This is a genomic window from Streptomyces sp. NPDC051104, from assembly GCF_040682835.1.
In the GTDB taxonomy this organism is placed as follows: Bacteria; Actinomycetota; Actinomycetes; order Streptomycetales; family Streptomycetaceae; genus Streptomyces; species Streptomyces cynarae.
On record NZ_JBFBBS010000003.1, the window covers coordinates 1 to 176,184 of the forward strand.

Annotated in this window: 146 protein-coding genes, 5 tRNA genes and 11 pseudogenes; 96 read left to right on the plus strand and 66 right to left on the minus strand. The window is 71.0% G+C overall.

The window, feature by feature from the left end; all coding sequences use genetic code 11:
• Nucleotides 1–984: 984 nt before the first annotated feature.
• Complete coding sequence (locus AB0N14_RS06615) at nucleotides 985–1,281, minus strand: hypothetical protein (protein WP_366024611.1); 297 nt, start codon at nucleotides 1,279–1,281, stop codon at nucleotides 985–987.
• Between the two features lie 592 nt (nucleotides 1,282–1,873).
• On the minus strand, nucleotides 1,874–2,152 hold the full coding sequence (locus AB0N14_RS06620; protein WP_366024612.1) for a hypothetical protein: 279 nt from the start codon (nucleotides 2,150–2,152) through the stop codon (nucleotides 1,874–1,876).
• 78 nt (nucleotides 2,153–2,230) lie between these two features.
• On the opposite strand from AB0N14_RS06620, the gene AB0N14_RS06625 reads away from it, so the two are divergent.
• On the plus strand, nucleotides 2,231–2,986 hold the full coding sequence (locus tag AB0N14_RS06625) for a GntR family transcriptional regulator (RefSeq protein ID WP_366024613.1): 756 nt from the start codon (nucleotides 2,231–2,233) through the stop codon (nucleotides 2,984–2,986).
• Between the two features lie 490 nt (nucleotides 2,987–3,476).
• Nucleotides 3,477–3,550: transfer RNA gene (locus tag AB0N14_RS06630), tRNA-Arg, on the plus strand.
• A gap of 150 nt (nucleotides 3,551–3,700) precedes the next feature.
• Here the strand turns inward: AB0N14_RS06630 and AB0N14_RS06635 are convergent.
• The 6 genes and pseudogenes from AB0N14_RS06635 to AB0N14_RS06660 form a co-directional block, all read right to left on the minus strand.
• Nucleotides 3,701–5,092, minus strand: coding sequence for a site-specific integrase (locus tag AB0N14_RS06635; protein WP_366024614.1), 1,392 nt, complete (start codon nucleotides 5,090–5,092; stop codon nucleotides 3,701–3,703).
• Nucleotides 5,092–5,295 (minus strand): helix-turn-helix domain-containing protein, encoded by a 204-nt coding sequence (locus AB0N14_RS06640; protein WP_366024615.1) that lies wholly within the window; start codon nucleotides 5,293–5,295, stop codon nucleotides 5,092–5,094. The genes AB0N14_RS06635 and AB0N14_RS06640 overlap by 1 nt, the downstream gene beginning before the upstream one ends.
• A gap of 487 nt (nucleotides 5,296–5,782) precedes the next feature.
• A pseudogene (locus tag AB0N14_RS06645) lies at nucleotides 5,783–5,983 on the minus strand (hypothetical protein); the annotation flags it as partial.
• 139 nt (nucleotides 5,984–6,122) lie between these two features.
• A complete protein-coding gene (locus AB0N14_RS06650; RefSeq protein WP_366024616.1) occupies nucleotides 6,123–7,145 on the minus strand; it encodes a hypothetical protein in 1,023 nt (340 codons plus the stop codon).
• A 414-nt stretch (nucleotides 7,146–7,559) separates the two neighbouring features.
• Nucleotides 7,560–8,138, minus strand: coding sequence for a flavoprotein (locus AB0N14_RS06655; RefSeq protein ID WP_366024617.1), 579 nt, complete (start codon nucleotides 8,136–8,138; stop codon nucleotides 7,560–7,562).
• Nucleotides 8,139–8,261: 123 nt separating this feature from the next.
• Nucleotides 8,262–9,200, minus strand: coding sequence for a transcriptional regulator (locus tag AB0N14_RS06660; protein WP_366024618.1), 939 nt, complete (start codon nucleotides 9,198–9,200; stop codon nucleotides 8,262–8,264).
• A 1,088-nt stretch (nucleotides 9,201–10,288) separates the two neighbouring features.
• Here AB0N14_RS06660 and AB0N14_RS06665 point away from each other — a divergent pair.
• The 10 genes and pseudogenes from AB0N14_RS06665 (at nucleotide 10,289) to AB0N14_RS06710 (ending at nucleotide 20,081) form a co-directional block, all read left to right on the plus strand.
• Entirely contained in the window at nucleotides 10,289–11,974 is a 1,686-nt protein-coding gene (locus tag AB0N14_RS06665; RefSeq protein WP_366024619.1) for an FAD-binding oxidoreductase, read from the plus strand.
• Nucleotides 11,975–12,698: 724 nt separating this feature from the next.
• Nucleotides 12,699–13,524, plus strand: a pseudogene (locus tag AB0N14_RS06670) (IS110 family transposase); the annotation flags it as partial.
• Between the two features lie 292 nt (nucleotides 13,525–13,816).
• Entirely contained in the window at nucleotides 13,817–14,356 is a 540-nt protein-coding gene (locus AB0N14_RS06675; protein ID WP_366024620.1) for a GNAT family N-acetyltransferase, read from the plus strand.
• A 403-nt stretch (nucleotides 14,357–14,759) separates the two neighbouring features.
• Entirely contained in the window at nucleotides 14,760–15,080 is a 321-nt protein-coding gene (locus AB0N14_RS06680) for a GYD domain-containing protein (protein WP_366024621.1), read from the plus strand.
• Between the two features lie 60 nt (nucleotides 15,081–15,140).
• A pseudogene (locus AB0N14_RS06685) lies at nucleotides 15,141–15,227 on the plus strand (GntR family transcriptional regulator); the annotation flags it as partial.
• Nucleotides 15,228–15,426: 199 nt separating this feature from the next.
• The gene (locus AB0N14_RS06690; protein WP_366024622.1) at nucleotides 15,427–16,617 is read left to right on the plus strand and encodes an FAD-dependent oxidoreductase; all 1,191 of its coding nucleotides are present in this window, start codon (nucleotides 15,427–15,429) and stop codon (nucleotides 16,615–16,617) included.
• 10 nt (nucleotides 16,618–16,627) lie between these two features.
• Nucleotides 16,628–17,566 carry a sigma-70 family RNA polymerase sigma factor gene (locus tag AB0N14_RS06695; RefSeq protein ID WP_366024623.1) on the plus strand — a complete coding sequence of 313 codons (939 nt, stop codon included), beginning with the start codon at nucleotides 16,628–16,630 and terminating at the stop codon, nucleotides 17,564–17,566.
• Nucleotides 17,567–18,018: 452 nt separating this feature from the next.
• Nucleotides 18,019–18,123: pseudogene (locus AB0N14_RS06700) on the plus strand (RraA family protein); the annotation flags it as partial.
• Nucleotides 18,124–18,371: 248 nt separating this feature from the next.
• On the plus strand, nucleotides 18,372–19,028 hold the full coding sequence (locus tag AB0N14_RS06705; protein ID WP_366024624.1) for a L,D-transpeptidase: 657 nt from the start codon (nucleotides 18,372–18,374) through the stop codon (nucleotides 19,026–19,028).
• A gap of 93 nt (nucleotides 19,029–19,121) precedes the next feature.
• Nucleotides 19,122–20,081, plus strand: coding sequence for a D-2-hydroxyacid dehydrogenase family protein (locus AB0N14_RS06710; RefSeq protein ID WP_366024625.1), 960 nt, complete (start codon nucleotides 19,122–19,124; stop codon nucleotides 20,079–20,081).
• Between the two features lie 17 nt (nucleotides 20,082–20,098).
• Here the strand turns inward: AB0N14_RS06710 and AB0N14_RS06715 are convergent, their stop codons facing one another.
• The 5 genes from AB0N14_RS06715 to AB0N14_RS06735 all read right to left on the minus strand — a co-directional run bounded on the left by AB0N14_RS06715 (nucleotide 20,099) and on the right by AB0N14_RS06735 (nucleotide 23,795).
• Entirely contained in the window at nucleotides 20,099–20,596 is a 498-nt protein-coding gene (locus tag AB0N14_RS06715) for a DUF5949 family protein (RefSeq protein WP_366024626.1), read from the minus strand.
• A 158-nt stretch (nucleotides 20,597–20,754) separates the two neighbouring features.
• Nucleotides 20,755–21,051, minus strand: coding sequence for a hypothetical protein (locus AB0N14_RS06720; RefSeq protein ID WP_366024627.1), 297 nt, complete (start codon nucleotides 21,049–21,051; stop codon nucleotides 20,755–20,757).
• 136 nt (nucleotides 21,052–21,187) lie between these two features.
• Entirely contained in the window at nucleotides 21,188–21,985 is a 798-nt protein-coding gene (locus AB0N14_RS06725; protein ID WP_366024628.1) for a hypothetical protein, read from the minus strand.
• A 251-nt stretch (nucleotides 21,986–22,236) separates the two neighbouring features.
• Nucleotides 22,237–22,476, minus strand: a complete 240-nt coding sequence (gene chpG / locus AB0N14_RS06730) for a chaplin ChpG (protein WP_181138935.1) — start codon at nucleotides 22,474–22,476, stop codon at nucleotides 22,237–22,239.
• A gap of 371 nt (nucleotides 22,477–22,847) precedes the next feature.
• Nucleotides 22,848–23,795, minus strand: coding sequence for a helix-turn-helix domain-containing protein (locus AB0N14_RS06735; protein ID WP_366024861.1), 948 nt, complete (start codon nucleotides 23,793–23,795; stop codon nucleotides 22,848–22,850).
• 192 nt (nucleotides 23,796–23,987) lie between these two features.
• Between AB0N14_RS06735 and iolC the strand changes: the two genes are divergently transcribed.
• From iolC to AB0N14_RS06770, 7 genes and pseudogenes are all read left to right on the plus strand, one after another.
• On the plus strand, nucleotides 23,988–24,941 hold the full coding sequence (gene iolC / locus AB0N14_RS06740; protein ID WP_366024629.1) for a 5-dehydro-2-deoxygluconokinase: 954 nt from the start codon (nucleotides 23,988–23,990) through the stop codon (nucleotides 24,939–24,941).
• A 34-nt stretch (nucleotides 24,942–24,975) separates the two neighbouring features.
• Nucleotides 24,976–25,139: pseudogene (locus AB0N14_RS06745) on the plus strand (5-deoxy-glucuronate isomerase); the annotation flags it as partial.
• A gap of 89 nt (nucleotides 25,140–25,228) precedes the next feature.
• The gene (gene iolD, locus AB0N14_RS06750; RefSeq protein ID WP_366024630.1) at nucleotides 25,229–27,112 is read left to right on the plus strand and encodes a 3D-(3,5/4)-trihydroxycyclohexane-1,2-dione acylhydrolase (decyclizing); all 1,884 of its coding nucleotides are present in this window, start codon (nucleotides 25,229–25,231) and stop codon (nucleotides 27,110–27,112) included.
• Between the two features lie 14 nt (nucleotides 27,113–27,126).
• Complete coding sequence (mmsA, locus tag AB0N14_RS06755) at nucleotides 27,127–28,629, plus strand: CoA-acylating methylmalonate-semialdehyde dehydrogenase (protein ID WP_366024631.1); 1,503 nt, start codon at nucleotides 27,127–27,129, stop codon at nucleotides 28,627–28,629.
• A 299-nt stretch (nucleotides 28,630–28,928) separates the two neighbouring features.
• Nucleotides 28,929–30,326 carry an APC family permease gene (locus tag AB0N14_RS06760; protein WP_366024632.1) on the plus strand — a complete coding sequence of 466 codons (1,398 nt, stop codon included), beginning with the start codon at nucleotides 28,929–28,931 and terminating at the stop codon, nucleotides 30,324–30,326.
• Between the two features lie 178 nt (nucleotides 30,327–30,504).
• Complete coding sequence (locus AB0N14_RS06765) at nucleotides 30,505–33,150, plus strand: alpha/beta fold hydrolase (protein ID WP_366024633.1); 2,646 nt, start codon at nucleotides 30,505–30,507, stop codon at nucleotides 33,148–33,150.
• Nucleotides 33,147–34,010, plus strand: coding sequence for an ABC transporter permease (locus AB0N14_RS06770; RefSeq protein WP_366024634.1), 864 nt, complete (start codon nucleotides 33,147–33,149; stop codon nucleotides 34,008–34,010). The genes AB0N14_RS06765 and AB0N14_RS06770 overlap by 4 nt, the downstream gene beginning before the upstream one ends.
• A gap of 101 nt (nucleotides 34,011–34,111) precedes the next feature.
• Here AB0N14_RS06770 and AB0N14_RS06775 read toward each other — a convergent pair whose 3' ends face one another.
• The gene (locus AB0N14_RS06775) at nucleotides 34,112–34,522 is read right to left on the minus strand and encodes a rodlin (RefSeq protein WP_366024635.1); all 411 of its coding nucleotides are present in this window, start codon (nucleotides 34,520–34,522) and stop codon (nucleotides 34,112–34,114) included.
• Between the two features lie 251 nt (nucleotides 34,523–34,773).
• On the opposite strand from AB0N14_RS06775, the gene AB0N14_RS06780 reads away from it, so the two are divergent.
• From AB0N14_RS06780 to AB0N14_RS06795, 4 genes are all read left to right on the plus strand, one after another.
• Nucleotides 34,774–35,184: a rodlin gene (locus tag AB0N14_RS06780; RefSeq protein WP_366024636.1), complete on the plus strand. Its 411-nt coding sequence runs from the start codon at nucleotides 34,774–34,776 to the stop codon at nucleotides 35,182–35,184.
• Between the two features lie 318 nt (nucleotides 35,185–35,502).
• Nucleotides 35,503–35,736, plus strand: coding sequence for a chaplin (locus AB0N14_RS06785; RefSeq protein WP_366024637.1), 234 nt, complete (start codon nucleotides 35,503–35,505; stop codon nucleotides 35,734–35,736).
• A gap of 136 nt (nucleotides 35,737–35,872) precedes the next feature.
• Nucleotides 35,873–36,496 (plus strand): chaplin family protein, encoded by a 624-nt coding sequence (locus AB0N14_RS06790; protein ID WP_366024638.1) that lies wholly within the window; start codon nucleotides 35,873–35,875, stop codon nucleotides 36,494–36,496.
• Between the two features lie 343 nt (nucleotides 36,497–36,839).
• Nucleotides 36,840–37,040: a MerR family transcriptional regulator gene (locus AB0N14_RS06795; RefSeq protein WP_103838731.1), complete on the plus strand. Its 201-nt coding sequence runs from the start codon at nucleotides 36,840–36,842 to the stop codon at nucleotides 37,038–37,040.
• Between the two features lie 79 nt (nucleotides 37,041–37,119).
• On the opposite strand, the gene AB0N14_RS06800 is transcribed toward AB0N14_RS06795, so the two are convergent.
• A complete protein-coding gene (locus tag AB0N14_RS06800) occupies nucleotides 37,120–38,163 on the minus strand; it encodes a zinc-dependent alcohol dehydrogenase family protein (protein ID WP_366024639.1) in 1,044 nt (347 codons plus the stop codon).
• 245 nt (nucleotides 38,164–38,408) lie between these two features.
• On the opposite strand from AB0N14_RS06800, the gene AB0N14_RS06805 reads away from it, so the two are divergent.
• The gene (locus AB0N14_RS06805; RefSeq protein WP_263230015.1) at nucleotides 38,409–38,648 is read left to right on the plus strand and encodes a heavy-metal-associated domain-containing protein; all 240 of its coding nucleotides are present in this window, start codon (nucleotides 38,409–38,411) and stop codon (nucleotides 38,646–38,648) included.
• An 85-nt stretch (nucleotides 38,649–38,733) separates the two neighbouring features.
• Nucleotides 38,734–40,998, plus strand: a complete 2,265-nt coding sequence (locus tag AB0N14_RS06810) for a heavy metal translocating P-type ATPase (RefSeq protein ID WP_366024640.1) — start codon at nucleotides 38,734–38,736, stop codon at nucleotides 40,996–40,998.
• A 744-nt stretch (nucleotides 40,999–41,742) separates the two neighbouring features.
• Here the strand turns inward: AB0N14_RS06810 and AB0N14_RS06815 are convergent.
• The 4 genes from AB0N14_RS06815 to AB0N14_RS06830 all read right to left on the minus strand — a co-directional run bounded on the left by AB0N14_RS06815 (nucleotide 41,743) and on the right by AB0N14_RS06830 (nucleotide 46,632).
• Entirely contained in the window at nucleotides 41,743–43,032 is a 1,290-nt protein-coding gene (locus tag AB0N14_RS06815; RefSeq protein ID WP_366024641.1) for a citrate synthase, read from the minus strand.
• Between the two features lie 252 nt (nucleotides 43,033–43,284).
• A complete protein-coding gene (locus AB0N14_RS06820) occupies nucleotides 43,285–45,567 on the minus strand; it encodes an ATP-dependent RecD-like DNA helicase (protein ID WP_366024642.1) in 2,283 nt (760 codons plus the stop codon).
• Between the two features lie 382 nt (nucleotides 45,568–45,949).
• Nucleotides 45,950–46,303, minus strand: coding sequence for a hypothetical protein (locus AB0N14_RS06825; RefSeq protein WP_366024643.1), 354 nt, complete (start codon nucleotides 46,301–46,303; stop codon nucleotides 45,950–45,952).
• The gene (locus AB0N14_RS06830) at nucleotides 46,303–46,632 is read right to left on the minus strand and encodes a hypothetical protein (protein ID WP_366024644.1); all 330 of its coding nucleotides are present in this window, start codon (nucleotides 46,630–46,632) and stop codon (nucleotides 46,303–46,305) included. The genes AB0N14_RS06825 and AB0N14_RS06830 overlap by 1 nt, the downstream gene beginning before the upstream one ends.
• Before the next feature lie 197 nt (nucleotides 46,633–46,829).
• Here AB0N14_RS06830 and AB0N14_RS06835 point away from each other — a divergent pair, with 197 nt between their 5' ends.
• The gene (locus AB0N14_RS06835; protein WP_366024645.1) at nucleotides 46,830–47,087 is read left to right on the plus strand and encodes a GntR family transcriptional regulator; all 258 of its coding nucleotides are present in this window, start codon (nucleotides 46,830–46,832) and stop codon (nucleotides 47,085–47,087) included.
• Nucleotides 47,088–47,117: 30 nt separating this feature from the next.
• Here AB0N14_RS06835 and AB0N14_RS06840 read toward each other — a convergent pair whose 3' ends face one another.
• Both AB0N14_RS06840 and AB0N14_RS06845 read right to left on the minus strand, forming a co-directional pair.
• Nucleotides 47,118–47,288: a pentapeptide repeat-containing protein gene (locus tag AB0N14_RS06840; protein ID WP_366024646.1), complete on the minus strand. Its 171-nt coding sequence runs from the start codon at nucleotides 47,286–47,288 to the stop codon at nucleotides 47,118–47,120.
• A gap of 512 nt (nucleotides 47,289–47,800) precedes the next feature.
• The gene (locus AB0N14_RS06845; protein WP_366024883.1) at nucleotides 47,801–48,073 is read right to left on the minus strand and encodes a hypothetical protein; all 273 of its coding nucleotides are present in this window, start codon (nucleotides 48,071–48,073) and stop codon (nucleotides 47,801–47,803) included.
• Nucleotides 48,074–48,339: 266 nt separating this feature from the next.
• On the opposite strand from AB0N14_RS06845, the gene AB0N14_RS06850 reads away from it, so the two are divergent.
• The 15 genes and pseudogenes from AB0N14_RS06850 (at nucleotide 48,340) to AB0N14_RS06920 (ending at nucleotide 60,376) form a co-directional block, all read left to right on the plus strand.
• A complete protein-coding gene (locus AB0N14_RS06850) occupies nucleotides 48,340–49,380 on the plus strand; it encodes a LacI family DNA-binding transcriptional regulator (protein WP_366024647.1) in 1,041 nt (346 codons plus the stop codon).
• A complete protein-coding gene (locus AB0N14_RS06855) occupies nucleotides 49,377–50,906 on the plus strand; it encodes a sugar ABC transporter ATP-binding protein (RefSeq protein WP_366024648.1) in 1,530 nt (509 codons plus the stop codon). The genes AB0N14_RS06850 and AB0N14_RS06855 overlap by 4 nt, the downstream gene beginning before the upstream one ends.
• Entirely contained in the window at nucleotides 50,896–52,842 is a 1,947-nt protein-coding gene (locus AB0N14_RS06860) for a substrate-binding domain-containing protein (RefSeq protein ID WP_366024649.1), read from the plus strand. The genes AB0N14_RS06855 and AB0N14_RS06860 overlap by 11 nt, the downstream gene beginning before the upstream one ends.
• Nucleotides 52,843–52,964: 122 nt before the next feature.
• On the plus strand, nucleotides 52,965–53,945 hold the full coding sequence (locus tag AB0N14_RS06865; RefSeq protein WP_366024650.1) for a ribokinase: 981 nt from the start codon (nucleotides 52,965–52,967) through the stop codon (nucleotides 53,943–53,945).
• Nucleotides 53,942–54,331: a D-ribose pyranase gene (gene rbsD, locus AB0N14_RS06870; protein ID WP_366024651.1), complete on the plus strand. Its 390-nt coding sequence runs from the start codon at nucleotides 53,942–53,944 to the stop codon at nucleotides 54,329–54,331. Before AB0N14_RS06865 ends, rbsD begins: the two co-directional genes overlap by 4 nt.
• Before the next feature lie 254 nt (nucleotides 54,332–54,585).
• Nucleotides 54,586–54,912 carry a gas vesicle protein gene (locus AB0N14_RS06875; RefSeq protein ID WP_366024862.1) on the plus strand — a complete coding sequence of 109 codons (327 nt, stop codon included), beginning with the start codon at nucleotides 54,586–54,588 and terminating at the stop codon, nucleotides 54,910–54,912.
• Between the two features lie 47 nt (nucleotides 54,913–54,959).
• On the plus strand, nucleotides 54,960–55,388 hold the full coding sequence (locus AB0N14_RS06880) for a gas vesicle structural protein GvpA (protein WP_103838718.1): 429 nt from the start codon (nucleotides 54,960–54,962) through the stop codon (nucleotides 55,386–55,388).
• Nucleotides 55,385–56,107 carry a GvpL/GvpF family gas vesicle protein gene (locus AB0N14_RS06885; RefSeq protein ID WP_366024652.1) on the plus strand — a complete coding sequence of 241 codons (723 nt, stop codon included), beginning with the start codon at nucleotides 55,385–55,387 and terminating at the stop codon, nucleotides 56,105–56,107. The genes AB0N14_RS06880 and AB0N14_RS06885 overlap by 4 nt, the downstream gene beginning before the upstream one ends.
• A 43-nt stretch (nucleotides 56,108–56,150) precedes the next feature.
• Nucleotides 56,151–56,414, plus strand: a complete 264-nt coding sequence (locus tag AB0N14_RS06890) for a gas vesicle protein GvpG (protein ID WP_366024653.1) — start codon at nucleotides 56,151–56,153, stop codon at nucleotides 56,412–56,414.
• 28 nt (nucleotides 56,415–56,442) lie between these two features.
• A complete protein-coding gene (locus AB0N14_RS06895; protein WP_366024654.1) occupies nucleotides 56,443–56,958 on the plus strand; it encodes an ABC transporter substrate-binding protein in 516 nt (171 codons plus the stop codon).
• Nucleotides 56,951–58,177: an SRPBCC family protein gene (locus AB0N14_RS06900; RefSeq protein WP_366024655.1), complete on the plus strand. Its 1,227-nt coding sequence runs from the start codon at nucleotides 56,951–56,953 to the stop codon at nucleotides 58,175–58,177. Before AB0N14_RS06895 ends, AB0N14_RS06900 begins: the two co-directional genes overlap by 8 nt.
• Before the next feature lie 118 nt (nucleotides 58,178–58,295).
• Nucleotides 58,296–58,577, plus strand: a pseudogene (gene gvpJ, locus AB0N14_RS06905) (gas vesicle protein GvpJ); the annotation flags it as partial.
• 335 nt (nucleotides 58,578–58,912) lie between these two features.
• Complete coding sequence (locus AB0N14_RS06910) at nucleotides 58,913–59,725, plus strand: GvpL/GvpF family gas vesicle protein (RefSeq protein WP_366024656.1); 813 nt, start codon at nucleotides 58,913–58,915, stop codon at nucleotides 59,723–59,725.
• Complete coding sequence (locus AB0N14_RS06915; protein WP_366024657.1) at nucleotides 59,722–59,988, plus strand: gas vesicle protein; 267 nt, start codon at nucleotides 59,722–59,724, stop codon at nucleotides 59,986–59,988. Before AB0N14_RS06910 ends, AB0N14_RS06915 begins: the two co-directional genes overlap by 4 nt.
• Nucleotides 59,972–60,376, plus strand: coding sequence for a gas vesicle protein K (locus tag AB0N14_RS06920; protein ID WP_366024658.1), 405 nt, complete (start codon nucleotides 59,972–59,974; stop codon nucleotides 60,374–60,376). The genes AB0N14_RS06915 and AB0N14_RS06920 overlap by 17 nt, the downstream gene beginning before the upstream one ends.
• A gap of 48 nt (nucleotides 60,377–60,424) precedes the next feature.
• On the opposite strand, the gene AB0N14_RS06925 is transcribed toward AB0N14_RS06920, so the two are convergent.
• From AB0N14_RS06925 to AB0N14_RS06935, 3 genes are read right to left on the minus strand one after another with little or no spacing between them, the layout of a single operon-like run.
• Entirely contained in the window at nucleotides 60,425–61,225 is an 801-nt protein-coding gene (locus AB0N14_RS06925) for a sugar phosphate isomerase/epimerase family protein (RefSeq protein ID WP_366024863.1), read from the minus strand.
• A gap of 32 nt (nucleotides 61,226–61,257) precedes the next feature.
• Nucleotides 61,258–62,409 carry a dihydrodipicolinate synthase family protein gene (locus AB0N14_RS06930; RefSeq protein WP_366024659.1) on the minus strand — a complete coding sequence of 384 codons (1,152 nt, stop codon included), beginning with the start codon at nucleotides 62,407–62,409 and terminating at the stop codon, nucleotides 61,258–61,260.
• Nucleotides 62,406–63,557: a Gfo/Idh/MocA family oxidoreductase gene (locus AB0N14_RS06935; protein WP_366024660.1), complete on the minus strand. Its 1,152-nt coding sequence runs from the start codon at nucleotides 63,555–63,557 to the stop codon at nucleotides 62,406–62,408. The genes AB0N14_RS06930 and AB0N14_RS06935 overlap by 4 nt, the downstream gene beginning before the upstream one ends.
• A gap of 368 nt (nucleotides 63,558–63,925) precedes the next feature.
• Here AB0N14_RS06935 and AB0N14_RS06940 point away from each other — a divergent pair, with 368 nt between their 5' ends.
• Both AB0N14_RS06940 and AB0N14_RS06945 read left to right on the plus strand, forming a co-directional pair.
• Nucleotides 63,926–64,966: a LacI family DNA-binding transcriptional regulator gene (locus tag AB0N14_RS06940; protein ID WP_366024661.1), complete on the plus strand. Its 1,041-nt coding sequence runs from the start codon at nucleotides 63,926–63,928 to the stop codon at nucleotides 64,964–64,966.
• Nucleotides 64,967–65,060: 94 nt separating this feature from the next.
• Nucleotides 65,061–65,861, plus strand: a complete 801-nt coding sequence (locus tag AB0N14_RS06945; RefSeq protein WP_366024864.1) for a sugar phosphate isomerase/epimerase family protein — start codon at nucleotides 65,061–65,063, stop codon at nucleotides 65,859–65,861.
• Between the two features lie 158 nt (nucleotides 65,862–66,019).
• Here the strand turns inward: AB0N14_RS06945 and AB0N14_RS06950 are convergent, their stop codons facing one another.
• The 4 genes from AB0N14_RS06950 to AB0N14_RS06965 all read right to left on the minus strand — a co-directional run bounded on the left by AB0N14_RS06950 (nucleotide 66,020) and on the right by AB0N14_RS06965 (nucleotide 69,699).
• Complete coding sequence (locus tag AB0N14_RS06950; protein ID WP_366024662.1) at nucleotides 66,020–66,604, minus strand: alpha/beta hydrolase; 585 nt, start codon at nucleotides 66,602–66,604, stop codon at nucleotides 66,020–66,022.
• 240 nt (nucleotides 66,605–66,844) lie between these two features.
• Complete coding sequence (locus AB0N14_RS06955) at nucleotides 66,845–67,492, minus strand: GNAT family protein (protein ID WP_366024663.1); 648 nt, start codon at nucleotides 67,490–67,492, stop codon at nucleotides 66,845–66,847.
• A gap of 13 nt (nucleotides 67,493–67,505) precedes the next feature.
• On the minus strand, nucleotides 67,506–68,741 hold the full coding sequence (gene aroA, locus AB0N14_RS06960) for a 3-phosphoshikimate 1-carboxyvinyltransferase (RefSeq protein WP_366024664.1): 1,236 nt from the start codon (nucleotides 68,739–68,741) through the stop codon (nucleotides 67,506–67,508).
• Between the two features lie 4 nt (nucleotides 68,742–68,745).
• On the minus strand, nucleotides 68,746–69,699 hold the full coding sequence (locus AB0N14_RS06965) for an EamA family transporter (protein WP_366024665.1): 954 nt from the start codon (nucleotides 69,697–69,699) through the stop codon (nucleotides 68,746–68,748).
• 88 nt (nucleotides 69,700–69,787) lie between these two features.
• Between AB0N14_RS06965 and AB0N14_RS06970 the strand changes: the two genes are divergently transcribed.
• The 3 genes from AB0N14_RS06970 to AB0N14_RS06980 all read left to right on the plus strand — a co-directional run bounded on the left by AB0N14_RS06970 (nucleotide 69,788) and on the right by AB0N14_RS06980 (nucleotide 73,558).
• Entirely contained in the window at nucleotides 69,788–70,705 is a 918-nt protein-coding gene (locus AB0N14_RS06970; protein WP_366024666.1) for a LysR family transcriptional regulator, read from the plus strand.
• Nucleotides 70,706–71,021: 316 nt separating this feature from the next.
• Nucleotides 71,022–72,848: a glycoside hydrolase family 3 protein gene (locus AB0N14_RS06975; protein WP_366024667.1), complete on the plus strand. Its 1,827-nt coding sequence runs from the start codon at nucleotides 71,022–71,024 to the stop codon at nucleotides 72,846–72,848.
• 113 nt (nucleotides 72,849–72,961) lie between these two features.
• A complete protein-coding gene (locus AB0N14_RS06980) occupies nucleotides 72,962–73,558 on the plus strand; it encodes a hypothetical protein (protein WP_366024668.1) in 597 nt (198 codons plus the stop codon).
• Between the two features lie 13 nt (nucleotides 73,559–73,571).
• Here AB0N14_RS06980 and AB0N14_RS06985 read toward each other — a convergent pair whose 3' ends face one another.
• The 3 genes from AB0N14_RS06985 to AB0N14_RS06995 form a co-directional block, all read right to left on the minus strand.
• Nucleotides 73,572–73,958, minus strand: coding sequence for a hypothetical protein (locus AB0N14_RS06985; RefSeq protein ID WP_366024669.1), 387 nt, complete (start codon nucleotides 73,956–73,958; stop codon nucleotides 73,572–73,574).
• 147 nt (nucleotides 73,959–74,105) lie between these two features.
• A complete protein-coding gene (locus AB0N14_RS06990; RefSeq protein ID WP_366024670.1) occupies nucleotides 74,106–77,900 on the minus strand; it encodes an ABC transporter ATP-binding protein in 3,795 nt (1,264 codons plus the stop codon).
• Between the two features lie 181 nt (nucleotides 77,901–78,081).
• A complete protein-coding gene (locus tag AB0N14_RS06995) occupies nucleotides 78,082–78,945 on the minus strand; it encodes a serine hydrolase (protein WP_366024671.1) in 864 nt (287 codons plus the stop codon).
• A gap of 330 nt (nucleotides 78,946–79,275) precedes the next feature.
• Between AB0N14_RS06995 and AB0N14_RS07000 the strand changes: the two genes are divergently transcribed.
• Entirely contained in the window at nucleotides 79,276–81,570 is a 2,295-nt protein-coding gene (locus AB0N14_RS07000; RefSeq protein WP_366024672.1) for a glycosyltransferase family 39 protein, read from the plus strand.
• On the opposite strand, the gene AB0N14_RS07005 is transcribed toward AB0N14_RS07000, so the two are convergent.
• The 3 genes from AB0N14_RS07005 to AB0N14_RS07015 all read right to left on the minus strand — a co-directional run bounded on the left by AB0N14_RS07005 (nucleotide 81,563) and on the right by AB0N14_RS07015 (nucleotide 85,819).
• The gene (locus AB0N14_RS07005) at nucleotides 81,563–83,248 is read right to left on the minus strand and encodes a thiamine pyrophosphate-binding protein (RefSeq protein WP_366024673.1); all 1,686 of its coding nucleotides are present in this window, start codon (nucleotides 83,246–83,248) and stop codon (nucleotides 81,563–81,565) included. The genes AB0N14_RS07000 and AB0N14_RS07005 overlap by 8 nt on opposite strands.
• The gene (speB, locus tag AB0N14_RS07010; RefSeq protein ID WP_366024674.1) at nucleotides 83,245–84,252 is read right to left on the minus strand and encodes an agmatinase; all 1,008 of its coding nucleotides are present in this window, start codon (nucleotides 84,250–84,252) and stop codon (nucleotides 83,245–83,247) included. Before speB ends, AB0N14_RS07005 begins: the two co-directional genes overlap by 4 nt.
• Before the next feature lie 106 nt (nucleotides 84,253–84,358).
• Nucleotides 84,359–85,819 (minus strand): sodium:solute symporter, encoded by a 1,461-nt coding sequence (locus AB0N14_RS07015; RefSeq protein WP_366024675.1) that lies wholly within the window; start codon nucleotides 85,817–85,819, stop codon nucleotides 84,359–84,361.
• 220 nt (nucleotides 85,820–86,039) lie between these two features.
• Between AB0N14_RS07015 and AB0N14_RS07020 the strand changes: the two genes are divergently transcribed.
• Nucleotides 86,040–87,572 (plus strand): helix-turn-helix domain-containing protein, encoded by a 1,533-nt coding sequence (locus AB0N14_RS07020; RefSeq protein WP_366024676.1) that lies wholly within the window; start codon nucleotides 86,040–86,042, stop codon nucleotides 87,570–87,572.
• 460 nt (nucleotides 87,573–88,032) lie between these two features.
• The gene (locus AB0N14_RS07025; RefSeq protein WP_366024677.1) at nucleotides 88,033–88,827 is read left to right on the plus strand and encodes a phosphatase; all 795 of its coding nucleotides are present in this window, start codon (nucleotides 88,033–88,035) and stop codon (nucleotides 88,825–88,827) included.
• A gap of 5 nt (nucleotides 88,828–88,832) precedes the next feature.
• On the opposite strand, the gene tesB is transcribed toward AB0N14_RS07025, so the two are convergent.
• The 3 genes from tesB to AB0N14_RS07040 form a co-directional block, all read right to left on the minus strand.
• Nucleotides 88,833–89,699, minus strand: a complete 867-nt coding sequence (gene tesB / locus AB0N14_RS07030; protein WP_366024678.1) for an acyl-CoA thioesterase II — start codon at nucleotides 89,697–89,699, stop codon at nucleotides 88,833–88,835.
• 35 nt (nucleotides 89,700–89,734) lie between these two features.
• On the minus strand, nucleotides 89,735–90,892 hold the full coding sequence (locus AB0N14_RS07035) for an acyl-CoA dehydrogenase family protein (RefSeq protein ID WP_366024865.1): 1,158 nt from the start codon (nucleotides 90,890–90,892) through the stop codon (nucleotides 89,735–89,737).
• A gap of 135 nt (nucleotides 90,893–91,027) precedes the next feature.
• Nucleotides 91,028–91,636 (minus strand): TetR/AcrR family transcriptional regulator, encoded by a 609-nt coding sequence (locus AB0N14_RS07040; RefSeq protein ID WP_366024679.1) that lies wholly within the window; start codon nucleotides 91,634–91,636, stop codon nucleotides 91,028–91,030.
• Nucleotides 91,637–91,722: 86 nt separating this feature from the next.
• Between AB0N14_RS07040 and AB0N14_RS07045 the strand changes: the two genes are divergently transcribed.
• The 11 genes from AB0N14_RS07045 to AB0N14_RS07095 all read left to right on the plus strand — a co-directional run bounded on the left by AB0N14_RS07045 (nucleotide 91,723) and on the right by AB0N14_RS07095 (nucleotide 105,396).
• Nucleotides 91,723–93,339, plus strand: a complete 1,617-nt coding sequence (locus tag AB0N14_RS07045) for a carboxyl transferase domain-containing protein (RefSeq protein WP_366024680.1) — start codon at nucleotides 91,723–91,725, stop codon at nucleotides 93,337–93,339.
• A gap of 16 nt (nucleotides 93,340–93,355) precedes the next feature.
• Nucleotides 93,356–95,341: an acetyl/propionyl/methylcrotonyl-CoA carboxylase subunit alpha gene (locus AB0N14_RS07050; RefSeq protein ID WP_366024681.1), complete on the plus strand. Its 1,986-nt coding sequence runs from the start codon at nucleotides 93,356–93,358 to the stop codon at nucleotides 95,339–95,341.
• Nucleotides 95,338–96,276: a hydroxymethylglutaryl-CoA lyase gene (locus AB0N14_RS07055; RefSeq protein ID WP_366024682.1), complete on the plus strand. Its 939-nt coding sequence runs from the start codon at nucleotides 95,338–95,340 to the stop codon at nucleotides 96,274–96,276. Before AB0N14_RS07050 ends, AB0N14_RS07055 begins: the two co-directional genes overlap by 4 nt.
• Before the next feature lie 3 nt (nucleotides 96,277–96,279).
• Nucleotides 96,280–97,440: an acyl-CoA dehydrogenase family protein gene (locus AB0N14_RS07060; protein WP_366024683.1), complete on the plus strand. Its 1,161-nt coding sequence runs from the start codon at nucleotides 96,280–96,282 to the stop codon at nucleotides 97,438–97,440.
• 35 nt (nucleotides 97,441–97,475) lie between these two features.
• Nucleotides 97,476–98,087 carry a Uma2 family endonuclease gene (locus AB0N14_RS07065; protein WP_366024684.1) on the plus strand — a complete coding sequence of 204 codons (612 nt, stop codon included), beginning with the start codon at nucleotides 97,476–97,478 and terminating at the stop codon, nucleotides 98,085–98,087.
• Nucleotides 98,088–98,286: 199 nt separating this feature from the next.
• Entirely contained in the window at nucleotides 98,287–99,336 is a 1,050-nt protein-coding gene (locus tag AB0N14_RS07070; protein ID WP_366024685.1) for an ABC transporter substrate-binding protein, read from the plus strand.
• Nucleotides 99,337–99,382: 46 nt separating this feature from the next.
• Nucleotides 99,383–100,264, plus strand: a complete 882-nt coding sequence (locus AB0N14_RS07075; protein WP_366024686.1) for a siderophore-interacting protein — start codon at nucleotides 99,383–99,385, stop codon at nucleotides 100,262–100,264.
• A 114-nt stretch (nucleotides 100,265–100,378) separates the two neighbouring features.
• The gene (gene desA, locus AB0N14_RS07080) at nucleotides 100,379–101,821 is read left to right on the plus strand and encodes a lysine decarboxylase DesA (protein WP_366024687.1); all 1,443 of its coding nucleotides are present in this window, start codon (nucleotides 100,379–100,381) and stop codon (nucleotides 101,819–101,821) included.
• Entirely contained in the window at nucleotides 101,805–103,088 is a 1,284-nt protein-coding gene (locus tag AB0N14_RS07085) for a SidA/IucD/PvdA family monooxygenase (protein ID WP_366024688.1), read from the plus strand. Before desA ends, AB0N14_RS07085 begins: the two co-directional genes overlap by 17 nt.
• Nucleotides 103,085–103,627, plus strand: a complete 543-nt coding sequence (locus AB0N14_RS07090) for a GNAT family N-acetyltransferase (protein WP_366024689.1) — start codon at nucleotides 103,085–103,087, stop codon at nucleotides 103,625–103,627. Before AB0N14_RS07085 ends, AB0N14_RS07090 begins: the two co-directional genes overlap by 4 nt.
• Nucleotides 103,624–105,396: an IucA/IucC family siderophore biosynthesis protein gene (locus AB0N14_RS07095; protein ID WP_366024690.1), complete on the plus strand. Its 1,773-nt coding sequence runs from the start codon at nucleotides 103,624–103,626 to the stop codon at nucleotides 105,394–105,396. The genes AB0N14_RS07090 and AB0N14_RS07095 overlap by 4 nt, the downstream gene beginning before the upstream one ends.
• 151 nt (nucleotides 105,397–105,547) lie before the next feature.
• Here the strand turns inward: AB0N14_RS07095 and AB0N14_RS07100 are convergent, their stop codons facing one another.
• Complete coding sequence (locus tag AB0N14_RS07100) at nucleotides 105,548–107,137, minus strand: beta-N-acetylhexosaminidase (protein WP_366024691.1); 1,590 nt, start codon at nucleotides 107,135–107,137, stop codon at nucleotides 105,548–105,550.
• Between the two features lie 94 nt (nucleotides 107,138–107,231).
• On the opposite strand from AB0N14_RS07100, the pseudogene AB0N14_RS07105 reads away from it, so the two are divergent.
• The 3 genes and pseudogenes from AB0N14_RS07105 to glmS all read left to right on the plus strand — a co-directional run.
• Nucleotides 107,232–107,599: pseudogene (locus AB0N14_RS07105) on the plus strand (DUF4429 domain-containing protein); the annotation flags it as partial.
• Between the two features lie 112 nt (nucleotides 107,600–107,711).
• The gene (locus tag AB0N14_RS07110) at nucleotides 107,712–107,969 is read left to right on the plus strand and encodes a hypothetical protein (RefSeq protein WP_366024692.1); all 258 of its coding nucleotides are present in this window, start codon (nucleotides 107,712–107,714) and stop codon (nucleotides 107,967–107,969) included.
• A 75-nt stretch (nucleotides 107,970–108,044) separates the two neighbouring features.
• Nucleotides 108,045–109,862, plus strand: a complete 1,818-nt coding sequence (glmS, locus tag AB0N14_RS07115) for a glutamine--fructose-6-phosphate transaminase (isomerizing) (protein ID WP_366024693.1) — start codon at nucleotides 108,045–108,047, stop codon at nucleotides 109,860–109,862.
• A gap of 152 nt (nucleotides 109,863–110,014) precedes the next feature.
• Here the strand turns inward: glmS and AB0N14_RS07120 are convergent, their stop codons facing one another.
• Both AB0N14_RS07120 and AB0N14_RS07125 read right to left on the minus strand, forming a co-directional pair.
• Nucleotides 110,015–110,581, minus strand: coding sequence for a GPR1/FUN34/YaaH family transporter (locus AB0N14_RS07120; protein ID WP_366024694.1), 567 nt, complete (start codon nucleotides 110,579–110,581; stop codon nucleotides 110,015–110,017).
• A 322-nt stretch (nucleotides 110,582–110,903) separates the two neighbouring features.
• A complete protein-coding gene (locus AB0N14_RS07125; protein WP_366024695.1) occupies nucleotides 110,904–111,431 on the minus strand; it encodes a universal stress protein in 528 nt (175 codons plus the stop codon).
• 326 nt (nucleotides 111,432–111,757) lie between these two features.
• Between AB0N14_RS07125 and AB0N14_RS07130 the strand changes: the two genes are divergently transcribed.
• From AB0N14_RS07130 to AB0N14_RS07145, 4 genes and pseudogenes are all read left to right on the plus strand, one after another.
• Nucleotides 111,758–112,078, plus strand: coding sequence for a hypothetical protein (locus AB0N14_RS07130; RefSeq protein ID WP_366024696.1), 321 nt, complete (start codon nucleotides 111,758–111,760; stop codon nucleotides 112,076–112,078).
• A 377-nt stretch (nucleotides 112,079–112,455) separates the two neighbouring features.
• Nucleotides 112,456–113,690, plus strand: a pseudogene (locus tag AB0N14_RS07135) (helix-turn-helix domain-containing protein).
• Between the two features lie 164 nt (nucleotides 113,691–113,854).
• A complete protein-coding gene (gene orn / locus AB0N14_RS07140; RefSeq protein WP_366024697.1) occupies nucleotides 113,855–114,457 on the plus strand; it encodes an oligoribonuclease in 603 nt (200 codons plus the stop codon).
• A 129-nt stretch (nucleotides 114,458–114,586) separates the two neighbouring features.
• Nucleotides 114,587–114,662 (plus strand) — tRNA-His (locus AB0N14_RS07145).
• A gap of 211 nt (nucleotides 114,663–114,873) precedes the next feature.
• Here AB0N14_RS07145 and AB0N14_RS07150 read toward each other — a convergent pair.
• Nucleotides 114,874–115,224, minus strand: a complete 351-nt coding sequence (locus AB0N14_RS07150; protein WP_366024698.1) for a hypothetical protein — start codon at nucleotides 115,222–115,224, stop codon at nucleotides 114,874–114,876.
• Between the two features lie 160 nt (nucleotides 115,225–115,384).
• On the opposite strand from AB0N14_RS07150, the gene AB0N14_RS07155 reads away from it, so the two are divergent.
• Complete coding sequence (locus AB0N14_RS07155; RefSeq protein WP_366024699.1) at nucleotides 115,385–116,728, plus strand: endonuclease domain-containing protein; 1,344 nt, start codon at nucleotides 115,385–115,387, stop codon at nucleotides 116,726–116,728.
• Between the two features lie 184 nt (nucleotides 116,729–116,912).
• Here the strand turns inward: AB0N14_RS07155 and AB0N14_RS07160 are convergent, their stop codons facing one another.
• Genes AB0N14_RS07160 through AB0N14_RS07175 form a run of 4 tightly spaced genes read right to left on the minus strand, consistent with a single transcriptional unit; the run spans nucleotide 116,913 to nucleotide 125,310 of the window.
• A complete protein-coding gene (locus tag AB0N14_RS07160) occupies nucleotides 116,913–118,199 on the minus strand; it encodes a TIGR02679 family protein (RefSeq protein ID WP_366024700.1) in 1,287 nt (428 codons plus the stop codon).
• Nucleotides 118,189–122,301, minus strand: coding sequence for a TIGR02680 family protein (locus AB0N14_RS07165; RefSeq protein WP_366024701.1), 4,113 nt, complete (start codon nucleotides 122,299–122,301; stop codon nucleotides 118,189–118,191). The genes AB0N14_RS07160 and AB0N14_RS07165 overlap by 11 nt, the downstream gene beginning before the upstream one ends.
• The gene (locus AB0N14_RS07170) at nucleotides 122,298–123,722 is read right to left on the minus strand and encodes a TIGR02678 family protein (RefSeq protein WP_366024702.1); all 1,425 of its coding nucleotides are present in this window, start codon (nucleotides 123,720–123,722) and stop codon (nucleotides 122,298–122,300) included. Before AB0N14_RS07170 ends, AB0N14_RS07165 begins: the two co-directional genes overlap by 4 nt.
• Before the next feature lie 40 nt (nucleotides 123,723–123,762).
• Entirely contained in the window at nucleotides 123,763–125,310 is a 1,548-nt protein-coding gene (locus AB0N14_RS07175; protein ID WP_366024703.1) for a TIGR02677 family protein, read from the minus strand.
• A 402-nt stretch (nucleotides 125,311–125,712) separates the two neighbouring features.
• Here AB0N14_RS07175 and AB0N14_RS07180 point away from each other — a divergent pair, with 402 nt between their 5' ends.
• Together AB0N14_RS07180 and AB0N14_RS07185 are read left to right on the plus strand one after the other, a co-directional pair.
• Entirely contained in the window at nucleotides 125,713–125,967 is a 255-nt protein-coding gene (locus AB0N14_RS07180; protein WP_361288642.1) for a type II toxin-antitoxin system VapB family antitoxin, read from the plus strand.
• The gene (locus AB0N14_RS07185) at nucleotides 125,967–126,386 is read left to right on the plus strand and encodes a PIN domain nuclease (protein ID WP_366024704.1); all 420 of its coding nucleotides are present in this window, start codon (nucleotides 125,967–125,969) and stop codon (nucleotides 126,384–126,386) included. Before AB0N14_RS07180 ends, AB0N14_RS07185 begins: the two co-directional genes overlap by 1 nt.
• Before the next feature lie 421 nt (nucleotides 126,387–126,807).
• On the opposite strand, the gene AB0N14_RS07190 is transcribed toward AB0N14_RS07185, so the two are convergent.
• Entirely contained in the window at nucleotides 126,808–127,602 is a 795-nt protein-coding gene (locus AB0N14_RS07190) for an SDR family oxidoreductase (protein WP_366024705.1), read from the minus strand.
• A gap of 84 nt (nucleotides 127,603–127,686) precedes the next feature.
• Between AB0N14_RS07190 and AB0N14_RS07195 the strand changes: the two genes are divergently transcribed.
• Nucleotides 127,687–127,878: a hypothetical protein gene (locus AB0N14_RS07195; RefSeq protein ID WP_366024706.1), complete on the plus strand. Its 192-nt coding sequence runs from the start codon at nucleotides 127,687–127,689 to the stop codon at nucleotides 127,876–127,878.
• Between the two features lie 46 nt (nucleotides 127,879–127,924).
• Here AB0N14_RS07195 and AB0N14_RS07200 read toward each other — a convergent pair.
• A pseudogene (locus tag AB0N14_RS07200) lies at nucleotides 127,925–128,248 on the minus strand (hypothetical protein); the annotation flags it as partial.
• Nucleotides 128,249–128,400: 152 nt separating this feature from the next.
• Nucleotides 128,401–129,456: a LacI family DNA-binding transcriptional regulator gene (locus AB0N14_RS07205; protein ID WP_366024707.1), complete on the minus strand. Its 1,056-nt coding sequence runs from the start codon at nucleotides 129,454–129,456 to the stop codon at nucleotides 128,401–128,403.
• Between the two features lie 349 nt (nucleotides 129,457–129,805).
• Between AB0N14_RS07205 and AB0N14_RS07210 the strand changes: the two are divergent.
• From AB0N14_RS07210 to AB0N14_RS07230, 5 genes and pseudogenes are all read left to right on the plus strand, one after another.
• Nucleotides 129,806–131,129 (plus strand): annotated as a pseudogene (locus tag AB0N14_RS07210) (extracellular solute-binding protein).
• 5 nt (nucleotides 131,130–131,134) lie between these two features.
• Nucleotides 131,135–132,160, plus strand: coding sequence for a sugar ABC transporter permease (locus AB0N14_RS07215; RefSeq protein ID WP_366024708.1), 1,026 nt, complete (start codon nucleotides 131,135–131,137; stop codon nucleotides 132,158–132,160).
• A pseudogene (locus AB0N14_RS07220) lies at nucleotides 132,157–133,068 on the plus strand (carbohydrate ABC transporter permease). The gene AB0N14_RS07215 and the pseudogene AB0N14_RS07220 overlap by 4 nt, the downstream one beginning before the upstream one ends.
• 166 nt (nucleotides 133,069–133,234) lie before the next feature.
• Entirely contained in the window at nucleotides 133,235–134,668 is a 1,434-nt protein-coding gene (locus AB0N14_RS07225) for a GH1 family beta-glucosidase (protein ID WP_366024709.1), read from the plus strand.
• Between the two features lie 126 nt (nucleotides 134,669–134,794).
• On the plus strand, nucleotides 134,795–135,322 hold the full coding sequence (locus AB0N14_RS07230; RefSeq protein ID WP_366024710.1) for an STM3941 family protein: 528 nt from the start codon (nucleotides 134,795–134,797) through the stop codon (nucleotides 135,320–135,322).
• A gap of 48 nt (nucleotides 135,323–135,370) precedes the next feature.
• Here the strand turns inward: AB0N14_RS07230 and AB0N14_RS07235 are convergent, their stop codons facing one another.
• From AB0N14_RS07235 to AB0N14_RS07245, 3 genes are all read right to left on the minus strand, one after another.
• The gene (locus tag AB0N14_RS07235) at nucleotides 135,371–136,822 is read right to left on the minus strand and encodes a cellulose binding domain-containing protein (protein ID WP_366024711.1); all 1,452 of its coding nucleotides are present in this window, start codon (nucleotides 136,820–136,822) and stop codon (nucleotides 135,371–135,373) included.
• A 121-nt stretch (nucleotides 136,823–136,943) separates the two neighbouring features.
• Complete coding sequence (locus AB0N14_RS07240) at nucleotides 136,944–138,329, minus strand: HAMP domain-containing sensor histidine kinase (protein ID WP_366024713.1); 1,386 nt, start codon at nucleotides 138,327–138,329, stop codon at nucleotides 136,944–136,946.
• Nucleotides 138,326–139,030 (minus strand): response regulator transcription factor, encoded by a 705-nt coding sequence (locus AB0N14_RS07245; RefSeq protein WP_366024714.1) that lies wholly within the window; start codon nucleotides 139,028–139,030, stop codon nucleotides 138,326–138,328. Before AB0N14_RS07245 ends, AB0N14_RS07240 begins: the two co-directional genes overlap by 4 nt.
• A 131-nt stretch (nucleotides 139,031–139,161) precedes the next feature.
• Between AB0N14_RS07245 and AB0N14_RS07250 the strand changes: the two genes are divergently transcribed.
• Nucleotides 139,162–139,674 carry a hypothetical protein gene (locus tag AB0N14_RS07250; RefSeq protein WP_366024715.1) on the plus strand — a complete coding sequence of 171 codons (513 nt, stop codon included), beginning with the start codon at nucleotides 139,162–139,164 and terminating at the stop codon, nucleotides 139,672–139,674.
• Nucleotides 139,675–139,709: 35 nt separating this feature from the next.
• On the opposite strand, the gene AB0N14_RS07255 is transcribed toward AB0N14_RS07250, so the two are convergent.
• Together AB0N14_RS07255 and AB0N14_RS07260 are read right to left on the minus strand one after the other, a co-directional pair.
• Nucleotides 139,710–140,576, minus strand: a complete 867-nt coding sequence (locus AB0N14_RS07255) for a fused MFS/spermidine synthase (protein WP_366024716.1) — start codon at nucleotides 140,574–140,576, stop codon at nucleotides 139,710–139,712.
• Between the two features lie 163 nt (nucleotides 140,577–140,739).
• Entirely contained in the window at nucleotides 140,740–141,120 is a 381-nt protein-coding gene (locus AB0N14_RS07260) for a hypothetical protein (protein WP_366024866.1), read from the minus strand.
• A gap of 353 nt (nucleotides 141,121–141,473) precedes the next feature.
• Here AB0N14_RS07260 and AB0N14_RS07265 point away from each other — a divergent pair, with 353 nt between their 5' ends.
• Nucleotides 141,474–142,937, plus strand: coding sequence for a hypothetical protein (locus tag AB0N14_RS07265; protein ID WP_366024717.1), 1,464 nt, complete (start codon nucleotides 141,474–141,476; stop codon nucleotides 142,935–142,937).
• Nucleotides 142,938–143,099: 162 nt separating this feature from the next.
• On the opposite strand, the gene AB0N14_RS07270 is transcribed toward AB0N14_RS07265, so the two are convergent.
• Complete coding sequence (locus tag AB0N14_RS07270) at nucleotides 143,100–143,693, minus strand: histidine phosphatase family protein (RefSeq protein ID WP_366024718.1); 594 nt, start codon at nucleotides 143,691–143,693, stop codon at nucleotides 143,100–143,102.
• A 194-nt stretch (nucleotides 143,694–143,887) separates the two neighbouring features.
• Between AB0N14_RS07270 and AB0N14_RS07275 the strand changes: the two genes are divergently transcribed.
• The 7 genes from AB0N14_RS07275 to AB0N14_RS07305 all read left to right on the plus strand — a co-directional run bounded on the left by AB0N14_RS07275 (nucleotide 143,888) and on the right by AB0N14_RS07305 (nucleotide 150,267).
• Nucleotides 143,888–144,841 (plus strand): phosphatase PAP2 family protein, encoded by a 954-nt coding sequence (locus tag AB0N14_RS07275; protein WP_366024719.1) that lies wholly within the window; start codon nucleotides 143,888–143,890, stop codon nucleotides 144,839–144,841.
• Entirely contained in the window at nucleotides 144,792–145,922 is a 1,131-nt protein-coding gene (locus tag AB0N14_RS07280) for a hypothetical protein (RefSeq protein WP_366024867.1), read from the plus strand. The genes AB0N14_RS07275 and AB0N14_RS07280 overlap by 50 nt, the downstream gene beginning before the upstream one ends.
• The gene (locus AB0N14_RS07285; protein ID WP_366024720.1) at nucleotides 145,913–147,505 is read left to right on the plus strand and encodes a hypothetical protein; all 1,593 of its coding nucleotides are present in this window, start codon (nucleotides 145,913–145,915) and stop codon (nucleotides 147,503–147,505) included. The genes AB0N14_RS07280 and AB0N14_RS07285 overlap by 10 nt, the downstream gene beginning before the upstream one ends.
• Nucleotides 147,502–148,854 (plus strand): AAA domain-containing protein, encoded by a 1,353-nt coding sequence (locus AB0N14_RS07290; RefSeq protein WP_366024721.1) that lies wholly within the window; start codon nucleotides 147,502–147,504, stop codon nucleotides 148,852–148,854. Before AB0N14_RS07285 ends, AB0N14_RS07290 begins: the two co-directional genes overlap by 4 nt.
• 220 nt (nucleotides 148,855–149,074) lie before the next feature.
• Nucleotides 149,075–149,440, plus strand: coding sequence for a hypothetical protein (locus tag AB0N14_RS07295; RefSeq protein WP_366024722.1), 366 nt, complete (start codon nucleotides 149,075–149,077; stop codon nucleotides 149,438–149,440).
• A gap of 145 nt (nucleotides 149,441–149,585) precedes the next feature.
• Entirely contained in the window at nucleotides 149,586–150,203 is a 618-nt protein-coding gene (locus AB0N14_RS07300; RefSeq protein ID WP_366024723.1) for a bifunctional DNA primase/polymerase, read from the plus strand.
• A tRNA-Lys gene (locus AB0N14_RS07305) sits at nucleotides 150,194–150,267 on the plus strand. The genes AB0N14_RS07300 and AB0N14_RS07305 overlap by 10 nt, the downstream gene beginning before the upstream one ends.
• 454 nt (nucleotides 150,268–150,721) lie before the next feature.
• On the opposite strand, the gene AB0N14_RS07310 is transcribed toward AB0N14_RS07305, so the two are convergent.
• Complete coding sequence (locus AB0N14_RS07310; protein ID WP_366024724.1) at nucleotides 150,722–152,092, minus strand: M6 family metalloprotease domain-containing protein; 1,371 nt, start codon at nucleotides 152,090–152,092, stop codon at nucleotides 150,722–150,724.
• A gap of 801 nt (nucleotides 152,093–152,893) precedes the next feature.
• Between AB0N14_RS07310 and AB0N14_RS07315 the strand changes: the two genes are divergently transcribed.
• The gene (locus AB0N14_RS07315) at nucleotides 152,894–154,573 is read left to right on the plus strand and encodes an EAL domain-containing protein (RefSeq protein ID WP_366024868.1); all 1,680 of its coding nucleotides are present in this window, start codon (nucleotides 152,894–152,896) and stop codon (nucleotides 154,571–154,573) included.
• A 116-nt stretch (nucleotides 154,574–154,689) separates the two neighbouring features.
• Here AB0N14_RS07315 and AB0N14_RS07320 read toward each other — a convergent pair whose 3' ends face one another.
• Both AB0N14_RS07320 and AB0N14_RS07325 read right to left on the minus strand, forming a co-directional pair.
• Nucleotides 154,690–155,775 (minus strand): LLM class flavin-dependent oxidoreductase, encoded by a 1,086-nt coding sequence (locus tag AB0N14_RS07320; RefSeq protein ID WP_366024725.1) that lies wholly within the window; start codon nucleotides 155,773–155,775, stop codon nucleotides 154,690–154,692.
• Nucleotides 155,776–156,101: 326 nt separating this feature from the next.
• Entirely contained in the window at nucleotides 156,102–156,833 is a 732-nt protein-coding gene (locus AB0N14_RS07325; protein WP_366024726.1) for a decarboxylase, read from the minus strand.
• A gap of 233 nt (nucleotides 156,834–157,066) precedes the next feature.
• Here AB0N14_RS07325 and AB0N14_RS07330 point away from each other — a divergent pair, with 233 nt between their 5' ends.
• The 7 genes from AB0N14_RS07330 to AB0N14_RS07360 all read left to right on the plus strand — a co-directional run bounded on the left by AB0N14_RS07330 (nucleotide 157,067) and on the right by AB0N14_RS07360 (nucleotide 162,351).
• Entirely contained in the window at nucleotides 157,067–158,026 is a 960-nt protein-coding gene (locus AB0N14_RS07330; protein ID WP_366024727.1) for a D-2-hydroxyacid dehydrogenase, read from the plus strand.
• A gap of 136 nt (nucleotides 158,027–158,162) precedes the next feature.
• Nucleotides 158,163–159,080 (plus strand): ectoine/hydroxyectoine ABC transporter substrate-binding protein EhuB, encoded by a 918-nt coding sequence (gene ehuB / locus AB0N14_RS07335; RefSeq protein WP_366024728.1) that lies wholly within the window; start codon nucleotides 158,163–158,165, stop codon nucleotides 159,078–159,080.
• Entirely contained in the window at nucleotides 159,077–159,781 is a 705-nt protein-coding gene (gene ehuC / locus AB0N14_RS07340; protein ID WP_366024729.1) for an ectoine/hydroxyectoine ABC transporter permease subunit EhuC, read from the plus strand. The genes ehuB and ehuC overlap by 4 nt, the downstream gene beginning before the upstream one ends.
• Entirely contained in the window at nucleotides 159,778–160,428 is a 651-nt protein-coding gene (ehuD, locus tag AB0N14_RS07345; protein ID WP_366024730.1) for an ectoine/hydroxyectoine ABC transporter permease subunit EhuD, read from the plus strand. The genes ehuC and ehuD overlap by 4 nt, the downstream gene beginning before the upstream one ends.
• Before the next feature lie 10 nt (nucleotides 160,429–160,438).
• Complete coding sequence (ehuA, locus tag AB0N14_RS07350) at nucleotides 160,439–161,215, plus strand: ectoine/hydroxyectoine ABC transporter ATP-binding protein EhuA (protein ID WP_366024869.1); 777 nt, start codon at nucleotides 160,439–160,441, stop codon at nucleotides 161,213–161,215.
• A gap of 204 nt (nucleotides 161,216–161,419) precedes the next feature.
• Nucleotides 161,420–162,178 (plus strand): IclR family transcriptional regulator C-terminal domain-containing protein, encoded by a 759-nt coding sequence (locus tag AB0N14_RS07355; RefSeq protein ID WP_366024731.1) that lies wholly within the window; start codon nucleotides 161,420–161,422, stop codon nucleotides 162,176–162,178.
• Between the two features lie 99 nt (nucleotides 162,179–162,277).
• Nucleotides 162,278–162,351 (plus strand) — tRNA-Lys (locus AB0N14_RS07360).
• Nucleotides 162,352–162,466: 115 nt separating this feature from the next.
• Here AB0N14_RS07360 and AB0N14_RS07365 read toward each other — a convergent pair.
• From AB0N14_RS07365 to AB0N14_RS07380, 4 genes are all read right to left on the minus strand, one after another.
• Nucleotides 162,467–162,916, minus strand: coding sequence for a DUF3592 domain-containing protein (locus AB0N14_RS07365; RefSeq protein WP_366024732.1), 450 nt, complete (start codon nucleotides 162,914–162,916; stop codon nucleotides 162,467–162,469).
• 129 nt (nucleotides 162,917–163,045) lie between these two features.
• Complete coding sequence (locus AB0N14_RS07370; protein ID WP_366024733.1) at nucleotides 163,046–163,657, minus strand: lytic polysaccharide monooxygenase; 612 nt, start codon at nucleotides 163,655–163,657, stop codon at nucleotides 163,046–163,048.
• Nucleotides 163,658–163,881: 224 nt separating this feature from the next.
• Nucleotides 163,882–165,027 carry an SPFH domain-containing protein gene (locus AB0N14_RS07375; protein WP_366024734.1) on the minus strand — a complete coding sequence of 382 codons (1,146 nt, stop codon included), beginning with the start codon at nucleotides 165,025–165,027 and terminating at the stop codon, nucleotides 163,882–163,884.
• A 17-nt stretch (nucleotides 165,028–165,044) separates the two neighbouring features.
• Nucleotides 165,045–166,280 carry a peptidoglycan-binding protein gene (locus AB0N14_RS07380; RefSeq protein WP_366024735.1) on the minus strand — a complete coding sequence of 412 codons (1,236 nt, stop codon included), beginning with the start codon at nucleotides 166,278–166,280 and terminating at the stop codon, nucleotides 165,045–165,047.
• 239 nt (nucleotides 166,281–166,519) lie between these two features.
• On the opposite strand from AB0N14_RS07380, the gene AB0N14_RS07385 reads away from it, so the two are divergent.
• The 3 genes from AB0N14_RS07385 to AB0N14_RS07395 all read left to right on the plus strand — a co-directional run bounded on the left by AB0N14_RS07385 (nucleotide 166,520) and on the right by AB0N14_RS07395 (nucleotide 171,245).
• Nucleotides 166,520–166,593, plus strand: a tRNA-Lys gene (locus AB0N14_RS07385).
• A 780-nt stretch (nucleotides 166,594–167,373) separates the two neighbouring features.
• A complete protein-coding gene (locus AB0N14_RS07390; protein ID WP_366024736.1) occupies nucleotides 167,374–169,311 on the plus strand; it encodes a glycosyltransferase family 2 protein in 1,938 nt (645 codons plus the stop codon).
• Nucleotides 169,308–171,245 (plus strand): galactose oxidase-like domain-containing protein, encoded by a 1,938-nt coding sequence (locus AB0N14_RS07395; protein ID WP_366024737.1) that lies wholly within the window; start codon nucleotides 169,308–169,310, stop codon nucleotides 171,243–171,245. Before AB0N14_RS07390 ends, AB0N14_RS07395 begins: the two co-directional genes overlap by 4 nt.
• A 112-nt stretch (nucleotides 171,246–171,357) precedes the next feature.
• Here AB0N14_RS07395 and AB0N14_RS07400 read toward each other — a convergent pair whose 3' ends face one another.
• The 5 genes from AB0N14_RS07400 to AB0N14_RS07420 form a co-directional block, all read right to left on the minus strand.
• Nucleotides 171,358–172,383 (minus strand): glycoside hydrolase family 6 protein, encoded by a 1,026-nt coding sequence (locus AB0N14_RS07400; protein ID WP_366024738.1) that lies wholly within the window; start codon nucleotides 172,381–172,383, stop codon nucleotides 171,358–171,360.
• A gap of 55 nt (nucleotides 172,384–172,438) precedes the next feature.
• On the minus strand, nucleotides 172,439–173,104 hold the full coding sequence (locus tag AB0N14_RS07405; protein WP_366024739.1) for a class F sortase: 666 nt from the start codon (nucleotides 173,102–173,104) through the stop codon (nucleotides 172,439–172,441).
• 3 nt (nucleotides 173,105–173,107) lie between these two features.
• Entirely contained in the window at nucleotides 173,108–173,869 is a 762-nt protein-coding gene (locus AB0N14_RS07410; RefSeq protein ID WP_366024740.1) for a hypothetical protein, read from the minus strand.
• A 124-nt stretch (nucleotides 173,870–173,993) separates the two neighbouring features.
• Nucleotides 173,994–174,773 carry an HAD-IIA family hydrolase gene (locus AB0N14_RS07415; RefSeq protein ID WP_366024741.1) on the minus strand — a complete coding sequence of 260 codons (780 nt, stop codon included), beginning with the start codon at nucleotides 174,771–174,773 and terminating at the stop codon, nucleotides 173,994–173,996.
• An 81-nt stretch (nucleotides 174,774–174,854) separates the two neighbouring features.
• The gene (locus AB0N14_RS07420; RefSeq protein WP_366024742.1) at nucleotides 174,855–175,640 is read right to left on the minus strand and encodes a hypothetical protein; all 786 of its coding nucleotides are present in this window, start codon (nucleotides 175,638–175,640) and stop codon (nucleotides 174,855–174,857) included.
• Nucleotides 175,641–176,184 lie beyond the last annotated feature (544 nt).

A 176,184-nucleotide genomic window follows, 5' to 3' on the forward strand; every position in this document is an offset into this window, starting at 1 on the left:
CCCAGCCACGGCCATAGCCACCCGGAGAGGCCACCGCCAGCCCGACAGCCCCACCTCCAAGCGCGAAACGGGCAACACGTCACTTACCGCCCTCTCATATCGGCCTCGCGTCTGTGGTCGGCACTCGCGACAGGCGTGCCAGGCTCGTGCCAGATGCTGCGGGGAGCCACGGGGAATACCGGGGAACGAAGTCCGCGGTCAGCGGACGCAGACACCGTTCCGCCCCAGGTCAGCTAGGTTCCCGTCCCGAAAGCACCCAAGCTTCCCAAGCTCAGAGCTTCAGTCGCCGGATACGCGGTGGCGACCGAGCACGTCGTTCTGTACCTTGCCCCCATGACCGACAACCGAAGGGGCAATGCCGCGTAGGCGCCCGTCAGCCCTGCGGGGACACCTTCCTAGCCGCCGGCCGAGGCAGCGACGGTACCCGTTCATTGATCGCCTATCCGGATCTTGCACTGCCGACATACGGCGGCTTGAGCGGACCCGTTTCTGGCCCGAAGCCACGGAAGAAGCGTTCTGGCACTGGAAGGCCTTGGCCCACGGCCCTCTCAGACAGCTTGCGGACCCACTCGAAGGTCCTGACTGCGGCATCCTTGAGTGCGGGTGTTACGGCGTCGACTTCCGCGGCCACCTTGAAGCCGTGATTCACGCACTGCCGAGGAGGAGCGCACGTGAGTTGCGAGCCCTGGTGCGGGCCCTGGACATGAAGATCCTAGCCAGGGCCTCTCATTCAGCCCCGTTCACGATCGTTCAGGCGAGTCCTGAAGCCGTACCCGTATCGGCGGCCAGCCGCCAATGAACGCAGGTGAACGCCCCCGCACGCAGCCCAAGACCCCACCAACACAGTTGGAAAGCGTGCACGTCAACGCTCAAAAGCCTTGGCCTCCAGCCGTATCCGGAGACCACCATGCACAGGTGAACAGGGAGCCCCTGGCCGTCTCCGAGGCTCCCTGCCGCACTGCACACGGCCGCCGCTCAGTTCCCTCAGGGGTGCCCGGGCACGACCGGCCTGCGTCCGCGGCTGGTCGCTACACGCAGCACGTCCCGCAGGGCGCTGGTCAATTGGGTGGCGAGAAGGTGCAACTCCTCTAGGTCCTCGGTGTCGTCATCGAGTACCTGACGGGCGTGCTCCAGCAGTTGTGATGCCATCCCGAGCTGGTACGCCTCGATGTGGTCCGCCAGGCGGGCCACATAGCCGCCCTGGTCATCGGTACTGAGGTAGCACGGTTTGCCGTCCAGCCCCACCCATGGGAGAAGCCTTAGTTCGTCCCGTGATGTCATCCCTTCGCTCGCCCCTCCATTGCCTCGATGGCGGGCCGCGGCATGCTGCTGGATGCCGAGTTGCTCGCTGCATCGCCTCCGAGCCGGGACTGGTCAGATGCCGAGTGGCACAAGCAGCCGCAGGCCTCGTAGATCAAGGGAAGGTCGGCCGGCGCCGAATCCGGAGTGGACTCCACGCAGGCCTGGTGCGTGCCGATCTGGCAAGCGGTCGAGCGGTACGAGGCCGCTGAGATGTCCAGGCCGAGAACCTGCCGTGGCGAGGACATCACTGAACCCCCAGGAGAATGGACCTTGCGTCGGTCGGCAGGTAGGGAGCAATGACGACCGTCGGGTGCCGTGGGGCCCGCTCTTCTCCCATCAGTACGTACGGACGGACGAGTGCAATATCCTCGCCCCTCGGCAAGTGCGGGTCTCTCGGCTCGTCGACGGCCTGCGCCAAGACGACTGTCGGCTCGTCAACGGACGGCGAGGACGCGTGGGCGATCGCACGTCGGGAGGGCGTTAAGGGGCGGCGGTGCCTGCCCTCGGGGAAGTGCCGCGCTCTGGTACGAGACACGGCACGGCGGATACGGTTGAGCACGCTGGTCAGCTCCTATCGCTGATGGCTCGGTCCCCCGACATCGCCCGTCGTGGGGACCGCTTTGCGTACGACCGCCCAGAGGGTGCGGCCGTTCATGCTGGTGACGAGGAGCCCGAAATGATCTGCCTCGGCCACCACTTCCAGGACCTCTCGCCATAAGTCGGCGGAGAGCGACTCCGGCACCTCCGCTTCGACCGACGTGGACCGGTCGTGCTCCTCCACGCGCGCGAGCAGCCCGAGGTCGGACAGTCGGGCAGCGATGGCTACCGCGCGAACTCCCGAAGCGGGCACAGGGCAGCCTCCGTCACTGGCGATCACTTTCAGTGAAGCTAGTTAACTAGGTTAGAGCTAGTGGACTAGGTTTTCCATATGTCTGAGCAGCCGCCCTATCTCCGCATCGCCGACGAACTCCGGCGGCGGATCGCGGAGCACGTATGGGAGCCGGGGGACCGTCTGCCGTCCCGCGCCCAGATCGGCCAGGAGTGCGGGGTGGGCGAGAACGTGGTCCGCCGGGCTCAGGAGCTGCTGATTTCTCAGGGTGTGCTGGAGGGCCGCGCCGGATCGGGGACGTACGTCGCCGAGCCCCGGCAACGCGTCCGAGTCGTCCGGTCGTCGGCCCGGGAGCAGCCCAGCGGATCGCCGTTCCGCGCCGATATGAAGGCCGTGGGCAAGCATGGTGACTGGGAGAGCCGGACCGATGCCAAGGTCCCAGCGCCAGCGGACATCGCGGCGCGGCTCGGCATCGCCGAAGGTGACCTGTGCGTCCGGACGACGTACGAGTTCCTGGCCGACGGCAGGCCCGTGCAGCTGTCCACGAGCTGGGAGCCGTACGACCTCACCGCCGGCACCCTCGTCGTCCTCCCCGAGGGAGGGCCGCACGCCGGGGCGGGTGTCGTGAACCGCATGGCCGCTATCGGCATCACCGTCAGCCATGCCGTGGAGCAGCCGGAGCCTCGGCAGGCGACCGCTGAGGAGGCCTCACTCCTGGGCATCCAGAAGGCCGCCCTCGTAACACACATCCGGCGGACGTACTACAGCGACCAGGGGCGGCCCGTGGAGACGGCGGACATCATCGTGCCCGCCGCTCACTGCGAGATCGTCTATGAGATCCCGATCAACCCCTAGCTGAGACGGCCGAGACCTCGGTCATTGCGCCCGACGCTAGGTAGCGTGGCGAACATGACCGATGCCGCCCGCCATGCGAACACGTGTGGCCTATGCGATCAACCGCTCGACGGGGATCATTCCCACGAGAAGGAGACTCTCGGAACGCGAGTCGAGTACGAGGTAGTCGAAGTTCGCGGCGTGCTGGCTGATTCGGTTGCGGTCCGTGACCCGAATGACAAGCATCCTCTGCCCACTCGGGTCCTCGCTACCAACCTGGGCATCGATGCCGGTTCGCTACTCGGCCTTCATTACACGTGCCTCGTTGCTCGTGATGCGTACGGAACTACTCGATCTGACTACCGCCTGAGGCCCAGTGGCAGCTTGCCGCCGACAACTAAGCCGGGGGTCTGACGCTGAGCGGCTCGGCGATTGCCTCCCCAACACGAGTCGAATGCGTGTCGAAGCTTGCAGTTGAGAGCGATCCGATCGGACGTTTGAGCAGATCAGCGCCCACGTGGCCTCTCAAGCACCAAGCGCCTTCTAAGCGCTTGGCCGCAGGTTCGAGTCCTGCCGGGGGCGCCATCCCTCGCCCTCCCGTCCGTGGGTGTAGCCGCACGCACGAGAGCGCCGGACCCATCCCGGTGTTCGCGGGGCGGGTCCGGCGCTGTCCGGCTGTCACCGGGTTTCTGCGGGTGGCTGCGGTGAATACGCGGAGAAGTTCTCCGAGCGCCGTCAGGCGGTGCCAGGCAGGTCGGGAAGGTCCCCGCGAGCCAAGATCCGCTGTTTGAGGTCCCGGAGCTGCCCCGAGATGCACCGGGCGTAGATGGCCAGCAGCACGGGGACGCTGTTGCCCGCCCACTCGGCCACCTGCACCGGCGGAATGCCGTCGTTCAGCCAGTTGGTCAGGCAGGTGTGCCGCAGGTCGTACACCCGCTTGCCGAGCGGCGAGGCGAATTCCTCCGGAGAGAGCACTTCGGCGCGTGCGGTCCGCCATGCCCGTCGGGTGACCGAGCCCGCGAGCATGCCACCCTTCTCGCCCTGGAACAGCAGATCTCCCGGCTTCAGGCTCTCTGCCTTGATGTGCTCGCGCAGGATCCGCGTCAGCGACGGGTGCCCTGGTACGACGCGCGTGTCGTCCGAAGCGCGTCCCTTCAGGCCGCGCTCTTCGTGGATCTCGCCGTCATCCGTCCAGTTCTTCCCGACTTCCGGTTGAGCCGTGTGGAACAACAGCTCACACCACTGGTCTTCGGCGTCCTCGCCCAGCAGACGGATGTCAGCAACGTCCATCGCGACGACTTCCTCCGGGCGTGGTCCGGCGTAGTACATCGTGGCGAAGAAGGCGTGGAGCCGCTTGCCACCGCGGGGGCGCCGGCGTACCCACCCCAGCAGGCGCGCCGCCTGCTCTGGGTTGAGCAGAGACCTCTTGTCGACCGCGGACGACGTCTTGGGGGCCGCCCCTCTCCCCTTCGGCAGGGGGTTCGCCCGCAGAATCCGGTGCTTGACGGCGTACTCCATGGCCACGTTCAGGATCCGGCGGTTGCGCTTGACGGAGCTTGCCGCGGCGCGTGTGCCGTCCAACTTCGAGCCGACAGACCGTAGTACCTCCTCGACCTTGGCAGAGTCCTCCCATGCGGCCATGGTCAGGGTGTTGCGCTCCACCCACTTCAGGATGGTGGTCATCTCGGGCGGCGCGTCCTCCCGGCGCCGCGTGTTGAACGCGAACTCCCGCAGCGCGGTGCGCACGTCGACCGGCCGGAACGCGGTCGGCGGTGTGCGCAGCAGAGCAACGGTCGTCGCCATGAGCGCCTTGGACGTGTTCTTACGGTTGTTCCCGCCGGTCCGGTGCCATTGAGCATCCGCGAACTGGACGGCGAAGTCGTACCAGTTCACCGCGCTCGCCCCGGACTGGTGCGAAACGGGGCGCCCCGTGGTGAGGCTGAATGCCTCACCACGGCGCGTGGCGCTAACCAGCTCGGAGCGGAAGGCGTCCGCCAGTGCCTTCATGTCGAACGGCGCTCGCCACTCCTTGCCGTCCAACTCCCATCGGACGGTGTGCGTTGCCTTGCGCTTGCCCTTGTAGACCGCCGTCTTCCAGATCTTGACGTTGTACGTAGTGCCGTCCATCAGGCGGCGTCCTCCCGCGCGTCCAGCCAGTGTTCGTAGTCGCTGCGCCGAACCCGGATGTCACCGTTGGGCAGCTTGATACAGCGAGGGGCGCGCCCTTTCGCTCGCCAGTCGTAGAAGGTGGAGCGAGAGATTTTCAGGTCCTTGCAGATCTCGGCGAGCGTGAGCTTTTCGTCCCCGGACCTTGGTAGGGCCGTCGTCATCGCGCGCTCCCTTCGTGTTCCGGGCCGGACAGGCCGGACAGCTCCAATTCCGACTGTCCGGGGTGTTCGTGCTGGTCAGGTGCGTAACTGGACAGCCGGACAGTGCGGACACCTCTTGGACGCCCTGTGTCCGGTTCTCGGTGTCCGGGTAGTACCTGCCGCCGGGGTCCTTGGTGAGCTGCCCGTCGACGGCCATGCGGTTGCAGGTGCGGCGGATCGTGTCCAGGTCGACCTGCGGCAGCTCTCCCGCCATGTCCTTGGGTTTGGCGCCGGGGTGGGCGCGGACGTAGCGCAGGATGGTGGCGCGGGTGTCGCTGACGGTGTGGTCAGTGACTGGGCCGTCCAGCAGGTGCCAGGCTCCGGAGGCGGGTTGGAAACTGAGTGCGTACTCGGCTTCGTCCACGTCGCGGCCGGTGACGTGCAGGATGCCGTCCACCTGTCCGCGCGCTCGCTTGAGCACGAGGGTGGCGTCTGCGGCTCCGGCGATGCCGGCGCGTATGCGCTTGCCGGTGGCCTTGCAGCGGCGGCAGCTCTTGCCGCGCTTGGGCCGTCCCTTGCGGTCGGTTTCCATGGCGAAGCCGAAGCCGTGGCACTTGCGGCACGTGCCGAACGGGCTGGCCGCGCACATTCCGACGTAACCGAACGTGATGGCAAACAGGCAGGCGATAGCAAGGGCGATGGGGGTCATGAGAGGCCCTTCCAGGCGGTTTCCGGGGTTTTCGCAGGTGGGACGCTATCCACTAGATCGCAGATCAGGTGCTGTGTGGTGTGCTAGCGGGGGTGCTACCGGTAGCAGGGCGAGGTGCTACCGGTAGCACCATCCGGGGCTAGGCGGCGCCTCGCCTTTCGTCACGGTCCGCAATCGCCTTCGTGAGGTCGGCGCGGGTGATGCCGCGGCGGGTGGTGCGGGTGCCGTCGTCGGTGGTCCCGGCCACGTCGCGGGTCTTGATGCCGTGCGGCTTGAGCGCGCTGGTGACGTTCTCGCCCTTCCAGCCGCCGTAGACCTCCGGCCGCAGCTCGGCCAGCCGGACGGCGATCCGCTCGTTCCACACCCGCTCCTCCGACGGCGGCACGACCGCGGCGACGTCGGCGAGCAGGTCGTAGGACGGACCGGTCACGGCCTCGGGGTCCTCTCCGAGCGCGTGCCCGGACAGGGTTCCCTCGGCCTTGCGCAGGGCGTAGGCGCGCTGGGCGATGGTGTTGGTGGCCGGGTCGTCCAGGCAGGCGGTGCGCACCACGACCGGCAGCGCGGTAGCGCCGGCGAGGTAGCCGTTACCGGCGTCGATCTCCGGGCGGAAGGACGTGGCGCGCACGCCGTTCTTGTAGGCGGACGTTCCGAGGATCATGTCGTTCTCGACCTGTCCGGCGACCTTGAGGGCGAAGCGGATGGACACGTTGCCGCTGATCCCGGTCGGGAGCGAGTCCTTGTCCGGGCGCTGCGTGGCCAGGATGAGGATCACGCCCAGGGCTCGGCCGAGCTTGATGATGAACTCGGCGTCGTCACCTGCCTGTTTGCCGTACTCGGGGTGGCCGAACAGGTTCTGGCACTCATCGAACACCCCGACCAGCGGCCACAGCTTGAGCGAGCGCTTGTCGGCGATGGCGCGGGTGATGCGCTTGTCCGGGCACAGGTCCCGCGGCAGCTTCTTGATCGCAGCCGCGCGGCGCATGACTTCCTCGCGCAGCAGCTTCAGGGAGTCGGCCGCGTACTTGATCGAGTCGTCGTCGATGCCGGAGACGAACCGGTGGCTGACGCATTCGAGGGAGTCCAGGTCACCGGTGCCCTTGTTCTCGTGCAGCCACAGTTCCACCGTCGGGTCCATGGCGGCGCCGCAGGCCAGCACACACACGGAGGCGGTCTTGGCATGCAGCCAGGAACAGCAGAGTGTGGAACGTCACGTAATTCCCCAGCCGAGACGCCAAACACTCCTCATGGGGATCCCGACGCTGCTCCCCGATCCCCATGAGGACGCCGCTCTTCGCCGGGCCGCCCGACAGCCAGCTTGATCTTGAGGGACGCAGCGGACTGTCAAGGATGAGCGCAGCTCACCGCGCTAGCGGCGCCGAAGGCGTCCTTGACCGGCCGCTGCGTCCCGGACAATTTCCAGGCGGGCGGCCCGGCCCCCGCCACCCACTCAGCCCGAACACCCGTCTGGGGACGGTGGCGCTGCAACTGGGGAATTACTTGACCGTCGACACAGCAGAGGACCCGGACAGACTGTCCGGGTCCTCTTTCCCTGCAGATCAGGCATGTTGGCGACCCATCATTGAATGGCCCCGTCCACGGCGTCCAGCACTGCAGTCCACGGAAGTTCACGCCCGGCCGGCGCATCCCTCGGCTCGTACAGCGGCCAGACATCCGGGCCGTAGACCAGATGCACCCCTCCCGCCCTGAGAGCGTCGATGTGACCTTGCCACGCGGGGTGGCGAGCGTGCGCCGCGTTCACCCGCGGGAAGACCACGACGGGGAGACCGAGAGTCCCGATGGCCTCGCCAACCTGCGTCAGCGCCTGGTTGTCCATCAGGCCGGTCGCCAGCTTGGCGACCATGTTGGCAGACGCGGGGGCGACCACGTAGCACTCAACCGGCGGATGTGGCCGAGCCTCGCCGGGAAGGCGCGGCTCATCCCGAACGGGCAGGCCGGTCAGCTTCTCCAACCGCTCACGCTCGCCGCTCGTGCGCAGCCACTGACCTGCGGTTGGCGTGAGCGTGACGGCCACCCGCCATCCGCGGCCCATGGCGGGCTCTACGAGACCGGTGCGCAACGCTTCTACGCCGCCGGCCGCTGAGCCGACGACTCCGAGCACCCCACGATTGCCTGAACTCACTGCACCGCCCTGCACCGCTGAGCCATCGCGAACACGTCCGACGAACGCGAGCCGCCCGTCACCGGGGACTGTTTGATCAAGTCTCGCAGCGTCTCTCGCACCCTCGGATTGTTGCGTACGAGCTGCGGCGACGTGCGCTCAGTCAGCCGTACGCAGCTCTGCGAAGGCATCATCACCTTGCCCAGCGAGCGACAGGGCACGGGCGAAGTCGATGCGGTGCGAGACGCTGCGTTCCTGCGGCATGTGGTCGACGTTGATCCGACCGTGCTCCACCACGTACGAGACGTTGTCGAGGTCCAGCTCGATGGACAGTCGGTGGAGCAGCACGTTCGTCGGCCCGAAGCCGGTCTGCCAGTAGTTCTCATCCGAGCCGAGGTCGTCCGCGAGCTCCTCGGCACGGTTCAGCAGTGCCGTTGCGGTGGGCCGGTCCTGATGGCGCGCCGCCGCGACGGCGGCACGCAGGTGGATCATGCCCAGCAGGCTGAGTGCCGCCGGGTTGTGTTCGGTTACCTGAGACGACAGCCAGGCTGCGGCCGTGTTGCCCAGTTCGAGGGCGTCGTCATAGCGCCCGTTGGCCAGCAGGGCGTGCGTACCCGAACGTGCGGCGGACGCCAGCACGAGCGGGTCGTCCGACTCATCAGCAGCTCGCATCGCGCGCTCAGCTGCGAGCCACGAGATGTCCGATTCGCCGATCTTGGCGAGTGTCGTAGCCGCAAGGTGGTGCGTGCGGGCCGACACTGCCCAGCAGTCGCCACGATCTTCGCCGCGGCGCGCCGCTCGCTCCTCCAGCTCCTGAGCCGTCTGAAGCAGAACAGGCAGTGCAGCGACGACGCTGCCGAGCCGCCCGCCCTGGTAGTCGTTCCACGCATTCTCCACGCGCACGGCCACAGGGACAGGCGTCGGGAGCTGAGCCTCAGCGTCCGGCCCGAAGAGGAGTCGCGACAGTCGGCGCGGGCTCATGAGGGCGTCGCGCACGGCGGGGACATCGTCCTGTTGCCGCTCGTCTTCCATGAGGACGGTCTGTCCGAGCAGATCTCCGAGGGGCACGCGCAGGATGCGCGACAGCTCCGCGAGCATGTCGATCCGGGGCGGCTTCCTGCGACCGGTCTCGATCTTCGCCAGCCAGTCAGTGCTCCGACCGACCAGGCCGGCGTGTAGCCGCGGCGCTTCCGATAGAACGCGATGCGCTCACCGATGCTGAGGTGATCTCCAAGACCACGCATGGGGTGTTGCCTCCCGCTGCTGAGTAGGGGCGCCTTTCACGGTACCGACGCGGCGAGGAACGGGTAGGTGATCTCAGCCCTTCCGCCACCGTGACCAGCGTGTGGCACTGAACGGGGCAGAACCCGGACGGGCTGTCCGGGTCCGATGGAACCGCGCTGGGAGGTGTCCGCGCTGTCCGGCTATCCGGTTATGGCTCTCACCTGCATAATCGACCCGGACAGCTCGTAGTGCCGGTGTCCGGGCTGTCCGCTGACAGACGGCTGCAACACCCCGCGAGTGTTGCAGCCCGTCGGCGAAGCCGACCTTTCGATAGGCGTAGGAGCCGGAGGCAACTTCCAATCTGCTCTGCCTGACGAGGCGTGAACTGCAGGACGAAACGTCCCCTAGTTGATCAAGCTTCGGCTGCGCTCCGCTCCTCCGGGCGCGATTCCCGGCTCCGCCGCGGGCGACGCTCCTGCCTCCGGCCCGCTCCGCGCGGGCTGCGCCGACGCGGGCTCACATGTGGGCCGGTGGCCACTGCCGAGCCGCGCCGTGATCAATCCTGACAGTCGTTCGAACAATGGCGTGCTCCACCTGGAGGCCATGGAGCACGCGCGCTCCACTGTGTGGGGCTAAGGGGGACCAGATGGGAGCGGGGGTGGGTGGTGGCTCGGGGTGGTGGTCCAGGCGCCGTGCCACATCCGTGCCAGATGCAGGGGGACAACGGGGAATCACAGTGAGCAGCGGGTCACTCAGCCCGACCCATCTCAGGCCAGGAATCCGCAGGAAAGCATTGATCGCCCAACCTCGCTCCTAAAGCGAGTGTCGCAGGTCCGATTCCCGCCGGGGGCACCAGCGCAAAGACCCGGGCCGATCACGGTCCGGGGCCTTGCCCCGAGAGCGACAACCCGCCGTCAGTCATATGGTGGGAAAGGGCACCCAATTGGGATGAGAGCGATGTCATGACCACAGTCGAACTGACCAGATTCCGGATCAACCCCGACCGAGTCGATGATCTCATCGCCGCTCACTCCAAGATGCTGTCGGACTTCGCCGATGACCTGGCCGGACTTCTCGACGCGCACCTCGTGCGTCTGTCGGAGAACGAGTGGCTGGACGTGCTCACCTGGGACACGCCGGAAGACCTTGCCGCCTCCCGTGCAAAGGGGCCCAATCTGCCCGTCGTCGCCTTCCTCGCCTCGATCGGCGAAGTCGTCAGCGACGAGTACGGCGAACTGAGCACGCAGACGGAAGCAGCCGCCTTTGCCGTGCCCCGCGGTGAGGCAGCGGAACTGGCACGGCGCGTCGATGCCCCGGTGTTCCTGCCGGACGACGAGGGCTACGCCAAAGAATGTGCCGCCTACAACCGGAATCGTGTGATGGAACCCGCGCTCGCGGTGGGTGCTACCTGCGAGGCCGATGTGTGCTCCGCGATTCGCTTCGCCGCGGAGCGCCGCATGCCGGTGGCGGTGATGTCGACGGGACACCAGGTGGTCCTGCCGGCCTGCGGCGCGTTGCTGATCACCACGAGTCGGATGACCGGCGTCACCGTGGACCCGGAACACCGAATCGCGCGGATCGAGGCCGGGGCACGCGCGCGCGATGTGCTCCTTGCGGCAGCTGTTCATGGCCTCGCCCCGGCAACCGGGTCCTCACCAACCGTCGGAGTGGTGGGTTACACACTCGGAGGCGGACAAAGTCCGCTGCTCGGCCGCACTCTCGGATATGCCGCAGACCACGTGCGCGAATTGCGGTTCGTCTCGGCCGAAGGCCTGTCGCGGACCGTGACCGCTGACAGCGAGCCCGACCTGTTCTGGGCACTGCGAGGAGGTAAGGGCAATTTCGGTGTAGTCACCTCGATCGTCCTCGACCTGTTCCCGGTGGCCCGGTTCTACGGCGGGGGATTGTGGTATCCCGGCGAGCAGGTGGCCGACGTACTACACACCTGGCGTCAATGGGTCCCCGAATTGCCGGAGGAGTTGACCTCGTCGGTTGCGATACAACGGCTTCCGCTCCGGCCCGACCTTCCGGAAGCGCTGCGCGGAGCCTTCGTGGTGCATCTGCGGATCGGCTGTCTTGAGGAGGCGGAGGACACCGAACGGCTGATCGCTCCGCTGCGGCACCTGGGATCACCGGTCTGCGACACGATCGGGGAAAAGCGCTACTCCGCAGTAACCGAGGTTCACATGGACCCGCAGGACCCGCTGCCGTACTACGACCGGACGACTTGTCTGCGTGAGCTGCCCGAAGAGGCGGTGAATATGCTCGTCGAGCTCACCGGCCCGGAGTCGCAGTGCCCGCTCGCGAATGTCGAGATCCGCGCTCTCGGCGGAGGGTTCGACCGCGAGCCCGACGCGCCCAACGCGGTATCCACCCGTGGCATCCCCTTCGTCATGTTCGGCTTCGGCGTGGGCGGTCCGGAACACGGCGAGACGATGCGCAGCTACCTCGCCCGAGTCATGGGCGGGGTGGGGCCCTGGGCGGCCGATCGGAACATGCTGAACTTCATGTCCGGTGACGAAGCGACCACCAGGGAAGAGGTGCGACGGGCCTACGGCGCCGACCGTTACGACCGTCTGGCGCGGGTGAAGCGCATCTACGATCCTTCCAATATGTTCCGGATGAATCACAACATCCGCCCCGTGTGAGCGCTTTCTCCCGTCAACCGCTGACGAGTCGAAACCGGCCTGACCATGACGACGTCACGACAACAACGTCAGCAACCGACGACGGAGCCCGGGCGTCCTGACCCCGGCCCACCGAGCTCGACCTCCCGCTGAACCTCGACCAGAACCGCCACAACGCGTTCCACGGCCGCCTGAAGGAGATACGGGGCCAAGCACGTGAGCGGGCTCGGGAACTGCCGATCAGCTCATAGGCCGCCTGCTGTGTCCGCGGTCCGATGAGGGGCCTGCCTGGTGGGCCCCCAGCCGGGATCAACAAGGACCCGAAGGATCACCGGAATACTCCCCTCCGGTGAATGCGCGGCAAAGTCCAGTGCTCTCGGCATACGGCCATCACAAACATGCAGACGAGAGGCCTAGTTGAGCGGAAGCACGCAACTCTCTTCTAAGCGCTTGGCCGCAGGTTCGAGTCCTGCCGGGGGCGCCCGTTTCTGCCCTCCCTCCGGGGAGGGCTCTTTGCTGGTCGGCGATCCAGCGCACCTTCGGTGCGCGCCGGGGGGCGTGGTAAATGCCGTGGCGCGCGCCGGAGGTGCTTCTTGTGTGCCCTGCCGTGGATTGATGCCGGTCCGGGACGCTGGAGGGGTTCGTTCCGGCCGAGACCGATGCCTCTGTGATGCCGGTGAACTCGCAGGTCAGCGTGGTACTGGGGGCCTTCCACGGGCACCGTGGAGTCAACGCCCGGCAGGTCAAGAACCTGCCCGGCCGCAAGACCGACGTCTCGGATGCGGCCTGGCTGGCCCAGCTCGGCGCCCACGGCCTGGTGCGCGCCTCGTTCGTGCCCGAGCAGCCGGTGCGCGAACTACGGGATCTGACCCGGGCCCGCACCCAGATGACCCGTGAGCGCGGCCAGCTCGTCCAGCGGCTGGAGAAGCTGCTGGAGGACACCGGCATCAAACTCGCCGCGGTCGCCTCCGACATCATGGGTGTATCCGGCCGGGCCATGCTCGAAGCCCTGATCGCCGGGGAGCGTGACCCGCAGCTCCTGGCGGAGATGGCCAAGCGCCGGCTCCGCAACAAGATCCCCGAACTCACCGAGGCCCTGACCGGCCGCTTCCGTGGCCACGTTCCTGGCCCGGCTGTATCTGGACCAGTACGACCAGCTCACCGGTGCGATCGACCGGCTCACCGCGCGGATCGAGGAGGCGATGGCCCCCTTTCGCCCAGCCCTCGACCTGCTCGACACCATCCCCGGGATCAACCAGGCGGTCGCCGAGGTGATCGTCGCGGAGACCGGCGGCGACATGAGCCGGTTCACCTCCGCCAAACATCTCGCCTCCTGGGCGGGTGTCTGCCCCGGCCACCACGAGTCCGCCGGCCGCACCAAAACCACCAAGGTCCGCCCCGGCAACCCCTACCTCAAGGGCGCCCTCGGCCTGGCAGCGTTCGGCGCGGTGAGAACCAAGAACACCTACCTGCAGGCCCGTTACAAGCGGCTGACCGCCCGCCGCGGTCCGCTGCGGGCCCTGGTCGCGGTCGAGCACTCGATCATCACCGCGATCTGGCACATGCTCACCGACCACGTCCCCTACCAGGAACTCGGCTACACCGTCACCCTCAACCCGATCGAAGGCGCAGCCTGACCACCCATGACCAAGCACCCGGCGGCCGCGACGGCCACCGGGCACCCAGCCCTGCCCAGACCCACCCTGACCTGGACCTATTTACGCGTCAGAGCGGGGGATGTTCGGCACGAGTCAGCTCCGGAAGCCCCCTTGATGATCAAGGGAATACTCCGCCAGGAGCACGGCAACGTGCCTGCCCCCAGTTATCCTGCCTTGTCCTGAACAAGTCAGGGAGGCCCCCACCATGAGCAGCACCACGTCCTTTCCCGAGCGGATCGAGCTCTCGGGGGAGTGCCTCGTTCTCCGCGACTGGACCGAGGCGGACCTGGCCGCGATGCCGGAGCTGTTTGACCACCCCGACATCGCGTACTGGACACCGATCGTCTCCCCCTTCGACGAAGCGGCCGCCCGCGCACGACTGGACCGGGGCCGGCAGCTGCGGGCGGAGGGCACGACCATCCTGCTCGCCATCACCGTCGACGGCGGCGCTCCGCTCGGCGAGGTGATGCTGCGGCGTACCCCCGAGGGCCCAGAGCTCGGCTATGCGGTCGGCCCGGCGCACCGCGGCCAGGGGCTGGCGGCGCGGGCGGTGCGGGTGATGGCCGCGTACGCCTTCGAGCATCTGGGCGCGGAGCAGGTGATCCTGGAGCTGGAGGCCGGGAACGCCGCCAGCGTCGCCGTGGCCACCAAGGCGGGCTTCAGACTGCTCGACGTGCCGCTGATCAGGGGTGAGGAGAAGGGCCGGCCCTACGCCCTGCAGACGTGGGGTCTGAACCGCCCCTGATTGACCGGCCGTATGCCCCACTGGAGCCGTGCCCACATCCGGATCTGTTCGACATCTGTTACCGCGTCTGACATCCGCGTCCGACATCGACGGCGTTGGCCGTGGACGGCCTTGAGCTTCCTCTCATGGCCGATGGCTCCCCAAGTCCTCACGGCTTGGCCGTAATGGATCGAACTCCTGAAGCGGGTGTCACAGGACGGCATCCTGCTGCGGGAGTCGAGAGAAGGGTTGATCAGGAGGTGTCTCCTCCCGACATGGCCCTTCGCCGATTCAGCTGCTGTCCCGCACATGCACGTGCCGATGTGCCTTACGAGTGAATCCAGCCGATCGTTGCTTGGCAGCCGACGTGACAGCGGGAAGGCCATTCTGCACACGAGACAAGTGACGGGCAGGGAGCGCCCCTATGCCGAAGTTCCTCATCCAGTCCACCTACACGCCCGAGGGGACGAAGGGCTTGCTCAAGGAAGGCGCAAGTGGCCGCCGCGCCGCCGTCGAACACGTCGTCGCCGGCCTCGGCGGGACAGTCGAGGCCATGTACTTCGCCTTCGGAGAGGACGACCTAGTGTGCATCCTCGACTTCCCCGACCCGGTCTCCATGGCCGCCGTAAGCCTCAGCGTCAAGGCCAGCGGAGCGCTCCACACCCGGGCCACTCCCCTCCTCACCCTCGAAGAGATCGACGAGGCTGCCCGCCGGCAGGTCACCTTCCGCCCTCCCGGCGCGTAAGCCGAGACGGTCTGGCCCGGGAGAGCGTGCCAGACGCGTCACAGATCCTGCGGGCGACCCAGCGACAAGGGGCGCCCCATGGAGGCGGCGGACATCGTGGTGCCCGCCGCTCACTGCGAGACCGTCCATGTGATCCCGATCAATCGTCACCGGCCCTGGTGGCGCCGCCTGTCGCATGCGTGCCGAAGTCTGGTCGCGCGGACAAGGGAGGACTCCGGGGCCCAGACGCCTGTCGGAGGCTCAGCCGCTCATCCTGGTTCGGGTGACCCACGTCACATCCGGCTCCTGTCAGCAATCGGGGCGCCGTCTCGTTCAAGGGGCACGCGAACGAGACAGGAGCATCGCCATGAAGCACCGCATCGTCGTACTCGGCGCCGGATACGCCGGGGCCTTCGCCGCCGGAAACCTGGCCCGTCGGCTGTCCCCCGCCGACACCGAGATCACCGTCGTCAACGCCGTGCCCGACTTCGTCGAGCGGATGCGGCTCCACCAGCTCGCGATCGGCCAGGACCTCGCGTTCCGCAGGCTCGCCGACGTATTCGCAGGCACCGCGGTGCGGCTTCGCCTGGCGCGCGTGACCGGCGTCGATCCCGAGCGCAGGACCGTCGCCGTGACCGGCGAGGACGGCGACGGCGAGCTCGCGTACGACACCCTTCTCTACACGCTCGGCAGCTCCGTGGCCCACCATGGCGTCCCCGGCGTGGCTGAATACGCCTTCGATGTGACCGGCCGGTCCTCGGCGCTGCGTCTGCGCGAGCGCCTGGCCGGCCTGGGCGAGGGCGGCACCGTGCTGGTCGTCGGTGAGGGGCTGACCGGCATCGAGACCGCCACCGAGTTCGCCGAGTCCCGGCCCGACCTCTCGGTCGCGCTCGCCGCCCGCGGCCAGCTGGGCGCCTGGCTCTCCCCGAAGGCCCGCCGCCACCTGTGCGAAGCCTTCGACCGGCTCGGCATCACCGTCCACGAGCACACCGGCATCGAAGCCGTCGAGCCGACACGGGCGATCGCCGCCGACGGTACTGCCATCCCGGCCGACGTGACCGTGTGGTCGGCCGGGTTCGCCGTGCACCCCATCGCGGTCGCCAGCGGCCTGGAGGTCGCCGAGACCGGCCAGATCGTCGTCGACCGCACCATGCGCTCGGTATCGCACCCGGACGTCTACGCCGCCGGTGACTGCGCCTACGCGATCGGTGAGAACGGCCGGCCGCTGCCGATGTCCTGCGCCTCGGCCGGCTACACCAATATGCAGGCGACCGCCGCGATCACCGCGCGCCTGACGGGCAGCGCGGTCCCGACCGTCGGGCTGAAGTACCACGGCAACCACATCAGCCTCGGGCGGCGGGATGCGATCTTCCAGATGGTGGACGAGGACGTCCGGTCGAAGGACTGGTACCTGGGCGGCCGGACCGCCGCGTGGCTCAAGTCGGGCGTGCTGAAGGGGGCCGCCTGGAGCATCGCCCACCCGACCTTCGGCATGCCGAAGCGCAAGCGCCGCCTGGTCACCGCGCCTGACCAGGCCGGTGCGAAGGTCGCCGCATAGGCTCCGCCGCGTGGACAGCGCAGCCATCGACCGATTCGAGGCCGGCCGGGGCCGGCTGGCCTCGCTCGCGTACCGTCTGCTCGGCTCGGCCGCCGACGCCGAGGACGCCGTTCAGGACACGTTCCTGCGTTGGCAGGCCGCGGACCGGGCACGCATCGCGGTGCCGGAAGCGTGGCTCACCAAGGTCGTCACCAATCTCTGCCTCGACCGGCTCCGCTCGGCGCAGGCCCGCCACGAGCGCGCAGTCGGAGACTGGATGCCCGAGCCACTCCTCGAGGGCGACCCGATGCTCGGTCCTGCCGACACCTTCGAGCAGCGCGAATCGGTGTCCTTGGCCGTACTGACCCTCATGGAGCGCCTCTCTCCGGTCGAGCGGGCCGCTTACGTCCTGCGCGAGGCCTTCTCGTACTCCCACGCCGAGATCGCCGGGATCCTCGACATCACCGAGTCCGCGAGCCAGCAGCATGTCCACCGGGCCCGACGCCGGGTCGCCGCCGAGAGCCGCGGCGGCGACGAGGTGGATCCCGCGTCCGCGCGCCGGATCGTCGAGGAGTTCCTCGCCGCGGCCACGTCCGGGCGCACCGAACGGCTGGTGGAGATGCTCACCGCTGACGCGACCATGGTCTCGGACGGCGCCGGACTGGCCAGGCGGCTGCTGCGGTACAAGACGCGCGAGCGCATCGCCTCCTACGTGCGGGCCGGCTTCAAGCCCACTCCGGCGAAGCGGCGGTTGGCCGGCGGCTCCCCTGCGATGCACATCGCGCTGGTCAACGGCTCCCCGGCCGTCCTCGCCGTGGTCGACGACCGGGTCGTGGGCGCCGTGGCGTTCGAAGTCAGCGACGGCAAGGTCGCCTCCCTGCACGGCATCGCCGCCGCGGACCGGCTCGCGCGCCTCAACGAGGCCTGGCGGCAGCACGAACCCGACGCGCCGGTCCTCGACGCATGGTGACCGGAGCTTCGGCCAGCGGCTCCCTCCTCGATCTGCTGAACGACGACTGCACCGCGCGATCCGCCCCGTAGCGGGCCGGCGGAGACGCGGTCAGAACAGCCACGCCCCGAAGGCCGCGACCGCCAGGCCGACGGCTGAGGCTGCCCGAGTCGGCCGCGAAGTTGGTCACAAAGCTCTCCAGCCCCGTCTTGGTGAAGCCCGCAGTGACCCTGGCCACGGTCGTGAGGACCCGCTCCAGGGTGGCGCCGCTCTCTGCGCTGAGCCCCGTGAACCGCTCGAGGGAGCGGCCACCTTCTCTGCCGCCGACGTGAACAGCTGACCAGGCCCACGATCCTGGCCACCCGCTCGGCCACGGCCGTGTTGGCGACGAGGTCGGAGAGGAAGCCGGTGAAGAAGGACAGCGCGGCGCCGGCGACCTCCACCTCGGCGATCTCGACGCAGATGTCGATGATCGGGCCAAGCTGGCCAAGGAGGCCGCCGAAACCCTCGACGCCTGGGAGGAGGCCCACCGCGCCCGCGTCGACGCGATCCTGCGCGCCCAGGGCTTCGAGGACTGAGGGCACCTGAGGGGCCGTCGAGGACCGAGAGGGCTGAAGGGCACTGTCCCGGGAGCTCCGCCGGGGGCATTGGGGTGATGCCCACGGCGCCTCCGTTTGACAGGAACCGGAAATGTCAACTGGTTCCCCGTCGACGCACGCCCCGGACATCCATGGGCCCGGTACCGAGAGGGAACCTGATGGCAAGGAGGAAACGAATCCCCTTCCGTTGGATTCGCATCTTGGGCACAGCGGGCATGGCATTTCCCATGACGCTCGCCGTCACCTCGGCGCCTTCGGCCGCGAGCACTCCTCACATCCGCCCCGCCGACGAAACGCCGGAATGCCGGCTCACCACAGGGCCTTTTCAACGGCAGGTGGAGAAGTATCTGGGTCTGCGCCAGGACGGAGAGCAGTCCGCGGAGGACTGTTCGGCCATCCAGGAGATGCAGCATAAGTACGAGATCGAACCGGCGGACGGGTATGCCGATCTCATCAGCTACCGGGCCGCGAGCGTGACCTGGGCCGCGGCCCACAAGAAGTCCCTCACCGGATGCCCCAAAGGGGCGAAAGTCGTCGTCTGCGTCGACCAGAACCGTCAGTTGCTGTGGGTGCGGAAGAACAAGAAGATCGTCTTCGGTCCCGTCCCCGCGCGTAGCGGCAGGCCGGGTTACGCGACCCGCAATGGCCGGCACAAAATCTACCGGCGCGTGAAGGACTTCTATTCGACGCAGTTTCCCGGCCCCATGCCGTACAGCCAGTTCTTCGACCGCGGTGAGGCCCTCCACGCGAGCTACCGGCCGATTTTCGAGGACCCGGGATCGCATGGGTGCGTGAATCTCCGGTACGACGACGCCAAGGCGCTCTGGTCCCTGCTCCGCATCGGTGACAGCGTCTACCTCTGGGGCACCAGGAAGGGAGAGTAGTCGCACGGCGAATTCCGGGGCAGCCGTCCACAGGGCCACCGGGCGGCCGTACTCCGTCCGATAAGGTGCCCCCGTTGATCAAAGGGGGCTGACATGCGGCTTCGCTGTGCCGTGCTCGACGACTTCCAGCAGATCGCGACGACCGTCGCGGACTGGTCACCGATCGGGGACCGGGTGGAGGTGGTGTCCTTCGCCGAGCACTTCGGCGACGAGGACGCCCTGGCCACTGCGCTGGCGGAGTTCGACATCGTGGTCACACTGCGCGAGCGCGTGCCGTTCCCGGGCTCGCTGTTCGCCCGGCTGCCGCGGCTGCAACTGCTCGTCGCCTCCGGCATGCGCAACAGCGCCATCGACTACGCCGCCGCGGAGACGCACGGCGTGACCGTCTGCGGCACGGAGAGTTCCGGCACACCGCCCGTCGAGCTGACCTGGGCCCTGTTGCTCGGACTCGCGCGCGGCATCGTGGAGGAGAACAACGCCCTGCGGCACGGCGGCCCTTGGCAGAGCACGGTGGGCGCGGACCTGCACGGACGGCGGCTCGGACTCCTCGGTCTCGGCAGGATCGGCAGCCGGGTGGCGCGGGTCGGGCTCGCGTTCGGAATGGAGGTCGCCGCCTGGAGCGAGAACCTCACGAAGGAGCGCGCGGACGAGGTCGGTGTGGAACTCGCCGGGTCCAAGGAGGAGTTGCTCGCGGCAAGCGACTTCGTCTCGGTGCACCTCGCGCTCGGTGACCGCACCCGCGACCTGGTCGGCGCCCGTGAACTGGCGCTCATGAAGCCGACGGCCTATCTGATCAACACCTCACGCGCCGCCATCGTCGACCAGGACGCCCTGCTCGCGGCCCTGCACGAGGGCCGTATCGCGGGCGCGGGCGTCGACGTGTTCGACGTGGAGCCGCTTCCGGCCGACCACCCGATGCGCACCGCCCCGCGCCTGCTCGCCACCCCGCACCTGGGCTACGTCTCACGCGACAACTACACGACGTACTACGGCCAGGCAGTGGAGGACATCCAGGCATACCTGGCCGGCAAGCCGGTGCGCCGCCTCGGCTGACCGGCGGCCGCAGACGCTCAGCCGCGCAGGCTGAGGGCCGGCACCAGGACGTGCGCGGCCGTGGTCAGCGTCTCCTCGGCGCCCGCGAACGCCGCCAGCCGCTCCGGCTCGACGGGCCTGCCGGGCGCGGCCTCGGGCCAGGGGCGGGTGGCGAACAGGAAGTAGGCGTGGCCGCGTGCGCGGAGGGCGGCGAGCCACTGAGGCGGCACGGTGCACTGGGCGTTCAGATACGGCATCGTGACGACGGCCTGGCCCGCCTCGGCCAGCAGCGTCACGGGCAGGCCGGTGCGCTGGGTGCCGTCGATGAGCTGGTCGCCCGGGTGCAGCCCGTTGGCGCGCAACAGCGCCTCGACGACGGCCGCCGAGCCCTCCGGACCGCTCTCCCCGTCGCCGAGGGAGTAGACGAGCAGGTAGGGCATGTCCCCGCCGGGGGCCTCGCCGCTCCAGGCCAGGACGACGAGCGTGCCGAGGTCGGCGGCGCGGAAGGGGCGCGTTGCGCTGGAAGTTGTGGTCACCGCGGAACCGTATCGACGGCCCGGCGAGCCCCCGGGCGCTTTCTCGCCCGACCGGGGGATGCGGACGGCGGCGACCACACGAACGAGGGACCCGGACGGCCAGGGCCTGTCTTTCGGATCAGTTCGGTTGCAAGGAAGGGTCCATCGGAAGGCAGGCCCTAGCGGCCCCGGAGCGGGAGACCGCCGAGCAGCCGGGCGGGGCCGGCCTGCCGGTTGAGGGCGGCCGCCGCGCCGTTCACGGTGCTCAGCACGGAGTGCTTGTTCTCGGTGTCCAGGGTGTCGGACTGGTGGGCGATGGGGCGGATGTCGAGGGTCTTCTGGGTGGTGACGGTCTGCAGCGCGCCGTTGAGGCTCGTGGGCGTCAGGTCGGAGGCGTCGTCGGCGAAGGCGGGTGCGGCGACGCCGGCGACGACCAGGGACCCGGCGACGACGGCGACGGCCTTGAGGGACTTCATCCGTGTTCCTTTCTTCGGCGACCGAAGTCACCGGAGCTTCGGTGACTCAAGTCACCGGAGGGGACGGTTGTGTCCTGGCTAACGAGCCCCCGACCCGGCGGAAACCCTTGCGGCCTCTCGTTCGGATCAGGCCGGTTCAGCGCTTGGGCGGGTACGGCATGGCCGAGACCGTGTGCTGCGGCGGATCCGTGGGCGTGCCGCCCGGCGCGAGCTTCGAGCCGGACTTCGCAGAAGCCGTCGGCGTGGTCGTCGGGCTGGGCTTGGCAGTGGCACTCCCGCTCGGCCTCGGCATCAGCGACGACGGAAGACTCGGCATGCTCGGCAGGCTGGGCATGTTCGGCATGCTCGGCAGGCTGGGCATGTTCGGCATGCTGGGCATGTTCGGCATGCTCGGCAGGCTGGGCATGGGCGGCATGGTCACCCCGCCGGCCACGGAGGCGACGAGGACGCTGATGAGCTTGTTGAGCACGGTCGTGGCCGCCGGCAGTACCCGACCGCCGTTGCCGGACGTGGTCGCCGTGGCCAGGTCGTCGACCGCCTTGCGCAGAGCGGCGAGCGCGTCGCCCTGCACGTCGTTGCGCGACGGTATGGGCCCGGTCGGCGCCGGGGTGGGCGGGGTGGGCGGGGCTATCTTGGTGATCGCGTCCTGCGCGGCCCTGCTGAGCTTGGCCGCCTCCTTGGCGGGCAGCCGGTGGTTGTCCGCCGTGAGCGCGGCCTTGAGGAGCTCGGAGACCGGGGCCACGGCACGGTCCGCTTCGGCGAGCCGCTGGACCCGGGGCAGGAGCACCTCCGGGCCGGGCAGGGGGGCGGAGGCGTGGGTACGGCCGCGGGGCGCGTCGTGGTCGGCCGCCACCGCGGCGGGGCCGGTGATGCCGAGCAGCAAGGTGGCGCAGACGGCGGAGGAAGCAAGGCGACGGGTGGACAGAGCAGGCATGAGTGGTCCCCTTCGTGGTCGGTGAGGGTGCTTGTGCTCACCGTGGAAGGAGCCGCGATGGCGTGCAACAGATCGGCTGCCCGCAGTAGCGTCCGCGGCCCGTCGAGCACCACGTTTTCGCTGATGAGAGGCCATATGGGCGGGTTGGCGACGGCGCCACCCGTTCGGGGCAACGCCGAACGGGCGCAAGGACGCCAACCGGCCGTCCCCCCGAGGGGTGAACGGCCGGCAGAAGGGTCCGCTGTCGGGCGTCAGCCGTTGGCGCAGGTGTTGCCGAACGCCGGGTTCAGCAGGCCGACGACGTCGATCGTGTTCCCGCACACGTTGACCGGAACGTGAATCGGGACCTGCACGACGTTGCCCGACAGAACGCCCGGAGAGTTGTCGGCGGCGGCGCTTGCGCCGCTGTCGGCGGCGGCGATGCCGGCGGTGCCCGCCACGGCCGCGGCGGCAACGGAGGTCAGGGCAAGGCCCTTCGCGATACGCGACATGGAGAGGTGCTCCTTGGGGATCGTCACAACAGCCGGGCGGAATGCCCGACGTCGAGTCAACTGCGATGCACCCGCCCGGGTTGCGCCTCCGATGGGGTGATCTCCGGAATTGCCGCGCTTCACCCTTCCGGCACACTTGACTGGCTTCGTGCGCCGCAGGAGTTCGTGCACCGCAGGAGCCGGCACCCCAGGCCGTGGCCGGGCGGTCGCCGCCGCGCCGTGCGAACCGGTGACGCGTACGGATCCCGGCCGGTCAGGCCACCCCCGGCCCGGCCCTGCCCCCGTACAGGGCGGGGCGGACCCGCTGCGCCGGTCCCGGCCCGCCGGTCCGTGCGTCCCCCCGCAGCGACCGCCACGGGCCCAGCGTGCCGTCAGGCGATCCTTCCGGTCTTGGAAAAATGCGCACTGCCGTTCGGCGAAAGCACCAGGCTCGTCGCCTCCCCCGTCATCCGGTCCGCCCCGGGAAGCCCGGACGGCGTCGCCGCCACCGCCCCGCGCGCCGCGGCGAACTCCCGGGGCGTGCACCCGGTCATCGCCCGGAAGTCCCCGCTGAGATGCGCCTGGTCGTAGAAGCCGCACAGCGCCGCGGTCTCGGCGGCCGACCGCCCGGATGCGGGCAGCCGCCGGGCGCGTTGCAGCCGCAGCACACGGGCCGCGGCCTTCGGGCCGAGCCCGATCTGTTCGCGGAACCGGTTCTCCAACTGCCGTACGCTCCACCCCACCTCGTCCGCGAGCCGCGCCACCGGCACGGCACCTCCACTGCGCCGCAGCAGCGACCAGGCGCGCACCACCCGGACCGAACTCGCCGGCCCCGTCTGCGTCCAGCGCGCGAGCACGTCGTCGAGCAGCCGGAAACGGTCCGCCCAGCCGGGCAGCGCGGCCAGTGCGGCGGCGAGTTCGGCCACGTCCGCCCGGCCGCCACGACCCGTCGGAGGCGGCAACTCGTCCGGGTCGACGGGCCGGTTGGTCAACTCGTACTGAGAGGCGCCGAAGAGCGTGAACGCGGCCCACGGGGTGAGCAGGATCTCGATGCCGAAGATGCGGCCGCCGTGCTCACCGACGGCCGCCGTGGTGTTCAGCCCGGAGTACACCGACTCAAGGGTGGTCGGGGGCCGGCCGGGCCGCGCGATACGGACGGAGCCCTCGAAGCCCAGCAGGAGCGTGGCCGCGCCGATGGGGGTCTCCAGGCGGCTGCGCGGGCCGTCGAGCGCGAGCCGGATCCCCCGGTAGCTGATCACACCGGGTCGCAGCCGGGGGTGCGGCCGCGCGGCCACGGTTTCCCAACTCCCGCGCGGTCCGCGCCCACTGCGTGCCACCATCCCGTTCGCCATAGGCCCTCCCGGCGCACCCGGAAACCACCCATGGTGCCCACCCACCACAGCCTCCGAAAGCCCAATGGCCCCGATTTCCCGAAACCACGTCAAGGTGTCATCCGAATGTCTGGACAAAACATTGACAGGGTTCCCCGGCGCGGCTAGACCTTGGGGGGCAGCCGATGCGAAGGGAACCCGATGGAGGCCTACGACCTGATCACGATGGGCCGGATCGGCGTGGACCTCTATCCATTGCAGACCGGGGTGCCCCTGCCGCAGGTGACGTCCTTCGGGAAGTTCCTGGGCGGTTCGGCGACGAACGTCGCGGTCGCCGCAGCCCGGCTCGGCCGGCGTACGGCGGTGATCACGCGCACGGGCGACGACCCCTTCGGCGCCTACCTCCACGAGGCGCTGCACGGCTTCGGCGTCGACGACCGCTGGGTCACAGCCGTGGCTGGGCTGCCGACACCGGTCACGTTCTGCGAGATCTTCCCGCCGGACGACTTCCCGCTGTACTTCTACCGGCAGCCCAAGGCGCCGGACCTGGAGATCGACGCGCACGAGCTGGACCTGGACGCGATCCGTACCGCACGCGTCTTCTGGATCACGGGCACGGGCCTGTGCGAGGAACCCAGCCGCACCGCCACGCTCGCGGCCCTCGCCCACCGCGCCAAGGCCGGTACGACGGTCTTCGACCTCGACTGGCGGCCCATGTTCTGGAGCGACCCGGACACCGCGCGCCCGTTCTACGCCGAGGCCCTGCGCCACACCACCGTCGCGGTCGGCAACGTCGACGAGGTGGAGATCGCCACCGGTGAGCGCGATCCGCACGCCGCCGCACGCGCCCTGCTGGACGCCGGTGTCGAGCTGGCCGTGGTCAAACAGGGACCCAAGGGCGTCCTCGCGGTCAGCAGCGCGGGCGAGTCGGCCGAGGTGCCGCCGCTCCCGGTGAAGGTCCTCAACGGCCTCGGCGCGGGCGACGCCTTCGGCGGGTCGCTGTGCCACGGACTGCTGGCCGGCTGGGACCTGGAGCGGATCATCCGGTACGGCAACGCGGCGGGCGCCATCGTCGCCTCCCGCCTGGAGTGCTCCTCCGCGATGCCCACGGCCGACGAGGTGGAGGCGGCGATCACGGCGGGAGCGGTGCTGTGACCGTCGCGAGGGGAACATAGCGGGCAAAACTTAACAACTCCCGGGCAAGGACACCGTGTTCGCGGGCATGACCGGCCTCGCGCACGGGTCCGGGACGCCCGGGCACCGATCGCCTCCGGCGCGGGAGACCGCTTCGCCCTGGCAGGAGCGAAGTGCGAGCGCAGACTCCCCGCCCGCTACGGCCCCGCGCCGGAGGTCCGAGCGACGTACGGTCGAGACGTGCAGGGCGGCAGGGCCGTACCCCAGGTGCGGATCTGCTTCCACCCGGACCACACGGAGGGATACCGATGACCTCAACGACGAGGCTCACGGTCGCTCAGGCGCTCGTACGCTTCCTGGCCGCCCAGTACACCGAGCGCGACAGCGTGCGCCGCCGGCTGATCGCCGCCACCTGGGGCATCTTCGGGCACGGCAACGTCGCGGGCATCGGGCAGGCGCTGGTCGAGTACCCCGACGCCATGCCGTACCACCAGGGCCGCAACGAGCAGTCGATGGTGCACGCGGCGGTCGGCTACGCCCGCCAGTCGAACCGGCTGTCCACGCACGCGGTGACGACGTCCATCGGACCGGGCGCGACCAACCTGGTCACGGGTGCCGCCCTCGCCACGATCAACCACCTCCCGGTGCTCCTGCTGCCCGGCGACGTCTTCGCCACCCGCCCTGCCGACCCGGTCCTCCAGCAGCTGGAGACCCCGCACGCCGGCGATGTGTCCGTCAACGACTGTCTGCGCCCGGTGTCGAAGTACTTCGACCGGATCACCCGCCCGGAGGCGCTGATACCGGCCGCCCTGCAGGCGATGCGCGTGCTCACCGACCCGGTGGAGACGGGCGCGGTCACGCTGGCGCTGCCGCAGGACGTGCAGGCGGAAGGCTTCGACTGGCCGGAGGAGTTCTTCGCCGAGCGGACCTGGAACGTGCGCCGCCCGGGCCCCGACCCCATCGAGCTCGGCGAGGCCGTCCGGGCGATCCGCGCCGCCCGGCGGCCGCTCGTGATCGCGGGCGGCGGTGTCCACCACAGCCGCGCCGAGGAGGCTCTCGCCGAGTTCGCCGAGGCGACCGGCATCCCGGTGGCCTCCACCCAGGCCGGCAAGGGCTCGCTGCGCTGGGACCACCCTCAGGACGTCGGCGGCATCGGCCACACCGGCACCGCGGCCGCCGACGAGCTGGCCCGCACCGCCGACCTGGTCATCGGCGTCGGCACCCGCTACACGGACTTCACCACCGCGTCAGGCACCCTCTTCACCGGCGAGGGCGTGCGCTTCCTGAACCTCAACATCGCGTCGTTCGACGGGCACAAGATGTCCGGGATGCCGCTGGTCGCGGACGCACGCAGCACCCTGGAGGAGCTGACCGAGGCGCTGGAGCTGCACGACCACCGGGTCGATCCGGCGTACGTCGTCGAGTACACGGAGGACAAGGAGCGCTGGGAGCAGCGCGTGGAGGCCTGCTTCGAGGCCGAGGAACCGGATCTGCGGCCGACGCAGCCGCAGGTCGTCGGCGCGCTGGACGCGGCGGTGGACGAGTCGGACGTGATCATCAATGCGGCCGGTTCTCTCCCCGGCGACCTGCACAAGCTGTGGCGGTCCCGCTCCCGCGACCAGTACCACGTCGAGTACGGCTACTCGTGCATGGGCTATGAGATCCCGGCCGCGATCGGCGTGAAGCTGGCCGCGCCGGACCGGCCCGTGTGGGCGCTGGTCGGCGACGGCACCTATCTGATGATGCCGACGGAGATCGTGACGGCCGTGCAGGAGGGCATCGCGATCAAGGTGCTGATCGTGCAGAACCACGGCTACGCGTCCATCGGCGGCCTGTCGGAGTCGGTGGGCGGCGAGCGGTTCGGCACCGCCTACCGCTTCCGCTCCGACGACGGCACGTACACGGGGGCGAAGCTGCCCGTGGACCTCGCCGCCAACGCGGCCAGTCTCGGGATGCGGGTGCTGCGCGCCAGGACCGTACGCGACCTGGGTGACGTGCTCGCCGAGGCGCGCGCCGCGGACACTCCCACATGTGTCTATGTGGAGACCGAAACCGCAGACACTGTGTCGGGCGCGCCTCCGGCGCAGGCCTGGTGGGATGTACCCGTGGCCGAGACCGCGACCCGGCCGTCCGCGGTCAAGGCGCGCGAGGTCTACGAACGGCACGTTGCCACCCGACGCCGCCATCTGTGAAGGAGTTCTCGGGCATGACGAAGATCGTCAACCACTGGATCGGCGGCAAGACCGCCGAAGGCGCGTCGGGCACGTACGGGCCGGTGACGGATCCGGCGACCGGCGCGGTCACCACGAAGGTCGCGTTCGCGACCGTGGAGGAGGTGGACGCGGCCGTCGCCGTGGCCAAGGAGGCCTTCGCGACCTGGGGCCAGTCCTCGCTCGCGCAGCGCACCTCGATTCTGTTCAGGTTCCGGGCGCTGCTGGACGAGCACCGCGACGAGATCGCGGAGCTGATCACCGCCGAGCACGGCAAGGTGCACAGCGACGCGCTCGGCGAGGTGGCGCGCGGTCTGGAGATCGTCGACCTGGCCTGCGGCATCAATGTGCAGCTGAAGGGCGAGCTGTCCACGCAGGTCGCGAGCCGGGTGGACGTGGCCTCGATCCGGCAGCCGCTGGGTGTGGTCGCGGGCATCACGCCGTTCAACTTCCCGGCGATGGTGCCGATGTGGATGTTCCCCATCGCCATCGCGTGCGGCAACACCTTCGTGCTGAAGCCGTCCGAGAAGGACCCGTCGGCGTCGATCCGCCTCGCCGAGCTGCTGGCGGAGGCCGGGCTGCCGGACGGCGTCTTCAACGTCGTGCACGGCGACAAGGTGGCCGTGGACCGGCTGCTCGAACACCCGGACGTCAAGGCGGTGTCGTTCGTCGGCTCCACCCCGATCGCCCGCTACATCCACACCACGGCCTCCGCGAACGGCAAGCGCGTGCAGGCCCTGGGCGGCGCCAAGAACCACATGCTGGTCCTGCCGGACGCCGACCTGGACGCGGCCGCCGACGCGGCGGTCTCGGCGGCGTACGGCTCCGCGGGCGAGCGCTGCATGGCCATCTCCGCGGTCGTCGCGGTCGGCTCGATCGGCGACGAGCTGGTGGACAAGATCCGCGAGCGCGCCGAGAAGATCAAGATCGGCCCAGGCGACGCCCCGGCGTCCGAGATGGGCCCGCTGATCACGAAGGCGCACCGCGACAAGGTGGCGTCGTACGTCGCGGGCGCGGCGGCGGAGGGCGCCGAGGTCGTCCTCGACGGCACCGGGTACACCGTCGACGGCTACGAGGACGGTCACTGGATCGGCATCTCGCTGCTGGACAAGGTGCCGACCACGGCGAAGGCGTACCAGCACGAGATCTTCGGCCCGGTGCTGTGCGTCCTGCGCGTGGACACGTACGACGAGGGCGTGGCGCTGATCAACTCCTCGCCCTTCGGCAACGGCACCGCGATCTTCACCCAGGACGGCGGCGCGGCCCGCCGCTTCCAGCTGGAGATCGAGGCCGGCATGGTCGGCGTGAACGTGCCGATCCCGGTTCCGGTGGGCTACCACTCCTTCGGCGGCTGGAAGGACTCGCTCTTCGGCGACCACCACATCTACGGGAACGACGGCACGCACTTCTACACCCGCGGCAAGGTGGTCACCTCCCGCTGGCCCGACCCGGCCGACGCCCCGGCGGGCGTGGACCTGGGGTTCCCGCGCAACCACTGATCATCGCCCGGCAGGGCTGACGAGGCCGTCCGTTATGCGGACGGCCTCATTTTTTTCCGCGACCCCGCTGCGGTTCCCGTATGCGCGCAAGATGCCGAACACACGGACCGATTGACGCGTGATTCAGTCGCAGATCGCGTTTCTGCTGCGGATTTCGTAGATGAACACCCATTGACGCGGCGGTTTTCGTCGGGATTCGATGCGTGCCCCGGGAGCGGACCAGAGCACGTACGACCGAAGCCGCGGAGGCGATAACGCTCCCGACCCACCATGTCGCACGAGTCGATCGGAACCACCGCATGACCGACACGCTCCGCCCTGTCGAGAACGCCCCCGTCCCGGCATCGGGCAGTCCCCAGAAGCTCAAGCGGTCCATCGGCGTCGTCGGCGGCACCCTGCTCACCCTGTCGTGCGTGACGCCCGCCTCCACGCTCTTCGTGGTCGTCCCCGACCTGTTCGGCTCGCTGGGCACCGCCACCGCCCTCACCATCGCCATCGGCTCCGTCCTCTGTGTCGCGGTGGCGTTCTGCTACTCGGAACTGGGCACCCTGATCCCCAGCGCGGGCGGCGAGTACGCGATGGTGTCGACGCTGGCCGGACGGCTCGCCGGCTGGCTGGTGTTCGTGTTCTCCCTGCTGGTCGTCATGATCGTGCCGCCGGTGATCGCGATGGGCACGGCGGACTACCTGGCTCCGCTGGTGCATCTCGACCCGGCGATGACGGGCGCCGGAGTCATGCTCCTCGCCACCCTCGCCGGCCTGCTGGACCTGCGCGCCAACGCCTGGATCACCGGCATCTTCCTGGTCCTGGAGGTCGTGGCCGCGGGCGTCGTCGCGGTCCTCGGCTTCGCGCACGGCGAGCGCGGGGCCGGCAGTCTGGTCTCGATGCAGGTGACCGGCGCCGGCGGGCACACGGACCACGTCACGGCCATGATGGTGGTCTCCGGCCTCGCCATCGCCCTCTTCGTCACCCAGGGCTTCTCCACCGCCGTCTACCTCTCAGAGGAACTCGAGAACCCGCGCCGCACCGTCGCCCGCACGGTCCTCGCCACCCTCGCCATCTCCTCCGTCGTCATCCTGGTCCCGGTCGTCGCGATCACCATGGGCGCCCCCGACCTCAAGGCGCTGACCGGCGGCGACCTCAGCAGCATGGTCACCGCCTGGTCGAACACCGCCGTCGGCACCTTCGTGAGCCTGTGCGTGGCGCTCGCGATCATCAACGCGGGCATCGTCATGGTCATCCAGAACTCCCGCGTGCTGTTCGCCTCGGCCCGCGACAAGGCCTGGCCCGAGCCGGTCAACAACGCGCTCGCCAGGCTCGGCCGGTTCGGCTCCCCGTGGGTCGCCACCCTCGTCGTCGGCGTCCCCGGCGCGCTGCTCTGCTTCGTCAACCTGGACACGCTCTACGGCGTCACGGGCGTCTCGGTGACCGGCATGTACCTGCTCGTCGCGGTGGCCGCCCTGCTCGCCCGGCGCGGCGCGCACGCGCACACGCCGGCCTGGCGGATGCCGCTGTGGCCCGCGATGCCGGTCCTGCTGATCGCGGTCCTGGGCTACATCCTCACCCAGCAGGAGGCGACCTACCTGCTGTGGACGGGCGGCATCACGGCCGCCGCCACCCTGTACTGGGTCCTCTACCTCCGCCCGCGCCGCACGACCCGCTGGCTGGTGTCGCTCCCGGAGGACGCGCGGGTCTGAGCCGCCGTTCCCGTCGCCCCCTCGCCCCTGCCGCCCGCACCACCACCGGCGGCAGGGGCGGCCGCGTCGTCGTACCACGGCTGCGGTACGCGGCGGCAGGCCTGTACGCCCCCAGGAGGGGCCGTGGTTCAGCCCTGCGGCTGCCCCGGTTGTCGGTGGTGGCCTTTACCGTTGACGCATGGATCTTCGACTGCCCGCATTCCGTGGGCTGCGCCGAGGGGCCGTGGCCGCCCTGGTCGCGGTCCTTCTCGTGCTGGCCGGTGCCGGGACGTGGACGGCCGCCGCATCGGACGACGCGCCAGCCGTGCACCGCACCGACAGCGTCATGGACATGGGCGGCGGAGTACGGATCGACACCTCTTTCTTCACGTCCGGATCCGCCGGCCGCCGCCCGGCCGTCCTGCTCGCGCACGGATTCGGCGGGAGCAAGGACGACATGACGGACCAGGCGGTCACGCTCGCCCGGGACGGGTACGCGGTGCTGACCTGGTCGGCGCGCGGCTTCGGCAGGTCCACGGGGAAGATCGGGCTGAACGACCCGAAGGGCGAGGTCGCCGATGTCTCCCGGCTCATCGACTGGCTGGCGCAGCGGCCGGAGGTCCAGCTGGACAAGCCGGGCGATCCGCGCGTGGGCATGGCCGGCGAGTCCTACGGCGGGGCCATCGCGCTGCTGGCCGCGGGGTACGACCACCGGGTGGACGCCATCGCCCCGGCGATCACGTACTGGAACCTGGCGGACGCCCTGTTCCCGAACGGCGTGTTCAAGAAGCTGTGGGCCGGCGTCTTCGTGAACTCCGGCGGCGGTTGCGCCAAGTTCAGCGCCGAGCTGTGCCGGATGTACGAGCGGGTCGCCGAGTCCGGCAAGCCGGACGCCGAGGCGCGTGCCCTGCTCCAGGCGCGTTCGCCGTCCGCCGTGGCCAAGGACATCAAGGTGCCCACCCTGCTGGTGCAGGGCCAGTCCGACTCGCTGTTCCCGCTCGGTCAGGCGGACGCGGCGGCCCGAGCGATCCGTGCCAACGGCGCCCCCGTGGACGTCGACTGGATCGCGGGCGGTCACGACGGCGGGGACATGGAGACCAGCCGCGTGCAGGCCCGTGACACCGCCTGGTTCGACCGCTATCTGAAGGGCGACAAGGGCGTCGACACGGGGCCCGCCTTCCGGATCACCCGCACCGGGGGCATCGACTCCACGGACGGCGCGGCCCAGCTGAGGGGCGCGAGCGGCGCCTCCTACCCGGGGCTGGAGAGCGGGCAGCGGACGGTCGAGCTCAGCGGCCGTCAGCAGCGCTTCGCCAACCCGGCCGGGGCCACCCCGCCCGCGGTCTCGGCTCTCCCCGGCCTCGGCGGCTCGGGCGGCCTCGCCCAGCTGTCGTCGCTGGGCGTCGGGGTGTCGCTCGACTTCCCCGGACAGTACGCGCGGTTCGACTCGCGTCCCGTGCGCAAGGACCTGTGGATCACCGGCTCGCCGACCGTGACGGTGCATGTCACGTCGTCGAGCGACGACGCCGTGCTGTTCGGGAAGGTGTACGACGTCGGCCCCGGCAAGGGACAGCCGGTACTGCCGTCGCAACTGGTCGCCCCGGTCCGGGTGGAGGGAGCCAAGGCCGGCAAGGACGTCACGCTGACCCTGCCCGCCGTCGACCACGAGGTGCAGAAGGGACACCGGCTGCGGCTGGTCCTCGCCTCCACGGACCTCGGCTACGCCTCCCCGACCGCACCCGCCACGTACACGGTCTCCCTGAAGAGCGGACTGAAGGTGCCGACGGCACCCGGGGTCGCGACCGCTGCGGCCCCGCTTCCCTCCTGGGTGTGGTGGCTGCCGGTGACCGGGGCGGTCGTCGCGGCAGCGCTGCTGCTCACGGCCCGCCGCCGTACGACGGCACCGGCGCCCGACCCGGCGCTGGAGGACGTGCCGCTGCACATCACCGGCCTGAGCAAGCGGTACGCGAAGTCGACGGACCGGTACGCGGTCAGGGACCTGTCCTTCCGCGTGGAGAAGGGACAGGTGCTGGGCCTGCTGGGGCCGAACGGCGCGGGCAAGACCACCACGCTGCGCATGCTGATGGGCCTGATCCGGCCGGACGGCGGCGAGATCCGCGTCTTCGGCCATGCGGTGCGCCCGGGTGCGTCGGTGCTGTCACGGGTCGGTGCCTTCGTGGAGGGCGCCGGATTCCTGCCGCACCTGTCCGGCCGGGAGAACCTGGAGCTGTACTGGCGGGCGACGGGTCGCCCGGCCGAGGACGCGCACCTGGACGAGGCGCTGGAGATCGCGGGGCTCGGCGACGCGCTGGAGCGCGCGGTGCGCACGTACTCCCAGGGCATGCGGCAGCGCCTCGCCATCGCCCAGGCGATGCTGGGCCTGCCTGACCTGCTGATCCTGGACGAGCCGACGAACGGCCTGGACCCGCCGCAGATCCGCGAGATGCGCGAGGTCATGATCCGGTACGCGGCGGGCGGCCGCACGGTCATCGTCTCCAGCCACCTGCTGGCGGAGGTCGAGCAGTCCTGCACCCACCTGGTGGTCATGGACCGCGGCCGACTGCTCCAGGCGGGCCCGGTCAAGGAGATCATCGGCTCGGGTGACACCGTGCTCGTCGGCACCGCCGCACCCGTGGAGGAGCCCCTCGTGGAGAAGGTGGGCGCGCTGTCGGGCGTCGCCTCGGCGGTGCGCACGGAGGACGGGCTGCTGGTCCGGCTCGACACGGGCGGCAGCGCGCGGCGGCTGGTCGCGGAGCTGGTGCGGCTGGACGTCCCCGTGGAGTCCGTAGGCCCCCATCGGCGTCTGGAGGACGCCTTCCTGACCCTGATCGGAGGTTCCGCATGAGTGCGCTCGCCGAGCGGGCGGAGACGGCCGACGGGTACCGGGCGCGGCGGACGCTGCCGCTGCGCGTGGAGCTCGTCCGGCAGTTGAAGCGGCGCCGCACCCTCGTGATGGGTGCCATCCTGGCCCTGCTGCCGTTCGTGCTGGTCGTCGCGTTCGCCATCGGCGGCGACCCGGGCTCGCGCAACGGCCAGGTGACGCTGATGGACACGGCGACCGCGTCGGGTGCCAACTTCGCCGCGGTGAACCTGTTCGTCTCCGCCGGGTTCCTGCTGGTCATCCCGGTGGCCCTGTTCTGCGGTGACACGGTGGCCTCGGAGGCGAGCTGGTCCTCGCTGCGCTATCTGCTCGCGGCACCCGTCCCCCGCGCCCGCCTGCTGTGGTCCAAGCTCGCGGTGGGACTGGGCATGAGCCTCGCGGCCATGGTGCTGCTGCCGGTCGTCGCGCTCGCGGTGGGTACCGCCGCCTACGGCTGGGGGCCGCTGGAGATGCCGACCGGCGGCTCCCTCTCCCCGGGCACGGCGGCTCAGCGGCTCGTCGTCGTGGTGGCGTACATCTTCGTGTCCCAACTGGTCACCGCCGGCCTCGCGTTCTGGCTGTCGACGAAGACGGACGCACCGCTGGGAGCGGTGGGCGGCGCGGTCGGGCTCACCATCGTGGGGAACGTACTGGACGCGGTCACCGCTCTCGGCCACTGGCGCGACTTCCTGCCGGCGCACTGGCAGTTCGCCTGGGCCGACGCGGTGCAGACCCAACCGGAGTGGGCCGGCATGATCCAGGGCACGGCGATCTCGGTGACGTACGCGCTCGTGCTCTTCGCCCTGGCGTTCCGCGGTTTCGCCCGCAAGGACGTCGTCTCCTAGACAGCCGGGGATCCCCGGTGCCGAGTGGCCGGGGCGCATACGAAGGAGCGGCCCGCCGAATCGCTCGGCGGGCCGCTCCTCGTGTGCCGGATGCCCCGGACTCAGCTGTTGTTGGTTCCGTTCGCGGACAGGACCGGGACGTCGTCCAGGATGTGCGACAGCGGCTCGTCGCCCTTGGCCTGGGTGGAGTTCTCGGTGCACTGCTGGTTCTGCGACGCCGACAGGACCGGGACGTCCTGGACACCGACCGGCACGAGGCCGACGAGCGAACCGGCGTTGACCTTCGCCGGCAGACCGACACAGGGCTTGTTCAGCGAGCCCTGGATGAGCGCCATCTGGGGGCTCATCATGCCGTAGGTGGCCGAGTTGCCGTACTGCTGCGTCGAGGTGTTGCCGTTGGTGGACGTCGTCCCGGTGTCGTTGCCGACCGCCAGCGCCTGGGGAGCGGCCGCCGCCGAGACGCCCACCACGGAAGCAGCGACCGCCGCGGCGGCCATGAACCTCTTCATCACTTGCTAGTCCCTTCTGGAGAAACCCCGTCCACCGGAGCGCTCTGGACAACTGCCGCACGGTGTCATGGTTGCTCCCCTTCACTCCGATGGCCGATATCGAGAGGCCCAATCGGATCCGTACTCCTGGCGCGTATTTCCAGAATTACCGCCCGCGGAACGGGCCCGACCGGGTGAACGGCCGAAACCAATTCGAGGCTTCCGGGTTGGTCGCAGAGCAGGAACACGTGTCTTCTGTCAGGAAAGGAACCGACATGTTCAAGAAGGCGATGGCCGCGGCGGCGGTCGCGGCTTCCGTGGTGGGTGTCTCGGCGGCGGCCGCTCCGCAGGCCCTGGCGCTCGGTGACGACACCGGGACCACGTCCACCAACTCGAACACCATCTCGGAGTCGTTCGGCAACGCGGCGACCTCGGGCGCCATGAGCCCGCAGATGTCCCTGGTGCAGGGCTCCCTGAACAAGCTCTGCCTCGGCGCGCCGGCCAAGGCCAACGCCGGTTCGCTCGTCGGCCTCGTGCCGGTCGCCGTGCAGGACGTCCCAGTCCTGTCGGCCCCGCAGAACCAGCAGTGCACCGAGAACTCCACCCAGGCCAAGGGCGACGAGCCGCTGTCGCACGTCGTGGACGACGTTCCGGTCCTGTCCGCGAACGGAACCGGCAACAGCTGACCGCCTTCGCGCACCGGCCGGCCGCCCGCTTCGCCCTCTTCGGGCGGCCCGGACGCGGGCGGTTGTCGGCATATTCTTCTTTTCCCGGCCTCCTCTCGAATGGCTTTCGATCGCACGAAGCCACGCGGACGGCCCGCACGCCTTTCGTGTGTATTCACGATCGGCGTTCGGGTGAATTGTGCGGCGGCCCGTGCGAGGGAGTTGCTTCGGCCGTCTATTCCTCGTTTCACAGATGCAGGTCGTGCGGCGAGCCGTTTCAAGCCGTGCTCGCTCGGTTTCGGCCGTCACAGGGGCACGACCGCACAGAAGGGAAACTTCGTGAAGCACAAGAAGAGCGCCGTCGTCGTCGCCGGCGCCATCATGGCTCTGGGAATGGCCGCGCCGGCCATGGCGGACTCCGGAGCCGACGCGTCCGCGACCAACTCCCCGGGTGTCCTGTCCGGGAACGTCATCCAGGTTCCCGTGCACGTGCCCGTCAACGTGTGCGGCAACAGCCTCAACATCATCGCGCTGCTGAACCCCACGTCCGGCAACGCGTGCTCCAACACCTGACGCCATGGCCGCGCGCGGCTGAGGTCGTCGCACACCAGCCGTCCGGCTGTGTCACGGCCGGCCTTGGACTGTTCTTCTCGGTTCCAGGGCCGGCTTTACCACTTCTCCCACCTCTACCAGCAGGAAGACAACGAGATTGCGACAGACCCTGAGCAGGGGAATGGTCGCGGCGGCCGCCGCGACGGGCATCCTGTCCCTGTGCGGCAGCCCGGTGTTCGCCGACTCGAGCGCCGACGGCTCGACGTCCGGATCACCGGGCCTCGCGTCCGGCAACACCGTCCAGGCCCCCGTGAACGTCCCCGTCAATGTCTGCGGCAACACGGTCAACGTGATCGCCGTGCTGAACCCGGCGTTCGGCAACGCCTGCGCCAACGGCCGGGGCGCCACGGCATCCCCTGCACCCGTGACCCCCGCCCCCACCCCTACCGTCCCGGTGCAGACGCCACCGCGCGGCAACGGTTCCGGCACCCCGACCACCCCGCCCGGGTCCGGCACCACGCTCCCTCCGGGCTCCGGCGCGACACCCGAGATGCCGGGCACCGGGACGACCCCGCCGGAAGGAACGCTGCCGCCCCAGGCAGGTGTCCCGCAGGCGGACAACCCGCGGGCCGGCGTGCAGCCCGTCGCGGCCTCGCACACGCTGCCCGCCCTGGCCGAGACCGGCAGTGAGGGCCTCCTCGCCGCCTCGGCCGTCAGCGTCGCGATGCTGACCGGCGGGCTCATCCTGTACCGACGGGGGCGGGTCACCTCCCGCCGGTAGCGCGCCGGGTGCGGGGCGTCCCGCGTCCGGCACCCGTGCCGTCGTTCACGCGTCACTCCGTCAGTTCACCGCCCAGGGGCGGCGTCCACTCCGGGCGCCGCCCCTGGGCCGTTCACCCGAGAAGCACTCCCGCCCCGATGCACCACCCGTGTCACAAAGAACTTCCTCCGGTCACGCATGTCCCGGCTGTGCGGGCCTTCTGTCACAGCCGGTTCACAGGCCCTTTCCCGCGTGCGCCGCGGTCGTTGACCCGGCACAGGCTTTGTGATCGCCAGCGCGGGCCCGGCTCCCCCGACGACCTCCCCCGGTCGCCGCCGTGGCGTGCGCGAGGAGGTGCTTGAAGATGACCGACCGTCGCCTCTGGTCCTACAAGGAGATCGCCGCCCACATCAGCGTGCAGCCGGACACCGTCAGGTCCTATCGCAAGCACGGGCTGCTTCCTCCACCGGACCATGTGGAGGGCGGAAAGCCCTACTGGTACGCCGACACGGTCCGGGCCTGGGTGGCCTCCCGCCCGGGCAACCGCGGCCGCGGAGAGCCCTGACCGCTTTCCCCGGTGCCTCCGAGTGGCGCGTCCCGGCCGGGGCGGGCCACTCGGCTGTCGCCGCCGGTGGCCGGCCGGCTCAGCGCCACGGCTCGACGACCGTCACTCCCTGCCCCGGTGCCGTACCCATGGCCGCCAGTGCCTCGGGGGACGCGGCCAGCGGGATGGCCGACGTGACCAGGAGGTCGGGGCGCACGGCGCCGGACCGGACCAGTTCCAGCATCGGCGGATACGTGTGCGCCGCCATGCCGTGGCTGCCGAGGATCTCCAGTTCCAGGGCGATCACCCGGGCCATGGGGACGGGGGTGGTGCCGTCGGGGGAGGGCAACAGGCCGACCTGGACGTGGCGTCCGCGGCGGCGCAGTCCGTTCACCGACGCGACGCACGTCGCCGGGGAGCCGAGCGCGTCGAGGGAGACGTGAGCGCCGCCGCCGGTCAGGGTGCGGACCGCTTCGGCCGTGTCGTCGGTGTCCGTCGCGTCCACACACTCCGCCGCGCCGAACTTCCGTGCCAGCTCAAGGGCCTGGGACGACACGTCGACGGCCACGACCCGCGCCCCCACGGCCGCCGCGATCATCACCGCCGACAGTCCGACACCCCCGCAGCCGTGCACGGCGACCCACTCCCCCGCGGCCGGCCGCCCCTGCTGGACGACCGCCCGGAACGCCGTGGCGAACCGGCACCCGAGCGCCGCCGCCGTCCGGAACGACATCTCCTCCGGCACCGCGACCAGGTTCACGTCCGCGTGCTCCAGCGCCACGTACTGTGCGAAGGACCCCCAGTGCGTGAAGCCCGGCTGGGTCTGCCGCTCGCACACCTGCTGGTCGCCCGCCGCACAGGACGGACAGCTGCCGCAGGCGCAGACGAACGGCACCGTGACCCGGTCGCCCGGCCGCCAGCGCGTCACCCGGGCGCCGACCGCCTCGACGACACCGGCGAGTTCATGGCCGGGCACGTGCGGGAGCGTGACGTCCGGGTCGTGCCCCATCCAGCCGTGCCAGTCGCTGCGGCACAGCCCCGTCGCCTCGACCCGCACCACGGCCCCGTGCTCGGACGGCTCCGGGTCCGCCACCTCGCGCACCTCGGCCCGCTCCCCGTACCGCTCGAACACCACCGCACGCATACGACCGCACCCTCCGCCATTGCTCGATCCCTGCCCCGGAGATCGTCTCCTGCCGAACGGTAGTGCCCTGCCCGTGTCCCGTCCCGGGGCCCCCTCCCCGCCCTCCACACCACGGTGCGGTCCCCGCTGGCGGCGGCCGAACGGAACGCGCCCCGCCGATGCGCCCCACCTCCCGTCGTCGGGTACCCCCAGGGGGTATAGTGTGATTCTCGTAAGCCCCACACGCCTCCCTGAGGAGTAATGCCATGACCGCGCAGACCGACACCCCGGGTTCCGTGACGACCGTCTACAAGGTGAGCGGGATGAGCTGCGGGCACTGTGAAGGCTCCGTCTCCGGCGAGATCTCCGGCATCGACGGCGTCACCTCGGTCACCGCCGTCGCGTCCACCGGCGAGGTCACGGTCGTCTCCGCCGCCCCCCTCGACGACGAGGCCGTGCGCGCCGCGGTCGACGAGGCGGGCTTCGAACTCGTCGGCAAGGCCTGAACCACCGGCATCGCCCACCGCACCAGGCCGTACCGACCAGCTGATACTGGTCCGCACGGCCCGGTCCGTTGTCTGGAGTCCGGACATGACCAGCACCACAGCACCAGCCCCGATAAACGACACGACCGCACGTTCCGAGGTCGAGCTCACGATCGGCGGCATGACCTGCGCCTCCTGCGCGGCCCGTGTCGAGAAGAAGCTCAACCGGATGGACGGCGTCACCGCCACGGTCAACTTCGCGACGGAGAAGGCGAAGATCTCCTACCCGGAGGGGATCGAGGTCGCCGATCTGATCGCCACGGTGGTGAGGACCGGCTACGCCGCCGAGGAACCCCCGCCGCCGCAGCCGGAACGGACCGTCGAGACCGAGGAGCCCGCGGGGCTCGAAGAAGACCCGGAGCTCGCCGCTCTCCGTCAGCGCCTGACCGTCTCCGCGCTGCTCGCCCTGCCCGTCTTGCTGCTCGCGATGGTTCCGGCCCTGCAGTTCGACAACTGGCAGTGGCTCTCGCTCACCCTCGCCTCCCCCGTCGTCGTATGGGGCGGACTGCCGTTCCACAAGGCGGCGTTCACCAATGCCCGGCACGGCGCGGCCACCATGGACACACTCGTCTCGGTCGGCACGCTCGCCGCCTTCGGCTGGTCGCTGTGGACGCTGTTCTGGGGGCAGGCGGGCATGCCCGGCATGCGCCACGGCTTCGAGCTCACCGTCTCCCGTACGGACGGGGCGTCCACGATCTACCTCGAGGTGGCCGCCGGTGTCGTCGCGTTCATCCTGCTCGGCCGCTACCTGGAGGCCCGCTCCAAGCGGCGCGCGGGCGCGGCCCTGAAGGCGCTGCTCGAACTGGGCGCGAAGGACGTCGCGGTGCTCCGGGAGGGACGTGAGGTACGCGTTCCGGTGGCGCGGCTGGCCGTCGGCGACCGATTCGTGGTTCGGCCCGGGGAGAAGATCGCCACCGACGGGACCGTCGTGGAGGGCGTCTCCGCGGTCGACGCGTCCATGCTCACCGGCGAGTCGGTGCCGGTCGATGTGGCGGTGGGCGATTCCGTGACCGGCGCGACCGTGAACGCCGGGGGCCGGCTGGTGGTCGAGGCGACCCGGGTCGGCGCGGACACCCAGCTCGCGCGGATGGCGCGGCTCGTCGAGGACGCACAGAACGGCAAGGCCGAGGTGCAGCGCCTCGCCGACCGCATCTCCGGGATCTTCGTGCCCGTGGTGCTGCTGATCGCGCTCGGCACCTTCGGGGTGTGGCTCGGCGTCACCGGGGACACCGTCGCCGCCTTCACCGCGGCGGTCGCGGTGCTGATCATCGCCTGCCCGTGCGCGCTGGGCCTCGCCACCCCGACCGCCCTGATGGTCGGCACGGGCCGCGGCGCCCAGCTCGGCATCCTGATCAAGGGTCCCGAGGTGCTGGAGTCCACACGGCGGGTCGACACCGTGGTCCTGGACAAGACCGGAACGGTGACCACCGGCCGGATGACGCTCCAGGAGGTGCACGCCGTCGAGGACAGCGACGAGAAGGGGGTTCTACGGCTCGCAGGGGCCCTGGAACACGCCTCCGAGCACCCGGTCGCCCGGGCAGTCGCGGAAGGCGCTCAGGAGCGCCTCGGCGACCTTCCCGCGCCGGAGCACTTCGAGAACGTGCCCGGGCTCGGCGTGCGCGGCCGCGTCGAGGGGCACGAGGTCACGGTGGGCCGCTTCCCCGGCGTGCTCCCGGAGCCGCTGGCCCGCGCGAAGGCCGGGGCCGAGACGGAGGGACGTACGGCCGTCGTGGTCGTCAGGGACGGCGTGGCACTCGGTGTCGTCACCGTGGCCGACGCGATCAAGGAGACCAGCGCCGAAGCCGTACGGGACCTGCGCGCGCTGGGGCTGCGGCCGGTGCTGCTGACCGGGGACAACCGGGCGGTGGCCGAGGCGGTGGCGCGGGCCGTCGGCATCGACGCCGCGGACGTGATCGCCGAGGTGCTGCCCGAGGACAAGGTGGGCGTCGTCCGGCGGCTCCAGGCCGAGGGGCGGACCGTCGCCATGGTCGGCGACGGCGTCAACGACGCGGCCGCCCTCGCCACCGCCGATCTGGGCCTGGCCATGGGCACCGGGACGGACGCGGCGATCGAGGCGAGCGATCTGACGCTGGTGCGCGGGGACCTGCGGGTGGCCGCGGACGCGATCCGGCTGTCACGGCGCACGCTCGCCACGATCAAGGGGAACCTGGCGTGGGCCTTCGGGTACAACGTGGCCGCCCTGCCGCTGGCCGCGGCAGGCTTCCTCAACCCCATGATCGCGGGTGCGGCCATGGCCTTCTCTTCGGTGTTCGTGGTCACGAACAGCCTGCGGCTGCGGGCGTTCTCATGAGGGGGCCGCAGGGACACCGGCCCAGTGGCGCGGTTCCCAGGACGGGGCGGTAAGAGTCCCTCTAGAGTCGGAAGCGAGCCTCACATAAGCTCTTCACAAGGCCCGCGCATCATCCTTACGCTGGGGCTTCGATCAAGGTGTCGAAGCTCTTGCGCATCTTCAGGAGGTGCGCAAGAGACACAGATCACAGTGACGTGAACGTAACCAGCGGAAGGGTTCGTGGGTCTAAGTTGGCGATGTCGGAAGCGTCTTGGGGGGCGCGACTGACATCTGGGGATGTCTTGGGGGACGTCCCCGGGAAACTGCGTTGCCGGGGCACGTACACCGGGGAGCTTTGAGCGGCCCTCCCGTCCGTACGCGTCCCGGCAGACCGCACCGCAGTGGTACGCCGAGTTCTGCTCGTTTTGCTCACAGCGATTCAGGCGCTGTCCCGCAGACGCCCGGCCGGATCCCGTGGGGGGAATCCGCACCGGGACATGGGAAGGCGCCCTGGTCGTCGGCCCGTGGGGGGACCGGCGCCGGGGCGCCTTCCGCTTTTTTGTGGCTCGGTCCGCTCCGGGGCACCGCAGTACCGATATGCGCCTCCCGGCGCGAGGCGGTGTCGAGGCCACGACCGTGCTCAGCCCTTCGGGCCTCCGCGCTCCCCCAAGCTCTCGACTTCGCTCGAGCAGAGGACCCCCATGCGCCCTCGACACCGGCGCGCCCCTTCGGCTCACTCGCCGGGCCAAGCTGCAGTGAACGCTGTCAGCGCTCCTCGACCGGGACGAAGTCGCGCTCGACCACGCCCGTGTAGATCTGGCGCGGGCGGCCGATGCGGGAGCCCGGCTCCTTGATCATCTCGTGCCACTGGGCGATCCAGCCCGGCAGCCGGCCGAGGGCGAACAGGACCGTGAACATCTCGGTCGGGAAGCCCATGGCGCGGTAGATCAGGCCGGTGTAGAAGTCCACGTTCGGGTAGAGCTTGCGCTCGACGAAGTAGCCGTCGGACAGCGCGTGCTCCTCCAGCTTGAGCGCGATGTCGAGGAGCTCGTCCTCCTTGCCCAGGGCGGAGAGGACGTCGTGCGCGGCGGCCTTGATGATCTTGGCGCGCGGGTCGAAGTTCTTGTAGACCCGGTGGCCGAAGCCCATCAGGCGGACGCCGTCCTCCTTGTTCTTCACCTTGCGGATGAAGGTGTCGACGTCGTTGCCGGAGTCACGGATGCCCTCGAGCATCTCCAGGACGGACTGGTTGGCGCCGCCGTGCAGCGGGCCCCACAGCGCGTTGATGCCGGCCGAGATCGAGGCGAACATGTTGGCCTGCGAGGAGCCCACCAGGCGGACCGTGGAGGTCGAACAGTTCTGCTCGTGGTCGGCGTGCAGGATCAGCAGCTTGTCGAGCGCGGACACGACGACCGGGTCCAGCTCGAACTCCTGCGCGGGGACCGAGAAGGTCATGCGCAGGAAGTTCTCGACGTAGCCGAGGTCGTTGCGCGGGTAGACGAACGGGTGGCCGATCGACTTCTTGTAGGCGTACGCGGCGATCGTCGGGAGCTTGGCGAGCAGGCGGATGGTGGAGAGGTTGCGCTGCTTCTCGTCGAACGGGTTGTGGCTGTCCTGGTAGAAGGTGGACAGCGCGGAGACCACCGAGGACAGCATCGCCATCGGGTGGGCGTCGCGGGGGAAGCCCTTGTAGAAGTTCTTGACATCCTCGTGCAGCAGGGTGTGCTGCGTGATGTCGTTCTTGAAGGCGGAGAGCTCGTCGACCGTGGGCAGCTCGCCGTTGATCAGCAGGTAGGCGACCTCCAGGAAGGTGGAGCGCTCGGCCAGTTGCTCGATCGGGTAACCGCGGTACCGGAGGATGCCCTCCTCGCCGTCGAGGTAGGTGATGGCGGATTTGTAGGCGGCGGTGTTGCCGTAGCCGCTGTCCAGGGTCACCAGACCGGTCTGGGCGCGGAGCTTCCCGATGTCGAAGCCCTTGTCACCGACGGTGCTGTCGACCACCGGGTAGGTGTACTCGTTGCCGTCGTACCGCAGTACTACAGAGTTGTCGCTCACGTCTTCCCTCACCGACGTAGTGCCTCATCTTCGAGGTGCCCTGACTGTCTCTACCATCCCCCATTTGGCGCAGGAGAGTGCACTCGGGGTCGGCCGTTGGGCTCATCGGCGGCACTGAGTGCCGTCAACCTGCTCATCCTGCCCCCCTCCGAGCCGTTCCGGAAGTGCTCTGTGACCTTCGCGACTCATTTGATCGATCATTTTTTTCGATGACCGGGGGCGGGCGGTGGCGGGTGCCGAGGACGGGAGGGCTCAACTCTCCAGGGGCCGCGGCGACAGCCTGAAGTCCAGTGCCGTGCAGCGGCGGCCGGCCGACACCGTGCGCACCGCCTGCCCGATCGCCCTGCGTGAACCGACGAGCACGACCAGCTTCTTGGCCCGGGTGACCGCGGTGTAGAGCAGGTTCCGCTGGAGCATCATCCAGGCTCCGGTGGTGACCGGGATGACCACCGCCGGATACTCGCTGCCCTGGGAGCGGTGGATCGTCACCGCGTAGGCGTGGGCCAGCTCGTCGAGCTCGTCGAACTCGTACGCCACCTCCTCGTCCTCGTCCGTCAGCACCGTCAGGCGCTGATCGACCGGGTCGAGCGCGGTGACCACGCCGACGGTGCCGTTGAAGACACCGTTCTTCCCCTTCTCGTAATTGTTGCGAATCTGGGTCACCTTGTCGCCGACACGGAAGACGCGGCCGCCGAACCGCTTCTCGGGCAGGTCGGGGCGGGCGGGGGTGATCGCCTGCTGGAGCAGACCGTTGAGGGTGCCCGCGCCGGCGGGTCCGCGGTGCATGGGGGCGAGCACCTGCACGTCCCGGCGCGGGTCGAGGCCGAAGCGGGCCGGGATCCGCCGTGCCGCCACGTCCACGGTGAGCCGTCCGGCGGCCTCGGTGTCGTCCTCGACGAAGAGGAAGAAGTCCTTCAGGCCGTCGGTGAGGGGGTGCTGTCCGGCGTTGATGCGGTGCGCGTTGGTGACGACGCCGGACTGCTGGGCCTGGCGGAAGACGCGGGTGAGCCGGACGGCCGGGATCGGGCTGCCGTCGGCGAGCAGGTCCCTCAGGACCTCGCCGGCGCCCACGCTCGGCAGTTGGTCGACGTCGCCGACGAAGAGCAGGTGGGCGCCGGGCGGCACGGCCTTGACCAGCTTGTTGGCGAGCAACAGGTCGAGCATGGAGGCCTCGTCGACGACGACCAGGTCGGCGTCGAGCGGGCGGTCCCTGTCGTACGCCGCGTCGCCGCCGGGCTTCAGCTCCAGCAGCCGGTGGACGGTGGAGGCCTCTGCGCCGGTCAGCTCGGACAGGCGCTTGGCGGCGCGTCCGGTGGGCGCGGCGAGCACGACCTTGGCCCGCTTGGCCCGGGCCAGCTCGACGATCGACCGCACGGTGAACGACTTGCCGCAGCCGGGCCCGCCGGTGAGGACGGCGACCTTCTCGGTCAGCGCGAGCCGTACGGCCTGCTCCTGCTCGGGCGCGAGGTCGGCGCCCGTACGCCCCTTGAGCCAGCCCAGCGCCCTGTCCCAGGCCACGTCCCGGAAGCCGGGCATCCGGTCCTCCTCCGTGCGCAGGAGGCGCAGCAGCTGGGCGGAGAGGGAGAGTTCGGCGCGGTGGAAGGGGACGAGGTAGATCGCGGTGACGGGGTCGCCTCCGTCCGGGCCGGGCACCTTTTCCCGTACGACACCGGGGTCGTCCCCGTCGTCGGGAGATGCCGCCAGCTCGGCGAGGCACTCGATGACGAGGCCGGTGTCGACCTGGAGGAGCTTGACGGCGTCGGCGATGAGCTGCTCCTCCGGGAGGTAGCAGTGCCCCTGGTCCGCGGACTGCGACAGCGCGTACTGCAGGCCGGCCTTGACGCGCTCGGGACTGTCGTGCGGGATGCCGACGGACTGGGCGATGCGGTCGGCGGTGAGGAAGCCGATGCCCCAGACGTCGGCGGCGAGGCGGTAGGGCTGGTTCTTGACGACGGAGATGGAGGCGTCGCCGTACTTCTTGTAGATGCGGACGGCGATGGACGTGGACACCTCGACGGTCTGCAGGAAGAGCATGACCTCCTTGATCGCCTTCTGCTCCTCCCAGGCGTCGGCGATCTTCTTGGTGCGTTTGGGGCCGAGGCCGGGGACCTCGATGAGCCGCTTGGGCTCCTCCTCGATGATCTTCAGGGTGTCCAGCCCGAAGTGCTGGGTGATCCGGTCGGCGAAGACGGGGCCGATCCCCTTGACGAGTCCGGACCCGAGGTAACGGCGGAGGCCCTGGACGGTGGCCGGGAGGACGGTCGTGTAGTTCTCAACGGTGAACTGCCGGCCGTACTGGGGGTGCGACCCCCAGCGCCCCTCCATCCTCAGCGACTCGCCCACCTGCGCACCGAGGAGCGCACCGACGACGGTGAGCAGATCACCACCGCCGCGGCCGGTGTCGACGCGGGCGACGGTGTATCCGTTCTCCTCATTGGCGTAGGTGATCCGCTCAAGCACACCTTCGAGCACGGCAAGCCGCCGCTCCTCGGCGCCGCCGCCCGCCTGTCCCGCCCTGGTCGCCTCCTTGGTCATGAGGCGACGTTAGCGCTGGGGTGTGACATGGGGGCGGATAGGGACGCATCCCACGGTCGGGGCAGCCGGCTGCGCGCCGGCACATCACTGTCGGCTTCTGGTCGCCGACTCGATGGGCGCAGCCGCCTCCCTCTCTGAGATCTCCACGTGGTCGACGTCGTTGTGGCCTTTCGTCGTGCCCTCCGGTAGCACCGGGTCCCCATAGTGCGGCAGCTTGAAGTTGCCGTCCGGCAACTCACCCGCGCCCCGCAGGATCCGGCGGCCACACGGCGCGGGAGCCTGAGCCGGACCCGCAGCCTGAAACACGCGCCGAGGAGCCGACAGGGCCCGCCAGTCCGGCTGACGAGCCGTCAATGGGAGAGCACGGCCCTTACGGGGCCGGTCACACGGGTTCAGTGTCCCCGGTGTCGTCCTCGGCTTCTTCTTCCCGGCTCTTGGGTGCCTCGCGCACCGGCAGGCGCAGGCCGCGCGACTCGGCGACGCGCAGGGCATCACTCAGGCACTCGGCGAGCCGCAGCCCTGCGTAGCGGACCTCGGTGTACGGCGAGGTGGGGTCGTCCAGCACCTTTCGGGCGAGGCCAAGTACGTCGGCACCGATGGCCAGTTGCACGGCCTCCAAGTCGTCCGCCAGACGGGAGAGGTTTCCGCCGCCGTTGTCCGTCACCAGGTAGCACGGATTGCCGTCGGAGGACAGCCAGGGCAGCAGGCGGGGCGTGGGATTGGTGGCGGGGTTCATCAGGCGGCCGCCTCCTGGGCGCCGATCAGATGCCGGTCGAGGTCGATCCCGAAGTCGGCGGCAAGGACGAGGGCGAGGCGGCGACGCCGCTGGAGGGCGGCTTCCTGTTCGTGGGCGAGGAGGTAGGGACGGACGAGGGGAGAGGCGGCGCCGTCGAGGGGGGTGCCGAGGCCGTACGGAGAGCGGGGGCGAGGCAGGGGAATCAAGGGGCGTTCGGCGACGACCTGGACGGTGGGAAAGGGGCGAGAGTTCGTGCGGCGCCTCTTGCCTGTGCCGGGCGAGAACAGTAGGCGCAGCCATTCGATGAGGCGACGGATAAGGTCGTGCATGTCGACGCTCCTATGCAGCGTTGGCCGTGCCCCGGGAGGTCTGGACCACCTCGCCGGGGTGTTTAGTCTTCGAAGCTACACCGGGATGCAGCCCTCTGCATACAAGTACAGAGGGATCCACACAAATGAGCAGGTCAATGACCCTCTACGTTCGACGTATGAGCGATACGGAAGAGGCGAACCCGACACTGGACCCCATGAGTGCGAGACCGCTCTACGTTCAACTGGCCGACGTCATCGCCGGGAAGATCGAGTCCGGGGAGTTGGCGCCGGACAGGCCTATCCCCTCGGAGAACCACCTGGCCGACGAGTACGGCGTTGCCCGGCTCACCGCGCGGCGCGCCGCACAGGAACTTCGCGAACGAGGGCTCATCGTCACCGTGCGCGGCAAGGGATCCTTCGTCGTCGAACAGCCGCCCAGCGACACACGCGAAGGGGGCGAACCGAACGACTGAAGGGGCCGCGCGTCAAGTCGCGCGGCCCCTTCAGTCGTCATCCTGCCCCAACCCCGTCGCGTCGTCGAGGTTGACCCGCACAAGGGAGCTCCCCGTCCGGTCGGTTCCACTCAGGTCGGTCCCCTGGGCGTCCGAGCGGTACAGGTATGCGCCGACCAACCTGCAAATTCGCGTCGGTGAACCATGATTCCGAGAAATCACCCTGCGATAGGTCTGCGCCTCGGAGATCGAGGCCTACGGCATCCAGCCCGCCGTCGTCGGCGTCAATCCACTCCCGTAGGCACTGGGCGGCGTGGTCCGATGGTACCGAGTGGAACCCAATGCCTACTTGCACGCGTTTCGCCCGCGGTCACCGGCCTCCCGCCAGGTCGCGGAGTTCGACCAGGTCGGCAAGCAGCAGGTTCTCGGCTTCTACACGGCCCGCACCGCTCTCATCGGGCAGACGTGACAGCTCAGCGAGCGCCGCTGACGGCGATATGCCGCGGTCGGACGCGGAACGCAACCGCTCCAACCACATGAGCCCGGCCTTGTACACCTCGTCGTCACCGACATCCCTGGGATCGAAACTCGCCGCATTCTCGGCATCCGAAGCCCCAGAGGTACCCCAACAGTCCGTGCTTACCGCGCACAGGAAGGCATCGGACCTCGCCTGATGCATTGCGTTGGTAGCCGACCCCGCTCAATGTTCCCGGTACCGAGTAAGCGTCTCAAAACTATCCCAGACATTTGGATGCCCTGCCGTCCGGCTCGAAGCGGTTGTCCGCCCGCGCCTTGACCTGGTCGAACGCCACCCGGCCCGCACCGTTGAACTTCCCCTCCAACGGCTGCGCCGCCCGTACCAACTGACGGATCAGCGTCCCCAGATCGTCACTCGACCCACGCGACTCCTTGATCAGCGTGGAGAGGGCGCTCCCATGTCGAACTTCATCTCGGCTCCCCTGTGGCGAGTTGAGCTCAGTGAACGATTCCGCACCCTCCATGTCCACGGCCACCCCTCACGCTCGCAACCACCTGCCGTCACAGCGCCGCTACAGGGAACGGCTCGCTCCGCCCTGTCCAGGGGTCAGGTATGCACTCGAGTGGCCCACCTCACACCAGCCGCGGCTCACGCGCCCTCAAGTGACCTGCCTCACACGGTCACAATCCGGTCTCGCCCTCGCTCCACCCCTTGAAGAACGGAATGTAATCGTTTCCAATCCTGTTCGTCAGTCGTGAAAACGATTCCACGGATCCACAAGGAGGTGGTCCGGCGATGGCGAGCATCAAGGATGTCGCCGCCGAGGCGGGGGTCTCCGTCGCCACGGTGTCGCGCGTCCTGAACGACCACCCGTCGGTCAGCGCCGAGGCACGCACCCGTGTGCTGGCCGCCGTCGAGGCGCTGGGCTACCGCCCGAACGCCGTCGCCCGGTCCCTGCGCACCGACCAGACCCACACCCTCGGCCTGGTCATCAGCGATGTGCTCAACCCCTACTTCACCCATCTGGCCCGCTCCGTCGAGGAGGAGGCCCGCGCCCTCGGCTACAGCGTGATCATCGGCAACGCCGACGAGCGGCCCGACCTCCAGGACCACCATGTGCGGACCCTGCTGGACCGGCGGATCGACGGACTGCTCGTCTCCCCGACGGACGGCGGGTCGCCGCTCATGCTGGACGCCGCGCGGGCCGGCACCCCGATGGTCTTCGTCGACCGGTGGATCGCGGGCGTCGACGTACCCGTCGTACGCTCCGACGGCCGCGCCGCCGTCCACGATCTCGTCCGTCATCTGCACGGGCTCGGCCACCGGCGGCTCGCGATCATCGCGGGTCCGGCGGCGACCACGACCGGCCGTGAGCGCGTCGAGGCCTTCCGCGAGGCCCTGGCCGATTACGGGCTCCCCCTCCCGGACGCCTACATCGGCCAGGGCGACTTCCAGGTCGACAGCGGGCGCCGGGCCACCGAGCGGTTCCTCGACCTGGCCGAGCCGCCCGAGGTCGTGTTCGCCGCCGACAACCTGATGGCGCTCGGCGCGCTGGACGCCATCCGGGCGCGAGGGCTGCGGGTGCCGGACGACATCGCGCTCGCCGCGTTCGACGACATCCCGTGGTTCGTGCACACCGATCCGCCGATCACCGCGATCGCCCAGCCCACCGGCCGACTGGGACGCGCCGCCGTGTGCGCGCTGGTCGACCGCATCGAGGGGCGGCACCCCGAGTCCGTCACCCTCCCCGCCCGTCTCGTCGTACGCCGCTCGTGCGGCGAGCCGCCTGCACAGGCCCCCGCTGTGCAGTTCCCCGTACAAAGGAGCCAGTCGTGAGCAACCCTGACGAGTTGCTGCGCATCGAAGGCATACGCAAGACCTTCCCCGGCGTGGTCGCGCTCGACGGCGTCGACTTCGATCTGCGCGGCGGCGAGGTGCACGTGCTGCTCGGTGAGAACGGCGCGGGCAAGAGCACCCTCATCAAGATGCTTTCCGGCGCCTACCGCCCCGACGCCGGGCGGATCCTGGTCGGCGGCAAGGAGGTGCGCATCCACGGTGCGCAGGATTCCGAGCGCCTCGGGATCGCCACCATCTACCAGGAGTTCAACCTCGTTCCCGACCTGACCGTCGCCGAGAACATCTTCCTGGGCCGCCAGCCGCGCCGCTTCGGCATGATCGACCGCAAGAAGATGGAGGCGGACGCCGCCGCACTCCTCGAACGCGTGGGCGTGAACGTGTCGCCCCGCGCGCGGGTGCGTGAACTGGGCATCGCCCGGCTCCAGATGGTCGAGATCGCGAAGGCGCTCAGCCTGAACGCGCGCGTGCTCATCATGGACGAGCCGACGGCCGTGCTCACCTCCGAAGAGGTCGAGAAGCTGTTCGCCATCGTGCGCGCGCTGCGCGAGGACGGCGTCGGCGTCGTCTTCATCACCCACCATCTGGAGGAGATCGCCGCTCTCGGGGACCGGGTGACCGTGATCCGCGACGGCAGGAGCGTCGGGCAGGTGCCCGCCTCCACGCCCGAGGACGAGCTCGTGCGCCTCATGGTGGGACGGTCCATCGACCAGCAGTACCCACGTGAACGGCCCGACACCGGCGCGGCGTTGCTCACCGTCGAGGGGCTCACCCGGAATGGGGTCTTCCACGACGTGTCGTTCGAGGTGCGGGCCGGTGAGGTCGTCGGCATCGCGGGGCTGGTGGGAGCCGGCCGTACGGAGGTCGTACGGGCCGTGTTCGGCGCCGACCCCTATGACAGGGGAGCCGTGCGCGTCGCAGGCACTCAGGTGCGCCGGTACGACGTGAACGCCGCGATGGAGGCCGGGATCGGACTCGTGCCCGAGGACCGCAAGGGCCAGGGTCTCGTGCTGGACGCGTCCATCGAGGAGAACCTCGGGCTCGTGACCATGCGGGCCGCGACCCGCGGCGGGCTCGTCGACCGCAAGGGACAGCACGCCGCCGCGGCCAGGGTCGCCGACCAGCTCCGCGTGCGCATGGCCGGTCTGGGCCAGCACGTGCGCACGCTCTCCGGTGGCAACCAGCAGAAGGTCGTCATCGGCAAGTGGCTGCTGGCGAACACCAAGGTGCTCATCCTCGACGAGCCGACGCGCGGTATCGACGTCGGCGCCAAGGTCGAGATCTACCAGCTGATCAACGAACTCACGGCCGCGGGCGCCGCCGTCCTGATGATCTCCAGCGATCTGCCCGAGGTGCTCGGCATGAGCGACCGGGTGCTGGTGATGGCCCAGGGCCGGATCGCGGGCGAACTGACCGCCGACGAGGCGACGCAGGACTCCGTCATGGCGCTCGCCGTCAGCACACCCACCACGTCTGTGAACGAAATGGAGGCCACCCGTGGCCACTGACACGCTCAAGAGCACAGCGGGCGCCGGTGGCGCGGCGGGGGTCCGCAGACTCCTGCTCGACAACGGCGCGCTCACCGCGCTGATCGTCCTCGTCATCGCGATGTCGGCGCTGTCCGGCGACTTCCTGACGACCGACAACCTCCTCAACATCGGCGTCCAGGCGGCCGTCACGGCCATCCTCGCCTTCGGCGTCACCTTCGTGATCGTCTCGGCGGGCATCGACCTGTCGGTGGGTTCGGTCGCCGCGCTGTCCGCCACCGTCCTGGCCTGGAGCGCCACGTCGGCGGGCGTCCCCGTCGCGATAGCGGTGATCCTCGCGATCGCGACCGGCCTCGCCGCCGGACTCGTCAACGGCGTCCTGATCTCGTACGGGAAGCTCCCGCCGTTCATCGCGACGCTCGCCATGCTGTCGGTGGGCCGCGGTCTGTCGCTGGTCATCTCGCAGGGCTCCCCGATCGCGTTCCCGAACTCGGTCTCGCACCTCGGTGACACGCTGGGCGGCTGGCTGCCCGTGCCGGTCCTCGTCATGGTCGTCATGGGCCTGATCACCGCGTTCGTTCTCGGCCGTACGTACATCGGGCGCTCCATGTACGCGATCGGCGGCAACGAGGAAGCGGCCCGTCTGTCGGGTCTGCGGGTGAAGAAGCAGAAGATCGCGATCTACGCGCTGTCGGGTCTGTTCGCCGCGGCCGCGGGCATCGTGCTCGCCGCGCGCCTGTCCTCCGCGCAGCCGCAGGCCGCCAACGGCTACGAACTGGACGCGATCGCCGCGGTCGTCATCGGCGGCGCCTCCCTCGCGGGCGGCACCGGCAAGGCGTCGGGCACGCTGATCGGCGCGCTGATCCTGGCGGTGCTGCGCAACGGCCTCAACCTCCTGTCGGTGTCCGCCTTCTGGCAGCAGGTCGTCATCGGTGTCGTGATCGCCCTGGCGGTGCTCCTCGACACCGTGCGCCGCAAGGCCGGGGCCACCCCCGTGGCCGCCGACACCTCTCCGGGTGGCCGGGGCCGGCAGACGCTGACGTACGCGCTCGCGGCGGTGGTCGCGGTGGCCGTGGTGGGCGGGATGTCCTTCCTGCACGGCGGCTCGTCCTCCACCACGCCGAAGGTGGGACTGTCGCTGTCCACCCTCAACAACCCCTTCTTCGTGCAGATCAAGCAGGGTGCGCAGGCGGAGGCGAAGAAGCTGGGCGTCGACCTGACCGTCACGGACGCGCAGAACGACGCCTCGCAGCAGGCCAACCAGCTGCAGAACTTCACCAGCTCGGGCCTCGGCGCGATCGTCGTCAACCCGGTGGACTCGGACGCCGCGGGCCCGGCCGTGCGGGCCGCGAACAAGGCGGGCGTCCCCGTCGTGGGCGTCGACCGCGGCGTCAACAACGCCAAGACGGCCGCGCTGGTCGCGTCCGACAACGTCGAGGGCGGCAAGCTGGGCGCCAAGGCGCTGGCCGAGAAGCTCGGCGGCAAGGGCAGGATCGTGATCCTGCAGGGTCTGGCCGGCACGTCCGCGAGCCGTGAGCGCGGTGCGGGCTTCGCGGAGGGCCTGAAGGCCTACCCGGGCATCCAGGTCGTCGCCGAGCAGCCCGCCGACTTCGACCGCACCAAGGGCCTCGACGTGATGACGAACCTGCTCCAGGCCCACCCGGACATCCAGGGCGTCTTCGCCGAGAACGACGAGATGGCCCTCGGCGCGATCAAGGCGCTGGGGTCCAAGGCCGGGAAGTCGGTCCAGGTCGTCGGCTTCGACGGTGAGCCGGACGGACTCGCCGCGGTCAAGGCGGGCACGCTGTACGCGTCGGTGGCGCAGCAGCCCTCGCAGCTGGGCCGGATCGCGATCGACAACGCGCTGCAGGCCGCTCAGGGCAAGAAGGTCGACGAAACGGTCATGGTGCCGGTGAAGGTGGTCACGAAGGAGAACGTGGCCGGGTTCACCGGCTGACCCACCCCGTCCGGTCGCCACGGCGGCGGGCCGCGCACCACGCGCGGTCCGCGGCCGTGGCGCCGGATTCACCGCTTTGTCGGATCCACGGGGATCCGCTGGGATCCGTTGGGAGACAGTTCATGTACGACTACGACCTCCTGGTCGTGGGATCGGCCAACGCCGACCTGGTGATCGGGGTCGAGCGGCGGCCCGCGGCCGGGGAGACCGTGCTCGGCTCCGACCTGGCCGTCCACCCGGGCGGCAAGGGCGCGAACCAGGCCGTGGCCGCGGCGCGGCTCGGTGCCCGTACGGCGCTGCTGGCCCGGGTCGGCGACGACGCGCACGGCCGGCTGCTGCTGGACGCGCAGCGCGAGGCCGGCGTCGACACGGTGGGGGTCCTGGTCGGCGGGGCGCCCACGGGCGTCGCACTGATCACGGTGGACCCGTCGGGGGACAACAGCATCGTGGTCTCCCCGGGCGCCAACGGGCGGCTCGCCCCCGAGGACGTACGGGCCGCCCAGAGCCTGCTGCACGCCTCCCGGGTGGTGTCGGCGCAGCTGGAGATCCCGCTGGAGACGGTGGAGGAGGTCGTACGGAACCTGCCGTCCGGCACCCGTTTCGTGCTGAACCCGTCGCCGCCGAGGCCACTGCCCGCCGAGGTGCTGGCGGCCTGTGACCCGCTGATCGTGAACGAGCACGAGGCACGGGTCATCGCGGGCGACGAGCTGGGCGGGGCGCCCGAGGACTGGGCGCGGGCGCTGCTGGCGCTCGGCCCCCGCTCGGTGGTGGTGACGCTGGGCGCGGAGGGCGCCCTCGTTGCGGCCGGCGGTTCGATGACCCGTGTCCCGTCCGTGAAGGTGGACGCGGTCGACACGACGGGCGCGGGCGACGCGTTCACGGCGGCGCTGGCCTGGCGGCTGGGCACGGGCGCGGCGCTGCCCGAGGCGGCGGCGTACGCGGCCCGGGTGGGGGCGGCGGCGGTGACGCGCCCCGGCGCTCAGGAGTCCTACCCCACCGCCGAGGAGGTCGACGCACTGTGCGGTGCCGGCCCGGGGGACACCTCCCGGACCCCCGGCCGAGACGGCGAGCCGGGAGCGTCCCCGCAAGGTGAGTCCCTGTGAAGAAGGCCGGAATCCTGAACCGTCACCTCGCGGGCGCCCTGGCCGAGTTGGGGCACGGGGACGGGGTCCTGATATGCGACGCGGGCATGCCGATCCCTTCGGGCCCCCGGGTCGTGGACCTGGCGTTCCGCGCCGGGGTGCCGTCGTTCGCGGAGGTCCTTGACGGCCTGCTCCAGGAGCTGGTGGTGGAGGGCGCCACGGCCGCGCACGAGGTGCGGGACGCCAACCCGCAGGCCACGGCGTTGTTGGAGTCCCGTTTCCCAGAGCTCGGGCTGGTCCCGCACGAGGAGCTGAAGCGGCTCACGGCCGACGCGCGCCTGGTCGTCCGCACCGGCGAGGCCCGCCCGTACGCGAACGTGCTCCTGCGCTGCGGCGTCTTCTTCTGAATTGGCCGCTCTGGCCGGATACTTCGAGGGGCCCGGTCACTGCCCGGGCCCCTCGGCTTCCCCCACCCCGCCAGAACCCCCGTGATCCCCCCAGATCCCCCCGGGGAGTCCTGACGCCCCTTACGACATGCAGAGGGCGGCAAGGGTTGCCCTCTACGCCGAGGAATTTTCCGCGGGTCCCGCTGCGGGTGGCGCAAGAACTGGCACGGGCTGTGGACAGGGTCGATGATGGAAGAAGAGCAAGAAGGTGATGGATCACGAACGACCATGAGCCGGACAAGGCAGACTCCTCGTCGCGGAAGGCGTCCGCTCCGGAGCGGGTGTCGGCTCCCAAGGCCATGCGGAGCGCGGCCGAACAGCTGACAGAGCTGCTCGGGCGGGCTCCTCAGTCCGTTTCGGCGCTGAGACCGACGGATCAGGGCTGGGAGGCCCTCGTGGAGGTCGTGGAGCTGGAGCGCGTTCCGGACACGAGCAGTGTGATGGCCAGCTACCGGGTCGTTCTGGACCCCGCGGGCAATCTGATGGGCTACGAACAAGTACGCCGCTACACCCGCGCGCAGGTCGACAAAGAGGGCCGCTGACAGCGGCTGACGCCCTTCGCTTGAAGGGACAAAGGATTGTGACTGTGATGCCGCAGGGCGGTGGTCTGCCGGCCGGCGGGGGCGGCGGAGGCTCCGGCAACCTCTACGACGTACTGGAACTGGTTCTCGACCGGGGCCTCGTCATCGACGCATTCGTGCGGTTGTCCCTCATCGGAATCGAGATTCTGAAGGTGGACGCCCGCGTGGTCGTCGCCAGCGTCGACACGTATCTGCGCTTCGCCGAGGCCTGCAACCGGCTGGACCTGGAGTCCGGCCGCAAGGCCCCCGCGACGCTGACGGACATTACCCAGAGCATCACCGAAGGTGGTGCCCGGGGCAAGAGCAAGGGTGCGCTGACCGGCGCGGTGGAGGCGTTCACCGAATCGCTCCAGAAGGGGAGCAAGGAGCGCGAGAGGGAGCCCGAGCACATCGAACGCGGCTCGAGCCACCGCTCCTCGAAGGACCGGGAGGAGTGAGCGAGCCGATGTCGCTGTACGTGTACGCGATCACCAAGGACTCGCATCCGCTGGATCTGGACGGGGCCAAGGGCGTGGGCGAGGCCCCCGCCGAGTTGCGCACCGTCCGCAGCGGCTCGCTGTGCGCCGTCGTCAGTGACGCCCCCCAGGACCTGTCGGTCGCGCGCCGGGACCTGGAGGCGCACAACGAGGTCCAGGGACGTCTGTGGGCAGGCGGCAGCATCCTGCCGCTCGGCTTCGGATACGTCGCGGAGAACGAGGACGCCGTACGCGCCGTGCTGGAGTCGCGGGCCGAGGAGTTCTCCCGGCGTCTGGACGAGCTCACCGGGCGGGCCGAGTTCAACGTCAAGGGCGTGCAGGAAGAGGACGCCCTGCTGCGGACCATCCTCGAGGAGTCCGAGCAGGCCCGGGCGCTGAGCGCGCGGACCCGCGAGGGCGGCAGCTACGAGGACCGGTTGGCACTCGGTCAGCTCATCGCGCAGGAGGTGCAGAGCCGCCAGGACGCGCAGGCCGAGGAGGTCCTCGCCGCGCTGCGGCCGCTCGCACTGTCCGAGAAGGTGTCCCCGCCGTCCAAGCAGTACTTCGTGAACGCGTCCTTCCTGGTGGACGGCGAGCGGACGGAGGAGTTCACACGGGCCGGGCAGGAGCTGGCCGAGCGCCTCGGAGAGGGCATCGAGGTGCGGGTACGGGGGCCGCTGCCGCCGTACAGCTTCGCCTGACCGCCCTGACCGACCGGCCCGGACGGCATGAGGAGGAGGCGCTGTGGGAGGACTGGTCACCGGGATCCTGGGGCTGCCGTTCGCCCCGGTCAAGGGCATCGGCTGGGTGCTCGACAAGGTCGTCAAGACCGCGGAGCAGGAGTACTACGACCCGGCTCCCATCCAGGAGGAGCTGGTGAACCTGGAGCAGGCGCGGACCGAGGGCCGTATCGGCGAGGAGGAGTTCGCGCAACGCGAGGAGGCGCTGCTGCACCACCTGGAGGAGATCAGGGCCTACCACCTGCGGAAGGCGCAGGGCGGGCCGTGACGGTCGGCGAAAGAGAGAAGAGGGAACCATGAACAACGCCAAGATCGGCGCGGCTGTTCTCGGCGGCTATCTGCTGGGCCGGACGAAGAAGGGCAAGCTCGCCCTGAGCCTGGGGGCGGCGCTGGCCGGATCGCGGATGAGGCCCGGGCAGGTCGGCAAGCTGCTCCAGGACTCCCCCGTCCTCGGCAACGTCAGCAAGCAGGTGCGCGGTGAGCTGGCGGGCGCGGGAAAGGCCGCGGCCACCACCGTGCTGTCGGCGAAGGCCGAGAGCCTGGCCGACGCCCTGCACGAACGCACCGTTGGGCTGAAGGAGAAGGCGCACGGCGAGGGCGGGCGCGGTCGGAACGAGGAGACCCGCGACGAGGAAGGCGCGGATGATGAGGAGGACCGGGACGGGGAGGACCGGGACGAGGGCGACCGGGCCAACGGAAGCCGGAGAGAGCGTCGGAGCGGAGCAGGGGAGGAGCCGGGTCGCCGGAGCGAGGGGCGCGAGAAGAAGGCGAAGAGCGGGTCCGCACGATCAAGGAGGCCGGACGATGGCTGAGGGCACCCTCAACAAGGTTCGTGATCAGGTGCAGGGGAACCCTGGTGCGGACCGGCTGAAGGAAGAGCTGGAGGACTACCTGCAGGCCCGGCTCCAGGTGATGCTCGAGGGTATGGGCGAGCGGCTGGGTGAGGGGGCGCGCCGGCTGGCGGAGACGCACGTCGGTCCCGGCATGCTGACCAAGCTCGCCCTCAAGGGCGGCAAGAAGCTCCTCGGAGGCGGAGGCGGAGGCGGAGGCCCGGGGGCGGGGGCGGGCGGGATGCTGTCCAAGGCGAAGGACACGCTGCTCGGCAAGGCCAAGGAGGCGGTGGGCGGAGGCGGCAAGAACAAGCCCGGCGGACCGCAGCGGGGACTGACCATCATCGAGGACGTCGACGTGGGCGTGCCCGCGCGCGAGGCCTACAACCAGTGGACGCAGTTCCCGGACTTCGAACGGTTCGCCAAGGGTGTCGAGGACGTCCGGCAGGAGGACGAGACCACGACCCACTGGCAGGCGAAGATCGCCAAGTCACGTCGCCAATGGCGGGGCGTCGTGACCGAGCAGGTGCCCGACGAGCGCATCGCCTGGACCACGGAGGGCCCCAAGGGCACGAACAAGGGCGTCGTCACCTTCCACCCGCTCGGCGACAACCTCACCAAGGTGCTGCTCGTCCTGCAGTACTACCCCAAGGGCCTCTTCGAGAAGACGGGCAGCCTGTGGCGCGCCCAGGGGCGGCGGACGCGGCTCGATCTCAAGCTCTACCGCTCGTTCGTCATGACCCGCGGTGAGGCCACCGGCGCCTGGCGCGGCGAGATCCGCGACGGGGAGGTGGTCCGCAGCTCGGAGGAGGTCGAGCGCGAGGAAGAGGAGGCAAAGGGCCGCGGGGAGCGCGGAGAGGAACCCGAGGAGCGCCGCGGGGAGCGCGGAGAGGAACCCGAGGAGCGCCGCGGGGAACGCGAAGAGGAACCCGAGGAGCGCCGCGGGGAACGCGAAGAGGAACCCGAGGACCGCGAAGAGGAGCCCGAGGAGCGCCGCCGGGACGAGGAAGAGGAAGACAGAGAAGAGGGACGTCGGGGACGCCGGGACGAGGACGAGGACGAGGAGCCCGAGGAGGAAGAGGGCGACGAGCCCGAGGACGACTCCACCTCCGAGGAGGACGACGAGTGGGAGGGCGAAGACGAGCAACCCGACGACCGCTACGACGAGAGGGAAGCACCCGCAGGGCGTCGGCGCCGCTGATAGCTCCGGGCGCTGAGACGCGCGAGCCCGCCGGTCTCCGCTTCGCCGGCGGCCGGGTGCTCAGGGAAACGAGGTCGAGTGTGCTGTGTCCGATCCCGCCGTCCCCGCGTCGCGGCCCCTGACCCCCTACAGTCAGGGGTCCGGCGGCGCGAACCTGGCCGACATCCTTGAACGCGTGCTCGACAAGGGCATCGTGATCGTCGGCGACATCAAGATCAACCTGCTCGACATCGAGCTGCTCACCATCAAACTCCGGCTTCTGGTGGCCTCCGTGGACAAGGCCCGGGAGATCGGCATCGACTGGTGGGAGCACGACCCGGCGCTGTCTTCCCGCGCCGACGGTCGGCGCAGCCTCCGGGAACAGAACGAGCGACTGCGGACCGAACTGGAGGAGCTGCGCAAACAGCTCGCAGCGTCCCCGCCGCCCGAGCTGTCCGAGGGCAGGTCCGGCCGCCGCAGCCGGCCGCGGGAGGACCGTGCTGACGCCGAACGGGAGCCGCGGCGGGACCGTGACGCCGAGCGGGAGCCGCGGCGGGACCGTGACGCCGAGCGGGAGCCGCGGCAGGAACGTGACGCCGAGCGAGAACGGCGCGCGGAGCCACGACAGGAACGTGACGCCGAGCGAGAACGGCGCGCGGAGCCACGACAGGAACGTGACGCCGAGCGAGAACGGCGCGCGGAGCCACGGCGCACCCGGCGCAGGGCCGATGAGGACGAGGACCGGAGCTGAGGACGGTGGACGAGCAGCTGTGCTACACGTATGCCGTGCTGGGGGCGTCGGCCCTGGACGAGAAGTCGCTCGCGCCTGTCCGGGGCGTGGCCGACGCCGCCGTCACCCTGGTCCGCCACGGCCAGGTGGCGGCCGCGGTCAGCGCGGTGCCCGCGCCCGAGTTCTCGGAGGCGGCCCTGAGGGCCGGTCTCGAGGACCTGCGGTGGCTGGAGGCGACGGCCCGGGCGCACCACTTCGTGATCGAGACGCTGGCCGGGCACACCACGGTCCTTCCGCTGCGGCTGGCCACCGTCTACCTGGACGAGAGCCGGGTACGGGAGATGCTGGCCGGGCGGGAGACGGAGTTCGCCGCACTCCTCGACCGGCTCGCCGCGCACGTGGAGTGGGGTGTGAAGGTCTACGTCGAGGCACCGCCCGAGGCACCGCCCGCCCAGGCGCCCACCGGCGCCCCGGCGGGCGAGGAGAACCCGGGGCGGGCGTATCTGCGCAGCCGTCGGCACCAGCGGCAGGAGCGCGAGGACGCGTGGCGGCTGGCCGAGGAGGCCGTACGGCGCACCGAGGAGCAGGCCCGGGGTCTGGCGGTGGAGCGCACCCGGCACCGGCCGCAGCAGGCCGGCCTCGCGCAGGTGCCGGGCGAGAACATCGCCAACGACGCCTATCTGGTCCCGCGCCGGCGGTCCGAGGAGTTCCGCGACCGGATGCTGCACGCCGCCGACGGCCTGCCCGGGGTCCGGGTGGACGTCACCGGGCCGTGGGCGCCGTACTCCTTCACCGCGCCCCTCGCGCCCGACGCGCCGGAAGGGGCCGGGCAACGGTGAGCGGGTACGGCCCCTTCGACGACCGCCCGGTCGCTCAGCCGCAGGTGGCGCTGATCGACCTGCTGGACCGGCTGCTGAGCGGCGGTGTGGTGCTGACCGGCGATCTGGTGCTGTCCATCGCCGACGTCGACCTGGTGCGGATCTCGCTGCGCGCGGTGATCGTCGCGATCCGCGAGGAGCTGGACGAGCAGTGGGCGACGTTCCTGCCCCCGGGGCACTCCGCGCTTCCGGTCTACGGGAGCCACGGTGACGGGCCCGGCTGACGGCCCGGGCGCGGACCGGCTGCGGGAGGTGGCCGAGGCCGCGACCCGGGCGTTCTCCCTGCTGCCCGCCCGCCCGGACGAGGTTCCCCCGCTCTCGGCCGACCGGGGCGGGGGCGTCGCGCGCCGTCTGCACGCCGACCCGGAGACGGTGGAACGGGACCTCGTCAAACTGGTCCTCACCATCGTCGAGTTGCTGCGCCAGCTGATGGAACGGCAGGCCCTGCACCGCGTCGACGAGGGTGACCTCACCGAGGAGCAGGAGGAACGGCTCGGACTGACCCTGATGCTCCTGCACGACCGGATGGCCGACCTGTGCGACCAGTACGGCCTCACCATGGCCGACCTCAACATCGACCTGGGCCCGCTGGGCACGCTGCTTCCGCCCTGAGGGCCTGTGAGCGGACCTGGCCGCGCGGCCCCGTCCACCCGGGGGACGTCACCGGATCACGTGCTCCACGAACCGCTCCACCGTATCCGCGAGGACCTCCCGGCCATCCCGCGCCCACAGCCCGTCGTTGAACAACTCGACCTCGATGGGACCGGTGTAGCCCGCGGACTCCACGTACCCCTTCCACTCGCGCATGTCGACCGCGCCGTCGCCGATCTGCCCGCGGCCGTTGAGGACGCCCTCCGGCAGCGGAGTGGTCCAGTCGGCGAGTTGGAAGGTGTGGATCCGGCCGCCGGCGCCCGCGCGGGCGATCTGCTCGGGGGCCGTGTCGTCCCACCAGATGTGGTACGTGTCCACCGTCACCCCCACCTGCTCCGCGGGGAAGCGCTCGGCCAGGTCCAGGGCCTGGGCCAGGGTCGAGACCACACAGCGGTCCGAGGCGTACATCGGGTGGAGCGGCTCGATGGCCAGCCGCACACCGCGCTCGGCCGCGTACGGGCCCAGTTCCGCGAGCGCGTCCGCGATCCGCTCGCGCGCCCCGCGCAGGTCCCTGGAGCCGGCCGGGAGCCCGCCCGAGACCAGGACCAGCGTGTCCGTGCCCAGTGTGGCCGCCTCGTCGACCGCCCGGCGGTTGTCGTCGAGGGCGCGCGCCCGTTCCTCGGGGTCGATCGCGGTGAAGAAGCCGCCCCGGCACAGGGTCGTCACCGTCAGCCCGGCGTCGCGGACCAGCTTCGCCGTCGCCTCCAGGCCGTGGGACTGCACGGGCTCCCGCCACAGGCCAACGCCCCGCACGCCCAACTCCTGGCAGGCATCCACCAGTTCGGACATGGACAGCTGCTTCACCGTCATCTGGTTGATGGAGAACCGCTCCGGTGCCGTGCTCACTGGGCCACTCCGTACAGGGACAGCAGCGTCTTCATGCGGGCCTCGGCCAGCTCCGGGTTCGGGAACAGGCCGAGGCCGTCGGCGAGTTCGTACGCCTTGGTGACGTGCGGCAGCGAGCGCGCCGACTGCAGGCCGCCGACCATCGTGAAGTGCTCCTGGTGGCCCGCGAGCCAGGCCAGGAACACCACGCCCGTCTTGTAGAAGCGGGTGGGCGCCTGGAACAGGTGGCGGGACAACTCCACCGTGGGATCCAGGAGTTCCCGGAAACCCTTCACGTCACCGGTGTCCAGGACCCGTACCGCCTCGGCGGCCAGCGGGCCGAGCGGGTCGAAGATGCCGAGCAGGGCGTGGCTGAAGCCCTGCTCGTCGCCGGCGATCAACTCGGGGTAGTTGAAGTCGTCACCGGTGTAGCAGCGCACGCCCTGTGGGAGGCGGCGGCGCAGGTCGATCTCGCGCTGGGCGTCGAGCAGGGAGATCTTGACGCCGTCCACCTTGTCCGGGTGGGCGGCGATGACCTCCAGGAACACGTCCGTGGCGGCGTCCAGGTCGCTCGAGCCCCAGTAACCCTCCAGGGCCGGGTCGAACATCGGGCCGAGCCAGTGCAGGACGACGGGTTCGGCGGCCTGGCGCAGCAGGTGGCCGTAGATCTCCAGGTGCTCCTCGGGGCCCCTCGCCGTGGCGGCCAGGGCGCGGGACGCCATGAGGATCGCCTGCGCGCCCGCCTCCTCCACCACGGCGAGCTGCTCCTCGTACGCCTTGCGGATCTCCTCAAGGGAGCCGGCGGCGAGCTGGTCGGTGCCGACCCCGCAGGCGATCCGCCCGCCGACCGCCTTCGCCTCCGCGGCGGACCGGCGGATCAGCTCGGCCGCGCCCGCCCAGTCCAGGCCCATCCCGCGCTGCGCGGTGTCCATGGCCTCCGCGACGCCGAGCCCGTGCGACCACAGATGGCGGCGGAAGGCGAGCGTGGCGTCCCAGTCGACGGCTGCGGGCGAGTCGGGGGAGACGTCCGCGTACGGGTCCGCGACGACGTGCGCCGCCGAGAAGACCGTACGGGAGGTGAACGGCGTGCCGGAGGTGAGGGCGAGCGGCTCGCGACGCGGCTCGTACGCCCTGAGCCGCCCGCTCGCGTCGGGGAGGTGGATGGTCACAGGGAGATCTCCGGTACGTCGATACGACGGCCCTCGGCCGAGGACTGCAGCCCCAGTTCGGCGAGCTGGACGCCGCGGGCGCCGGCCAGCAGGTCCCAGTGGTAGGGGGCGTCGGCGTAGACGTGCTTGAGGAACAGCTCCCACTGGGCCTTGAAGCCGTTGTCGAACTCGCCGTTGTCCGGGACCTCCTGCCACTGGTCGCGGAAGACCTCGGTGGCGGGGATGTCGGGGTTCCACACGGGCTTGGGGGTCGCCGAGCGGTGCTGCACGCGGCACTTGCGCAGTCCGGCGACCGCCGAGCCCTCGGTGCCGTCCACCTGGAACTCCACCAGCTCGTCGCGGATGACGCGCACCGCCCAGGAGGAGTTGATCTGGGCGATCGCGCCGCCCTCCAGCTCGAAGACGCCGTAGGCGGCGTCGTCGGCCGTGGCGTCGTAGGGCTTGCCGTTCTCGTCCCAGCGCTGCGGGATGTGGGTGGTCGCCAGGGCCTGTACGGACTTCACGCGGCCGAACAGCTCGTGCAGCACGTACTCCCAGTGCGGGAACATGTCGACGACGATGCCACCGCCGTCCTCGGCACGATAGTTCCAGGAGGGGCGCTGGGCGGGCTGCCAGTCGCCCTCGAACACCCAGTAGCCGAACTCGCCGCGCACCGAAAGGATCCGACCGAAGAAGCCGCCGTCGATGAGCCGCTTCAGCTTCAGCAGGCCGGGCAGGAAGAGCTTGTCCTGGACGACGCCGTGCCTGACGCCCTTCTCATGGGCGAGGCGGGCCAGTTCCAGGGCGCCCTGAAGGCCCGTGGCCGTCGGCTTCTCGGTGTAGATGTGCTTGCCGGCCGCGATCGCCTTCTTGATCGACTCCTCGCGGGCGGAGGTGACCTGCGCGTCGAAGTAGATATCGACGGCCGGGTCGGCGAGGACCGCGTCCACGTCCGTCGACCAGTGTTCCAGGCCGTGCCGCTCGGCGAGCGCCTTCAGGGCGGGCTCGCGGCGGCCGACGAGGACCGGCTCGGGCCACAGCACGGCACCGTCACCCAGGTCGAGGCCGCCCTGCTCGCGGAGGGCCAGGATGGAACGGACGAGGTGCTGGCGGTAGCCCATGCGCCCCGTCACGCCGTTCATGGCGATCCGCACCGTCTTGCGTGTCACGTCGATCCCTTCGTACGCGTCCGGCGCCTCGTACGCTCTGGGGCGAGCGTGACAGCAAGCGCTTTCTATACACGAAGACGCTAGCCTCTGTGCGGCGGCTCGGACAAGACCGCGGGGCCGACGAGATGCACGTGTCCGCATACATCGTCACAAGAGGTGACACGACGGACACGGGGCCGTGAAGTCGGCCGGTCCGGGAGCGTGAAGTCGGTCGGTCCGTCGAACACGATGAACCGCGGGCCTGTACACGGGTGTCTGTAGAGCTGTAGATGGATCTCGGCGGATGTCGGTGGATGTCGGTGAACGGACACGACGGGCACCGCCGAGGGGACGGGTACGACGAGACACGCGACCGGAGGACGACGACGATGACGGTGACCCTGGCGGACGTGGCGGCGCGCGCGCAGGTGTCGCCCGCCACCGTGTCGCGCGTGCTGAACGGGAACTATCCCGTGGCGGCGTCGACCCGGGAGCGGGTGCTGCGCGCGGTGGACGAGCTGGACTACGTCCTCAACGGCCCGGCGAGCTCGCTGGCGGCGGCCACCTCCGACCTGGTCGGGATCCTGGTCAACGACATCGCCGACCCCTTCTTCGGAATCATGGCGAGCGCGATCCAGTCGGAGATCGGGGGCCCGGGCGGACGGGCCGGCGGCGAACGGCTGGCCGTGGTGTGCAACACGGGCGGCTCGCCGGAGCGGGAGCTGACGTATCTGACGCTGCTGCAGCGGCAGCGGGCGGCGGCCGTGGTGCTCACCGGTGGCGCGGTGGAGGTCAGGGCGCATGTGGAGGCCGTGGGCGCGAAGCTGCGCAAGCTCGCGGCGGCGGGGACCCGGGTGGTGCTGTGCGGCCGGCCACCGGCGCCCGAGGCGATCGCCCTCACCTTCGACAACCGCGGCGGCGGCCGGCAGCTCACCGAGCACCTGATCGGGCTCGGGCACCGACGGCTCGGCTACATCGCCGGCCCGGAGGAGCGCACGACGACGCGGCACCGCCTGGAGGGTCACCGGGAGGCACTGGCCGACGCCGGGATCGAGGACGACCCGCGCCTGACGGTGCACGGCCGCTACGACCGCCGGGCCGGTTACGAGGCGACGCTGGAACTGCTGCGCCGGGACCCGTCGCTCACGGCGATCGTCGCCGCGAACGACACGGTGGCGCTGGGTGCGTGCGCGGCCCTGCGGGACTCCGGGCTGCGCATCCCCGACGACGTGTCGGTGGCGGGCTTCGACGACCTCCCGTTCGCGATCGACGCGGTACCGGCCCTGACGACGGTCCGCCTCCCGCTCTCGGAGGCGGGGGCCCGCGCGGGCCGTATCGCGATGGGACGCGAGGAGCCGCCGCCGGGCGGGATCGCGACGGTGCGGGGCGAGTTGATGGTGCGGGGTTCCACGGGGGCGCCGCGGGGGTAGGCGCGTACGGGGTCCTCGGGCGCGCCGCGCGGCCGGTCGCACCCGAGTGTCGCCGACGGGCGCTCCCCACACGTGCCGAGTAGGGTCCATGAGCATGAAGCTCGCGTTCTCCACCCTCGGTGTCCCCGGCCTGCCCATACCCGACGTGGTCCACCTCGCGGCCACCCACGGCTACCACGGTGTCGAACTGCGCGCGCATCCCGACGAGCCCGTGCACCCGGGCATCGGCCCCGCCGAACGGGCCGACGCGGCCGCCGCGTTCAAGGCGGCCGGTGTCGAGGTCCTGGGGCTCGCGGGGTACGCACGCGTGGCCGCGCCCGGTGACGACGCGCCGGTCCTGGCGGAGATCCGCGACCTCCTCGACCTGGCACGCGACGTGGGCGCCCCCTTCGTCCGCGTCTTCCCCGGAGGCGGCACCGAGCAGAGCCCGGAAGAGGCCGACGCGGCGGCCGCCCGGCGCCTGGGCACCGCCGCCGAGTACGCCGCCGACGCCGGTGTACGGATCCTGCTGGAGACGCACGACTCGCACCGCACCGGCGCGGACGCCCTGCGTGTCCTCGGCACGGTCGGCCACCGGAACGCGGGCGCGCTGTGGGACGTGATGCACACCTGGCTGGGCGGCGAGCAGCCGCAGGAGACGTACGCGGCGCTGTCCCCCTACCTCGGCTACGTCCAGGTCAAGGACATCGCGTCCGCCGACGACAAGACACCGCTGCCGCTCGGCTCCGGCGTCCTCCCGCTCGCCGAGTGCGTGGAGGTCCTCTCCCGCCACGGGTGGGACGGCTGGCTGTGCTGGGAGTACGAGAAGCGCTGGTACGAGTCGGCGACACCACTGCCGGAGCTGCTGGGCGCGGGGCGGGAGCACCTGGGGCGGCTGCTGAACGAGTCGGCGTAGGAAGCCGGCTCGACGAGTCGGCGTAGCGCCCCTGTCCGGCGGCCGCCGTTGTCCGGTGGCCGCCGGACAAGGCGCGCCCGTTGGCCTCACGCGCCGTGCCCCGCGACATGCGACCCGCCGTCGGCTCATGAGCCTGGCCCGTACGCTGCGCGACCGGACTACGCCGGACGTGCCGTGAGGCGCGCCGAGCCGTCCAGGCACCACTCCAGTACGGCGGGCCAGGGGCCGTAACCGGCGTCCAGGTCGAGATGGGCGGCGCCGGGGATGAGCTCCGTCGGGATGCCGAGGGGGTCACCGAAGGCGGTGCGCGCGCCCTCCGGGCAGTACGGGTCGTCGTCGCCCGCGACGAGACGGGTGGGCGCGGGCTGCGTCAGGCTGTCCGTGGGCGGCGGGGCGAAGGCTGCCACCTCCCGGTGCCGTACGAGGAAGGAGGCGGACGGCGGGGCGACGAGCAGTACGCGGTCCATGTCGAGGCCCTTCACCCCGCGCGCCACGGCGTGCAGCCACAGCACGGCGGACAGGCTGTGGGCGACGACGACACGCTCCGGGCCGGCGCCCGGCAGCTCGTCGAGGTGGCGGGACAACTCCGCGAGCCACACCTCGAGTTCGGGATCGTCGGGGTCGGGCAGCTGCGGATAGGTGACGTGGTGGCCGAGTTCGGTGAGCCGGTCGGCCAGCCAGTGCTGCCAGTGGTCCTTCGGGCGGTGGTTCTGCCAGCCGTGGAGGATGAGATAGGCGCTCATGCGGCGATCGTTTCCGATCGGCACCGACAGGTCCAGTTCTCGAACGCCTTGATCGGATCCACCTTACTCAACGACGCCCGTCGGCCACCCGGACCCTGCCGCCTCCCGGTGCCCGTCGGCCACCCGGACCTGCCGCCTCCCGGAGTGCGACAGATCCGCCGGTTGTGTTGCACTGACAGCCGCACCCACCCCGCCCCGGCCGTGCCCCCACAGTGGAAGCCACTGATGCCCGGACCGCTCCTACCTCACCGTCTCCCCCGCCGCCTGGGCCGACTTCCTCGCCACCCTCGCCTCCAGCAGCGAGCGGCACTCCGGCCACTCCTCCGCCGTGATCGAGTAGATCGCGGAGTCCCGGAGCCGGCCCTCCTCGCCCGGCGCCCAGGAGCGGGACCAGTTGCGCAGGACGCCCTCGAAGCGGGCGCCCACGCTCTGGATCGCCGCGCGGGAGCGGCTGTTGCGGGCGTCGGTCTTCAGGTCGACGCGGGCCACGCCCCACTCCTCGAACGCGTGGCGGAACAGCAGGAGTTTGGCCTCGGCGTTGACGCCCGTGCCCTGGGCGGAGCGGGCGAGCCAGGTGAAGCCGACCTCGATGGCGTCGAGCCGGTCCTCCGTGTGCCAGGAACGCGGGTCCCAGTACGCCGTGGCACCGACCGCTCGCCCCGTGGCCAGGGAGATCTGCGCGTACGGGGCGAGCCGGCCCGCCGCCGCACGGCCGAGCTGGGCGTCGATGTACGCCCCGACCTCGTCCGCCCTCGGCACCCACGTGAACGCGTACGTGTCCCGATCCTCGCCCGCCGCCACCGCCAGGTCGGCCGCGTGCCGGTGCTCCAGCGGCTCCAGACGCACGAGCGCGCCCTCCAGGACCGGCCCCTCCAGCTCGAACGTCAACGCTCTCCGCCCCTCAGTCCGGCAACCCCGCCCGCAGTTCCGCGAACACCTCGTGGAAGTCCGGGAAAGTCTTCCGCACGCACCCGGGGTCGTCGAACGAAATACCGGGCACCCGAAGGCCCATCACCGCGAAGGACATCGCGATGCGGTGGTCCCCGTACGTCTTGATGTCCGTACCCACCGGCGCCCCCGGCGCGATCTCGATCCAGTCCGGACCCGTGGCCACCCCCACTCCCAGCCGCCGCAGGTTCTCCGCGCAGGCCTCCAGGCGGTCGCACTCCTTCACCCGGGTGTTCGCGACGTCCTCGACACGGACCGGACCGGAGGCGAACGGGGCGATCGCCGCGAGGGTCGGCATCGTGTCGGAGATGTCCCGCATGGTGACCGTCAGGCCCCTCGCCTCGCCCGTCCCGCGCACCGTCGTACGGTCCGCGGCCACCTCCACGTCCACTCCCATCCGCCGCAGTACGTCCACGAACCCCAGGTCTCCCTGAAGCGCGCCCGCCCCCAGCCCCGGCACCGTCACCTCGCCGCCCGTCACGGCCGCCGCCGCGAAGAAGTAGCTCGCGGTGGAGGCGTCCGGCTCGATCGAGTACGTCGTGGCGCGGTAGCCCCCGGACGGGACGACGAACACGTCCCCCTCGCGCCGCACCTCCGCCCCGAACGCCCGCATCATCGCGACCGTGAGGTCGACGTACGGCGCCGACACCAGATCCGTCACCGTGATGCGCAGGCCCTGACGTGTCAGCGGGCCGAGGAGGAGCAGGGCCGTGAGGTACTGGGAGGACTGGCCGGCGTCCAGCACCACCTCGCCGCCCGCCACCCCGGCCGCCTCGACCGTCAGCGGGTGGTGGCCCTCCGCCTCCTCGTGCCGCAGCCGTACGCCCAGGTCGCGCAGGGCCCGGGTCAGGGGGCCGAGGGGGCGGCGCCGCATCTGCGGCGAGGCGTCGAAGCGGTAGGTGCCGTGGCCCGTGGCGACCAGGGCCGGCAGGAAGCGGGCCGTGGTCGCGCCGTACCGGCAGTACACGTCCGCCTCCGTGACGGCGGGACCCTGCGGGCGGCCGTCCACGTGCCAGGCCTCGGGGGTCTGTCCGACGCGGTAGCCGAGGGTGCGCAGGCCCTCGGCGAAGCCCTCGGTGTCGTCCGACCGCAGCGGCCGTACGAGCGTGGTGACTCCGTCGGCCGCGGCGGCCAGGAAGAGCGCGCGGGCGGTGATGGACTTGGAACCGGGGATCTCGACTACGGGCATGGGCTCATGCTGGCTCGGTGATCGGCTCGCCTGCTGGAACGTCCGCCGACTGGACCTCCTTCGTACGGACCCCCTTCGAACGGACCCCCTTCGAACGGACCCTCTTCGCCGGGGCCAGGGACGTCAGCGCCACCCCGCCCACCAGCAGTGCCGCCGCGCCCCAGCGCAGCGGGCTGATCGGTTCGCCCAGGAACAGGGCCGCTGACGACATGCCGAAGACCGGGACCAGGAGGGAGAACGGGGCGACCGTGGACGCGGGGTGACGGCGCAGCAGCCAGCCCCAGGCTCCGAAGCCGAAGACCGTGGTGATCCAGGCGACGTAGAGGACGATGCCGGCGCCCTGCCAGTCGAGGGCGCGCAGCGCGGCGAGGTCACGGGACGGGCCCTCCGTGAGGAGGGACAGGCAGAGCAGGGGCAGGACCGGCACCGTGCTCACCCACACCATGAAGTTCAGGGGGTCCGGCGGGGACGCCTTGCGGGTGAGGACGTTGGACAGACCCCAGCAGGCCGCCGCCACTATGACCAGGGCGAACGCGCCGAGCGGACCGGCCGTTCCCTCGTCGACGGCGGCGAGGGCGACGCCGCCGAGGGCCACCGCCATGCCCAGCGCCCTCAGGCGCGTGGGGCGTTCACCGAGGAGTGCGAAGGCCATGAGCGCCGTGAACACGGCCTGGATCTGGAGGACCAGGGAGGACAGGCCGGCGGGCATCCCGGCGGCCATGCCGAGGAACAGCAGCCCGAACTTCGCCACGCCCAGCACCAGGCCCACCGCCACGATCCACTTCCACGCCACCTTGGGGCGGCCCACGAGGAAGACGGCGGGGACGGCCGCGGCCAGGAAGCGCAGGGCCGAGAACAGCAGCGGCGGGAAGTGGCCGAGGCCGAGTTCGATGACGGTGAAGTTGACGCCCCAGACGGCGGCGACGACGACGGCGAGAGACAGGTGTGCGGGTCGCATGCGTCGAGCATCACGTGCAGCAACCGTGAAGCACCAGCGATGATTGCTGCATGGTTGGATGAAGCGTCTCTAATCCCAGGGGGCCATCTTGCTCGATCTTCAGCGCCTGCGTGCCCTGCACGCCGTCTCCGTCCACGGCACGGTCGGCGCCGCGGCCACCGCGCTCGGCTACACCCCGTCCGCCGTCTCCCAGCAGATCGCCAAGTTGGAGCGGGAGACCAGGACCGTGCTGCTCGAACGGGAGGGGCGCGGCGTACGGCTCACCGACGAGGCTCTGCAACTGGCCGCCACCGCACAGGAGTTGATGGCGATCGTGGAGCGTGCCGAGACCGAGCTGGAGGAGCGGCGGGGGCTGCCCGCCGGGCGGCTGACGGTGGCGGCGTTCGCGTCGGCCGCGCGGGGGCTGATGCCGGGGGTGCTCGCGGATCTGGCGCGCCGGCATCCCGCCCTGGACACCCGGCTGACCGAGGTGGACCCGCATCTGTCCGTCGACCTGGTGGCCAAGGGCGTGGTGGACGTCGCCGTGGCGCACGACTGGGACATCGCGCCGCTGCCCGCCCCGGAGGGGGTGGAACAGGCGGTCATCGGAGACGACCTGTGCGATCTGCTGGTGCCCGCCGGCCACCGTTTCGCCGGGCGGACGGCGGTGCGCCGCGAGGAGCTGGGCGGTGAGCGGTGGATCTGCCAGCCTCCGGGCCGGGTCTGCCACGAGTGGCTGGTGCGGACGCTGCGCGCGGCCGGGCACGAGCCCGAGGTGGTCCACCAGGCCGACGAGAACCCGACCCTGGTCGCCCTGGTCGCCGCCGGACTCGGTATCGCCCTGATCCCGCGGCTGGGCCGGGGCCCGCTGCCCGAGGGGGTCGTCGAGGTGCCCCTGGACCCCATGCCCGTACGGCATCTGTACGCGCTGTGGCGCAGGGGTGCGGCCCGGCGGCCGGCGATCGCCGAGACCGTACGCACCCTCCAGCACCACTGGCCCACCGTGTCGGCGCACACGCCCCGTTGACCACCCGCGTACCGACTTCCGGCGTCCGGCCGTTTCCGGGGAACCCGACCCGGTGCGCCTTCGTCCCATGGGCAGGTTGCCGGATGAGTCTCCGCGCTGCGGTGTCGGCCCTCGCTGCTGGCTGCGATCGCTGACCACCCTCTCCGCCGCACGCGGCCGGCAGCACGCCGCCATCGGCGCGCCCCCCTCCAACAGCGCCGATGGCGGCCCCTTATGTGCGGTACCTCATGTGCGGCGCCTTGACCGGCAGAAACTTCCCGGATATTGGTGACTCCTCGGAAGTTTCCTTCAGCGTTCTCCTCCGGAAGGAGCGCACGTGCACGACTCCGGCACGGGAAGCACCGCACAGCCCTCCAGACGCACGGTCCTCGCCGCCACCGCGGGCCTGACGGCGGCCCTCGCCCTCACCCCGGGTGCCGCTCGGGCCGCCGGGTACGACGACGAACGGCTCAAGGGCCTGATCTCCCGCATGTCGCTCGAGGAGAAGGCCGGCCAGCTCTTCGTGATGCGGGTCTACGGCCACTCGGCGACCGCCCCCGACCAGACCGACATCGACGCCAACCTCAAGGAGATCGGCGTCCGCACGGCCGCCGAGCTGATCGCCAGGTACCGCGTCGGCGGCATCATCTACTTCACCTGGGCGCACAACACCCGTGATCCCCGGCAGATCGCCGACCTGTCCAACGGCATCCAGAAGGCGTCGCTCGACCAGCCCCGCGGACTGCCCGTGCTCATCGCCACCGACCAGGAGCACGGGATCGTCGCCCGCGTGGGCAGGCCCGCGACCCTGTTCCCGGGCGCGATGGCGATCGGAGCCGGTGGCTCCCGGGCCGACGCGCAGACCCTGGGCCGGATCGCCGGGGCCGAGCTGCGCGCTCTCGGCATCAGCCAGGACTACTCCCCCGACGCGGACGTGAACGTCAACCCGGCCAACCCGGTCATCGGCGTCCGGTCCTTCGGTGCCGACCCGGAGGCGGTGGCGGAACTGGTCGCCGCGGAGGTGAGGGGCTATCAGTCCTCCCGCGTCGCGGCGACCGCCAAGCACTTCCCGGGCCACGGCGACACCGCCGTCGACAGCCACTACGGCTTCCCGGTCATCACACACAGCCGCGAGCTGTGGGAGAGGCTGGACGCGGTGCCGTTCCGGGCGGCGGTCCGGGCCGGGATCGACGCCGTCATGACCGCGCACATCATGGTGCCCGCGCTCGACGACTCGGGCGACCCCGCGACCCTCTCCCGCCCCATCGTCACCGGCATCCTGCGCGAGGAGCTCGGCTACGACGGGGTCGTGGTGACCGACTCGCTGGGCATGGAAGGCGTACGGCAGAAGTACGGCGACGACCGTGTGCCCGTGCTCGCCCTCAAGGCGGGGGTCGACCAGCTGCTCAACCCGCCGAACCTGGACCTCGCCTGGAAGGCGGTACTGGACGCGGTGCGGGCCGGCGAGCTGACCGAGGCCCGGCTGGACGAGTCGCTGCTGCGCATCCTGCGCCTGAAGGCGAGGCTGGGGCTGCTGGAGCAGCCGTACGTGACCGGGGCCGGCGTCGAGCGGACCGTCGGCACCCCGGAGCACCTGCGCACCGCCGACCGCATCGCGGACCGCACGACCACGCTGCTGGTCAACAAGGAGCGTCTGCTGCCGCTCTCGCGCCGAACCCGCCCCCGGCTGCTGGTGGCCGGGGCGGACCCGGCGTCCCCGACCGGCACCGACGGACCGCCCACCACCGTGCTGGCGAACGCCCTGACCGAGCTGGGCTTCACGACGACCGCGCTGTCCACCGGCACCGCCCCCTCGGCGGCGACGATCGGGAAGGCGGTGACGGCGGCGGGGGACGCGGACGCGGTGGTCGTGGCCACGTACAACGTGAGCGCGACCAGTTCCCAGCGGACGTTGGTGAACCGGCTGGCCGCCACCGGGAAGCCGGTGATCGCCCTCGCCGTCCGGAATCCGTACGACGTCGCCCAACTCCCGGACGTCGGCGCGTTCCTGGCGTCGTACTCCTGGACGGACGTCGAACTGCGCGCCGCGGCACGGGTGATCGCGGGCCGGGTGAGGCCGCACGGGAGGCTGCCGGTGCCGGTGCAACGGGCGGACGACCCGGCGCAGGTGCTGTACCCGATCGGGTACGGGCTGTCGTACTAGCCGTACGCCGGGAACCGGGCACCCCGCCCCCAAATGTCGCAAAGCGCCCGAGACGTCTGGCGTGGGCCGTGGCCGCGGGTCACGCTGGACGTGGGTGGACCGGGGGTTTGGCGATGCGAGGGACGCGAGCGTTGCTGGGTGCGCTGCTGGCCGCTGCGCTGGCGGTGGGCGGACTCTCCGGGTGCCAGACGGTGTCGGGGGCGGCGAGGGACCGGCCGAGCGGGCGTGTCACGTCGCCGGCGCCGTCCGGGTTCGGCGCCGAGTTCCTCGCCGCGGACGAGTGCAGTTCCTTCGGCACGACCAGCTTCACGGAAGTGCCGTGCACGAGCGAACTGGCCGCCGCCCGGGTGGTCGCCCGCTACGACGGCGACCCGGCGCAGGGCCCCGCGTGCCCCGCGACCACGGACTTCGTGCTGCACATCAGCCCCTCCGGGGCGGTGCGGCGCGGCTATGCGTGCATGCGGAACCTGGAGCCGCCGCACCCGGGCGACCCCGGTGGCGGGGGCGGCCCGCGCACGATCGTCGGGGACTGCGTGTACGGCGCGGGCAAGGGCGAGGTCCGGGAGACGGCCTGCGACGGCAGGGGCGGGCACACGCCCGAGTACAGGGTGACGTCGGCGGTCGCGCGCCGCTCGCAGTGCCCGCCGTCGACGGCGCTCTACGTCCAGTTGGGTGGCAGCAGACCGGTGGGGTGCGCCCTGGGGCTGTGAGCGCGGGGGCGCGTCAGCAGAGGGTCCATCCGGAGCTGACCGATCCAGAGCCCACGGAGCCGCGGATCCACACGCACCGATGGCCGGCGTGCACGGTGACGGGCCCGGCGTGGTGCGTGTACTGCCCGATGTCGACCGCGGGACGGCTGCCGCGCGCCTGCACGCTCACCGACATGGTCTTCCTGCCGGAGGCCCGCTTGGCGAAGGTCACCGCGCACACATAGCCGTCGCGCTTGTAGACCTGCACGGAGCCGGTGGAGAACGAGAGCGTACTAACCTTGCGTCCCGAGCAGTAGCCGGCCGCCTCCGCGTGTCCCGGGCTCGCCAGCGCGAGCAGCCCGGACGCCGTCAGTACGGTGATGCCGAGCGCCAGGCGCCGGCGTATCGCACTCTTGTCCACCTTTGTGGTCCCTCCCCGCGACGATGAGCGTACTGCTGTACGGACGCATGGCGTACGGCAGATGGTTGCATGACGGTGGGGCACACAGGCGCACATTTTCGAACGCTTGGGGCAATCTCCGCAGAATTTCCTGGATTCGACGGGGCGTCAGGCCGAGGAGCCGACCGGCTCCTCCTGCCCCGGTTCCGGCGCCCCCACGAACGTCCGCCACAGGTCGGCGTACCGCCCGCCGCGGCGCAGCAGTTCCTCGTGGGTGCCGTCCTCCGCGATGCGGCCGTGGTCCATCACCACCACCCGGTCGGCGCGGGCGGCCGTGGTCAGGCGGTGCGCCACGATCAAGGTGGTGCGCGCGTAAGCGCTCGATGAGGGGTGGTGGTCGGGCGACGGGTGGGCCGTACGGCGGCCGGCGAGGCGGTCCGTGGCCTGGTTGACCTGGGCCTCGGTGGCCAGGTCGAGTGCGGCGGTCGCCTCGTCGAGCAGCAGGACGTCGGGGTCCACCAGTTCCGCGCGGGCCAGCGCGATCAACTGCCGCTGTCCGGCGGACAGGTTGCGGCCGCGCTCGGCGACCTCGTGCAGATAGCCGCCCTCGAGGCGGGCGATCATGTCGTGCGCGCCGACCGCCCGGGCCGCGGCCTCCACCTCGGCGTCGGTCGCGTCCGGACGCCCGTACGCGATGGCGTCCCGGACGGTCCCCTGGAACAGGTACGCCTCCTGCGGGACCACGCCGAGCCGGTGCCGGTACGAGGTCAGGTCCAGCGAGCGCAGATCGGTGCCGTCGACCAGCACCCGGCCGCGCGTGGGGTCGTAGAAACGGGCGACGAGCTTGACCAGGGTCGACTTGCCCGCGCCGGTCTCGCCGACGAACGCGACGGTCTGCCCGGCCGGGATCGTCAGGTCCACGCCGGTCAGCGCCTCCTCATCGTCGCCGTAGGCGAAGTGGACGCCCTCGAAGGCGATGTCGCCGCGCAGCGACAGCACCTCCAGCGGCTCCTCGGCGGCCTTCGTGGTGGTGGGCTCCTGGAGGAGTTCCTGGATGCGGCCCAGCGACACCGTGGCCTGCTGGTAGCCGTCGAACACCTGGGAGAGCTGCTGCACCGGCGCGAAGAACAGGTCGATGTACAGCAGGTACGCGACCAGGGCACCCGTCGTCAGCGTCCCGGCCTCCACCCGGTGGGCGCCCGCGATCATCACGGACGCCGCGGCCACCGACGACAGCAGCTGCACGAACGGGAAGTAGACGGAGATCAGCCACTGGCCGCGGATGCGCGCCCGGCGGTAGGAGTCGCTCCCCTCGGCGAACCGCCGCCCGCTGTCCCGCTCGCGCCGGAACGCCTGCAGGATCCGCAACCCGGACACCGACTCCTGGAGGTCCGCGTTGACCCCCGAGACCCGCTCACGGGCGAGTTCGTACGCCTTCACGCTGGCCCGGCGGAAGAAGACGGTCGCCACGACCAGCGGCGGCAGCGTGGCGAACACGACGAGGGCGAGCTGTACGTCGATCACCAGCAGCGCGGCCATGATGCCGAAGAAGGTGACGACGGAGACGAAGGCCGTCACCAGCCCCGTCTGCAGGAACGTCGACAGCGCGTCGACGTCGGTCGTCATCCGCGTCATGATCCGGCCGGTCAGCTCCCGCTCGTAGTAGTCAAGGCCGAGCCGCTGGAGCTGGGCGAAGATCTTCAGCCGCAGGGAGTACAGGACGCGTTCGCCGGTGCGTCCGGTCATCCGGGTCTCACCGACCTGCGCCGCCCACTGGATCAGTATGGAGACCAGCGCCAGCAGGGACGCGGACCAGACCGCGCCGACGGCCATCCGGGACACGCCCTGGTCGATGCCGTGCCGGATCAGGATCGGCAGCAGCAGCCCCATGCCCGCGTCCACGGCGACCAGGGCGAGGCTGGCGAGCAGGGGCAGCCCGAAGCCGCGCAGCAGCCGGGTGAGGCCGTAGGACTCCTCCGGCCGGACGGCGCGTGCCTCGTCGACGCCCGGGGTGTCGGTGGCCGGGGGCAGCTCCTCGACCTGGGCGAGCAGCTCGGGGGTCGCCGGGGTGCCGGCGAGGGCGTGGTCCTTGGGCTCGCGGTCGCCGGTCCACAGCCGCGGGGTGACGCCGCGCTCGGCGTCGAACTCGGCGTCCAGCTCGTCCCGGACACTGGTGTCCTCCGACGGCGCGGCCGGCTGGGCGTGGCTCGGGGAGACACCGCCCAGCTCGTCGGGGTCGGTGAGGAGGCGACGGTAGAGGGCGGAGCGCTCCTGCAGCTCCTCGTGGGTGCCGATGTCGGCGAGACGGCCGCCGTCGAGGACCGCGATGCGGTCGGCGAGGTTCAGGGTGGAGCGGCGGTGGGCGATCAGCAGGGTCGTGCGGCCCTCCATGACCTGTTTCAGGGCTTCGTGGATCTCGTGCTCGACGCGGGCGTCCACCGCCGAGGTCGCGTCGTCGAGGACCAGCAGCCGGGGGTCGGTGAGGATGGCGCGGGCGAGCGCGATGCGCTGGCGCTGGCCGCCGGAGAGGGTCAGGCCGTGCTCGCCGACCTTGGTGCCGTAGCCGTCGGGCAGCTCGGCGATGAAACGGTCCGCCTGGGCGGCGCGCGCGGCCCGCTCGATCTCCTCGTCGGTGGCGTCGGGGCGGCCGTAGGTGATGTTGTTGCGGACGGTGTCCGAGAAGAGGAACGAGTCCTCGGGGACCAGCCCGATCGCGGCGCGCAGGGACGTCAGGGTCAGCTCCCGCACGTCGTGGCCGCCGACGAGGACGGCACCGTGCGTGACGTCGTAGAAGCGCGGCAGCAGCAGCGAGACCGTGGACTTCCCGGAGCCGGAGGAGCCGACGACGGCGAGGGTCTCGCCGGGGCGGATCTCGAAGGAGAGCCCGTCCAGGACCGGGCGCCCGTCCTCGTACGCGAAGGAGACGTCGTCGAACTCGACGGTCGAGCTTGGGGAAGCGTCGGCGGGCAGTTCCTTGGTGCCGTCCTTGAGCGACGGCTCGGTGTCGATCAGCTCCAGGACCCGCTCGGCGCCCGCGCGGGCCTGCTGGCCGACGGTGAGGACCACGGCGAGCATGCGGACCGGGCCGACGAGCTGCGCGAGGTAGGAGGAGAACGCGACGAACGTGCCGAGCGTGATGTGCCCGCGCACCGCGAGCCAGCCGCCGAGCGCCAGCATGGCGACCTGGCCGAGGGCGGGCACGGCCTGGAGGGCGGGGGTGTACTTGGCGTTCAGCCGGATGGTCCGCAGGCGTCCCGCGAAGAGCCGGCGCCCGACCTCGCGGAGCTTGCCGGTCTCCTGCTCCTCCTGCCCGAAGCCCTTCACCACACGGACGCCGCTGACGGCGCCGTCGACCACGGTCGCCACGGCGGCGGCCTGGGCCTGGGCGTACCAGGTCGCCGGGTGCAGGCGGGACCTGCTGCGCTTGGCGATGAACCCCAGGGCGGGCGCGACGGCCAGGGCGACCAGGGTCAGCGGCAGCGACAGCCAGGCCATGACCATCAGGGAGACCAGGAAGAGCAGGACGTTCCCGATGGTCATCGGGAGCATGAAGAGCAGGCCCTGGATCAGCTGGAGGTCGCTGGTGGCGCGGCCGACCACCTGGCCGGTGGACAGCTCGTCCTGACGGCGCCCGTCCAGCCGGGTGATCGTCCCGTACATGTCCGTCCGCAGGTCGTGCTGGACGTCCAGGGCGAGCCGGCCGCCGTAGTAGCGGCGGATGTAGGTGAGGACGTAGACGAGGACGGCCGTGCCGATCAGCGCGCCGGCCCAGGGGGCCATGGGCCTGCTGTGGTTCCCGATGACGTCATCGATGATCACCTTGGTGATCAGGGGCACCAGGGCCGTGAGCGCCATGCCGGCGAGGGAGGAGCCCAAGGCGAGGACGACGTCCTTGGGGTACCGCCAGGCGTACCCCGCGAGACGCCGCGCCCACCCGCGATGCTCCCCCTCGTGCTCTGCCACGCCGGTGCCCTCCTTCAGACCTGGTCTACCGGAAGGCACCAACGCCGTCAGCAGCGGATTTCATCCCTCCGCAATGTTCGGACTCGTACCGGCGGGTAGGAGAGCCGCGCCGTCCGGACCGCGCGGGTAGGAGGGCCGCGCCGTCCGGACCGGATTCATGATCACCGGGAGTTCGACCGTGTCAGCTCGCGGGAGCCGCCGGGTACGCCTCCTGCGGCGTGCTCGTGGGCACGAACGTGCTGGTGGTGGACGTCGTCGGCACCAGGTCCTTGTGGATGGCCCTCGCCACGTTCTGGATGGTGGTGACGCCGTAGTTCATCGTGCTGTTGTCCCAGGTCAGCACGGTGATCATGTAGTCGTGGCCGCGGCCGTTGAACGTGCCGACGCTGTGCACCCGCCAGCCGTGCGTGGAGCGCTGCAGCCAGCCGTTCTTGACGTGCACGGCCACGCCGGAGGGCGCGCCGGCCGGAGTGCCCCAGCGCTGTGAGGAGATGACGTTCGCCATCAGCTTCAGCTCGTACGCGCGGGAGTTGTCGCTCAGCACGGAGTTCTTCGCGGTGAGGAGCTTGAGCAGCTTCTGCTCGTCCTGCACGGTGATCTGGGTCAGGCCCCAGTAGCCGTTCGCGCCCGGCTTGGTCTGGGTCATGCCGGCGGCGGTGAGGAAGCCCTTGATCTTCGTCAGGCCCAGCTGCTTCCACAGCGTGCTGGTGGCGTTGTTGTCCGACTTCGTGATCATGGCCGTGGCGAGACTGTTCTCACGACTCGTCAGATAGCGGTTGTGCTTCTTCGCGTCCCACAGCAGGGTGGCGAGCACGGTGACCTTCACCACGCTGGCCGAGTCGTAGGCGGACGTGCCGCGCAACGAGCAGGTGGTGTTGGTGGAGCGGTCGTACAGGCCGACCGCGACGGTGCCCTGGCGGCCGGCGAGGGCCGAGGTGATGTCCTTCTGCAGCTTGGCGGCAAGGCCCGCCTTGCCCGAGGTGCAGCTGACGGTCGGCGTGGCGGCCGCAGCGGGCGTGGCGGCCGCCACGAACGGTACGAGCATGCCGACGCCGAGCCCGGCCGCGAGGACCCGAGCTCTCTGAGATGTCGGGAAAATGCCGGATATCCGGTGAGTCATAGAGGTTGACCATCCTCTTACATGGACAAAAGCGCGCCCCCGGCGCGCTCGTGCCCTATTGACTCACGGGAATGTCCGAAAGTTGTAGGCGAGTTCGGTCACATAGTCGTTCGCAGGCCGATTCACGCCCGCAATCACGGCGCCCCCTGTGAGGAACGTCTCACTTGCCGTCCTCTTACCGGGATCTCACCCATCCACAGCTCACGCCCAGGCTGACCACAGTGCGTACCCATGGCGTCCCTGCATGGTGCACTGGTGACCTCTGCCACGCATTCTCGCTCCGAAGTCCCCGGCCGCCCCCCGGTCCCCGGTTCACCGGTCGCCGGGCCGCCCCACGGTCCGTCCCCCGACAGCGGCACCGCGCCGCGCTGGTCGTTGCCGGCATTGCTCGCCATCCTGGCGCTGGCCGCGGTGCTGTACTCCTGGAACCTCTCCGGATCGAGCCTGAACAGCTTCTACAGCGCGGCCGTGCTGAGCGGCACCCAGAGCTGGAAGGCGTGGTTCTTCGGCTCGTTGGACGCGGGCAACTTCCTCACCGTCGACAAACCGCCGCTCGCGCTGATGGTCATGGGACTGTCGTGCCGGGTGTTCGGCTTCGGCACCTGGCAGATGATGGCGCCGATGATCGTCGCCGCACTGGCGACCATCTGGATCCTGCACTCCTCCGTGAAGCGGGTGTGGGGCCACGGGGCGGCGGCCGTCGCGGCGCTGGTGCTCGCGCTGACGCCCATCACGGTCGCCATCAACCGGGACAACAACCCGGACACGCTGCTGGTTCTGCTGATGGTCGGCGCGGCGGCGCTCGCGCTGCGCGCGGTGACGAACGGCCGGCTGCTGCCGCTGCTCGGCTCGGCGCTGTGCTTCGGACTCGCCTTCAACACGAAGATGCTCCAGGGCTACATCGCCCTGCCCGCCGTCTTCCTGGTCTACCTGTACGCGACCCGGCTGCCGGTGGTCGTTGGGGTCTCCCCTGCTCGAGCGAAGCCGAGAGCTTGGGGAAGGATCGTGAACCTGCTGATCGCGGCCGTGGTCCTGGCCGTCTCCAGCTTCTGGTGGGCGGCGGCCGTCTCGCTGGTTCCCGCCTCTGAACGGCCGTACATCGGCGGCTCCACGGACGGCACCGCATGGAACCTGATCATGGGCTACAACGGCCTCGGCCGCGTCTTCGGCGGCGAGGGCAACGGCGGGGGCGGCGGTCGCGGCGGCGGCTTCTCCGGCAGCGCGGGCATCGGCCGCATGTTCAACGACATCCTGGGCGGCCAGATCTCCTGGCTGATCCCCTTCGCGGCCATCGCCTGCGTCGGCGGCCTGATCCTGTGCGGCCGCGCCCCGCGCACCGACCTGACGCGGGCGGCGCTGCTGCTGTGGGGCGGCTGGACGGCGCTGCACTACCTGACCTTCGCCATGGCCGAGGGCACCATGCACCCGTACTACACGACCGCGCTCGCCCCCGGTATCGCGGCCCTGTGCGGGGGTGGCGGCACGATGCTGCTGCGCGCGTTCCGCGCCGACAAGCGCTGGGCGTGGGTGCTTCCGGTGGGACTGGCCGTGACGGCCGTCTGGGCGATCGTGCTGCTGCGCCGGGCCTCCGGCTGGAACACCTGGCTGTGGCCGGCCATCGGTGTGGTCATGGCGGGGGCGGTCGTCGGCCTGTTCGTCTTCCGCTCGGGCAACCGCGTCCGGCTCCTGGCGGCCTCCGTCGCCGCGGCGGTGGTCGCGGCGCTCGCGGGCCCGGCGGCGTACGCCTGGTCGGTGCCGTCCCGTTCGGGCGGCGGCGGCATGGGCGGTACGAACCCGACCGCCGGTCCCTCCACGGGCGGCGGCTTCGGCGGCGGGCCGGGCGGCAACCGCGGCGGCTTCGGCGGCGGGCCGGGCGGCAACCGCGGCGGCTTCGGCGGCAACGGCGACCCCGGCAACGGCGGGATGCCGGGCGGCACCCAGCAGGGCTCAGGCCAGAACGCCGGGGCCGGCGGCGCGCCCAGCGGCGGTTTCCCCGGCGGCCAACAGGGCGGCGGCAACGCCGAGATGGGCGGCACGCCCCCGAACGGCACCGGCGGCGAGCCCGGCAGCACCCAGGACGGTACGACCGGCAATGACCGCACGCGCGGCAGCTTCGGTGGCCTGCGCCGCGGCCCCGGTGGCATGGGCGGGGCGAGCAGCGAGCTCATCGCCTACCTGAAGAAGCACCGGGACGGGGCCGAGTGGCTGCTCGCGGTCTCCAACTCGCAGGGCGCGGCGCAGATCGAGTTGAGCAGCAACGTACCGGTCATCTCCATGTGGGGCTTCACCGGAACCGATCAGGCGATGACCGTCGCCAAGCTCGAGGAGCTGGTGAAGAAGGGCCAACTCCACTACATCCAGCTCGGCGGCGGCATGGGGGGCGGCCCCGGCGGCGGCAACAACAGCCTCAGCTCCGCGGTGACGTCCTGGGTCCAGAAGCACGGCACGGCGGTGAAGGAGAGCGCCTACAGCAAGACCACGACAGGGAACTCCTCGTCGGGGTCCAGCCAGTCGACGCTCTACCGCCTGGACCCGTCCGACGTCAGCTGAGGTGTGTCGGCGCGAACATCCGCAGCAGCGCCGGCAGGACGACCACCGAAGGCCCTGGTTCAGCCAGGGCCTTCGCCAGGTCGGCCTCCAGGGTCTCGGGGGTCGTACGCACGCCCGGGACGCCGAAGGACTCGGCCAGGGCCACGTAGTCGGGGCGGGTCAGTTCCGTCGCCGTGGCCTGGCCGAAGGCGTCCGTCATGTACTCGCGCAGGATGCCGTAGCCGCCGTCGTCGACGATCAGCCAGGTGACGTCGAGGCCGTACTGCCGCGCCGTCGCCAGTTCCGCGATGGAGTACAGGGCGCCGCCGTCGCCGGACACGGCCAGGACCGGGCGCGTGGGGTCCGCCGCCGCCGCGCCGAGGGCCGCCGGGAAGCCGTAGCCGAGACCGCCCGCTCCCTGCGCGGAGTGCATGGTGTTGGGAGCCTTCGCGTCGAAGGCCGACCAGGCCCAGTAGGCCAGGATCGTCATGTCCCAGAAGGACGGGGAGCCGTCCGGGAGAGCGCGGCGAACCGACGCCAGCACCTGCTGTTCCAGGGTCAGGTCCTGCGAGGCGATCCGCTCGGCCACCTTCGCGAGCAGCGCCCGTACGCGCTCCGGAGCCACCTCGTCCTCCCGCGCCTCCACCGTCTCCAGCAGCGCCTGCAGCGCCAGGCGGGCGTCCGCGTGGATGCCGAGGGCCGGGTGGTTGGACTCCAGCTTGCCGAGGTCCGCCTCGATCTGGATCACCCGGCCGCGCGGCTTGAACGTGTGGTAGTTCGAGGAGAGTTCGCCGAGGCCCGAGCCGACCACGAGCAGGACGTCCGCGTCCTCGAGGAAGTCCGTGGTGTGGCGGTCCTCCAGCCAGGACTGGAGGGACAGCGGGTGCTCCCAGGGGAAGGCGCCCTTGCCGCCGAAGGTGGTGACGACGGGGGCGTTCAGCTTCTCGGCGAGCGCCAGCAGCTTTCCGGACGCGTCCGACCTGACCACTCCCCCGCCCGCGATGATCGCCGGGCGGTCGGCGCGCGACAGCAGGTCCGCCGCCACCGCCGTCAGCTCCGGACGCGGCGGCAGCTCGTCCGGGGTCGCGTCCACCGCCGTCACCATCGGCAGCCCTGTCTCGGCGAGCAGTACGTCCTGCGGAATCTCCACCCACACCGGCCCGTGCGGCACCGTCAGCGCCGACTTCCAGGCCTGCGCGATCGCCGACGGGATCTGCGACTGCGTACGGACCGTATGGACCGACTTGACCACGCCCCGGAACGAGGCCGCCTGGTCGGGGAGTTCGTGCAGATAGCCGTGGCGGCCGCCGCCCAGGCCCGCGGTCGGGATCTGGCTGCTGATGGCCAGCACGGGCGCCGATGCGGCCGCGGCCTCCTGGAGCGCCGCCAGGGACGTCAGCGCGCCGGGGCCGGTGGAGAGCAGCAGCGGTGCCGCCTCACCGGTGATCCGGCCGTACGCGTCCGCCGCGAACCCGGCGTTGTTCTCCACCCGCAGCCCGACGTACCGCAGAGCCGAGCGGCGCAGCGCGTCGAACATGCCGAGCGCGTGCTGGCCGGGCAGGCCGAAGACCGTCGTCGCGCCCAGCCCGGCCAGGGTCTCCACGACCAGGTCTCCGCCGTTGCGGCCGGGAGAAGGATTGAGTGCGGCCTCCGTCTGCGCGGCGGTGGGACGGAGGACCAGGTCGTGGTCGTGGGTCACTTGCTCTCGGTCTCCTCACCGGTGCGGGCCGCCGCGATCTGGCGAGTCATGATCGTCGTCAGTTCGTACGCCGTGTGGGACGCGGCCACCGACGTGATCTCCGCGTGATCGTAGGCGGGCGCCACCTCGACGACGTCCGCCGAGACCAGGTTGCAGGACGCGAGGCCCCGGAGGATCTCGAGGAGTTCGCGGGAGGTCATGCCGCCCGCCTCCGGGGTGCCGGTGCCGGGGGCGTGCGCCGGGTCGAGGCAGTCGATGTCGATGGAGATGTACAGCGGGCGGTCGCCGATGCGCTGGCGCAGCTGGTCGGCGACCTCGTCGGCGCCGCGCCGGTAGATGTCGGCGGAGGTGACGATGCCGAAGCCCATCTTCTCGTCGTCGGTCAGGTCCTGCTTGCCGTAGAGCGGGCCGCGGGTGCCGACGTGGGAGAGCGCGGAGGTGTCGAGGATGCCCTCCTCGACGGCGCGGCGGAAGGGGGTGCCGTGCGTGTACTCCGCGCCGAAGTAGGTGTCCCAGGTGTCGAGGTGGGCGTCGAAGTGGAGCAGCGCGACCGGCCCGTGCTTCTTGGCCACCGAGCGGAGCAGTGGGAGTGCGATGGTGTGGTCGCCGCCGAGGGTCATCAGGCGGGCGCCGGTGCCGAGGAGTTCGTCGGCGGCGGCCTCGATGGTCTCCACCGCCTCGTGGATGTTGAACGGGTTCACGGCGATGTCGCCGCCGTCCGCGACCTGGGCGAGCGCGAAGGGGGAGGCGTCCTGCGCCGGGTTGTACGGGCGCAGCAGGCGGGACGCCTCACGGATCGCGTTTCCGCCGAAGCGGGCGCCCGGGCGGTAGGAGACGCCCGTGTCGAACGGCACGCCGACCACGGCGACGTCCGCGGTGCCGACCTCGTCGAGGCGGGGCAGCCGGGCGAAGGTCGCGGGTCCCGCGTACCGCGGGATGCGGGACGAGTCGACGGGGCCGCGGGGCCGGCTGCCGCCTGCTGCGGGGTTCTCGGTGCTGCTCATCGTCGGACTCCTCCAGGAAATGCGTGTTTCTTCCAGTGTCGCGGAGCCCTCAGGCAGGCCCCGCCCGGCCCGGCCGCCCCCTGGCGGCCGGGCCGAAGCAACAGGGTCAGGCGCCCACCGCCGCGGGCTCCTCCGCGCTCGCCGCGCCGCGCCCGGCGAGCCGCTCCCGCCACGCGGCCAGGACGGCCTCGTCGGTCGGCTTGGTCACCAGCGACACGACGACGTGGGCGCCGAGCGAAGCCAGCAGACCGTAGTAGACGGGCTCGTTGGCGAGGATGCCGTAGGACGCCATCAGGCCGATGACGGCGAGACCGCCGACCACCACCGAGGCGAGCGCGCCCTGGACGGTTCCGCGCTTCCACAGCAGGCCGCCCAGGATCGGGACCAGCAGACCGCCGACCAGCAGGTTGTACGCGACGGTCAGCGCCTCGACCACGTTGTTCAGCGCGATGGCCGTGCCGATCACCGCCACCCCCATGATCAGGATGAAGACGCGGTTGCCCCTCACCTCGTCGTGCGCCCCCTCGTCACGGCGCACGACACCGCGCAGCCGCGACCAGATGTCGTTGTTGGCGACGGTCGCACACGCGATGAGGGCACCGGAAGAGGTCGACATCACCGCGGCGAGGGCGGCGGCGAGCACCAACCCCCTTATACCGATGGGGAGTTCCTGCTTCACGATGGTCGCGAACGCGTCGTCCGGGCTGCTCAGCTTCGGGTACAGGACCTTGGCGGCGGTGCCGATGACGGCGCCGGCGAGCGCGTAGGCCAGACAGTAGCTGCCGGCGACCGTGCCGCCCCACTTGGCGGTCGTGTCGCTGCGCGCGGTGAACACGCGCTGCCAGATGTCCTGTCCGATCAGCATGCCGAACGTGTAGATCAGGACGTAGGTGAAGATCGTCTCGCCGCCGATGCCCAGCGGGTCGAAGTACGAGGTCGGCAGCTTGGCCTTCATCTCGCTGAAGCCGCCCGCCTTGACGACCGCGATGGGCAGCAGGAGCAGCAGCACGCCGATCGTCTTGACGACGAACTGCACCATGTCCGTCAGCGTGATGGACCACATGCCGCCGAGCGTGGAGTACGCGACGACGATGGAGCCGCCGAGGATGATCGCGAGCGTCCGGTTCATGTCGAAGAGGACGTCGAAGATGGTGGCGTAGGCGATGGTCGAGGTGACCGCGAGCATCAGGGTGTACGCCCACATGACCACGCCCGAGATCACGCCGGCCCGGCCGCCGTATCTGAGGTCGAGCATCTCGGAGACGGTGTAGACCTCCAGGCGGGCGATGCGGGCGGAGAAGAAGACCGAGAGGGCGAGCAGGCCGAGCCCGATGGTGAACACCATCCAGGCGCCCGACAGCCCGTACTGGTAGCCGAGGCCGACACCGCCGATGGTGGACGCGCCGCCGAGGACGATCGCGGCCATGGTGCCGGAGTACATGGCGGGCCCGAGGCGGCGCCCGGCCACCAGGAACTCGCTCTTGGAGCGGGCGCGGCGCATGCCCCACCAGCCCATGATCAGCATGCCGGCCAGATAGACGACGATCACTGTGTAGTCGACGGCCATGTGTGGGGCCCTCCTTCGCGCACTTCCCGGTGGCGTGTCGTGCAGATGGATCTCGGGGACGCGGTCGGCCGCTCGGCTCGACCGGGGACGGCAGGGGCTCGCGGGGACATCCGCCCGTACCCGCGGCTGCCGGTCTGGACTGACATTAGGTGGCCGGAAAGCGACTGCGAAGTGTACGTTTCATCCATCTGAACCGCACGGGATGGAGGAACCGTCCACCATGCCGGACACGCCCTCGGCGCCGGTGGTACCGCCGACGCCACCGGTACCGCTCTCCGCCCTGCTGGCCCGCGAGGACCTGGCCCTGCGGCAGATCGCCGGGCCCAGGGACGCCGACACGGCGATCCACTGGGCGCACACCTCGGAGATGGCGGACCCCTACCCGTACCTGCTGGGCGGCGAGCTGCTGCTGACGGCGGGCGTGCACATCCCGGAGGCGGCGGGCTCAGACGGGGGTGCCCCCTGCTCGAGCGAAGCGGAGAGCTTGGGGGACTATTTCGACGACTATGTCTCCCGGATCGTGGCGGCGGGCGGCGCGGCGCTCGGTTTCGGCCTCGCGCCGGTGCACGACACGGTGCCGCGGGCGCTGGTGGCGGCCTGCGACCACCACGGGCTGCCACTGCTGGAGGTCCCGCCGCAGACGACGTTCTCGGGCGTGGCCCGCGCGGTCTGGCAGCTGATGGCCCAGGCACGGCTGGCGGAACTGCGCCGCGTCACGGAGGCCCAGCAGAGCCTGGCCGCGGCGGCGTCCCGCCCGGACCCGGTGCCGTCGGTGCTGCGGCAGCTGGCGCAGCGGGTGGGCGGCCGGGCGGTGCTGTACGGACCGGACGGCGCGGAACTGGCGGGGGCGGGGCGTGCACCCGAGGAGGCGGTACGGGCGCTGGGCGAGCTGGCGGGAGTGGTCCGCCCGGCCGCCCCCGCGGGTCCGACCCCCGCCTCCGCCAGCGACACGGTCGCCGACACCCATCTCGCCGCCTACGCCCTCGGCACCGGGCAGGGCTTCGTGCTCGGGGTGGCGGCAGCGCGACGGGACCCCGGCGACCACACCATCGCCTCCGTCGCGGCGGTGCTCCTCACGCTCCTCACCGGGGAGCACCAGACCGGGGCGGAGGCGGCCCGCTCCTCGGCGCTCGTACGGCTGCTGCTCGGCGCCCCGCCGGAGGCGGTCGCGCCCCTGCTCGGCGGGGACCGGTGGGTGGTGGTGCACGCCCGGCCCACCCGGGACGGACCGGCGCCGGACGCCGTGGCCGTGTCCGCGCTCGGGGCCGCGCTCGGGTCCACGCTGGTCGATCTCGGGGACGGGTTCGTACGGGTCCTGGTCCCGGCCGACCGCGAACCGGCCCCGCAGCCCGGCTGGACCCTGGGCCTCAGCGCCCCTGCCGCCCCGCGCGACTGGGCCGCCGCCGACACCCGGGCCTCCCGCGCCCTGGCCCGCGCCCGCGCGACCCGCACCGCGCTGGTCCGGCACGGCGAGCGCACGGGCCTGGGGGACCTGGTCCCGCCCGCGGAGGCCGAGCTGCACGCCCGCACGCTGCTGGCACCGCTGGCCCAGGGCACCGCCCTCACCGAGACACTGCGCACCTGGCTGTCCCTGCACGGCAGTTGGGACCGCACGGCGGTCGCCCTGTCGGTCCACCGCAACACGGTCCGGCAACGGATCGCGCGGTGTGCGGTACTGCTGGGGGTGGACCTGGACGACGCGGACGTGCGGATGGAGCTGTGGTTCGCGCTGAAGCAGGGGCCGACGGACTGACAGGCGGCAAACCTCGACCGCGGCTGACGCGGCACGAGCCCTCTATCCCAAAACGGCCCCGCCCACCGCCCCGGCGCGGGCGGGGCGACCGTCGCCCCGCCACGGCCCCCGCCCGACAGCCACCATCCCGGTGGCGCCACGCCCGGCGCCACAGCTGACGCGGCCCGAGCCCCCTGCGCCGGCACGGCCCCCGCTCGGCGCCGCCACCGCCCCGGCGCAGGCCGGTCGGGCCGTCGCCCCGGCGCAGCCGCGTACTCAGGCCACCTAGAACACGACGCCGCACCCGCACGCACCCGCCACCCGACCGACCACGCCCGCCCAATAGGGCACAGCTCACCCAACCGAGACGGGTGGGCGGGTGGGCCAACGCCCCGACGGCCACCCCGGCCAGGGAGTGACGCACATCCCACGGAACGAAACACCCGCGGCCCGACCGGAGCGCCCCGGCAGAATGGTGGGCATGCCGATACCCGGGATCCCCAGCCGTGCCGAGCTCCTCGTCCACCTCGTCCGGACCCGCATCGCGGGCGAGGTCGCCACGCCCCGCGAGAACAACCTCTCCCACTACCGCAAGCTCGCGAACGGCGACCGGAACTTCTGGCTCGGCCTGGAGCTCGGCGACCGGTGGACCGACGAACAGGACGTTCTCGCGGTCATGGCGGAGCGCTGCGGCGTCAACGACGACCCCGAGTACCGCTACGGCCAGGACACCATCGACCCGGAACTGACGGTCGACGCACTGGAACGGCTCGCGGCCCGCCTGCGCAAGGCCGCCGACGGCGGGCAGCGCGTACTGTTCGCCACCGGCCACCCCGGCGGCCTTCTCGACGTGCACCGCGCCACCGCCGCCGCCCTGCGCGCCGCCGGCTGCGAGATCGTCGTGATCCCGGACGGGCTGCGGACGGACGAGGGGTACGTCATGCAGTTCGCGGACGTGGCCGTCCTGGAGCACGGCGCCACCCTGTGGCACACGCACTCGGGCGAGCCGATGCGGGCGATCCTGAAGGGCCTGGAGGCCGAGGGACGCCCCCTGCCCGACCTGGTCGTCGCCGACCACGGCTGGGCGGGCTGCGCGGGACAGCTCGGCATCGACTCCGTCGGGTACGCCGACTGCAACGACCCGGCGCTCTTCATCGCCGAGGCCGAGGGCACCGTCCAGGTGACGGTCCCCCTCGACGACCACGTCACGAGCCCCCGCCACTACGACCCGCTGACGGCGTACCTGCTGCACGCGGCGGGCCTGACGGAGGACTGATCGGGTCAGCGGGGGACGCGGACCACGCCCTCCTGGATCACCGAGATCGCCAGCCGCCCGTCCTGGGTGTGGATACGGGCCTGGCCCAGCCCGCGTCCCCCGGAAGCGGACGGCGACTCCTGGTCGTACAGCAGCCATTCGTCGGCCCGGAACGGCCGGTGGAACCACATGGCGTGGTCCAGCGAGGCCCCGACGACGTCACCGACGGCCCAGCCGCCGCGCCCGTGCGCGAGCAGCACCGAGTCGAGGAGCGTCATGTCGGAGACGTAGGTGGCGAGGACGACATGCAGCAGGGGGTCGTCGTCGAGCTTGCCGTTGGTGCGGAACCACACCTGGGAGTGCGGCTCGCGCGGCTCCCCGAACCTGCCGTACGGCGGCTCGTCGACGTAGCGCAGGTCGACGGCCTCGCGGGCCTCCAGGAACCGTTCCACGACCTCGGGGGCGAGGTGGTCGTAGCCCCGCAGCCGCTCCTGTGAGGTGGGCAGCGTGGCGGGATCGGGCGCGGGCGGCATCGGCGCCTGGTGCTCCAGGCCCTCCTCGTACGTCTGGAACGACGCGGAGAGGTGGAAGATCGGCTGCCCGTGCTGGACCGCGACCACCCGGCGGGTGGTGAAGGAGCGGCCGTCGCGGATGCGGTCTACGGTGTAGACGATGGGCGCGCCGGGGTCGCCGGGGCGCAGGAAGTACGCGTGCAGGGAGTGCGCGTGCCGTTCCTCGGGGACGGTGCGCCCCGCGGCGACCAGTGCCTGGGCCGCGACCTGCCCGCCGAAGACGCGTGGGACCACGGCGGACCGGGACTGGCCACGGAAGATGTCCCGCTCGATCCGCTCCAGGTCGAGCAGATCGAGCAGGGACTGAAGTGCCTGACTCATGGCGTCAGTTGTATCCGGCACTTTTTTCGGGGACCTTACAGACCCATGTCCTTGGCGATGATCGTCTTCATGATCTCGCTGGTGCCGCCGTAGATGCGGTTGACGCGGTTGTCGGCGTACAGACGGGCGATCGGGTACTCGTTCATGTAGCCGTAGCCGCCGTGCAGCTGGAGGCAACGGTCGATGACGCGGTGGGCGACCTCGGTGCAGAACAGCTTGGCGGAGGCGGCCTCGGCCGGGGTCAGCTCGCCGGCGTCCAGGGCTTCCAGCGCGCGGTCGGCGACGGCCTCCGCCGCGTCCACCTCGGCCTGGCAGGCGGCCAGCTCGAACTTGGTGTTCTGGAAGTGGGCGACCGGCTTGCCGAAGACGGTGCGCTCCTGCACGTACTGCTTGGCGAACCGGACGGCGGCCTTGGCCTGCGCGTAGGCGCCGAAGGCGATGCCCCAGCGCTCGGAGGCCAGGTTGTGCCCGAGGTAGTAGAAGCCCTTGTTCTCCTCGCCGAGCAGGTCCTCGGTCGGCACCTTGACGTCGACGAAGGCCAGCTCGGCGGTGTCGGAGGTGCGCAGGCCCAGCTTGTCCAGCTTGCGGCCGATGGAGTAGCCCTCGGACTTGGTGTCCACGGCGAACAGGGATATGCCGAAGCGGCGGTCGTCCTCGCGCGGGGCGGCCGTGCGGGCGCAGACGATGACGCGGTCGGCGTGGACGCCTCCGGTGATGAACGTCTTGGCGCCGTTGAGGACGTAGTGCGTGCCGTCCTCGGAGAGCTTGGCGGTGGTCTTCATGCCCGCGAGGTCGGAGCCGGTGCCCGGCTCGGTCATCGCGATGGCCCACATCTCCTCGCCGGTGACGAACTTCGGCAGGTAGCGCTTCTTCTGCTCGTCCGTGGCGAGCATCTTGATGTACGGCAGGGCGAGCAGGACGTGCACGCCGGAGCCGCCGAACTGCACGCCGGCGCGCGCGGTCTCCTCGTAGAGGACGGCCTCGAACTTGTGGGTGTCCAGGCCCGCGCCGCCGAACTCCTCGGGCACGCTGATGCCGAAGATGCCCAGCTCGCCGAGCTTGTAGTAGAAGTCGCGCGGCGCCTGGCCCGCGGCGAACCACTCGTCGTACACCGGTACGACCTCGGCCTCGATGAAGGCGCGCAGGGTCTCCCGGAACGCCTCGTGGTCCTCGTTGAACACAGTACGGCGCACCGCCGCCACCTCCAGCTGGATACTTCCGGCCATGTCTAAGCGCTTGCTCAGACATCACCGTACCGGCGAGTAGGCACGGCAGTCCAGAGCCACCCAGCCGTAACGCTCGTCACGCTTGCGGAGCAGGACCCCGGCTCATTGCCCGCCCGCCGCCGCGAACGCCCCCCGCGCCATCCGGTGCAGCAGCTCCGCCGTCGTCGCCCGCCCCGGCAGGGAGCCCGGCCGCCCCAGGTGCGGGGTCGAGTTGAGCAGGCCGAAGACCGAGTGCACCGCCGAGCGGGCGGCCGGCTCCGCCAGCCCCGGGTACACCTCCCGCAGCACCTCCACCCACAGCTCGACGTACTGCCGCTGCAGCTGGCGCACCAGCTTGCGGTCGCTGTCCCGGAGGCGGTCCAGCTCGCGGTCGTGCAGGGTGATCAGGGGACGGTCGTCGAGCGCGAAGTCGATGTGCCCCTCGATCAGCGAGTCGAGGACCGCCTCCGGGCTCCGCCCGTCGGGGCCCCCGTCGGCCTCGGCGACCCGCCGCCTGGCCCCGGTCAGCAGCTGCCCACTGATCCCCACGAGCAGCTCGGCGAGCATGGCGTCCTTGCCCGCGAAGTGCCGGTACAGACCGGGTCCGCTGATGCCGACCGCGGCCCCTATCTCGTCGACCCCGACGCCGTGGAAGCCGCGTTCGGCGAACAGCCGCGCGGCCTCCTTGAGGATCTGCTCGCGACGGGTGGTGGCGTCGGTTCTCGTGGCCATGAAAACAATTCTAGACAGGGAGGTTAGCGGTCGTTAACCTGAAGGAAATGCGTTAACGCTCATTAACAAGGTGAGGGGACCGCAGGATGCAGGAGGCACCGGAGCTGACGAGCGCGGCAGACCCCGCGTCGGAGGCCTGGCGGGCCAACGAGGTGGCGCACCGCGCGCTGGTGGAGGAGTTGCACGCCAAGCTGGCCGCGGCCCGGCTGGGCGGCGGCGAGAAGGCCCGCGCGCGCCACACCGCGCGTGGCAAGCTGCTGCCGCGCGACCGTGTGGACACCCTGCTGGACCCGGGCTCGCCCTTCCTGGAGCTGGCCCCGCTGGCCGCCGAGGGGATGTACGACGGGCAGGCGCCGGCCGCCGGGGTGATCGCCGGGATCGGCCGGGTCAGCGGCCGCGAGTGCGTGATCGTCGCCAACGACGCCACCGTCAAGGGCGGCACGTACTACCCGATGACGGTGAAGAAGCACCTGCGGGCGCAGGAGGTGGCCCTCGACAACCGCCTGCCCTGCGTCTATCTCGTCGACTCCGGCGGCGCCTTCCTCCCCATGCAGGACGAGGTCTTCCCCGACCGCGAGCACTTCGGGCGGATCTTCTACAACCAGGCGCGGATGTCCGGCGCCGGCATCCCGCAGATCGCGGCCGTCCTCGGCTCCTGCACGGCTGGCGGGGCGTATGTCCCGGCGATGAGCGACGAAGCCGTGATCGTGCGCAACCAGGGCACGATCTTCCTGGGCGGACCGCCCCTGGTGAAGGCGGCCACGGGCGAGGTCGTCACCGCCGAGGAGCTCGGTGGCGGCGAGGTCCACGCGCGTGTGTCCGGCGTGACGGACCACCTGGCGGAGGACGACGCGCACGCGCTGCGGATCGTGCGGAACATCGTCGCCACGCTTCCCGCGCGCGGGACGCTGCCCTGGGAGGTCGTCCCGTCGGCCGAGCCGAAGGTGGACGCGTACGGGCTGTACGGGGCGGTGCCGGTCGACTCCCGCACCCCCTACGACGTCCGCGAGGTCATCGCGCGCGTGGTGGACGGCTCCCGCTTCGCCGAGTTCAAGGCGGAGTTCGGGCAGACCCTGGTCACCGGCTTCGCCCGGATCCACGGCCACCCGGTGGGGATCGTCGCCAACAACGGCATCCTGTTCTCCGAGTCCGCCCAGAAGGGCGCCCACTTCATCGAGCTGTGCGACCAGCGCGGCATCCCGCTGGTGTTCCTGCAGAACATCTCCGGCTTCATGGTGGGCCGCGACTACGAGGCGGGCGGCATCGCCAAGCACGGCGCCAAGATGGTCACGGCGGTCGCCTGCACGCGCGTACCGAAGCTCACGGTGGTGATCGGCGGCTCGTTCGGCGCGGGCAACTACTCGATGTGCGGCCGGGCCTATTCACCGCGCTTCCTGTGGATGTGGCCGAACGCCAAGATCTCGGTGATGGGCGGCGAGCAGGCCGCCTCGGTCCTCGCGACCGTCAAGCGCGACCAGTTGGAGGCCCGCGGGGAGTCGTGGGCGGCGGAGGAAGAGGAGGCGTTCAAGGCCCCGATCCGCGACCAGTACGAGCGCCAGGGCAACGCCTACTACGCCACGGCCCGCCTGTGGGACGACGGCGTGATCGACCCGCTGGAGACCCGCCAGGTGCTGGGCCTGGCCCTGACCGCGTGCGCCAACGCGCCCCTGGGTGAACCCCAGTTCGGCGTCTTCCGGATGTGAGGGGGGCTTGACGACGATGTTCGAGACAGTGCTTGTGGCCAACCGGGGCGAGATCGCCGTCCGCGTCATCCGCACGCTGCGGTCGATGGGCGTGCGCTCGGTGGCCGTCTTCTCCGACGCCGACGCCGACGCCCGGCACGTCCGCGAGGCCGACACGGCGGTACGGATCGGACCGGCCCCGGCGGCCGAGAGCTATCTGTCGGTGGAGCGCCTGTTGGAGACCGCCGCCAGGACCGGAGCCCAGGCGGTGCACCCCGGGTACGGCTTCCTCGCGGAGAACGCGACGTTCGCGCGTGCGTGCGCCGAGGCGGGGCTCGTGTTCATCGGGCCGCCTGCGGACGCGATCGCGCTCATGGGCGACAAGATCCGGGCCAAGGAGACGGTGCGGGCGGCCGGGGTGCCGGTCGTACCGGGGTCGAACGGCAGCGGGCTGACGGACGCGGAGCTGGCCGAGGCCGCCCGCGAGATCGGCATGCCGGTGCTGCTCAAGCCCAGCGCGGGCGGCGGCGGCAAGGGCATGCGGCTGGTGCGGGACGCGTCGGCGCTGGCCGACGAGATCGCCGCCGCCCGCCGCGAGGCCCGCACCGCCTTCGGCGACGACACGCTCCTGGTCGAACGGTGGATCGACCGCCCCCGCCATATCGAGATCCAGGTCCTGGCGGACGGCCATGGGAACGTGGTGCATCTGGGCGAGCGCGAGTGCTCCCTCCAGCGCCGCCACCAGAAGATCATCGAAGAGGCGCCGAGCGTGCTCCTGGACGAGGCCACGCGCGCGGCGATGGGCGAGGCGGCGGTCCAGGCGGCCCGGTCCTGCGGCTACGAGGGCGCGGGCACGGTGGAGTTCATCGTGCCGGGCGGCACTGCGCCTGTCGGGGGGACACCCCCCGAACCCCCCGTCTCCTCGTTCTACTTCATGGAGATGAACACCCGCCTCCAGGTGGAGCACCCGGTGACCGAGCTGATCACTGGCCTGGACCTGGTCGAGTGCCAGCTACGGGTGGCGGCGGGCGAGCCTCTGTCCTTCAAGCAGGACGACATCACCCTCACGGGGCATGCGATCGAGGCCCGTATCTGCGCGGAGGACCCTGCACGGGGCTTCCTCCCGTCGGGCGGCACGGTGCTGAGGCTGCACGAACCGCAGGGCGACGGAATCCGCACCGACTCGGGCCTGTCCCAGGGCACCGAGGTGGGCAGCCTGTACGACCCGATGCTGTCGAAGGTCATCGCCTACGGCCCGGACCGCGCGACCGCGCTGCGCAAGCTCCGCGCGGCGCTCGCGCAGACGGTCACCCTGGGAGTGCAGACCAACGCCGGTTTCCTGCGCCGACTGCTGGCCCATCCGGCGGTCGTGGCGGGTGCGCTGGACACGGGGCTGGTGGAGCGCGAGGTCGACTCGCTCATCCCGACGGAGGTGCCGGACGAGGTCTACGAGGCCGCCACTGCCGTACGTCTGGACGCGCTGACTCCGCGCGGGGAGGGCTGGATCGACCCGTTCTCCGTGCCGAGCGGCTGGCGGCTCGGGGGCGAACCCAAGCCGGTCGCCTTCCCGCTGCGGGTGCACGAGCCGGTGCAGTACACACCCCGGGGCACCCACACGGTCACCGAGGACCACGTGTCCGTCGTCCTGGACGGCGTACGCCACACCTTCCACCGCGCCCGCGACTGGCTGGGCCGCGACGGCGACGCCTGGCACGTGCGCGACCACGACCCGGTCGCCGCGTCCCTCACCGGGGCCGCCCGCTCCGGCACCGACTCGCTGACCGCGCCCATGCCCGGCACGGTGACGGTGGTCAAGGTGGCCGTCGGCGACGAGGTGACGGCCGGGCAGAGCCTGCTGGTGGTGGAGGCGATGAAGATGGAGCACGTCATCTCCGCCCCGCACGCCGGGACCGTCACCGAACTGGACGTCTCCCCCGGCACCACGGTCGCCATGGACCAGGTGCTGGCCGTGATCGCGGCGCATGAGGAAGGCCCCGAGGACGACACGGAGGCAGAACGATGACCGTTCGTGAACTGCCCATGGTCGTACCGGTGCAGGACCTCCCCGCCCGGGTGAGGATCCACGAGGTCGGCCCGCGCGACGGCCTGCAGAACGAGAAGCGCACGGTACCGACGGAGGTGAAGGCGGACTTCATCCGCCGTCTCGCGGACGCGGGCCTGACGACGATCGAGGCGACGAGCTTCGTGCACCCGAAGTGGGTGCCCCAACTCGCCGACGCGGAGGAACTGTTCCCGCTGGTCGGCGAACTGCCCGTCGAGCTCCCGGTCCTCGTCCCGAACGAACGCGGCCTGGACCGCGCCCTCGCGCTGGGCGCCCGCCGGATCGCCGTCTTCGCCAGCGCCACCGAGTCCTTCGCGAAGGCCAACCTCAACCGCACGATGGACGAGGCGCTGGCGATGTTCGAACCGGTGGTCGCGCGCGCGAAGGCGCAGAAGGTGCACGTCCGCGGCTATCTGTCGATGTGCTTCGGGGACCCCTGGGAGGGCCCGGTCCCCATCCACCAGGTCGTCCGCGTCTGCAAGGCCCTCATGGACATGGGCTGCGACGAGCTCAGCCTGGGCGACACGATCGGGGTGGCGACCCCGGGCCATGTCCAGGCCCTCCTCTCCCAGCTGAACGAGGAGGGCGTGCCCACCAGCGCGATCGGCGTGCACTTCCACGACACCTACGGCCAGGCGCTCGCCAACACCCTGGCAGCGCTCCAGCACGGCGTGACGACCGTCGACGCCTCCGCGGGCGGCCTCGGCGGCTGCCCCTACGCCAAGTCCGCGACCGGCAACCTCGCCACCGAAGACCTCGTCTGGATGCTCCAGGGCCTCGGCGTCGACACCGGGGTCGACCTCGGCCGGCTCACCGCCACAAGCGTGTGGATGGCCGCACACCTGGACCGGCCGAGCCCCTCCCGCACCGTCCGAGCCCTCTCCCACAAGGAGTGACCCATGGACCACCACCTCTCCCCCGAGCTGGAGGAACTCCGGCGCACGGTCGAGGAGTTCGCGCACGACGTCGTGGCGCCCAAGATCGGCGACTTCTACGAGCGGCACGAGTTCCCGTACGAGATCGTCCGCGAGATGGGCCGTATGGGCCTGTTCGGGCTGCCGTTCCCGGAGGAGTACGGCGGCATGGGCGGCGACTACCTGGCGCTGGGCATCGCGCTGGAGGAACTGGCCCGAGTGGACTCCTCGGTCGCCATCACGCTGGAAGCCGGGGTATCCCTCGGCGCGATGCCGATCTACCGATTCGGCACGGAGGCCCAGAAGCAGGAGTGGCTGCCGCGCCTGTGTTCGGGCGAGATCCTGGGCGCGTTCGGCCTGACGGAACCGGAGGCCGGCTCGGACGCGGGCGGGACCCGCACGACGGCCCGCCTGGACGCGTCGACGAACGAGTGGGTGATCAACGGCACCAAGTGCTTCATCACCAACTCGGGCACGGACATCACGGGCCTGGTCACCGTCACGGCGGTCACCAGGCGCACGGAGGACGGCCGCCCGAAGATCTCCTCGATCATCGTCCCTTCCGGCACGCCCGGGTTCACGGTCGCCGCCCCCTACTCGAAGGTCGGTTGGAACGCCTCCGACACCCGGGAGCTGTCCTTCGCGGACGTCCGTGTCCCCGCGGAGAACCTCCTGGGCGAGGAAGGCCGGGGCTACGCCCAGTTCCTGCGCATCCTGGACGAGGGCCGTATCGCGATCGCGGCCCTGGCGACGGGCCTGGCGCAGGGCTGTGTGGACGAGTCGGTGAAGTACGCGAAGGAACGTCACGCCTTCGGCCGTCCGATCGGCGCCAACCAGGCCGTCCAGTTCAAGATCGCCGACATGGAGATGAAGGCCCACACGGCCCGCCTGGCCTGGCGCGACGCCGCGTCCCGCCTGGTCTCCGGCGAACCCTTCAAGAAGGAGGCGGCCCTGGCGAAGCTCCACTCCTCCACGGTCGCGGTGGACAACGCGCGCGACGCGACCCAGATCCACGGCGGCTACGGCTTCATGAACGAGTACCCGGTGGCCCGTATGTGGCGCGATTCCAAGATCCTGGAGATCGGGGAGGGCACGAGCGAGGTACAGCGGATGCTGATCGCCCGGGAGCTGGGACTGGCGGGCTGAGCGGTCTGGAACGGAAGCCTCAGTACGCTGGGAGCATGGACTACGCGAAGATGCGCGCCATCGCTGAGAAGCTGGCGGCGTACGCGGAGCACCTGGAAGGGGCCTGGACCGTCGAGATCGGCCCGTCCGGCCCCTTCCTGGCGATGACGAGCCCCTCGAAGCGGCACGAGGGGACCATCCGCCGCATCTGCAAGCAGCTGGACGAGCAACTCCTGGCCACCCACCCCGGCTGCATCTGCGCGAACGGCCCCGAGATCGAGCACCCGGCGATCGGCCGCATGCGGCGTCCTGACGCCGTCGTCATCCCGGAGCACGTCCTCGACGAGGAAGGCCTCGCCGTGGACGCGACACAGGTACTGGCCGTCGTAGAGATCGTCTCGCCGTCCAACCCGGACAACGACTACGGCGAGAAGCTCACCGAGTACCCGGCGATGGGCATCGCCCATTACATGATCGTCGATCCCCGGACGGGCACCATCGAGGTCCATTCCGAACCGTGCAAGGACCGCTACACCCGCAAGGAGCCCTACATCTTCGGGGACTCGGTACCGTTCGGCTCCTGGACCGTGGACACTTCCGCCTTCCCCCGATACGGCAAGGCCGGGAACGGCGAGAGCACCCCTGACGACGGGTCATCCACTGTGTGACGACCCTCCGATGAGCACAACCCCGACGGACACCCTGATCACCGGGCCGTCGGGGTTCTTTTCGTCCCCGTACGCACGCGGCACGGTCTCCATGACGGCGGTCCGGAACCCGCTTGACCCTCTGGACATGATGTGAGGTTAGGCTAACCTAACCATGATCCGGTCAGTCGCCCCGTACGCACGAAAGCAGACCACACCCATGTCCAAAGCCCCCGCCACCCGTCTCACCCGCCGCGGCATCCTCACCGCCGGCGGCGCCCTCGGTCTCGGTGCCGTGCTCGCGGCCTGCGGGGACGAGAAGGCGAAAAGCGGCGGCTCGGGCAGCGGGGCCGCGGCCGGCAAGTCCGGTCCCTGGTCGTTCAAGGACGACCGCGGGCAGACCGCCAAGGCGGACAAGGTGCCGTCGAACATCGTCGCGTTCGTCGGTGTCGCCGCCGCGCTGCACGACTACGGCGTCGACGTGAAGGGCGTCTTCGGGCCGACGAAGACCAAGGACGGCAAGGCCGACGTCCAGGCCGGCGACCTCGACGTCGACAAGGTCACCGTCCTCGGCAACGAATGGGGCCAGTTCAACATCGAGAAGTACGCGGCCCTCGCCCCCGACCTCCTCGTCACCACCATGTTCGACGGTGCCGGGACGCTCTGGTACGTGCCCGAGGAGTCCAGGAAGAAGATCCTCGCCGTGGGCGCCCCGAGCGTCGGGATCTCCGTCTACGACCGCCAGATGCCCGAGCCCCTGCAGCGGATGCTGGAACTCGCCAAGTCGCTCGGCGCGGACACCGCCTCCGCGAAGACCGCCCAGGCGAAGAAGCGGTTCGAGGTGGCCGCCACCCGGTTGCGCGCCGCCGCCAAGGCCAAGCTCGGCATCAAGGTGCTGGCGGGGTCCGCGAGCCAGGACGTCTTCTACGTCTCCGGAACCAACCTCTCGATCGACCTGGAGTACTTCAAGGCCCTCGGCGTGAACTTCGTCGAGCCGCCCGCCTCCGCGCTGAAGGCGAGCGGAGGCTGGTTCGAGAACCTCAGCTGGGAGAACGTCGACAAGTACAAGGCCGACGTCATCATGATGGACAACCGCACCTCGGCCATCCAGCCCGCCGACATCACCGAGGCGACCTGGAAGAAGCTCCCCGCGGTCAAGGCGGGCCAGGTCATCGCCCGCAACCCCGAGCCCATCCTGTCGTACGACAAGTGCGCCCCGCTGCTCGAGGACCTCGCCAAGGCGATCGAGACGGCCACGAAGGTCAGCTGAACCACCCCTCCCCCGCCCTTTCCCTGACGATGGTTCAGGAGCACTCATGACGACGGCCGTGGCCGCCCCGTTCCGTTTCTTCTCCCTTCAGGTCGTACGGACGAGACGGCTCGGCCCGTCTCTCGTCCGGGTCACCTTCGCCGGAGACGACCTGAACGCCTTCCGCTCCGACGGACGCGACCAGAGCCTGTCCCTGTTCCTGCCGCATCCCGGGCAGCCGGAGCCCGTCATCCCCCTTCACCTGGGATGGGGGTCCCCCCGCTCGAGCGAAGCCGGGAGTGGGGGAGGCTGGTGGCACGGCTGGCGCGAACTCCCCGACGACGTACGGGCGGTGATGCGCTCGTACACGCTGCGCGCCCTGCGCCGCGATCCCGACGAGATCGACATCGACTTCGTGCTGCACGGCATCGAGCCGGCCGCCACGGCACCCGCCGGTCCCGCCTCCCGCTGGGCCTCCCGGGCCACCCCCGGCGACCGGGTCGTCCTCCTCGGCCCGGCCGTCGAGGACAACCGCGCGATCCGCTTCCGTCCGCCCGAGGACACCGACCTGGTGGTGATCTGGGCCGACGAGACCGCCGTACCCGCCGCCTCCGCGATCCTCGAGTCGCTGCCCCCGGGCACGCTCGCCCAGGTCTGGCTGGAGGTCGGGCAGGCCGGTGACATCCAGGACCTGGTGACTCGGGCGGACGCCGAGATCACCTGGCTCGTACGCGACGGCGAGAGGTCCCCCATGACTCTCGCCGCGCTGCGGGACGCCGAACTCCCGCCCGCGAAGGCCCCGTACGTGTGGATCGCGGGCGAGGCCGGCCGGGTGAAGGAGCTGCGCCGGCACTTCGTCGGCGAGCGCGGTGTCGACCGTCGGCGTGTCACCTTCGTCGGCTACTGGCGGCACGGGCTGAGCGAGGAGCAGGTGCGCGAGCAGCAGTGACGGCGGTCACGACGGGGCGGAGTTTCCCTAGATCAACTTAGGTTAGGCTAACCTAAATTTGCACGACTTCGCCCTTCTGCTGTCCCGCCCGGACTCCCCCACCGGAGGACCCACATGCGCTCGCACCTGCTCAATGGCCTCACCGCGGAGCACTACCGCCGCTCCGTGACCGAAGGAGTAGAGCGGGTGGCCGACCGACTCGCCACCACCGACCGTCCGTTCACCGGCGTCACGGTCGACGCCCTCGCCCCCCGCATCGACGGGGTCGACCTGGACCGCCCGCTGCACGACACCACCGCGGCCCTGGACGAGCTGGAGGAGCTCTACCTCCGCGACGCGGTCTACTTCCACCACCCCCGCTACCTCGCCCACCTCAACTGCCCGGTCGTCATCCCGGCCGTGCTCGGCGAGGCCGTCCTGTCCGCCGTCAACTCCTCCCTGGACACCTGGGACCAGTCGGCGGGCGGCACCCTGATCGAGCGCAGGCTCATCGACTGGACCGCCGAGCGGATCGGCCTCGGCCCGGCCGCCGACGGCGTGTTCACCTCCGGCGGCACCCAGTCCAACCTCCAGGCCCTGCTGCTGGCCCGCGAGGAGGCCAAGAGCAACACTCTCGCCAGGCTGCGCATCTTCACCTCCGAGGTCAGCCACTTCAGCGTCAGGAAGTCCGCGAAACTCCTCGGCCTCGGCCCCGAGTCCGTCGTCGCCGTCCCCGTCGGCCACGACCGGCGCATGCAGACCGTCGCCCTCGCCCACGAGCTGGAGCGCTGCACCCGGGACGGTCTGATCCCGATGGCCGTCGTCGCCACCGCCGGCACCACCGACTTCGGCTCCATCGACCCGCTGCCCGAGATCGCCGAGCTGTGCGCCCAGTACGGTACCTGGATGCACGTGGACGCGGCCTACGGCTGCGGACTGCTGGTCTCGCCCCGCCGCCGCGGCCTCCTCCACGGCATCGAACGTGCCGACTCGGTCACCGTCGACTACCACAAGTCCTTCTTCCAGCCGGTGAGTTCGTCGGCCGTCCTGGTCCGCGACGCCGCCACGCTGCGGCACGCCACCTACCACGCGGAGTACCTCAACCCGCGCAGCGCGGTGCGGGAGCGCATCCCCAACCAGGTCGACAAGTCCCTGCAAACGACCCGCCGCTTCGACGCCCTCAAGCTGTGGATGACGCTGCGCGTGATGGGCGCCGACGGCATCGGACAGCTCTTCGACGAGGTCTGCGACCTGGCGGCCGAGGGCTGGAAGCTGCTCGCCGCCGACCCGCGCTACGACGTCGTCGTCGAACCGCAGCTGTCCACGCTGGTCTTCCGCCACATCCCCTCCGCCGTCACCGACCCGGCCGACATCGACCGCGCCAACCTGCACGCCCGCAAGGCCCTGTTCGCCTCCGGTGACGCGGTCGTCGCAGGCACCAAGGTCGCCGGCCGCCACTACCTGAAGTTCACCCTGCTCAACCCCGAGACCACGGTGGACGACATCGCCACCGTCCTCGATCTGATCGCCGGCCACGCCGAGCAGTACCTGGGAGAGTCCCTTGACCGCGCGTCCTGAAGCCACCGGGAAGACGTACGACTTCGTCGGGATCGGGCTCGGCCCCTTCAACCTCGGCCTCGCCTGCCTCACCGAGCCGATCGAGGGCCTCGACGGCCTCTTCCTGGAGTCCAAGCCCACCTTCGAGTGGCACTCGGGGATGTTCCTGGAGGGCGCCCACCTCCAGACGCCGTTCCTGTCGGACCTGGTCACCCTGGCCGACCCCACCTCCCCGTACTCCTTCCTCAACTACCTGAAGGAGCAGGGCAGGCTGTACTCGTTCTACATCCGCGAGAACTTCTACCCACTGCGCGTCGAGTACGACGACTACTGTCGCTGGGCCGCCGAGAAGCTCGCCGGCGTCCGCTTCAACACGACGGTCACCGAGGTGACGTACGCGGACCGGGACGAGGTGTACGTCGTACGGACGCAGGACGGCGGCACCTACCGCGCCCGGCACCTGGTCCTCGGCACCGGTACCCCTCCCCACATCCCGGAGCCCTGCCGCGGTCTCGGCGGTGACGTCATCCACAACTCCCGCTACCTGGACCACAAGCACCAGCTCCAGGCCAAGGAGTCGATCACCCTGGTCGGCAGCGGCCAGTCCGCCGCGGAGATCTACCGCGACCTGCTCGCGGAGATCGACGTCCACGGCTACCGGCTGAACTGGGTGACCCGCTCCCCGCGCTTCTTCCCCCTCGAGTACACCAAGCTCACGCTGGAGATGACCTCCCCGGAGTACATCGACTACTTCCACGCGCTGCCCGAGCGGACCCGCTACCGCCTCACGGAACAGCAGAAGGGCCTGTTCAAGGGTATCGACAGCGACCTGATCAACGAGATCTTCGACCTGCTGTACCAGAAGAACCTCGACGGCCCGGTCCCGACCCGCCTGCTCACCAACTCTGCGCTGACGAGAGCCACGTACGAGGACGGCACCTACACCCTCACCTTCCGCCAGGAGGAGCAGGAGAAGGACCACGAGCTGCGCTCCCAGGCCCTGATCCTCGCCACCGGATACAAGTACGTCGAACCCGGGTTCCTGAGGCCCGTCCGCGACCGTCTGCGCTACGACCGGCACGGCAACTTCGACGTGGCCCGCAACTACGCGATCGACGTCACCGGCCGGGGCGTGTTCCTGCAGAACGCCGGCGTCCACACCCACTCGATCACCTCACCCGACCTGGGCATGGGCGCCTACCGGAACGCGTACATCATCCGGGAGCTGCTCGGCACCGAGTACTACCCCGTCGAGAAGACGATCGCCTTCCAGGAGTTCGCCGCATGAGCACCGTCGACATCGGCACCTTCACCCTCCGCCCCGTCGACCCGGGCCGGGACGCCGAGCTGCTGCACGCCTGGGTCACGCACCCCAAGGCGGCCTTCTGGATGATGCAGGACGCCACGGTCGGCGACGTGGAGCGCGCCTACCGGGAGATCGCGGCCGACGAGCACCACCACGCGCTGCTCGGGTTGCACGACGGCGAGCCCGCCTTCCTGATGGAGAGGTACCACCCGGCCCACCGGGAGCTGGTCGGGCTGTACGAGCCGGAGCCGGGAGACGTCGGCATGCACTTCCTGGTGGCGCCGACCGACACGCCCGTGCACGGGTTCACCCGGGCCGTCATCACCGCCGTGATGCGACACCTGTTCGAGGACTCCGCCACACGGCGGGTCGTCGTCGAGCCCGATGTGCGCAACACGGCCGTGCACGCCCTGAACGAGGCGGTGGGGTTCGTGCCCGAACGCGAGATCGAGAAGCCCGAGAAGAAGGCCCTGTTGAGTTTCTGCACCCGTGAGCGGTTCGCGAAGGCGGTGGCGGCATGACCCTCGCCGACGCGGTGGCCCATCTGTCCCCCGAGCGCTGGGAGAAGGCCAACCGCCTCCTCCTACGCAAGGCGCTCGCCGAGTTCGCCCATGAGCGGCTGATCACCCCCGAGCGGGAGGAGGACGGCCGGTACCTCGTCCTCAGCGACGACGGGCTCACCCACTACCGCTTCGCGGCCACCCTGCGCGCCCTCGACCACTGGCAGGTCGACGCGGACTCGATCACCCGTCACCGCGACGGCACCGAGCTGCCGCTCGCCGCACTGGACTTCTTCATCGAGCTCAGGCGGTCGCTGGGCCTGAGCGACGACATCCTGCCCGTCTACCTGGAGGAGATCTCCTCCACCGTCTCCGGCATCTGCTACAAGCTGACCAAGCCGCAGGTCACGTCGGCGGAGCTGGCCCGCTCCGGGTTCCAGGCGATCGAGACGGGGATGACGGAGGGCCACCCCTGCTTCGTCGCCAACAACGGGCGGCTCGGCTTCGGCATCCACGAGTACCTGTCCTACGCGCCCGAGACCGCGAGCCCGGTGCGGCTGGTGTGGCTGGCGGCGCACCGCTCACGGGCGGCGTTCACGGCGGGGGTCGGTCTCGAGTACGAGTCGTTCATCCGGCAGGAGCTGGGCGCCGAGACCGTCGAGCGGTTCAACGGCATCCTGCGCGACCAGGGCCTGGACCCGGCCGACTACCTCCTCATCCCCGTCCACCCCTGGCAGTGGTGGAACAAGCTCACCGTCACCTTCGCCGCCGAGGTCGCCCGGCGGAACCTGGTGTGCCTCGGTGAGGGCGACGACGAGTACCTGGCGCAGCAGTCCATACGGACCTTCTTCAACACCTCGCACCCGGAGAAGCACTACGTCAAAACGGCCCTGTCCGTGCTCAACATGGGCTTCATGCGGGGGCTGTCGGCCGCGTACATGGAGGCCACCCCGGCGATCAACGACTGGCTGGCCCGGCTGATCGAGAACGACCCGGTGCTGAAGTCGACGGGCCTGACGATCATCCGGGAGCGCGCGGCCGTCGGCTACCGCCACCTGGAGTACGAGGCCGCCACCGACCGCTGCTCCCCGTACCGGAAGATGCTCGCGGCCCTGTGGCGGGAGAGCCCGTTGCCCTCGCTCCAGGACGGCGAGACTCTGGCCACCATGGCGTCCCTCGCCCATGTCGACCACGAGGGCGCGTCCTTCGCGGGGGCGCTGATCGAGCGCTCGGGGCTCCCGCCGAGGGAGTGGCTGCGGCACTGTCTGCGGGCCTACCTCACCCCGCTCCTGCACAGCTTCTACGCCTACGACCTGGTGTTCATGCCGCACGGCGAGAACGTCATCCTCGTCCTGAAGGACGACGTCGTACAGCGCGCGATCTTCAAGGACATAGCGGAGGAGATCGCGGTCATGGACCCGGAGGCGGTGCTGCCGCCGGAGGTGGCGCGGATCCGCGTGGAGGTCCCGGAGGACAAGAAGCTCCTGTCGGTCTTCACGGACGTCTTCGACTGCTTCTTCCGCTTCGTCGCGGCGCACCTCGCCACCGAGGGGATCCTCGAGGAGGAGGACTTCTGGGGGACGGTCGCGGAGGTCGCCCACGAGTACCAGGACGCGAACCCGCAGCTCGCCGAAAGGTTCCGCCAGTACGACCTGTTCGCCCCGGACTTCGCCCTGTCCTGCCTCAACCGGCTGCAACTGCGGAACAACGAGCAGATGGTGGACCTGGCGGACCCGTCGGGGGCGCTGCAGCTGGCCGGGACCCTGAAGAACCCGATCGCGGGCCTGTAGTCCGCGGTCGCAGACGGGCGGGCACCCCGGTGTACGGTCCACCGGGGTGCCCGTCGGCCTTTGTTCGGCTCGGCTCGCCTCCGTTCGGTCGGCTCGGCTCGCCTCCGTTCGGTCGGCTCGGCTCGGTTCGGTTCGGTCGGCTCGGCTCGGTTCAGCTCGTCGGCCAGGGGACCTGCGGCGAGCGGTAGTAGGCGATGCCGAGGGCGTCCCAGCGTGGCGCCTGGGCCGCGAGCCGCACCCGGTAGGTGTTCCAGTCGTGCGTGGCCGCCGGGGACCAGCCCAGTTCAGCGGCGCCCGGCAGCCGCGGGAAGGTCATCCAGTCGATGTCGTGGTCCGTGACGATCGTCTCGGACCACAGCGGTGCCTCGACTCCGGCGATCGCGGAGGCCGGCGCGCCGGGGAGGTAGGCGCCCGGGTCCCAGTCGTAGGAGCGGCGCACCTCGACCAGCCCGGCCCAGTCCTGCCCCAGCGGTGTGTCGGCGGTGTACTTCATGTCGAGGTAGATCCGGTCGGCCGGGGACAGGATCAGCCGGGTGCCGTTGCGCGCGGCCTCGGCGACCTGGGCCTTCTCGGTCGCGCTGGTGCTGTCGAGCCCCCAGTACTGTGCGAGCGCGCCCTTGACCGGGTGCGCCCCGGTCAGCTGGTGCCAGCCGATCACCGTCTTGCCGTACCGCTCGACGATCGGCTGCACGCGGTCCATGAACTTCACGTAGTCGTCGTGGCTGGTGGAGTGCGCCTCGTCGCCGCCGATGTGGAGGTAGCGGCCCGGTGTGAGCGCGGCGAGTTCACGAATGACGTCGTCCACGAAGTCGTACGTCACCTGCTTCCGCACGCACAGCGAGCTGAAGCCGACGTCGGTGCCGGTGTACAGCGGCGGCGCCGTGCCGTCGCAGTTCAGGTCGGCGTACGAGGCCAGGGCGGCGTTGGTGTGGCCGGGCATGTCGATCTCGGGGACGACCTCGACGTAGCGCGACGCCGCGTAGCGGACGATCTCCTGGTAGTCGGCCTTGGTGTAGTAGCCGCCCTGGCCGCCGCCGACCTCGGTCGAGCCTCCGTAGGTCGCCAGGCGCGGCCAGGAGTCGATGGCGATGCGCCAGCCCTGGTCGTCGCTCAGGTGCAGGTGCAGAGCGTTCCCCTTGTAGAGGGCCAGGGCGTCGACGAAGCGCTTGACCTGGGCGACGGTGAAGAAGTGCCGCGCGACGTCGAGCATCGCGCCTCGGTAGGCGTAGCGCGGGGTGTCCGTGACGGTGCCGCCCGCGACCGGCCAGGGGCCGTGCTGCACGGTCTTCTTCTCCACGGCCGCGGGCAGGAGCTGGCGCAGCGTCTGCACGCCGTGGAAGAGGCCGGCGGGCTCACGGGCGGTGAGGGTCACGCCTCGGGGGCCGCTGTCGAGGCGGTAGCCCTCGTCGCCGTACGGGCCGTCCTGGAGGCGTAGCCGGATGCCGCCGGTGCCGTGCGTGGTGACCGGCAGCCGGTAGCCGGTCGAGGGCCGCAGGACGTCGGCGAGGTAGCCGCCGATGCGGCGGACCGGGCCGGAGTCGTCCACGCGGATGCCGGTAGCGGGGGTGATCTCGTACGGGGCTCCGCCCGGGTGGACCGAGGCGGGCGCCGGGACCACCCGGTCAAGAGGGGTGGCGGTGCGGGCGGCCGGGGCGGGTGCCGCGGCGGTGACGGACAGCCCCGCCGCCGCGACGAGCAGCAGGGTGCCGAGGAGGCGGGGCGTTCTGTGGTGCTGTGTCACATGCGCTCCCTTCCACGAGGTGCCACGGGCCGGTCAGTCCGGCCCCGATGGGTATAGACCACTCTCTCGCGAACGGGGTGGAACAATCCCCGGCATGGCGGAAATCATCCAGAAGGACGGTACGTGGAGTTTCGACGGTGACGCCTTACGGTTGACCCCCGGTCGCGACAAGAGTGTCGGGCTGTTCCGTCGCACGTTGGGTGAACTGACCGTTCCGCTCGAGGCGTTGGCGGGGATCTCGTTCGAGCAGGGGAAGAAGGCCGGACGGCTCAGGCTGCGGCTGCGCGACGGCGCCTGTCCTCCCCCACTGCCTGAACGGCGTGGGGGGACCCCCATCTGCAGGCGACCGGCCGCAGGCTGAAGGACTCCGACGACCCGTACCAGCTGACCGTCGAGTCCGACCGCTACGGCGTCGGCGAGTACGTGGCGGACGAGGTGCGGGACGCGCTGGTGCTTGCCCAGGACACAGGATGGACAGCCGTCGAACGGGACCCGATAAGAACCTCAACAGGCATCTGCCCGAAATCGGGCACGATTCTTGCGATTCCGCCGCTCTTACCTCAGGATCTACCGGGTGCACGACGAACTTGTTGATCACCTGACGCGGACCACGCCCCTGAACCGGGGCGAGGCGCTGCGCGTGATCCAGGACGTGCTCGCCTACTTCGACGAGACGACGGAGGAGTTCGTCCGTCGCCGCCACCGCGAACTGCAGGCCCAAGGACTGGTGAACGCGTCGATCTTCGAACGGATCGAGGCGGACCTGAAGTATCGCGCGGTGGCACCGCCCGAGCTCACGCTCCGGCAACTGCGGCGCATCGTCTACGGCTGAGTCCACGACTTCCAGGACTGAGCCACCGGATGACCGCCCCATCCAAATAGGGACAAAAGGGACTTAAGGAAACATATGTGCGGAATCGTCGGATACATCGGTAAGCGCGATGTGGCCCCACTCCTGCTGGAGGGTCTGCAGCGGCTGGAGTACCGCGGTTACGACTCGGCGGGCATCGTCATCACCTCGCCGAAGTCGGCGGGCCTGAGGATGGTCAAGGCCAAGGGCCGGGTCCGCGACCTGGAGGCCAAGGTCCCCGCGCGCTTCAAGGGCACCACCGGCATCGCCCACACCCGCTGGGCCACCCACGGCGCCCCCTCCGACGTCAACGCGCACCCGCACCTGTCGGCCGACAACAAGGTCGCCGTCGTCCACAACGGCATCATCGACAACGCCTCCGAGCTGAGGAAGAAGCTGGAGGCGGACGGCGTCGAGTTCCTCTCCGAGACCGACACCGAGGTCCTCACCCACCTCATCGCCCGCTCCCAGGCCGAGACGCTGGAGGAGAAGGTCCGCCAGGCGCTGCGGCTGGTGGAGGGCACGTACGGCATCGCCGTGATGCACGCCGACTTCCCGGACCGGATCGTGGTGGCCCGCAACGGCTCCCCCGTCGTGCTCGGCATCGGCGAGAAGGAGATGTTCGTCGCCTCCGACGTCGCCGCCCTCGTCGCCCACACCCGCCAGATAGTGACGCTGGACGACGGCGAGATGGCGACGCTGAAGGCCGACGACTTCCGCACCTACACCACCGAGGGCACCCGTACGACGGCCGAGCCGACCACCGTGGAGTGGGAGGCCGAGTCGTACGACATGGGCGGCCACGACACCTACATGCACAAGGAGATCCACGAGCAGGCCGACGCCGTGGACCGGGTGCTGCGCGGCCGCATCGACGACCGGTTCTCGACCGTGCACCTGGGCGGCCTGAACCTGGACGCCCGCGAGGCGCGGCAGATCCGCCGTGTGAAGATCCTCGGCTGCGGCACCTCGTACCACGCGGGCATGATCGGTGCCCAGATGATCGAGGAGCTGGCTCGTATCCCGGCCGACGCCGAGCCGGCGTCGGAGTTCCGCTACCGCAACGCCGTCGTGGACCCCGACACGCTGTACGTGGCGGTGTCGCAGTCCGGTGAGACGTACGACGTGCTGGCGGCCGTGCAGGAGCTGAAGCGCAAGGGCGCGCGGGTGCTGGGCATCGTCAACGTGGTCGGCTCGGCGATCGCGCGTGAGGCGGACGGCGGCATGTACGTCCACGCGGGGCCCGAGGTGTGTGTGGTGTCCACCAAGTGCTTCACGAACACGACGGTGGCGTTCGCGCTGCTGGCACTGCACCTGGGCCGCACCCGCGACCTGTCCGTCCGTGACGGCAAGCGGATCATCGAGGGCCTGCGGAAGCTGCCGGAGCAGATCTCCGAGGTCCTGAAGCAGGAAGAGGAGATCAAGAAGCTGGCGGAGCAGTTCGCGGACGCCCGTTCGATGCTGTTCATCGGGCGCGTGCGCGGCTACCCGGTGGCCCGTGAGGCCTCGTTGAAGCTGAAGGAGGTCTCCTACATCCACGCCGAGGCCTACCCGGCCTCCGAGCTGAAGCACGGTCCGCTGGCGCTGATCGAGCCGGCCCTGCCGACGGTCGCGATCGTGCCGGACGACGACCTGCTGGAGAAGAACCGCGCGGCCATGGAGGAGATCAAGGCCCGCAGCGGCAAGATCCTCGCGGTGGCGCACCAGGAGCAGGAGAAGGCCGACCACACGATCGTGGTGCCGAAGAACGAGGACGAACTGGACCCGATCCTGATGGGCATTCCGCTGCAACTCCTCGCCTACCACACGGCCTTGGCGCTGGGCCGGGACATCGACAAGCCGCGGAACCTGGCGAAGTCCGTGACGGTGGAGTAGGCGCGACCGACTCCCTGCCGGCCGACTGCTTGCGGTCCAACTGCCTCTCGGCAGGCCGGGCCTGAGCGTCAGCAACCCCCTGTGTGCCACCACCACAGGGGGTTGCTCTTTCAGGGGGCCGGGGCCGCCCATACCCCGGCCCGGTCGCTGCCTCAGCCGGCGGCCGTCACCCCCCGGCCGGCAGCGCGTCGCGGAAGGGTGGTGGGCCAGTGGGCGAGGGCCGCGGTCGCCGCGTACCAGGCCACCGCTCCCGCCGCCACGGCGAACCAGCCGCCGACCTTGCCGAGCGCGTCGTTGCCGGCGAGGCGGCCGATGGCGAGCAGCAGCAGCGAGACGAAGAACAGCCCGTAGGTGCCCTGGTCGAGCAGGCCGCCGGAGGCTCCGAGCGCCAGGCTCAGGGTGACCAGGGCGAACAGCAGGAGGAAGAGTCCGGCGGCGTGGTCGGACATCTGGTTGCCGGCCGTGACGGCCCAGGTGAACCACAGGGCGCCGAGCGCCGAGAATGCGGTGCCCGTGGCGGTGTCACGGTCGCGGAAGGCGAGCAGGCCGGCGACGAACAGGGCTACGCCGCCGACATAGTGGGCCAATGACACGGCGTCGGCCGTCGTCACGCCGTCGATGACCTTGGTGGATCCGAGCCCGAAGGCCAGCAGCGTGACGCCGAGCGCCAGCCGGCCGACGATGGTGGTGGTGCCTCCCGCAGAGACGTCGTTGTCCACGGCGGGCTCCCTTCTTGTCCTGCGTGTACGGTGCGCGGTGACCGATATATGCCCTTCACAAGGGCACAAACACCTCCGCGCGCCAAGAATTCCAAGGGAAACGGAAAGGGAGTTCGCGCTACCCACGGCGCATCTCACTTGGGCCAACGGGGAGTTGCGGAATCACAACGGCGGAGGTGCAAGCCGGGCGCGCGGCGGCTGTGAATCGCGCCCTGCAAGGGGCGCGGGGAACGGCGCGCGCAACCACGCACGCCCCGCAGTCGGCGTACAACCCGCCCGGGCGCCCCGGTAGCCGAACCAGGGGCCCGCGAGGAGCGACACCTCAGGGAATGACGATCACCGGGCGCTGGGCGCGCTTGGCGAGGCGGCCGGCGACCGAGCCGAAGATGCGGCCGACGATGCCCTGCGTGGAGCCGACGACGATCGCGTCCGCCTCGTACTCCCGGCCCACCTCTTCGAGTTCGTGGCAGATGTCACCGCCGCGCTCGACCAGGATCCAGGGCACGTCGGCGAGATGATCCGCGCAGGCCAGCTCAAGACCCAGAACCTCCGTACGGTGGTCCGGCACGTCCACGAAGACCGGCGGCTCGCAGCCCGCCCACACCGTGGTGGGCAGCCGGTTGGCGACATGGACGATGATCAGGCCCGACCCGGAGCGGTACGCCATGCCGATCGCGTACGCGAGGGCGCGCTCGCTGGAGGTGGAGCCGTCGAAGCCTACGACAACGCCGTGCTTGAACGCGGGATCGCACGAAGGGCGTGGCTCTTCCGCCGCCAGGGGATCGGTCGCCGTCGGGTCGGCGACCGGCCGCTTGCGGTCCGCGGGTTCGGAGAATTCGTGACCGGCCATGGCTGTCTCGGCGATGTGATCCTTTGTCGGGGACGACGGTGTGCGGCGGAGCTGTGTCCGGGAATCGTCTTCCCGTCCCCATACCCCCAAGGGTACGGCGGCACGCCTCCTTAGCCCAGATCCCGCACAGGCTGCACGGGGTTCCAGGGAGCATGCACGAGGGAACGCCCGTAACGCAATGGTTGCTGCCCCGTACAGGCGGTTCGCACGGCGTTTCCTCCGGGGCGGTACGCGCGTACGTGGCCGCTGCCGCCCGGGGCGCCGCAGTGACCGACGGGTCGGACCCGCGTTGAACCGGGGGACCCCCCGCCCCAGGGAGCGCCCCCGTGCCCGCACCCCGCACCGCACCCCAGAACCGCCCCAAGCCGGACACCGTGAGCGACGTGACCCGCTGGGCCGCCTTCTGCTGCGTCCTCGTCCCCACCGTCCTCGTCTGCTACGGCGTCTCCCTCGCCGCCGCCATCAGCACCGCCCTCGGCCTCGCCGCCGTCACCGCGGCCTGCCGCGCCCTGCTCCGGCAGTCGGAGCGGGGTGCCGCGCGCCTGCGGGCCGAGGAGATCGCCCCGCACCGAGGACGCCACAGCCGGACCGGAGCGGGGGCGCACAGAGGCGGACGTCACAGCGATGGAAACACTCCGGTCGACTGACCGGTTTCCGCGCACGCGCCCGTATCTTTTCAGCCAACTTCTCAATCTCGTGCATCACACCGTGGGACGGCCCCCCACCCCCCGTTCGACCTGCGCGGAAAGGGTCCCGGACGGCGCGCGCACCCTACGGGGATTGGCCACCGGGACGAGGCGCACTTCCCTGCACGCTCCACGAGTGCAACCCTTCGTGATCGAATGCTTCACGCCAAGTTGCCATGTCGACAATGTGCCGGATGGTGAACTGGTCACGCCGGCACCGCGCGACACAGTAGATTCGATCATGACTTTCTACGGCGGGGGACTCGTGCAGGACCGAGGGGAAACGTGCAGGAGCGACACAACCGAGGAGCCGCGACCACCGAGGGGGGCTTAGCAGGATGAGCCATGACTCAACTGCCGCGCCGGACGCCGCGGGCCGGAAGCTGTCCGGGCGACGCCGCAAGGAGATCGTCGCGGTGCTGCTGTTCAGCGGCGGCCCCATCTTCGAGAGTTCCATTCCGCTTTCGGTGTTCGGGATTGACCGCCAGGACGCCGGAGTGCCGCGCTACCGCCTGCTGGTGGCGGCCGGCGAGGAAGGCCCGCTGCGGACCACAGGGGGCCTGGAACTGACCGCGCCGTACGGGCTGGAGGCGATCTCGCGGGCGGGCACCGTCGTGGTGCCGGCCTGGCGTTCGATCACCTCTCCGCCACCGGAGGAGGCGCTCGAAGCGCTGCGCCGAGCGCACGAGGAGGGCGCCCGCATCGTGGGGCTGTGTACCGGCGCCTTCGTGCTGGCCGCCGCCGGGCTGCTGGACGGACGGCCGGCCACCACACATTGGATGTACGCACCGACGCTGGCCAAGCGCTATCCGTCGGTGCACGTCGACCCGCGCGAGCTGTTCGTGGACGACGGGGACGTCCTGACGCGGCCGGTACGGCGGCCGGCATCGACCTGTGCCTCCACATCGTGCGCACGGACCACGGCAACGAGGCGGCGGGCGCGCTCGCCCGGCGCCTGGTGGTCCCGCCGCGCCGCAGCGGAGGCCAGGAGCGCTATCTCGACCGGTCTTTACCCGAGGAGATCGGCGCCGACCCGCTCGCGGAGGTCGTCGCCTGGGCGCTGGAGCACCTCCACGAGCAGTTCGACGTGGAGACGCTGGCGGCGCGCGCTTACATGAGCCGGCGGACGTTCGACCGGCGCTTCCGCTCGCTGACCGGCAGCGCGCCGCTGCAGTGGCTGATCACCCAGCGGGTGCTGCAGGCACAGCGGCTGCTCGAGACCTCCGACTACTCGGTCGACGAGGTCGCCGGGCGCTGCGGCTTCCGCTCGCCGGTCGCGCTGCGCGGCCACTTCCGGCGCCAGCTCGGCTCGTCGCCCGCTGCCTACCGGGCCGCGTACCGGGCGCGCCGCCCGCAGAGCGACCGGCAGGCGGACGCCGAGACCTCCGGCGGCCCGCCCGCGCCGCAGGCCGCGCCCGAGTCCGCCCAGGTCCCGATGCAGACCCGCCGGACGGCTGCGACGAACGGGATCGGTCCCTCGGCGCCCCTGTCCACGGACCACCCGGGCAAGCACGTGCCCGAGCTGTACGCGGCAGGCCGCCCGAGCGTGCCCGGGCAGCGCAGCGCGCCGTAGCACCACCGCCGTGCCGGCGCACCGGCGTGCGCCGGCACGGCGGCGAGGACGGGCGGGACCGGGGGTCGTGGGACCCCCGGTCCCGCCCGTCGCCGTATCCGCCCGTGCACAGGTCACATGCACGGGCGGTCCGCACGCCACGCCCGGGCCATAAGGTGGGACACATGAACGATCGCATGGTGTGGATCGACTGCGAGATGACCGGCCTCTCGCTGTCCGACGACGCGCTCATCGAGGTGGCAGCGCTGGTCACCGACTCCGAGCTGAACGTACTCGGCGAGGGGGTGGACATCGTGATCCGGCCGCCGGACGCGGCACTGGAGACGATGCCGGAGGTGGTGCGTCAGATGCACACCGCCTCGGGACTGCTCGACGAGCTGGCGGCCGGCACGACGCTCGCCGACGCCGAGGAGCAGGTCCTGACCTATGTACGGGAGTGGGTCAAGGAACCGGGCAAGGCCCCCCTGTGCGGCAACTCCGTCGGCACGGACCGCGGCTTCCTGTCCCGCGACATGCCGACGCTGGAGGACTACCTGCACTACCGGATCGTGGACGTCAGCTCGATCAAGGAGCTGGCCCGGCGCTGGTACCCGCGGGCGTACTTCAACAGTCCGGAGAAGAACGGCAACCACCGGGCGCTGGCCGACATCCGCGAGTCGATCGCCGAGCTGCGCTACTACCGGGAGGCGATCTTCGTACCGCAGCCGGGCCCCGACTCCGACACGGCGCGCACGATCGCGGCCAAGCACGTGCTGCCCGCTCGGTAGCGGCCTCGGCGGGGCCCGACGGGGCGCCACGCCCGACGCCCGGGGAAACGCTGGCGCGAGCACCCCTTCGGACCCTGTACACTTTTTCTCGGCCGGTGGGGGAAACCACTGTTGAAGACACCGGTCATGGTGGGTGTAGCTCAGCTGGTAGAGCACCTGGTTGTGGTCCAGGATGTCGCGGGTTCGAGTCCCGTCACTCACCCCACGCAACAGGCCCATTACCTGCGGAAACGCAGGTAATGGGCCTGTCTTCCGTTTGGCCACCGCCGAACCACGGCCCATCCACCCGCGGTTCGAGTCGCCCGGGAAGGAGCGATGGCCGTAAGTGCGCATGGAGTATCGCTTAACGTATGCACCCAGTCACATACTGTGTAGATTTCTCGTGCATCGATCCACCGCTGAGTGACGGGTCCTGATCAGAGCATGGGCCCATCCATCGGCAGGTCACCGCGCCGGTCGATGCTCGCCAGTGCCTCCTTCAGATCAGGGACGAAAGACGCGAGGAGGGCAGTGGTGCTGCGGATGCGGGGTAAACCGTCGCGGCACTGACGCCGAAGCCAGCCTGCGGTTGTTCCCGCGTCCGCGCCCATCCGTGCGTTGTTGAGAAGTGCCGCCGTGACTCGCCGGCGCCCGAACACGTAGAGCGCGGGCTCGATGAACCAACGGCAGAAGCTGGGGTCAGGGCCATAGACGGCTGCGGCCATCAACGGCGCGAAGAACTCCTCGGACAGGGTGACGCGTTCGAGTAGTGGCTCGCGCACCGCCATGGGCCAGGTGCCGCGCGCCGGTCTTCCGACACGCCCGCCGCGTTTTCGAGGGCCAGCAGCCGAGCCACCTCAGCGGCGGCCGACAGGAATGTCGGTGCCTCCGCGCTGACCGAGGCGCTTGGAGAACCGTTCGCTCGTTGCAGGCCGTTAGCCTGTCGGTATGTCAGAGCGTGTCATGCCCGGTCGCACGGACGGCCTGATCACTCTGGGTGCCGCGGACGCTCTATGGGTCAATTTGACGGCCGACAGTGCTGTGCCGACGGCTTATGGGGCATTCACCTGTTCTCCTGCCCATGCCCGGGTGGGGTACGTCCTGCTCGGCGGCCACGTGGTGGCAACGGTGAGGGCGAGCGGCGGTCAGTGGAGTGTTCCGGAGGTTGAGGTGCGCCGGGCGGCCGCGGAACTGAACGCGGTGGGGATGGATCCGCAGGACCTGGTCCGCATCGGTCCGTTTCGTAGGGCGCCCAGGCAGGAGTGCAACGAGGAAACGCCGCTGCGTTGGCGCCGGCGCATCACGAGGGAACTACAGGAGCTGGGCGGCCCCGAGGGGGCAGCACGACGTGAAGTCGACCGCCCGCACCATCTGGCGGGGATCGACTGGCGACAGATACTCGTGGAGCAGACCCGCGACGGGACGCAGCGCACATGGTGGCTGCCGCGCGCTGTAGTCAGGCTGCTCGACGCGGCCGAGCACACCGAAACGCAGTGGGTGCAAGCCACGCGGACCCGCCAGGCAAGCGCAGCCGCCACCGAGCCGCCCTCCCACCCCCGGCAGGTCCGAGACGCCGACGGTCGGCAGCCGACGAGCCCCGAGGGCCCCACCGCCTCACTGCGCCCGTACAACAAAGAGCTGGAAGGCCAGCTGTACTCGGTGCTCAGCAGGAAGCCCGGTACCTCCCGCAGGGTGGCCGGGTGGGCGTGCGCCGTCTGCCGCACCGCGCCCGCCAGCGTGCTCGACCACTGCCACGAACACGGCTACGTCCGCGCCCCCGTCTGCCAGTCCTGCAACACACAGGAACGCCCCGACCACCTGTACAGCAACGACATCCGCGTGGCGAACCGCTACACACGCCTCTTCCACACCGACACCGACGACTGGCTCCGCCACTGGCACCGCTGCCCCGGCTGCCGCGCACGCACCACCCTGCCCCTGCCGCACCTCGCCGCATGGACCGCCCACATAGCCTGCCGATCGCTGCGACCGACCCACCGCGCCCCCCGCGGGCGCACGCCCTGCGGTGTCCTGCGCGTGTCCTGGACGGGCAGTCAGAACACGCCCCGTTCCTGCCTGCTCACTGTCGCCGTCGACTGCTGCCCCTCCGGCGAGCACCGTGTCCTGGCACAAGTCCCCTACCGCGAAGCCGCCGAGCGGTTTCGTGCCTGGTTGGCCGAGACGGCCCCTGCCGTGGCCGCCGCGGCCGGCCCTGAGCGCCTGGACGGCCTCCCTGCCCAGTTCCGGCCAGTCATCGCGGACACCAGCGGCAAGGATCTAGAACTGTTTTGAGCGGGCACCGGAGCCGTCGAAGATCTACGGGGCGGTTCAGCGGGACTCGACGTCGCCCGCTCCCTGAGATGACACCGCCGTTCCAGTCAGCCCCAGGGGCTCGGGCACTGACGCCGACTCGCCGGTGGATGCCGGCCGGCACACCGTGGTGGACGGATCGATCCGACCACCACCGGACGCCGGTTCAGGCGCGGGTGAGGTCGGACAGGAGCGCGGGCAGGAGGCGTTCCTCCATGACCGCACTGCCCGACTCCTCCATCACGAGGGCCAGTCCGGGGTCCCAGGGGCTGGCCGCGGGCGCTCCCGCGAGCGGGGTGGACTCGCCCTCGCCGAGTGCCGCCGTGTAGTCAGCTGCGGTCATCCGCCAGGGGCGGGCACCGTGGCGGGCCACGGCGTCCGCGGTGATGCGCAGTCCGGCCCGGTCGAAGTCGGCGCGCCAGTGCAGCCGGGCTCCCGCTCGTACGGCGTCGCCGAGCAGTTTGTGGCAGGCGGCGGACGGGACGCCCTCGGTGCACACGAGGGCGGCACCGGTGTCCTGGAGTTCGCCGGCGGCGGCGCGCAGTACGGCCGGGTTCTCGCAGACGTAGATGGTGCGGGCGGCGGGGACGACGGGGTCGGTGGCGAGTTGGTGGAGAGTGAGCCGGAAGGGGATGCCGAAGTCGGCGGCATCGCGCAGCCAGTCGCAGACCACGGTGTCTCCCTCGGCCCCGATGTTGAGGACGAGTACCTGGCTGGCAAGGTCGTCGGCGATGGCCCCGGCGCTCTCCCACAGGGCTCGCCGCCCGGCCCGCTCACGCGGGACGTCGCGGCCGTCGCCGGCTCGCTGGGCGAGGGCGCGCAGGACGAGCTGTTCGAGCGGGGCGCCGGGCACGAGGGCCTTGGTGTCGCCGGTGGCCCACTCGGCGAGCACCGGAAGCGGCAGGACACCGGGGCCCCGGCTCGGGGAGCCCGCACGGTGGTCCCCGTCACCGGTCAGTCTTTCCAGGACGCGTACCGCCGCGTCCAGGAGCGGCGCGTCCCCCCGGCGTACGAGACGGGTGAGAGTGCCGTCGGCGGCGATGCGGTCAAGCCAGGCGGCGAACCATCCCTGCCCGGCGAGCCGACTGGAGTGGGCCGCCGTCAGGGCCTGCTCCCGGCGGGCCTGTTCATCGGCCCGTTCGGCCGGCCGGTCGCGCAGCGGACCGTGGAGCCGGACGAGGGTCTGGAGGAGACCGGCGCCGTAACGGTCGTACAGATACCCGTCCAGGTCACGCAGGGGTACGGCGAGGCGCTTGACGGTCTCGGGCCGGTAGCGGCCGGTGATGCCGATGACGGTGCGGCGCTCGGCCTCGCTGGGCCCCGTGAGCCCGATGTCGCCGTCGAGTGCGCCGCCGGTGCGCTCCAGTCTGCGGCGGGCAGCTGCGAGCAGCCGGGTCCATCCCTCGCCACGCAACTCGTCGTACCCATGGCTTTCACGCTGCTCAGTCGACAACCGCGGCCTCCTCCGGCGTCGGGGCCCGCCGGGTGCCGGGCGAGCCGAGGGCGGCCGTGAGGTCGCCGGTGTCGTCGGCGAGGAGCCGGTCGCCGTCCCAGACGAGCAGAAGCGCGGAGACGGTGTGGTCGACGGCGGTGTGCGCAAGGTCGTAGTGGGCGGCGGCGGACACGGAGGCGTGGGCGGCCCACAGGTCGTAGCCGGTCATGAAGAGGTCGAGGTCGAACTGGGCGGCCAGTGACATGAGTTCGCCGCGCCCGGTGTCGTCCACTCCGGCGAAGGCCTCGTCGAGGGCGAGCAGGCGCGGGGCGTGCGGGTCGGCGGAGTTGAGCATGGCGTGCGCCGCGGCGAACAGCGGCAGGTGCAGCGACACGGACTGCTCACCGCCCGACAGGCGGCTGTGCCGGGCGCGGGTGAGCCTCTCCTCCGTCTTGTCGGGGCGTACCAGCTGGAACGCGAACTGCCGCCAGCGCCGGTAGTCGAGGACCTCGGCGAGCAGTTCGCGGTAGGGCTGGTCGCGGTGGCGGGCACGGGCGGTCTTGATCTGCGCGGCGAAGTGGGTGCGTACCCGGGCGAGACCGTCGGGGCCGAGGCGGGCGGCATCGGCGTCGAGGAGGGCGCAGACGGCGCGCTGCTCGTCGTCGAGATGGTCGGCGAGCAGCCAGTTCACCCCGACCGTGGTCCCCGAGGACATGGTGCGCCGACGCATGTCGGTGTTCATCCGCCTGATCAGGTCGCGGGCGTCGACCGTGCGGTCGTGGATCTGCTGGGCGAGCCGGGTGAGCAGGGCGTCCTCCAGGATGCGCTGCTCGGACTCGGAGAGCAGTTCGGCCTGATCACGACGGTGGGAGGCGATCTTCTCGGCGAAGGCCGCCACGGGCAGCGGGCCCTCCTCGTCGGCCACGCGGACGAGGATGACGCCGTCGGAGCCGTCCCATTCGGGCCGGTAGTCCTGTCCGGCGGCGGCGAGCTGCGCCTGCAGGTCGTCCAGGGCCTTGGTGAGACGGGTGACGGACTGCTTGAGGCTGCTCTCGGTGGGGGTGAGGTCGCGGGTGACGGAGAGGACCGCCTCATGGAGGGCGACCACGGCCGGCGGGAGTCCCGCACCGGCCCAGTCGGCCTCCTGGGCGGGCCAGGCGAGGCCGGGCGGGCAGCGCAGCATGTCGAGGAGTTCACGGGCGGCGTACGGGCGCAGCCCGCGGGCGGTGTCCTTCTCCTCCGCCGCGGCAACCGCACCGGCCTCGGCGGCGGCCGTACGGCGGGCCTCGGCCGCCGCGGTGCCAGCGATGGCGGCGTGCTGGGCCGTACGAGCCGCCTCGGCCTCCCTCACCAGGGCGTCGATCCCGTCCTCGGTCTCCTGCACCTGGCGCATCACCTCCTGCGCCTCGGCCCCGACGGCCGTCTGGAGGGCTTCGAGTCCCGCGGCCTCCTCGGTGTGCCGGCGGCGCGCCGCGCGCTCGGTGTCCGCCGCCGCCTCCTCGTCCTCGGCGGCGGCGCCGAGCCGATCGGCGGCGGCCTCGGCCGCCTCGCTCTGGCGGGCGTGTTCGCGGCGGCGGGCGGCGAGTTCGCGGACCGTCGTCTCGAAGGCGCGGGTGGCGGTCTCGACGGCGTCGACGCGTTCGACCTCGACGGCGTGCTCGGCCGCAGTGCGGCGCAGAGCGCGTTCGGCGACCGAGCAGGCGGCCACCGACTCGTCGTACGAGCCCTGGGCGGCGTCGGCGGCGTCGCGGGTGGCGCGCAGCCTCGCCGCGGCCCGGTCGAGCTCGCGCAGCGCCTGCGTGATGCCGCTGGTGCGGGGCAGGGCGGCGCGGGCGGCGGCGTACGCCTCCAGGGCGGCGTCCGTACGGGCCTGCAGGCGCGCCACCTCGTCGAGCTGAGCGGAGAGTTCGGTCAGCAGCGCCTCGCAGGCGGCGATCCGGGCGGCGCGCCGGCGGGCGCGGGCGGTCGCGCCGACGTACTCGGCGTGCTCCTTGGTGTGGGCGCCGACCAGGACACCGGCCCCGTACCGGCCGTCGGGGCCGATGTGCGGGATGCCGGTGTCGAGGTCGCCGGTGACGGCGACGGAGCGCAGTACGGCGGTGATCCGGGCGGCGGTCGGGATCGCGATGCCGACTCCAGAGCTCTCGGGGCTCTCGGGGCTCAGGAGATCGGCGAGGCTCGGTCCGTTCACCGGGGCGCCGGCACGCAGGTAGCCTTCACTGTGCCCGGCCGCCACGGGGGTGTCCTCGGCGGTGACGAGTGCGTCGAGGAGGCCCGACGCCTCCAGGGCCGCTTCCAGGTCCGCTCGTTGACGCTCTGTCAGGTCCTCGTCGAAGTCGACGAGTTGCCACAACGGGACGCCGTCACCGGTTGTCCGTTCGGCGGTGCGGCCGCGGGCCGGGGGCGGGGCGTCGTCGTGTTCGGCGGCGATCCGGTCGCGTTCGGCTTCCGTCTCGGCGCGGCGGCGCTCGACGTCGGTGCGCCGGGCGCGCAGGGTCGCGAGGGTGTCGTGCAGTTCCTGCACGGCGGGAGCGGTGGCCTCGGTGAAGGCGTCGGCGAGCGTGACCGCCTCGGCCTCGCCGGTGCGTTCGAGGGCTTCGGCGAGTCGGCCGGTCCCCTCCTCGGTCAGGAGTTCGCCGTGCGTCTGCGTCCACTGGCCGAGTGCCGTACGGGCCTGTTCGCGGGCGGATTCGAGGGCCGACTCGGCGGCGGTCTCCGCGGTCTCGGCCGCGGTGACGGCCTCCTGCGCGCGGTCGAGGGAGACCCGGGCGAGGTCACGGGTCTGCTCGGCGCCGCGTGCCGCCTGCTGGGCGGCACGCACGGCCCGGACGCCCTCGTGGCGGGCGGCGGCGAGTGCGGCGGAGCGTTCGGCGAGATGGGCGGGCTCGGCGTCGGCCGGGGTCCAGGGGAGGCCGGCGGTGTGGGCGTGGTCGGCGACGGCGGCGGCGTCCCGGGAAACGGCGGCGTCGAGTTCGACGGCGAGCCGGGCGGCGTGTTCGGCCTCGGCGCGGGCGCGGCCGGTGGCGGCCGTGCGGCGTTCGCGTTCGGCGCTCGCCTGCCGGGCGGTCTGCTCGCAGGTGCGCACCAGGCGTTCCAGGTCGGCCAGTTGCTCGACGGCCTGGTAGGCGGCGGAGGAGCGCAGCTGGTCGAGACGGGCGCGCTGGGCGGCGAGCGCGGCGTCGGCCGACTCGGCGCGCTTCTCGGCGGCGGCCTGCTGTTCCCGGGCCGCCGCCAGGTCCGTGGTGGCGGTGCGCAGCGCGGCGGCGCGCTCGGCGGTCTCGGCGCGGCGGGCGGTGAGCCGGTCCGCGGCGGCGCGGGCGTGGACCCGCAGATAGGTGGAGTAGCTCGCGAGGAAGGCGCGGGTGGCGTCGTCGGCGGCGGCCAGCCCCTCCAGCGTGCGCTGCACGGACTCCATGTCGTCGAAGGAACGGGCCGCCTCGGCGATCAGGTCGTCGTCGAGCGGGCGCAGGCCGGCGGTGAGGGTGTCGGAGAGCTTGGCCGGGTCGAGGTTCTTGGCGAGCTGCGGGCGGCGCAGGGTGAGGATCAGGGTGAGCAGTTGCTCGTACCGCTCCGGGCCGAGGCCGAACAGGCGCTGGTCGACGGCAGCACGGTAGTCGGCCGTGGAGGTGATCAGCTCACGTCCGAGTTCGGCGGCGAGCTGCTTCCTCGTCATCGGCCGGTCGTCGTGGGTGAGGAGGGAGAAGTCCTCGCCGACGCGGCCGTCGGCGACGAAGTGCCAGCGGGCGGGTGTGTCGCGGTGCCGCTGGGCGTGCAGCCCGATGCCGCAGGTGACGGCCTCGCCGGTCTCCCGGTGGGTGAACTCGATCCAGACGTAGCCGAGCGCGCTGTCCTGCCCGCGGAAGAGCAGGTTGGACTTCATCGTGCGGTCCTCGGCGGCGAACGGGTTGAGCCGCTTGGGGTCGATACGGCCGTCGAGGACGAACGGGAACAGAACCTCCAGCGCCTTGGTCTTCCCGGACCCGTTGGGGCCCCGCAGCACCAACCAGCCGCCCGCGAAGGAGAACTCCTCGTCCCGGTAGTCCCACAGGTTGATGATCCCGGCGCGGGTGGGGACGAACCGGGCTGAGGGAGTGGGGGCCTGGGTGGGAGCGGGGGTGCTCACGGAGTCGGGTCCTTGGCGATGTCGTCGGTGAACAGGGGTGTCTGGGAGGGCGGTTGGGCCGCCGTACGGGTTCTCACGCGGGCGGTAACCCCCCGGTAACGGGCGAGCAGCGGAAGCGCGAGGGCCCCGCCGTCGACCCGGGCGATCAGCGACATGGCGGCCAGCAGACCGAGCGCCTGGTCCAGCAGCCGGTCCGGGTCGTCGCGCAGGTCGGCGGCGAAGCCCGCGCCGTACTCGGCGGTGATCTCCTTGAGCTTGCCCCGCAGCCAGGAGCCCGTGACGAAGGGGGAACGGGTCTCCTCCGGCTCCTCCCCCTCGTCACCGGGTGGCGCGTACGCCGACGCCTCGTCCGGCTCTGCGAGTCCGGCGAGTTCGGCGACCGGACCACGCGACGGCAGAGCCGCGTCGATACGCCGGGCGCGCGCCGCGAGGCGTTCGGCGGCGGTGGGCGCGGGCAGCAGTTCGAGGGCGCGCCGTCCGGAACGCTGGACGGCGGCGCTGATCCGGGCGGCCAGCAGCAGCGCAGCCTGCGCGGCGGTACCGCCGCCGGGGAAACGGATGTCGGACAGCCTGCCGGAGGTGTCGATGAGCGCCACGCCCTCGGCCCGCCGCTCCACCGTCAACCCGGTCAGGCGCTCCAGGTCCTCGGCGAGGGCGGGGGCTCGCAGCTGGCCCAGGAGTTCGGTGTCGGCGTCGGCGTAGTACGCGACGGGATTCTCCAGCACCAGACGGCGGGCCCGGCGGGCCTGGTCGCGACGCTGGGCCGCACGCCCGGCGGACATGCCCAGCGCACCGGCCGAGTCCAGGAGCGCCGTGACCGAGGTCAGGTGCTGCAGGACGCGGGTCGGGTGATGGACGGCGAGCAGGATCTCCCGGTCGATGTCGTACAGGGCTTCGGCCCGCTCGGGGTCGCTGGCCCAGGCTGTGGCGGAGCCGTCGGCGAGGGTGAGCGCGCCGCGCTCGGTGAGCCAGGTGACGGCGTCGACGAAGGCGTCCCGGTCGGGCTTGCGCGCGGTGTCGAGGCCGAGTCCGTCGATGCGTACGGCGTCAGCGGCGACCGCGTCGGCCAGCTCGCCGAGCGCCACCTGCGCGCCGTGGCGGCCCAGCGCCGCGAGGGTGAGCACGAGGTAGGCGTAGCGGCGGCGGTCGAAGGGCCGTCCCGCGCGGGTGAGGGCCGGGCGGGTGGCGTCCAGGCCGTCCTGGGCGCGCTGGAGCCGGGCGGTGTCAGCGGTGGTCACGAGCCGGTAACCGAGCACCTCCATCAGGTCGGTGCGCAGCTGATCGGCCCAGCGGCGCACGGTCGCCAGCGCCACCTTGTCCGGGTACCCGGGTGTGATCAGCGGATGCCGCAGGACGAGCCGTACCGCCTTCTGGTAGTCGGCGAGTTCGAGCGGGGAGACGCCCCCTGCGACGCGGCTCATGCGGTCCTGCCGAGGTGACGGCTCGTACGGCTCGTACGGTTCATGCGGTGACCTCCAGGCGCAGCCCGTCGAGATGGAGACGCCCGCGCACGGTGTCAACAGTGGTGGAACCCTCGGCGGGGGCGAGGGTGAGCCGTACCCCGTGGGCGGAGCCGGAAGCGGCGGTGACCCGGCGGCTGGCGGGGACACGGGCGGCGAGGGCCACGTCCAGCAGGGCCAGCAGAGCCCGTGTCTCGGGCTCGTCGAGCGTCCGGCCGTACACACCGTCCGAGGCGAGAGAGTTCGCGGCACCCCGGCGCTCGGCCTGTTCCTTGAGCTGTTCGGCGCGGAGCAGGGCCCGCCGGTCGTCGTCGCGTTCGATGCGGCCGGGGCCGTGCAGGGCGGGGGTGCGGCCGGACTGGACCAGGGTGCGGGCGAGTTCGACCGGTTCCGCCTCCCACCAGGACGTACGCCCCGGGATCAGCTCGGGATCGGCGTACGGGACGGCGATGTGGCGGGGTGCACCGAGCCCAAAAACCGCCTGGTACAGGGCATGAGCGTCCTCGTCGCTCTCGCAGGAGGTGAACCACTGGGCGAGATGGCGCAGCTGGCTCTCCCGGCTCACTCCGCCACGGCGCGCCTCGGTGACCCGGCGCAGCAGAGCGAGGACGGAGCGGATCGCGGTGACGGTGGCGTCCTGCAGCCGCTCGGTCTCGCTGTGCTCGCGTTCCGCGAACCAGTGGACGATGCCGTCCCACCGATACCGCCAGTCAGCCAGGCGCTCGGCGGGGCTGCGGAAGAGCCGCTCGTCGGCCTCGGCCGCGTACTCGATCATGCGGTCCACGCCGGTGGCCGCGGCCTTCTCGACGGCCTCGGCCAGCAGCGGAGCGTAGCGGCCAAGTTCGGCGGTGAACTCCCGCATGTGCGCGAGGAGCGTGTCCTTGTGGGCGAGGAACACCTCGGGCCGGGTGTCGTTGGTGCGCGCCAGGTCGCCCAGCATGAGATAGAAGCGGGCGGCGCGCTGCGCCATCTCGTTCAGCACCGAGTCGAGACGGCCGAGCTTGCGGTACACCTCCTCGCCGTCGCCCGCGGTGTTGGCCTCGGCCAGGGCGCGCAGGTCGCCGAGAATATCGGGGAAGACGAGGCGGGAGAGCTGGGCGTCCTCCAGGCTGGCGCCGAGCACGTCCTCCACCGCCCGGTAAGCCCGGTATCCGGCCTGGGTGAACTGGTACACGTAGTGGCGGTTGCGGTACTCGGCAAGGTTCGCGGCGCGCGTCCCGTCGTATGACCGGTCCAGGACCTGCCACTCCGCGAGCGCGTCGAGCAGCGGCTGCACACCGGCGGGCCCGCCGACGGCGCCCACAGCGGGATGGTCGACGGCGAGCCGCTCCAGCAGCCCCACCACGTCCGAAGCGTGCAGCAGCACCTGGTAGTTGGCACGCCCGCGGTCGAAGGCCCGCAGCAGCCACAGGTACTCGTGGCGCTTCTCGGCGGCGGCGAAGTGGAACAGCCGCAGCCGGTCGTCGACGGAGAACGCGTCGATGCCGAACGCGCCCTCGTCAACGGACTCCGAGGCCGAGGGCTCCGAGGCGTCGAACTCGTCACTCACGGATCTGCGGGCTTCCCTTCTCCCCTGTTTCGGCCGGTGCACATCCGGCCGGAGACCACCGGATCCACACCAGTCTGCCGTACCCCGACCAGCGCGGGTAAGTCGCTCCCCGGCTCTTTCCATCTGTGCTACAGCGCGCCCCTCTCGCACCCCCTACCGGGCGGTGGCCGCTGTCGGGGATCCACCCGGCGGCCGGCTCAGCGGCGGATCGCTGCGTACGCCCCCAGCCACACCGGTGAGCCGCCCGCGGCGAGGGGCAGCCCTGCCGCGGTGCCGGGATCGCTGTCCACCGGCAGGCCCACTTGACCAACTCCCTGTCGCCGTCACACCGAAACGACATCTATTTTGGGCAACAAGAGGTATCGTTTCACTGGCAGGGTTAGCAGCGGAGGGACCATCCACATGGCCAGAACAGTCATCGACCTCGATGAAGACATGGTCACCGAGGCCATGCGCATCTTCGGGGCCAAAACGAAGGCCAAAGCCGTCCGCCTCGCCATGGAAGACGCCGTCAAGAGGCACCTGCGACAGGAGGGCTTCGACGCCATGGAGGCCGGCGAGTTCGACTTCAGTGAGATCGTCGAGAACACCGGCCCCCGCAACGCTGACGGCTCTCTCAAGCACGACGGCGACCGCGACGGAGGCCGGGCCGCCTGATGCAGGACCACTACCTGATCGACAAGTCCGCCCTCGCCCGCTGGACGAAACCGAGTGTCAAGGAGGTGCTCAAGCCCCTCCACGAGCGTTACCTCCTCGCAGTGTGCCAGCCCACGGAGTACGAGATGATCCACTCTGCACGGGACAGCTCCGAGGCGACCCGGATCAGCACCTGGCTCCATGCCTTCGACTACATTCACGCCGACGACCACACCTTCGTCCGCGCCCTGGAAGTCCAGCGCCACGCTCTCAACGCAGGCTTCCACCGCGCACTGTCCCTCCCCGACCTACTGATCGCCGCCACGGCAGAACTGCACCAGCGGACAGTCCTCCACTACGACGGCGACTTCGACATGATCGCCTCCCTGACGGGACAACCCGCCGAATGGGTCGTACCGCCCGGCAGCGCCGACCGTTGAGCGGGCCGCCCGTCTACCGGGCGAGGTCGGCGGCCGGAAGCCTTGGTCACGCGTTCCGCGACATCAGCCATGCCAAGTCCGCCGCGGCCTGACTGCGGACCGCCTGTTCACGAATGAATCCGGATCTCCGTCCGGCACATGGTGCGCATGGGCACGATCTCCACGCTCATGCGCATCCATCGTCCCCAACTGGAGCGTTTGGCCATGGCCAAACCGGATGCCGCGCAGCGTCATGCTGCGCCATCACCCGTCACCCGTATGCCCGGATTTACCCACCTGTACAGTAAAGGCGCAGGTCACGATGGTGATACGAAACAGGTTCGAGTCCCGTCACTCACCCTTCGTAGTCAGCCGGTGACCTGTGGGAGCAGGTAACCGGCTGAACTGCTTTTCGGGGCCCCGCGGGAGTCCGAGAAGGAGATCACAACGTCTTGACCTGGCCGCCGTCGATCGTGAACTCGACTCCTGTGATGTTGCCGGCGAGCGGGGACGCGAGGAAGAGAGCCAGGTCGGCGACTTCGTGAGCTTCGGTGACGCGCCCGGTGGAGATACCCATGCTCTGTGGCACGACCACATCGATGGCTTCCTGCGCGGTGGTCCCGGCCTGGGCCGCCGTGGCATCGGCGAAGCCGCCCGGGTCGGTCCACAAGGGCGTGCGAACCGGTCCCGGGGCGATCGCGTTGACCCGGACGCCTCGCGGTGCGAACTCCTCGGACAGCGACTTGGTCAGGCTGGCCAGCCCGGCCTTGGCCGCCGAGTAGTCCACGACCATGGGGAAGGGAAGGCGCGCGTTGATGGAGCTGATGTTGATGATGGAGCTCCCGTCCGCGTCCAGCAGGTGGGGAAGCGCCGCGCGGCTGGCCCGGACCGCGCTGAACAGGGTCACGTTGAAGATCCGTTGCCACTCGATGTCGTCGATGTCCAAGAAGCTCGGACGGGGTGTCGCGGTACCCAAACCGTTGACCAGGATGTCGACCCTGCCGTACCGGTCCACCGCGTGCCGGACCAGTGCGTCCGGTCCGTCCGCGGTGGCCAGGTCGACCGGGACCGCGGTGACGCCGTACTTCTCGCGGAGCTCTTCGAGCTCGGGAGTAATGCTCCGGCTGCCGGCGATGACGTGTACGCCTTCACGGGCGAAGGCGTCGGCGATGGCGAGGCCGATGCCCTTGCTTGCTCCGGTGACGACGGCGACGTTGTCCTTGAGCTGGAGGTCCATGGCGGTCCTTCTCCGGATCGGCCCCCGTATCTCCACGGTAGGAGGATTCGGCGCCGCCGTCTCGTCAAGCAGCCCGCCCGTTCAATGCGACGCTTCTGCGAGGGCGTCCGTCGCCGCCTGAAGGGCCCGGTGCCGGCTGAGCAGGTCGGTGCTGTCCGCCCACTGGTCCACGCCTCCGACCAGGGGCAGGCCGCGAAGATCCGGGTCCGTGACCGTGCGGGCCAGGGCCTGCGCGAAGCGCTCGGCACGCAGGACGAGGAACGGCGCGCGTGGTAGGGGCGGGACCTCGGGTCGGCGGGCTGTGCCCGGGTCAGACGCTCCGTCAGGCGTTCAGCTCCGTCTTGTCGCCCATCACCACGACCGGATGCTGCTTCGGGTCGAGGGTGCGCAGCAGGTACCGCATCGCCGACTCGGACAGGCTCACGCACGCCGATGTGCCGCTGCCGTGGTCCATGTGCAGCCATATGTCGCCGCCCTTCGACTGTCCCAGCCGCCGGGCCGGGTCATTGGCTGGAGTTCCCTTGACCCGGTTGTAGTCGATGGCGATGACGTAGTCGAAGTCGTGCCAGTAGGACTTGCTCCAGGTGTGCGGCGCCTGGAACGACGCGGACTTGGTATACGGCAGCTTGGCTCCCGGGTCGTCGAGCGCCGCACGCCGCCACCACGACTGCCCGTATCGCACCGCCTTTCCGCATGCGTCCCATGGTCGCAGTCCGCTCGGCACGGCTGCGCCGGGCCCCTGCGCGCGGCTTCCGCGCACGGCCCCTGCGCGCAGGCAGGGCGCCGACTTCGGGCGCGTCAGGACGAGTCCCGCGCCACCAGCTCCGTCGGCAGCACCACCTGCCGCCGGTCCAGCGTCCGGGAGGCCACCGGACGGTGGTCCGCTATCTCGTCCAGGAGCAGGTCGATCATCGCCCGGCCCATCTCCTCGATCGGCTGGCGCACACTCGTCAGCGGCGGGTCCATGTGGCGGGCGATCGCCGAGTCGTCGTATCCCACGAGCGCCACGTCGTCCGGGATGCGACGCCCCGCCTCCCGCAGCACCTGGCGCGCGCCCGCCGCCATCACGTCCGACTCCGCGAACACCGCGTCCAGGTCCGGGCGGCGGACCAGCAGTTCCGTCATGGCGCGCCGGCCGCCCTCCTCGGTGAAGTCACCGGGCAGGATCAGGGCCTCGTCCACCGCACGACCCGCGTCCCGCAGCGCGTCCCGGTAGCCGTCGATGCGCCGCTGGGCGCCGTACACGTCGAGCCGGCCGGTGATCGTCGCGATGCGGGCGCGGCCCCGGGCGATCAGGTGCTCCACCGCCGAGCGGCCGCCGCCGTAGTTGTCCGAGTCCACCGACGGCAGGGGCTCCGACGCGGAGCGGGGGCCGCTGATCACCGCCGGGATCCCCAGCTGGGCGAGCAGGTCGGGCAGCGGGTCGTCCGCGTGGACGGAGACCAGCAGGACGCCGTCCACCCGGTGCGCCGCCAGGTACTGCGCCAGCCTGCGCCGCTCCCGGTCGCTGCCCGCGAAGATCAGCAGCAACTGCAGCTCGGTGTCCGACAGCGCGGCCCCGACACCCGTCACCATGTCCGAGAAGTACGGCTCCGCGAAGAACCGCGTCTCCGGCTCGGGGACGACGAGCGCGATCGCGTCCGTACGGTTCGCGGCCAGCGCCCGGGCCGCCGTGTTCGGCACGTACCCCAGCTCCGCGACCGCCGCCTCGACGGCCGCGCGCGTCGCGTCGCTCACCCGGGGTGAGCCGTTGATCACCCGGGAGACCGTGCCGCGGCCCACGCCGGCCCGTGCGGCGACCTCCTCAAGAGTCGGCCGCCGGCCACTTCGGCCCCGCGTTCCGTGGCCTGTCATGGTCGCCTCCCGTCGCACCGCGCGTCGCGCGCCTGGCCTGGAATGTAACAGTCCCGTGCGGCTCCGCGACCGCCGCCGGGGCCGACCGCCCCGGGCCCCCGCGCCCCGTGGGCGGCCCCGCTCGGCGGCCAGTTAACGTCCCGATAACTGAACGCGTCTGACACCGTCCGCTCCCCTGACACCCCCGCCCGGACCCACGACTCTTCAACACGTCACCTGTGGGAGCGCTCCCACAGTACCTGCCCCATACACATCCCGCACGTTCCCCGCCCGAGCCGCAGCGACAAGACACGGGCCCAGCACAGAAGTTGGCCGGGGGGTCGGCACGTCAGGGCAACTGGAGGACGACATGCGAGCACGTACCCGATCCAGCCACAAGGCGACAGCCCTCACGGCCGTCGCCGTGCTGGGCGCCGGGCTGCTGGCCGGCTGTGCCAACGACAGCGGCGGGAGCAGCGACGGCGGTTCCGGTGGCGACAGCAAGGGCAAGACCACGATCACGCTGGGTCTGTTCGGCACGATGGGTTTCAAGGAGGCCGGTCTCTACGCGGAGTACGAGAAGCTCCACCCGAACATCAAGATCCAGGAGAACGCGATCGAGCGGAACGAGAACTACTACCCCGCTCTCGTGAACCACCTGACCACCAACAGCGGTCTGATGGACGTCCAGGCCGTCGAAGTCGGCAACATCGCCGAGGTCACCAGCACCTTCGCGAGCAAGCTGGTGGACCTGTCCAAGGTCTCCGGCGTGCAGAAGAGCAACTGGCTGGACTGGAAGTGGCAGCAGGCCCCACCAAGGACGGCCAGACCATCGGCCTCGGCACCGACATCGGCCCGCTGGCGATCTGCTATCGCAAGGACCTGTTCCAGGCGGCCGGCCTGCCCACCGACCGGGACGCCGTGGGCAAGCTGTGGGCGGGCAGCTGGGACAAGTTCGTCAAGGCCGGCGAGCAGTACAAGAAGAAGGTGCCGAGCGGCACCACCTTCATGGACTCCCCCGGCGGTCTGCTCCAGGCGATCCTCGCCGGCGAGAGCACCCGCTTCTACGACTCCTCCGGCAAGGTCGTCTACAAGTCGAACCCGGCTGTGAAGGCCGCCTTCGACACCACCGCGAAGGCCGCGCAGGAGGGTCTGGTCGGAGGGCAGACCCAGTTCCAGCCGGCGTGGAACACGACGATCGCCAACAGCAAGTTCGCCGCCATGTCCTGCCCGCCCTGGATGCTCGGCTACATCAAGGGCCAGTCGAAGCCGGAGGCGAAGGGCAAGTGGGACGTGGCCCAGGCGCCGAAGGCCGGCAACTGGGGCGGCTCCTTCCTGACCGTGCCGAAGAGCGGCAAGAACGCCGCCGAGGCCGAGAAGCTGGTCGCCTGGCTCACCGCGCCCGAGCAGCAGGCCGAGCTGTTCGCGACCCAGGGCTCCTTCCCGAGCGCACCCGGCGCGTACACGACGCCCGCGGTGACCGGGGCCAAGAACGACATGACCGGTGACGCCCCGATCGGCACGATCTTCGCGGAGGCCGCCAAGAACATCCCGGTCCAGGTCATCGGCCCGAAGGACCAGATCATCCAGCAGGGCCTGACGGACAACGGCGTCATCCTCGTCACCAAGGGCAAGACGCCGCGGAGGCCTGGGCGACGGCCACCAAGACCATCGACAACAACCTGGAGAAGTGACCGGCATGGCCACCCGGCCCGACATCGCCGCGCCCCCCGCGAAGGAGGGGGGCGCGGCCCCGGCCCGCCCGCCCGCCACCCCCACGGAGGCGGAGCGGCGGCGCCGCGCCCGCTTGTCCCGGCGCTGGCAGCGGGACATCAAGTGGAGCCCGTACGCCTTCGTCTCCCCCTTCTTCCTGCTCTTCGTCGCCTTCGGGCTCTTCCCGCTGGTCTACACGGGCTGGGCCTCGCTGCACACGGTGGAGCTGACCGCGCCCACCGACATGCAGTGGGCGGGCCTGCACAACTACACGCGGATCTTCGACGACGACTTCTTCTGGAACGCGGCGAAGAACACCCTGACCATCGGCATCATCTCGACGGTCCCGCAACTGCTGATGGCCATGGGTCTCGCGCACATCCTCAACTACAAGCTGCGCGGCTCGACCTTCTACCGGGTCGTGATGCTCGCGCCGTACGTGACGTCGATCGCCGCGGCCTCCCTCGTGTTCGTCCTGCTGTTCGGCCGCGACTACGGCGTGATCAACTGGGCGCTGCACTTCGTCGGCATCGACAAGATCGACTGGCAGAACGACAAGTGGCCGTCCCAGATCGCCGTCTCGACGATCGTCATCTGGCGCTGGACCGGCTACAACGCGCTGATCTACCTCGCGGCGATGCAGGCGATCCCGCAGGACCTGTACGAGTCGGCGGCGCTGGACGGCGCCTCGCGCTGGCAGCAGTTCTTTCATGTCACCCTGCCGCAGCTGCGCCCGACGATCCTGTTCACCTGCGTCGTCTCGACGATCGGCGCGAGCCAGGTGTTCGGCGAGCCGCTGATCTTCGACGCCAACAAGGGCGCGTCGGGCGGTGCGGAGCACCAGTTCCAGACGCTTGGCCTGTACCTGTACGAGCAGGGCTGGGTGAACCAGCACCTGGGCCGCGCCTCCGCGATCGCCTGGACGATGTTCCTGATCCTGATCGTGATCGGCGTCGTCAACTACGTCATCTCGCGCCGGCTGCGCGCCAGTAGTCAGGAGACCCGGCCGTGACGACGACCCTGAACCCTCCCACCGACGCGGCGGCGAAGGAGCCGAAGCGCGTACGGCGCACGAAGTCGGCCCGTGCGGGCGGGCAGATGCATGCGGGCCCGATCGCGTACACGATCCTCGTGCTGTTCTCCATCGGCTCGCTGTTCCCGCTGGTGTGGACGGCGATCGCCGCCTCCCGCACCAACAACCGGCTGGCGCAGAGCCCTCCGCCGTTCTGGTTCGGTGGGAACCTCTTCCACAACCTCGACATCGCCTGGAGCCAGGCGAACCTGGGCAAGGCGTTCGTCAACACCACGATCGTCGCGGGGACCTCGGCGGCGGCCATCGTCTTCCTGTCGACGATCGCCGGGTTCGCCTTCGCCAAGCTGCGCTTCCGGGGCCGCAACATCCTGATGCTGGTCGTGATCGGCATCGGCACGATGATGGTGCCGCCGCAACTGAGCATCATCCCGCTGTACATGATGGTCGCGAAGCTGGACTGGACGGACCAGTTGCAGGCGGTCATCTTCCCGTCGCTGGTGAGCGCGTTCGGCGTGTTCTTCATGCGGCAGTACCTGATCCAGGCGCTGCCGGACGAGCTGATCGAGGCGGCCCGGGTGGACGGTGCGAGCAGCTGACGGGTGGTGTGGAACGTGGTGTTCCCCGCGGCGCGGCCCGCGATGGCCGTGCTCGGCATGCTGACGTTCGTACAGGCCTGGAACGACTTCCTGTGGCCGTTCCTGGTCCTGACCCAGACCGGCAACCCGACCGTGCAGGTCGCCCTGGCGGGCCTGGGCCGCGGCTACACCGTCGACCAGTCCCTGATCATGGGAGGCGCGCTGCTCGGTACGCTGCCGCTGCTACTGGTCTTCGCGATCTTCGGCAAGCAGATCGTGGGCGGCATCATGCAGGGCGCGGTCAAGGGCTGACGCCAATCCGCCGTGGGCGCCCATCCGCCGTGGGCGCCCATCCGCCGTGGACGCCCACCCGCCGACGGGAGCCGGATCACCGCCGCTCCGGCCCCTTCCCTCCCCCTCTCCCTCCCCCTCTTCCGCCAACTCATCGGTCTTCACGACCTCATATGGGAGCGCTTCCATGTCTGAGTCCGCACAGTCGGCCCCCCCGGTGACCTTTCCTCCCGCCTTCCTCTGGGGCGCCGCGACCTCCGCGTACCAGATCGAGGGGGCGGTGCGGGAGGACGGCCGCACCCCCTCCATCTGGGACACCTTCAGCCATACACCGGGCAGGACGGCCGGCGGCGAGAGCGGTGACATCGCTGTCGACCACTACCACCGCTATCGCGAGGACGTGGCGCTGATGGCCGAGCTGGGCCTGAACGCGTACCGCTTCTCGATCTCCTGGTCGCGCGTGCAGCCCACCGGCCGGGGCCCTGCGGTCCAGCGGGGCCTGGACTTCTACCGCCGCCTGGTGGACGAACTCCTCGCGCACGGCATCCGGCCGGCGATCACCCTCTACCACTGGGACCTCCCACAGGAGCTGGAGGACGCGGGCGGCTGGCCGGAGCGGGACACGGCGTACCGGTTCGCCGAGTACGCGCGGATCGTGGGCGAGGCCCTCGGTGACCGCGTGGAGCAGTGGATCACCCTGAACGAGCCCTGGTGCAGCGCTTTCCTGGGCTACGGCTCCGGGGTACACGCCCCGGGCCGTACGGACGCGGCGGCGTCGCTGCGCGCGGCCCACCACCTGAACCTGGCACACGGACTCGGCGCCTCTGCCCTGCGGTCCGTGATGCCGGCCCGCAACGCGGTGGCGGTCAGCCTCAACTCCTCCGTGGTGCGCACGGTCTCCCATGACCCCGCGGACCTGGCGGCGGGCCAGAAGATCGACGACCTGGCCAACGGGGTCTTCCACGGCCCGATGCTGCACGGTGTGTACCCGGAAACCCTGCTGGCGGCCACGTCGTCGGTCACGGACTGGTCGTACGTCCACGACGGCGACCTGGAGACGATCCACCAACCGCTGGACGCGCTGGGCCTGAACTACTACACGCCGACGCTGGTCTCGGCGGCCGAGGAGCAGGCGAGTGGCCCGCGTCCGGACGGTCACGGCGCCAGCGCCCACTCGCCCTGGCCGGGCGCGGACGACGTGGCCTTCCACCAGACCCCGGGCGAGCGCACCGAGATGGGCTGGACGATCGACCCGACCGGGCTGCACGAGCTGATCATGCGCTACACGCGGGAAGCGCCGGGCCTGCCGCTGTACGTCACGGAGAACGGCGCGGCCTACGACGACAAGCCGGACCCGGACGGCCGCGTCCACGACCCGGAGCGGATCGCCTACCTGCACGGGCACCTGTCCGCGGTGCGCCGGGCCATCGCGGACGGCGCGGACGTGCGGGGCTACTTCCTGTGGTCCCTGTTGGACAACTTCGAGTGGGCGTACGGCTACGAGAAGCGCTTCGGGGCGGTGTTCGTGGACTACTCGACCCTGGAGCGGACCCCGAAGTCCAGCGCGCACTGGTACGGCCGGGCGGCGCGGACCGGGGAGCTGCCGCCGCTGGAGGACTGACCGGCCGGGGGGACGGGTTCGGGGCGCGGCACGGGAGGGGAGTGCCGCGCCCTGGTGGTCGTGTGCTGACCGGTGGCTGTCGCAACGGGGCTGTGGTGCAGGACCGGTGTCCTAGGGTGTGGTCGCGTGACCACCGAAGCCGCCGACAGTGCGGCAACCGTCTACCCGTCCTCGCAGCGTCGCACCTCGCTCGTCGCCCTCGGCTCGCTCGCGTTCGTGGCCGCGGGGGTCTGGCTGCTGGTCGACCATGCCACGCTCAAGGGCATCGCCGCAGGTGCGGCCGCCGTGCCGTTCTTCGGCCTGTGCGCGGGTGTGGCGATCGGCCGCCTGCTGCGCCGGCGGCCCGAACTGGTGCTGAACCGAGATGGCCTGACCCATGTGATGCTGGGCTCGATCCGCTGGACGGAGATCGCGGAGGTCACCGTCCGCGAGGTCAGGGTGCGTTCCGCCTCCCAGCGCATGATCGAGCTGGTGCTGCATGACCCGGACGCCTACCTGGCGCGCGCCCCGCGCATGGCCCGGGTCGCCGGCAAGGCCAACCTGCGGTTCGGCTACAGCCCGGCGAGTATCTCGGTGACCACGCTCCCGGTGGACCTGGAGGAGGTGATGGCGGCCATGCGCCGCCACCACCCCGAGTTGAGATTCAGGTGGTAGCACCGTGGGGCATGCCCTGCGGGGTCGGCTCCGCGGGGCCCACGGGCACTACTTGTAGGTGCCGAACGCCTTCGAGAACGCGAACCTGTCCTGGGTGATCGAACTGCACGTCGGGTCCGCCGTCGGCTTGGGGCCGCCGTCGCACTGCTTGTCGCGTGCGGCCGACCACATCGACAGCCCGCCGAGGCCCTTGGACTTGGCGAAGGTCACCAGTTGGGTGGCGTCGTCGACCTTGAAGACCTCGGAGGAGACGTCGTTGACGCCGATCATCGGGGTGACCGCGACCGTCTTCCAGGCCGCGCCGTCGGTCAGGCCCAGCACGCTCTTGATCTGCGCTTGCGTCGCGGTCGCCGCCTGTTCGGCGTAGGTGCCCATGTCGCCGCTGTACGCGGCGCCGTAGTCCATCGCCATGATGTTGACGGTGGAGATCTTCACGCCGTTGGACTTGGCGTCGGCGAGGAGGTTCACTCCGTCCTGGGTCAGGCCCTCCGGCATCACCGGAAGCGTGAACGACACGTCCAGTCCCGGGTGTTGCTGCTGCAGCTTGGTGATGGCCTGGGCGCGGCGGGTGTTCGCGGCCGTGTTCGGCAGCGCGCCGCCCTCGACGTCGAAGTCGACCTCGGTGAGTTTGTACGCGTCCACGACCTTCCCGTACGCCGCCGCCAGCGTGCCAGCCGAGGAGCAGGTCGTGGCCAGCTCCGAGCCGGAGGCGCCGCCGAAGGAGGCCCGGACGTCGCCGCCCTTGGCGCGCAGGGCGCCGATCTGCGCGGCCACCGCGTCGTTGCCGAGGTCGGAGACGCCGCCCCATTTGGGGGTGCAGCCGCCGCCGTCGGTCACGAACGCCAGGTTGTAGTTCTTCACGCCGGTCGCGTCGGCCGCGGCGACCAGGTCGAAGGCCGGGTAGAGGGACGTGTCGACGTACGGGGAGAAGCCGGCGTTCGTCGTGGATCCGGTGCCCGTGCCGCCTCCGGTGGTCTGCGTGGCGGTGGGCGACGGAGTGGCGGTCGAAGGCGGGGTCGGCGCCGGGGACGGGGACTGAGTCGGGCGGCCGCTCGGCTGCGGGGGCGTGCCGTCGTCGGCGGAACACTTCGCGCCGTCGATGACACAGCCCGTCGGGTCCCCGGAGCCGCTCACGACGAAGCCGACGGTCACCGACTCGCCCGCCGCCAGGCCGTCCTTGTCCCAGGACGGCGGCTTCACGGTGACGTGCTGTCCGCTCACCGTCGACGTGCCGTCCCACAGCGAGCTGAGCTTCGCACCCGAGGGAAGGTCGAACTGGAGCGTCCAGTCGGACTTGGCCTGGCCGCTGTCGTTCATGACCACGTACTGCGCGGTGTAGCCCGTCGACCAGGTGCTGGTCTTCGTGTACGCCGCGCCGACGCCGGCGGCGTGCGCGGTGCCGGTGACCACCAGGGCGCCACCGCCGACCACGACGGCGGCGACCGTGCCGCCGATCGCCTTGTTTCTGCCGCTGATCCCGCGCCGGTGCGCCTTGCTCATCGCGTGCCTGCCTTCGCTGGTACGGAGGGGTTGATGCGGCAGCACGCTAGCGAGCCGGTAGGGGGCAAACCGCCTGATCCGGGCGGGCGTTGAGGATCTTAGGGTGCGCTTAAGGAAGGGATCAGGGGCGGTTAAAGGTAGAGACCAATATGCGGCGGCGTCTGCGGCGCACGCGGTGGCCTCGCCGTACCGGGGCCCGTCCGTCCAGCTGGAACCAGATCCGCACCTCCGTGCCGCCCAGCACCGAGGAGCCGATCCGTACGTCGCCGCCGGTCGACTCGGCGAGCCGGCGCACGATGTCCAGGCCGAGGCCCGTCGAGCCGTCGCTGCCTGAGCCGCGGCCGCGGGCCATCGCCGCCTGCGGGTCCGGTATGCCGGGTCCGGCGTCGGACACCAGCACGATCACCGCGTCGTCGGCGTTGTGCACGTCGACCGCGAACGCCGTGCCCTCCGGGGTGTGCCGGAAGACGTTCCCGAGCAGGGCGTCCAGTGCGGCGGCGAGGTCGGACCGGGCGACGGGTATGCGGACCGGACGGTCGGCCCCGGCCACCCGCCACTTGCGGCCCTCGTCCTCGGCGAGCGCCGACCAGAACTCCATCCGCTCGCGCACCACCTCCGCCGCGTCGCACCCGGCGCCCGCTCCGGCCGCCGCCGTCTGCGGCTTGGCCTCGCGGGCCGTACGGATGATCGTGTCCACCTCGCGCTCCAGCTGCGCCACCGCCTGACGGGTCTGCTCGGCGGCCGGCCCGTCGCCGAGCGAGGCCGCGTTCAGCCGCAGGACGGTCAGCGGCGTCCGCAGGCGGTGGGACAGGTCGGCCGCCAGCTCCCGCTCGTTCGCGAGGAGTTGTACGACCTGGTCGGCCATCGAGTTGAACGCGACCGCCGCCGCGCGCAGTTCGGCCGGCCCGTCCTCGGGGACACGCGCTCCGAGCTGCCCCTCCCCAAGGTCGTGCGCGCCCTCGGCCAGGCGCCGCGCGGGCCGCACCATCCGTACGCCGAGCCGGTCGGCGACCGCCACCGAGCCGATGATCAATGCGACGCCGACCGCGGCGAGCACCGCCCAGGCCGTGCCGACGCCGTGCGTCACCTCGGACTCGGGCACGTAGACCTCGATCACGGCGATCGCCCCGGAGCTGAGCGCGGTGGGCTGGAGCAGCGTGGAGCCGCCCGGGACCTCGGTGGTGGAGGCACGTCCGAGCCGGCGGGTGGCCGCGATGTCCTTGGCGGCGGCGCGCCGGCGGCCGATGTCGACCGCTTTCGTGCCGTCCCCCGCGGGGATGTGCACCGCTATCCCGTCGTCGGAGCCCGCCGAGGCGACGACCCGCTCCAACTGATCCCGGTCGGTGGTGATGGACAGCGCGGGCGCGATCGCGGCGGCCTGCCGCTCGGCGCTGGAGAAGGCCCGGTCGCGTGCCATCTCCTTGACGACCAGCCCGAGCGGGACCGCGAAGGCGACCACCACCATCGCGGTCACCGCCAGACACACCTTGACCAGAGCCCACCTCATGGCAGCGGCTCCGTCCGAGGCGGCTCCAGCTTCACGCCGACTCCGCGCAGGGTGTGCAGATAGCGCGGCCTGGCGGCCGTCTCACCCAGCTTCCGCCTGAGCCAGGAGAGATGGACGTCGATGGTCTGGTCGTCGCCGTACGACTGCCGCCAGACCTCCGCGAGCAGTTCCCTGCGCGGTACGACGACGCCGGGCCGGTCGGCGAGGAAGGCGAGCAGGTCGAACTCACGGCGTGTCAGGTCCAGGGGCATGCCGTCCAGTTCCGCGTGGCGGCGCAACGGGTCGATGGCGAGGCCGCCGACCCGGATGACGGTCGGGGGCCCGGCGTCGGCGGCGGCCGTGCGGACGCGGCGCAGCACCGCCGCGATCCGAGCCGAGAGGTGCTCGACCGAGAACGGCTTGGTCAGATAGTCGTCCGCGCCCGCGTTGAGCAGGCGGACGATCTCCGTCTCGTCGTCGCGTGCCGTGGCGATGATGACCGGGACGTCCGTGATGCCGCGCAGCATCTTCAGCGCCTCGGAGCCGTCCAGGTCGGGCAGTCCGAGGTCGAGGATGACGACATCGAAGGGGACGTGCGCGACCTCGCGCAGCGCCTCCAGCGCGGTGCCGACGCTGCGCACGGTGTGTCCGGCCTCCGTCAGATGCCTGATGAGCGCCGAGCGTACGAACTGGTCGTCCTCGACCACGAGCACACTTGCCATGGGCGGCACCGTACGCCATGCGGGCCGGGCCGTTCGGGGGCTGTGGACAACTCCCCACGCCGCAACGGGAGAAACGGAACTGTGTGCGACCCGTGAGACACCCGTGGGGCTGGTGATGCAGTATGGCCGGGATGTTGAGAGGTCTCCTGCACGTACTGGCGTGGACGCTGGCCACCGGAGCGGCGGCCACGCTGTCGTGGTGGGGTGTCCACACGGTGCTGGCGGGCACCGCGTACGACCCGCCGCGCGCCCTGCCCGTCACCGCGGGCGGCGCGACGACGCAGGAGTCGAGACCGCTGGTTCCCTCGACGCAGCGGCCGGCCCCGTCGAAGATCCCGTCGTCGACGCCGAGCACGACGAGCCCGCGGCCGACGCCCTCCAAGTCCCGGGCCACGAAGCCCAGCCCGTCCACCACCACCTCCGGCCAGGTCAAGAGCTACGACACCGCCGGCGGTCGCGTGGTCTTCGACCTGGGCACCACCTCGGCGACGCTCGTGTCGGCCACCCCCGGCACCGGCTGGTCGATGCAGGTCTGGAAGACGGAGACCTGGATCCGCGTGGAGTTCGCGTCCGGTGCCGACCGGGTGTCGGTGTTCTGCACCTGGCACGACGGTCCGCCCCATGTGGAGATCGGGAACTACTAGGGCCTGTCTTTCGGAGGCGGCGGGCTCGGTCTGGTTCAGCGGAAGACCGACGGCGGGGGCGCCGGGGACGCCACCGCCGCCGCGTCCGTGACCGCCGCCGCGCCGCCCGTGAAGTCGGTCAGCGCCTTGCCGTGCTCCACGCGCGCGGGGTGCGGGTCCGAGGCGGCTCGGCGGGTCAGTTCGGCGACCGGGAGCGGGAGGGCGCAGGCGGCCAGGACCGCGTTGCCGAAGCGCTTGCCGCGCAGGACGGCCGGATCGGCGATCAGTGCGAGCTCGGGGAAGACGGCCGCCGTCGTGGAGATCTGGCCGCGCAGATGGGCGAGCGGAGGGCCGTCGGCGAGGTTGGCCGCGTACACACCGCCGTCCTTCAGCGCCCGGCGGACCTCGGTGAGGAACTCGACCGACGTCAGATGCGCCGGGGTGCGCGCCCCACTGAACACATCCACGACGACCAGGTCCGCCCAGCCGTCCGGCACCTTGGCGAGCCCCTCCCGGGCGTCCGTGGAGCGCACCCGGATCCGGGCGTTCGGGTCCAACGGCAGGGCACGGCGCACGAGTTGGACGAGTGCCGCGTCACGCTCCACGATCTGCTGGGTGGAGCGGGGGCGGGTCGCGGCGGTGTAGCGGGCGAGCGTGAACGCGCCGCCGCCGAGGTGCACGGCGTGCACGGGACGGCCGGGCGGGGCGGCCAGGTCGATGACGTGACCGAGCCGGCGCTGGTACTCGAAGGACAGGTACCGCGGGTCGTCCAGGTCGACATGCGACTGCGGGGCGCCGTCGAGGAGGAGGGTCCAGGCGCGCGCCCGGTCCCGGTCGGGTATCAGCTCGGCGAGTCCGCCGTCGACCGCCTCGACGACGGCCTCGGCTCCCTGCCCGCGCCGCGCGTTCCGTGACCTGCCCATCCCGCCATTATCGGGGGCGGCGCGGAGGGCGGCTCACCGAGGACGGGCCCTGCTCGGCAACCCGGTCGGCTCACCGGCCCTCGCCCGGCCGGAGGTGTTCGATTCGAGGTGTGGACGGAGGCTCACCGACGGTTGCCGGGGCGGTCCCGGCCGGGCGGGCCGTTCATCGACAGTTGTCGGCGGCCTCGATCGTGCGGGCCGCCTCCCCGAGGGCCGCGCGCAGGACCGCCGGGTCCGTGGCCGGTTCCGCCTCGCCGGGCGGCAGGAGCCAGCCCGTGCCCTCGACCGGGGGCAGCGGGGCGACCAGGCTCATGCCGCGCCCGTCGGTCTTCGTGCACGTGCTGCCGGGGACGTCCCAGGCGTCCGCGGTGCCGGGCGGAACCAGGAAGCCGAGGGTGTCGCAGTCGTCGTCGTGCAGGACGGGCCCGACGCAGTCGCCCGCGCCGCGGCGGAGGATGTCGACCGCCTCGAGCCCCTGCCGGGCGGGCACGGTCACGAGGTCGGGGGCCCGGTGCGGCGGTGCGGCGCACTCGGGGGCCGGCACGGTCTGGGCGGCCTGCGGCCGTGTACGGAACTCGGTGCTGTGCGGGGTCTGCGTCCCGGCATCCACAACGGAACCCTCCTCGACGGTGAGTTGGGTCGGGAGTTCGGGCGGCTCCCGGTCCACAGGGTTCAACGCTCGGGGGCGTCAACGGCAACGGCGCAACACTGCCGCAAAGGATGGCAGTTCATGGCAGATCTCGCATGAGATATCCGGTTTGTAGCCAAACCTCGCATGACCACACCTGCGAGGAAGGTACGTTCTTGCACCGCCGGACGCAGGGAACCAACTGGCACCACGCGGACAAGCCTCCCCAATCCGGCATGGTTCGACGGTTCGCACGAGAGGGCCCGGCCATGACCTCGTCCCAGACCCCCCGGCCACCACGGCCGAATCTCGCCTTCCGGCAGCTGCGCGGATCACGCTCGCCGGGCGAGTTCGCCGCGGCGGTACGGCGTGCCGCACGCGAGATCGGTGAGCGGGTCAGCTGTGACGCGCGGTACATCGGACGCGTCGAGGCGGGAGAGATCCGTTGTCCCAACTACGCCTACGAACGGGTGTTCCTGCATATGTTCCCCGGGCGCACGCTCGCGGACCTGGGGTTCGCGCCCCGCTCCGCGGTGCGCGGCCGAGGGGCGCGCAGTACCGACGAGGCGCCCCCCACACACACCAACCGCCGTCCGTATGCCTCCGATGAGCACCGGAAGGCATACGAGACGTATCACCCATCGGACACCTACGAGTCGCACGAGTCGTACGCCACGCACGCGTACGACGCACAGAACCACGAGGAGAGCGACGTGCAGCGTCGCGCATTCATGACCGGCGGCACCGTGACGGTGGCCGCCGCCTCCCTGGGCCCCTTCGGGCTCACCCTCGGCGGCCCCGCAGCGGCCGCCGAACGCCCCGTCCACCGTGCGGGCTCGTCCGAGGCGAGCGCGCTCGAGGAGGCCGTACGCAAGATCCGCCTGCTCGACGACCGGCACGGCGCGGACGGCCTGTACCGCCGCGCGGCGGCCCCGCTGCGCGCCGCGTACGCGCTGCTCGACGCGGGTACGACCCGGCAGACGGTCGCCGACCGGCTGTACTCGGGCGCGGGTGAACTGGCCATCTCGGTGGGATGGCTGGCGCACGACTCCGGGCGTTACGACGACGCCCGCTCGCACTACGCGGAGGCGCTGGCGACGGCCCGGATGTCCGGGGATCCGGGACTCGAGGCACACGCGTTCTGCAACACGGCGTTCCTCGCGCGCGACGCCGGCCGGCCGCGGGAGGCCGTACGGGCGGCGCAGGCGGCCCAGCGTGTCGCGCGCCCGCTCGGCTCGCAGCGGCTGATGTCGCTGCTCGCCCTCAGGGAGGCGGGCGGCTGGGCAGGACTCGCGGACCGGGCGGGCTGCGAACAGGCGCTCGCACGGGCGCAGGCGTTCTTCGAACGGGGGCCGTCGGACTCGGACCCCGAGTGGATGACCTTCTACGGCGAGGCCGAACTGGAGGGCCTGGAGGCGCAGTGCTGGTCGACGCTGGGCGACTGGGCGCGGGCGGCCCGGCACGCACGGCGCGCGGCGCAGCTCCAGGATCCGCACTTCACCCGGAACATCGCCCTGTACACGGCCGAACTGGCCGACGACCTGGCCCGCGGGGGTCGTCCCGACGAGGCGGCGCAGGCCGGTCACCGCGTGCTGGACCTCCTGGACCAGGTCCAGTCCTCCCGCGTCCTGACGATGCTGGCGGGCACGGCGAGGGTACTGCTGCCGCACCGGCGGGCGTCGGGGGTGTCGGCGTTCCTGGACCGGCATGCGTCACTGCCGCGCAGTGCGTGAGCCGCTCGGGGCCGGGGTCGCCCGGGTGTTGGTTCCGCGACTTCGCGGTACGAGGTGCCTCCCCCAAGCTCTTCGAGCAGGGGGTACCCCCAGCGCCCACCCGTGCCGCCTGGGGGTGCCCCCACGCCGTGCAGGCTCCGGGGGAGGCACGACTGCCCGCAGCTACGCCAAGTGCCCCAAGTCGTTCCACGACTCGATCGCCGGCTCGCCGTAAGCCCACCCGAGCACCGAAAGCGACGTCGGATTCAGCCGTATCCGCGCCGCGAACTCCAGCGGCAGCCCCAGCCATCGCGCCCCGATGGACCGCAGGATGTGCCCGTGTGCGAACACCAGCACGTCCCGGTCCTCCGACCGCGCCCAGGCCACGACCTCGTCCGCGCGCGCCGAGACCTCCGCAAGGGTCTCCCCGCCGGGCACGCCGTCGCGCCAGATGAACCAGCCCGGCCGGATCTCCTGGATCTCGGCCGGCGTCATCCCCTCGTACGCCCCGTAGTCCCACTCCATGAGCGTGTCCCAGACGCTCGCCCGCTCACCGAAGCCGGCGAGTTCGCAGGTCTCACGCGCGCGTGCCAGCGGACTGGTGCGCACCTCGACCCCGAGCAGCCCGTCGAACGGCGCCCGGTGCAGCCGCTCCCCGAGCAGCTTGGCGCCCCGCCGCCCCTCCTCCAGCAGCGGCACATCGGTCCTGCCGGTGTGCTTGCCGGACAGCGACCATTCCGTCTGTCCGTGCCGGGCCAGCAGGATGCGCGGTGCCATGAGAGACCTTTCCGGGAGAAATGAGCAGGGGCCTCACTCCATCATCGCCCACCCCTTCCCGGGGCAACCCGGGGGGCGATCTCTGCGTCTTTGAGGGCCGGGGCGCCCCACGAAGGCTGGCGCCCGCACCGTAAGGTGGCACGACCGGAAGGCCGGGAGCCGCGACCAGGAGCAGAAGGGGGAGGGCGAATCGGATGCCGCAGGCCGAGACACCAGGCATCGGGGTGGGCCCGCTGACCCGGCTGCGCTGGTGGACCGAACTGCCCCTGATCCTGGTGGTGTACGCCTCGTACTCCGCGGGCCGGCTGCTCGCGCGGGGCGACGTCGGCGGCGCCGTCGACCACGGCCTGGCGATACTGCGCCTGGAGAAGCTCCTCCACATCAACGCCGAGCATCCGCTGAACCGTCTCTTCACCCGCGAGGCGTGGCTCGGCGTGCCCGCCGACTTCTGGTACGCGTCGCTGCACTACCTGGTCACCCCCGCGATCCTGATGTGGATCTTCAGGCGCCGCGCGGAGCACTACCGGGCGGCCCGCACCTGGTTGATGACGTCCACGTTCATCGGTCTGATCGGCTTCTCCCTGATGCCGACCTGCCCGCCGCGCCTGCTCTCCGCGGGCCACGGGTTCGTCGACACGATGGCGCAGTACAGCTCCTACGGCTGGTGGGGCGGCGAGGGGAGCGCGCCTCGGGGCCTGGGCGGCATGACGAACCAGTACGCGGCGATGCCGAGCCTGCACGTCGGCTGGGCGTTGTGGTGCGGGGTGTTGCTGTGGCGGCACGGCCGCTCGCGCTGGGCCAGGGTCGTGGCGGTCGTGTATCCGCTCGGGACCACGTTCGTCGTGATGGGCACCGCGAACCACTACCTCCTCGACGCGGTCGCCGGGGTCGCCGTCATGGGCGTCGGCTTCCTGCTGAGCCGACCGGTGATGCGGGCGGCGGACGCGGTCAGGGCCTGGCTGCGGGCGCGGTTCGCACCGGTCGCGGAGCCCTCGTCCGCCGCAGGTTCCCCAATTGTCAGTGCCGGATGCCAGACTTCGGCGGGTGAGCGAATTCCCCGACAGCCCCTCTCCCGCCCCCGGCCGGGAGCCGGGCCGGGTGCCGCTCCCGCGGACGCGGGGGACGGCGCTGCGGCAGCGGCTCGCTGAGCTGCGCGGGCCGTCCGTACAGCCCAGGGCGCTGGACGCGCGCGCCCTCGCCGCGCTCGCCGCGAACCCCGGGTGCCGGCGGCGCGCGCTGCTGGACGGCGCCGGGATCGACAAGGCGGTGCTGGCGGGCGCGCTGGGCGCGCCGTCGGCGTTCGGCCAGTCGCAGTTCGCCTTCATGCGGGGCAACGCGTTCGAGGCCCGGGTCAAGGCGGACGGCGGTGCGGAGCTGCTGCGTCTGGTGCGCGAGAAGCTGGACCCGACCGCCGACGCCCCGGAGGGGGCCCTCGTTCCGGACCTCGCCGCGGTCGGCCCGGAGGGGCGCGCGGCGCGTACGGCGCTGGCGTTGCGCGAGGCCACCGAGGCGCGCGGCTGGGCGCTGCTCGACCACCCCATGCTCGCCCTCGACGTGGCGGGATCGCCCGCGTTCCTGGAGCCGGACGCGGTGGTGGTGCACCCGGACGGCAGCTGGACGGTCGTGGAGATCAAGTCCTTCCCGCTGCTCGACGGTTCGGCGGACCCGGCGAAGGTCGGGGCGGCCGCGCGGCAGTCCGCGGTGTACGTGCTGGCACTGGAGGAGGTCGCGGAGCGCCTCACCCCCGCACCCGTCGTACGCCACCGGATCCTGCTGGTGTGCCCGAAGGACTTCTCGAACCTGCCCACCGCGTCGCCCGTCGACGTCCGCAAGCAGCGCGCGGTCACCCGGCGCCAGCTGGCCCGTCTCACCCGCATCGAGGAGATCGCCGACGCCCTCCCCGAGGGCACGTGCTTCGCGCCGGACCTTCCGCAGCAGGAGCTTCAGGCCGCCGTGGAGTCGGTCCCGGCGACGTACGCGCCGGAGTGCCTGGCCGCCTGCGAACTGGCCTTCCACTGCCGTGACCGCGCCCGGGAGCAGGGCGCGGTGGCGGCACTGGGCCGGTCGCTGCGGGCCGAGCTGGGCGGGCTGACCACGGTGGACGACATCCTGGCCGCCGCCCACGGCACGGCCGGGGACCCGGACGACCCGGCGGTGGCGGCCCTGCGCCGGGCGGCGCGGCTGCGGGCGGAGGCGCTCGCCGGACGGGAGGGCGCCGTATGTCCCTGATCACCACCCTCGCCCGCCTGGAGGCCGTGCGGACGGGCCGGGCCCAGCCCGCCGCCACCGTCCGGCACCGTCACCTGTCCGAGCGGCCCCTCGTCTTCGTCCCGCTCATCACCGCGGGCGAGGCCGGGGCACCGCTCGGCGCGCTCGTCGGCACCGACCGGGACGATCCCCGGCTGCTGGTGGTGCCGCAGCCCCGCGACCGCGACCTCAGGTTCGCGTTCCTCGCCGAACTCGCCGACGTCGTCCTGCCCTACATCGACGCCCACGCCGACACCGTGGAGCCCGCCGAGCGCACCGAGACCGACCCGGAGACCGGCAAGCGCGTCAAGGTGGAGGTCGAGCTGTGCGCCGACGCCCCGCAGCTGATCGTGCCGAGCCGGGCGGGCATCGACTTCGTACGGCTGCTGGGCCGCTCCATGCGGTTCCGCCGCACCGCCGAGCAGGACCCGGAGACCCCGCACCCGGCGCCCCCGCGCGTGCCGCTCCTCGGCCGCTGGCTCACGCACTTCGGCGAGCGTGCCCGCGTCCCCGGCTCCTCCCTGCTGCTCGCGCTCACCGATCTGCTCGGGCGGCACTGGGCGACCGGGCAGTCGAACCTGGAGGACCAGCACCTGGGCGCGCTGCTCGCCTGGATCGACCCGCCCGAGGGCACCTCGGGCGCGGATGCTGCGCTCCGCGCCGAACTGGCCCGGGACGCGGACGGCCAGCTGCTGTGCCCGCCGGCCGGACCGGCCACCGACCCGGCGTTCGACAACAAACTGCTCGCCCCCGCGATCGAACGCTACGACCGCGCCCGCACCCGGCTCGCCGCCGCCGAGGACGGCGTGGAGGCGGACTACCGCTTCGATGAACTCACCTCCGCCGAGCGGGAGATCCGCGCCCTGGTGGAGAGCCGTACGCGGCCGACCTGGGACGCGGTGTGGCAGGGGCTGAACCTGCTGCGCGCGCTGCCGGAGGGCGCGCATGTCGATGACCGCTGGACGCGCGATCGCTGGTCGTTCACCGGGCACCGGGACCGGGTGGCCGCCGGGGAGCCGCCGCAGCCGCGCCACGACGACGCGGTCACCGCGGCGAACAAGCTCGCCACGCGCGAGCGCGAACAGGCCCGCCTGGACGCCCAGGAGGCACTCGACGACCCGCTCGTCATGGCCGGGCGGCGGCTCGCCGGGGAGGCGTTCGCGGGCGAGGTCACGGAGGTCGTGCTGGCGTACAGCGAGGGCAAGCGCCCCAGCCCGCGCCCACTGGTGACCGTACGGACCGAGGACCGGCCGCACCTCGGGGAGCGCACGAAGGTGTACCGGTCGCTGGGCGGGAAGCCGCAGGCGGCGGAGTTCGTGGGCCACGAGGGGGACGGCCTGCTGGTCCTGCGCATCGTCGACAAGATGGGCCGCGGCAAGGAGCCGGAGCCCGGGTCGGTCCCCGAGAAGGGCGACCACGTGTGCTTCACGCTCTTCGAACACGAGCAGCGCGGCGGGGCCAAGCTGCCCGACCCGGAGGACACCCCGTGGACGCACGGCGGGCCGCCGGGTGAGGGCGAGGCCGTACCGCAGCCGGATCCGGTGACCGAGGAGGACGTGCTGTGACCGTGTTCGCCCCGCCGGGCAGGGACTTCGACCCGGGGGCCGCGGCCGCCCGGGCCACCGAGGCGATCCTGCGCGACACGCTGCACGGCACGCACAAAGGGGTCGTGGTCGACTCGCCGCCGGGCGCCGGGAAGTCGACGCTCGTCGTCCGGGCCGCACTCGAGCTCGCCTCCGCCGGACGGCCGTTGATGGTGATCGCGCAGACCAACGCGCAGGTCGACGACCTGGTCGTGCGGCTGGCCGAGAAGGAACCCGACCTCCCCGTCGGGCGGCTGCACAGCAGCGACCCGGACCCGTACGACAAGGCGCTCGACGACCTGCCGAACGTGCGCAAGTCGGCCAAGGCGGGGGACCTGGCGGGCCTGGACGTGGTGATCTCGACCGCCGCCAAGTGGGCGCACGTCAAGGACGTCGAGCCGTGGCGGCACGCGATCGTGGACGAGGCGTACCAGATGCGCTCGGACGCGCTGCTGGCGGTGGCGGGCCTGTTCGAGCGCGCGCTGTTCGTCGGCGACCCGGGGCAGCTGGATCCGTTCGCGATCGTCGGCGCGGAGCAGTGGGCGGGGCTGTCGTACGACCCGTCGGCGTCCGCGGTGACGACACTGCTGGCCCACAATCCGGAGCTGCCGCAGCACCGGCTGCCGGTGTCGTGGCGGCTGCCGGCGTCGGCGGCGCCCCTGGTGTCGCACGCGTTCTACCCGTACACGCCGTTCCGCAGCGGCACGGACCACGGGGACCGGCGGCTGACCTTCGCGGTCGCGTCGGACGGCTCGGGCCCTGACCGGGTGATCGACGAGGCGGCCGAGACCGGCTGGGGGCTGCTGGAGCTGCCCGCCCGGCACACCCCGCGGACGGACCCGGAGGCGGTGCGGGCGGTCGCCACGGTCGTACGGCGTCTCCTCGACCGGGGCGGGGCGGCGGCGTCGGAGCGTGCGGAGCAGCCGGCGCCGCTGACCGCGGACCGGATCGCCGTCGGCACCGCGCACCGGGACCAGGCGGCGGCGGTGCGCTCCGCGCTGGCGGACCTCGGGGTGCCGGACGTCACGGTGGACACGGCCAACCGGCTGCAGGGCCGGGAGTTCGATGTGACGGTGGTGCTGCATCCGCTGTCGGGCCGCCCGGACGCGACGGCGTTCCACCTGGAGACCGGCCGCCTGTGCGTGCTGGCATCCCGCCATCGGCACGCGTGCATCGTGGTGTGCCGCGCGGGGGTGACGGAACTGCTGGACGACCATCCGTCGACGGAGCCGGTGCAGCTCGGGGTGACGGTGAAGTTCCCTGACGGATGGGAGGCGAACCACGCGGTGCTGGCGCATCTGGCCGAGCACCGGGTGGCGTGGCGCCCGTGACCGGCCCCAGCCCCGGGCGGCCTCGTCCTCAAGCGCCGGACGGGCTGGTTTTCGTCGGCCGGCGCTGGAAAGTCACCCCTCCGGCACGCGACGGGGCGAAACCAACCCGGGCCGGGACGGCGCACCCGGTCACATCCCGGCGCCCTTGCGTCGGCGCGCGACAATGGACGGTGGCCCACCCGAACCGGGCGCCACCCGAACCGTACGAGGAGGACAAGACATGGCGGAGCCCACGCCGCGTCGGAACGAGCCGCGGCTACGCCCCGCGCCCTTGCTCTTCGAGCCCGCGGAGGCGGCCTCCGACCCGGAACACTTCTTCGACCTGGAGTCGATCGACGACCCGCGGGCGCTGCTGGCGCGGGCCACGGAGCTGACGCAGGCGTTTCGCGCAGCCACGGACCGGGCGGTGGAGTACCAGGCGATCGCCGCGGCCCAGCTCGCCGACCCGCGCCGTTTCGACCGGCTGACACCGGCGGCGATCGCCGAGCAGGCGGAGTGGACCGAGGACTACGCGAAGAAGATGGTGGAGTTCGGGCGGGACCTGCTCCGCGGGGTGGACTCGAACGGGCCGGAAAGCCTGGGGTGACCAGCCCGGCCCCCCGCAGCGCCGATTGTATCGAATGATCATGCGGCATATGCCCGGCCGCACCTTACCCCTTCTCACACCCTTCTGTCCCCGTTTTCCGCAACCCTCGGAGACCGACCGCTCACGCCCGGTAGATCTGGCCCCCATGAGCAGTCGAACGCCGTCCATCGAAGCCTGTCACGACGTCTGCGGTGTCACCTCCGAGGGCGCCGCCTGGCTCGCCTCGGCGGGAGCGAATCCGCGCAGCACCCTCGCCCTCTGGGCGGACCGCCCCGCCGCCCCGGTGGTCCTGCCGTGCGGCACCGCGTTCGACGTCGTCAACACCCCCGCGATCTTCGGACGGCGGATGCTCGACCGGCTCTGGGACGAGGGTCCCGGCTCCGGACCCGTCGCCGTCCACAGGGGCCGCACCCTGCTGTTCACGGCACCCGGCACGGCCCGGCGGCTGCCGGCGCTGCTCGACTGGGAGGAGTGGGGCGGCCGTACGACCAAGGTCCCGCCACTGTTGTGCCACGGGGTCGGCGACGCGGTGACGGTGCCCGCCGTTCACCCGGCCGCCCCGGCCCACCCGGCCGCCACCAGGCTCGATTCCCGCTGGCTGGTCGCGCCCGACACTCGTCGGCCCTGGCTGCCCGGGCCGGAGGTCGTCCTCTGGGCAGCCGTCCGAGCCGCCCGCGCGGCGGCCTCCGCCCCCGTACGCATATCGATTTTTCCTCCCGTCGACCAGGGTGCTAAGGTCTACGACGTCAGCAGGCGCCGCTAGCTCAGTTGGTTAGAGCAGCTGACTCTTAATCAGCGGGTCCGGGGTTCGAGTCCCTGGCGGCGCACGATGGCGATGGCGAGGCGTGTTCGCGGAAAGCGCGAACCTCCTCGCCATCGTTGTTTCTGCGCGGCTTCGCCGCGCGTTGTGGGGGCTTCGCCACCCACACCCCCTTCAGGTCGGCTGCCGTCGCCGCCTGGCGTGCACGGCACCGTGTTCCCCACTCGCACGCCCCGATCCCGAAGCGCGGTCGTGCCCTGTCTGTGCGGCGAGTGCAGCACATCTGCGTTTTCTGTCGCACTCCGGGAGAGACACGTCCCGGCGACTGCGACGACCTCCGCGCCCCCACCGGCCGCACACCGCTGCCCGCCCACCGGCCGCACGCCGCTGAACCCACCCGGTGTGTGGGCGAGACGCGACCGCGCACCCGCGCCCCCGGCACAACGCAGCCCACCCGCATGCCGCCTACCTGGGCACTTCACCCCCGACCCCACCCCACACCGCCCACCCCCACACAGCCCTCACCCCTTCATGATCCGCACAGTCCACCCCCCAGAAGCCGTCCTCCCCTCCACCTCCACCCGCACCCCCTCACCCGGCACCGTGAAGGTCTCGCCCTCCCGGATCGGGGCGTCGGCCAGAGGCGGGTACACCGACGTGCCGGCGCAGGCCGAGCTGTGCGGGTGGGCGTCCAGGACCTCCACCGGCCCGCCCCCGGACTCCGTCTCGCCGCGCACCCGGTAGACGAGGACCCCCTGGGTGCAGGCCGCGCCGTCGTTGCCCACCGCCCCGCGCGCCTCGATGGCCAGCACACTGTCGGGCCCCGTCCGCACCACCGCCAGCTTGGTGCCGTGTCCCGACCCGAACGCCTCCACCCCTCGCGCCAGCGCACCCGCCGCACCCGCGCTCACCGGCACCTGCGGCACCCCGGTCGGCCCCGCGGCCACCGGCTCCAGCGTCAGCCGCGTGCTGCCCGGAGCCCGTACGCACACCACCTGACTCTCGTCCAGCCACCCCAGCTTCCACTTGTGCCAGGCGAAGAGATCCGGGGCCAGTCCGAACTGGCTGCCCATGAGGTCCCAGTCGCCGACGTAGGTGTCCCAGTCCCCCTTGCCGTCGGTCGGACGGTGGTACAGGTCGGGCAGGTCGAACACATGGCCTGTCTCATGAGCGAGGACGAGCTGGTCCGGCGGATGCTTCTCGAAGACCGTGACCACCCGGCGGATGTCCCTGCCGTCGGCCCGCAGCGGGGTGTCCAGGTTCACCACCTTCGTGGCGTCCGAGTCCACGCCGGGCGCGTCCGGGTCGGCCACGAGGTACACGACGTCGTACCGGGAGAAGTCGACGTCCTTGTCGGCCGCGGCGAGCGCGTCGCGCAGATAAGTGGCCCGGCTCTCGATGCTCCAGTCGCGCCGTATGGCGTAGGAGGTGGACGGGTGCGGCATCCTGATCCAGTGGTCCACCGGATGGGGGCGCAGCGTGAACCGGCCATAGGACGCGCGTTCGAAGAAGCGGCTGGTGTCCGGGAAGTAGTCACCGGTCAGCTCGGTCGGCGTGGTCCCCGGTGTCGCGTCCGGGAAGGACAGGAAGACCAGGACCGCGTCCAGCGCGCGGGTGGGGCGCGTGTAGGCGGCGTTCCAGGTGTCGACACCCTCGGAGTGGTGCGCCCGGCTGCGGGCGATCTGGCAGACCGCGGCCAGGGGTTCGGCCAGCGCGGGACCCGTCACGAGCGAGGTCGCGACCAGCGCGGTCATCGACGTGGCGAGGGCCGCGCTGCTGCGCAGGACGGGCGACGCGCCCCAGGCGAGCCCCTTCAGGGTCTCGCGGGTGAGCCCCGTGAGGGGGAGCGGACGCGGCACGTCGACCTCCGGGTGCGGTTCTGGGAACTCCACTCCCAGCCTGGTCTTACTTGTATGACTACGTCCTGTTTGTCTGCCCCGGAAGGGTGAGAGGCCATCAGCCAGGGGATGGCAGGAGGGAACCGCGACGGCCGCGGGAGGGGCAGTGCGGAGCGGGAGCGCACGACGGCGCACGAGCGCCCAGGGGGCGGCCGACGTGCGCCGACGCCCCCAATACTCACGGAACGTCACAACGACGGGCGGCCTGATGGACCGGGGTCCGGCACGGGCAGAAACGATCTGTCAGAACACGTGCTGGCCGCGGGACACTGGACATCGGCTGGAAGGCCTTTGGGTCAGCCTCTATGATCGGCACACTTTCCTGCACGAACACGGCTTGTACGGCCGCCCCCCTTGCGGCCGTCGACCCCGACGAGACCCAAGAGATCCGTACGAAGAACGAGTGCACTGCGGGAGCGAGCGGTGAGCGGAACGTCCGATGGGCCGGCGCCCGCGGCAGACCTCGTCGGCCCGGCCATCACAGAGAGTTACGACACCACGTCATCCGGTACGTCCCAGCCATCACCCCTTTCCGACGACCCACCCGTCACCTCCGAAGACCGACTCCTGACCCCGCCCGTCGACGCGGCATCTCTGACCCCGCCCGTCGACGCGCCATCCCTCACTCCGCCCGTCGACGCACCGCCCCTCACTCCGCCCGTCGACGGACCGTCCCTCACCGCTGCCGTCGACGCACCACCCCTCACCCCTGCCGTCGACACACCACCCCGCACCCCCTCCGCCGGGCCCCAACCGGTCTCGTTCGGCGCCGCGTTCACCGTCGCGCCGCTCGCCATGGTGGTCGTCGACCGGGAGGGCCTGGTCGTCACCGCCAACGAGACGATGGGCTCACTGCTCGGAACCGGCGCGGAAGCACTGGTCGGCAAGGTCGCCGCCGACCTGCTGGACCTGTCCTCGGACGCTCGCACCTGGCACGCCTACCGCGAGGTACTGCGTGGTCGCCAGGCCAAGCTCCGCTGCACGCGCCGCGTCAAACACCCCGACGGGCACTCCCTGTGGGTCCAGGTGACCGTGACGCCGCTGCCGGAGGCCGAGAAGGCGGTCCTCCTATCCGTCGCCGACATCAGCGCCCGACGGGAACTCCAGGCCCGGCTGCGGCACTTGCAGATGCACGACCCGGTGACCAGGCTGCCCAACCGGACGCTGTTCTTCGAACGCCTGTCGGCCGCGCTGGAGGCGGATTCGTACGAGGAGAGCGGCACCGGCCGGATCGGGCTGTGCTACCTGGACCTCGACGGCTTCAAGGCGGTCAACGACACCCTCGGCCACCGCGTCGGCGACCGGCTGCTCGCGGCCGTCGCGGAGCGCCTGACCCACTGCGCGGACGAGGCCGGCCACGGGCGGCCCACCACTCCCCTGGTGGCCAGACTGGGCGGTGACGAGTTCGCGCTCCTGGTGGAGGACTCCACGGGCACCGAGCAACTGGCCGAACTGGCCGAGTCGGTGCTCAAGGCGATCCAGGAGCCGTTCGACCTCTCCGGACAGCGGCTGTCGGTGTCGGCGTCCATCGGCGTCGTGGAGCGGCACGCGGCCGGCACGAGTGCGACCGGTCTGATGCAGGCGGCCGATACGACGCTGTACTGGGCGAAGGCCGACGGCAAGGCCCGCTGGACGCTGTTCGACCCGGAGCGCAACGCCCACCGGATGACCCGCCAGGCACTGTCCTCGGGGCTGCGGCCGGCCATCGAACGGGGAGAATTCGCCCTGGAGTACCAGCCGTTGGTCGGTATGGAGGACGGGCGGGTGCGCGGGGTGGAGGCGCTGGTGCGCTGGCATCACCCCCAGTTCGGCACCTTGACGCCGAATCGGTTCATCGGACTGGCGGAGGAGGACGGCTCGATCGTCCAGCTCGGGCGCTGGGCGCTGAAGACGGCCTGCCGGCAGGCGCGCCGCTGGCAGCTGGAACGCCCGAACGAGCCGCCGCTCTTCGTGAGCGTGAACGTGGCGGTGCGTCAGGTCTGGGACTCGGACCTGGTGGCGGACGTGGCCGAGACCCTGACGGAGACCGGACTCGCACCGCACCTGCTCCAGTTGGAGCTGACCGAGTCCGCGGTCATGGGATCGGCCGGCCGTCCGCTCCAGGCCCTCCAGGCCCTCAGCGAGATGGGGGTGCGCATCGCGATCGACGACTTCGGCACCGGATACTCCAACCTTGCCTACCTCAGCCGGCTGCCGGTGTCCGTGCTGAAGCTGGACGGGTCGTTCGTCCGGGGTTTCCAGTACGAGGGCACGGACGCGCATCCGAACCCGGCCGACGAGGTCATCGTGGAGGCCATGATCCAGCTCGCCCACCGGCTGGGCCTGACGGTGACCGCGGAGTGCGTGGAGACCTCGGCCCAGGCCACCCGCCTGCGCCGCATCGGCTGCGACACCGGGCAGGGATGGCTGTACTCACGCCCGGTGCCGCCGGACCGGATCTCGGAACTGGTCGAAGGAGAAGGCTGCCGCAAGTGAGCCCGTCTGGGTCCCCCCTGCTCGAAGAGCTTGGGGGAGTTTGAGGAGGAGGCCGTCAAGGCCGATGGGGGTCTGCGGGCGCAGCCCCCAGGGACGGCACCCCGGCACCGGGAACCTCAAGCCGTCGCGGGCAACCCGTACCCGTCCGCGATCAGTTCGTACGACCGCAGGCGTACGTCGCCGCTGTGGGCGTTGGACGTGAGCATCAACTCGTCGGCGCCTGTGCGCTTCTGGAGGTCGTCCAGGCCGGAGCGGACCTCGTCCGAAGTGCCGTGGACGACGTTGGCGTTCCAGGACCCGATGAACTCCTCCTCCATGGGGCTGAACTCGTGCACCTCCGCCTCCTCCGGTGTGGGTACGAGGCCGGGACGGCCCATGCGCAGCCGGAGCATGTTCAGGGCGGCGGCCCGGACCTGGCGGCGGGCCTCCTTCTCGTCGTCGGTGGCGAGCGCGGAGACGCCGATGAGGGCGTACGGCGCGTCGAGGACCTCGGACGGGCGGAAGGAGTCGCGGTACAGGTCGAGCGCCGGGATGGTGTTCTGCGCCGAGAAGTGGTGGGCGAAGGCGAACGGCAGGCCGAGCATGCCGGCCAGGCGGGCGCTGAACCCGGAGGAGCCCAGCAGCCAGACCGGCGGCCGGTGCGGGGACTGCACGCCGCCCGGCGAGGTGGCCTGGACGGGGCCCGGGACCGCGTGGATACGGGCGTAGGGGTGGCCGTCCGGGAAGTCGTCGTCGAGGAACCGGGTCAGCTCGGCGAGCTGCTGCGGGAAGTCGTCGGCGCCCTCGTTCAGCCGGTCGGTGCGGCGCAGCGCGGCGGCCGTGGCGCCGTCCGTGCCGGGGGCGCGGCCGAGGCCCAGGTCGATGCGACCGGGGGCCATGGCCTCCAGCGTGCCGAACTGCTCGGCGATGACCAGCGGGGCGTGGTTGGGCAGCATGACACCGCCCGAGCCGAGCCGGATGCGGTCGGTGTGGGCGGCGAGGTGGGCGAGGATCACCGCGGGCGAGGAGGAGGCCACGCCCGGCATGGAGTGGTGCTCGGCGACCCAGTACCGGTGGAAGCCGCGGGCCTCCGCGAGCCGGGAGAGGGCGACGCTGGTGCGCAGGGCGTCGGTGGCGGTGGTGCCCGCGCCGACGGTGACCAGGTCCAGTACGGACAGGGGGACGGGGGCGGTGCCCTGTGCCGTGCCTCGGATCTCGTCCACTGCTGTGCCTCCCGCGTGAGCGTCGCGTCTCTCGCACGGCTAACAGGAGACGGTCTCCGGTTATTCCCGCCATGCCCCGGAAGATCTCGGTGCCGGAGGCCCCCACCCCGGGGACCCCACCCGGAGGCCCCCACCCCGGAGAACCAGACTCCGAGACCCCGGGCCATGAGGCCCCCACTCCCGAGACCCCGGGCTCTGATCCCCGGACCCGGCCCCGCAGACCCCGGCCCCGCAGACCCCACTCCCGAGACCCCGGGCACTGAGCACCCGCTCCCCGGACCCGGCCCCGCAGACCCCGGCCCCGCAGACCCCGCTCCCGACAGTCCCTACACCTGCACCACCGGCTCCCTGGTGAACAGCGTCCCCAGGCTCGGCGCGTTCACCCGGCGGTCCACCAGGCGCAGCGCCTCCCACACCGTGACCTGGTTCGCCGTGAGGACCGGTTTGGCCAGGTCCTTCTCCAGGGCCGTCAGGTGCGCGGCCGTGTGGAGGGCGGTGTCCGGGATCAGGACCGCGTCCGCGTCGGCGTGGTCGCCCGCGCGGGCCAGCGCCAGGACCTCGTCGGCGCCCCATGCGGCCACCTGTGCCGCCGCTCCGGCGTCCGCGCCGTGGACCGCGACCACATCCGCGCCGGCCGCCCGCAGGAAGGAGGCGAACTCCTGCGCCACGTCGTCCGGGTACGTCGCCGCGACGGCCAGCCGCCGCGCCCCGATCTCCCGCACGGCGTGCACGAAACCGAACGCGGTGGACGACGCCGGCATCCCCGCGGCGCGCGCCAGGCTGCGCACCTGCCCGTGGGCGCCTTCCCAGCCGTGCAGGAAGCTGCCGCTGGTGGACGCCCACACCACCGCTTCGGCGCCCGAGAGCCGCAGCTCCTGAGCGCTCGACGCGAGCCGCTGCGGCGAGCCCATCTCCCGGAGCAGGTCGGTGCGGCGCGCGTCCTCGCCGACCTCGGTGTGCACGATGTCCAACCGGATGTCACCGGCCAGCAACTGCTCGATGCGGGGATAGTCGTCGTCGGCGAAGTGGCCCGGGTAGAGGAATCCGAGTGCGGTCATGCCCAACCTTCCTGTTCGTCCGGCGGTACGGGTCCCCGGTGCGCCGCCGCGTCGAGCAGAGCCTGCCCGGTGACCCATGGCGCGGGTACCCAGGTGAGGCGGAGCCGTCCCCCTCATCACCTGGTCGGTCGTGTTGACGGCACCGTGCCGGGGTGCGACGGTGGTCGATCCGCGCACGTCGGACGCCCCGTCGGCCGCTGTCGGCCGCCGCCGAACTCGAGGAACGGTTCCGCATGACGGCTTCCACGCCCGGCCCGACCGTGCTGGTCCTGGGCGGGGACCCGCTCCTTCGGCTCGGCCGGCTCACCGGCCGGGCGCGGATCGAGCACGTGGACGCCTCGAGGCTCGCCGCGCGGCTGCCGTACGCGGATGTGCTGCTCGTGTGGGACGTCGCCTCACGGGCGGTGCGCGACGCCTGGCCGGGCGAGGGACCGCGCCCGCGTTGGGTGCACATCGCGAGCGCGGGCGTCGATCATGTGCTGTGTCCGGAACTCGCCGCGTCCGGCACGGTGGTGACGAACGCGCGCGGCGTCTTCGAGCGGCCGGTCGCCGAGTACGTGGCCGCGCTCGTCCTCACCCTGGCCAAGGACCTGCCGCGCACCTGGGACCTGCAACGGGAGCGGGAGTGGCGGCACCGGGAGGCGCTGCGGGTGGCGGGCACGCGAGCGTGCGTGGTCGGTTCCGGACCGATCGGGCGGACGATCGCCCGTACGCTCAAGGCGCTCGAGGTGACCACGTCGATCGTGGGCCGGGTGCCGCGCACCGGCATCCACGGCCCGGCCGACCTGGACCGGCTGATGGCCCGCGCCGACTGGGTGATCGCGGCGGCGCCGCTGACCGAGCAGACGTACGGCATGTTCGACGCCCGCCGCTTCGGCGTCATGCAGCCGTCCGCCCGGTTCATCAACGTGGGGCGCGGGCAACTCGTCGTGGAGGAGGCGCTGGCCGAGGCGCTGACGAAGCGGTGGATCGCGGGCGCGGCCCTCGATGTCTTCCGGCAGGAACCGCTCGGTCCTGACAGCCCCTTGTGGCGGGTGCCGGACCTGCTGGTGTCCCCGCACATGAGCGGTGACACGGTCGGCTCTCAGGACGAGCTCGGGGCGCAGTTCCTGGCGCTGTACGAACGCTGGGCCGCGGGTAGACCGCTGCTGAACGTGGTGGACAAGAAACGGGGATACGTTCCCGGACACTGAGCCGCCGCCCGGTCGCCGTCGCCGCTGGTCAGCGCCCCGGCCAAGCGAAACGGCGGCCTCCGGTTCGGGCCGCCGAAGACGATCGGGGCCGGAACTGGCCTGAATACATCGCATGGTCCCGGGTAGCTGCGCGCCCATGGCTCCCCCACGGACGAATGCACGGACGTACGACCCGGGGCAACCCGGAACCACCCGCCGGTCGCTGCTCGCCGGTGTCGCCGCGTTCGGCGCACTGGGCGCGGCCGGCTGCAGCCGTGTCGCGGCGGCGTCGAGCACACCCGGCGGCGACCTGCTCAGCCGGCTCAGGGCCCAGGGCGTCGTCCGCCTCGGCATCGCCGGCGAGATCCCCTTCGGCTACATCGACAAGAACGGCCGTCTCACCGGCGAGGCCCCCGAACTGGCGAGGGTCGTCTTCAAACGGCTCGGCATCGACCGGGTGCAGCCCGTGCCGACCGAGTTCGGCTCGCTGATCCCCGGTCTGAACTCCCAGCAGTTCGACGTGGTCTCCGCCGGGATGTACATCACGCCGGAACGCTGCCGGCAGGTCATCTTCGCCGACCCCGACTACCAGATGCTCGACGCGTTCATCGTGCGCAAGGGCAATCCGAAGGGCCTGCACGACTACAAGGACGTCGTCGCGAAGAAGGCGAAACTGGCCACCGGCACCGGGTACGCGGAGATCCAGTACGCCGTCGAGGCCGGTTACAAGCAGAGCGACATGCTGATCGTGACGGACCAGGTGGCCGGCCTGAACGCCGTGGAGGCCGGCCGCGTCGACGTGTTCGCCGGGACCGCGCTGACGGTCCGTGAGGTCGTCAAGAAGTCCAGCAAGGCGGAGGCGACCAAGCCCTTCGCACCCCTGGTGAAGGGCAAACCGCACGTCGACGGCGGCGCCTTCGCGTTCCGGCCCACCGAGACCCGGCTGCGGGACGCCTTCAACGCCGAGCTGAGGAAGATGAAGGCGAGCGGCGAACTGTTCCGGATCCTGCGCCCGTTCGGCTTCACCAAGGCCGAGCTGACCGACATGACCGCGAAGGAGCTCTGCCGCGGATGACCTCGGGACTGTGGGAACTCGTACTGAAAGGCGTCTGGACCACGATCCGGCTCCTCGTGCTCGGCGCCCTGCTGGCGACGGCCGTCTCCTTCGCCGTCGGCATGGCGCGCACCCATCACAGATGGATCGTCCGCTTCCTCGCCGGCTTCTACACCGAGGTGTTCCGCGGCACGTCCGCCCTGATCATGATCTTCTGGGTGTTCTTCGTGCTGCCGCTCGCCTTCGGCTGGCAGCTGGTGCCGATGTGGGCGGGCACCCTCGCGCTGGGTCTGACGTACGGGGCGTACGGTGCGGAGATCGTGCGCGGCGCTCTGAACTCCGTGGATCCCGCGCAGCGTGAGGGCGGGATCGCGCTGAGCTTCACCCCGTGGCAGCGGATGCGGAAGATCCTGCTGCCGCAGGCGGTGCCCGAGATGATCCCGCCGTTCTCGAACCTGCTGGTCGAACTGCTCAAGGGGACCGCACTGGTGTCGATCATGGGCATGGGCGACCTGGCGTTCAGCGGCAATCTGGTGCGGCTCGCACTGCAGGAGAGCGCGCAGATCTACACCTACGTCCTGCTCATCTACTTCGTGATCGCCTTCCTGCTCACCCGGCTGATGCGGGGCCTCGAGCGCCGTCTGAAGGCCGGCGTCGGCAAGGCGCCGCGGCCCCGGCCCCGGGCCGCCGTGCGGCAGCCGGTCGGAGGTGGTGTCCGATGACCTGGGACTGGGGCGCCGTCCGCGCCTTCATGCCGCACTTCTTCGACGGCCTGGTCGTCACCCTGGAAGCGCTGGCCCTCGGCTCGCTGATCTCGTTCGCGGTCGGTCTGGTGTGGGCGCTGCTGATGCGCACACCGACCCGGTGGGTGCGCTGGCCGGTGGGCATCGTGACGGAGTTCATCCGCGACACCCCGCTGCTGGTGCAGCTGTTCTTCCTCTTCTACGTGCTGCCCGAGTGGGGTCTGACCTTCTCGGCGCTGACCACCGGCGTCGTGGCGATCGGTCTGCACTACTCCACGTACACCATGCAGGTCTACCGGGCCGGTATCGACGCCGTGCCCCCCGGCCAGTGGGAGGCGGCCACGGCGCTGAGCCTGCCGATGCGGCGCACCTGGACGGCCGTGATCCTGCCGCAGGCGATCCGCCGGGTCGTGCCGGCGCTCGGCAACTACGTGATCGCGATGCTGAAGGACACGCCGATGCTGATGGCGATCACCGTCCTCGACATGCTCGGCCAGGCGCGGCTCTTCTCCCAGCAGCACTTCCAGTTCACCGAGCCGCTCACCGTGATCGGTGTGGCCTTCGTCCTGATCTCCTACCCCGCCTCCCTCCTCCTGCGAGCACTGGAGCGACGCCTTGTCCGCTGACACGCCCCTGATGAAGCAACCCGACGCCCATGCCCACCCGCAGGCGGCCTCCGGCGAGCTGATCCGCCTGGAGAAGGTCACCAAACGGTTCGGTGACCACACGGTCCTCGACCAGCTCGACTTCTCCGTCGACGCGGGCCGGCACGTGACGCTGATCGGCCCGTCCGGCTCCGGCAAGACCACGATCCTGCGGCTGCTGATGACCCTGACCAAGCCCGACGAGGGCACGATCACGGTCGGTGGACAGCGTCTGTACCCGGCGCCCGAGAAACAGGTCCGGGAGATCCGCAAGAACATCGGGATGGTCTTCCAGCAGTTCAACCTGTTCCCGAACATGAAGGTGCTGCGGAACATCACCGAGGCCCCGGTGACCGTGCTCGGCCTGTCGAAGGACGAGGCAGAGGAGCGGGCACGCGAGCTGCTCGACCTGGTCGGGCTGAGCGACCACCTGGACAAGTACCCGAGCCAGCTCTCGGGAGGCCAGCAGCAGCGCGTGGCGATCGCCCGCGCCCTCGCGATGCGCCCGCAGGTGCTGCTGCTGGACGAGGTGACGTCCGCGCTCGACCCGGAGCTGGTCGCCGGGGTCCTCGACGTGCTCCGTGACATCGCGCACAGCACGGACATCACGATGCTCTGTGTGACCCACGAGATGAGCTTCGCGCGGGACATCTCCGACCGTGTCCTGATGTTTGATTCCGGCCACGTCATCGAGGCCGCTCCCCCGGACAAGATCTTCAGCGAGCCCGAGCACACACGCACGCGGGAATTCCTCAGCGCAGTGCTGTGACTACAGGAAGTGAAAGCGGCGGCCCTCTCCAGGTCGTGGCGCACGGGACATGACCTCGGCATATGCCAGAGTGGCGCGTTCCTGCTGAGCGGGCCGAAGCCGCCGCAAAGTTCCACAACACCCGCTCTACGATGTGCGTTTGAGCCGTATCGTGGAGGCAGTCAAGCTGTCCCGAGGATGGCCCAAAAAGCGCAGGGGGAGACCGTGGCGCTGACCCATGAGCCGACCGCCCCGTACCACTCGGCCCAGGACGCCCTGCGTGTCCTCGAGACCGTGGCGCGGCACTCCACCGGTATCACCGACGCCGAGCTGGCCCGCCACACGGGTCTCGGCACCCAGCGACTGACCTCGCTCCTGCGGATGCTGCGCCGGGAGGGGTACGTCGAGCAGACGATCGACGGCGCGTACGTCACCGGGGCCGCCCTCAGCCGGCTCGGCTCCGCCCAGGGACATGAGCAGGCGCTGCGCGAGCAGCTCCAGCGCACCCTGGACCGGCTGCGCGACTCGGTGGGTGCCGCCGTCTATATCAGCCGCTACATCGACGGCGAGGTGCGGGTCACCCAGTGCGCCGCGAGTGCGCTGGCGCCCGCGGTGCACGAGTGGGTGGACTTCCGCTCCTCGGCGCACGCCAGCGCGGTCGGCAAGAGCCTTCTCGGCCAGCTCGACGTGAACGGCCGCCGGGACCACCTCGCCCGGTACAAGATGGCCAGGCTGACCTCACGGACGATCACCAGCGAGAAGGTCCTGCTCTCCCGCCTGGACGCCCACCCGCCGACGGTGCCGGTGCTCGACCTGCAGGAATACGCGATGGGCACGGTCTGCGCGGCCGTCCCGATCACCGCGGGCTCCTCGGTCGGCTGCCTGGCCCTGTCCCTGCCGGTCCAGCAGGCCCACCGGCTGCGACAGGCGGCGGAGCGGCTGAACAGGGGCGCGGCCCCGGTGGTCCTGTCCCTCACGATCTGAGCGATCCGGGATGGTCCACAGGGGTGGTCACGAGCACCCCCGTGGACCAGGTAGTATTTCTTTTGTCGCCGGGAGCGAAAGCCGAAAGCGACAGAGTCTGCGCCGCTAGCTCAGTTGGTTAGAGCAGCTGACTCTTAATCAGCGGGTCCGGGGTTCGAGTCCCTGGCGGCGCACGATGAGGGGCTCCTCGCGAAAGCGAGGGGCCCTTTTTGCGCTGGTCCGGTGTGGTGGAGGCCACAGGGGCCCGGAGGGTCCCAGGCGGCGGCGTCCACCGCGCCGCCCTGACCGTCAGCTTTGGAGGTCCACGGCGACCGTGGCCATGAAGCCGACGCAGAACACGAAGATCCCGCAGAGGAAACCCAGGATGCCGGCGGTGGCCACCGCCTGCCTGCCCCGCCTCGGGGGGCGCGCGGTCGCCACGACCCCCGCGCGGCCCTCGGCGTAGTGGACGGTGACGATGTCGCCCTCGACCGTCGTCCCCGGGCCGCCCTCCTCCTCGAACCGGATGCCGACGCCGTCCCGCGTCGTGAACTCGTAGACGTGGTGCAGCGTGGTGCGCACGGAGGTGTCGTTCCGGCCGCCGTGGACGGTCGTGTACGCCTTGAGGCAGCGCCCCTCGGCCGTCAGCCCGCTGTTCCACGCGCTTCTGATCTGCAGCCAGCGGTACACCACCCGGTACCCCAGGAAGCCGGCCGCGGCCATGATCAGTACGGGTACGACGTAGAGCATCGCGTCCATGGGTTCCCCCCGAGGTCACAGGTCCGGTTCCGCACACCGGCGCTTCACCGCCGGTGTGCGGAACCTACCCGTGGGGGGTGGCGGATTGGCTCAAGAAAGCCTCAGAGCTCGGGAGGTGAGGATCCGGGCTCAGAACGTGACGTCGGCGCAGGAGTAGAACGCGTTGCCCGTGTCCGCGATCGTCCACACGCCGAGGATCAGGTGGTGGCCGCTCAGCCCGGTCGGCAGGGTGCCGGTGTGGGTGAGCGTGGACGGCGGGCGCTGACCGTTGTACGGGACGGTCAGGAAGGGGGTGAGGTTGAGGTCCGCGCGGGTCAGGGCGTGGTCCTGGTTCCAGCCCGGTTTGGTGACGTAGTACCGGAAGTCGGTCGTGGCGTGCGAGGCCGTGAACTGCCAGCGGAAGGTGTAGCTCTGCCCGCCGGTCACCTTCGTCGTGGGCCAGGGCGCGCCCGAGGGCGTCCTCGGCTGGTCGAGCGCGCCGAAGTTGGTGTGGTTCGCCGAGCAGATCCGGCCGTCGCCGGGGCCGGCGGCCGGGAAGCCCTTGGGGCCCTCGACGCTCTGCGGTTCCCATTGGATGTCGCCGCAGCCGGTGACGATGCCACCGTTCGCGGCGCACATCTTCTGCCTGCTGAGGGGCTGGTCGGTGTAGCCGTGGGCGCTGGCGCCGCCGGTGGAGAGCACGAAGGCTCCCGCGGTCGCGAGGCCCAGCACGGCGGCGTACAACCTGATCCTGGTGCGCATGCTGCCGCTCCTTGTGAACGTGGGGGAGTTCAGTGAGCCTTGCAGGTCTAGACCAAGCCTCAGATTATTGCCGTATGTTGAACATGTCCATACCAATCGCACACACCGATCGCGGGGCTCTGTTCGCGCCGCCCGTGGCCGGCGCCCGCCGTTGGCCGGCAGGCGCCGCCTCCCCGGGGCGGCGCACACCTCAGCCCGTCGTCCGCCTCAGCCCGTCGTCCGCCTCACCCCCCGTCGCCCGCCCGTCCCGTGCAGAACGCCACCGTCAGGTCCCGCACCAGCGCCTTGCGTTCGTAGTCGTCGAGGTCCGCCAGGCCGCGCGCGGTCAGCCGGGTCACCGTCTCCTCCACCGAGTCCAGGACCGAGCCGATCACCGCGTCACGGTGGTCCGCGTCGAACGCGTCGATACGGCGCCGCTGCATGCGGGCGGCGACCTCGGGGGCGTACTCGATCCGGGTCGGACGGGCCGAGAACACCTCCAGGCCGACCGATGCCACGTCCGCCGCGACCAGCCGGGTCAGCGTGTCGCCGACCGCCTCGACATTGCGCAGGCTCACCACGTCCGCCACCGCCGGCAGGTCGGCCGGCACCTGGGGCAGCACCCGCGCGAGCGCCGACTCGACGCACTCCCGCAGATAGGTCTCGTGGTCGTCGATGCCGAACACGGCGCGCGCGGTGTCCCGGACCTGCCAGGTCACCAGCACCACCACGCGCAGCGCGACCCCGTTGGCGTCCACCGCGGGGATCGGCTCGCTGCGCCAGTGGCGCAGCCGTACGTCGACCCGGCGGCACAGCACCAGCGGATTGACCCACATCAGGCCGGTGTGGCGCACCGTTCCCCGGTAGCGGCCGAACAGCGACAGGGCCCAGGCGCGCCCGGTGTCCCCGCGGCTGAGCCCACCGAAGCCGAAGAGGAGGAGCGCGCCCGCGACGGCGTACGCGGCCCACTGTGCGAGCCCGAGCCTCGTGCCCGAGACCGGCGGAAGGTCCAGCGCGCGCACCATGGCCGGCGGCAGGACGCCCGCCCACCACGAGGCGGCCACGCAACCGGCCGTTCCAGCGATCCCGGCCAGCAGGCCCGCCGCCCAGGGCAGCACCCGCGCGGGCCGTTCGATCAGTTCGGGGTCCACCATCGGCACCTGCCGCCTGGGGGCGGCGGGCACCTGGACCCGCGGTTGCTCACCGGTGCCGAGCCGCCGTCCTACGACGGTCGGGGCGAGCGGCAGCGGCTCGCTGTCGGGTCCTTTCCGGAACAGCAGGTGCACCGGGATCTCGGTGGTCGACTCGCTGTGGATGATCCGGCCGGGCCGCGCGTCGGCGCCCTCCGGCTCCTCCTCTTGCTCCGGGGTCTGTGATGTCGTCGTAGTCATTTGTGCCTCCACACACGTCAGGAGAAGAGCCGTCGCCAGGTCTCCGGCCCCGGGAAGCCGTCGGCCTCACGGCCGTTCCAGCCCTGGGCGCGCTGGAAGGCCTCCACGTTGCGCCGGTCGGCCTCGCCCCAGCGCGCGTCGGGACCGCCGGTGTAATGCGCGCCGAACCCCTTTTCGACCAGCTTCCGGCCCAGCAGGGCGACGTGCGGGTTGGCCGCGCCCGGCCGGAACACGTCCCGGCCCGGGTACTCGGGCGCCTCCGGCGCGGAGGCGCTCCGCAGTCGGGGGGCGCCGACCCCGACCCTGCCGAGGGACCGGCCGGGAGTCGTCACCACCGGGCGTTTGCCACCCGGCCCCGACGCCGGGTGCGTCGAGTCGTCGGGCCCCGGCATTCCGGGGACATCGCGGATGTCGGGGACGCCGGGAACGCCAGAGACGCCGGGCGCCCCGGGAACGGTGAGCCCGGGGACCGGCGCCTCCTTGCTCTGGGTGCTCTCCTTGGTCTCGGTGATGTTCTTGTAGCGGTAGGGCACATAGCGGCTGGAATTCGACCAGTACGCGTACGGGGTGACCTTCCGGCGAGCGCCCGGCGGGGTCTCCTCGTAGGCAATGTAGGACGTGCGCTTGTAGTCCGACCAGCCGCCGAAGATGACGACGTGCGAGCCCTTCTCCGGATTGTCGGGATTATGGAAGAGGAGAATGTCACCCGGCTGCAGCTGCTCCCTGGTGATGCGCACGCCGAACTTGTCGAGGCTGCCCGTCCATTCGTTCGAGCCAAGGTTCCAGGCCATCGAGACGAAGCCGGAGCAGTCCTGCCGGTAACCGTCGGACCAGTAGTCGTCCATGCTGTAGGGGACCCGGGCATTGATCCACTTCTTGGCCCGGTTGATGATGTCGGCGCGGGTCGTCGCGGCCGCAGCGGTCAGGTTCGGGCCGCCGGCCGGGCCGTGCAGCGGTGCGGCCTTCCCCTGCGGGGTGTCCGGAGGCTGGTCACTCGCGGGCACGGACGGCGCGGGCGGCACCGGCGGTGCCGGCGAGGCGAGCGGCGCGTGGGTGGCCGCGACGGTGGGCGTCGCCTGGACCATGCCCAGCGCCGTGCCCGCGGCGGCGGCCAGCGCGAGGGCCGTGCGGGCCGTCGGGCGGCGGATCCCCCCGACGGCGGAGGAGGGAGGGATGACGCGGCGCCGACGTACACAGCCGGGGCAGTCGCAGTCAGTCGTGGGTTCGAATTCCTCGAATACCGGTGTCTCCATGCGACGTCCCTCACACTCCCTGTCCGCATTCGGGGGAATCTGCGCCGTTAGTCGTCTTAGTCCTCTTTTCTGCACATCCGTCAGTTACCCATGCGCACAGGGAAAGCGCAGGATGACGGGCCGAATGATGTAAGCGAAGTCATTCGCACGGGTACCGGTCCCTCCGGACGGAGGCCTCCTCGAGCCCGGCGCGGTCAGGATCACCACCTGGCGTCGGGTAGAGTTGTCCAGGTCAGCAGGCGCCGCTAGCTCAGTTGGTTAGAGCAGCTGACTCTTAATCAGCGGGTCCGGGGTTCGAGTCCCTGGCGGCGCACGATGGCGATGGCGAGGCGTGTTCGCGGAAAGCGCGAACCGTCTCGCCATCGTTGTTTCTGCGCGGCTTCGCCGCCGTTGTGGGGGCTTCGCCACCCACACCCCCCTTCAGGTCGGCTGCCGTCGCCGCCTGGCGTGTATGGCACCCCCCGGCATGTCCGCCCGCTTCAGATCGACCCGCTGTCCGGCGCATACGCCCTCCCCGGGGCTCACCTGCGGCCGCCGTCCAGCACGTACTGCGCCCCACCAGGTCCGTCCGCGGTCGCACGGTCCGGCGCGGAGGCACCCCGTCCACACGCGCCGCAGTGGCGTCCTCGGCGCACAGGGCACCCCCCGCCGCGGTTCCACCTTGCCGCACCGTCCGGACAGAGCGGAGCCGGTGGCGCCGTAAGGAACCACTTCCTCAACATCCGTACACGAGTGGTCGCAACCGCACCACAAGGCACCAAGAAACGACACATTGAGTCGGTATGACCGGTAAACACCGTGTTTCGTATCTTGCGATCAAGCCGGACGCCGTAGAACTCTGGACTCCAAGGGATTGCCGTTGCACGGCAGTTGGGGGTAGGGACCGGTTGCCAGGCGCGGGGATGGGGGCCCGCAGAAAAGGACGTCGAGGGGGACGTCACGCAATCGGAAGGTGGCTCTTCGTGTCGATATCGTGGAGATGACGCGGTGACGCCGACCTGTCACTGATTCGTCCGTCAAGGTCGAGGGGGACCCAAAGCGGGCGAAAGCCAGCAAAAACACACACGCACTTGTGCGTGCGGGGGGATGACTCATGACGTCGACGCCGACGGGCGCCCGGCAGGACTTCGACCCGTCAGAGACGACCCGGCTCAGGGTGGTGTCGCACCGAACGGGCCACACCGGCACCATCCACCGGATCAAACGGACACTGCCCAGATACGACTACGAGCACTACAGCCGCCTGGCGGGTCCCCTCACCGAACCGGACCCGACCAAGCCGTACAAGGTCCAGTACCGCTCACTGCTCTCCCAGGAGACGCACCGCATCCGCGCCGCCCTCATGCTGGGCGCGGCACCGCTGCTGTCGCTGATCCTGCTCGCCTGGCTGCTGCAGCCCGAACACTGGACCGAACGCGACTATCCCGCCTATGACTTCCTGCCGGCCCTCGACATCGTGATGCTCGTCTCGATCGGCCTGATCGAGTTCTTCCGGTGCATGAACGTACTGTCGAACGCGCATGCCACCCTGGTCGCCCGCGACCCGGTCCCCGTGGTGCCCGAGACCGGCAGCAGAGTCGCGTTCATCACCACCTACGTGCCCGGCAAGGAACCGCTGTCGATGGTGACGAAGACCCTGGAGGCCGCCGTCCGGCTGCGCCACCGGGGCCTTCTGCATGTCTGGCTCCTCGACGAGGGCGACGACCCCGAGGTGAAGCGGGTCTGCGAGCGCCTGGGCGTGCACCACTTCACCCGCAAGGGTGTCGAGAAGTGGAACCGGCCCACGGGACCGCACCGCGCGAAGACCAAGCACGGCAACTACAACGCCTGGCTGGAGGCGCACGGCGACGACTACGACTACTTCGCCTCCGTCGACACCGACCATGTTCCGCTGCCCAACTACCTCGAGCGGATGCTCGGTTACTTCCGCGACCCGGACGTCGGCTTCGTCATCGGCCCGCAGGTGTACGGCAACTACGACACCTTCGTCACCAAGGCCGCCGAGTCGCAGCAGTTCCTCTTCCACGCGCTGATCCAGCGCGCCGGCAACCGCTACGGCGCCCCCATGTTCGTCGGCACCTCCAACGCCGTGCGGATCAGCGCCCTGAAGCAGATCGGCGGTCTGTACGACTCGATCACCGAGGACATGGCGACCGGGTTCGAGATGCACCGCCACAGGAACCCGGGCACCGGCAGGAAGTGGAAGTCCGTCTACACCCCGGACGTGCTCGCGGTCGGCGAGGGCCCGGCCGCCTGGACGGACTTCTTCACCCAGCAGCTGCGCTGGTCGCGGGGCACGTACGAGACGATCCTCAAGCAGTACTGGAAGGGCTTCTTCTCACTGCCGCCCGGCAGGCTCTTCAACTACACCATGATGATCATCTTCTACCCGATGTCGGCCCTCAACTGGATCCTGGCGGCGCTGAGTTGCGCCCTGTTCCTGGGCCTGGGCGCCTCGGGTGTGAACATCGACCCGACGGTCTGGCTGATGCTGTACGGCAACGCGTCGGCCCTCCAGATCGGCCTGTACATCTGGAACCGCCGGCACAACGTCTCCCCGCACGAGCCGGAGGGCTCCGGCGGTGTGGCGGGCATGGTGATGTCGGCGCTGTCCGCGCCGGTCTACGCCCGCTCGCTCATCGACGCGGTGCTGCGCCGCAAGAGCAGGTTCGTGGTGACCCCCAAGGGCGATTCGGCCAGCCCCGACACGTTGTTCGGGACGTTCCGGATCCACCTGTTCTTCGTCCTGGTCTTCGGCGGCTCGATCGTCGCCGGTCTCCTCCTCGGCCACTCCCACCCCGCGATGATCATCTGGGCCTCGCTGGCCCTGCTGATCACGGCCTCACCGATCGTCGCCTGGCGCTGGACCCTGCGACAGGCGAAGAAGAAGCCGGCCGCGGCGGACGAGCCGCAGGACACCGCGGTGATACCGCACCAGCCCACCGGGCCGCACACACCGGGGCAGCGGCCCGCCTTGGCCGGACACGACGACCAGACCATGCAGATCGCTCTTGGGGGACGCAAGAAATGAATGACCAGGCCGGCCGCCGTCGCGCTCGACGGCTGGCGCTCGGCACGGCGGTGGTCCTCGCGCTGGGCGGAATGAACGGCCCGTGGCTGTACCGTTTCGGGACGGCGCAGTACCACGACTACGTCATCAACAAGCCCGAGTACAAGGCGGAGAACGGGCACTGGCAGATCGTCGAGTTCCCCAAGGAGTACCGCCAGGACACCATTCACGCGGTGCTGCTGCACACCGGCAAGGTGCTGATGATCGCCGGATCGGGCAACAACCAGGACAACTTCGACAAGAAGCAGTTCGACACCCGGATCTGGGACCCCGTCAAGGGGACCATCAAGAAGGTGCCCACGCCGAACGACCTGTTCTGCACGGGCCACACCCAGCTCGCGGACGGCAAGATCCTGATCGCGGGCGGCACCAAGCGGTACGAGAAGCTGAAGGGGGACGTCACCAAGGCCGGCGGCCTGATGATCGTCCACAACGAGAACCCGGACAAGCCGATCACCCTGCCCGCGGGCACCAGATTCAAGGGCAGGGAGAACGGCAGGACCTTCGTGTCCAAGGACCCGGTCCTCGTACCGCGTGCGACGAAGGTGTTCGACAAGAAGACCGGGAAGTTCCTGCGCAACGACCCCGGTCTCGGCCGTATCTACGTCGAGGCGGAAAGGAGCGGGGCGAAGTACGAGACCGGCACCCAGGACAACTACCGCATCCAGGGTCTGACCGGCGCCGACGCGCGCAACACCTACGGCATCGCGCAGAAGCTGGCCCTCGACAAGAAGGACTTCCAGGGGATCCGTGACGCCTACGAGTTCGACCCGGTCGCGGAGAAGTACATCAAGGTCGACCCGATGAACGAGGCCCGCTGGTACCCGACGCTCACCACGCTGAGCGACGGGAAGATCCTCAGCGTCTCCGGGCTCGACGACATCGGGCAGCTCGTCCCCGGCAAGAACGAGGTCTTCGACCCGAAGACGAAGAAGTGGACGTACACCCCGAAGATCCGTCAGTTCCCGACCTACCCGGCGCTGTTCCTGATGCAGAACGGCAAGATCTTCTACTCCGGTTCGAACGCGGGCTACGGACCGGACAACGTGGGCCGCGACCCCGGCATCTGGGACGTCGACACCGACAAGTTCACCAAGCTGCCCGGCCTCAGCGACCCGGCCATGATGGAGACGTCCGGCACGGTTCTGCTGCCGCCCGCGCAGAACGAGAAGTACTTGGTGATCGGCGGCGGCGGGGTCGGCGAGTCCAAGCTGTCCAGCAAGAGGACACGGCTGATCGACCTGAAGGACGACAACCCGGGATTCGTCGACGGCCCGTCCCTGGAGAAGGGCACGCGCTACCCGCAGTCCTCCGTCTTGCCCGACGACACGGTGCTCGTCTCGGGCGGCTCGGAGGACTACCGCGGCCGCGGCGACTCCAACATCCTCCAGGCTCGGATCTACCACCCGGACAGCAACACCTTCCAGCGGGTCGCCGACCCGCTGGTGGGCCGCAACTACCACTCGGGCTCGATCCTGCTGCCCGACGGGCGGGTGATGTTCTTCGGTTCGGACTCGCTGTACGGCGACAAGGCGAACACCAAGCCGGGCAAGTTCGAGCAGCGGGTCGAGATCTACACGCCGCCGTACCTGTACCGGGACGGTCGCCCCTCGTTGTCGGGCGGGCCGCAGACCGTCGCACCGGGCGCCTCGGGGACGTTCACCTCGCAGCACGCGTCGGCGATCCGGAAGGTGCGGCTGATCCGGCCGAGTGCGTCGACGCACGTCACGGACGTGGACCAGCGGTCGATCGCCCTCGACTTCAAGACGTCCGGCGACAGGATCACGGTGACCGTCCCGAAGAACCGGAACCTTGTTCTTCCGGGCTGGTACATGCTGTTCGCCGACGACGACCAGGGGACGCCGTCGGTGGCGCAGTGGGTGAAGGTGCCGTAGCTCGTACGCACGTGGGGGCGCCCTCCGCCTTGGAGGGCGCCCCCACTGTCGTGGCGGACGCTTCTCGCCGGCGCCGCCAGCCGGCGCCACCAACCGGCGCCACCAACCGACGCTACTTGCCGGCCGCGACGAGCTTCAGTGCGTAGTCGGCCCACCACTGCCCGGCCTTCGGGCCGCCCTTGCAGGTGCCGTCCGACTCTCCAGGGCGTTTGACCCAGAGATAGGCGTCCACCAGCGGGTCCGCCGTCCTCGTCGTCGGGGGCTCGCCCAGGGCCCGGTCCGGCGGGTTGCACCAGCGCTGCTGGGGGTCGCCGTCCGTGTAGGGGCCGTTGCCGTTGCGGCTGGTGTCGACCACGAAGTGCTTGCCGCCGACCTTCGCCGACAGCTGCTTGCCGTAGGCGATCGAGTCCTCGGTCGAGTAGAAGTTGGAGACGTTCACCGCGAAGCCGTCCGCCTGGTCGACGCCCGCCTGCTTCAGCGGCTGGAAGATCTCGTCCGGGTGCTGCCAGCCCGCGTTGCCGGCGTCCAGGTACACCTTCGTGTTCCTCAGCGCCTTCAGCCTGGTGATCGCGCCCTTGAGCAGGTCGTAGCGCTCTTCGTGGAACTGGTCCGGTGTGCACCCGTCCACCATGTGCAGGACGGCGTCCGGCTCCAGGACCACCGTCGTGTGCCGGTCCCCGATGCCCCGGGCCACGTCCTCGATCCACGCCCGGTAGGCGTTGCCGTCGGCCGCACCGCCCTGCGAGAACTGGCCGCAGTCGCGGTGCGGGATGTTGTAGAGGACCAGGATCGCCGTACGGTCCGCCTTCTCGGCGGCCTCGGTGAAGCCCCGCGCCTCCGACTCCGGGTTCTCCGGGCCGATCCACTCCCCCGTCGGCTGCTCGGCGATCTTCCTGATCTGGTCCGCCTCGACCGACCTCCCGGCCTTCTGGTACGCGGTGACCTGCCGTGCCGCGTTCCCGTCCGGGTTGACCCAGAACGGGTCCGAAGCCTTCGGCTGCTGGGTGATCCTGCCCCCCGGGCCGCGCTCCTTGTCCTCGCTCCCGCCCCCGGAAGAGGAACACCCGGCCATCAGTAGCGCGGCTCCCACCGCGGCCACCGTGGCGACGCGTGCCCCCGCACTCCTCGTCCCGTACATCCAACTCCCCCTTGGCTGTACCGCGTTCCGCACCAATCGTGACATACCCGCCGCGTCACGGTGAGCCACTCGTGAGGTACGCCGACACGATCACATTGGCCGAGTACGTGTCGCTCGCCTTGTCGTAGGCGCCGCCGCAGGTGATCAGCCGCAGCTCGGCCCGGCCCGGTTCGCGCTGCCCGTACGCCTGCCGGGCGTCGAAGTGGTCACGGGAGAGCACCTCGACGCTCTCGACGGCGAACTCGGCGACTTTGCCGTCGTCGCGGACCACCCGCACCGTGGCGCCCGGCCGGAGGGTGCCGATCCGGTAGAAGACGGCGGGCTTGCTCCGGGTGTCGACGTGCCCGACGAACAGCGCCGTTCCGGCGGCCCCCGGGGTCACCCCGCCCTGGTACCACGCGACCACCCCGGGCTCGTCGAACGGCGGCGGTTCGACACCACCCTGCGCGTCAAGGCCACGCGCCACCACCGGTGCCTGCACGCCCAGGTCGGGGATGTCGACACGCAGTGGCAGAGCCTGCTTCAAAGGCGTCGCGGCAGGCGGACGTTGTGCCGTCGGGGGCCGCCCGACGGCGGCCATGTCGCCGGTCGTCGGCGCGGAGATCCCCGGGCGTACGTCGGTGACCTCACGGCCCCACATCCACAGCCCGAGCAGCAGGATCACCCAGGCGACGCCCATCAGCAGGCGCCCGGTACCACAGGAACGTTCATGCGCGGACATGGCTCACTCCGTGCCACGGCCCCGGCGGGCACCGCGCGCGACGACCACGACGCCGGCGACGCCCGCGAGGACCAGCCCGATCACCGCGTGCCGCAGACCGGGCACGGCGACCCGGGGGTCGTCGGAGGAGGTGCCCGCCGTACCGCCGCCGCCCGCGTGCACCGGCGCGACCGGGGATGAGGGGAAGGACGGGGAGGGGGATGACGGGCGGGAGAGCTGGGAGGGGGCGGACGGCGAGGTCGTGGGGCCGGGGGACGTCGTACCGGTGGCGGCGTACGGCGTGAAGGGCGGAGTGGAGGGCGCGGACGCCGTGAGGCTGTCCGGCGCGACGGCGGTGGACGGCGCGGGACTGTCCGGCGCGACGGCGGTGGACGGCAGAGGGCTGTACGGCTGGACGGCGGTGGACGGCGTCGCGTTGTCCGGCGCAGGCGCCGTCGGGCCGGCCACGGTGAGCACGTCCCCGATCTCCCGGCCGTCGCAGCCGACCGTCACCTGGTACCGGCCCGGCGACAGCGCCGAGCGGACCCGGGTGTCGCCGGACAGTGTGCCGTCGCCCCCGACCAGCCGTGCCTGAGCCACGAACGCGTCCGACTCCGCGGTGCCGGTCGTGCCGGGGCAGCCCCGTACGGCCAGCCGGACATCGCTGCCGGGCGCGGGGAACGCGGGGGTCAGGACGACGCCCTGCGCGTCCGCCGCGTACGCCGCGGGCATGAGGGCGCCCGCGACGACGGCACCCGCACAGAGGGTGAGCCGTAGTGAACCCATCGTGAACCTCCCGATACCAGGAGACTCCCCCGACGGGCACTCCGGCGCATCCGGACGGGACCCTCGACTACTCCGTACGAGGGGCCGGCCCTGCGCCGTGCGGGCTGATGGGCCGCCCGGCGCGTCAGACCCGGTCGACGAGGTCCGCGATCGAGTTCACGACGTGGGACGGGCGGAACGGGTAGCGGTCGATGTCCTCGACGGTGGTCAGCCCGGTGAGCACCAGGAACGTCTGCATGCCGGCCTCGATGCCGGCCAGTACGTCGGTGTCCATCCGGTCGCCGATCATCGCGCTGGTCTCGGAGTGCGCCCCGATCGTGTTCAGACCCGTCCGCATCATCAGCGGGTTCGGCTTGCCCGCGAAGTACGGCTTCTTGCCGCTCGCCTTGGTGATCAGCGCGGCGACCGAGCCGGTGGCGGGCAGCGGGCCCTCGGGGGACGGGCCGGTCTCGTCGGGGTTGGTGCAGATGAACCGGGCCCCGTTCTTGATCAGCCGGACCGCCTTGGTCATGGCCTCGAAGGAGTACGTGCGGGTCTCGCCGAGCACCACGTAGTCGGGCTCGTGGTCGGTCAGGATGTAGCCGATGTCGTGCAGTGCCGTCGTCAGGCCGGCCTCGCCGATGACGTAGGCGGTGCCGCCGGGCCGCTGGTCGTCCAGGAACTTGGCGGTGGCCAGGGCCGAGGTCCAGATGTTGTCCACCGGCACGTCCAGACCCATGCGGCGCAGCCGGGCGTGCAGGTCGCGCGGGGTGTAGATCGAGTTGTTGGTGAGCACGAGGAAGGGCTTGCCGGACTCGCGCAGCTTCTTCAGAAAGGCGTCGGCGCCGGGGATCGGAACACCTTCGTGGATGAGCACGCCGTCCATGTCGGTGAGCCATGACTCGATGGGCTTGCGCTCTGCCATGTGCGATCTCCTGCCGTACGCAAGGGGAACCGGGGACTCCGGGGACGCCGGAAGACGGGGCGCCCGGGGGCCCCAGCGTAATCAGGGCCGGTCGGTCTCCTTCCCGCCGGGCACGGCGCACCGCGCGCGGGCCCGGCGGTGCCACCGGTACAGCAGCAGAGGCAGGCCCGCGGCGAGGAGGCCGCCCGCCGTCAGGAGCAGCCCGCCGGCCATCGTGCCGAGACCGCGCGGCGCCCGGGGGCCGGTGTCGGCGAGCGCCTCGGCGGCCGGACTGCGGCGGGGGGCGGAGGAGGACGTGGGTTCGGGTCGCGTCCGGGCGCCGGCCTCGATCGTGAACCGGTAGTCGTCCGACTGGCCGACCCAGTCGCCGTTGTCGCCGTGCCGCCGCACGATAGCGGCGGTCGCGGCGACCTCGTCCTGCGGGGTTCCGGAGGCGAACGCGAGCCGCACCTTCACGCCGAGGGTCCGGCCCGGGGCCACGGTGAAGCCGGGGAAGCCGTCGTCGAAGGGGCCGACCAGTTCCTGCTCGTCGGTGCGTTCGAAGGTGACGGGATGTGGGTGGTCGCCCTCGAAGAACTCCAGTTCGGCTTGGGCGGCCGTCAGCGCGCGGCGGGTGTCGACGAGGACGAGCACCGGGTGGATGTTGCCGCAGGTCTGCGCGGAGGTGTTCTTCAGGTCGATGTACCAGGTATGGGCGGCGCCGCCGGCCTCGTAGGTCCTGGGCCCGCCGCGGATGCGGGCGGTGAGGGGGAAGGTGTGCTGGTCCCGACCGGAGCAGGTGGGCCCCGGGTCGGCGGGGAGCGCGGCTGCGGGTGCCTGGAGGAGCAGCATGGCGGCGGCGAGGGCGCAGGGCAGGAGCACGGCCATGGGGGCGCGGAGGGCCAGTCGGACCAGTCCGGCCCGCCGGGGCCGGCGGGGACTGTGGGCCAAGCGGGGCCAGTGGGGCCGGCAGTGGGGCCAGCGGGGCCGATGGGGCAAGCGGGAGAGCGGGCGGGAGTGCTCTCCGGAGCGCCGAAGCGGTCGAGAGTGTCGCATGAAGATATGACCGGACAGGCGAGGTGACCCCAGGGCGCGCCACGCCCTCCGAGCCGGAGCCGGCGGCCCAAGTCCCCCCGATCAGCGCAGTCGCCGGGCCTGCGGGCGGGAGCCCGGGGCCGACCTTCCACCCGCCCGAAGACCCGGGGTCGACCTTCCGCCCGCCCGAACTCCCCGGCTCGCCCCTCCGCCCGCCCGAAGACCCAGGCTCACCCTTCCACCCGCCCGAACTCCCCGGCTCGCCCCTCCGCCCGCCCGAAGACCCAGGCTCACCCTTCCGCCCGCCCGAACTCCCCGGCTCGCCCCTCCGCCCCACCGAACACCTCGACTCGCCCCTCCACCCGCCCGAAGACCCCGGGTCACCCTTCGGCCCCAC

Excerpts from the sequence above, each read along its gene's own strand:
- AB0N14_RS07075 (WP_366024686.1), top strand. The coding sequence starts at position 99,383 with ATGACGACGGCCGTGGCCGCCCCGTTCCGTTTCTTCTCCCTTCAGGTC.
- ehuA (WP_366024869.1), top strand. The coding sequence starts at position 160,439 with ATGAAGCAACCCGACGCCCATGCCCACCCGCAGGCGGCCTCCGGCGAG.
- AB0N14_RS06865 (WP_366024650.1), top strand. The coding sequence starts at position 52,965 with ATGTACGACTACGACCTCCTGGTCGTGGGATCGGCCAACGCCGACCTG.
- AB0N14_RS06795 (WP_103838731.1), top strand. The coding sequence starts at position 36,840 with ATGACCGACCGTCGCCTCTGGTCCTACAAGGAGATCGCCGCCCACATC.
- AB0N14_RS06995 (WP_366024671.1), bottom strand. The coding sequence starts at position 78,945 with ATGCTCGTACCGTTCGTGGCGGCCGCCACGCCCGCTGCGGCCGCCACG.
- AB0N14_RS06640 (WP_366024615.1), bottom strand. The coding sequence starts at position 5,295 with ATGACGACGGCCCTACCAAGGTCCGGGGACGAAAAGCTCACGCTCGCC.
- AB0N14_RS06820 (WP_366024642.1), bottom strand. The coding sequence starts at position 45,567 with ATGACCAAGGAGGCGACCAGGGCGGGACAGGCGGGCGGCGGCGCCGAG.
- AB0N14_RS07315 (WP_366024868.1), top strand. The coding sequence starts at position 152,894 with ATGGTGGTCGTCGACCGGGAGGGCCTGGTCGTCACCGCCAACGAGACG.
- AB0N14_RS06805 (WP_263230015.1), top strand. The coding sequence starts at position 38,409 with ATGACCGCGCAGACCGACACCCCGGGTTCCGTGACGACCGTCTACAAG.
- tesB (WP_366024678.1), bottom strand. The coding sequence starts at position 89,699 with ATGAGTCAGGCACTTCAGTCCCTGCTCGATCTGCTCGACCTGGAGCGG.
- AB0N14_RS06735 (WP_366024861.1), bottom strand. The coding sequence starts at position 23,795 with ATGGTGGCACGCAGTGGGCGCGGACCGCGCGGGAGTTGGGAAACCGTG.
- AB0N14_RS07410 (WP_366024740.1), bottom strand. The coding sequence starts at position 173,869 with ATGGGTTCACTACGGCTCACCCTCTGTGCGGGTGCCGTCGTCGCGGGC.
- AB0N14_RS06635 (WP_366024614.1), bottom strand. The coding sequence starts at position 5,092 with ATGGACGGCACTACGTACAACGTCAAGATCTGGAAGACGGCGGTCTAC.
- AB0N14_RS06810 (WP_366024640.1), top strand. The coding sequence starts at position 38,734 with ATGACCAGCACCACAGCACCAGCCCCGATAAACGACACGACCGCACGT.
- AB0N14_RS07250 (WP_366024715.1), top strand. The coding sequence starts at position 139,162 with ATGTTGAGAGGTCTCCTGCACGTACTGGCGTGGACGCTGGCCACCGGA.
- AB0N14_RS06980 (WP_366024668.1), top strand. The coding sequence starts at position 72,962 with ATGCGAGGGACGCGAGCGTTGCTGGGTGCGCTGCTGGCCGCTGCGCTG.
- AB0N14_RS07400 (WP_366024738.1), bottom strand. The coding sequence starts at position 172,383 with ATGTACGGGACGAGGAGTGCGGGGGCACGCGTCGCCACGGTGGCCGCG.
- AB0N14_RS06705 (WP_366024624.1), top strand. The coding sequence starts at position 18,372 with ATGACGCTCGCCGTCACCTCGGCGCCTTCGGCCGCGAGCACTCCTCAC.
- AB0N14_RS07090 (WP_366024689.1), top strand. The coding sequence starts at position 103,085 with ATGAGCACCGTCGACATCGGCACCTTCACCCTCCGCCCCGTCGACCCG.
- AB0N14_RS06720 (WP_366024627.1), bottom strand. The coding sequence starts at position 21,051 with ATGAAGTCCCTCAAGGCCGTCGCCGTCGTCGCCGGGTCCCTGGTCGTC.
- AB0N14_RS07095 (WP_366024690.1), top strand. The coding sequence starts at position 103,624 with ATGACCCTCGCCGACGCGGTGGCCCATCTGTCCCCCGAGCGCTGGGAG.
- AB0N14_RS07040 (WP_366024679.1), bottom strand. The coding sequence starts at position 91,636 with ATGGCCACGAGAACCGACGCCACCACCCGTCGCGAGCAGATCCTCAAG.
- AB0N14_RS06825 (WP_366024643.1), bottom strand. The coding sequence starts at position 46,303 with ATGAACCCCGCCACCAATCCCACGCCCCGCCTGCTGCCCTGGCTGTCC.
- AB0N14_RS07370 (WP_366024733.1), bottom strand. The coding sequence starts at position 163,657 with ATGCGCACCAGGATCAGGTTGTACGCCGCCGTGCTGGGCCTCGCGACC.
- AB0N14_RS07125 (WP_366024695.1), bottom strand. The coding sequence starts at position 111,431 with ATGGCCGGTCACGAATTCTCCGAACCCGCGGACCGCAAGCGGCCGGTC.
- AB0N14_RS07270 (WP_366024718.1), bottom strand. The coding sequence starts at position 143,693 with ATGGCACCGCGCATCCTGCTGGCCCGGCACGGACAGACGGAATGGTCG.
- AB0N14_RS06680 (WP_366024621.1), top strand. The coding sequence starts at position 14,760 with ATGCCGAAGTTCCTCATCCAGTCCACCTACACGCCCGAGGGGACGAAG.
- AB0N14_RS07150 (WP_366024698.1), bottom strand. The coding sequence starts at position 115,224 with ATGGCGGTGCGCGAGCCACTACTCGAACGCGTCACCCTGTCCGAGGAG.
- AB0N14_RS07330 (WP_366024727.1), top strand. The coding sequence starts at position 157,067 with ATGACGGCTTCCACGCCCGGCCCGACCGTGCTGGTCCTGGGCGGGGAC.
- AB0N14_RS06835 (WP_366024645.1), top strand. The coding sequence starts at position 46,830 with ATGAGTGCGAGACCGCTCTACGTTCAACTGGCCGACGTCATCGCCGGG.
- AB0N14_RS07060 (WP_366024683.1), top strand. The coding sequence starts at position 96,280 with ATGGACCACCACCTCTCCCCCGAGCTGGAGGAACTCCGGCGCACGGTC.
- ehuC (WP_366024729.1), top strand. The coding sequence starts at position 159,077 with ATGACCTCGGGACTGTGGGAACTCGTACTGAAAGGCGTCTGGACCACG.
- desA (WP_366024687.1), top strand. The coding sequence starts at position 100,379 with ATGCGCTCGCACCTGCTCAATGGCCTCACCGCGGAGCACTACCGCCGC.
- AB0N14_RS06660 (WP_366024618.1), bottom strand. The coding sequence starts at position 9,200 with ATGCTCGCGGAGCTGTCGCGCATCCTGCGCGTGCCCCTCGGAGATCTG.
- AB0N14_RS07065 (WP_366024684.1), top strand. The coding sequence starts at position 97,476 with ATGGACTACGCGAAGATGCGCGCCATCGCTGAGAAGCTGGCGGCGTAC.
- AB0N14_RS07265 (WP_366024717.1), top strand. The coding sequence starts at position 141,474 with ATGACCTCGTCCCAGACCCCCCGGCCACCACGGCCGAATCTCGCCTTC.
- AB0N14_RS07405 (WP_366024739.1), bottom strand. The coding sequence starts at position 173,104 with ATGTCCGCGCATGAACGTTCCTGTGGTACCGGGCGCCTGCTGATGGGC.
- AB0N14_RS06665 (WP_366024619.1), top strand. The coding sequence starts at position 10,289 with ATGACCACAGTCGAACTGACCAGATTCCGGATCAACCCCGACCGAGTC.
- AB0N14_RS07185 (WP_366024704.1), top strand. The coding sequence starts at position 125,967 with ATGCAGGACCACTACCTGATCGACAAGTCCGCCCTCGCCCGCTGGACG.
- AB0N14_RS07055 (WP_366024682.1), top strand. The coding sequence starts at position 95,338 with ATGACCGTTCGTGAACTGCCCATGGTCGTACCGGTGCAGGACCTCCCC.
- AB0N14_RS06945 (WP_366024864.1), top strand. The coding sequence starts at position 65,061 with ATGAAGCTCGCGTTCTCCACCCTCGGTGTCCCCGGCCTGCCCATACCC.
- aroA (WP_366024664.1), bottom strand. The coding sequence starts at position 68,741 with ATGCCCGTAGTCGAGATCCCCGGTTCCAAGTCCATCACCGCCCGCGCG.
- speB (WP_366024674.1), bottom strand. The coding sequence starts at position 84,252 with ATGAGCAGCACCGAGAACCCCGCAGCAGGCGGCAGCCGGCCCCGCGGC.
- AB0N14_RS07045 (WP_366024680.1), top strand. The coding sequence starts at position 91,723 with ATGCAGGAGGCACCGGAGCTGACGAGCGCGGCAGACCCCGCGTCGGAG.
- AB0N14_RS07390 (WP_366024736.1), top strand. The coding sequence starts at position 167,374 with ATGACGTCGACGCCGACGGGCGCCCGGCAGGACTTCGACCCGTCAGAG.
- AB0N14_RS07240 (WP_366024713.1), bottom strand. The coding sequence starts at position 138,329 with ATGAGGTGGGCTCTGGTCAAGGTGTGTCTGGCGGTGACCGCGATGGTG.
- AB0N14_RS06770 (WP_366024634.1), top strand. The coding sequence starts at position 33,147 with ATGAGTGCGCTCGCCGAGCGGGCGGAGACGGCCGACGGGTACCGGGCG.
- AB0N14_RS06625 (WP_366024613.1), top strand. The coding sequence starts at position 2,231 with ATGTCTGAGCAGCCGCCCTATCTCCGCATCGCCGACGAACTCCGGCGG.
- AB0N14_RS07170 (WP_366024702.1), bottom strand. The coding sequence starts at position 123,722 with ATGAGCCGCGTCGCAGGGGGCGTCTCCCCGCTCGAACTCGCCGACTAC.
- iolD (WP_366024630.1), top strand. The coding sequence starts at position 25,229 with ATGACCTCAACGACGAGGCTCACGGTCGCTCAGGCGCTCGTACGCTTC.
- AB0N14_RS06850 (WP_366024647.1), top strand. The coding sequence starts at position 48,340 with ATGGCGAGCATCAAGGATGTCGCCGCCGAGGCGGGGGTCTCCGTCGCC.
- AB0N14_RS07190 (WP_366024705.1), bottom strand. The coding sequence starts at position 127,602 with ATGGACCTCCAGCTCAAGGACAACGTCGCCGTCGTCACCGGAGCAAGC.
- AB0N14_RS06675 (WP_366024620.1), top strand. The coding sequence starts at position 13,817 with ATGAGCAGCACCACGTCCTTTCCCGAGCGGATCGAGCTCTCGGGGGAG.
- AB0N14_RS06950 (WP_366024662.1), bottom strand. The coding sequence starts at position 66,604 with ATGAGCGCCTATCTCATCCTCCACGGCTGGCAGAACCACCGCCCGAAG.
- AB0N14_RS07205 (WP_366024707.1), bottom strand. The coding sequence starts at position 129,456 with ATGACAGGCCACGGAACGCGGGGCCGAAGTGGCCGGCGGCCGACTCTT.
- AB0N14_RS07070 (WP_366024685.1), top strand. The coding sequence starts at position 98,287 with ATGTCCAAAGCCCCCGCCACCCGTCTCACCCGCCGCGGCATCCTCACC.
- AB0N14_RS07235 (WP_366024711.1), bottom strand. The coding sequence starts at position 136,822 with ATGAGCAAGGCGCACCGGCGCGGGATCAGCGGCAGAAACAAGGCGATC.
- AB0N14_RS06965 (WP_366024665.1), bottom strand. The coding sequence starts at position 69,699 with ATGCGACCCGCACACCTGTCTCTCGCCGTCGTCGTCGCCGCCGTCTGG.
- AB0N14_RS07215 (WP_366024708.1), top strand. The coding sequence starts at position 131,135 with ATGGCCACCCGGCCCGACATCGCCGCGCCCCCCGCGAAGGAGGGGGGC.
- AB0N14_RS07025 (WP_366024677.1), top strand. The coding sequence starts at position 88,033 with ATGCCGATACCCGGGATCCCCAGCCGTGCCGAGCTCCTCGTCCACCTC.
- AB0N14_RS06725 (WP_366024628.1), bottom strand. The coding sequence starts at position 21,985 with ATGCCTGCTCTGTCCACCCGTCGCCTTGCTTCCTCCGCCGTCTGCGCC.
- AB0N14_RS07295 (WP_366024722.1), top strand. The coding sequence starts at position 149,075 with ATGGCGGAGCCCACGCCGCGTCGGAACGAGCCGCGGCTACGCCCCGCG.
- AB0N14_RS07395 (WP_366024737.1), top strand. The coding sequence starts at position 169,308 with ATGAATGACCAGGCCGGCCGCCGTCGCGCTCGACGGCTGGCGCTCGGC.
- AB0N14_RS07325 (WP_366024726.1), bottom strand. The coding sequence starts at position 156,833 with ATGACCGCACTCGGATTCCTCTACCCGGGCCACTTCGCCGACGACGAC.
- AB0N14_RS07415 (WP_366024741.1), bottom strand. The coding sequence starts at position 174,773 with ATGGCAGAGCGCAAGCCCATCGAGTCATGGCTCACCGACATGGACGGC.
- glmS (WP_366024693.1), top strand. The coding sequence starts at position 108,045 with ATGTGCGGAATCGTCGGATACATCGGTAAGCGCGATGTGGCCCCACTC.
- AB0N14_RS07300 (WP_366024723.1), top strand. The coding sequence starts at position 149,586 with ATGAGCAGTCGAACGCCGTCCATCGAAGCCTGTCACGACGTCTGCGGT.
- AB0N14_RS06780 (WP_366024636.1), top strand. The coding sequence starts at position 34,774 with ATGTTCAAGAAGGCGATGGCCGCGGCGGCGGTCGCGGCTTCCGTGGTG.
- AB0N14_RS06880 (WP_103838718.1), top strand. The coding sequence starts at position 54,960 with ATGCCGCAGGGCGGTGGTCTGCCGGCCGGCGGGGGCGGCGGAGGCTCC.
- AB0N14_RS06690 (WP_366024622.1), top strand. The coding sequence starts at position 15,427 with ATGAAGCACCGCATCGTCGTACTCGGCGCCGGATACGCCGGGGCCTTC.
- AB0N14_RS07375 (WP_366024734.1), bottom strand. The coding sequence starts at position 165,027 with ATGACTACGACGACATCACAGACCCCGGAGCAAGAGGAGGAGCCGGAG.
- chpG (WP_181138935.1), bottom strand. The coding sequence starts at position 22,476 with ATGTCGCGTATCGCGAAGGGCCTTGCCCTGACCTCCGTTGCCGCCGCG.
- AB0N14_RS07420 (WP_366024742.1), bottom strand. The coding sequence starts at position 175,640 with ATGGCCGTGCTCCTGCCCTGCGCCCTCGCCGCCGCCATGCTGCTCCTC.
- AB0N14_RS07050 (WP_366024681.1), top strand. The coding sequence starts at position 93,356 with ATGTTCGAGACAGTGCTTGTGGCCAACCGGGGCGAGATCGCCGTCCGC.
- AB0N14_RS07020 (WP_366024676.1), top strand. The coding sequence starts at position 86,040 with ATGCCGGACACGCCCTCGGCGCCGGTGGTACCGCCGACGCCACCGGTA.
- AB0N14_RS06925 (WP_366024863.1), bottom strand. The coding sequence starts at position 61,225 with ATGACGGTGAAGCAGCTGTCCATGTCCGAACTGGTGGATGCCTGCCAG.
- AB0N14_RS06830 (WP_366024644.1), bottom strand. The coding sequence starts at position 46,632 with ATGCACGACCTTATCCGTCGCCTCATCGAATGGCTGCGCCTACTGTTC.
- ehuB (WP_366024728.1), top strand. The coding sequence starts at position 158,163 with ATGGCTCCCCCACGGACGAATGCACGGACGTACGACCCGGGGCAACCC.
- AB0N14_RS06615 (WP_366024611.1), bottom strand. The coding sequence starts at position 1,281 with ATGACATCACGGGACGAACTAAGGCTTCTCCCATGGGTGGGGCTGGAC.
- AB0N14_RS07245 (WP_366024714.1), bottom strand. The coding sequence starts at position 139,030 with ATGGCAAGTGTGCTCGTGGTCGAGGACGACCAGTTCGTACGCTCGGCG.
- AB0N14_RS07380 (WP_366024735.1), bottom strand. The coding sequence starts at position 166,280 with ATGGAGACACCGGTATTCGAGGAATTCGAACCCACGACTGACTGCGAC.
- AB0N14_RS06765 (WP_366024633.1), top strand. The coding sequence starts at position 30,505 with ATGGATCTTCGACTGCCCGCATTCCGTGGGCTGCGCCGAGGGGCCGTG.
- AB0N14_RS06710 (WP_366024625.1), top strand. The coding sequence starts at position 19,122 with ATGCGGCTTCGCTGTGCCGTGCTCGACGACTTCCAGCAGATCGCGACG.
- orn (WP_366024697.1), top strand. The coding sequence starts at position 113,855 with ATGAACGATCGCATGGTGTGGATCGACTGCGAGATGACCGGCCTCTCG.
- AB0N14_RS06760 (WP_366024632.1), top strand. The coding sequence starts at position 28,929 with ATGACCGACACGCTCCGCCCTGTCGAGAACGCCCCCGTCCCGGCATCG.
- AB0N14_RS07180 (WP_361288642.1), top strand. The coding sequence starts at position 125,713 with ATGGCCAGAACAGTCATCGACCTCGATGAAGACATGGTCACCGAGGCC.
- mmsA (WP_366024631.1), top strand. The coding sequence starts at position 27,127 with ATGACGAAGATCGTCAACCACTGGATCGGCGGCAAGACCGCCGAAGGC.
- AB0N14_RS07365 (WP_366024732.1), bottom strand. The coding sequence starts at position 162,916 with ATGGACGCGATGCTCTACGTCGTACCCGTACTGATCATGGCCGCGGCC.
- AB0N14_RS07155 (WP_366024699.1), top strand. The coding sequence starts at position 115,385 with ATGTCAGAGCGTGTCATGCCCGGTCGCACGGACGGCCTGATCACTCTG.
- AB0N14_RS07255 (WP_366024716.1), bottom strand. The coding sequence starts at position 140,576 with ATGGGCAGGTCACGGAACGCGCGGCGCGGGCAGGGAGCCGAGGCCGTC.
- AB0N14_RS06800 (WP_366024639.1), bottom strand. The coding sequence starts at position 38,163 with ATGCGTGCGGTGGTGTTCGAGCGGTACGGGGAGCGGGCCGAGGTGCGC.
- AB0N14_RS06895 (WP_366024654.1), top strand. The coding sequence starts at position 56,443 with ATGAACAACGCCAAGATCGGCGCGGCTGTTCTCGGCGGCTATCTGCTG.
- AB0N14_RS07285 (WP_366024720.1), top strand. The coding sequence starts at position 145,913 with ATGTCCCTGATCACCACCCTCGCCCGCCTGGAGGCCGTGCGGACGGGC.
- ehuD (WP_366024730.1), top strand. The coding sequence starts at position 159,778 with ATGACCTGGGACTGGGGCGCCGTCCGCGCCTTCATGCCGCACTTCTTC.
- AB0N14_RS07195 (WP_366024706.1), top strand. The coding sequence starts at position 127,687 with ATGCGACGCTTCTGCGAGGGCGTCCGTCGCCGCCTGAAGGGCCCGGTG.
- AB0N14_RS06900 (WP_366024655.1), top strand. The coding sequence starts at position 56,951 with ATGGCTGAGGGCACCCTCAACAAGGTTCGTGATCAGGTGCAGGGGAAC.
- AB0N14_RS07275 (WP_366024719.1), top strand. The coding sequence starts at position 143,888 with ATGCCGCAGGCCGAGACACCAGGCATCGGGGTGGGCCCGCTGACCCGG.
- AB0N14_RS07225 (WP_366024709.1), top strand. The coding sequence starts at position 133,235 with ATGTCTGAGTCCGCACAGTCGGCCCCCCCGGTGACCTTTCCTCCCGCC.
- iolC (WP_366024629.1), top strand. The coding sequence starts at position 23,988 with ATGGAGGCCTACGACCTGATCACGATGGGCCGGATCGGCGTGGACCTC.
- AB0N14_RS06940 (WP_366024661.1), top strand. The coding sequence starts at position 63,926 with ATGACGGTGACCCTGGCGGACGTGGCGGCGCGCGCGCAGGTGTCGCCC.
- AB0N14_RS07015 (WP_366024675.1), bottom strand. The coding sequence starts at position 85,819 with ATGGCCGTCGACTACACAGTGATCGTCGTCTATCTGGCCGGCATGCTG.